Raw genomic sequence first — 202,932 nt, forward strand, 5'->3', positions numbered from 1 at the left:
TGGCCCAGGTGCCGCGCGTGCACAGCCGCAAGCTGCCGGTGGGGCTGGTGCTCAACCGCACCAAGCCCTGGACCCAGACCTCGCAGCAGGCGCTGCAGATGCTGGCCGAATGGCCGTACCCGGTGGTCGCACAGCTGCGCGACAGCCAGAGCTACGTGGTCATGACCGGCCTGGGCCGCAGCCTGTTCGACTATCGCTCCGCCCAGGTGCGCGAGCACCAGGCCGACTGGGAACCTCTGCTGTCCTGGCTGAAGCTGTGACCGTTCACGCCTGGGCCCTTGCTCCACTCCCCGATTCCATGGATATCCGCGATGCGTGAACTGATCCTGCTGCGCCATGCCCACGCCGAACCGGCCACCCCGGGCCAGGCCGACCTCGACCGGCCCCTGTCGCCGGTCGGGCTTGCCGAAGCCGAAGCCGCCGGCCGCTGGCTGAAGGAGAACAAGCTGCTGCCGGATTGCGTGCTGTGCTCGCCTGCGCGGCGGACCCGCGAAACCCTGGAAGCGGTGATGGCGGCCATCGGCTATGTCGAAAAGCGCCTGGAAGACCGCATCTACGAAGCCACCCCGGGCACCCTGGCGGCACTGGTGGATGAACGCCGCGATCTCGACCGCGTGCTGGTCGTGGGCCACAACCCCGGCCTGGAACGGCTGGTGGCCCTGATGACTGAAGGCAGCAGCAGCGATTACCGCGGCATGCCGCCGGCCGGCATCGCGGTGCTCGGCTTCCCGCGCGAAGCGGCGATCGAGCCGGGCGTGGCCAGCCTGAACGCCTTCTGGTGGCCGTGAGCCGATGAGCCTGCGGTGGCCCGGCCGCTGCCTGTTGCCCCTGCTGCTGGCACTCGCCCCGGCCTGGGCGGGCGTGCCCCAGCCAACCACGTTGCCTCCGGTGCGCGCCGATGGCCCCCGCGTGCTGCTGCTCGACAGCCAGCATTCGCGCATCGGCTTCGAAGTACGCACCCGCTTCGGGCAGCGCATCGAGGGGGTGTTCCCGCAGTTCGAGGGGCGCATCGAGGTGCTCTCCGACGGCCGCCACCAGGTGCACCTGAAGATGTTCACCCGTTCGGTGGAGATTCCCGGCAAGGCCCGCTACACCGGCTGGATGCGGGGCGAGGAGTTCTTCGACGCCGGGCGGCACCCCATGGTGGAGTTCGATTCGCTGCCCTACTGGCCCGACACGGTGGCCGAAGGCGGCGACATCGAAGGCCGTCTGACCCTGCGCGGGGTCAGCCATCCTGAATCGCTGCGGGTCGAGAAGGCGCAGTGCGCCCGACCCGGCTATGATTGCGACGTCGTCAGCCGCGGTACCGTGCAACGAGGCCGGTATGGCATGGACAGCTGGCAGCTTGCCTTGAGTGACCGAGTGACCTTCGTATTGCGAGCGCGCCTGAGCGAGGCGCCGAAACCGTGAATCTGCTGCTGCGGGTGCTGGCGCTGGCAACGGTGTTGCTTGGCAGTGGCTGTGCGTCGCTGTCGCACGCCGAGCGCGACCGTGCCGAAGCGATTGCCGTGCAGGCGCGTTCCACCGAGGTCGACTGCCAGCGTGCCGACCGCTGCGCGCAGGAGTCGCCGCTGCGTGCGCTCGCCGGCCGCGCATTCAGCGAGTCCACCGAAACCCGTCCCCGTCATTACGCCACCCTGCTGGACGAGGGGGAGGGCGCACTGGTCGCGCGCCTGAACCTGTTGCGCAGTGCCACCCGCAGCATCGATCTGCAGACCTATATCTTCGACAAGGACGACAGTGCCCGGCTGGTCATCGATGAACTGCTCGCCGCCTCGAAGCGGGGAGTGAAGGTGCGGCTGCTGATCGACCAGCTCTCGGCCATCTCCGACCTGCAGATTCTCGGCGCCCTGTCCGGCGCCCACGAGAACTTCCAGCTGCGGGTGTACAACCCCACCTTCGGCAAGGCGCGGCTGAACTACTTCGACTATGCCGGCAGCGTGCTGTGCTGTTTCCGCCGCTTCAACCAGCGCATGCACAACAAGCTGCTGGTGATTGATGACGCAATCGGCGTGGTTGGCGGCCGCAACTACCAGGACGACTATTACGACTGGGACCGCGAGTACAACTTCCGCGATCGCGACGTATTGATCGCCGGCCCGGAAGTGCGCGAGATGGCGGCCAACTTCGATGCGTTCTGGCGCGCCCGCCGCAGCGTGCCGGCCGAACGCCTGAACGACGTCGGACGCACGCTGCTGCGCGAGGGCGTGCCGAACCTGCCGCCCGCCACCTTCCGCCGTCCCGAGCGGGTGCAGCGGGTCAGCGCGGAGGCCAACGACATGGACTTCGTCACCCGCTCCTTCGTCGACACCGCGTTGCCGGTGGCGTCGGTGCGCTACGTCGCCGACCTGCCGCGAAAGCATCGGCGCGAAAAGGTCGATGCGCCGCTGGCCAGCCAGCACGTCACCGAGCCACAGCTCGACGCACTGATCGCCAGCGCGCAGCACGAAGTGATCCTGCAGACGCCGTACCTGGTGCTGTCCAAACCCGCGCAGACGTTGTTCCGCGATCTGCGCAAGCGTCCGCAGCCGCCGCGCGTGCTGGTGTCCACCAACAGCCTGGCGGCCACCGACAACCCGATCGTCTACGCGCTGTCGTACAAGTACAAGCGGCGCAACATGCGTGAGCTGGGCTTCAACATCTTCGAATACAAGCCGTTCCCGCTCGATGCGCCGGTCGACTACCGCAACCTGCTGCCGGACCCGATCGAGGCGCCGCCGGGCCAGGACAGTGGCGGACGCAATCCGCTGATCGGCGGCAGCGCTGCTGGCAGCAATGCCCGCAGCGGCGGTACGTCCACCGCCACCGACGCCGCCGCCACCACCACGACTGGCGCCGACGAAGCGCCGGCGGTTTTCCGCCCCCGCACCGGCAGCGCCTACGAGAATGCGCGGGCGCGCCGCCGCGCCGCCGGCAGTGAAGTGGAAACGCGTCTGCTGCGCACCGAGACGCGGCCCTCGTTCCTGGGCAGCAAGGCGGTCAACAAGCCGCTGCCTGTGACCCGCAAGGGTGCGCGCATGGGGTTGCACGCGAAGTCGCTGGTGGTCGACCGCCGCATCGGCGTGGTCGGCACCCACAACTTCGATCCGCGCAGCGAGAACTACAACACCGAAGGTGCGGTGATCATCGACGATCCGGTGTTCGCCGAGCAGCTGGCGCAGAGCATCCTGCGCGACATCCACCCGCAGAACTCCTGGACGGTCGCGCCACGCGCCAAGCCGCCGGTGCTGTCCGGGCTCAACTACAGCGTCGGCAAGGCGTCCGAAGCGCTGCCGATCCTCGATTTCTGGCCGTGGCGCTACGCCACCGACTACGAGTTCAAGCCGGGTCCGGACTGCCCGCAGCCGCTGCCCCGGCAGAGCCCGGACTTCCACCAGTGCTACGTCGCCGTGGGTGACTTCCCTGAAGTCAACGTCGGACCGAAGTGGCTGCTGGTGCGCATGCTGACCGCGTTCGGCGCCGGCCTCGTCCCCATCCTCTGAAGGTGCCCGCATGACCCAGGTGTTCCGCGAAGCCGTATCCCTCGAGCAGCTCAACGCGCTCAGCCGCAACACGGCCATCGCGTCGCTGGGCATCGTCTTCAGCGCTGCCGGTGAAGACTGGCTGCAGGCCACCATGCCGGTGGACGAGCGCACCCGCCAGCCCTACGGAATCCTGCATGGCGGCGCATCGGTGGTGCTGGCCGAGACCCTGGGCAGCAGCGCGGGGAATCTGTGCGTGGAGGCCGGCAAGCAGATCTGCGTGGGCCTGGAGATCAACGCCAACCACGTGCGCGCGGTGCGTTCGGGCACCGTCACCGGTACCGCACGCGCGCTGCACGTGGGTCGCAGCACGCAGCTGTGGGAGATCCGCATCGAGGACGAGCAGGGCCGGCTGGTGTGCATCTCGCGGCTGACCCTGGCCGTGGTGGCTGCCGGCCACGGCTGAGCCCCCGGCCAGGCCCGCGACAGCGGCGGAACCCAGCGTTCCCCGCCGATTGCCCCGATCAAGCGGATTTATGGCCTGAACCAGCTGGCAGCGACGGCAGCCCTCCGGTATCGTGCGCGGATGACTTCCCCCACTCCGGCCCCCCGCGGCGGCGTGGCGCGTGTGTGCCGTTACCTGTACCGCGTACCGCTGCTGTTGGTCCACATCCTCGTGTTCCTGCCGCTCACCCTGCTGGGCATGCTCGCGCCGTGGGCGAACCTGCGCGTGGGCCAGGACCGTCTCGGTGCCAAAGTGGTGAACGCGTGGCAGGGCGGCCTGATGTGGATCTTCGGTTTCCGCCTGGTGCGCTTCGGCCAGCCGCTGCCCGGCGCGGTGCTGTTCGTCGCCAACCACGTCAGCTGGGTCGACATCAGCATCCTGCACAGCCAGCGCATGATGGGCTTCGTCGCCAAGCGCGAGATCGCCGGCTGGCCGGTGGTCGGCTGGCTGGCCGCGCGCGGCCAGACCATCTTCCACCAGCGTGGCAACACCGAGTCGCTCGGTGGGGTGATGCAGGTGATGGCCGATCGCCTGCGTGAAGGCAAGGCCGTGGGCGTGTTCCCGGAGGGGCGCACCCGCGGGGGCCACGAAGTGGGCCCGTTCCACGCCCGGATCTTCCAGGCGGCAGTCGAGACCGGTGTGCCGGTGCAGCCGGTGGCGCTGGTGTACGGAACGAAGGGCGACGCGCAGACGATCGTGGCCTTCGGCCCGGGCGAGAGTTTCTTCGCCAATTTCCTGCGCCTGCTCGGTGAGCCGGCGCGACGTGCGGAAGTGCACTTCCTGGCACCGATCGGTGCCCAGGACCTGGAAGGCCGTCGGCGCATCGCGGAAACCTCGCGCGCGCGCATCGTGGCGGCCATGAGCGGGGAGTGAGGCCGTGGTGGCCCTGGTCCCGCCACCGCCTGTCGACGCATCCGCGTCGATGCTGACTGCGGCCGATTACCAGCCGCCGCGCTGGCTGCGCAATCCCCACCTGCAGTCGATGCTCAGTTCCAGCCGCATGCGCCTGCAGCGCGGCCTGCTGCTGCTGGCCGCCACCGGCGCAGTCAGCGAGGAAATGATCCTCGATGGTGGCGAGGGCGTGCGCCTGCAGGGCTGGCACAGCCACGTCGAGGGGCGCGAGCCGCGTGGCATCGCACTGCTGCTGCATGGCTGGGAAGGCAGCGCCGAGTCCAGCTACATGCGCATGGCCGCCGCGCGCATGCTCGAGCAGGGCTTCGACGTGGTGCGGCTGAACTTCCGTGACCATGGCAACACCCATCACCTCAACCCCGGCATCTTCCACTCCAACCTGATCGACGAAGTGGTGCATGCCGCGGGCGACGTCGCCCAGCGCTGGCCGCACCTGCCGCTGGTCGCCGCTGGCTACTCGCTGGGTGGCAACTTCGTGCTGCGCCTGGCCCTGCGTGCGCCGGCAGCCGGCGTGCCGCTGCTGCGGGTGGCCTCGGTGTGCCCGGTGCTGGACCCGGCGTTGACCATGGAGAGCATCGAGAACGGCCCGGCGATGTACGACTGGTATTTCCGCCGCAAGTGGACCGTCTCGCTGCGCCGCAAGCGCGACCTGTTCCCCGAGTTGAGTGACTGCGACGATCGCGTGCTGAAGCTGGACATCCGCGCGCTGACCGCATGGCTGGTCGAGCGCCATACCACCTTCGGTTCGCTGCAGGCGTACTTCGACGGCTACTCGATTGCCGGTGATCGCCTGTCCGGGCTGCAGGTGCCGGCCGACATCCTGATGGCACAGGATGATCCGGTGATCCCGTATTCCACATTCCGCGACTGGCAGCTGCCACGCCAGGCGCATCTGGAAACGGCGTGCTGGGGCGGTCACTGCGGTTTCCTGGAAAACTGGCGTGGTGACGGCTTCTCCGAGCGCTGGGTGGCACAGCGCCTGCGGCGGGTTCTGCAGGCCTGAACCGGGACCGGCGCGCAGGCCGCTACAATGCGGGTTTGCCCTTGAACCGGACCGCCATGCAAGACCAGATCATCCAAGCGTTGCGCCAGAACGAGGCCGGCCAGGCCGTGCAGCTGGCCCAGGCGTGGACCCGTGACGAACCCGGCCTGGCCGCAGCCCACCGCTGGCTGGCGCTTGCGCTGCAGCAGCAGGGCAAGCCCGGCGACGCGATGGACGCCCTGCAGCAGGCGCTGCGGCTGGCCCCCGACGATGCCCAGCTGCATCTGCAGCATGCCGGCCTGCTGTTGGCGCTGCGCGAATACCAGGGCGCCGACGAGGCGCTGCTGCGTACCACCGATCTCAATCCGAACGCCTTTTCCGCCTACCTGATGCAGGCGCACCTGGCGATCGGCCGTAATGACTTCGACGAAGCCCAGCGCCTGTCGACCCTGGCCGCGCGCGTTGAACCGGATCACCCCGATCTGCTGCACATCGACGGCATGATCGCCCTGCGCCGTGACGATCCTGATCGCGCGCTGGTACTGCTGTCGCAGGCCAACCAGGCCCAGCCGAATGATCCGCGCGTGCTGTATGCACTGGGCTTTGCCTATCTGGGCAAGGACATGCTGGCATTCGCCGAGCAGGCCTTCCGCCGCGTGCTGGAGCTCAACCCGTCGCTGTCGTCCCTGCACGGGCTGGTCGTGCAGCTGGCGTTGCGGCAGGGCAATCTCGAGGCCGCCGCCGAGGCCATGCAGGTGGCGCTGCAGCAGCCAGGCATGGACCACGCATCGCTGCGGCGCCTGGCCGGTGAGCTGGCGCTGCGCAGCGGGCAGCCCTTGCAGGCGCTGGAACACCTGCTGCCGCTGCTGGAATCGCAGCCGGCAGACCGGCAGATGCTGCAGCTGCTGCTGATGTCGTGGCAGCGGCTGGGCCGCGAGGAAGAAGCGCGCGCACGCCTGGATGCGGCGCTGGAAAACAACCCGCAGCTGCATGACCTGTGGCTGGCACGCCTGTCGGTGGAAGAGGTGGGCAGCGATGCGGCGGTTGCCGTGGTCGAGCGCTGGATCGAAGCGATGCCTGGCCATGTGCCCGCCCTGGAGGCGCGTCTGCGGCTGCACGACATGGCGGGTGAGCACGCACAGGCTGAAGGCATCGCAGAACGCATCGTCAGCCTCGAGCCGGGCCGTGTCAGCGCCGAGTCCCGCCTTGTCGAGGGCCTGCTGCAGCGCGACCCCGCTGCTGCCGTTGCCCGCGTGCAGGCGCTGATCGAACAGGCCGCGGAGGGCCATCGCGCTGACCTGCGCACCTGGCTGGGCGAGATCCAGGATCGCGCCGGGCAACCGGATGCTGCCCTGGCAACCTGGCTGGCGCTGCAGGCCGACCAGGCGCCTCAGCGCCTGCCGCTGCCGCCGCAGGCGAAGGCACCGCCGAGCTGGCCGGACAAGGGCAGTGTCGACGAATCCAACACGTCGGCGCCGATTTTCCTGTGGGGCGCACCGGGTTCGGGTGTGGAGCGCGTGGCGACCGGCCTGGCCGCTGCCAGCCCGGTGCTGCGCAGTGATCGCTACACCAGCAACCCGCCGGATGACGCGTTCCAGAACTACCACACGCTGCAGGACCTGGCGTCCGGCGTGCTGACGCCGGAGCGGCTGGTGCAGCGCTGGCGCGAGCAGCTGCCGGCGCGCGGCGTGCAGGGCGACACGATCATCGACTGGCTGCTGTGGTGGGACAACGCGCTGCTGTGGGCCCTGCGCCCGCAGCTGCCGCAGGGCCGCCTGCTGATCGTGCTGCGTGATCCGCGCGACATGCTGCTGGACTGGGTGGCCTATGGCGCTGCCGCGCCGCTGGCGATGACCTCGCTGGCCGAGGCCGGCGAATGGCTGGCGCGTGCGCTGGCCCAGGTCGCGACCCTGAACGAGGAAGATCTGTACCCGCATGTGCTGCTGCGGATCGATCACATCGGCAATGATGCGCAGGCGATGGCCGAGCTGCTGGGACGCCTGTTCGAGCGCCCCATGCCCGTGGCAGCCCAGCTTGGCGTGCCGCGCTTCCCGCCGGGCCACTGGCGCCACTACCGCGACGTGATGAGCGCCGCTTTCGCCCAGCTGACACCGATCGCGGTGCGCCTGGGCTACCCGGAAGAGTGAGGACCGTCCGATGAAACTGAGCAGCCACAGCCTGACCAACGGCGCACCGATCGACCGCGAATTCGCCGCCGGCGACACCGCCGGTTTCGCGCCGGACCGCAATCCCCACCTGGCCTGGAGCGATGTGCCCGAGGGCACCCGCTCGTTCGTGCTGATCTGCGTGGACCCGGATGTGCCGACCGTGCCGGACACCGTCGGCCGCAGCGATATGACGGTGCCACGCGACCAGCCGCGCTGCGACTTCGTGCACTGGGTGATGGCCGACATCCCTGCCAGCGTGCACGAGATCGCCGCGGGCAGCTGCAGCGATGGCTTCGTGGTCAAGGGCAAGGCCGCACCGGCCGGTCCGGCCGGCAGCCGGCAGGGCCTGAACGACTTCACCGGCTGGTTCGCCGGCAATCCGGACATGGCCGGTGATTACCTGGGCTACGACGGCCCGTACCCGCCGTTCAACGACGAGCGGCTGCACCGCTACTTCTTCCGTGTGTTCGCGCTGGACGTGGCCGCGCTGGCGTTGCCGGAGCGCTTCACCGCCGCGGATGTCCATCGCGCCATGCATGGCCATGTGCTGGCCGAGGCGGCGCTGCATGGCACCTACACGTTGAATCCGGCGCTGGCCTGACCGCGCAGCGTGTTTCTGCAGCGCCGGGCAGTACGCCCGGCGGCAACGAAGAAGGGCGGCCCTGCGGCCGCCCTTCTGCATGCTTACTTCTTCTCGACGGCCGACTCGACCACCATGTCCAGCACATACGCCTGCGACGGCGCATCGGCCGGCGGGTTCTTCACCTCGTAGCGCTTCACCCGCACGACGTTGCGCACGCCGTCTTCGTGGGTGTAGCCCTCGATGTTGCCGTAGAAGTTCTCGAACTTGCCCGGCTCGCCCTGCTTGAGGCCCTTGTCGTCATACTTCACCTCGCGGACCTGCAGGCACTGGTAGTCCGGGATCAGCGGGTGCGAGCACTTCTCGGTCCGGGCGGCCACTTCCAGGAACACGGTTTCGCCGGCGCCGCCATAGCGGGTTTCAGCGGTGGGTTCCGGAGCGAAGACCAGCGTGTCGCCCTGTGCGCTGGTCAGGGTCAGCGTGCCGGCGGCATCCTGCTCCGCCTTCAGTTCGCCCTGCAGGCGGCTGGATACGGCCTCGTCCAGCGCCATCAGCGACTTGTCCGCGCAGGCCATCATCGTCGAGGCCATCGCGCTGACACTCAGCTTTCCGTCGGCCAGGGTGTAACCGCCACTCATGCGGTTGCAGGTATTGCTGACCGACAGGCGGCCATCGACGAAGTCCAGGGTGACCGGCTTGTCTTCACGGGCGAACAGCGCGTCGATGCGCTTGCCGTCGGCGGCCGTGGCCTTCTGCAGCCGCCAGTGCTGGCTCTGCAGGCGCTGCGCGTCCAGGTGCGCCAGCGTCTGCTGGTCTGCCGCCTTGGTCGCCGCCGGGGCCACGTCGTCGCCGCCGGTTCCGGCCGGGGCCGGGGTCTGGCTGCAGGCGGCCAGCAGGGCCAGCGGGAGGAGCAGGGTGAGCTTGCGGTTCATGGTGATTCTCCTTGGGGAACCGAGGGGGAAACGGGGCGGGGCCGGCAACGGGGTTGCCGTTCCCCGCCGCTGTTCAGGTGCCGGACGGCAACCACAGCAGCAGTGCGGCACCCAGCGCGATGCGGTACAGGGCGAACGCGGTGAAGCGGTGCGATTTGATGTAGCCCAGCAGCCACTTCACTACGATGAAGCCGGTGATGACGGCGGCAACGAACGCCACGCCGACATCGGCCCAGTTCTCGCTGGCCAGTTGTCCCTTCTTGGCCAGCTCGAGGAACGCATAGGCGCTGGCGGCGAACATGGTGGGAATGCCGACCAGGAACACGAACTCGGCGGCGGCTGCGCGACGGCTCAGGCCCAGCAGCATGGCCAGGAAGATGGCCGACGCCGAGCGCGAGGTGCCGGGGAACACGCCGGCCACCACCTGTGCCAGACCGACACCGATCGCCACCGTCCAGGTGACCTGGTCGCGGTCGGGCAGGCGCGCGGTATACAGCTCCACCAGCAGCATCCAGATGCCGCCGATGATCAGCGCCCAGGCGATCGGGCTGACCGTTTCCGGAAGTTCCCAGCCGAGCAGGCGCACCGGCAGCCCGACCACGGCGGTGACCAGGAATGCCGCGCCCAGCTTGAACACGTAGTCGCGGTTCTCGCGCTGCCCCAGGCCGGTGGCCAGACTCCACAGGCGCTGGCGGAACACCAGCACCACGGCCAGGATCGCGCCGGCCTGGATGATGATGTTGAAGAAATCCGAACGTGCGCCCAGCCAATGCTGGGCGATCAGCAGGTGGCCGGTACTGGAGATCGGCAGGAATTCGGTCAAGCCTTCGAGGATGCCCAGCAGCAGGGCGGAGAGCAGGTCGGACATGGACAGTGCGGGCGCGTGCGGCGGAAGAAGGTCGAGAGGATAGACCATCCATGCCGCACCAAAGGGGTGCATCCGCGTGCCTGCGCACCCCTTTGGTGCAGGCTGTGCCGCACTGACTCAGTGCACGTTGTGTGAAATCAAGGACTTGCAGGGCGCAAAAAGTTGGCACGGTCATTGCTGTACCTCAGCAGGCATTCATTCCCATCCGAGGTCGTACCGATGTCCGTGGAAAACGTTGAGAAGCTGATCAAGGACAACCAGATCGAGTTCGTCGATCTGCGCTTTGTCGACATGCGCGGTGTCGAACAGCATGTCACCTTCCCGGTCAGCATCGTCGAAGCGTCGCTGTTCGAAGAAGGCAAGATGTTCGATGGCAGCTCGATCGCCGGCTGGAAGGGCATCAACGAATCGGACATGGTCCTGCTGCCGGATCCGTCCAGCGCCTATGTCGATCCGTTCTACGCCGATCCCACTCTGGTCATCAGCTGCGACATCCTCGATCCGGCCACCATGCAGGCCTACGGCCGCTGCCCGCGCGGCATCGCCAAGCGTGCCGAGGCCTACCTGAAGTCCTCGGGCATCGCCGAATCGGCGTTCTTCGGCCCGGAGCCGGAATTCTTCATCTTCGACTCGGTCCGTTTCGCCAATGAAATGGGCAACACCTTCTTCAAGGTCGACTCGGAAGAAGCCGCCTGGAACAGCGGCGCGAAGTACGACGGCGCCAACAGCGGCTACCGCCCGGGCGTGAAGGGCGGCTACTTCCCGGTGCCGCCGACCGACACCCTGCACGACCTGCGTGCGGAAATGTGCAAGACGCTGGAACAGGTCGGCATCGAAGTGGAAGTGCAGCACCACGAGGTGGCCACCGCCGGCCAGTGCGAGATCGGCACCAAGTTCAGCACCCTGGTGCAGAAGGCCGATGAGCTGCTGCGCATGAAGTACGTCATCAAGAACGTCGCGCACCGCAACGGCAAGACCGTCACCTTCATGCCCAAGCCGATCGTCGGCGACAACGGCAGCGGCATGCACGTGCACCAGTCGCTGTCCAAGGGCGGCGCCAACCTGTTCTCCGGCGACGGTTACGGCGGCCTGAGCCAGCTGGCGCTGTGGTACATCGGCGGCATCTTCAAGCATGCCCGCGCCATCAATGCCTTCGCCAACTCGGGCACCAACAGCTACAAGCGCCTGGTGCCGGGCTTCGAAGCACCGGTGATGCTGGCCTATTCGGCGCGCAACCGTTCGGCGTCGTGCCGCATTCCGTGGGTCTCCAACCCGAAGGCACGCCGCATCGAAATGCGCTTCCCCGATCCGATCCAGTCCGGCTACCTGACCTTCACCGCGCTGATGATGGCCGGCCTGGACGGCATCAAGAACCAGATCGACCCGGGCGCACCGAGCGACAAGGACCTGTACGACCTGCCGCCGGAAGAAGAGAAGCTGATTCCGCAGGTCTGCTCCTCGCTGGACCAGGCGCTGGAAGCGCTGGACAAGGACCGTGAGTTCCTGAAGGCCGGCGGCGTGATGAGCGATGACTTCATCGACGGCTACATCGCCCTGAAGATGCAGGAAGTGACCAAGTTCCGCGCGGCGACCCACCCGCTGGAATACCAGCTGTACTACGCCAGTTGACCGGGCGGCGATGGCGGCGGGCTTCCCCCTCCCACCCGCCGCCATCGCCTCCGATCTTTGCGGCTGGGGAGCCGCAGGGTGGGCTCCGGCCCACCGTGGTAGAGCGGACCGTGGGTCCGTTGATCCAGGGGCAAGAGAGACCGGATACGCGACATGGGCCGCCCTCCCTCCCGCGTCGGTCGTGCAAGGAGAGAGGCACGACCGTCCCGGCCCCGTTCGTGTCCGGTGCAACAGCCACGGCCATCGATGTGATGGCCCGTGGTTGCCTGATGCCATCGCGCGTTGGCGCGCTGGCCCCATCCACCATCGGGACATGCGCATGAAACTGATCTCCGCCATCATCCGACCGTTCAAGCTCGACGAGGTCCGCGAGGCCCTCTCCGATGCTGGCGTGTCGGGCATCACCGTGACCGAAGTGAAAGGCTTCGGCCGCCAGAAGGGCCATACCGAGCTGTACCGCGGCGCAGAGTACGTCGTCGATTTCCTGCCCAAGATCAAGATCGAAACCGTGGTCACCGACGAGCGCGCCGATGCGGTGATCGAGGCGATCCAATCGTCGGCAGGTACCGGCAAGATCGGTGACGGCAAGATCTTCGTCACCGCCGTCGAACAGGTCATCCGCATCCGCACCGGCGAAATCGGTGCAGACGCGCTGTAACCCCCTTCCGGAGACTCCCCCAATGAAGATGCGCCTTCTTACCGGGTGGCAAGCCCGGTTCCATCTCGTGTGCCTGCTGATGCTGCTCAGCGCGCTGGCCGCGGGCGTCTGGCCGGGCAACGCCCACGCCCAGGCCCAGGTGACACCGTTGAGCAGTGAACCGGTAGCGGTCGAGCCGCTGCAGGCACCGGCCGCCGCCGCTCCCGCGGCTGCCGAGGCTGCGGCCCCGGCCTTCGATCACGGCGACGTCGCCTGGATGCTGACCTCCACCCTGCTGGTGCTGTTGATGGTGGTGCCGGGCCTGGCCCTGTTCTACGGCGGCCTGGTGCGTTCGAAGAACGTGCTGTCCGTGCTGAGCCAGATCCTGGTGGTGTTCTCGCTGGTGCTGCTGCTGTGGGTGTCCTACGGCTACAGCGCGGTGTTCAGCGCCGGCAATCCGTTCTTCGGTTCATTCACCGAGTTCGCGTTCCTGAAGGGCTTCACGCCCGACTCGGTGGGCAACACGCCGATCGCGGGCCTGCCGGATTATCTGTTCGTCGCCTTCCAGTCGACTTTCGCCGGCATCACCACCGCGCTGATCGTCGGTGCCTTCGCCGAGCGCATCAAGTTCCGTGCGGTGCTGCTGTTCTCGGCATTGTGGTTCACCTTCAGCTACATCCCGATGGCGCATATCGTCTGGGGCGGTGGCTACCTGGGTGAGCTGGGCGCGATCGACTTCGCTGGCGGTACCGTGGTGCACATCAACGCCGGCGTTGCCGGCCTGGTCGCCGCGTGGTTCGTCGGCAAGCGCCTCGGCTACGGCCAGACCGCGCTGAAGCCGCACAACGTACCGTTCACCTACATCGGCGCGATGCTGCTGTGGGTGGGCTGGTTCGGCTTCAACGCCGGCTCCGCCGCCGCGGCCGATACCGTGGCATCGCTGGCCTTCCTCAACACCGTGCTGGCCACCGCCGCCGCAGTGCTGGGCTGGACGCTGGTGGAAGCCATCGGCAAGGGCAAGCCGTCGGCGCTGGGTGCGGCCTCCGGCGCGGTGGCCGGCCTGGTCGGCATCACGCCCGCGTGCGGCACGGTCGGGCCGCTGGGTGCCATCGTCATTGGTTTCGTCGCCGGCACCGTCTGCGTGTGGGGCGTCACCGGTCTCAAGCGGCTGCTGAAGGTGGATGACACGGCCGACGTGTTCGGCGTGCACGGCGTCGGCGGCATCGTCGGCGCGATCCTCACCGGTGTGTTCAGTGCGCAGTCGCTGGGCGGCACCAAGGCCGATCTGGATATCGGCCACCAGGTGTGGGTGCAGGTGGTCAGCGTCGGCCTGACGGTGGTCTGGTCCGCCGTGGTGACCGCGGTCATCCTGCTGCTGGTGAAGGTGGTGGTCGGCCTGCGCGTGACCGAAGAGGCCGAACGTACCGGCCTGGACGTCACCTCGCACGGCGAATCCGCGTACGAGGCCTGATGCAGGGGCGGGCGGTCCGGAAGGGCCGCCCGCACGCTGTGCAGCCGGGCCATGCCCGGCTGCGTCCGTCAGGGCACCGGCCACGCGCCGCGTGCGCCTCCATGCACGATCCATCCCGATCGCGCACAATCAGGGGCATGCACCCGATCCGCACGTCCCTGCTGCTCTCGGCCTGCCTGCTGCTGGCCGCCTGTGCGTCCGCTCCGCCGGAGCCGCGCAATCCGCTCGCGACCTGGGTGCCCTCGCCGAACCACAACGCGCGGGGTCCGGTCATCATCGTCATCCACCACACCGAACAGGATTCGGTGCAGCAGAGCCTGCGCACGCTGCGCACCGCCAACAGTGGCGGCCGGGTCAGCGCGCATTACCTGATCGGCGCCGATGGCCATCGCTACCAGCTGGTGAGCGATCAACGTCGTGCCTGGCATGCCGGCACGGGCCGATGGGGCACCATCACCGACCTCAACTCGGCGTCCATCGGCATCGAGCTGGACAACAACGGCCGCACACCCTTCAGCGCGGCGCAGATCGAATCGTTGATCGTGCTGCTGCGCGACCTCACCGCGCGCCTGGACATTCCGCCGCGACAGGTCATCGGCCACGCCGACCTGGCGCCGACGCGCAAGCAGGATCCCAGCCGTTTCTTCCCGTGGCAGCAACTTGCAGAGGCCGGCTTCGGCGTGTGGCCGCGTGCCAGCGATGGTCCCGCACCGGAAGGCTTCGATGCCTGGAATGCGCTGGCCCGCTTCGGTTACCCGCTGGAGGATCGGGACGCGGCGGTAGCTGCGTTCCACCGTCGATTCCGTGGCAGCGATGATCTGCCGAAGACGCTGGATGCGGAAGACGCGCGCATCCTGTACTCGCTGCTGCTGCAGACGCCGTGACCGCCAGCGCCGGGTCGGAATGCCGGTAGCGCCGGGCCGTGCCCGGCGAGCGCACAGCGCGGGATCCGCTTTCCGCCGGCCATGGGCCCGCGCTTCACCCGCATGAGGTTGCCGGGCCAGCACCCGCCCCACTACATTGCGACCATGATCACTGTTAAGTCGTTGCCGCGCGCGCTGCTCCTCCTGCTCGGTGCAGCCCTGCTCGCCGCGTGTTCCACCACCGGCACCCGCCCAGGCACGCCTGCCGCTGCCACGCCCGCTGCGGCCACCTACGCCAGGGTTGAATGGAGTGCGCTGCCACCGGTCTCGGACAGCGACCTGCAGGCCGGCTTCGTCGCCTGGCGCAGCAGCTGCACCCGCCTGAAGAACGATGCGGTCTGGGCCAGACCCTGCGCCACAGCCGCTGCGGTTTCAGACAAGGACCCGGCCGCCATCCGCCAGTTTCTGCAGCGTGATCTGGACGTCTATGCGCTGCGTGCGGGTGGCCAGCAGGCCGAAGGCCTGATCACCGGCTACTACGAGCCGATCTACCCCGGCAGCCTCAGCCGCACGGACACGGCAACAGTGCCGGTCTATGGCACCCCCGATGATCTGATCGTGGTGCAGCTGGACAGCGTCTACCCCGAACTGAAGGGCAAGCGCCTGCGCGGCCGCCTGGACGGCAAGGTACTCAAGCCCTATGACGACGCAGGCACCATCGCCGGCAAGGGTGCCAAGGCGCCGGTACTGGCCTGGCTGACCGATCCGATGGATCTGCAGCTGCTGCAGATCCAGGGCTCGGGCCGGGTGCGCCTGGCCGATGGCACGCAGGTGCGGCTGGCCTACGCCGAGCAGAACGGCCATCCCTATCGCGCGATCGGCCGCTGGCTGGTGGAGCAGGGCGAGCTGCGCAAGGAAGACGTCACCATGGACGCCATCCGCACGTGGGCGAAGGCCAATCCCGCGCGTGTTCCGGAGCTGCTGCGCAGCAATCCCAGCTACGTGTTCTTCGTGCGCAGCGCGGACAGCCCGGAAGGCCCGCGCGGTTCGTTGAACGTACCGCTGACTGCCGGCTACAGCGTTGCCGTGGATCGCACCGTGGTACCGCTGGGCAGCCTGCTGTGGCTGTCGACCACCCGTCCGGACGGTACGCCGCTGGTACGCCCGGTGGCCGCGCAGGATACCGGTGGCGCCATTGCCGGCGAAGTCCGCGCCGACCTGTACTGGGGCACCGGTGATGCCGCCGGGAAGCTGGCCGGCGACATGAAGCAGCAGGGCAGCCTGTGGATGCTGTGGCCGAAGGGCGTGGCGCTGCCGGCCCGCTGACCGCTGACCGCAGACCGCTGACCGCAGACCGCTGACCGCAGACCGGGCCGCGGCGATGCCCGCGCGAGGTAGCGGTCGCGGGCCATGGGGATTGGCGGACGAATGGTCAAATTTTAAGGACTTTACGTAGCAAGCAGTCCCGGAAAGGGGCGCAAAGTGGACCTGTCGAAACCCACTCACTTCGCAGGAGATTCCACCATGAACACCGTCACCCGCACCTTGGCCGCCACTGCCCTGGCTCTGTCCCTGCAGGCCGGCCTGTCCGCCCAGGCTGCGCAAGCGGCGCCCTCCACCGCCGTCACCGCCGTCGCCCGTACCGCCAGCACCCTCACCACCGCCGATGGCGTGCAGCTCTACTACAAGGACTGGGGTCCGAAGGATGGCCCGGTGGTCACCTTCAGCCACGGCTGGCCGCTGGACTCGGACAGCTGGGAATCGCAGATGATCTTCCTGGCCGACCATGGCTACCGCGTGATCGCGCATGACCGCCGCGGTCATGGACGCTCCAGCCAGCCGTGGGAAGGCAACGACATGGACCACTATGCCGATGACCTGGCCACGGTGATCAACACGCTGGATCTGCATGACGTGACGCTGGTGGGCTTCTCCACCGGGGGGGGCGAAGTGGCGCGCTACATCGGCCGCCATGGTACCGGCCGGGTGAAGAAGGCCGTGCTGATCAGCTCGGTGCCGCCGCTCATGCTCAAGACCGCCGACAACCCCGGCGGCGTACCGATCGAAGTGTTCGATGGCCTGCGCAAGGCGCAGCTGGAAAACCGCTCGCAGCTGTACCGCGACATTCCCTCCGGCCCGTTCTATGGCTTCAACCGCCCCGGCGCGAAGGTTTCGCAGGCCATGATCGACGCCTGGTGGGCGCAGGGCATGCTGGGCGGGCACAAGAACACCTACGATTCGATCGCCGCATTCTCGGCAACCGATTTCCGCCAGGACCTGAAGAAGTTCGACGTGCCGACGCTGGTGATCCACGGTGATGACGATCAGATCGTGCCGATCGACGTTGCCGGCCGCATGTCGGCCAAGCTGATCAAGGGCGCCCGCCTGATCGTCTACCCGGGTGCGCCGCATGGCCTGACCGAAACCCACAAGGACAAGGTCAACCAGGACCTGCTGGCCTTCCTGCAGCAGAAGTGAGTGCAGGGCCCCGGCGGTGAGCCGGGGCCTTCTGCCGTGATCGACGGGCGAATGGCAGGTCATCGCCGGGCCTCTGCGGCGCCCGCTGGGCGATAATGCCGCCCTCTGAACTCTCCGGCTGCCTCCACAGCCAGGACTCCGGCAATGAAGAACGCAAAGAAGTACTACAAGCACTGGGCTGAATCGGGCCTCGGCAAGGGCAACGTGCTGATGGAAGCACGGGGCGACAGGATCGTCCGCCAGGTGGAGATCTACGGCTCCAAGATGGTATGGGCCGATGAAAACGGCCAGAGCGATGACCGTTTCATGCTGGCTGACCAGCCCGTCTCGTTCCTGGATTTCGATTCCGACGACGAGATCAGCGCGCGCGAATTTGAAATCGCGTGGAAGAAGGCCAGGGAAGCGACCGGTTATCCGTCTGCCTGATGCCCGGCAAACCGGCGTCCCTGATGGCTGCCAGAACTGAAATGTTATAAAGTTTCATGTTTGGCACTCCATCTCCTTCCCCATGAAGACCCCCACGCTGCTGGCCGCCCTGGCGGCGGCTCCCCTTGCCCCTGACGCATTGGCGCAGTCAGCCGACGCGGCGCTCACCCTGGGCAAGGTCGATGTCCACCAGCACCGGGAAGGCGCCCTCAGCGCGCACCAGGTACTCACCTCCGTTGACGTTCTGGGCGCAGACCAGATTGAAGACCGCACCGTGTCCCACAGCTGGGAACTGCTGGGGCAGATGCCCGGCATCCAGCTGACCGAAACACGCCAGGGCGCCGAGTCGGGCAAGGTCAGCTTCCGCGCCTTCAATGGCGAGGGTTACCTCAATGCCATCAAGACCCTGATCGATGGCATCCCGAGCAACGTCAACAGCGGTAACCAGCGCTTCATCGACATGCTGTTCCCGCTGGAAATCAGCTACATCGAGGTGGTGCGCGGGACCAACGATCCGCGTTATGGGCTGCACAACATCGGCGGCAACGTGAACTTCGGTACCCGCCAGGGCGGCAGTTACACCGATGCACGGCTGGCCTATGGCAGCTACAACACGCGCGATGCGCAGCTGGCGGTGGGCCGCGAATCCAACGGCTTCGCGCAGAACTACTTCATCGGCACCCAGGCCAGCGACGGTTATCGCGAGCACGACACCTCCAGGAAGTATTCGCTGGGTGGCAAGTGGTTCTACGGTTCACTGGACGATGGCCTGCGCGTGGGCCTGACCGCGCGCGCCTATCACCACGAGGCGGACGAGCCCGGCTTCATGACGGCCGAGGAACTGCGCACGCACCGCCGTGGCAGCGACCTGCGCAACGCCCATGACGGCGACGACCGCGACATGCGCCAGTTCGCCGCGCATCTGGACCTGAAGCTGTCCGACGCGCTCGTTCTCGGCACCCGGCTGTACTACAACCGTTACCAGGACGATCGGCGCGTGACCTTCAGCGACCTGCCCACCGGCAACCTGCCGCGCCAGAGGCGGCTGTGGGACGAGCGCCAGGCCGGCCTGCTCACCACGCTTACCTGGCAGCCCGCAGCCACGCTGACGGTGGAGGGCGGGTTGAACTACGAGCAGCAGGACAACGGTTACATCCGCGAGCGGTATGCCTACGCCGAACCCACCGATTTCACCCGCCCGCCGGCCCGCGTGCAGAACGACGACCGCCACAGCTTCGACAACCTGGGCGCTTATCTGCAGGCCATCTATCAGCCAGCCGCCGCCTGGAAGATCGTGCCGGCCTATCGCGTGGACCGCTTCAGTGGCCGCACGCGGTTGATGGATGGCACCCGCGGGCGGCTGCAGGACTACGGCACCATCGGCCAGCCCAAGCTGAGCGTCATCCACAGCCTGGGCGACACCACCCACGTCTACGCGAACTGGGGCCGCACGTTCCAGGTGCTGACCGGCGCCACCGCGCCGGCCTATCTCACGCCCGGGCAGACGCCGATGCGTCCTTCCACCAACACCGGCATGGAGCTGGGCCTGAAGTTCCAGCCCTTTGACGGCGCCCAGGCCCGCCTGGCGGCATGGCAGCAGGATGCGGAGAACGAGGTGTCCAACATGCCGGCCACCGGCACCACCGTCACCCTGGGCAAGACCCGGCGCCGTGGCGTGGACGCGCAGTTGAGCCTGCAGGTGGGCGACGACTGGACAGTGTGGGCCTCGCATGCGTACCAGGAAGCGAAGATCACCCGCGACAACCGCGCCCCCGGCGTGTCCCTGCAGGGTCGCGAAGTGGCCGCCACCCCGCGCCACATCAGCAACCTGGGCGTGGACTACCAGGCCAGCCAGGCACTGCGGCTGGGTCTGCAGGCGCGCGCGCAGGGCGACTACTACCTGGAAGAGCGCAACGTGGCCGGCAGGTTCGGCGGCTTCGCCGTGCTCGACCTTACTGCCGCGTACCGGATCAATCCGCGCTGGAGCGTGGACCTGCAGCTGAAGAACGTCACCGGACGCGAGTACGCCTACGCGTGGCACGACAGCTTCTTCTGGGACAGTGCCCGGCCGATGTTCTCGCCTGCCCCCGGCCGCACCGTCTTCGTCGGCCTCAGCATGAAGCTGTAGCCCGGCGGGGCGCTTCGGGCTGCGGAAGGAACGCATCTGCCACGCTTTTGCACTACATTGGTGCAATGTCCGACCCCGCGCCGCCACCGTCCCTTGATGCCCTGGGTACCCCCTTGGCCTGGGCCGCTGCCGACGGCCGCATCACCGGCTGCAATCCGGCCTTCGGCCGCTGGCTGGGCGTCAGCGGCCGTCGCCTGCTGGGCCAGCCCCTGGCGGCGCTGGAGGTGCAGGGCGAGGCGCTGGCCCACTTCCTGGCCCGCGACGAGCGTGACAGCCTGCGCCTGCACCGGTTGGCACTGGCGGTACCCGGAGAGGCACCCCGCTTCGCCGAAGGCTGGATGAGCCGCCGGGATGATGGCGGCTGGCTGCTGGAGGCGCATCCGGTCGATGAGTTCCCCGGGCTTGATCCCACCCAGGCCCTGCCCAGCGCACTCAGCGCGGCGCTGAAGGGCCTGGCCCACGAACTGCGCAACCCGCTGGCTGGCCTGAAAGGCGCGGCGCAGCTGCTGGCGCGCCGTGCCGCACAGCGCGATGCCAGCGAGCGCGAACTGATCGAACTGATCGGTTCGGAGATCGAACGCCTCAACGGGTTGCTTGACCAGCTGCTGTCGCCTGCGCCGGCCGCACCGCATGCCGCCTTGAACATCCATGCAGCGCTGGAGCGCGTGCTGCGCCTGGCCGAGAACGAAGCGGGCTGGGCGGTGCGCCTGCAACGCGACTACGACCCCAGCATTCCCGAGCTGGATGGCGACGCCGACCGCCTTACCCAGGCAGTGTGGAACCTGGTGCGCAATGCGATCCAGGCCGGCGCGGGCACCATCACCCTGCGCACGCGTGTGGAGCATGGTGCGCGGGTTGCCGAGCGGCTGCATACGCTGGCGCTGCGGCTGGAGATCGCCGACGACGGTCGCGGCGTACCCGAGGAGCTGGCCGAACACCTGTTCCTGCCTCTGGTCAGTGGTCGCGCCGAAGGCACCGGCCTGGGCCTGGCGTTGGCCCAGCAGGTCGCGCGCGAGCATCGCGGCACGCTGACCTACCGCTCGCGGCCCGGCCACACCGTATTCACCCTGCTGCTGCCGATCGGCAGCGGCACCGTTCCGGCCGAGGAGGCCCCGCGCGATGTCTGACGCGTCCCCTTCACCCCAGCGGATCTGGGTGGTCGACGATGACCGCGCCGTGCGCTTCGTGCTGTGCACCGCGCTGCGCGAGGCGGGCTACCGGGTCGATGATTTCGACAGCGCCGCCGCCGCCCTGCAGGCGCTGGCCGAGAGCTCTCCGCCGGCACTGTTGTTCACCGATGTGCGCATGCCCGGCGATGACGGCCTGGTGTTGCTCGACAAGCTCAAGGCTGCCTTGCCACAGCTGCCGGTGGTGGTGATGTCGGCCTACACCGATGTCGCCAGCACGGCGGGCGCCTTCCGCGGCGGCGCGCACGAATTCCTGTCCAAGCCGTTCGATCTGGATGATGCCGTGGCGCTGGCCCAGCGCGTGCTGCCGGCGGTCGCGCCGGCACTGGCCGCGCCGGTACCGGCCACGGAGGCCTCCGCCGACCCGTCGCCGCAGCTGGTTGGCGATACGCCGCCGATGCGCGCGCTGTTCCGCGCCATCGGCCGGCTCGCGCAGGCGCCGCTGGCGGTACTCATCACCGGTGAAACCGGCACCGGCAAGGAGCTGGTGGCCAACGCGCTGCACCGCGAATCGCCGCGTGCGCAGGGCCCGTTCGTGGCATTGAACACCGCCGCCATTCCCGCCGAGCTGCTGGAGAGTGAACTGTTCGGCCATGAAGCCGGCGCATTCACCGGCGCACAGCGCCGGCACATCGGCCGCTTCGAGCAGGCCGACGGTGGCACCCTGTTCCTCGATGAAATCGGCGACATGCCCCTGCCGCTGCAGACGCGCCTGCTGCGCGTGCTGGCGCAGGGCGAGTTCTTCCGTGTCGGCGGTCGCGAACTGATCCGTGTCGATGTGCGCGTGATCGCAGCGACCCACCAGGACCTGGAAGGACGGGTGGCGCAGGGGCTGTTCCGCGCCGACCTGCTGCATCGCCTGGACGTGGTGCGCCTGCAGCTGCCGCCGCTGCGTGAGCGCCGCGAGGACATCGCGCAGCTGGCCACCACCTTCCTGGCGGCGGCCGCACGCCGGCTGGATACGCCGACCAAGCGCTTGACCGCCGCTGCCTTGCAGGCGCTGCGCGAGCACGACTGGCCGGGCAATGTGCGCGAACTGGAGAACGTGTGCTGGCGGATGGCCGCACTGGCCGCCGCCGACACCATCGGCGTGGCCGACGTGGATACCGCGCTCAACCGGGCACGCACCCGGCGCAGCAGCACCGGCGGCACCGACCCGGGGCAGTGGGAGGCGCTGCTGTCGGAGTGGGCGCGGCGGCAACTGGCGGAGGGCGTGGAAGGGCTGCATGCGCAGGTGCGCGAGCGCGTCGATCACGCCCTGCTGGACGCTGCCCTGCAGATCACCCACGGTCGCCGCGCGGAAGCAGCGGCGCGGCTGGGCCTGGGCCGCAACACGCTGACCCGCAAGCTGGGCGCAGGCCGCCGCCGCGGCCCCCATTGAACGGTCCCTGCACGCGATCCTCGCATCCGCTTGCCGAACCGTTGATCCCTCATGGACGATGCCGTCCGTAGTGTCACCTGCAAGGAGTCTTCGATGCGCCTGTTACCTGCCCTTCTTCCGCTGTCCGCCGCCGCGCTGCTGTCCGCGTGTGGCAGTACGCCGAAGCCGCAGCCCACGCCACCGCCGCCGGTCGTGACCAGTACCGCACAGCAGGCCGAGGCGAATCTGGCCCCGGCGTCGGCCAGCATCGTCAGTGGCCGGCTGGTGCTGAAGGTCGAACCGGCAGGCGTACATATCACCGGCCTGGTCGGTGGCCTGCAGCCGATGCAGCAGGCAGGCTTCCATATCCACGAGCGTGGTGATTGCAGCGCTGTGGATGCCAGCAGTGCGGGCAATCACTTCAATCCCGGCGGCGTCGCGCACGGTCGCGCCGGTGCCGGCACGCATCACCTGGGCGACATCGACAACCTGCGTGCCGATGCCCAGGGCCGCGCCAACGTCGACATCCACCTCAAGGGCGTTACTCTGGGCGGAGGCGCCGCCACCGATATCGCAGGACGCGCATTGGTCGTGCATGCCAATGCCGATGACTATCGCAGCCAGCCTGCCGGCAATGCCGGCGTTCGCATCGCCTGCGGCGTGATCCGCGTGACGCGCTGATCGCCGCCGGCCATCTTCCAAGGAGAGCATCCATGCGTCTGATCCATACTTCGCTGTTCGCGGCCATCGCCGCCCTGGGCTTGGCGGCCTGCGGCAAGCCGGCCGACACCCCGCAGACCGAGACGCCGCCGGCCGCGCCGGCCGAGAGCGCAACCACCGAACCGGCGCCCGCTGCAGAACCGGCGTCCACCGCCGATGCCTCGGCCACGGCGGAGCTGGCACCCACCCAGGGCAACGAGACCAAGGGCAGCGTCACCTTCAAGCGGGTTGACGGCAAAGTGCACGTCACGGGCCAGATCAGTGGCCTGAAGCCCGGCAGCGAACACGGTTTCCACATCCACGAGAAGGGCGACTGCAGTGCGCCGGACGGCACCAGCGCCGGCGGTCATTTCAACCCGGGCAAGCAGGACCATGGCAGCGTGGCCAGTGATCCGCACCACGGTGGCGACATGCCCAACATCAAGGCCGACGACAAGGGCGTGGCCACCATCGATGGCCCGGTGTCGAGCAACGTGAACATCGGCAAGGGCGATGATTTCGACATCATCGGCCGTGGCCTGATCGTCCACGCCGATCCGGATGACTACACCAGCCAGCCGACCGGCAACGCCGGTGCGCGCCTGGCCTGCGCGGTGATCCAGAAGGCCCCGTAAGGCCGGGCCCGCTGGATTGGAAAACGCCGGCGCAGGCCGGCGTTTTTCTTTGCATCCCTTTCTGTAGAGCCGAGCCCAGGCTCGGCTGCTTTTCCGGCGGCCTGAGCCGAGCATGGGCTCGGCTCTACAACACGCGGCCGCCGTTTCCTTGTCAGCGCGCCAGCAACTCGCGCGCGTCCTGTCCCGCCTCGCAATGCACGAACAGCACCGGCACACCGTGTGCTTCCAGCACTGCCGCCATCTGCCGCTGGCGCATCAGGAACTGCTCATAGATGCCCTGCAGGCGATCGCAGTCGCCACTGTCATGATTGTAGTGGGCGCACCAGCCGGCCGGATCGAACAACGCCATGCGCGCCTCGCCATGGCTGTAGCGCAGCAACGGCTCCGGTGCGGCCTCAAGCCATTCATCCTCGCCCGGCGCCATGATCGCGGTCTCGATCAACGGCCACAGCGCGGCCAGGCCCTGGTTGTCGTACTGCATCGACATCATCGCGGCCAGGTCGTTCACGGTGAAATAGCGCGCATGCTCGATGCGGGCACCGAAACTGTTCTGCGCCATCAGCGCGGTATCGGCATGGGCCATGCCATTGGCCAGCAGCACCTCTTCCAACGCATCGGCCACCGCACGGGTGGTCGCCACATCACTGCCGGTCAGCAGGAACGGCAGCACACGCAGGCCGCCACCCACCAGCGTCGCATCGGCCTGGAACGGCAGCGGCACATCGCCATTGGCATCGGTACCGAAGGCCAGCAGCCGCGGGCCCTGGTTGCGGCCCGGCGCGCGCATCTGCAGTTCTTCCAGACGGCGATGGATCGGCCAGCCCGGGCGCAGCACTTCGGCCGGGTCGAAATGGGCGGCGGCCAGGACCAGGTCCAGCTCGGCCACGGCCGGTACCAGCTTGGACAGGTCGCGGCCGACGCGCTCGGCCAGTTCACCGGCCTGGTCTGCGCTGAGTACCGCCTGGCGGGGAATCTCGCCGCCGGCCAGTTCCAGGGCCAGCACGCCAAGGGCATTCATCGCGGGGTCGGGTTTGCTCATGGTTCCACGGTTGGCCCATCACAGGGCGGCAGCTACACTTGGCCCCATTATGCCTGCTCTGTCGTGCAGGCCATGTTGCAGACACCCTCATCCATGCCAGGTATCTCCATGCCCAACGCTCGTCCCGTCGCCATTCTCGGTGGCGTCCGCATTCCGTTCTGCCGCCAGAACACCGCGTATTCGGATGTCGGCAACCTCGGCATGTCGGTACGCACACTGGGTGCGCTGGTCGAACGCTTCGGCCTGCACGGCCAGCAGCTGGGTGAAGTGGCGATGGGTGCGGTGATCAAGCACTCCAGCGACTGGAACCTGGGCCGCGAAGCCACGCTGTCCTCCGGACTGTCGCCGCTCACCCCGGGCATCACCCTGCAGCGTGCCTGCGGCACGTCGCTGGACAGCATCATCACCGTCGCCAACAAGATTGCCCTGGGCCAGATCGAATCGGGCATCGGCGGCGGGTCGGACACCACTTCCGACGTGCCGATCGTGTACGGCAAGAAGCTGCGTGCACGCCTGCTGGCCGCCAACCGCGCCAAGAGCACCGGCGACAAGATCCGCGCGCTGACCTCCGGCTTCAAGTTCTCCGAACTCAAGCCCGAGTTCCCGGGCGTGGCCGAACCGCGCACCGGCAAGAGCATGGGCGATCATTGCGAGGACATGGCCAAGGAATGGAACATCTCGCGCGACTCGCAGGACGAGTGGGCGGTGTCCTCGCACAAGAAGCTGGCCGCCGCCTATGAGCGTGGCTTCTTCAACGACCTGATCGCGCCGTTCCGCGGCGTGGAGCGCGACAACATCCTGCGCCCGGATACCTCGCTGGAAAAGCTGGCCACGCTGAAGCCGGCGTTCGACAAGGTGTCCGGCCGCGGCACCCTGACCGCCGCCAACTCCACGCCGCTCACCGATGGTGCCGCGGCGGTGCTGCTGGCCAGCGAGGAATGGGCCCGCGCCCACGGGCACGAGCCGCAGGCCTACCTGCGCGATGCGCATGTCTCGGCCGTCGATTTCGTGCACGGCGAAGGCCTGCTGATGGCACCGACCGTGGCCGTGCCTGAGATGCTCAAGCGCAATGGCCTGACCCTGCAGGACTTCGACATCTACGAAATCCACGAAGCGTTTGCCGCACAGGTGCTGTGCACCCTGCGCGCGTGGGAGAGCGAGGATTACTGCCGCAACCGGCTGGGCCTGGAGGCACCGCTGGGCCGCATCGATCCGGACAAGATCAATCTGCTGGGCTCGTCGCTGGCTACCGGTCACCCGTTTGCCGCTACCGGTGCGCGTGTGATCGCCACGGCCGCAAAGCAGCTGGCCGAACGCGGCGGCGGCCGCGCGCTGGTGTCGATCTGCACGGCAGGCGGCATGGGCGTGGTGGCGATCGTCGAGCGCTGATCGCTGCAGAAGGCTGTACATGGAAAAGCCGCCCGGATGGGCGGCTTTTTCGTTGCGGACCCGGTGGGGTGCCGATCCTTCGCCGGCACTGCACCGATCAGGGAAGACGGGGGTTGCCGAACTCGTCGCGCTCTTCGTTGGCGTTGTACACCGGGGGTTGCGGCACCGTCGGCAGATCTTCCACGGTGGCGCGCGGCGGCACTTCATCGGCACCGGCCCCTGCCGTGCGCACCAGCGCCACACTGTCCTCGCCGCGCTGCAGGCGCAGCGCGTTGGCCAGGCACTGTGCAGCCAGGGCATGTTCACCCCGCTGGGCGAACAGCTCACCCAGCGCTTCCCAGGCCGGGGCACCGGCGCCGCTGGCGATCGCTTCGTGCAGGAACGTATCGGCAGCGTCCCATTGCTGCTGGGCCAGGGCGACGCGGCCCTGTGCCAGGCGCAGCGCCGCCGAATCGTCATGCACGTTGCGCCAGCGCTGCAGGTTGGCCTGGCGGGTGGCGAGGCGTTCGGCGGGCAGGCGGCCATACAGGGCCACCAGTTCGTCGTCCCACCGCTGGTCCAGGGCGTGCTCCAGCGCCAGCAGCGCCGGCTCGTCCCAGTTCAGCGCCACCGCGCGGCTGGCATAGGCGCCCACCACGTCGGGGGTCGGCCGCAGCGCTTTCGGCGTGGCTTCCCACTGCGCGGCCAACGCATTGACGTCGGCCGCTTCCAGCAGCGCCTGCGCGGCCAGGCGCGCTTCCAGTTCGCTGTTGGATTCGGCCGGCAGCACCTTGCTCTGACGCAGGGCGCCCAGCTGTCCATACGCTTCGTGCGCACGACCGGCGCGGGCCAGTGCCTCGGTGCGCAGCCACAGGCCACGCGGCGGAAGCGGCTGGATCGCGGCCACATCCAGCACGTTGATCGCGTCCACCGGCAGGTCGCGCGCCAGCAGCTGCTCGGCGCGCAGCAGCGCCTGCAGGGTGGCATCGGATTCACCCAGCCGCTGCAGCAGCGCCTCACCTGCGCTGGCGTCAGCACGTGCCTGTGCACTGCGCACGGCATTGGCCAGCGCCACCGCGCTCACTTCCGGATCCTTGGCGGCGCCGTCGAGCAGCTTTTCCGCACGCTGCCACTGGCCGTGCTCGTAAGCCTGCAGGCCATCGATCAGGCGCACCCGGCCCTGCTTGCGGCGGTAGCGGCCCCACGCACGGAACGGTGCGGCGATCAGGCTCCACAGCAGCCACAGCACCAGCACTGCAATCACCGTCAGCAGCGCCACCTTCGGCAGATTGCTGTGATAGTCGTAGCCGCCATAGCGCAGAATCACTTCGCCGTAGCGGTTGAGATCGTCGGTGCCGAGCCATTGCGCGGCGACCACACCAATGGCCACGGCCAGCAACAGCACGACCAGGGATTGCAGGGGTTTCATTCGGGTAGCCTCCGGTCGGTCTGGGTGCGCAGCTGTTGCAGGGTGCTGCCTAGGACGGTGTTGCTGGTCTGCAAGGGAAGCTCGCGCAAGGCCTGCAGTTCAGCACGCTGCGCGCGCAGGGCCGGTGAATCCGGCCAGCGCCGCTGTGCCCACTGCTCCACGCGCGACAGCGCGGCGTCACGGCCGGCACGGTCGCCGCGCTCGATCGCCGCCCGGGCCAGGGTCAGTTCCAGTTGCAGCGCATCGTCGGCGTTGCGCCGTTCGGCGGCGGTCAGCGGACCGTTCTGGCGGCTCGGGCTGATATCGACGAAGGGCGCCAAAGCGGCCTGCCACCACGGTCGCGTCTGGTCGCCGGCCGGCGTACTGGCCACCTGGGTCGGCAGCCCCTGCAGGGCGCCGGCCAACGCATCCAGTCGCTGCAGCGCCTGAACGCGGGGTCCGGCACCCAACGCATCGAGGGCATCGCGCTCCTGTACCAGCGCCTGGCGCAGGTTCAGGCCCTCGCTGTCGGGCAGCGCGGCCAGCGCGGTCGCGGCCTGTGCATAAAGACGGCGGGCACCTTCGACATCGTCGGCGTAGTTCAAGCGCTGTGCGGCCTGGGTCAGCAGCAGTTCGGCCTCGTCGCGCTGCACGGCCTGCCGGCCCTGGTTGGCGCTGTCGGCGAGCTTGGCGAGGTTTTCCTCCAGCAGCGCGCTGCGCTGCGACAGGCCCAGCATCTCGTCGCGCAGCACGCGGTTGGTTGCGGCCGCGTCCTGCAGGCGTTGGCTGGTTGCGCGCTGGTCGCGACGCAGCGCATCCAGCGTGGCCTCCAGGCCCTGCAACTGCACCGCCATCGTCCGCGACTGTGCTTCCTGCTCATGCTGTTGCTGCTGCCAGAAACGCCAACCGGCATAGCCTCCTGCCCCGAGCACGGCCACCACCGCCAGCGGCAGCAGCAGCCAGCGCAGGGAGCGACGGGGTGGGGAAACGGGGGCGGTGTCGTTCATCAGGCTTCCTTGTCGGCGGCGTCGCCGGAAGGGTTCCGGCAGGCAGCGTCAGGCACAGCATCCCTGTTGCCGACGACAGCGGCAAGCGTGACCCACGTCCCTGTTCAGGTCGCTGCCGGCCCGGTGAGCGTGGTGTGTGCAGCGGCGATCAACTGCGGGGTGGTCGGCCCCGTGCTGCGTACCACCCGCAGGCCCAGCGCCTGCGCCTGCACGCCCAGCCGTTCGCTGGCGACCAGCGCGGTGGCATGGGCCTGCAGCCGCTGCTGCCACTGCGGCGACAGCTGCTCCCACACACGTTGCAGGGCTTCACCGCTGCTGACCGCCATCAGCCAGGGCGCAGAACACTCTCCCAGCCGTGACAGGGCGCGAGGCGACAGGCGCAGTGGTTGGCGCCGATAGACATCGGCACGTTCGATGCTGGCACCCGCCGCCTGCAGCCGGGCGGCAATCAGGCCCCGGCCACCGGGCGCGGTGACCAGCCCGATCCGCAGGCCCTGTACCGCCGCCAGTACCGGCAGGGCCAGCAGCCCCTCGCTGTCCATCCGCTGCGGCGCGTGGACCTCGCTGATGCCGTGCGCCTGCAACGCGCGTGTGGTGCCCTCGCCGACCGTCAGCCACGGGCTGTGCTGCGCCGGGCGCAGCGGCAGCAGCGCGGCAGCCGCCGTGACGGCTGCGGGGCTGGTGAACACCACCCGATCGCAGTTCAGCGCGCGTTGCAGCTGGCGCACCACGGCAGGGCCCTGCAAGCGTTGCAGCCGCCACGGCGACAGCGCCACCAGCTGCCCGCCGAGCCCAGCAACGGCGCGGCGCAGCGCCGAATGCTGGCCCTGCGGACGCAGCGAGATCAGCGTCCAGCCCGCGCCGCGGCACGCGCTGCCAGTGGGTATCGTATGGTCATCCATTGCCTGCATTATGCGGGCCCGCCGTTGTCGTGGTTGCTGCTCCGATGTCCGTTGATGCCCTGAGCTCCTCGTTGGCCTCCCTGCAGGAGGTGCTGGACTGCATGCCTGCGGTCCGTGCCATGCAGATCCGCCTGGACGGCTATGCCGATGGCGTGCTGCGCATCACCGCGCCGCTGACGGCGAACGTCAACGACAAGGGCAACGCCTTCGGCGGCAGCCTGGCCTCGGTGCTGACCCTGTCCGGCTGGGCGCTGGTCAGCCTGCGCCTGCGCCTGGCCGGCCACGACGCCGAGGTCTACGTGGCCGACAGCAACCTGCGCTACCTGGCACCGGTCTACGAAGACCTGCACGCGCAGGCCGAGGCGGCCGAAAGCGGTGCCTGGGACACCTTCCTGGCCACCTTCCGCCAGCGTCGCAAGGCCCGCATCAGCATCATCGCTACCCAGCCGGCCGCCGACGGCCGGGCCGCTGCCGAGTTCAGCGGTCGCTTCGTTGCCTTCGCCAAAGGGTAGGATGGCAGGCTGACGCCCTGCGGAAACCCCTGATGCGCCGCCTCATCCAGATCCTGTTGTGTTCCCTGCTGCTGGTCAGCGCCATGGCCGGTGCCGACGAGCTGAGCCGCAAGCAGCGCAAGATGCTGGAAGAGACCCAGATCGCCTACGGAGCGACGATCCGCTGGGGCAGCATGGACGACGCCATCGGCTACCTGGATCCGGTGCTGCGCAAGGAAAAGCCGCCCACCGAGTTCGAGCTCAACCGTTATGCACAGCTGCGGGTGTCCTCCTACCGCGAGCGCAGCAGCGCCTCGCTGCCCGATGGCCAGGTCGAGCGCCGGGTGGAAATCGGCGTCATCAACCAGAACACCCAGGCCGAGCGCACCGTGGTGGTGACCGAGCGGTGGCGCTGGGATGCCGAGGCCAAGCGCTGGTGGCAGGCCGGTGGCCTGCCGGATCTGTGGCAGGGGCAGTGACGGGCCGCGTCCGGCTTGTGCGACAATCGGCGCCCGCTTATCGACCCGTGACCTGAGTGAATTACGAAGAGTTGCTGGCCTTTGCAGGCCGAAACCCGATGCTGTCCGCGGCCCTGGTCGGCCTGACCGTGGCCCTCATCGTCACCGAAATCCGCCGCCTGTTCCGGGGCTTCAAGGGCATCAAGCCCGCCGAACTGACCCAGCTGATGAATGCGGGCGGCACGGTGGTGGTGGACCTGTCCGCCAGCGGTGACTTCGAAAAGGGCCACATCGCCGGCAGCCGCAATGCGCAGGCCAGCGCGTTCGGCCCGGAGCACAAGCTCGTGGCCAGCGCCAAGCAGGCGCCGGTGGTTCTGGTGTGCCGAAACGGCAACGCATCGGAAACCGCCGCCAAGGCGCTGAAGAAGGCCGGTTTCGAAAAGGTCTTCGTGCTCGAGGGCGGCATTCCCGCCTGGCAGCAGGCCGAACTGCCGCTGGTCAAGGGCCGCAACTGATTGCCGCAGGTGGCGGATCCGGCCTTGTATGGGCCTGATGCCGCCCCCATCGCAGTAATTCGACCCTAGTTTTCATTGCATTCACCTGGAGTTACTGGAAATGTCCGAAGAGATCACCAACGGCGCCGCTGCGCCGGTCGATGCCGCTACCGGCCCCGCTTTCACCGTCGAGAAGATCTACGTCAAGGACGTCTCCTTCGAGTCGCCGAACGCACCGACCATCTTCAATGACCAGGTGCAGCCGGAGCTGCAGCTGAATCTGAACCAGCAGGTGCAGCGCCTGGGTGAGAACGCGTTCGAAGTCGTGCTGGCCGTCACCCTGACCTGCCAGGCCGGTGAGCGCACCGCCTACGTGGCCGAAGTGAAGCAGGCCGGCGTGTTCGGCCTGGTCGGCCTGGACCCGCAGTCGATCGACGTGCTGCTCGGCACCCAGTGCCCGAACATCCTGTTCCCGTACGTGCGCCAGCTGGTCAGCGATCTGATCCAGGCCGGCGGCTTCCCGCCGTTCTTCCTGCAGCCGATCAACTTCGAAGGCCTGTACGCAGAAACCCTGCGCCAGCGCCAGGAGCAGGGCGACGCACCGTCGCTGGCTGACTCCGAGCCGGCCGGCAACGCCTGAATCCGCCGCGACGTCACGGATGAGCACTACCGCTGACAAGATCGCCGTGCTGGGCGCCGGTTCCTGGGGAACCGCGCTGGCCAGCCTGCTCGCCCGGCACGGTCATCCGACCGTGCTGTGGGGGCGTGATGCCGCCGTGGTCGAGGCCATCGACCAGCGCCACGAGAATCCGCGCTACCTGCCGGGCATCCCGCTGCCGGACAGCCTGCATGCCACCACCGACCTGGCGTCGGCGGTGCACGGTGCCGCCTGGATCCTGGTGGTGACCCCGTCGCACGCGTTCAACGAGACCGTGCGCGCGCTGGCGCCGCTGCGTCCGGCCGGTGCCGGCGTGGCCTGGGCGACCAAGGGTTTCGAGCCCGGCTCCGGCCGTTTCCTGCATGAAGTCGCGCGCGAGATCCTCGGCGAGGACGTGCCGCTGGCTGTCGTCACCGGGCCGTCGTTCGCCAAGGAAGTCACCCAGGGCCTGCCCACCGCGATCACCGTGCACGGCGACGTGCCGGCGTTCGCGCAGACCGTGGCCGAAGCGATGCATGGCCCGGCGTTCCGTGCCTACACCGGCGACGACATGGTCGGTGCCGAGCTGGGGGGCGCGATGAAGAACGTTCTGGCCGTGGCCACCGGCGTTGCCGATGGCATGCAGCTGGGCCTCAACGCCCGTGCCGGCCTGATCACCCGCGGCCTCAACGAGATGCTGCGGCTGGCCGCGGCAATCGGTGCCAAGCCGGAAACCCTGATGGGTCTGGCGGGCCTGGGCGATCTGGTGCTGACCTGCACCGGCGACCTGTCGCGCAACCGCCGCCTGGGCCTGGCCCTGGGCCGCGGGCAGACGCTGCAGGATGCCGTGCGCGAGATCGGGCAGGTGGTTGAATCGGTGCAGACGGCCGATGAGGTGATGCGTCAGGCACGCCGACACGGCATCGACCTGCCGATCTCCGATGGCGTACGCGCCGTACTGCACGGCGAGCAGACCCCGGCAGAGGGCCTGCGCGCATTGCTGGCGCGCGAACAGAAACCGGAATATCCGGACACGCTGTTCAAGTAACCGAAAACCCCGGCCAAGCGCCGGGGTTTTTTCATCAGGGAGTACCCCATGCGGGTGCCGGACCGGACACAGGCTTTGGTGGGTGCCAAGCTTGCTTGGCATCACGCGTGCAGCATATCCACGCATGGCGTGGATCCACTGCAACGCCCGATCACCGCGCCCGTGGCGGCGCGTTGCCGTTGTCCATGTCCGAGAAGATCAGCCAGGGTCCATCGCCCGCGCGCGTCAGCGTCAGCGTGAACTTTCCGGTATCGCCGACGTTGCCGCCAAACGTGTAGGCACCAATGATGTAGGCCGTGCTCCTGTCCACCGCGTACGCCAGCGCACGCAGGCGCAGCGGGCTTCCACCCTGTCCGGCGTAGGCGGCCGCGATCGCGTCACGCCCGCGCACCGGCGGCTGGTGGCTTTGCAGGATGAATCCGTCTTCGGCGAACAGCGCCGCCAGTGCCTTGCCATCGCCGGCGCTCCACGCCCGCTCGTAGTCGCGCAGCACCCGATCCAGTGCCGCAGGCAGTGCCACGTCGGGCAGGCGTCCAGTGGGCGGCGGTGCGCTGCTGGCGTGCTGCGCGAGGGCAGGACCGGCCAGCAGCACGGTGGCAAGAAGGAGCACGGCATGGAAGGGTCGGCGCATGCGAAGAGTCCCGGGCAGTGGCAGAAGCCTGGCCTCAAGAATAACCACACGGGCCGGCCCCGGATCACGCGGCCGAGGGTGCGCGAAACGTCCCTGTCAGCCCGGACGCAGCAAGGTGCCGGCCTGCACTGACAGTGACAGGCAGGCCATCACCAGTCCTTCCATCACGCGATCGCCCACGTACTGCTCCTCCGGCCCGTTCTGCCGGACACGCTCGGCGGCCAGCAGCATCTCCAGCGCCACCCGCAGGCCGGCGTGCGCGCAGTCGGCATCGGCCAGCGCCAGCTGACGGCCAGGCAGCGGATGGCGTTCCGGCCAGGGCAGGCCATCGGCGGCTGCGCCGCTGCCGATCCGTTTCAGCGTGGCGATGAAGGTGTTGGGGTCGGACGGGGACTGTTGGGGGGTCGCATCGGCATCGTTGGCCGGCGCGCTGTCGGAATGCGGAGGGGGAAACTCGGGTGTGGTCATTGATGAGGCTCCGTGCAGGACAGACGGTAGCCGCCACGGATAAAGGTGGCGGGCGGAGACGTGGCTCGAAAACCGGGAGGTTGCTAGGCCGGCAGGCACAAGGCCTCCACGCTCCGCCCGCCATGGCCGGCGGACGCGTTGCCAGCCGGCACCACACGAGGTGACACCGGCTGGCAACCGTAATCAAGCAACTCCACGGGTTTTCGATGCCCGGCCACCTTTTGGGGTGGCACCGCATCTGTACCTGTGTCACTGCGCAACGCCAATGAGCCGAGTTGTATTCAACCCACGATGCTCGACGCTTTCAGCATCCTCGCACGCGGTTAAGTAGTCGCAGACGTTGATGGCGCAAGGGCCTCACGCATTCGGGGAATTTGCGACACGGGTCGTGATTGAGTGCTTCAGGGCGCCGCGAAACCTGGACGATTGCGACAGGATGGGCCAGAAGCAGGCATCGGCCCTCTACGACTGCCCGCGGTCACCCGCACCGCGCCTCTCGTACCAGCCTTCAGTGCGGTTCACGATACGAACGACCGACAACATCACCGGCACCTCGATCAGCACACCGACAACGGTGGCCAGCGCGGCGCCCGAATGCACACCGAAGAGCCCGACGGCGGTTGCGACCGCCAGCTCGAAGAAGTTGCTTGCGCCGATCAGCGCCGACGGGCCGGCCACGCAATGGGCGACGCCCAGACGACGGTTGAGCAGATAGGCCAGGCCCGAAGTGAAATACACCTGGATCAGGATGGGCACGGCGATCAGCGCGATGACCAGCGGCTGCTCGACGATCTGCTGACCTTGAAAGCCGAACAGCAGCACCAGTGTCAGTAGAAGGGCCGACAGCGAAACCGGGCCGAGTCGGGTCAGCGCCAGCTGCAGACCCGCCTCGCCGCTGCGCGAAAGCACCCAGCGCCGCAGCAGGGCGGCAACACCGACAGGTGCAACGATGTACAAACCCACTGACAGCAGCAGGGTGTCCCACGGAACAGTGATCGCGGACATGCCGAGCAGCAACGCGACCACCGGCGCATAGGCCACCACCATGATCGCGTCGTTCAGCGCGACCTGGCTCAACGTGAAGTTCGCATCGCCGCGGCACAGGTTGCTCCACACGAACACCATCGCGGTGCAGGGCGCGGCTGCCAGCAGGATCAGGCCGGCGATATAGCTGTCGATCTGGCCGGCTGGCAGCCATTCCGCGAAGAGGTGACGCAGGAATACCCAGCCCAGCAGTGCCATCGAAAAGGGCTTGACCGCCCAGTTGATGAACAACGTTACGCCGATGCCTTTCCAGTGCTGCTGCAACTGGCGCATTGCGCCGTAGTCGACCTTCAGCAGCATCGGGATGATCATCAGCCAGATCAGTGCCGCGACCGGCAGGTTGACCTTGGCCACTTCGGCGGACGCCAGTGCCGCAAAGGCGCCGGGCAGGAGGTGCCCCAGCAGGGTACCGGCCGCGATGCACAGCGCGACCCACAGGGTGAGGTAGCGCTCGAACAGGCGCATGCGCGCGGGCGCCGTCACGGTGTGCTGTCGGTCGGCTGCAACCGGCCGATCTGATCCAGAGCGTTCTGCATTGCCTCGCGGTCGGACCACAACGATCCGGGCAGATCGATCAACGCACGCAGCCGCGATCTCACGATGGCATGCGCGCGTGCAAACGCGGCTGCTTTCTCGGCATCGCTGCCTGCAACTGCGGCCGGATCCGGCTGGCCCCAGTGGCTGCGAATGAAGTCGCCAAACACCACCGGGCAGGCGTCTGCCGCGGCCGAATCGCACACGGTGATCACCAGGTCCATGGGCGCAGCATCCACGAACTCATCCCACGATTTGCTGCGCAGCCCATCGATGGTGATTCCTTCGGCCTGCAGCTGTGCGAGTGCGAATGGGTTGACCTGGCCGGTGGGGTGGCTGCCTGCACTGAATGCATTGAAACATTCAGCGCCCCAGGCTCGCAGCGTGGCCTCGGCAAGGACGCTGCGGGCGCTGTTGCCGGTACAGAGGAACAGGACGTTGCGTGTCATGGTGCAGTCGTTGTGATGGCAGGAGGTTGGATCGGACTTCAGCACTTGCATGCGGGCGCAGTGGGCCCGCACTCCTCGCTCGGCGAACCCGCGCAGCAGTTGTGCGTGAGGTACTCGATCAAGCCGGTCATGGCGGCGAAGTTGGCGCGGTAACAGACATTGCGGCCCTGGCTCTCGTTCTCCACCAGGCCGGCCTGTACCAGCTCCTTCAGGTGGAAGCTGAGCGTGGCCGGTGGCACCTGCAGGGCCGCCGCGATGTCACCGGCCACGCGCCCCGCTGGACCGGCTTCCACCAGCAGGCGGAAGGCCGCCAGGCGGGTGGCGTGGCCCAACGCGGTGAGCGCGACGATTGCATTTGACGTTTCCATATTTATAGAATAGTCGAATGAATAAGACGATCGCAAGTACCCAGCTGCCGAATCTGAGGGAAGCCTCGCTGCCCCAGCCCGACCCCAGCCTGCTCGCCGCGGGGAATCTGGGACCGCCCCGCATCCTGCTGCTCTACGGTTCGCTGAGGCCGCAGTCGTTCAGCCGCAAGCTGGCCCTGGAAGCCGAGCGGCTCCTGCAGCATCTGGGTTGCGAAACCCGGGTGTTCGATCCGCATGCGCTTCCGATGGTGGACAGCGTGGACAGGAGCCACCCCGAAGTGCAGCGACTGCGCGCGTGGTCGCAGTGGTCTGAGGGGCAGGTGTGGGTCAGCCCGGAACGGCACGGTACCGTCACCGGCGTGTTCAAGAACCAGATCGACTGGTTGCCGCTGGAGGACGGCAGCGTGCGGCCCACGCAGGGCAGAACGTTGGCCGTGATGCAGGTGAGTGGCGGCTCCCAATCGTTCAACACCGTCAACACCCTGAGGGTGTTGGGGCGCTGGATGCGCATGCTGACCATCCCCAACCAGTCTTCGGTGGCCAAGGCCTGGCAGGAGTTCGATGAGGACGGACGAATGAAGCCCTCGCCATACTACGACCGGGTGGTGGATGTCATGGAGGAACTGGTGAAGTTCACCCTGTTGACGCGGGGCCGGGCGGACTACCTGGTGGATCGCTACAGCGAGCGCAAGGGTGACGCTGCAGCGGCAGCGCTGGCGCAGGCCGCAGGGGCGACGACCGCAGCCGGCACCGGGTGACGGCACTGCGCGACGCCTCCCGGGTGCACCCGCCTCAGCTGGCAGCCCCCATCCGGCTGTGCCCCTCAAGGCGTGCCGCCGACAGATACCGGCAGTAGCGGCCGATGAAGATGCCGGTGAAACCACCGGACAGCAGCAGGTAGGCAGCGCTGAAACCTGAGTTCGCGCTCAGCGCGGGCGACACTGCGAGCGCCGTTTCGAAGCCATACTTCACCAGGAACGTGATGAGCAGCAGCGGCAGCAGGCTGTAATCCGCGCTGCGCCACAGCCGTCCCGTCGCACTGTTCATGGCCACACGCGCCCGGCGCAGCAACAGCCAACCCAGGCCCGTTCCTGCGCCGACGCCGACCAGCCACTCGCCCCAGGCCGACCACGATGCGCCGTAGCGGTGGCTGATGGACCACACCCCCCATGCCGCGAACACCGCCGGCACGATCGCCAGCGTAGGCAACGAGGTTTCGCCGGGCTTCATGGCCGCGATGCCCCGGGTGATGAGAAACACCATCAGCACCCAGACCCAGATCGGAGTATGCGAAAGGAGTTGCTGGAACAGGCTCATGACAGGTCCCCTTGGGTGAGTGCCGGCGCAGTGGCGCCGGGCGGTGACGCGTACTATTCGCGCCGGAGCCTTCCCAAACCAGTGACAGGTGTCAGCCGCTTGAAGGGACATGACGGGTAGGTGGCGCTGGCATGCAGCAGCATGCTGCTGTCGTAGCCATGTCCCCATAGTTTAGACGCCCATTTGTCCCATAGTTGAGTACGTTCCGGGGTGTTTACACACATACTATGGGGCAATCTGCCCCATAGTCTGTTGTAGCAAGTCGCAAGGTTATGATTTCACGGGGGATTTCCCCATAGTCTGTGCAATCGACGGAAGATGCACAAACTATGAGCACAACAGATTTGGCTATCTATCGGCGCTTAACAGCGGGAACAGTAGGGGGTTCATTGCGAAGTACACGCTGCAGTCGCGATGACCGACTGGGTGGGCTGTTACAAAGAGCAGAGTCCACGGCATACACTGACAATGATGTGATCGCGGTTGATCGGAGGTCATGCCGTTTCGATATCATCAGCCAGTCAAAAATTTTCCAGAAAACGGTGGCATGGGCATGAACGCAACTGATCGAGATATCCTGATCGTCGGCTTGTTTATAGCCTCTTTTGCCGTATCTTTTACCGGGTGGGCCTGCTGGCTTGCTGCGCGTCGAAGGCCTTATCGGTCTCCCAATCGAAAGGTCTGAGTGATCCTCTCGATCTGGCTTAAAGGCCATAGGCGTATCAATGGAACTTTTCTGGGGACTGGGGGCTTGTGCACAGTCGGCCCCCAGAGCGGCTGCCCAAGTTGCTCAATTGCCAACTCTGCGGCCACGTCGGCGATATCTAAGCCGCACATAGAGGACGTATCCAAGCCACCTGGCTAAGAAGTCGGACTGGCCCTACCGTTAGCGCACCTGCTCGCTTGCGCAGTTCAAGGAGCAAGCGATCTAAACGAACTTCCCGCGCTTCACGGTGAAGCGGCTAATGACTGCGCCAGACTTGCGCGAATCGTCGAAGCACTGACTGACGACGTCGACTGTGTGCTGCCTGCGATGCAAGTTATCTTACGCTGCGCCCGAATCAGGAAGGCCTACAAGAGCCGTATGCCGGGTCACTACTCCAGGTATGCAGTGCAGCTCCGAATTCAGCGCTCGCTCTTCCTGGCGATCTCACCTGGTCGGATCAACTTGGCCTTCCGTGCTCCTGTGAAGATGATTGAGGAGGGCATTGAGGAATTCGATCTAGTGAAGCGTGTTGCTAGACAGTTCCGCATCCCAATGGAGACCTCTGCGGGACTAGCTCGATCTGCCTCCACTGTATTGGGCGCTGATAGTCGTAGCAGTGATCAGGGCAGCCTCTAGGTTCCGATGCCCGTTCAGTCCGGAGCATCGGCACGAGTGGCACGCTCGTAGCCTTCGGTGTGCCGAAACAGCGCCAGCCCTACCGTGACTGGGGCCCGCTCATGTCCAAAAGAGACCAGTAGCCTTTGTGTCGTCGGCGATTCAAATCCGTTAAGCGGCATAGATGGTGTTACATGCATCGCTGCCTGTACTCCCTTGCATGTGATGCGCACGCTTCTCCCGAGTGCTCCGCAACTCGTGCGGAGGGCTTCGACCAACTCGGATGCAGCCGCGCTGGGGGCGGCGATGTTGGTAGCGGCAAGTAAGTTGCCGAGCGATACGCGGAATTTTGCAGCGGCCTCGGTTGCTTCTACCGCCAGCGCCTCAAATGGATTGATCGGCGCGTTGAGTTCGATTGCGCTGTCTGTCGACGCGGGAGGTGTCGACTGCGCTGCACGAGTATGGAGATGAAGGTGTTCCCATAGCGCACCTACATCCGTCACGATAGCAGCATTGCTGATCTGCGCCATGAACAGCGCAACCTCCAAATTCACGCAGCGAACCATGAAAGTCTGTGAGAGCGCTTTCGGGTCTTCCACGATTTGGAGCAGTGCCAGCGGATCGTCCTCTCCCTTGCGCCGCATCTGCGCCAGGATACCTAGGTAATGATCCTCTTCGCGATTCGGCGCAGCGGCCCTAATCAAGGGCAGCAGGGCGCGATCAGGTAGCTGCAGTAGCGAGCGTTCAAGGTCATCGCGCAGCATCCAGCTGAACTCTTCGAGTTGCTGCGGGTCCAAGCGCCACTTAGCGGTGCGCTCCGCTGCCATCGCCCGCATGGCGTACTGGAACTCAGGGTTAAGGTCGCCTGGGTCGGGGAACACCAGTACCTTACCGGCGAGGATCAATGGCTGGAGCATCAACCAGAACATGATGTTCTTGAGGAATTGTTGCTTGTGCTGCGCAGGCGAATTGATCGGGCTGTATTCAGGCCGCAGGTTCCGGGAGGCGAGAACGGGATCCATTACCAGCACCTGATCAAACATTGGCACCAGGCTTACTATGCTCTCGCCAGCGGTTCGGGGGTCAGATGGACCCATGTAGATCGCCCTTGGGCCGCCGCCGCTAGGTCGTGACAGCAGTGAAGCCAGGTCCGTACCCTCTGGCCAGAGGCTGCGGGAGATGCGATGTAGCGTCGAGACTTGATCGTCGGAGAGCGTACGTTGGACGTTATGCCATGACTCATCTTCCGTCAGCTTCAGCACACCGCCAATGGCCCGAAGAAAACTGAGATTTCGTTCGCGCAGACTCAACACATCCCACGGTGGGCGCTCCCAAGGATGAACTCTTGCGCAGCATTCGCCAAACATCGCTTCTGCGCCACACGGGCACCGGTCCGTGGGAGCCAGTACAGCGGCCGGTGGCGCTTTTGCGACAAACTCGTGGTCTCGTGACGTGCGGCCATAGGAGTCGCGATAGCCGAAGCTGCCATCCTTGTAGCCGATGTAGATCTCGCCGCCGTGGCGCCACAGCTCCTGCTTCGGCGGGAGTAGCAGCCGGGTGAGGGTTGCCATGTCCATCTGGGCGGACTGCTCCGGGTATAGCCAGTCTTGCTCTCCTGCCGCTATGTACTTATGTGCACGTGCCTTGAGCCAAGCATTCACCGCGATGACGGCATCGGTGTCGAAGCGTCGACCCCTTATCAGCGCATCGGTGCGTAGCATCGTGTGCCCGAAGTGACGGGCATTGACGCGCTTCGCGGTCAGCTCCACGCTGTCTGGATCTTTGGCGTAAGGAACGTGTGTCAGGATTAGAAGATGATTGGCATCCAGCGCAAACAGTGTCTGCGTCCCGTTCCACGTGACCGGGGCTTCATTCGACAGCTTGAGCGACGATGCGTCGAGCGGAAGACCGGCATTGAAGGTCGTGACTGGATGGTCGGTGACCAAGAACTTCACTTCAGAGTCCTCAGCCGATACAACCTCATGCATGCACTCGGCCCAAAGGGTGCCGAACATTTGGCGAAGGTGCTGCATCTCCCGCATTAGCTCGATCTGAGACAGCGCCGGGTATCGGCTGCGGATCCACTCCAAACCCTTTGGTGTGCGCAACTTCTGCGCTCCTAGGTATGCCAGCATCGGCTGGTACTGGTCGTGGACCTGCGCAGCGTCGCCGCCAGTAAATGCTCGAACTGCCTTCGCGCCACAGTCGTCGATACCCTGGAACAACACTGTTTCGATCTGGTCGTTGAGGTGCTCCCCAAAGCGTGTGATGTATAGGTCGTTCTGCCAGAAGCAGGCCTTGGGGGGGCGCTGTCGCGGTCTCGCCAGAATCGCGGTTCCATCGGGCCGCAGGTGCGGGGGGGCAATGTCTAGAAGCCAGTTATCGGCGTCAGCTATGCGGAACCCGCGCTGGTACCACTCGGGAACGTAGTGATTCTCTCGGGATGGCTTTTGTGGCTTGCTAGGACTTTGGAGGCTCGTCATGGGGTTGGGGTCGTCCTCGTACTGGCTGCATATGTGTCAAACAAAGAGGCCGACAAACCACTGCGTCGCTTCGGCGTCAATCGCGCCATCTATATACACATCAGCACGGTCCACGCGACTGGCAGGAATGTTGACCACCAAGTGCACTCCCATTGCGTAGGCATAACGGCCGGCCTGGTCAGTCAGCCCGCGCAGCTTCCAGATGTCCTTGGCGAAGTCACGGTTGATGTGGCGCTTGGCCTCAACGACCAAGAGGTTATGGGCCTGTGTGCCGACGTGATGGACGACAAGATCCGGCACGATATTGGCATCATGCATGTTGCCTGCGATATCGGGGTAGATCAGGTCCTTGACTACGCGGTCGCGGCGATCGTACTCGTTGTTGACTTGGTACTCCGGAAACCGTAGCCGGAGACGCACATACAGCTCCGCCACGACTGCGCGTTCTCCAGGGGCGGCATACCTCAGGTGCTCGTCTTGCAATAGATCGACGATCGCATCGGCCAGGCGCTCCAGAGTGTCAACGACTGTGAGCACCATGCCACCACGCTCCTGTACAAGTGCACTGCGACGATGTTGATCTTCAGGAGCGCGCGGCTCGTCCCAATCCTATAGCCAAGATCGCCGTAGGATCTGCCCTTTCAGCTAATCCCGAATGGGGCCCGCCCCTCGCGTTAACGCTCCCGCCTATGTTAGGGCTTGTCATGCGACGGGCATCGGAACTCGCTTCATTCCGACTAGCCATCGATTTCACCGAAGTCCCTGGTGAATGACTCCGACTTTTCCAACGTCGCCCACAAGCTGCCATGACATGGTCGAGTATCCCATATGCCATCGGCCCCTATTACATCGAAGGATTGGTCTGTATTCCTTAGCGACAACTTCGCCCACGCCGAGGACCGCTTCGTCGCGGCTTCGTTCATAAGTTGATACGAGGTCAACGAGGCGCTTAAGCCTTGGCTGTCTTCTTGCTGCGTTTGGCCTTAGGTGCCGTCCGCTCGACCTCGAGGCGTTTCGAGACCTCCGGTACCGGATCGAACCGGAATGAACTGGCTCGAAGGTACTCGGGAACTTGGTCAATTGCGATCCATCGCCTTCCTAGGCTCTCGGCAACTGCTCCCGTCGTGTTGGAACCGGCAAATGGATCCACAATCAAGTCGCCTGGTTCAGTCAAAAGCTTGATGAAAAATTCTGGCAGCTGGCTGGGGAAGCGCGCTGGATGGATCTTCAATCCTTCGGCTCTGCATCGCTCGGTGTAACGATCATTGGCGGAATTGTTGCCAAACTTCAGCAGATCGGTAGGGCTGTCGTCTTCGATCACGTTGGCCGGGATGGCACCTCCGGCGTCTGCGCTAGCAAACGATGCTTTGATCGCATGACCGGAAGGGCGCGTAGTGGAGCGGACTCCTCGTTTGGCGAGACGCAGCATATCGGGGCTGTAAGGCTTCAGAACGTTGCGATTGTTCGCCTTGGGCCACTCGGTCTTCGATAGCCACCAGACATACTCGACGGAGTCTTTGACCCGCATCCGGCGAACGTTTACCCACTCCGCGGGCGTAGGCATCTTCGCAGGGTTGTACCAAAAGCACTCCTGAGCTAGGTGGTAACCAAGCTCCTCTACCAGAGCGATCAACAGCTTGAAGTGGTAAAGCGAACGAGTTGGAGCGCCCTTGTTGTAGGAGCCTCCGATGTTTAGAACAAAGCTCCCCTCATCCTTGAGCACCCGACGAACTTCGCGCGCAAACGGCAACATCCAAGCCACATAGTCGCTCTTGTCGGCGTTGCCATACTCTTTTTTGAAATGCAGCGCGTACGGAGGCGAAGTGATGACTGCATCTACACTGCTGTCGGGCAACGCGCGGAGCACTTCCAGGGAATCCGCTAGATATGCAGCACCCGCTTCTGTCGTGTAGACAGCTTTGAAGCCATCGATTTGGGGCACTTTCCCGTCTCTGGACGGATCAGTGTCAATGCTCAGGGGGGCAGTGCCGGCGACGGCCATAGCAGATCCGCTTTAGAATAGGTCTCAATTGTAAACGGTACCCGAAATTGGTTGCTAATGTCAACACATTTCAAGCGGAGAGCATTGATGACTGGATCAGTCAGTCAGACGCTGCTCGTCTCCGAGGGACCTCCCGTCAGGCCATCGCCCGCCTAGTAGATCGCGGCCGCCTCTCAACGCTTGAGATTGCTGGTCGAAAACTGGTGCGGCGAAGCGAGGTCCTGACCTTCGATCCGTTGCCCGCTGGAAGGAAGCCGAAGAGATGAGTGTGAACGAGGTCCGAGCACTGCTCGCGCGTATGGATAGGGCTGACCTGCATTCCGTGCTTGACGTATTGCGCAAGGAGCACAAGCTTGTAATTCACCCGATTGAGGAGGCTTGGAGCACCACTGCGGAGGCGGTGCTGGAGGCGATCTACGCCGCTCCGGATCTCACGCAGCGTGGCGTGCGCGGTGTGCTTGCAGAGGCGATTTTCCGAACTACGGTTGTTCCCAGCATTGGCGGATGGAAGGCCATCGACTTTGAAGGAGATCTGCCTTACGACTTGCTGATGGATCCACAGGACGGGCGGGAACCGCTCAAGGTCCAAGTGAAGAACCAACGTCGCGAAAGAGGCATTCCGAAGGTTATTGCAAAGCTTGCAGCCAGCGACGCTTACCCAGTCTATGCGGTCGAGACACAGAGAACACGCACTGGGAAGCGAGCCGGCGACGATGGACAGCAGACGGCTACTCGGCCCTACCGGTTCGGAGAATTTGATCTTCTTGCGGTATGTCTCCACCCCTCCAGTGGCAGCTGGGAGGATTTCATATACTGTCCAGCCAACTTGCTACTCGCCCGACCCTCGGAACCAGATTTGCTTGCCGTGATGCAACCCATCTACACCGATGGTAGCAATGGATGGACGCGAGACTTCGAGCAAGCAGCCGCTGCTACCTATTCGGCAGCAAAGAATCAGGCTTGACCTTAGGTAAGTTAGTCATTAGCGATGAGCTAGTGATTGCGTGGCATAGAGAAACCCCGCGAATCAGTTCGGACACCGACCGCAAAAGGAGCTTACGTGGTGAAGGCACAGGAATTGCCGGTTGACAGCATTCGGCAGATGACCCAGCAGGAATTTCTGGATGAGTTCTGCTTAGAAGGCACTGATCTCGACGAGCGGTGGGCGTTTGCAGAGCCATTTGAACGCATATGTGCATGGGCGGAGGGCGCCGGTGCGACTTCAATCGTGATTGGCGGGTCCTTCGTCACTAAGAAGAAGGAGCCGAACGACATCGATCTCTTAGTCTTCTTCAAGGACTCGGCTAGCATTCGGAAGTGCTCAGAGTCGATGTTCATCAAGGAGGTCCGCCTCGACATCCAGCTCTTAGCGGAAGACCAGGTTGAGCTGACGCGAGCGTTCCTGTACCTGCTAGGAAGAACGAAGTCCGGCCAAGTGGCCAATCCCATCCAGATCAAGCTGCATCCTGATCAAACGTCTTTGCGGGTGCCCACTTCTGCTCCAATCCTTTACGAGCAGGTGCGCGACAGCTATGAAGGTAGGGTCCAGATCCATGTACACCGCAGCAAGGGGCTAATAATTCCGATTCACGGCATCAACACGCATGCCGAGTGGCTGCAGTACTTTTCGTTGATGGCGACCAGTTCCGGCTGGGGATTTGCGCCATTCGTGTATGGCCGGGAGTGGCTGACTACGCTGGTAAATCCGTTTCGTCGAAAAGCGTTGGTGCAAGAATTTAGGATCTGGCTGAATGAGGTGAGGGCCGTTCATGACGGCCCGATCTGTATCTTCGCACACTCGCTTGGGAGCTACTTGTTCGCGCGCTACCTGGCTTCGATGGGCGGCTTGAATGAGCGCTTCTGCGGCGTCATCTTTGCCGGCTCTATCGTGAGTACCGATTTCGATTGGAAAAGCTACATCGATGACGGAAAGGTGACGGCGGTACAAAATACTTACTCACCTAACGACTTCTGGGTGAGCAAGATGCCGAAGTTTGAGCTGTACGGAAGGGCAGGCGCCAACGGCTTTCAGCAGGAGCACGAACGGCTTCAGCAAGTGAAAGTCGATCTCCTGAGCCACACAAACATGTTCTATCGGGATCTGATCGAGCGCACATGGATGCCGTTCTTCGAGTACTCGCTCCGGGTCTACAAGAATGACCCGTCCGCGAAACGTAAGATCGGATGATCCCGACGGATAGTTGACGCGGATTTTTCCTAAGGATTCTCTGAGAAATCTCGCATCCGATCAGCGGTGACGTACGCTGGGTGCGTGAACGTCAGACCTCGCCAGTCAACCCATCAAGTTGTGCGAGCTGGGGACCGGTGAGCAAGCGGACTCTGATCCAAGCTCGCCTTTGTCCCCATAGTCTGTGTAGGCGATCGCTCCCATAGTTTGTGCAATCGGCACGAACTATGGGGGCGTGGCTAGTCGACCAGCCCCGGAGTTCCCTGAACAGCAACTTCATTCATGTACCGGTCAGTTCAATATTCAGGGCTGATTTCGCCAACAAACGGATAATTCACACCTGTCGACCGCCTCTCCTCTCTCCCCCTCCCGGGAGGCGGTCGACGAAACCAAAATAATTAAAGGTGTGTCCCGATGAACAAGAATTCGCTGCTTGCCCTGGGTCTGCTGGCTGCCCTGCCGTTCGCTGCATCGGCTGCCGATGGCCTGTCGTACAACTACGTTGAAGGCGGCTACGTGAACACCGATGCCAAGGGCGGCGACGCCGATGGCTGGGGCGTGAAGGGCTCGGTGGCCGTCCACCCGAACTTCCACATCTTCGGCGACTACAGCGCGCAGGAAACCGACCGCTTCAAGAATGACGTCGACCAGTGGCGCCTGGGTGTCGGCTACAACTACGGCATCGCACCGAACACCGACCTGGTGGCCCGCGTGGCCTATCAGAAGTACGACGAGAAGCGCGGCCTGGACTTCAATGGCTACTCCACTGAAGTGGGCGTGCGCACCGCGTTCAACCCGTACCTGGAAGGCTACGCGCTGGCCGGCTACGAAGATTTCAGCAAGAAGCACGGCTACAACCCGGACGGCGAGTTCTACGGCCGCGTCGGTGCCACCGCCAAGTTCAACCAGAACTGGGGCCTGAGTGGCGAAGTGAAGCTGGCCAAGGCGGGCGACCGCGAGTGGTTCGTCGGCCCGCGCTTCACCTGGTAAGAAACGCTCTGTCGTTAGTGCGTGTAACTGGCGTGTGACTCTCTCTCTCTCTCTCCCGCACGCCATCGAAGCCCGGCCTCGCGCCGGGCTTCACTTTTCTGCGCCCCAAGCGGCTGGCGCGCGACTGAGAACCGCTCCGTCGCAGCGGAAGCCGTTCCGCTATGATCGCGCGCACATCGCTGCACCATGCGCGATGCGCCCGCCTCAAGCCCGCAGGAACTGCCGTGAATTCCCAGCCCGAACCGATCACCGCCCTCAATCACACGCTCGACAACGAGCCGCAGCAGATCACTGCGCCGTTGACCCACTCGGCCGCCTTCCTGGTGCTGAAGGTGAAGGATGATGCGGACTCGATCGCGAAGGTGCGCGACGTGCTGGCCAGCACCGATGACCTGATCAAGAACACGGCCATCCGCGAGATCGAACGGACCTTCACCTGCAACGTGGCGATCGGCCACCGTGTGTGGCAGCCGCTGGTTGGCAGCACGCCGCCGCGCGAGCTGCATCCGTTCCGCGAGATCAAGGGCGCCACCCACACCGCGGTGTCGACCCCGGGCGATCTGCTGTACCACATCCGGGCACGCACGATGGACCTGATCGTGGCGTTCGAGCGCAACCTGCTGATGGCGTTCGGCGATGCGGTGGAGACGGTCGATGAGGTGGCCGGCTTCCGCTATTTCGACGGCCGCGACCTGCTCGATTTCGTTGACGGCACGGCCAATCCGGAAGGGTTGTCGCTGCCGGACGCCACGATCGTCGGCGACGAGGATCCCGCGCATGCCGGCGGCAGCTACGTGGTGGTACAGAAGTACCTGCACAACCTCGACGCATGGCGCGCGCAGAAGACCGAGGTGCAGGAGGCGATCATCGGCCGCACCAAGCACGACAACACCGAGCTGGACGATGCACCGGCCGACGCGCAGAAGTCGCACAAGACGCTGTGCACCATCGAGGACGCCGACGGCGAGCACGACATCCTGCGCGACAACATGCCCTTCGCCAATCCGGGGCGCGGTGAATACGGTACGTACTTCATCGGCTACACGCGCCGCCTGTGGGTGATCGAGAAGATGCTCGAGCGCATGTTCATCGGCAACCCTGCGCCGCTGCATGACCGCATCCTGGACTTCTCTACCGCGATGACCGGCGTGACCTTCTTCGCGCCTTCGCGCAAGGTGCTGGCCGACCTGGGCGGGTGATGCTTGCCCGCCATCTGCCTGTCATCCGCGCCGTCGACGATGGAGCGCTGGACGACTGCATGAGGGTGCTGCCATGGAATCCGTACTTCGCGCCGACCGTCGCCGCTGGTGGCGACCGCTGGCATTGCTGATCGGCCTTCTGGCGCTGGGCGGCGCCGGGGCCGTCTCGGCCGAGGAGGCTCCACCACACTGGATGGCCTACGCCGCCACGGCAGGCAGTGAGCTGCAGCAGCGCCTGCAGCAGGAGCAGGACCCGAAGGTGCAGCGCGTGCTGGCCTGGCTGCAGGAGCACCCACAGGTGCCCACGCCGCTGCCGGTCAGCCTCTGGATCGCAGCCGATGGCCGCATCGCGAAACTGGAATTCGACAGTCTCGGCGATGCGCAGGCGGACGCGGATCTGCGCGCGACGCTGCAGTCGGCGCCGCTGTCGTCGGCGCCACCGGGCGACATGCGCCAGCCGTTGCGGTTGGGGCTGGTGCTGCAGCCGAAGTGAGGTGTACCGAGCGGCACTACCGCGCCGGCAGCAGCTCGCGCTCCCGCGCCGCCGCACTCCAGGCGCGCAGGCCGAATACTGCCAGCCCCAGGAAGAACACATACAGCGCGGCCGTGACGTGCAGCGACTTGAACAGGTACGCGCCCATATAGACCACGTCCACCCCGATCCACACCCACCAGCACGCCACATGGCGGCGCGCCTGCCACCACTGGCCGACCAGGCTCAGGGCGGTCAGCATCGCGTCCAGCCATGGCAGCGCGGCATCGGTGAAGGTGTGCATGACCGTGCCCAGCGCCACGCCACCGCACAGGCCGATGATCAGGTCACGCAGCAGTTTTCCGCGTGCCAGCGGCACAATGCGGATGCTGCCCTCATCGGCGGCGTGCTGGCGCCAGTTGATCCAGCCATAGACCAGGAAGCCGGCGAAGGCGACCTGCAGCAGCGTGTCGGAGTACAGCCTGGCCTCGGCGAACACCAGGCCGTACAGCGCCACCGACAGCAGGCCGACCGGCCATGCTGCCAGCCGCCGGCGCGCCATCAGCCATACGCCCAGCACGCTGCACAGCGCGGCGGTCCACTCGAGCACGGCGCCGCTCACAGCGCGAACGTCACCGACAGGCGTGCCTGTCGCGGTGCGCCGGGGAACAGGTAGTAGTCACCGCCGCTGCTGCCGGTGTCGCGCCAGTAGAAGCGGTTGAACACGTTGTCCACCGACAGGTTCCAGGTCACGGCGCGCTCATGCACGCGGTGGCGGAAGCGCAGGCCGGCATCGAACACCGAATAGTCCGGCGCGCGTACGCCGCCGTCGGCACGGGCCACATTGGCGGCGGCATAGCGCCAGCCACCGGTGACATCCAGGCCCTGCACGAACGGCAGTGCGTAGGCCAGGTGCACACTGGCACGCACCTTCGGCACGTTCACCAGCTGATGGCCTTCCTGGCCCGGCGTGCCGGTATCGCGTGCACGCGCCTGCAGCACGCTGGCGCTGGCGACGATCTGCAGCGCATCGGTCAGCTGGCCGTTGGCGGTCAGCTCCAGGCCGGTATGGGTCTGCGTGCCGCGCTCGACGAAGGTGTAACCGGCATCGCTGTCATCCGGCATGGCGTACTGGTAGGGCTGCGAGATGCGGAACAGCGCGGCGCCCAGGGTGAGCGACGCAGCCGGCACGTACTTGACGCCGGCTTCCAGCTGCCGTGACTGCACCGCCGGCAGGAAGGCATCGGCGTTGGAGGTCCAGAACGGTGCCTCCTGGCCCAGCGCAATGCCGCGCACATAACTGGCGTACGCATTGAGCTGGTCGGTGGCCTTCCATACCAGCGCGGTCTGCGGCAGGAAGCGCGACAGCCGGCTGTGCCGCTGCGGCTTGCCGCGCTTGTCGTAGGCGCGCTCGTCCAGGCGGACGAAGCGGCCACCAGCCAGCCACTGCCAGTCATCGCCGAACTGCATGCGGTCCAGCGCGAACACGGCGGTCTGGCGGCTGTCCAGACGCCGTGCGGACGGGCCGGGCATCAGCGGCGAGGGCTCGTACACCGGCACCTGCGTGTCGTGGATGTTGCTGCTGCCTACGTACTCGTTGACGCTCGGTCGCCTGTCCACCGTGCGGCGGAACGTGTCGGCGCCGACCGTCAGCTGGTGGCCGACGCTGCCGGTGTCGAAGCGGCCACGCAGCTCGGCGCGCGCCTGCTGGTTGCGGCGGGTATCGTCCGGACTGCGGTAGTCGTAGATGTCGTAGTCGCCGTTGGGGGCGAAGTAGTTGCCGGGCACGCTGCCATCAGCGCACGCGTCGGCGTAGTAGCAGCCATAGGCGAAGGCGACGTTGTCGTCGATCACCGAGCGGCTGTGGCCCACCGACAGCCGCGACTGCCAGCGCTCGTTGAAGTCGTAGGTGTGTACGGCGGTGATGTTGGTGCTGGCGATCTCCACCGGGCGCTGCCACGGCTGATAGCCCAGCAGGTGCTCGCGGTCGACGCCACGGGGCAGCTCCCGTGCGCCCAGCAGCTGGTAACCAGACACCGATCGCTGCGAACTGGTCTGGTAGTTGGCGTCCACTTCCAGCTTGCCGCGCTCGCCGATCAGCCAGTCCGCTGCAAGCGAATAGAAGTTGCGGCGGCCGTCGGCATGCTCGACGTAGGACTCGCTGCCCTCCCAGGCGGCATTGAGGCGGATGCCGAAACGCGGCGTGATCCAGTGGCCGACATCGACGGCGGCATAGCGCGAGCCTTCCGAATCGGTGCCGAGGGTAGCCGTGCGCACTTCGGCCGGGCGCTTGCCGATGTAGTTGATGATGCCGCCGGGTGCCATCACCCCCGCGGCGAGGCCGGCCTCACCCTTCAGGATCTCCACCGCCTGCACGTTCTCCAGCGCCAACCGCTGCTCGCCGGCGATGGCCAGGCCATTGAAGCGGTAGCCGGTGGCGGCATCGAGCGCGAAGCCGCGGATGGCGACGTTCTGGTAGTAGCCCACCGGCGCGTAGGCATCACCGAGCGAGGCGTCATTGCTTGCCAGTTCGGACAATGAGCGCACCTGTCGACGGTCGAGGTAGTCGCGTTCGAGCACGTTCACCGAGGCCGGGGTGTCCTTCCAGGAGCCGGCGCCGAATGCACTGACCCGCGCGCTGTCGGCCGCCGGCCTACCGGCCTGCACGCGGACCGCTGCCAGCTCGGTGGGCGAACGTTCGCCGCTGTCGGCTGTCACGTCGGGGGAGGCTCCAGCCTCGCTGGCATGCAGCGGCAGCGCGGCACAGAGGGCGAGAGCGAGCAGGGTGGGACGCAGGCAGCGGTTCATTCGATTCGTCTTCGGACAACAGGGGAGACGAAGCGACGGCGCGCAGGTGCACCGGCCCGGAACGGGGGTGTGGCTGCGGCTCAAAGCTCCCTACGCCGGTGCAAACCGGATCAGGTTCCAAGGGACTCTCTCAGCCTGCAGATCCAGGCACCCCCGCTTCAGGCCGCTATTTCACTACAGATGGCAGGGATTTGCGAGCCGATGCCCTTCAGGCGGCGGCATGCAGCGCCTGCAGCAGGGCCTGGCCGGGTGCGCTGGCGAACCACGCGGCATGGCCCAGCATGAAGGGATACCAGGCGACATCGGCGTTCGCCGTCGAGCCGGTGATGCCTTCGAAGTACTCCACTTCGGACAGTGCGAAGTCGAAGTGGACCATCGGCAGCAGGTCCGCCAGCAGGTGCAGGCGGGTGGCCGACAACGGCAGCACTTCGCGGTAGCCGTCGAGCAGCGCCAGCGCGATGTCGATGCGCACCGCCTCATGGCCCCGCTCCAGCTCCAGCCAGGCCACGGCATTGCGCTCGATCGCGGTGGCCAGGTCGAACAGCGCGCTGGTGGGTGAGGCGAGGCCGAAATCCAGCATGGTGCTGACGTCGTCGCCGCGCCACAGCAGGTTGGACACATGCCAGTCGTTGTGCGCCCACAGCGGCGGCTCGGCGGACAGGCGCTCGGCCAAGCCGGCATGCCAGGGCAGGACGTCGCGGCGCAGCTGCGCCTGCCACGGAATCCGCGCCAGGTAGCGCGCCAGTCCCGGGCGGTCGGGAAGACCCGCTTCCAGCGCGCTGATGGGGTCGGCGGCGCGGATCAGCTCGTCTCGTGCCACCAGGACATGCGTGCTGCGCTGCGGGGCGTGGTAGCTGGCGGCGGCCTGATGCAGCCGGGCCAGCATGCGTCCGGCAGAACGCGCCCGTGCGGTGTCCGTCAGCAGCGTCCAGGAGGCGGCGTCGCGGTACAGATCGTCACCCACCCCCGGCGAATGCAGTTCATAGGTCCAAGGCCCATGCTCGATGGCGCTGTCGCCTCCGGCGGTGGGCAGAACCTTCACCACCGGCACGCCGGCAGCGTCCAGATGGGCGATGAAGCGGTGTTCCTCCTGCAGGCAGGCGGCACTGCGCACGCTGCGGTGGTGGCGCTTGATGAACACCCGGCCGCGGGCACCTTCGGCCAGCGCGGCGGCCGACAACGGCCGGGGGCTGTGCCAACGCAGGGCGCTGTCCGCGTCCAGCACCGGATAACGGCGGGCCAGCCAGGCAACCTCGGCTGCATCGATCGCGGGCCAGTCGGCAGCGACCTCATCGTTGTTGAGGCCCTGCACGCGGTGGGCGGTGGAGGTCATGCGGGGGCCGGGGGCAAAGGAGTCATCCAGGGCTGCGCATTCAACGCCATGGACGGTCCGGACGCAAACGGGCGGGTCATCGACCCGCCCGTTGCCGGTGATGCCGGGCAGTGCCGGCGAGGGTTACCAGCCGCGGTGGCGACCGCGGTCGTGGTAGTAGCGGCGGTCGCTGTCGCGCCAGCGGCGGTCATGACCGCGGTCCCGATAGCCATAGCCCCGGTCGTAGCCGCGCTGGTAGCCGCGGTCGTAGCGGCGGTCATAACGACGGTCGTGGCGGTCCGGGGTGGTCAGGTTGCCGATCGCGCCGCCGGCCACGGCACCGCCGACGGTGGCGGCCGGATCGCCATTGGAGATCAGGTGGCCGGCGACGCCGCCCACCACCGCACCGACGACGGTGCGCTTGTCCTTCCTCGACATGGCGCTGGCGTCGCTGACCACGGCGACACCGGCCAGCAGGGCCAGGGCCATCGCCACGCCACGGAAGCTGAGAGCGGAAGTACTGAGCATGTTCGGTTCTCCTGTAGGGGCATGACACGGTGGGCAGGGAGGGCGCGGGCGCCCTGGCTGCCGTAGTGACCACGCTGGCGCCCGGAGATTGCCGGAACATTGCGTGGGCCACTGGGCGGCGTGCGTATTCATCTAGCGTCAGGCGGCATGAAGCCTGCCTGAAAGTTCAACGGCTGGATGGACAGGATTCAGATTTTGCCGTCACGCAGATAGTCGAACAGCTCCGCATCGCCTTTCAGGCCCAGCTTCAGCATCGCATCGCCCTTCTGCCGGCTGATGGTGCTGACGCTCTTGTGCAGCTGCACCGAGATCTCCTTCACCGTCATGCCGGTGCCGAGCAACCGCAGCACTTCCAGTTCGCGCGGCGACAGCGGTTTGCCGTCGCCTTCGCGCATGCGCCAGCTGCCGGCGGCCTCGACCCGCTCGCGCAGGCTGCGGCTGATATAGAGCTGGCCGCGGTTCACCGCCTGGATCGCCTGCGGCAGCTCGTCCATCGACGAACTCTTGTCGACCAGGCCGAGCACGCCGCTGTCGAGCACCATGCGCAGGATCGCCAGGTTGCTGGAAACGCTGAGCATCAGCACCTTGAGGTCGGGATGGCGGCGCCGGATCATGCCGATCATGGCGAAGCCATCGGCCTGGGGACTGCCGGGCATCGAATAGTCGGTGACCAGCAGGTCGCATGGCTGGCTGGTCAGCAGCGCCATCAGCGCCTGGGCGCTGTCGGCTTCACCGACGACCTGGCCAACGCCGCTGGACTCGATGACGGCGCGGGTTCCGATACGGACCACGGGGTGGTCGTCTGCGATGATGATGCGCAAGCTCATGCTCTAGTATGACCACCGGGCACGCCGGGCCGCGACCATCGCGGCTCCTGGCAGGATTCTAGGAGATCAACGCCGATGCGTAGCTGGGCTGTTCGCGGGCGGGTCCTGCTGCTGGCCATGTTGGGTCCTGCCGTCGCTTGGGCGCAACTCGCGCCCGGCCCATTGCCGTTGAGTCCCCTGCAACGCGAATACCTGACCGCGCACCCTCGCATCGTCGTCGGGCAGTATGACAGCGGTTGGCCCCCTTTCGAGTCGATCCACGAAGGCCAGCAGGTCGGCCTGGGACCGGACTACTTGTCGCTTTTGGCTCGTCGTTTGGGCGTGAAAGTCGAGGCACGCCGCTATCCGGACTGGACATCCGTGCTGGACGCGGCATGCCGGGGCGAGATCGATGTGGTCATGAACATCGGCCTGAGTGCCGACCGAACCCGTTGCATGGTCTACACCTCGGCCTATGTCGAAGCGCCGCTGGCGGTGGTCGGACGACCTGGAGACCTGCGTGCTTCGGAGATGCCGGATCTTGACGGACTGCGCGTCGTGATCGAGCAGGATTTCCTGACCGCACCGCAGGTGCGTGCACGGTTTCCACGCGCTCGACAACTTGTCGCAAATGGCACTTTGGCGGCGTTGCAGATGGTCAGAGACGACAAGGCCGACGTCTATATCGGTAATGCCTATGTCGCCACCGAGCTGATCGCGGCCCATCAGCTGAAGGGAGTGGTGCTGCTGCGGCCCAGCGATCTGCCGCCGGAGCGGGCGCACTTCGGCGTCCCCAACAGCAAGCAACCGCTGGCCGAGGCATTGGATCTTGCGCTGGCTGCCACCAGCCAGGCGCAGCGGGACGCGCTGGCCCAGCGCTGGCTGCGGCCTCCGGAATGGTCCGCGTCGGCGCAGCTGGCCCTGAGCCAGGCCGAAAAGCGCGTGCTGCAGCAGCCGTTGAAGATCACCTTCGCGCCCAATGCCGCGCCGCTTTCGTTCACCGACGACGACGGCCAGCCCAGCGGCCTGACCAGCGAGTACCTGCGGCGGCTGATCCAGGTCGGCGCCAACCTGGAGGTGGAAACCAGCCACGACTGGTTCGAGGTGCGCGAGAAGGCGCTGCAGGGTGAGGTGCAGGCGGTGATGGGCATTCCCACCGATTCGCGCTACCTGGGGCCGGACTGGGTGTTCAGCCAGCCCTTCATCAGCGTGCCGAGCGTGATCGTCGGCACGCGCGACAGCCCGGCGATCCTGGGGCTGGCCGATCTGCAGGGCAAGCGCGTGCTGCTGTCCGACCCGGAACGCCTGCGCGGCTACGTGCTGCAGCAGGCGCCACGGGCAAAGATCATTCCCGCGCGCAGTGGCGAGCAGGCGTTGCAGCGATTGGCCAATGGCGAGGCCGATGCCTACGTGGGCAACCTGGTCCTGGTCGATCACCTGTTGCGCAACCGCTTCCCGGGCCGTCTGCAGATCCTTGCGCCGGCCGGATTCGGCGACCAGCTGGCGCTGGCTGTCGACCGTCGCCATGCCGCCCTGGCGACCACCTTCGACCGCCTGCTGCTGCAGATGTCACCGCGGGAGCATGAGGCGCTGCGGGGCGACTGGCTGGCCGTGGAATATCGCAGTGGCGTGGACTGGGACGCCGTGCTGCATTGGGGGCTTCCGCTGCTGCTGGTGCTGCTGACCGGGGCGGTGGTGCATGGCGTCGGTCACTGGCGGCTGCGCCGGGAGGTGGCCGGTCGCCGCCATCTGGAGCAGCGCCTGGCCGAGGTCACCGACAATCTGCCTGCGGTGGTCTACCAGGCACGTCGCGACGCGGACGGCAGCCTGGCCTTCCCCTTCATCGCAGGCGACCTGCAGGCACTGTTCGGCATTCCGCGGCAGCGTGCCGAGCAGGATGCGCAGGCGCTGCTGGCGCGGATCGAGGACACCGACCGCCAGGCCGTGCTGCAGGCCATCGACCAGGCGGCCCGCCAGTTCGCGCCGCTGGCCTTCGAGTTCCGCCTGCTGCCGGGTGATGACGGCACGCCCGCGCGCTGGGTACGCAGCCAGGCTCACCCTTACGCCACCGAGGCCGGCGCCGTCACCTGGAGCGGCTACTGGGTGGACGTGACCCAGGCACGCGTACAGGCCGATGCGCTGGCGGCGGCCAAGATCGAGGCGGAACAGGCGGCCGAGGCCAAATCACGCTTCCTGGCCACGATGAGTCATGAGATCCGCACGCCGATGAGCGGTGTACTGGGCATGCTGGAAGTGCTGGCGCACTCGCCGCTGGATGCAGAACAGCAGCGCATCCTTGCCGTGATCGAGGATTCTGCGCAGATGCTGCGGCAGATCCTCGATGACATCCTCGACTACTCGCGCATCGAAGCCGGTGCGCTGCGCCTGGAACCGGTGCCATTGTCACTGCGGACCCTGCTGGAAGGCGTGTGCCGGCTGATGTCGGCGCAGGCCAGCGCGCGTGGCCTGGCCCTGCACGTGCAGATCGATCCGCAGCTGGCTGCGGCGCATGAAGTGGATGGCGTGCGCCTGCGGCAGATCGTCTTCAACCTGCTCAGCAATGCCATCAAGTTCACCGCGCAGGGCGATGTGTGGCTGCGGCTGGAGGTGCTCGGGCCGACCACCGCCGATGGCAGTCAGCCGTTGTGCCTGAGCGTCATCGATACCGGCATGGGCATCGCGCCGGAACAGCTGCAGCACCTCTTCGCGCCGTTCACCCAGGCCGGTGCATACATCCAGCGCGACCATGGCGGAACCGGCCTGGGCCTGAGCATCTGCCAGCGGCTGGTGCAGATGATGGACGGCACGTTGACCCTGCAGAGCACGCTCGGCGAGGGCACCCGCGCGGAGGTCCGTCTGTCGCTGGTGGAAGCCGGCATCGAGGACGTCGCCGTGCTGGCGAGCGAGCACGAGCAGGCGGCGCTGCTGCCGACCGCGCTGCGCCAGAGCCGCGTGCTGGTGATCGAGGATCATCCGACCAACCAGGCGATGATGGCCTGGCGGCTGCAGCAGCTGGGCCTTCCGCACGTGCTGGTGAGTGATGGCCAGCAGGCGCTGGACCGGTTGGCGTCGGAACGCTTCGACCTGGTGATCACCGATTGCCGCATGCCGGTTCTCGATGGCTTTGCGTTCACCCGCCTGCTGCGCGAGCGCGAAGGCCGCCAGGGCCAGGCGCGCATGCCGGTACTGGCATTGACGGCCAGCGTGCTGGACGACGACGCGCGACGTTGCCGCGAGGCCGGCATGGATGAGGTGCTGGCCAAGCCGTTGTCGCTGGCTACGCTGCGCGCGGCGTTGATGCGATGGCTGCCGCAGGCGTCCGTGGCACCGGAGGCGACCGCCGAGTCGTCCGCAGCGGTGGAGGGCGACGCATCGCTGGACCTGGCGGGCCTGCAGCGGCGCTTCGGTTCGCATGCGGTCGCCGTGCAGCTGGCCGCCACCCTGCTGCAGGCCAGCGAGGTGGATATCGCGGCCGTGCAGCGTGCGGTGCAGGCCGGCGACCGCGAGGCCGCCGCCCTGCACCTGCATCGCCAGGCCGGGGGGCTCGGGGCGGTGGGTGCGCATGCGCTGGCAACGCAGGCCAATGCCCTGGTCGAACGCCTGGAAGACGCCGGAGAAGTGGACAGCGCGCCGTTGTTCGCCGAAGTCCAGGCGTTCCTGTCACGCCTGCAGCAGCAGCTGCAGGGGCTGTCTCACTGAGCAGACTGCTGCTGCAGGTAAGCGATCACCAGCGCACGTCGTTCGGCGCTGGGAAACGCGTTGTACATGCGCGTGCCGGGCACCTGCTGCGTTGGTGACTGCAGGAAGGCATCCAGGGTCTGCGCGGTCCAGACGATATCGGCCCGGCGCATGCCCTGCGAATAGCCATAGTCGGGCAGGCTGCCAGCGCGGCGTCCGATCACACCGTGCAGGTTGGGGCCGAACCGGTGGATGCCACCGGCCTGCACCGTGTGGCAGCCCGCACACAGTTCGAACGCGCGCTGCATCGCCTGTTGTCGCGCCTGCTCAGGTGTGGCCGGTGGCGTGTCCGTGCGCTGGCAGCCGCTGCACGCCAGCAGCAGGACGAGGGCAGGGAGCAGACGGAAGGCACGCATGGGCGGAGAGGATAGCCGTGGCCGCCGCGGGCCGGGCTGCGACACGCGGTCGCAGCCCCCTGCGGTCACATGCCCGAGTAGTTCGGGCCGCCGCCGCCCTGCGGGGTCACCCAGACGATGTTCTGGGTGGGATCCTTGATGTCGCAGGTCTTGCAGTGCACGCAGTTCTGCGCGTTGATCTGCAGGCGTGCGTTGTCGGCTTCGCCAACGAACTCGTACACGCCGGCCGGGCAGTAGCGCGCTTCCGGGCCGGCGTACTCGGCCAGGTTCACCTTCACCGGAATGCTCGGGTCCTTCAGGGTCAGGTGGCTGGGCTGGTTCTCGTCGTGGTTGGTGCTGCTCAGGAACACCGAGCTGAGACGGTCGAAGGTCAGCACCCCGTCCGGCTTCGGGTAGCTGATGCGGGTGTGCTGGGCCGCCGGCTCCAGGCAGGCGTGGTCCGGCTGCGTACGGTGCAGCGTCCACGGCGGGTTGCGCACGCCCAGCTTCGGCAGCAGCCACTGCTCCACGCCGGTCATCAGCGTGGCCACGGTCTGGCCCTTCTTGAACCACTGCTTGAAGTTCTTGGCCTGCTGCAGTTCGGTGAACAGCCAGCTGGCTTCGAAGGCCTGCGGATAGGCGCTCAGTTCATCGTGCTGGCGGTTGGCGGCCAGCGCGTCGAACGCGGCGTCGGCGCACAGCATGCCGGTCTTGATCGCGGCGTGGCTGCCCTTGATGCGGCTGGCGTTGAGATAACCGGCCTCGCAACCGACCAGCGCGCCACCGGGGAACACCGTCTTCGGCAGCGACAGCAGGCCGCCGGCGGTGATCGCACGCGCGCCGTAGCCGATGCGGGTACCGCCTTCCAGGTGCTTGCGGATCTGCGGATGGGTCTTGAATCGCTGGAATTCCTCGAACGGGCTCAGCCAGGGGTTCTTGTAGTCCAGGCCGACCACGTAGCCGATGGCGACCTTGCCGCCGTCGGCGTGGTAGAGGAACGCGCCGCCGTAGGTGTCGCTGTCCAGCGGCCAGCCGGCGGCGTGCACCACCAGGCCCGGCTCATGCCTGGCCGGGTCGATCTGCCACAGTTCCTTGATGCCGATGCCGTAGGCCTGCGGGTCCTTGCCTTCGTCCAGCCTGTAGCGGGCGATCAGCTGGCGGCCGAGGTGGCCGCGCGCGCCTCCGGCGAAGACCGTGTACTTCGCATGCAGCGCCATGCCGCGCTCGAAGGCCGGGCCGATGCTGCCGTCCTTCTCGATGCCCATGTCGCCGGTGGCCACGCCGATCACTTCGCCGTTGTCGCCGTACAGCACCTCGGCGGCGGCGAAGCCGGGGAAGATCGCAACCTCCAGCGCCTCGGCCTGCTGCGCCAGCCAGCGGGTCACTTCGCCCAGGCTGATGATGTAGTTGCCTTCGTTGTGGAAGCACTCCGGCAGCAGCGCATTGGGCGTGCTGCGCGACCCGGTCTCGCTGAGGAACAGGAACTCGTCGCGGGTGACCTTCTGCTTCAGCGGTGCGCCGCGTTCGGCCCAGTCCGGGAACAGTTCGGTCAGGGCGCGCGGGTCCATCACCGCACCGGACAGAACATGTGCACCGGGCTCGGAGCCCTTCTCCAGCACGCACACCGACAGTTCGCGGCCGGCTTCGATCGCACGCTGGCGCAGGCGGATCGCGGTGGCCAGCCCGGCTGGGCCGGCACCGACGATCACCACGTCGAACTCCATTACTTCACGCGGGGGCAGGGCGTTGGCTTCAGCGCTCATCGATTGCATGACTCGTGGGTAGTGCCGGTAGCAGGGCCACCGGCGGTTGCCTGGAAATCGCGCGTGCAGCCACGGCGAAACGGTTGTTTGAATGTGTCAGGGTACCGGGACGGGCGTGATCGAGCTAGATCGCCGATGTTCACGTCGTGATTGCTGCACTGCAGCGCACGCCCGCAGCCGGGTGGGTGCCGACCCTGGTCGGCACGCGCTTCCCGGATGACCGACAATGGCCCGGTCCCGACTGCGTGTGAGTGCCATGGCCCTGGATCCGTACGACCTGTTCGATGTCCGTTCCCTGCTCAGCGAGGAAGAGCGCGCCGTACAGGACAGCGTGGCCCGTTTCACCAACGAGCGCGTGCTGCCGATCATCGGCGATGCATTTGACCAGGCGCGCTTCCCGGCCGAACTGGTACCGGAGATCGCATCGCTGGGCCTGCTGGGCGCGACACTGCCGGCCGAATACGGTGGCGGTGGCCTCGGCGCGGTCAGCTATGGCCTGATCTGCCAGGAGCTGGAGCGCGGCGATTCGGGCCTGCGCAGCTTCGTTTCGGTGCAGAGCTCGCTGTGCATGTATCCCATCTACGCGTACGGCAGCGAGGAACAGCGCCAGCAGTGGTTGCCGGCGATGGCACGCGGCGAACTGATCGGCTGCTTCGGCCTGACCGAGGCGCACGGTGGGTCCGACCCGGCCAGCATGAAGACCCGAGCGGTACGCGACGGCAGCGACTGGCGCATCAGCGGCAGCAAGATGTGGATCACCAGCGGCCCGGTGGCCGACCTGGCCATCGTCTGGGCACAGACCGAGGACGGCATCCAGGGCTTCGTGCTGGAGAAGGGCATGGCCGGTTTCACCACGCAGGAAATCAAGCACAAGATGAGCCTGCGCGCCTCGTTGACCGGCGCGCTGTTCTTCGACGATGTGCGCGTGCCCGACAGCCACCGCCTGCCGAACGTGAAGGGCCTGAAGGGGCCGCTCGGGTGCCTGACCCAGGCGCGTTACGGGATCAGCTGGGGCCCGATCGGCGCGGCCATCGCCTGCCTGGATGAAGCGCTGGGCTACGCCAAGGAGCGCGTGCTGTTCGGCCGCCCGCTGGCCGCCACCCAGAGCGCGCAGATCAAGCTGGCGGAAATGGCCCGCCGCATCACCACCGCCCAGCTGCTGGCCCTGCAACTGGGCCGGCTGAAGGAAGCCAGCCAGCTGCAGCCACAGCAGGTCAGCCTGGCCAAGTGGAACAACTGCCGCATGGCCATCGACATCGCCCGCGAGTGTCGCGATCTGCTCGGTGGGGCTGGCATCACCACCGAACACGTGGCGATCCGGCACGCGCTGAACCTCGAATCGGTGATCACCTATGAAGGCACCGAGACCGTGCACCAGCTGGTGATTGGCCGCGAACTGACCGGCATCAACGCGTTCTGACAGCGGGTTCCGGTGGGTGCCAACCTTGGTCGGCACATTTCCTCGGCGCGCATCCGGGCATCGGTGCGGACCAAGGTCCGCACCCACCATAAGCAGGTCACACGTACGTGTAGAGCCGAGCCCATGCTCGGCTGCTTCCTCTCACGCGCCGCCGGCAAACCCGTGCTGCCGCCAGGCTTCATACATCACCACGGCAACGGTGTTGGAAAGATTGAGGCTGCGGTTGTCCGGCCGCATCGGCAGGCGCAGGCGGCGGCCATCCGGCAGTGCATCGAGCACGTCCTGCGGCAGGCCGCGGCTTTCCGGGCCGAACAGGAAGGCGTCGCCCTCTTCAAAGGCCACGCTGTCGTAGCGCACGCTGGCGCGGGTACTGAGTGCGAACAACCGATTCGGTGCAATCCGCGCCAGCGCGGTGTCCAGATCCGGATGCACCTGCAGGCGCGAGTACTCGTGGTAGTCCAGGCCGGCGCGCTTGAGCTGCTTGTCTTCCAGTGCGAAGCCGAGTGGCTCGACCAGGTGCAGCTGCGCGCCGGTGTTGGCGCAGAGCCGGATCACATTGCCCGTGTTGGGCGGGATTTCCGGTTGGAACAGGATCACGTGGAACTGGGGTGCGGCATTCATCGGCGCAGTGTACCTGCGACGGCGGCCTGCTTTACGGCGCGCGCCCTGCGCGGGGCAGGGCGGCACCGCTTACGGGCGCAGCAGGACCTGGGCGGTTTCGGTGGCCAGGGCCTGCAGGTCGGCCGCGCTCGGACGCACCTGCAGGGTCGGCAGGTTGACGATCACCTGGTTGGCGACGCTGGTGGCGGCGGCGGCCAGGGTGGCGGCGTAGCGCTGTGCTTCCAGTTCGGCGGCCAGGGCGACGCGCTGTTCCAGGCTCGGGCGCACTTCCACCGCGGCCAGGGTGGTGATCGGCAGGGCGGCGGCGACGGGGGCGGCGGTGAAGCCGTCGCGTTCGGCCAGCTGGTCGGCGCTGGGGCGCACTTCCACGGTGGCCAGGGTCGGAATGCCGCTGGCCTGTTCCCAAGCCTGCTGGGCCAGCTGGTCGGCGGCCGGGCGAACCTGCACGGTGGCCAGGGTCTTGATGGATTCGGAGGCCTGCACCGACGAAACAACCGCGGTGCCGGCGATCAGGGCGATGGCGATGGCAATGGTCTTGGCGTTCATGACGGGGCCTGTTTAGTGTTGTTGAGCGGTGGTGTGGTAGTAAGGTAGAACACCAATTCGGGGGATGCAAGGGAAATTTTCGATTTCTTGCATTTGTTCAGTCTTCAGTCAGCTTTTGTCTGAAGCCCTTCTTGGCGCAGGAAGTACCAAGCAAACCCCGTGCCAACTTTTAATCATTGATTTGAAAGGGTTTTTCTCCCGTCGGAAAGTGTCCGCGGGGCGGACACCTGTCCATCCGAGGGGGCGCGGACACTGTCCGGACGCAGGGGCGGGGGAGACGTGACTGCTGTCGGGGGCCGCCGACAAGGCCCTGAACGGCTACGGGGGCAAACACCCCCAGTGACTGCTGGCGGATTCCGGGCCCCGGATGGGCGCGCTAGGATCGGGCTTCACCAACGTGACCAAGGATCCGGAAATGTCTCTCGCCCTGCGCCCGCGTGCTGCACTGCTCGCTGTTGCCCTCAGCACTGCCCTGGGCACGCTCGCGCCCACTCCTGCACTGGCGGCCAAGACGGTCACGCCGGCCAAGGTCGATATTCCGTTCGAGCAGTTCACCCTGCCCAACGGGCTGCGCGTGATCGTGCATACCGATCGCAAGGCGCCGATCGTGGCGGTCAACGTCTGGTATCACGTCGGCAGCAAGGACGAGCCTGCGGGCCGCACCGGTTTCGCCCACCTGTTCGAACACCTGATGTTCCAGAGCAGCGAAAACCACGACGGCGAGTATTTCGAACCGTTCAAGCAGGTGGGTGCCACCGGCCAGAACGGCACCACCAATACCGATCGCACCAATTACTTCGAGAACGTGCCGACCACCGCGCTGGACATGGCGCTGTGGATGGAGTCGGACCGCATGGGCCATCTGCTCGGTGCGATCGACCAGGCGGCGCTGGACGAGCAGCGTGGCGTGGTGCAGAACGAGAAGCGCCAGGGCGAGAACCAGCCCTACGGCCAGGCCTGGGAGAAGCTCAACCGTGCGATGTACCCGGCCGGCCACCCGTATCACCACAGCGTGATCGGCTCGATGAACGACCTCAACGCGGCCTCGCTGGATGACGTCAAGACCTGGTTCCGCACCTGGTATGGCCCGAACAACGCGGTGCTGGTGCTGGCGGGCGATATCGACGTGGCCACCGCCAAGGAGAAGGTGGCCCGTTACTTCGGCAGCATCCCGGCCGGTCCGAGCATGGCGCAGCCGAAGGTCGACGTGGCCAAGCGCCCGGCCAACACCCGCGAGACGATGACCGACAAGGTGCCGCAGTCGCGCATCTACCGCGCCTGGAACGTGCCGCAGGTCGGCACCACCGACGTCGACCAGCTGCAGCTGCTGGCCTATGTGCTCGGCGGCGCCAAGTCCTCGCGCCTGAGCCAGCGACTGCAGCACCAGGACAAGCTGGTGGACAACATCAGCGCCGGCGCCTACGCCTCGCAGCTGGGTTCCAACTTCATCGTCATGGCCACGGTGAAGCAGGGCCAGGATCCGGCCAAGGTCGAGAAGATCATCGACGAAGAACTGGACCGGTTGATCAAGGAGGGCCCCACGGCCGACGAGCTGGCGCGTGCCAAGACCGGCTCGCGCGCAGCGTTCATCCGCGGCATCGAGCGCATCGGTGGTTTCGGTGGCAAGGCCGACGCACTGGCCGAATGCGCGGTCTACACCGGCGACCCGGGCTGCTTCCGCACGTCGCTGGCCAACATCGACAAGGCGACCGCGGCCGACCTGAAGCGCCTGGGCGCACAGTGGCTGGACGTCGGCAGCCACACGCTGGTGGTCGAACCGGGCGAGCGCGTGGCGCTGAAGGAAGATCCCTCACAGGCGCCGAAGCCGTTCAACGTGCCGGCGGTGGACCCGAAGTACAGCACTCTGCCGGAGCAGGTGGACCGCAAGGCCGGCGTGCCGCAGACCCGTGAATTCCCGCAGCTGAAGTTCCCCGCCCTGCAGCGCGCCACGCTGAAGAACGGCACCCAGGTGGTGCTGGCCGAGCGCCACGAGATTCCGGTGGTGCAGTTCAGCTACCAGTTCCCGGGTGGCTTCACCGCCGACCAGGGCCGCAAGCCGGGCACCGCCAACTTCACCATGAACCTGATGACCGAAGGCGCCGGCAAGCTCGGCTCGCTGGCCTTCGCCGATGCCGCCGATGCGCTGGGTGCCAGCCTGGACGCCGGTGCCGGCCTGGATTCGGTGACCGTGGACCTGTCGGCACTGAAGGAGAACCTGGTGCCATCGCTGGCCCTGTACCGCGATCTGCTGCGCGAGCCGCGCTTCGAACAGGCCGAGATCGACCGGGTCAAGGCCACCTGGATCGCCGGCATCCAGCAGGAGAAGGTCAACCCGAACGCGGTGGCCATGCGCGTGCTGCCGCCGCTGCTGTACGGCAAAGGCCATCCGTACGCCATTCCGTTCACTGGCAGCGGCGATGAAGCGGCCATCAGCAGCCTCACCCGCGAGGATCTGGTCGACTTCCACCGCGACTGGCTGCGCCCGCAGGATGGCACCCTGATCGTGGTTGGCGATACCACGCTGGCCGAGATCGTGCCCCTGCTGGACAAGCAGCTGGGCGACTGGAAGGCCACGGGCGATGCGCCGCAGGTGAAGGCGGCCACCGATGTGGCGCTGCCGAAGGGCCCGCGCGTGTTCCTGATCGATCAGCCGGGTGCGGTGCAGGCAAACCTGTTCGCCGGCCAGGTGGTGCCGCCGTCCAGTGACGCCAGCTCGACCCGCTTCGATATCGCCAACGGTGTGATCGGCGGTGACTTCACCTCGCGCCTGAACATGAACCTGCGCGAGGACAAGCACTGGTCCTATGGCGCGCGCAGCAGTGCGCCGAACTCGGTCGGACAGCGGCCGTGGGCGGCCAGTGCCCCCGTGCAGATCGACAAGACCGGCCCGGCGCTGGCCGAGATGCAGAAGGAAATCGTCGAGTTCAGCACGGGCAGCAAGCCGGCCACCGCTGCCGAGGTCAACCGCATCCGCAACATCCAGACGCTGAGCCTGCCGGGCGCCTATGAGACCGCCAGTGCGGTCGCCGCGACCATCAGCAGCATCGTGCAGTTCAAGCGGCCGGATGACTATGTGCTGCGTCGCAAGGCCGAGATCGAGGCGATGACGCCGGCCCAGGTGCAGCAGGCTGCGGCCGAGATCAAGCCGCAGGCGCTGACCTGGGTAGTGGTGGGCGACCTCAAGCAGACCGAGGCGGCCGTGCGCGCGCTGAACCTGGGCGAGGTGACCGTGCTGGATGCCGAAGGCAAGCCGGTCAAGAAGTAAGGGACAGGCCTGCCCGCCACGGCGGGCAGGCCTCCCGGCTACCCTCGATTCAGGCGGTTCAGGCAGAATCCCCCTCATACCCTTCCAGGATCTGCCCATGCGCGTTCTGCTGCTTTCCTCCCTGCTGCTCACCGTCACCGCCTGTACCTGGGTGCCGATCGAACCGGCCGGGAAGACCGTCCGCGTGCTGCCGGCCGGGCCGGCGCCGACCGGCTGCATCACCAAGGGCGAGGTGGTGGTCACCGTGAAGAGCAAGGTCGGCTTCTACAACCGCAACCCGCTGCGCGTGCAGGAAGAACTGGAAACGCTGGCCCGCAACGAGGCCCCCAGCGCCGGCGCCAATGCCGTACAGGCCGCCGCACCGCCGGCCGATGGCAGCCAGCGCTTTGCCGCCTTCCAGTGCCCGCCGCGCTGAATCCTTCACCATACGGGCAAGCCTGAATTCGTAAAGATGCGGTGAAGGCCCGGGGGGTTATAGAATAGCGCCCCCTTTTGCCTGAGCCTTGGCGCTAACCTCGATGCTCTTCAAGAATGTCTCGATCGCCGGCCTGGCACACGTCGATGCGCCTCATACGCTGACGACGAAGGAAATCAACGAACGCCTGCAGCCGACGCTGGACCGGCTGGGCATCCGCACCGACGTGCTCGGCGATATCGCCGGCATCCACGCCCGCCGCCTGTGGGACAACGGCGTGCTGGCCTCGGACGCGGCCACCATGGCCGGTCGCAAGGCACTGGAAGATGCCGGCATCGAAGCCACCCAGGTCGGCCTGCTGGTCAATACCTCGGTCAGCCGCGACTACCTGGAGCCGTCCACGGCCTCCATCGTCTCGGGCAATCTGGGTGTCAGCGACGAATGCATGACGTTCGATGTCGCAAATGCCTGCCTGGCCTTCATCAACGGCATGGACATCGCGGCGCGCATGATCGAGCGCGGTGACATCGACTATGCGCTGGTGGTGGATGGCGAAACCGCCAACCTGGTGTACGAGAAGACGCTGGAGCGCATGACCGCGCCGGACGTCACCGCCGACGATTTCCGCAACGAACTGGCGGCGCTGACCACCGGTTCGGGCGCTGCCGCCATGGTGATGGCGCGCTCGGAACTGGTGCCGGATGCCCCGCGCTACAAGGGCGGCGTCACCCGTTCGGCGACCGAATGGAACCAGCTGTGCCTGGGCAACCTGGACCGCATGGTGACCGACACCCGCCTGCTGCTGATCGAAGGCATCAAGCTGGCGCAGAAGACGTTCACTGCGGCCAAGATCGCGCTGGGCTGGGCGGTGGAAGAACTGGACCAGTTCGTCATCCACCAGGTCAGCCAGCCGCACACCGCAGCATTCATCAAGAACTTCGGCATCGACCCGAAGAAGGTCATGACCATCTTCGGCGAGCACGGCAACATCGGCCCGGCGTCGGTACCGATCGTGCTGAGCAAGCTCAAGCAGCTGGGCAAGCTGAAGAAGGGTGATCGCATCGCGCTTCTGGGCATCGGCTCGGGCCTGAACTGCTCGATGGCCGAAGTGGTCTGGTAAACAGACCCCTGCGTTGAATCCTGGGGCCGGTACTACCGGCCCTTTTTACAGGTGCGACCCGATGTCCAAGCTTCCCGGTTACCCCGCCCATCCCCAACGCTTCGAGGTTCGCCCCGGCCTGTCGATGAACTATCTCGACGAGGGCCCGCGCGACGGTGAGGTGGTGGTGATGGTGCACGGCAATCCGTCGTGGAGCTATTACTGGCGCACGCTGGTGGCCGGCCTGTCGGACAAGTACCGTTGCATCGTGCCCGACCACATCGGCATGGGCCTGTCGGACAAGCCCGATGACCGTGGCTATGCGTACACGCTGCAATCGCGCGTGGATGACCTGGATGCGCTGCTCAGGCACCTGGGCATCACCGGCCCGGTGACCCTGGCCGTGCACGACTGGGGCGGCATGATCGGCTTTGGCTGGGCGCTGTCGCACCACGCGCAGGTCAAGCGGCTGGTGGTGCTCAACACCGCCGCGTTCCCGATGCCGGCAGCGAAGAAGATGCCGTGGCAGATCGCGCTCGGACGGCACTGGAAGATCGGCGAGTGGATCATCCGCACCTTCAATGCCTTCTCCGCCGGCGCATCGTGGCTGGGCGTTGAGCGGAAGATGCCCGCCGACGTGCGCCGCGCGTATGTATCGCCGTACAACAGCTATGCCAACCGCATCAGCACCATCCGCTTCATGCAGGACATTCCGCTGGGCCCGGCCGACAAGGCGTGGTCGCTGCTGGAGCGTGCAGGCAAGGCGCTGCCGTCGTTTGCCGATCGCCCGGCCTTCATAGGCTGGGGCCTGCGCGACTTCGTGTTCGACCACCATTTCCTGCAGGGCTTCCAGGCGGCGCTGCCGCAGGCCCAGGTGCATGCCTTCAAGGACGCGGGCCACTACGTGCTGGAAGACAAGCACGAGGTGCTGGTGCCGGAGATCCGCGCCTTCCTGGACGCGAACCCGATCTGATCGGATCCCCTCGGTAGCGCCGGGCCATGCCCGGCGTTGTCGTACAGGGAGTCAGAGCCCTTCCGTGCCGGAAACGGGACCGACCCCGACCGTCACGCCGCGATCGGCGCCTGCGGCGGAGACGACGGGCTGCTGCCGTTGTCGTCCGGATGATCGTCGTCGTTGTCCGCCTCGTCGCGCCAGCGCCAGTCGGCCAGCGTCAGCGGGTCCAGGCCGTAGGCGATGCGGGCCTTGTCGCACTGCGGGCTGGCCTTGCCGTACTCCCATGAGGCATCCACTTCGCGGCACACGCTGGGCCGGTTGGGGTGGATCGTGCAGCGCGAATACACGCCGATCTGCGCATCCAGTGCCACGCAGCGCACCGGTTTGGAGTGGGTGCCGCGCATGCACAGGCGATGCGGGTCGAGCACTTCGGTCAGCTGGTGGGGCACGCCGCCCGGGGTGACCTCGTCCGATTCCATCCAGTGGAAGGCCACGCGGTACTGGGTGCAGCAGGCGCCGCAGGTCATGCAGGGGTGTTGCATGGGCAAGCCGCCTCGGGCGGCAGTCGGAATCGGGAACGAGGCTGCGGATTTTCCACGAAGTGAGCCGCCGCGCAAGAAATTCCGTAAGCGGCGACAATGAACGGATGAACCGACCCTGCAACATTGCTGCGCGGTTGCCTGAACTGGCCCGTGAACGCCCCGACCAGATCGCCATCCGCTGCCCCGGCCGCCGCGGCGCCGGCAACGGCATGGCGGCCTACGATGTGACCCTGGACTATCGGCAGCTGGATGCCCGCAGCGACGCCATGGCCGCCGGCCTGGCCGGCTACGGGATCGGGCGCGGCGTGCGCACGGTGGTGATGGTGCGGCCCTCGCCGGAGTTCTTCCTGCTGATGTTCGCCCTGTTCAAGCTGGGTGCGGTGCCGGTGCTGGTCGATCCCGGCATCGACCGGCGCGCGCTGAAGCAGTGCCTGGACGAAGCCCAGCCGGAGGCCTTCATCGGCATCCCGCTGGCCCACGTGGCACGGCTGGCGCTGCGCTGGGCGCCGTCGGCGACCCGCTTGGTCACGGTGGGACGGCGGCTGGCCTGGGGCGGGACCACCCTGGCCGCGCTGGAGCGCGCGGGCGCGCAGGCCGGGCCGATGCTGGCGGCCACCGACGGCGAGGACATGGCCGCGATCCTGTTCACCAGCGGCTCTACGGGCGTGCCCAAGGGCGTGGTCTACCGCCATCGCCATTTCCTGGGCCAGATCGAGCTGCTGGGCAGCGCCTTCGGCATGGAGGCCGGCGGGGTGGACCTGCCGACCTTCCCGCCCTTCGCCCTGTTCGATCCCGCATTGGGGTTGACCTCGGTGATCCCGGACATGGACCCCACGCGGCCCGCGCAGGCCGATCCGGCACGCCTGCATGATGCGATCCAACGCTTCGGCGTGACCCAGCTGTTCGGCTCGCCTGCGCTGATGCGGGTCCTGGCCCGCCATGGCCGGCCGCTGCCGTCGGTGACCCGGGTGACCTCGGCCGGTGCCCCGGTTCCGCCGGATGTGGTCGCCACCATCCGTGGCCTGCTGCCGGCCGGCGCGCAGTTCTGGACGCCGTACGGTGCCACCGAATGCCTGCCGGTGGCGGTGGTGGAAGGCCATGAACTGGAGCGCACCCGTGCGGCCACCGAGGGCGGTGCGGGTACCTGCGTGGGCAACGTGGTGGCCCCGAACGAAGTGCGCATCATCGCCATCGACGATGCACCGCTGGCCGACTGGTCGCAGGTGCGCGTGCTGGCCACCGGCGAGGTGGGCGAGATCACCGTGGCCGGCCCCACCGCCACCGACAGCTATTTCAATCGCCCGCAGGCCACCGCTGCGGCGAAGATTGCCGAAACGCTGGCCGATGGCAGTACCCGCATCGTGCATCGCATGGGCGATGTCGGCTATTTCGACGCGCAGGGCCGTTTGTGGTTCTGCGGACGCAAGACCCAGCGCGTGGAAACCCCGCACGGCCCGCTCTACACCGAACAGGTCGAGCCGGTGTTCAACACGGTGCAGGGCGTGGCACGCACCGCGCTGGTCGGCGTGGGTCCCGCGGGCGCGCAGGTGCCGGTCCTGTGCGTGGAGCTGCAGCGTGGACAGTCCGACAGCCCGGCGCTGCATGAAGTGCTGCGCGCCCTTGCCGGCGCACGCCTGCCCGAGGCCGGGCTGCAGCACTTCCTGGTGCATCCGGCGTTTCCCGTCGATATCCGTCACAACGCCAAGATCGGCCGCGAGAAGCTCGCCGTCTGGGCCAGCGCCGAACTGGAGAAGCGCGCATGAAGATCCTGGTCACCGGTGGTGGTGGTTTCCTTGGCCAGGCGCTGTGCCGCGGGCTGGTCGAGCGCGGCCACCAGGTGCTGGCATTCAACCGCAGCCACTACCCGGCGCTGCAGGCGCTGGGAGTGGGCCAGATCCGTGGCGACCTGGCGGACCCGCAGGCCGTGCTGCATGCGGTGGCCGGTGTCGATGCGGTATTCCACAACGGTGCCAAGGCCGGTGCCTGGGGAAGTTACGACAGCTACCACCAGGCCAATGTGGTCGGCACCGACAATGTCATCGCTGCCTGCCGTGCGCATGGCATCGGCAGGCTGGTCTATACCTCCACACCGAGCGTGACCCATCGTGCCACCCACCCGGTGGAAGGACTGGGCGCGGACGAGGTGCCCTACGGCGAGGATTTCCAGGCGCCGTACGCGGCGACCAAGGCGATCGCCGAACAACGGGTGCTGGCCGCCAACGACGCGACGCTGGCCACGGTGGCGCTGCGTCCGCGCCTGATCTGGGGGCCGGGCGACCAGCAGCTGGTGCCGCGTCTGGCCGAGCGCGCACGGCAGGGCCGGCTGCGCCTGGTCGGTGATGGCAGCAACAAGGTCGACACCACCTACATCGACAACGCCGCGCTGGCGCACTTCCTGGCATTCGAGGCGCTGGGCCCGGCGGCGGCCTGCGCCGGCAAGGCCTACTTCATCTCCAATGGCGAGCCACTGCCGATGCGCGAGCTGGTCAACAAGTTGCTGCAGGCCGTGGGCGCCCCCCCTGTGGAGAAGGCAATCAGCTTCAGGACCGCCTACCGGATCGGTGCGATCTGCGAGCGCCTGTGGCCGCTGCTGCGGTTGCGCGGCGAGCCGCCGTTGACGCGTTTCCTCGCCGAGCAGCTGTGCACGCCGCACTGGTACAGCATGGAGCCGGCGCGCCGTGATTTCGGCTATGTGCCGCAGGTCAGCATCGAGGAAGGGCTGCGTCGGCTGCAGGCCGCGTCGTCATGACGGCAGCCTCACGGCGCTGAAGACTTCATCGCGCGCAGAACCGGCCATCACCGGTTGCACACCGCCGGACCGGGAGGATGGACCCCACGCCACCCACGGCCGAATATCTGCGAGGAGCGCCATGCTGCATTACGCCGTCATTTTCTTCGTCATCGCCATCATCGCCGCCGTGCTCGGTTTCTCCGGCATCGCCGGCGCGGCCAGCAACATTGCCTGGATCCTGTTCGTGGTGTTCCTGGTCCTGGCGGTGATCTCGATGTTCCGCAAGCGCGGCTAGTGAGCCCCGGAGCAGTGCCGGTCGATGGCCGGCACTGCTCCGGCGGAAGCGGTTGTTTCCTGTAGTACCGGGTACTGCCTGGCCTACAGCAGCCTCTGATCGGCTTCGTGCCGTTCCAGCGCCAGTTCGATCAGGCGCGTGATCAGCGTGGTGTAATCCACGCCACTGGCGCCCCACAGCTTCGGGTACATGCTGATGCGGGTGAAGCCCGGCAGCGTGTTGACCTCGTTGATGACGACGCGGCCATCGCCGGTCAGGAACACATCCACTCTGGCCATGCCGGCGCACTCCAGCGCCTGATACGCCTGCAGGGCGATCTGCCTGATCCGCTGCTGGGTGGCATCATCGATGTCGGCCGGGACCACGACGTCGGCACCGTTCTCGTTGAGGTACTTGGTGTCGTAGGCATAGAACTCGTCGTGCACCACCACTTCGCCACACACGCTGGCCTGCGGCTGCTCGTTGCCGAGCACCGCACATTCGATCTCGCGGCCGGCCACGGCCGCTTCCACCAGAACCTTGTGGTCGTAGCGCAGCGCCCGTTCCAGCGCGGCCGCGAAGCCGGCAGCGTCCTTGACCTTGCTCACCCCCACCGACGAACCCTGGTTGGCCGGCTTCACGAACAGCGGCAGACCGAGCTGGGCGATGACGCCGTCGACATCGATGTTCGCAGCCTGGTGGCGACGGATGCACTGCCAGGGCGCCACCTGCAGGCCGGCATCGCGCAGCAGGCGCTTGGTCACGTCCTTGTCCATGGCCACGGCCGAGCCCAGCACCGGTGAACCGACGAAGGGCAGGTTGGCCATGCGCAGCAGGCCCTGCAGCGCGCCATCCTCACCCAGCGGACCATGCACGATCGGCAGGACAATGTCGATCTGGCCGAGCACGGCAGCCGGATCGGCGGGCTGCAGCTGCGCCTGTCCGGCGCCCGGGTGCACCGCCAGCGCGACGCCGGACCGGTGCAGCGCGATGCGCGCCGGATCATCGGCGTTGAGCAGGAAGCTCCCGGCCTGGCTCAGATGCCATCGGCCCTGCTTGTCGATGCCGATCAGCACCGGCTCGAAGCGCTCGTGGTCGAGTGCGTCGAGGATGTTCTTCGCCGACTGCAGCGAGACTTCGTGCTCGGAGGACGTACCACCGAAAATGATGCCGACCCGGGTCCTGCTCATGGGCAATGCGATGTCCTGGACGTTGCGTGGCCCCACAGCATGGACCTTCCTTCGCCCGGCAGGTGAGGCGGAGATGAACCCGCACCCATCCGCGCTGCCCGGCCCAAGCCCGGCACCCACGAAGGTAGAATGGGGCCATGGCTCTTTCCCTGCTCAAGTCCCTCAAGCCGGTCGCCGGCCGTGCCCTGCAGATCGCCCTGAACCGCGCCCTGGCGCTGGATCCGGATACCCGCCACGCGTTGGCCGGTCTGGATGGCCGCCATATCGATCTGACCCTGGAGGCTCCTGCGCTGGCCATGCGCATCAGCGTTGACGGTGACCAGCTGCGGGTGGGGCCGGTGGATGCGCAGGAAGCCGATCTGGCCGTACGCAGCAGCCTGTCGGGGGTGCTGGCCCAGCTGCCGCTGCTGGCCAATGCCCGGCGCGCCGACAGCACCGGCAAGGGACGCGTGCGCGTGGCCGGCGATGCCGAGTTGGCGCGCCGCCTGCAGCAGCTGGCCAAGGGCTTCGACCCGGACTGGCAGCAGCCGTTCGTCAGCGTGTTCGGCGAGGTGCTGGGCGTACAGGTGGCCAATACACTGCGCGGCGCGCTGCAGCACGCCCGCCAGGGCGTGATCGATCTGGCGCACAGTGCAGCCGAATTCATTACCGAGGAATCGCGCGACGTGGTGCCGCGCGCCGAGCTGGACGCGTTCCACGACGATGTGGATGTGCTGCGCGATGATGTCGAGCGCCTGGGTGCACGCGTGCAGCGCCTGCGGGGTGCGGCATGAAGGCGGTGCTGCGGGCCAGCCGCATCGGCCGGGTGATCCTGCGCTACCGCCTGGATGACCTGCTGCAGGACACGCCGGCCGAACGCTGGCTGCGCCTGGCCAAACCCTTCGTTCCGCGGGCCTCTGCCGACATCGCCGCGCAATCGCGTGGCGCACGCCTGCGCCTGGCGCTGCAGGACCTGGGTCCGATCTTCGTCAAGTTCGGGCAGATCCTGTCGACCCGTCGCGACCTGGTGCCGCCGGACGTGGCCAACGAACTGACCCTGCTGCAGGACCGGGTCAAGCCGTTCGACGGCGACACCGCGCGCCGCATCGTCGAGGACGCGCTGGGCCTGCCGGTCAGCGAAGCCTTTGCCAGCTTCGATACCGAACCGCTGGCGTCGGCCTCGATCGCGCAGGTCCATGCGGCCACGCTGGCCGATGGCCGCCAGGTGGTGGTCAAGGTGCTGCGCCCGGGCATCGAGAAGCAGATCGACGCCGATATCGCCCTGCTCAATTCACTGGCCGCGCTGGTTGAGCGCACCCACCCGCGTGCCGACAAGATCCGCCCGCGCGAAGTCGTGGCGGAAGTGGAGAACACCCTGGCCGCCGAGCTGGACCTGCAGCGCGAAGGCGCCAACGCCAGCGTGCTGCGCCGCTTCTGGGAGAACTCCGACGACCTGTACGTGCCGGAAGTGATCTGGAGCCACACGGCCGAGCGCGCGCTGACCCTGGAGCGCGTGTGGGGCATTCCCTCCGATGACATCGTGGCACTGGACGCCGCCGGGATCGATCGCAAGGCGCTGGCCGCCAAGGGCGTGCGGGTGTTCTACACCCAGGTGTTCCGCGACAACTTCTTCCACGCCGATGCGCATGCCGGCAACATCTGGGTCGACCCCGATCCGGCACGCCGCAGCGATCCGCGCTTCATCGCGCTGGACTTCGGCATCATGGGCCAGCTGTCGCAGGAAGATCAGTACTACCTGGCTGAGAACTTCATGGCCATTTTCAACCGCGACTACCGCCGCATCGCCGAGCTGCACGTGCAGGCGCGCTGGATGCCGGACCACGTGCGCATCGACGACCTGGAAGCGGCGGTGCGGTCGGTGTGCGAGCCGTACTTCACCCGCCCGCTGTCGCAGATCTCGCTGGCGGAAGTGCTGATGAAGCTGTTCCGCGTGGCGCAGCGCTACCAGCTGACGCTGCAGCCGCAGCTGATCCTGCTGCAGAAGACCCTGTTGAACATCGAAGGCGTCGGTCGCCAGCTCGACCCGCAGATCGATATCTGGGCGGTGGCCAAGCCGGTACTGGCGAAGATCCTGCGCGAGCGCTACAGCCCGCGCAGGGTGATGCGCGAGCTCGGCAAGCGCCTGCCGGAAATCATGACCCACGCACCGGACATGCCCCGCCTGGTGCATGCCTGGCTGACCCAGCAGGTGGAGGGACGTCACGAGCTGGCGATGCGCTCGCGCGATCTGGTATCGCTCGATGCCAGCGTGCAGCGCCTGCAGAAGCATGCGGTCGGTGCCATCACCGGCGTCGGCCTGCTTGCCATTGCCGCCTTGATGTACGTGTTGCAGCCGCCCGGCTGGTACTGGGGCGACCTGCCGATGTGGAGCTGGCTGTCGGGCGCGGTGGGTGTGGCCGCATTGGCCCGGGCGTGGTGGAAGTAGCCGGCGTGCTGCAGGCGCTCAAGGACGAATTGGTGCGCTTTGGCGCCGACAACGATGCGCGCGAAAGCGAGCGGGCCCGGCGCATGCTCAACATCACGCCGGATACCGGTGCGCTGCTGTCGCTGCTGGTACGTTTCGGACAGGCCCGGCGCGTGCTGGAGATCGGCACCTCCAACGGCTATTCCACCCTGTGGCTGGCCGAGGCTGCGGCTGCCATTGACGGCCATGTGACCACGCTCGAGTACGCTGCCGACAAGGTGGCCCTGGCCGGCGCGACCTTCGCCCGCAGCGGCCTGCAGGCGCATATCACCCTGGTCCACGCTGACGCTGGGGCGTGGCTGGCGCAGGCGGCCGATGCCAGCATCGACCTGCTGTTCCTCGATTCGGATCGCGAGCAGTACGCTGGCTGGTGGCCGCACCTGCGCCGCGTGCTGCGGCCCGGTGGCCTGCTGGTGGTGGACAACGCGATCTCCCACGCCGAACAGATGGAGCCGCTGCGTGCGGCACTGGTGGCCGATCCTGATGTCAGCGTCAGCCTGGTGCCGGTGGGCAACGGTGAACTGCTCGCACTGCGCAACGTTTGACTGCCTCGCGGCACAAACCCGGGGTGAGATCCCTTTTCCGCAGGAAAAGGGATCTGACCCCATACAGGCCGCCCGTATAATCGCGCGGTGAGCACCGAACCCGATACCCTCGCCGCGGTCGAGACCGACACCGCCCCCCTTCGGCTCCTGCACCTGGATGAACGCCTGGCGGTGGTCGACAAGCCGGCCGGGCTGATGGTCCATGACAGCAAGCTGGCCCGTGGCGAAGATGATTTCCTGGCCGATCGCCTGCGTGAGCAGCTCGGGCGCCCGATCTTTCTGGTGCATCGGCTGGATCGTGCCACCAGTGGCTGCCTGCTGCTGGCCTTCGACCGTGACACCGCCAGTGCGCTGGGCAAGGCCCTGATGGGCGGCGAGGTGGCCAAGGACTACCTGACGATCTGCCGCGGCTGGCCGGCCGAGGCGTCCTGGCGGGTCGACCACGACCTCGACGGCGGCCCCGGAAAACCGGTCAAGAAGCCTGCCATCACCGACTTCCAGTGCCTGGCTACCGGCGAGCTGCCGGTGCCGGTCGGCGAGTTCGCCCGTTCGCGCTATGCGCTGCTGCGCTGCCAGCCGCAGACCGGACGGTTCCGGCAGATCCGCCGGCATCTCAAGCATCTTTCGCACCACATGATCGGCGACACCAGCCACGGCGACGGCCGCCACAACCGCATCTTCCGCATGCAGGGGGTGCATCGCATGCTGCTGCACGCCGAGCGCCTGCGTTTTCCGCATCCCGAGGGCGGCACGGTGGATGTGCGGGCGCCGCTGGACCGGGAATTCCAGAAGGCGCTGGACCTGTTCGGCTGGCGGGTGGAGTGAAGGCAGCGCCGGACCCTGTCCGGCGCCTTCCGCCACGCAGCGGCCGCGCGTGGCACTCGCCGGGCATGGCCCGGCGCTACCGCCTCACTTCTTTTCCGGCTCGTTGACGATCGCTTCCAGATCCTTCTGCAGGTCGGCGAACAGCGGCTGCATGCGCGACTGGATGGCCACCATCACGTTCTGCATCAGCGCCGGGGTCTTGTCGAGCAGACTCTGGCCCGCCGGGCTCTCGTAGAACTCGGCCATCGCCAGCACGTCTTCCTTGCTGAAGGTCTTCTTGTAGAGATCCACGTACATCGGCCGCAGCTGCTGCCATGACAGGGCCTGGCGCAGGGTCTGGCTGGTCCGTGCCTGGATGCGCTTGAGCTGCTCCTGCTGCTGGGCATTGAGCTGGCGCTGCGACGCGACCTGCTGGAACTGCTGCTGCTGCATCGCCTCGATCTGCGGCAGCATGGTGTCGATCATGCTCTGCGCGCGGGAGGCCGACAGCAGGCGGTTGATGTCGCCGTCGGTCGGCGCGGCGGCCAGGACCGGGGCGCTGGCCACGGCAAGCGCCAGCAGAAGGGCAGCACGGCGCAGCAGGGCGGGCAGGGTGGATGCGGAGCGGATCATGCGAAGCTTCCTGCGGTACATGGGACGGCCAGCATACCCGCTGGCAAGGCGAAGGCGGCGTGTTCGGTGCCTGATCGGCGGCATACGGCGCGCGATGCCGCACTCCGCCACGTGGCTGCCGTTACAATGCGCGGATGGGCAGTGGACCGGTCACCATCAGCGCGCAGCTTGAAATCCCCGACGGCGAGATCGTCGAGCGTTTCGTGCGTGCCAGTGGTGCCGGTGGCCAGAACGTCAACAAGGTGTCCACCGCGGTGGAACTGCGTTTCGACGTGGCCAACTCGCCCTCGTTGCCCGAACCGTTGCGCGCGCGCCTGCTGGCGCGGCGTGACCGGCGGATGACCGGCGAAGGCGTGCTGGTCATCGACGCGCAACGCTTCCGGACCCAGGATCGCAATCGCGAGGATGCGCGCGAGCGGCTGGCGGCCTTCATCCAGGCCGGGTTGAGCGTGCCCAAACCGCGCAAGGCCACCAAGCCGACCCTCGGGTCGAAACTGCGTCGTCTGGACGCCAAACGCGGGCGCGCGCAGATCAAGCGCGGGCGCTCCTCACGTGACTGGGAGTGATTGCTTGAACAACCCGACTCCGTTGCTGCCGGCCATCCCGCCGAACATGCCGCAGGTCAGATCCAACCCGTTCCTGCGCTGGCTGGCGCGCTGCACCCTGCGCATGGGCGGCTGGAAGGTGGTCGGCACCCTGCCGGACATCCCGAAGCTGGTCTTCATCATCGCCCCGCACTCGTCCAACTGGGACGGGTTCTGGGGCATGGCGGCCAAGATCGCACTGGGCATGAAGGTCAAGGTGCTGGGCAAGGCGTCGCTGTTCTGGTGGCCGCTGGGCCCGCTGCTGCACCGGCTGGGCGTGATCCCGCTGGACCGCAGCTCGCCGCAGGGAACCGTCGGCCAGGCCGTGGACCTGATCCGCAACAACGACAGGATGTGGTTCGCGATCACCCCGGAAGGCACCCGCAAGGCGGTCAAGGAATGGAAGGCCGGATTCCTGAAGATCGCGCGGATGGCCGACGTGCCGATCCTGACCGCCTATTTCCATTATCCGGAGAAGGTCATCGGCGTCGGTCCGCTGTTCCATCCCACCGGCGATGACGTGGCCGACATGGCCGCCATCCGCGAGTTCTACCGGCCCTGGATCGGCAAGACCCGCGGCACGGTCTGAGCCGGCCGCCAGTGAAGGTCCAGAGGCCACGTCCGGCACATGCCGGGCGAGCACGACAGGAGTAGGGTGGACGGCCGGCATCCCATCCCGTCTGCCCAAGGAGCGTTTTACATGTCGCGTACCGTAGTCCTGGCCGCCGCCATCAGCCTGGCGCTGGCGGCCTGTTCCGGCAAGGAGTCCACCCCCGTGTCCGCAGCCCAGAATACCCCGGCCCAGCAGCCGGCCGATGCCTCCACCAACCCGCTGCTGAGCGCCAGCACGTTGCCGTTCCAGGCGCCGCCGTTCGACAAGATCAAGGACAGCGACTACCTGCCGGCGTTCGAGGAAGGCATGCGCCAGCACCTGGCCGACGTGCGCAAGATCGCCGACAACAGCGAGCCGGCCACCTTCGACAACACCATCGTGGCGATGGAGCGCAGCGGTGAGACCCTGACCCGCGTGTCGCGCATCTTCTTCGGCCTGGTGCAGGCCGATACCAACGATGCGCGCCAGAAGATCCAGGAAGAAGTCGCGCCGAAACTGGCCGCGCACCAGGACGAGATCAGCCTCGACCCGAAGCTGTTCGCACGCGTGAAGTCGCTGTACGACCAGCGTGACACGCTGGGCCTGGACCCGGTGCAGAAGCGCCTGGTCGAGCATTACTACGACGGCCTGGTGCGTGCCGGTGCGCAGCTGTCCGACGCCGACAAGGCCAGCCTGCGCAAGCTCAACGTGGAAGAGACCACGCTTTCCACCCAGTTCCATACCCGCCTGGTCGCCGCCACCGCTGCCGCTGCCGTCATCGTGGACGACAAGGCCAAGCTGGCCGGCCTGGATGAGAACGCGATCAACACCGCAGCTGCCGATGCGAAGGCGCGCAAGCTTGACGGCAAGTTCCTGCTGCCGCTGCAGAACACCACCCAGCAGCCGGTGCTTGGTTCGCTGAGCGACCGCGACCAGCGCGCCGCCGTGCTCAAGGCCTCGGAAACCCGCGCCGAGCGCGGTGATGCCAACGATACCCGCCAGACCGTGCAGCGCCTGGCCCAGCTGCGTGCGCAGAAGGCCAAGCTGCTGGGTTTCGACACCTTCGCCGACTACCAGCTGGGCGACCAGATGGCCAAGACCCCGGCCGCCGCGCTGAAGCTGCTGACCGACACCGTGCCGGCTGCCACCGCCAAGGCACGTGCCGAAGCCGGCGAGATCCAGAAGGTGATCGACGCGCAGAAGGGCGGTTTCCAGGTTGCGGCCTCGGACTGGGACTTCTACGCCGAGCAGGTGCGCAAGGCCAAGTACGATCTGGATGAGTCGCAGATCAAGCCCTATTTCGAGCTGGACAACGTGCTGCAGAACGGCGTCTTCTACGCCGCCACCCAGCTGTACGGCATCACCTTCAAGCCACGTACCGACATTCCGACCTACCACCCGGACATGAAGGTGTACGAAGTGTTCGACAAGGACGGCACCTCGCTGGCCCTGTTCTACACCGACTACTTCAAGCGTGACAGCAAGTCCGGCGGCGCGTGGATGGACGTGTTCGTCGAGCAGGATGGCCTGACCGGCGCCAAGCCGGTGGTCTACAACGTCTGCAACTTCACCAAGCCGGCCGAAGGCCAGCCGGCGCTGTTGAGCTTCGACGACGTCACCACCCTGTTCCACGAGTTCGGCCACGCCCTGCACGGCATGTTCTCGAACGTGAAGTACCCCTCGATCGCCGGCACGGCCACCTCGCGCGATTTCGTCGAGTTCCCGTCGCAGTTCAACGAGCACTGGGCGCTGGATCCGAAGGTGTTCGCCAACTACGCCAAGAACTACAAGACCGGCGAGCCGATGCCGCAGGAACTGGTCGACAAGATCCTCAAGGCGCGCAGCTTCAACCAGGGCTACGCCACCACCGAGTACCTGTCGGCTGCGCTGCTGGACCTGGCCTGGCACACGCAGAAGGCCGACGCGCCGCTGCAGGATGTCGGAGCCTTCGAAGCCAGCGCGCTGAAGAAGTTCAAGGTCGATCTGCCGCAGGTTCCGCCGCGCTACCGCACCACCTACTTCGACCACATCTGGGGCGGTGGTTACTCGGCCGGCTACTACGCCTACTTCTGGGCGGAAGTGCTCGACCATGACGCCTTCCAGTGGTTCACCGAGAACGGTGGCCTGACCGCGGCCAATGGCCAGCAATTCCGCGACAAGATCCTCTCGCGCGGCAACAGCGTGGAGCTGTCGACCCTGTACCGCGATTTCCGCGGCAAGGACCCGTCGGTGGAGCCGCTGCTGAAGTTCCGCGGGCTGAAGTAAGAAAGCGAAAACGGCGGGGGCGACCCCGCCGTTTTTCTTTCTGTAGCGTCGAGCCATGCTCGCCGTTCTTCTGTAGAGCCGAGCCCATGCTCGGCTGATTTTTCCTGGAAAGGCAGCCGAGCATGGGCTCGGCTCTACAAACAGCGTTACGTCCCCACGTGCACCCTGTTCGCCTGTTCGGCAAGGCCCAGGTGATCCAGCGCGATATCCAGCGCCAGCACGTAGCTCTGCGCGCCATAGCCGGCGGCGATGCCCAGGCGCTGGCCGATGCCGGCCGGCAGACAGGGCTCAGCCACCGCGCCGTCGTCATGCACCTCCACGTAGGCGTTGTGCAGATAGGGCAGCAGGCGCTGCAGACGCAGGCTGCCGGCACACGCGCCGGGATCGAGCAATGTCACTTCGCCGCGGCTGTGATCGGCCACGCGCAGGGCATCCAGCAGTTCCTGTTCCGAACCGCAGGCACGGATGGCCACGCTGGTGCCGGCATCGATCGCACGGTGTACCAGCGACTTCAGTACCGGTGCCGGCAGCGGCAGTGCGGTACGGATCAATGTGCCGGCCGCTTCCGGGCCGCGGATGATGAAGATCGACATGGCTCAGCCCTCCTGCGCCAGGCGGCGGCCGACGATGGCCAGCGACAGCGGATAACCGGCCTGCTGGCTGCGCTGGTCGACCACCACCGCGGCCGGCCCATGCTGCAGGCGCAGGCGCGCGTCCAGGCCGGGTTCGCGGGCGCTCTGCAGTTCGATGTACTGCGCCGGCAGCCGCTCCAGGGCGGCCTGCAGCGCGCTGCCCTCGGCCTGCCATTGCGCCTCGTCGGCCACGCCCACGTCCAGCAGTACCCAGTCGGCCGAGCGCGCCTGCGGCTGGCACAGGCACTGGCGCACTTCGGACAGGCTGGCGCAGTCGCTGCACAGCACGCGGTGGCCGGACAACTGCGCCGGCAGCTGCGGACGCGGTGCCGATGAAGAGGCGTGGCGGATCACCAGGAGGGTCATACAACACCTTGCGGAAAGCGCCGTTCGGCGCGGTGGGCAGACGATGCGCGCTGTGCCCGTAAAGGTGCGATGCCGGGCGCCGGGCCCGGGCGTAAAACCTGCGTAACCCTGCATCGGCAGCGCCGCGCCATGCCCGGCGAGCACATGGCGCGGCCGTTCCAACACTCCGCCGGGCATGGCCCGGCGCGACCGGGAACCTCTTGCACCCGGATGGGGTCTGAAGACCCTGCCACCCCATCGGAACCTGACATGGATGCTGTTGCCCGACCGCCGCTCCCGCAACGCGCTCTCGCCTGGCTGAAGAAGGAGGCGCTGCCGCTGCTGCTCATGCTGGGTCTGCTCGCCGCCGCCCGCGACACCCTCGCCAATCATTACGTGGTGCCCAGTGGCTCGATGCAGCCGACCCTGCAGCCCGGTGACCGGGTGGTGGTGGACATGCGTGCCTATGGCCTGCGCCTGCCGTTCACCAACACGTCCCTGCTGTCCACCGGCCAGCCGCAGCGCGGCGAGGTGGCGGTATTCGATTCGCCTGCCGACGGCACCCGCCTGATCAAGCGGGTCGCCGCCGTGGCCGGCGACCACGTGCAACTGCACGAGGGCCACCTGAGCATCAATGGCCACCCGCTGCAGATGGCCGAGCTGCAGGACGTGGAGGCCTTCGGCAGCCGCCGTGCGCGCCTGGACCTGGACATGGGCGGTGGTCCCGACATTGCGGATCTGGTGGTACCGGCCGGCAAGCTGCTGGTACTGGGGGATCATCGCGGCAACAGTTTCGATGGCCGCTTCTTCGGCTTCGTCGACGCCGACAAGGTCTACGGGCGCGCGGTGGCCGTCTACTACCGCCGTGGCGAGGGCTTCCAGTGGCAGCACCTGTGAGCTGAATCGATACGTCAGGGATATCAATCCTGACTTTTCAGGTTATGGATCGACTGGATGGACGGGCCTACTCTGGGGCCCGTTCCCTCCCACCCCGGCCGCCCCTACGGCCCTTCGATCCCATGACTGGCGAAACCGCCGCGGCCCCCGAACGTCGCTTCCCTCCTGCCGATTCCAGCCCCGAGACGCGCATCCAGCAGGGCACGCCAGCGTTCCGCCGCACGGCGGTCGCGCTGTTCCTGGCCGGCTTCTCCACCTTTGGCCTGCTGTACACGGTGCAGCCGTTGCTGCCCGAGTTCAGCCGCCACTTCGGCGTCTCCGCCGCCGGCAGCGCGATGTCGCTGTCACTGACCACCGGCACGCTGGCCGTGGCGATGCTGCTGGCCGGGCTGCTGTCCGACGCCGTGGGCCGCAGGCCGTTGATGATCGTCGCCCTGCTGGCCTCGGCCGTCCTCTCGCTGAGTACCGCCCTGGTCGATGACTGGACCACGCTGCTGGTGCTGCGCACCCTGCTGGGCCTGGCCCTGAGTGGCGTGCCGGCGGTGGCGATGACCTATCTGGTCGAAGAAATGGACAGCCGCGCACTGGGCCTGGCGATGGGCCTGTACATCGGCGGCAACGCGATCGGTGGCATGAGCGGGCGCCTGCTCGCCGGCATCATCGCCGACCATTGGGGGTGGCGCTGGGGCATCGGCGTGGTCTCGATCATCGCCGTGGCCAGCACCGTGTTGCTGTGGCTGCAGCTGCCGCCATCGCGGCATTTCCAGGCCCGTCGCGGCGGCCTGCGCCAGCTGCCGTCGCGCTGGCGCACGTTGTTCGCCGATCCCGGCCTGCCGTGGCTGTTCGCCACCTCCTTCGTGTTGATGGGCGTATTCGTCACCCTCTACAACTACCTCGGCTATCACCTGCTGGCGCCGCCGTACCACCTCAGCCAGACCGTGGTCGGGCTGATCTTCAGCGTCTACCTGGTCGGTACGTTCAGCTCGGCATGGATGGGCCAACAGGCCACGCGGTACGGCCGTGGGCGCGTCCTGTCGATCTCCTTCGTGCTTATCGGTGCCGGCATCGCGCTGCTGGCGATGCCGTGGCTGACCACGATGGCGCTGGGCATCGCGCTGGTGACCTTCGGCTTCTTCGGCGGTCATTCGGTCGCCAGCAGCTGGGTCGGCAGCCGGGCGGGCATGATGCGCGCGGAAGCCTCGGCACTGTATCTGTTCGCCTACTACCTGGGGTCGAGCGTGCTGGGCGGTGTGGGCGGGCTTGCCTACGCCGCGTGGGACTGGCTGGGGGTGTGCGCGTTCGCGGCAGTGCTGACCCTGCTTGGCGGTGGCATCGTCTGGGCGTTGCAGCAGCGCGCCCCGCAGCCGGTGACGGCCTGATGCTCGCCGGGCATGGCCCGGCGCTACCGTTTCGACCCTGACCGGGTAGCGCCGGGCCATGCCCGGCGAGCGCGCAGCGCGGCGCTTCACTCTTCGGCGAATGCGCCGCGCAGCAGGCCGGCGAAGTTGCGGATCAGCGGCGTCACTCCCTCACGGCGCCATGCCAGCTGCACTTCCGAGTGCGCGCCGGCATCGGCCAGCGCGACAAAGCGCGCGCCTTCCACCCGGATGTGGTCGCACGAGGACGGCAGGATCGCCGCACCCAGGCCAGCCGCCGCCAGGCTGATCAGCGTGGACGCCTCACCGGCTTCCTGCACGATGCGTGGAGTGAATCCGGCAGCCGCGCACAGCGCGATCATGTGGTCATGGATGCCGGCGCCGGCACTGCGTCGAAAGGCCACGAACGGTTCCTGCGCGAACGCACGCAGCGACAGCGTTCCCTGTTCCGGGAGCCGGCGCAGGGCAGGGTGGTCGGCATGCACGATCAACGCCAGCGGATCGACGAACAGGCTGTGCGCAACCAGTTCCGGCGGCAGCGCGCGCTTGCGGATGATGCCCACGTCCAGTGAACCGTCGAGCAGGGCGTCGATCTGCTGCAGCGTGTTCATCTCGCTCAGTTGCAGCCGCACCTGCGGATACTGCTGGCGGTAGCGCAGGATCGAGCGCGGAATCTGCGGCGACAGCGGTGTGGCCCGGGTCAGCCCGATATGCAGCTCACCCTGTTCGCCGCGCTGTGCGCGCTGCACCTCGTCCACTGCCGTCTCCACCTGCTGCACGATGGCCCGCGCGCGCTCCTGCAGCAGTTCACCGGCAGGCGTCAGCTGCACGCGGCGATGGCTGCGCACGAACAGGCGCGCCCCGATCAGGTCCTCCAGCTGGCGGATCTGCTGGCTGAGCGGCGGCTGCGACATGCCCAGCCGCTCGGCCGCCTGGCCGAAGTGCAGGGTCTCGGCAACGGCAAGGAAATAGCGCAGGTGGCGCAGTTCGATGGACATGCGCCTAGTCTATTCATCGCCGGCCGGAAATGAATCAGAGGTTGGATCCGACCCCGTGCCGACCAACGGTCGGCACCCGCCAACAGCAGCTGGCACTAAACAGCAGAGGGAAACTGTCGAAGGCGGGGTGGGTCCGGTTGCGGGGGTGTGAGCGGCATGGATGCCGCGACCAAGCCCCCATGGACGGGTTTACGGCGTCCCCCGCAACCGGACCCACCCCGCCGTCCCACACATAGCCAGCTGTTGCCGTTGCTTCGGCTTGAGGCTTCGGCAGATGCAGGGCGGCAGCCCTGCAAACCAGAACCCCCTCACCGCTCGGAATGCCCGCTCTGGTCGTAATCGCGCGGACTGAACAGTTCCGGCTGGATCAGCTCGATGAACGCTCGTGCCTGCGCCGACAGCGCCTTGCCGCGGCGCACGATCACGCCATAGCTGCGCTCCGGGAACCAGCGCTTCATCGACCGCGCCGCCAGCCGCTCGTGGTCGGCCTCGTTCAGGCACAGCGCCGGCACGATGGAAATACCCATGCCCATCGCCACGTACTGCTTGATTACTTCCCAGCCGCCCACCTCGAGGGCGACGGTGTACGCGATGCGATGGCGCTGGAACACCTGGTCGACCAGACGGTAGGTGATCTGCCGCTTCGGCGGCAGCACCAGCGGATAGCGGGCGATGTCGGCCAGCTCCAGCTCCGCGCCCCGGGCCAGCGGATGGTCATGCGGCGCGATCAGCACCTGCTCGAAACGATAGGCCGGGGCGTAGCTGAGGTCGGCGGGCACGTCGGTCATCGAGCCGATGGCAAGGTCAGCGGCGTCCTCGCGCAGCAGGTCGGTGCCGTCCGCGCTGATCGCGTTGTGCAGGGTCAGGCGCACGTCCGGGTGATGCATGCGGAAGCGCTCGACGATCTTCGGCAGCAGGTACAGGATGGTCGAACTGTTGGCCGCGATGTTCAGTTCGCCCGCATCCAGCCCGCGCACCTTGTCGCGGAAGCGCGCCTCCAGCCCGTCCAGGCTCTCCACCAGCGGTTGCGCCATTTCGTACAGCAGCTGGCCCTCGCGGCTGGGCACCAGGCGGCGGCCGCTGCGCTCGAACAGCGGTACGCCCAGCTCCCGCTCCAGCGCCTGCAATTGCAGGCTGATGGCCGGCTGGCTGACGAAAAGCGCCTCAGCCGCCCGTGAGACTGAACCCAGACGCACGGTCTGGCAGAACGCACGCAAGGGCTTCAGGCGGTCGGATTTGTAGGAAAAACGAGGACTTGGCGAGCTGCGCGTGGTCATGGCGTAACGAGTATTAGCACAATTTATGTAAAGCATTGCAAAAACTGTTTTGCCAAATACTGAGCGCCAGCGGCACGGTGGAGACGTTCCCCACTGCTGGAGTCGTCCCATGTCCGCCGTCGCTTCCGCTGTTCCCTCCCCCGCCACCAAGGCCACGCCCGGCATCGCCCTGGCGACCCGGGTGGCCGGCCAGGACACCCTGCTGCCGGCGCCGCTGCTGGCCCTGCTGGTGTCGCTGCACCGGGCGGTGGAGCCGGGTCGGCAGGCGCGGCTGCAGGCTCGCCGTGAGCGCCAGGCGTTCTTCGACCGCGGCGGCCTGCCGGACTTCCGTGAGGACACCGCCGCGATCCGCAGCGGCGACTGGACCGTCGCACCGCTGCCGGCCGCGCTGCAGGACCGCCGCGTCGAGATCACCGGCCCGACCGATCCGAAGATGGTCATCAACGCGCTGAACTCCGGCGCCAAGGTGTTCATGGCCGACTTCGAGGATTCGACCTCGCCGACCTGGCGCAACCTGCTGGCCGGGCAGCAGTCGCTGGCCGCTGCGGTGCGTGGTGACCTGGAGTTCACCGCGGCCAACGGCAAGCACTACACCCTGCGCCCGTACGACGAGCAGGCCGTGCTGATCGTGCGCCCGCGTGGCTGGCATCTGGACGAGAAGCACGTCCGCATCGATGGCCAGTTCCTGGCCGGTGGGCTGTTCGACGCGGCGGTGTTCGCCTTCCACAACGCCCGCACGCTGCAGCGCAAGGATCGTGGCCCGTACTTCTACCTGCCCAAGCTGCAGAGCATGGAAGAGGCGGCCCTGTGGGAGACCGCGCTGTCGCACATCGAAGGCATGCTGGGCCTGCCGCACGGGCAGATCAAGGTGACCGTGCTGATCGAAACGCTGCCGGCGGTGTTCGAGATGGACGAGATCCTGCACGCGCTGCGCGACCGCATCGTCGGCCTGAACTGCGGGCGCTGGGACTACATCTTCTCTTACCTGAAGACCTTCCGCCGCCACGCCGACCGCGTGCTGCCCGAGCGCGGCCAGGTGACCATGACCCAGCCGTTCCTGAAGGCGTATTCGGAACTGCTGATCCAGACGTGCCACCGCCGGGGGGCACATGCGATGGGCGGCATGGCGGCGCAGATTCCGATCAACAACGACGCCGCTGCCAACGAGCAGGCGATGGCGCGTGTGCGTGCCGACAAGCTGCGCGAGGTGAGTGCAGGCCATGACGGCACCTGGGTCGCGCATCCGGCGTTGATTCCGGTGGCGATGGCGATCTTCGACGAGCACATGCCTGCGCCCAACCAGCACCACGTCCTGCGTCAGGACGTGCGCGTGGGCCGCGACGAACTGATCGCGCGTCCGCCGGGCACCATCACCCGCGCCGGCTTCGAGGGCAATGTCGAAGTCTGCGTGCGCTACCTGGCCGCGTGGCTGGACGGCAACGGTTGCGTGCCCATCCATCACCTGATGGAAGACGCGGCCACCGCCGAGATCAGCCGCAGCCAGTTGTGGCAGTGGCTGCATACCCCGGGCCAGCAGCTGGACGACGGCACTGCCATCGACTTGGCACTGCTCGACACCACCCTGGCGCAGTTGCCCGCACGCCTGGGTGATACCACGGCGCTGCCCGGCGGCGCGCGCATCGGCGAAGCCATCGCCCTGCTTGGCGAACTGAGCCGCAACGATGAACTGACCGACTTCCTGACCCTGCCGGCCTACGCGCGCATCGACTGATCCCCGCGCCCGTTTCCACGCCGCTTCCCTTCCCGCTGCACGCACCACTGAACTGGAGATAGACATGAGCACCCTGCCCACTGCCGAACAGATCCAGCACGACTGGGATACCAACCCGCGCTGGGAAGGCATCCAGCGCAACTACAGCGCCGCCGACGTGGTGCGCCTGCGCGGCACTGTCCATATCGAGCATTCGCTGGCCCGGCTGGGCGCGGAGAAGCTGTGGAAGTCGCTGCACGAGCGCGAGTTCGTCAACGCGCTGGGCGCACTGACCGGCAACCAGGCCATGCAGCAGGTCAAGGCCGGCCTGAAGGCCATCTACCTGTCCGGCTGGCAGGTGGCGGCCGATGCCAACCTGGCCGGGCAGATGTATCCGGACCAGTCGCTGTATCCGGCCGATTCGGTGCCGGCGGTGGTCAAGCGCATCAACAACACGCTGCTGCGCGCCGACCAGCTGCATCACGCTGAAGGCAAGGACGACATCGATTTCCTGCAGCCGATCGTGGCTGATGCCGAGGCCGGCTTCGGTGGCGTGCTCAATGCCTTTGAACTGATGAAGGCGATGATCGAAGCCGGCGCCGCGGGCGTGCATTTCGAGGACCAGCTGGCATCGGTGAAGAAGTGCGGCCACATGGGCGGCAAGGTGCTGGTGCCGACCCGCGAGGCCATCGAGAAGCTCAACGCCGCGCGGCTGGCGGCCGATGTGCTGGGTGTGCCGACCCTGCTGGTGGCGCGCACCGACGCAGAAGCGGCCGACCTGCTGACCAGTGACATCGACGGCAACGATAAGCCGTTCACCACCGGCGAGCGCACCGTCGAAGGCTTCTACAAGACCCGCAACGGCCTGGAACAGGCCATCAGCCGCGGCCTGGCCTATGCACCGTATGCCGATCTGGTGTGGTGCGAGACCGGCAAGCCGGACCTGGAGTTCGCGCGCAGGTTCGCCGAAGCCATCCATGCGAAGTTCCCCGGCAAGCTGCTGGCCTACAACTGCTCGCCGAGCTTCAACTGGAAGAAGAACCTGGACGACGCCACCATCGCCAAGTTCCAGAAGGAGCTGGGCAGCTATGGCTACAAGTTCCAGTTCATCACCCTGGCCGGTTTCCACGCGCTGAACTACGGCATGTTCAACCTGGCCCACGGTTACGCGCGCCGGCAGATGAGCGCCTTCGTCGAGTTGCAGGAGGCGGAGTTCGAAGCGGCCGAGCGCGGCTTCACCGCGGTCAAGCACCAGCGCGAGGTCGGCACCGGTTACTTCGACGCGGTCACCCAGGCGATCCAGCAGGGACAGTCCTCCACCACCGCGCTGACCGGTTCGACCGAAGAAGAGCAGTTCCACAGCGAACGCGCGGCCTGATCCAACGGTGGCCGTGCGATCGGCTGCCGACACCGCTCAGGGTGGCCAGGGAAGGGCCAGACAACGCCGGCCGGTCGGGGGACCTGCCGGCGTTGTTGTATCCCCTCGGCCCGGTCCCGCATGGCATCCGCGTCAATCGGGCGCACGCCTCGCCACGCAACTTGGCCCAAACCCTGTGAAGACGGGCATCAGCTTGATCCGGCAGGAATTTTTACGGACAGTCGTGCTCCCAAGGTGCAGCCCCCGGTCTCCACGCACCTACCGGCTGTCGATTCGTAAAAATGAGATAGGGCGCACACTTTAAAGCGGTGCTATGCTCCGCGGCTCACCAGGGGACGCTGGCGGCGGGTGCAGGGAATGACCGGCAGGGGTGCGGCCGAGAACACTGATGCAACGACCGGTATCGCCCATGTGGCGATGGCCGAGATCGTGCATGCGCTGCTGTCCGATGCCGAGGTCGCATTGTTCGCCAGATTCGGCCGGCCGCGCCGGCTCGAAGCCGGGCAGTGGCTGTTCCAGCGCGGCCATCGTGGCGAGCGCATGTATGTGATCCTGGAAGGCCGGATCGAACTGGATTTCGGCGAGGATCTGGTGATCAAGGTCCTCGGCCACCAGGAGTTCTTCGGCGAGCTGGGCCTGCTGGTCGGCGATCACCTGCGCAGTGCCGGTGCACGTGCGCTGGTCGATTGCCAGGTGCTGGAACTGGGGCCGGCCGATTTCCAGCGTCTGGTCGATGCCGATCCAGGGCTGGTGGCCTACTTCCTGCGCCGTACGATCATGCGCGTGCTGACCAACGAGCAGGCCCTGATCAGCCAGCTGCGGCGCCGCAACCACGATCTGGAAACGGCGCTCGACAATCTGTACATCACCACCCACCAGCTCACGCACACCCGTGAGCTGGTGCGTACCGACGAACTGACCGGGCTGCACAACCGCCGCGGGCTGACCCTGTACCTGCAGGAGTGCCGGGCCGATGGGCAGGGCGCACCGCAGGGCCTGCTGCTGATCGATTGTGATCGCTTCAAGCAGATCAACGACCGGCACGGTCACCAGGCCGGCGACCGGGTGCTGCAGAGCATGGGCAACATCCTGCGCTCGATGGCCGGCGAACACGACCTGGCCTGCCGCCTGGGCGGCGATGAGTTCTGCCTCATCCTGCGGCGCGGCACCCACGAAATCGTGCAGCATGCCGCCGAGTTCATCCTCAGCGCGGTGCATGGTCTACTCGAACGCAGCCATGGCACGCCCCATGTGAGCCTGGTGAGCATCGGCGCCAGCCTGCTGGCGCCGGATGCGGACTGGAGCGAGTGGTATGCGCGTGCGGACCGAGCGCTGTACCAGGCCAAGCGCGATGGCGGCAACTGCCTGCGCTGGGTGGACGCGCCGGACGGGCACTAGAGCGGAGACACCGGTGATGAAGGGCGACAAAGGAACGTCGGCGCCACACAACCAGCAGCTGCGCGCGCTGCTGTTCACCGACCTGTGCGATTCGCTGCAGCTGGTTGAGCGGATCGGTGATGTGGCGGCGGCCGAGCTGTTCCAGCAGCATGACCGTCTGGTGCTGGGTCTGCAGCAGCGCTGGAACGGGCAGCTGATCGACCGTTCCGACGGCCTGTTCGTACTGTTCGAGCGCACCATCGATGGCGTCGGTTTTGCCCTGGCCTACCAGACTGCGGTGGAGGCGCTGGGGCGTGAGCGCGGCATCGTGCTGCGCGCGCGTGCGGGCCTGCATGTCGGTGACGTGCTGTTGTGGAACAACAGTGCCGAAGCAATGGCCCATGGCGCCAAGCCGGTGGAGGTGGAGGGCCTGGCCAAGCCGATGGCGGCGCGGCTGATGCAGCTGGCCTGGCCGGGCCAGGTGTTGCTGTCGGCCACCGCCGAGCACATGGCACGGCGCGCTACCTCCACGCTGCCCTGGGCCAGCGAGGCGCTGCGCTGGAAGCACCATGGGCGCTGGCGCTTCAAGGGCATCACCGAGCGCCAGGATGTGTTCGAGATCGGCCTGCGTGGCAGTGCGCCGCTGCGTCGACCGCGCTCGGGCGAGAAGGCATGGCGCGATCTACCCTTGTGGCGGCGTCCCGCGGCTGTGGTCACCGAGGCCGCGCTGGCGGTGACGCTGGGCGTGCTGCTGTGGATGCTGCTGCGCCCGGCGCCGGCCATCGCCTTCGCCGAACGGGACTGGGTGATCCTGGCCGCGGTGCAGAACACCACCGCCTATCCGCAGCTGGACAGCAGCCTGGAGCAGGCGCTGTACATCAGCCTGGGTCAGTCACGCTTCGTCAACATCCTCAGCGAGTTGAAGGTGCGCGACACCCTGCAGCTGATGCAGCGCTCGCCACAGGCACGGCTCGACCGAGGCCTGGCCATCGAGGTGGCCCTGCGCGACGGCGCACGCGCGGTGCTGGTACCGAGCGTGCTCGAGCTCAACGGCAAGGTGCGGGTCAGTGTCGAAGTGGTCGATCCGCACAGCGGCCAGACCGTCTATACGCGCTACGCCGATGGTCGAGGCCTGGAATCGATCCTGACCTCCACCGACCACGTGGTGGCAGCGCTGCGCGCCGACCTGGGCGAAGCGTTGCGTGATGTCGGTCGCGATCAGCGACCACTGCCCACCGTGGCGACGGCCAATCTCGATGCCCTGCATGCCTACGCCAAGGGCGTCGATGCCACGGCGGCCGCCCGCTACGACGACGCACTGATGTTCTACGAGCAGGCCACCCGGCTCGATCCCGCATTCGCCTTTGCCTATGTGGGGCAGATGACCATCCAGCACGCCAAGGGCAACCTGGAGCAGGCCGCCGTGCTGTACCGAAAGGCGGTCAGCCAGCGTGCCCACCTGACCGCACGCGACCAGCTGTACCTGGACGCGTGGGCAGCGGATTTCGCAGGTGCACCGCCCATGCGCATCGCCGACAAGTGGCGCCTGCTGACCGAGCTGTACCCGGACGACCCGGCCGGTTGGATGAACTACGCCAAGATCCTGTACACCCAGGGCGACTATGACGGCGCCCTGGCCGCAACACAGCCGCTGCTGGCCCGCCAGCATTCTCGGCGTGCGCTGGTGCTGGTGTTCGTGGCGCGGGTGCAGCTGGCCCGTGGCGAAGTCGCCGCAGCCGAAGCGGCGCTGCGTGGCGCACGCCTTCATCCGGGCTGGAATGGCGATGGCATGGAGCCGGTGATCGCCGCGCTGGCTGGTGATTTCGAGGCCGCCAATGCCGGTTTTGCGGCGATGCCCGTATCGGGGCCGGGGACGCGCATGCTGCGCGCGGCGGTGCTGGCCATGCAGGAGCGCGCGCACGAGGCAGCCACCGACATGCGGCAGGTGGCTGCCCAGTGCACGACGGTCGGTGGGCTGTGCGAGATCTACGCGCTGCAGGCACTGGCCTGGCGCGAACAGGAAGGCGACCACGTGACGGCGCAGGAATACCTGCGTGTGCTGGACCGGGCGCTGGCCGCGGTCGACCGTCGCCATCCTGCGCCAGCGCGCCGCAATGCATTCATCGCCCTGGCGGCGGCCTATCATGCCGCGCGCGCAGGCCACGCCTCGGTGGTGATGCAGCGCAGGGACCCGCTGCAGGCCCTGCCCGAGCGCGACGCGGATCCGCGTCTGCGCGAGCTCTGGAACCTGCTGCGTGCCCGCATGGCCTTCGACCAGGGTGACCTGGACCAGGCGCAGGACCTGCTGGCGCAGCAGCCGTCGGCGAACCTGTTCCAGTGGCGGGTGCTGCAGCTGGATCTGGTGACCGCGCGCGGCGACCAGGCCGCGGTCGCACGGCAGGCGGCGTGGCTGCAGCGCCACGCCGGCCTGGCATTTGCTGAAGACACCGGTGACTACGCTCTGTTGCCACTGAACGCGATGGATGTGCAGCGGCTGGCGGCAGGCCGCGCCGCCGCAGTGATGCCTGACAAGGGCACGGTGGCCGCGCCCTGAGGCCGGTCTATCGATCCAGGCCGGGCAGGCCATCCTCGAACAGGAACGGCACGGTGAACGAGGCACGCGCGTCCAGCAGCTCCCGCAGGCGCGGAGCGGCCTTGGCGAACTCGGCCTTGCTGCCCAGCGTGGCCAGCGGCGTATGGCAGGCGCGCACGCAGTCTTCATCGGCGCCCAGATCGAGCAGTGCCTGGCCCGGATCAGCGGCGAAAGCCTTGCGGAAGTCATCGTCGCTGGACAGGCGTTCCAGCAGCTGCTGGACGACGTGGGTGGGAAGCGGTGAAGAAGACATGGCGTGCAACCGACGGGCTGGGAAAATGGAAGTATCGGCGGCGATCGTGCGAAGTTGATGGCAGGCACGTGCATCGCGCTATGATCGGCGCCCCCGCAGGCCTTTCGATTGCACGCCGATGAGATTCCGCCGTTGCCGGACACTGTTCGTCGAGCCGGTCGAACGCCCGGCCTTTGCATTGGCCGACCTGATGGCCGGCGGCACCGGGGTGACCTTCGAGCAGCGGCTGCAGGTGCGTACCGCCCACCTGCCTTCGGCATGCGAGATCGATGCCGACAGCTGCGCCTGGCTGTTGGCCTGCAGCGCCGAGCATTGGCAGCCGATGCCGGAGGATGCGGCCTGCCGCCGCCGCGTACTGGCGCTGCTGCAGCAGGGACTGCTGGTGAGCGACGATCCGGCCCATGCCGAGGCCTGTGCGGCCGAGCAGCGCGTGCGCGACAGCCACTGGTGGCCGCTGTCGGCGCTGCACTACCAGCAATCCTGCTGGGATGGCGTGGACAGCAGCGCGGACATGCAGCGTCAGCAGCTGGTGACCGCGCGCGACCTGGTCCGCAGCTTCGGCAATCCGCCGCCGGAGGCGCCGCCACGCCAGCCCGGCGCGCTTGCGCTGCCCCGCTGCGATGATGATCCGATGCAGGAACTGCTGCAGGCGCGTGCCACCTGCCGGAATTTTGATGCAACCCGCGCGCTGCCGCGGCCGTTGCTGGCACGGCTGCTGCAGCAGGTGCTGATGGCGCAGGCACAGGTGGAAACCGATCCGGACGTGCGGTTCCTGAAGAAGAACGTGCCCTCGGCCGGCAGCCTGCATCCGCTGGAAGCCTATCTGATGGTGCGCGACGTGCAGGGCCTGGCGCCGGGGCTCTACCATTACCACGCAGTCGCGCATGAACTGGCCCCGCTGCCGGTGCAGCCCGACGATCCCGCAGGGTTCCGCCTGCGCCTGCTGGCGGGCCAGCACTGGTTCGCCGATGCCCACGTGCTGCTGGTACTGGTGTGCCGCTTCGAGCGCACCTTCTGGAAGTACCGCAACCACGCCAAGGCCTACCGTGCGGTCATGCTCGACGCCGGGCACATCTCGCAGGCGTTCTACAGCGCGGCCACCGCACAGGGCCTGGGCGCGTTCGTCACGGCGGCCATCAACGAGGCCGAGGCCGCGCGCGCGCTTGCCCTGCAGCCGATGGCGGAAGGCGCGCTGGCGGTATGCGGCTTCGGCTGGCGCGCGGCAACGATGCAGACCTCGGAGATGGACCCGGCGGGCCGTGTCTGGCCCGCCAGGATCACGCCGTAGCGTGGCTCAGGCCGCTTCGAAGTCGACCAGCACCGCGCCGTCCCCGACCTGGTCGCCGGCCTTCGCCCGGTAACCCTTCACTGTGCCGTCGGCCGGTGCCTGCAGGGTGTGCTCCATCTTCATCGCCTCGAGTACCACCAGCGGCGTGCCGCGCTTGACCTGGGCACCGGCCTCGACCAGCGTGGCCACGATCCTGCCGGGCATCGGCGCCAGCAGGCTGCCTGCATCGGCCACCGCATGCTCCGACTCGCCGACCGGGTCGTGCAGGGTGAAGCGGTGCTGGCCATCGGCGCCGAACAGATACAGCTGGTCACCCTCGCGCAGCAGCTGCAGTGACCAGCGACGGCCGTCCAGCTGCACCGTCAGGTGCTGGCTGTCGAGGCGACCGAGCACCGACTGCGGGGCCGCATCATCACATTGCACACGCCAGCCATCGGCCTGTGCCCACACCTTCAGCACGTGCCGGCGCTCTCCCTGCTGCAGCGGCAGCACGCGGGGCGCGGGCGCACCCAGGCGCCAGCCATCCTGTGCGCGCCAGGGCGAATGGGGGTCGCGCGGGTCGCTGCCGGCGTCGGCCGTGCTGGCAACCGCGGCGACCGCGGCCAGCTGCCACAGTGCATCGTCGCTGTCACCGACGGCACTCAGGGCGGCCTGCTCGCGTTCGATCAGTGCGGTATCCAGCCGGGCGTGCGCGAATGAATCGGTGTGGACCAGCCGGCGCAGGAAACCGGCATTGGTGGTCACGCCCACCACCTGGCAGTCAGCCAGCGCCTGGCTCATGCGGTGCAATGCGCTGTCGCGGTCCACATCCCAGACGATCAGCTTGGCGATCATCGGGTCGTAATACGGCGTGATGGCGTCGCCTTCCTCCACGCCGGTATCCACGCGCACGTTGGCCGAAGCAGCCGGCAGGCGCAGGCGGCGCAGGGTACCGGTGGACGGCAGGAAGCCGCGGTCGGCATCTTCGGCGTACAGCCGTGCTTCGATCGCGTGGCCTTGGATGGCCAGCTGGTCCTGGCGCAGCGGCAGTGGCTGGCCACAGGCCACGCGCAGCTGCCATTCCACCAGGTCGGTACCGGTGATGAACTCGGTGACCGGATGCTCGACCTGCAGGCGGGTGTTCATTTCCATGAAGTAGAAATCACCGTCCGGGCCGGCGATGAACTCCACCGTGCCCGCGCCGACGTAGCCCACGGCGCGTGCAGCGTCGACCGCCGCCTGGCCCATTGCCGCGCGGCGCTCGGCACTCATGCCCGGTGCCGGGGCTTCTTCCAGTACCTTCTGGTGCCGGCGTTGCACCGAGCAGTCACGCTCGAACAGGTAGACCGCATCACCGTGGCTGTCGCCGAACACCTGGATCTCGATATGGCGCGGGCGCTCGACATACTTCTCGACCAGCACGTGGCCGTTGCCGAACGCCGAGGCGGCTTCGCGCTGGCAGCTGGCCAGCGCATCGATGAAGTCCTCGCTGCGTTCGACCTTGCGCATGCCCTTGCCGCCACCGCCGGCGCTGGCCTTGATCAGCACCGGATAGCCGATCGTATCGGCCTGCGCGCGCAGGAAGTCCGGCGCCTGCTGGTCACCGTGATAACCCGGCGTCAGCGGCACGCCGGCTTTGGCCATCAAGGCCTTGGCCGCGCTCTTGTCACCCATCGCGCGGATCGCGCTGGCCGGCGGCCCGATGAAGGTGATGCCGGCGGCGGCGCAGGCATCGGCGAAGTCGGCGTTCTCGGACAGGAAGCCGTATCCGGGATGGATCGCCTGCGCGCCGCTCCGGCGTGCGGCGTCGAGCAGGGCCTCGCCGCGCAGATAGCTCTCGCGTGCGGCGGCCGGCCCGATGTGGATGGCCTCGTCGGCCAGGCGCACGTGGCGGGCATTGCGGTCCGCATCGGAATACACCGCCACGGTGGCGACGCCGAGGCGGCGGCAGGTGGTGATGACGCGGCAGGCGATTTCGCCACGGTTGGCGATCAGGACTTTGGTGAACATGGCGACAGGCTCGGTCATGGCGCGGGTTACATGCGGAACACGCCGAAGCGCGTCTGCTGCGGGGCGGCGTTGAGGCTGGCCGACAGCGCCAGGGCCAACACCCGGCGGGTATCGGCGGGATCGATCACGCCGTCGTCCCACAGGCGCGCGCTGGCGTAGTACGGGTGGCCCTGCTGCTCGAACTGCTCGCGGATCGGCGCCTTGAACGCGTCCTCTTCCGCAGCGGGCCATTGCCCGCCCTTGGCTTCGATGCCATCGCGACGCACCGTGGCCAGCACGCTGGCGGCCTGTTCGCCACCCATCACGCCGATGCGTGCGTTGGGCCACATCCACAGGAAATTCGGCGAATAGGCCCGCCCACACATGCCGTAGTTGCCGGCGCCGAACGAGCCGCCGATCACCACGGTGAACTTGGGCACCTTCGCGCAGGCGACCGCCATCACCAGCTTGGCACCGTCCTTGGCGATACCGCCCTGTTCGTACTTGCGCCCGACCATGAAGCCGGTGATGTTCTGCAGGAACAGCAGCGGGATGCCGCGCTGGGTGCACAGCTCGACGAAGTGCGCGCCCTTCAGCGCGGACTCGGAGAACAGGATGCCGTTGTTGGCGGTGATGCCGATCGGGTAGCCGTTCAGATGGGCGAAGCCGGTGACCAGGGTGGCGCCATAGCGCGGCTTGAACTCATCGAAGCGCGAGCCATCGACCAGGCGTGCGATCACCTCGCGCACGTCGTAGGGCTTGCGCGTATCGGCCGGGATCACGCCGTACAGTTCGTGCGCCGGCAGCAACGGTTCCTCCGGCGGCTGCATCGCCATCGCCGGTTCCGGCTTGCGCCAGTTCAGCTGGGCGATGATCGCGCGGACCCGTGCCAGCGCCTGCAGGTCGTTGTCGGCCATGTGGTCGGCCACGCCGGAAATGCGCGTGTGCACGTCCGCGCCGCCCAGTTCCTCGGCCGTTACCACTTCACCGGTGGCCGCCTTCACCAGCGGCGGGCCGCCGAGGAAGATGGTGCCCTGCTCGCGCACGATCACCGTTTCATCGCTCATCGCCGGCACGTAGGCGCCACCGGCGGTGCAGCTGCCCATGACGCAGGCGATCTGCGGGATGCCCTGCGCGGACAGGTTGGCCTGGTTGTAGAAGATGCGGCCGAAGTGGTCGCGATCGGGGAACACCTCGTCCTGCAGCGGCAGGAAGGCGCCACCGGAGTCGACCAGATAGATGCACGGCAGGTGGTTCTGCTCGGCGATCTCCTGTGCACGCAGGTGCTTCTTCACCGTCATCGGGTAATAGGTGCCGCCCTTGACCGTGGCATCGTTGGCCACGATCACGCACTCCACGCCGCTGACCCGGCCGATACCGGCGACCACGCCGGCTGCCGGCACAGCGTCGTCATACATGCCATGAGCAGCCAGCGGCGCGATTTCCAGGAAGGCACTGCCGGCATCGAGCAGGGCGTCGATGCGGTCGCGTACCAGCAGCTTGCCGCGCGCGGTGTGCTTGGCGCGCGCCGCCTCGCTGCCGCCCAGGGCAGTGCGGGCGAGGGTGGCGTGCAGATCGTCGACCACGGCCTGCATCGCCGCGCGGTTGCTTTCAAACGTGTCGCTGCCCGGTTGCAGCTGGCTGTTCAGGACGGTCATGGGGTGGCCTTACAGAGTGCGCTGGAACAATTCACGGCCGATCAGCATGCGGCGGATCTCCGACGTGCCCGCACCGATCTCGTACAGCTTGGCGTCGCGCCACAGGCGGCCGGTCGGGTACTCGTTGATGTAGCCGTTGCCACCGAGGATCTGGATCGCCTGCCCGGTCAGCCAGGTGGCCTTCTCGGCGGCGTACAGGATCGCACCGGCCGCGTCCTGGCGGGTGGTACGGCCCTGGTCGCAGGCGCGTGCCACGGCGTACACGTAGGCGCGGCAGGCGCCCAGGCCCACGTACATGTCGGCGATCTTGGCCTGGATCAGCTGGAAGCTGCCGATCGCTTCGCCGAACTGGTGGCGTTCGTGCACGTACGGCATCACCACGTCCATGGCCGCAGCCATCAGCCCCAGCGGGCCGCCGGACAGCACCACGCGCTCGTAGTCCAGGCCGGACATCAGCACGCGCACGCCACCGCCGACGCTGCCGAGCACGTTCTCTTCGGGAATCTCGCAGTCCTGGAACACCAGTTCGCAGGTCGGCGAGGAGCGCATGCCCAGCTTGTCCAGCTTCTGCGCGGTGGAGAAACCCGGCATGCCCTTTTCAACCAGGAAGGCGGTGATGCCCCTGGCGCCGGCGTCCATGTCGGTTTTGGCATAGACCACCAGCACATCGGCGTCCGGGCCGTTGGTGATCCACATCTTGTTGCCGTTGAGGACATAGCGATCGCCACGCTTGTCGGCGCGCAGCTTCATCGATACCACGTCCGAACCGGCGCCGGGTTCGCTCATCGCCAGTGCGCCCACCTTGGCGCCGCTGCACAGGTCGGGCAGGAAGCGCTGCTTCTGCGCCTCGCTGCCGTTCTTGCGCAGCTGGTTCACGCACAGGTTGGAGTGCGCGCCATAGGACAGGCCGATGCCGCCGGAGGCGCGCGAGACCTCTTCCATCGCCACCACGTGGGCCAGGTAGCCCATGCCGGTACCGCCGTATTCTTCCTCGACGGTAAGGCCGAGCAGGCCCTGTTCGCCCAGTTTCGGCCACAGTGCCTGCGGGAACTGGTTGGTCGCATCGGCCTCGGCCGCCAGCGACGCGATCTCGGCGGCGGCAAAATGGGCCACGCTCTGGCGCAGCAGGTCGATCTCTTCACCGAGATCGAAGTTCAGGGATGGCACGTGCATTACAGCGGCTCCACGGCGGCAAAGTGGGGGATGGACGCACCCAGGGCTTGCCGGCGATGGTTTCCAGGACCGCGCCGGCACGGGCGAGGCCCCAGCGTAACGGGGTTCGGGAAAGAAGTGAACACAAATTCAAAAATTGAAACCAAAATCAAAACATGGCCTACAAACGCTCTGCACTGATGGAAGAACGCCTGGCCGGGGCCCGCGAGCGGATCCTGCTGGCAACCCGTGAACGGGTCGCCACCGGCGGCTGGCGAAACGCCCCGGTGACCGCCGTGGCAACCCAGGCGGGGGTCTCCACCGGCCTGATCTACCGTCATTTCCCCTCCAAGGCCGACCTGTTCGTGGAGGTGCTCAACGCGGCGGTGGCCCATGAAGTGGCGATCATGGAACGCATCGCCAGCGGCCCGGAGGCCGCCAGCGAGCGCCTGCGGCTGGCCATCGCCGCCTTCGTGCGTCGCGCCCTGGCGGGTCCGGGGCTGGCCCACGCCTTCATCGTCGAACCGGTCGATCCGGACGTGGAAGCCGAGCGCATGCGCGGCCGCCGTGCCTTCGGTGATGTGTTCCTGCGCCTGGTGGAGGAAGGCGTGGCCGCCGGCGAACTGCCTGCGCAGGATGCGCATGTGGCGGCCGCGTGCCTGGTCGGCGCCTTCACCGAAGCGATGGTTGGCCCGACTGCGCCCAGCCGTGAAGCGCATCGCGACGAGGATGCGCTGGTCGACGCCATCTGCAGCTTCTGCCTGCGTGCCATCGGCGCACCGGTAAATCGGTAGCGCCGGGCCATGCCCGGTGGCTTGTGTTGCTGGGGTCAGATCCCTTTTGCGGCGCAAAGGGATCTGACCCCAGCCCCCGGCATGTTGCGCCGCACCAGCATTGACGCCTGTTGTCGCGCGCAGGGCGCGTTCTATACTCGGCCCATCACGCAGTCGCTCAGCCGTGGTCCAACGACTACCAGCCAGGGGTAACGAAGAGTGCGGAATTACGATCTGGAGTTCCTGAAACGCTTCTCCATGGTGATCGCGCTGTTGATGGCCATCACTCTGGGTCTGATCTTCCTTGCCGCCTTCCTGCACACCCGGATTCCGCCCGAGGTGTCGCCCACTGCGGCCAAACGCACCGAACAGCGCATCGCGCCGACCGGAGCGGTGTACGCCGGCAGTACCGGTGCAGCCGCGCAGGCGGCGGCCAAGGCGGCCGCGCTGGCCAAGGCCGCCTCGCAGGTGGCCTACGGCGGCACCACCGATGGCAAGGTCATCTTCGACAACCTGTGCACCGCCTGCCACACCACCGGGGTGGGCCAAGCGCCGACCCTGGACCGCGCGCACTGGGACCAGCGCATCACGCAGGGCAAGGACACGCTCTACAAGCACGCCATCGAGGGCTACACCGGCCCGGACGGCGGCATCATGCCTCCCAAGGGCGGCAACCCGGCGCTGACCGAGGAACAGATCCACGCCACCGTGGACTGGATGCTGGGCAACCTGAAGTAGGGCCTTTCCGCAGCGCCGGGCCTGCCCTCGGCAGCCTCTGCTCCACCTGCGCGGGCGGCTGCCGGACATGGGCCCGGCGCTGCCATCCCGTCGTCGACGGCCCCCGGGGCTTTGCCCACCCGGGCCGATCGCCGGGCTGCAGTCGGGCGTTCGTATTTCGGGGTTAGTCTGTGCCTCCCTTCCGTGGAGTCGCCCGTCGATGCGCCGCCGTTCCCTTGTTCTCGCCCTGTCCCTGCTGCTGCCGGCACCTGCCTTTGCCCAGGCCCAGCCGCAGGCCATGCCGGCCCCGGCGACGTCCACCCCACGCAACTCCACCGTTGTACTGGCCACCGCGCCGGCCGACTGGCGCGCGCTGGACGGCCAGCGTGTGCGCATCGCTGCGCCGCTGACCCTGGCCGGCACCGACGCTCTGGAACGCTCCGGCCAGCTGACGGTCGCCTTCGGCGGTCGCCTGTGGCAGCCGACCGAAGTGGCCGCGCCAGGCACCGCCGGCATCGAACAGGTGATGGCTGACAACCTGCGCCGCCGCCTGGTCCTGGACGATGGCAGCGACGTGCGTGATCCGGGCAGCGTGGCCTACCTGCCGGGCAACCCGGTGCTGCGCACCGGCATGCTGCTGCGCAATGTGGAAGGCACTGTCCGCGTGGACGCGCAGGGCCGCCCGCAGCTGCAGGTGGAAGGCACGCTGAGCCTGCCCGCACTGCAGCGGCCGGCGGTGCCGGACGTGCCTGGCAGCCTGCGTATCGCGGCGTTCAACCTGGAAAACTACTTCAATGGCGACGGCCAGGGCGGCGGCTTCCCGACGTTGCGCGGTGCCCGCACGCTGGAGGAGCACAAGGCCCAGGTGGCCAAGCTGGTCGCCACCATCAATGCGCTCGATACCCACATCGCCGCCCTGATGGAGCTGGAGAACGATGGCTACGGACCGCAGTCGGCCATTGCCGAGCTGCTGGCCGCGCTCAATGACCGGCCACACTCCGGGCCGGACGACGCATGGGTGGCGGTCGATCCGGGCGAAGGCCCCGGCACCAATCCCATCCGCGTCGGCATCATCTACAAGCGCGGTGCGTTCAAGACATTGGGCCCGCCGTTGACCAAGCTTGACGGCTCGTTTGCCGAGCACAGCCGCGCACCGCTGGCGCAGGCTTTCCAGGGCAAGGGCGCACCGTTCATGGTGGTCGCCAACCACTTCAAGTCCAAGGGGTGCCGCGACGCCAGCGGTGCCGACGCCGACCGCAACGATGGCCAGGGCTGCTGGAATGCGACGCGCGTCGAATCGGCCCGCCAGCTCAACCAGTGGGTGCAGGCCGAAGCCGCGCGCCTGAAGGTGAAGGATGTGGTGATGCTGGGCGATTTCAACGCCTATGCGATGGAGGATCCGATCCGCACGCTGCACACGCTGGGCTGGCAGGATGCCTTCAAGGTGGCCAAGGTCGAACATCCCTACAGCTACGTCTACAACGGCTACAGCGGCCGCCTCGACCACGCCCTGCTGAGTCCGTCCATGGCACGCCGCCTGGCGGGCGCCGCCGAATGGCACAGCAATGCCGACGAGCAGGACGCCAGCGGCTACCAGGGGCGCAATGTGCCCGGCCCATGGCGCAGCTCCGACCACGACCCGCTGCTGCTGGGCTTCGACAAGTAATGCCCAACGCCGGGGTCGGATCCCATTCCAACGGAATGGGCTCTGACCCCGATGCATCGCCGGGCCATGAACGCGTGGGCCGCACGTGGGGTCAGAGCCCATTCCGTTGGAATGGGATCCGACCCCCGGGCCGTACTCACCCCCAGGCGATCAATCCGATCGCCAGCACTGCCAGCGCCAGGCCGGCCCGGTTCCACTTCGTGGTCGGTTCGCCAAAGGCAAACACGCCCACCAGCGCGCCCAGTACCACCACACCGATGTTCATGCCGGCGAACACCGTGGCCGGGCTGTCCGGCATCGCCTGGTGCGCGTGCACATAGAACAGGATGTTGCCGCCGTTGAGCAGGCCCAGCAGCGCGCCCGCGCCGAGGTTGTGCCAGGCCAGCCGGCTGCGGCCGCTGAAGTGCCGCCACAGCTGCAATGCCAGCATCAGCACGAAGGCCACGCTGAAGCTGGCCAGCACCGCCGCCATCGACGGCGTGCCGGACAGCGCCACCTGCTTGAGCAGCACGTCCACCACCGCGAAGCCGCCCCATACACCCAGCAGCCAGCCCCAGCCACCGGGCGAGGACGCCACCGCCGGGCCGCGCGGGCGCAGGCTGATGGCCACCATCGCCAGCAGGCCCAGGCCGAGCCCGGCCAGCTTCCACGGCGTGGCGGTCTGGCCGAAGAACAGGAACGCCGCCGCCAGTGACAGCAGCAGCGACAGCCGCTGCGCCACGTCGCTGCGGACGATGCCGGCCACCGCCACCGCGCGGCCCAGCACCAGGAAGATCGAGGGCAGCACCACCGCCAGCGCCAGCAACGACGGCCACGGGGCATGCGGCGCGCGCAGCGCATCCAGCGGTGGCTGCAGCACCACGGCCGTCAGGGTCGCAGCCACCAGGTAGTTCCAGGTGACCATCTGCGCAACATCCAGTTGGCGGCGTCCGGCCACCTTCAACAACACCGAAACCAGCACGCTGCAGATCACGGCCAAAGACAGGTAGAGCATGGGGCGGGCACAGGGCAGGGGCGGGGGACGGTATCATGGTGCCATGCACAAGCCTTCGTTCCCCGTCGCCCCTGGCGAAACCACCTGCCTCGAACTGGACGGCCCGGCCGGCCCGCTGGAAGTGGTCGTCGACCTGCCCAAGGCCGATGTGCCGGTGCAGCCGATCGTGGCCATCGTCTGCCACCCGCTGTCCACCGAGGGCGGCACCCTGCACAACAAGGTGGTCACCATGACCGCCAGCACCCTGCGCGAGCTGGGCATCGCCACGGTGCGCTTCAACTTCCGCAGCGTCGGTGGTTCGGCGGGCACCTTCGATGGCGGCGTGGGCGAGCAGGATGACCTGAAGGCCGTGACCGCCTGGGTGCGCAGCCAGCGCCCCGACGACCGCCTGTGGCTGGCCGGCTTCAGCTTTGGTGCGTTCGTTTCGCTGAAGGCAGCCGCCACGCTGCAGCCGGAGGCGCTGATCTCGATCGCGCCGCCGGCCGGCCGCTGGGATTTCGACGGCGTGCAGCCACCGGCCCGCTGGCTGGTGATCCAGGGCGAGCAGGACGAGATCGTCGACCCGCAGGCGGTCTATCAGTGGCTGGACGCGCTGCAGGCTCCGCATGAGCTGGTGCGGATGCCCGACACCAGCCACTTCTTCCATCGCAAGCTGATCGACCTGCGGGGTGCGTTGACCCACGGCGTCAAGCACTGGCTGGGCGCAGCGGCATGAGTGCAGTCGAGTTGACCCCGTCGCAGCGGTATGCGGCCGGGGTTGCCCGGGGTGACTGGCAGGACGACCCCGCCCAGCACGCGGCGCTGGCCGAGCTGGACCGCATCCACGTGGGCCTGCTGGACAACGCCGACGACGGCTGGCTGGACCGGTTGTCCTCGTTCTGGAAGAAGCCCGAGCCGGTCAAGGGGCTGTATTTCTGGGGGGGAGTCGGCCGCGGCAAGACTTTCCTGGTGGATCTGTTCTACGACGGGCTGCCAATCAAGCAGAAGTACCGCACCCACTTCCATCGTTTCATGCGCAGCGTCCACGAGCGCCTGCGCGAGCACCAGGGCCAGAGCGACCCGTTGGCGAAGATCGCCCAGGAATGGCGCAGCAACCTGCGCGTGCTGGTGCTGGACGAATTCTTCGTCACCGACATCGGCGACGCCATGCTGCTGGCGCGCCTGCTCGAACGCCTGTTCGCCGAGGGCGTGACCCTGGTCACCACCTCCAATACGGCGGTGGAGAACCTGTATCTCAATGGTCTGCAGCGCGAGAGCTTCCTGCCCGCCATCAGCCTGCTGCAGCGCTTCTGCGTCGAGCTGTACGCCGAAGGCACGGAGGATTACCGGATGCGCGCGCTGACCCGCTCGCCGGTGTACCGCGCGCCGCTGGCCGCCGACAGCGACGACTGGCTCGCCACGCGCTGGAACGAACTGAGTGGTGGTCAGCCCGCCAAGGCCGGCAACATTGAGATCGAAGGCCGCAAGATTCCGGTCCGCGGCCGGGGCAAGAGCATCGCCTGGTTCGACTTCGCCGCCCTGTGCGAAGGCCCGCGCGGCCCATCGGACTACATCGAGATCGCGCACGAGTTCAATACGGTGCTGCTGGGCGGCATTCCCGCCTTCGATCGCCTGAACGAGGACGCCGCGCGCCGCTTCGTCAACCTGATCGACGAACTGTACGACCGCCACGTCAACCTGGTCTGCACCGCCAGCACCTCGCCGGTCGAGCTGTACACCGGCCAGCGCCTGCAGGGCGCGTTCGAGCGCACCGCCTCGCGCCTGATCGAGATGCAGAGCGCTGAATACCTGGGTACCCCGCACCGGGCGTGAGGGCCCGGGAGCTGCACGATCTGCCGGAAGGGCAGCCGCGCGCAGGCGCTGCAGCGGCAGCTCGACGTTACCGGCTGGGCGCCAGTGCGTTCCCCTGCGGCCGCTCCTCCGGCCCGGTCGACACCTGCAGGCCGTTGTCGCTGCGCTCCAGCAGCCGCAGCGGCTGGCCCTGGTAACGCACTTCCAGCGCATCGTGGGTATCGGCCAGCGCACGCACCAGCGGGCACAACGCCATGGCGCTGGCCTCCACACGCTGGGCACCGGCTTCCAGGCGCCGGTCCAGCTCGGCATCCAGGCGCTCGGCACGTTCCTCCATGGCGTCGCTGCGGCCGGTGAAGACCTGCCAGAGCACGCTGCGGGCGATCGAGCCGGACAGCGTCTCGGCCATGTCCTGCACCTTCGCCTCGAATCCGGGGCCGAAGGTCGCCTGTTCCCAGTAGCCCTTTCCGAGCGTCCCCTCGATCCAGTCATCCGCCTGCCGCCGCAGGCGCCTGACCTTGCGGCTGTTGGCGGTGCCGGTCAGGCTCTCGTAGACGCCATCGAGCGCGTCGAAGCTCAGCTGGCTGACATCGCGCGCCAATGCCGTGGCGGCGGGCATCAACCGGCGCGCGCCGGCCTCCAGCTGGCGCAGGCGGGCGGCATCGGCGTCGCTGACCGGCACGATCGTGTCATCCAGGCTCAGCACACCATCGTGGAACACCACCTCGTGCGGCGCCTGCGGGCCGTGTCGCAGCCAGATGCCGCCGCTGTCCACCAGCACGTCATAGTCCGTGCGGATGCCACACTGGTCCGCGTGCAGCTTCGGCGCGTCGGCCGCCTGCGCCGGCATGATGCACAGCGCCGACAGCACTGCCAGGGCAGGCAGTCGCAGGTCCATTGGACATTCCTTTTCCAGTCGCCAGAGCCCAGCGTCCGCCTCTCCGGCCTGTCCGTCATCGGCCGGAAGTCACGCCGTCCACCGGATTCCCACCGGCTGCCCACCTTCTATCCACAGGGTTGTCCCTTGGTCATTCCGTTACTGTCATGTGAAGCTGTCATTGTTCTGTTTCCGCACGCCGTTGTACCGCCGGAATGACGCGTTCCGGTCTTGACTGCGCGGCCCGTTCCGGCAGGTCCAAAGCGTCCGATCCGGGCGCCGATGGCACGATCCTTGCGGCGCAAGGGATTGCCGAATTTCACTACATTTGGCGTTGACGGACCCCACCACCCCCACTATCTTGTGGCCATCGGTCGCAGCGACCCCACGTCGCAAGGACAACGGGGAAGGCGCAGAGGCGGGAGCCACGCGGCACCCCCGTCCACAGCGATACCCGTCGGCGACCGTCACGGCAGCGGCAGGCGCAGGTCTCACCTCCTGCGACGCCCAGCTGCCATCCTGGGCCGTCATGTCCTGGGCCGCGCCACCGATGCACCTGCAACCACCCCATCACGCCAAGAGGACACACGCCGTGACCACCGAAACCAGCGCCACCATCGAAAAGGAAAGCGAGTTCCTGTTGACGTCGCCGCCGACGGCCAACGCGATGAGTGTGACCAAGCGCAATGGCACGACCGAACTGGTGGACCTGAACAAGATCGTGCGTGCGGTGCAGCGTTCCTCCGAAGGCCTGCACGCCGTCGATCCGATGCGCGTGGCCACCCGCACCATTTCCGGCCTGTACAACGGCGCCACCACCCGCGAGCTGGACGAGCTGTCCATCCGCACCGCCGCCCTGCTGATCGGTGAAGAACCCGAGTACGGCCGTCTGGCCGCGCGCCTGCTGGCCAACTACATCGCCAAGGAAGTGTCGGGCCAGGAAATCTATGCCTTCTCGCAGTCGGTCAGCCGTGGCCATGAAGTCGGCCTGATCAACGACCGCCTGCTGAACTTCGTGCAGACCAACGCGCGCAAGCTCAACGATGCGATCGACATCTCGCTGGACCTGAACTTCGATTACTTCGGCCTGCGTACCCTGTACGACCGCTACCTGCTGCGCCATCCGCACACCCGCAAGGTGATCGAGACCCCGCAGCAGTTCTTCCTGCGCATCGCCAGCGCGCTGAGCGAGGACGTGTCCGAGACCCTGGCGCTGTACAAGCGCATGGGCAACCTGGACTACCTGCCGTCCAGCCCGACCCTGTTCAACTCCGGCACCACCCACGAGCAGCTGTCCTCGTGCTTCCTGCTCGATTCGCCGCAGGACTCGCTGGAGTCGATCTACTCCAAGTACGGCGACATCGCCCAGCTGTCGAAGTTCTCCGGCGGCATCGGCGTCAGCTACACCCGCGTGCGTTCGCGTGGTTCGCTCATCAAGTCCACCAACGGCCATTCCAACGGCATCGTGCCGTGGCTGAAGACCATGGACTCGTCCGTGGCGGCGGTGAACCAGGGCGGCAAGCGCAAGGGCGCGGCCTGCGTGTATCTGGAAACCTGGCACGCCGACATCGAGGATTTCCTCGAGCTGCGTGACAACACCGGTGACGAAGCCCGCCGTACCCACAACCTGAACCTGGCCAACTGGGTGCCGGACCTGTTCATGAAGCGCGTCGAGGCCGACCAGGAATGGTCGCTGTTCGATCCGCGCGTCGTGCCGGAGTTCACCGATCTGTTCGGCGAAGCCTTCGAGCAGGCCTATCTGCAGGCCGAAGCCCAGGGCAAGGCCAACCGCACCATCTCCGCCCGCAAGCTGTACGCCCGCATGATGCGTACGCTGGCCGAGACCGGCAACGGCTGGATGACCTTCAAGGACAAGTGCAACCGCGCCAGCAACCAGACCCTGCGTCCGGGCAACGTGATCCACCTGTCCAACCTGTGCACGGAAATCCTGGAGGTCACCTCCAACGATGAAACCGCGGTGTGCAACCTGGGTTCGATCAACCTGGGCAACCACTTCGACGAGCACAACGAGTTCGACTTCGAGAAGCTGGCCGAGACCGTGCGCCTGGCCGTGCGCCAGCTCGACCGTGTCATCGACCTGAACTTCTACCCGATCGAAACCGCCCGCCGCGCCAACCTGCGCTGGCGCCCGGTCGGCCTGGGCTGCATGGGCCTGCAGGACGTGTTCTTCCGCAAGCGCCTGCCGTTCGACAGCGCCGAAGCCCGTGCCCTGTCGAAGAAGATCGCCGAGACGATCTACTTCCACGCGCTGGAAACCTCGACGGAGCTGGCCCAGGAACGCGGCAAGCACCCGTCGTTCAACGACACCCGTGCCGCCAGTGGCGAACTGCAGTTCGACGCCTGGAACGTGGTGCCGGAAGACACCGCGCGCTGGGATGCCCTGCGTGCCCGCATCAAGGAGCACGGCCTGCGCAACTCGCTGATGATCGCGATCGCCCCGACCGCGACCATCGCCTCCATCGCCGGCTGCTACGAGTGCGTCGAGCCGCAGGTGTCCAACCTGTTCAAGCGCGAAACCCTGTCCGGTGACTTCCTGCAGGTCAACCGCTACCTGGTGAACGAGCTGAAGAAGCTGGGCCTGTGGACCGCCGACATGCGCGATGCCATCAAGCTGGCCGAAGGTTCCATCGCCGGCCTGACGCAGATTCCGGAAACCCTGCGTGAGGTCTACCGCACCGCGTGGGAACTGCCGATGCGTTCGCTGATCGACATGGCCGCCGAGCGTGGCGCCTTCATCGACCAGTCGGCCTCGCTCAACCTGTTCATGGAAAGCCCGAACATCGGCGCGATGTCGTCCATGTACATGTACGCGTGGAAGCAGGGCATCAAGACCACCTACTACCTGCGCTCGCGTCCGGCCACCAAGATCGCCAAGACCACGGTCAGCAACGCGGCCCCGGCCAAGGTGTTCAGCCCGGACGAAGCCATCGCCTGCTCGCTGGAGAACCCGGAAGCCTGCGAGGCCTGCCAGTAATCGCGCGCTGTGCCGTAGATGGAGCCGGGCTCGGCCCGGCTGCGCAATGACAAGGTAGCGCCGGGCCATGCCCGGCGTTTTGACCCGAGAAGACAAGGAAACACCCATGGCCGACAAGCCCAAGCAGATGCTGCTCGATCCCGGTTTTGAACTGACGTTGCGCCCGATGCGCTACCCGCAGTTCTATGACATGTACCGGAATGCGATCAAGAACACCTGGACGGTGGAAGAGATCAATTTCCAGATCGACATCACCGACCTGCACAGCAAGATGTCGCCGGGTGAGCGCCACCTGATCCATCGCCTGGTCGCGTTCTTCGCCACCGGCGATTCGATCGTGTCCAACAATCTGGTGCTGAACCTGTACCAGCACCTCAATGCGCCGGAAGCGCGCATGTACCTGTCGCGCCAGCTGTATGAAGAAGCGCTGCACGTGCAGTTCTACCTGACCCTGCTCGACAACTACCTGCCGGACCCGGAAGAGCGCGCCAAGGCGTTCTCGGCGGTGGAGAACATCGACTCGATCAAGAAGAAGGCCGATTTCTGTTTCAAGTGGATCGACTCGATCCAGGACCTGACCCGCATCGAGACCCGCGAACAGCGCCGCCAGTTCCTGCTCAACCAGATCTGCTTCGCCGCCTGCATCGAAGGCCTGTTCTTCTTTGCTGCGTTCGCCTACGTGTACTACTTCCGTTCGCGCGGCCTGCTGCCGGGCCTGGCCTCGGGCACCAACTGGGTGTTCCGCGACGAAAGCGCCCACATGGAGTTCGCGTTCGAGTCGGTGCGCGTGGTCCGCGAGGAAGAGCCGGACCTGTTCGATGACGAGATGAAGCAGCAGGTGTACGACATGCTGGCCGAAGCGATCGAGTGCGAAGTGCAGTTCGCCGAGGACGTGCTGTCCGGCGGCGTGGCGGGCATCTCCACGCGCGACATGCGCCAGTACCTGCAGCACTGCGCCGACCAGCACTTCGCCAAGCTGGGCATGGAAAAGAAGTACAACGTGCGCAACCCGCTGCCGTTCATGGAACTGCAGGACGTGCAGGAGCTGACCAACTTCTTCGAACGCCGTGTTTCGGCCTACCAGGTCGGCGTGCAGGGCGAAGTTGCCTTCGACATGAACTTCTGACCCGTCCGGTCAGGCCTGTCGCAGCGAAAACCCCGGCCGATGCCGGGGTTTTTTGTGGGTAGCGCCGGGCCATGCCCGGCGGGTACCGCCCGGGGCTGCGCGCAGCGTCGATCGCGCCGCGCGCTCGCCGGGCATGGCCCGGCGCTACCGCCGCCCTTCCACCGCCATGCGCACCGCCAGCCCGGCCAGGACCGTGCCCATCAGCCAGCGCTGTGCCGCCTGCCAGCTCGGGCGCCCGGCGAGAAATGCCGCGATGCTGCCGGCCAGCACCACGATCACCGCGTTCACGCTCAGGCTCACCACGATCTGGGTAGCACCCAGGACCAGCGACTGCATCAGCACGCTGCCGTGTCCGTCCGGATGCAGGAACTGCGGCAGCAGGGACAGGTACATCACCGCGATCTTCGGGTTCAGCAGATTGGTCAGAAAGCCCATCGCAAACAATCTGCGTGGGCTGTCCGGCGGCAGGTCGCGCACCGCGAACGGCGAGCGGCCACCGGGTTTGAGCGCCTGCCAGGCCAGGTACAGCAGGTACAACGCCCCCCCGATGCGCAGCGCGTCGTAGGCGAACGGCACCGTCATCAGCAGGGCGGTGATGCCCAGCGCCGCGCACAGCATGTAGAACACGAAACCCAGCACCACCCCACCCAGCGAGACCAGGCCGGCGCGGCGGCCCTGGCAGATCGAGCGCGAGACCAGGTAGATCATGTTCGGCCCGGGCGTGAGCACCATGCCCAGCGAGATGAGGGCGAACGCCAGCAGATCGGAGGTCGCGGGCATGGGCAGTCCTGGCAGTGGGCGTGGCGCAGTGTAGCGCTGCCTGTACGGGGCCTGGCTTAACATTGCCGCACCCCACACCGAAGCCCTACCCATGACCCCGATCCCTGAAACCGTGCCACCGATCGAAGTGCGCATGGCCGAAATCGTCTTTCCCAACCATACCAACCACATGGGCACGCTGTTTGGTGGCCAGGCGCTGGCGTGGATGGACAAGGCCGCCTTCCTCGCCGCCGCCCGCTACTCGCGCCGCACCGTGGTGACCGCGCGCAGCGACCAGGTCGACTTCAAGCTGCCGATCCGCATCGGCCAGATGGTGGAAACGATCGGCCGCATCGTCGAGGTCGGCCGCAGCTCGATGAAGGTCGAGGTGGAACTGATTGCCGAAGACCTGCACAGCGGCGAGCGCAGGCTCTGCACCCGCGGCCACTTCGTGATGATCGCGCTGGACGAGGCGGGCCAGCCGATCGCGGTGCCGCCGCTGCCGGCGCCCTGAGCCGGCGCTTGTGGGGGCGCCGTGCTGCCCCCATCTGGTCGGCATGACCCCGCCGCTGACCGACTTCATCGACCGCGCCCAGCGCCTGTTCGTGCTGACCGGCGCTGGCTGCAGCACGGCCTCGGGAATCCCCGATTACCGGGATACCGATGGCCAATGGAAACGCACGCCGCCGGTCACCTACCAGGCATTCATGGGCGAGGCCGCCACCCGCCAGCGCTACTGGGCACGCAGCCTGCTGGGCTGGCCGCGCTTCGGCCTGGCCCAGCCCAACGGCACCCACCAGGCGCTGGCCGCGCTGGAGAAGCAAGGCAAGGTGCAGTTGCTGCTGACCCAGAACGTGGATGGCCTGCACCAGCGCGCCGGCAGCCGGAACGTGATCGACCTGCATGGGCGGCTGGACCTGGTGCGCTGCATGGGCTGCGAGCGCCGCAACGGTCGCCAAGCGTTCCAGCAGCGCCTGCTGGACGCCAATCCCGGCTGGGACACGCTCGAGGCCGGCATCGCCCCCGACGGCGACGCTGATCTGGAGACCGATTTTTCCTCCTTCGTGGTGCCCGACTGTCCGTCCTGTGGCGGCCTGCTGAAGCCGGACGTGGTGTTCTTCGGCGAGAACGTGCCGCGTGAACGCGTGGCGGCAGTGCATGAGCACCTGCAGCAGGCCGATGCCGTGCTGGTGGTGGGGTCCTCGCTGATGGTCTATTCCGGCTTCCGTTTCGTGCAGGCCGCAGCAAAGGCCGGATTGCCGGTGGCTGCCGTGAACCGTGGCCGCACCCGTGCCGACGACCTGCTGCAGTTCAAGGACGAGCGCGATTGCGCTGAAGCGCTGGCCGGATTCGTCATCGGGTAGCGCCAGGCCATGCCCGGCGAGCATGCAGCGCCACCGCGAAACAGCGATCCATCCACATGGTTGATTCGCCGCCCTTGCAGCGGTGCAATACGCACCCCCCTCTGCCCGTCCCTGCACCCCTCGTGAGCCAGCTGTTCTCGCCGATCACCTTCGGCCGCCTGACCCTGTCCAACCGCATCGTCATCGCGCCGATGTGCCAGTATTCCGCCGAAGACGGGCGCGCCAGCGATTGGCATGCCATGCATCTGGGCAACCTGGCGCAATCCGGTGCCGGCCTGCTGATCCTGGAAGCGACGGCGGTTGAGCCGCGTGGACGCATCAGCTGGGCCGACCTCGGCCTGTGGGATGACGGTACCGAAGCTGCGCTGGCACACGTGCTGGCCAGCGTGCGGCGCTGGTCGCCGATGCCGCTGGGCATCCAGCTGGGCCATGCCGGCCGCAAGGCCTCGGTACAGCGTCCCTGGGACGGCGGTGGCCAGCTGCCGGCCGATGATGCACGTGGCTGGACCACGGTGGCGCCGTCAGCGCTGCCGTTCCATGCTGCCGATCCCGCGCCGCAGGAACTGGATGAGGCGGGCATCGCGGGAATCGTTGCTGCCTTCGCCGCCAGCGCGGTGCGCGCCGAACGCCTGGGCTTCGAACTGATCGAAGTGCATGCCGCGCACGGCTATCTGCTGCACCAGTTCCTGTCACCGCTGAGCAACCGGCGCACCGATGGCTACGGGGGTTCGCTGCCCAATCGCCTGCGCCTGCTGGTAGAGGTATTCGATGCCGTGCGCGCGGCAGTGTCCGACAAGGTGGCCGTCGGCGTGCGCATCTCCGCCAGCGACTGGGTCGACGGTGGCTGGGATCTGCTGCAGAGCGAAGCGCTGTCCCAGGTGCTGGACGCGCGTGGCTGCGATTTCCTGCACGTCTCCAGCGGCGGCCTGGATGAGCGCCAGAAGATCAGCGTCGGGCCGGGCTACCAGGTGCCGTTCGCGGCCGCGATCAAGGCCAAGGTGCGCATGCCGGTCATCGCGGTGGGGATGATCACCGAACCGGAGCAGGCCGAATCGATCCTGCGTCATCGCCACGCCGATGCCATCGCCCTGGCCCGCGGCATCCTCTACGACCCGCGCTGGCCCTGGCACGCGGCAGCCGCGCTGGGCGACAGCGTGGTGCCGGCCGCGCAGTACCTGCGCTGCGAGCCGCGTGAGGCACGCGGCGTGTTCACCCCGCGCTGAAGGTCATACCCGCCAGGCCGGCGGCAGGCCGGCCTGCAGGTGATCGAACAGCGCACGGATCCTGGCGGTGAAGTCGCGGCGGTCGCTGACGCAGAAATAGACCTCCATCGGTTCCGGGCGCCATGCGCTGTCCGCGCCGAACACCGCCTGCAACCGGCCATCGCGCAGAAAGGGATCGGCCACGAAGGCCGCCAGCCGGGTGATGCCGGCACCGGCCGCGGCCAGTTCGGCCAGCGCGTCGATGTCATCGCACACCATGCCGGGCGGCAGCGGCGCATCCGCGCGCTGGTCGCCCTTGCGCAGGCCCCAGCGCAGAGGCCGCCCATCGGTGGGGAAACGATGCAGCACACCCCGATGGCCGCGCAGATCGGACGGCTCCTGTGGCCAGCCATGCGCCTGCAGGTAGGCAGGCGAGGCGCAGAAGACGAAGGGAATGCGTGCCAGCGGCCGCGCCACGACGCCGTCCTCCAGCTGCGCACCGATGCGGATGCTGGCATCGACCGCCTCCGGACCATGCTGCACGGCCCGGTCGGACAGCCGCAGTTCCAGCTGCAGCTGCGGATAGCGTTGCTGCAGTGAAGGCAGCAGGGGCGCCAGCACGTGGCGGCCGAACGCGCGGCTGCTGGCGATGCGCAATGGCCCGGCCGGCTCGATGTCACCGCTGGTGACCAGGGCCTGCGCCCGCGCCAGATCGGTTTCGATGTGGCGCACCTGCGCCAGGTACAGCGCACCGGCCTCGCTCAGCGCCAGCTGGCGCGTGCTGCGGTTCAGCAGGCGCACGCCCAGGTGTGCCTCCAGGCGATGGATGTTCTGGCCGACGGCGGTGGCGCTGATGCCAAGGCTGCGGGCCGCAGCGGCAATACTGCCGGTGTCTGCGGTGCGGGTGAAGCTGCGGATCAGCTGCAACAGGTTCATGACCCGCCAGCGTGCCACGAAAGCCCGCCACGATCACTTGGAACTGTCCGAAGTGGTTCGTTGCATCGGTGACAATGGATCACGCGGGCGGGGTGCTGCCCTACACTTGCAGGATGCGACCCGATTCCATCCTCACCCTGTCCTGCCCCGACCGTACCGGCATCGTCTACCGCGTGTCGGGCCTGTTGTTCGATCATGGCTGCAACATCCTCGACGCCCAGCAGTTCGGCGACGAGGAAAGCGGCCGCTTCTTCCTGCGCGTGCATTTCGACCGCGATGCCAGCCTGCCCCTGGACACGGTACATGCGTCCATGGCGGCACTGGCCCGCGAGTTCGGCATGGACTGGCAGCTGCAGGACGGTCGGCGTCGTGCGCGCCTGCTGGTGCTGGTCAGCAAGCAGGGCCACTGCCTGAATGACCTGCTGTTCCGTGCGCACAGCGGGCAGCTGAAAGTGGATATCGCGGCAGTGGTGTCCAACCATGCCGATTTCGCACCGCTGGCTGCGTCCTACGGCGTGCCGTTCCACCATCTGCCGGTGAACGCGGATACGCGTGCGGTGCAGGAGCAGCAGATCATCGATCTGGTCGAACACGAGCGTATCGACCTGGTGGTGCTGGCGCGCTACATGCAGATTCTTTCACCCACCCTGTGCCGCGCGCTGGCCGGCCGGGCGATCAACATCCATCACAGCTTCCTGCCCAGCTTCAAGGGCGCGCAGCCCTATCACCAGGCGCACGCGCGCGGGGTCAAGATCATCGGCGCCACCGCGCACTATGTCACCGAGGATCTGGACGAAGGTCCGATCATCGAACAGGACGTGGCCCGGGTCGATCATGCGATGACGCCGCGCGACCTGGTACGCCTGGGCAGCGATACCGAATCGCAGGTGCTGGCGCGTGCCGTGCGCCGCCATGTGGAGCACCGCATCCTGCTCAACGGGCACCGCACGGTGGTGTTCCGCTGATACCTGCCCGGCCGGACGTGCGTCAGAGGATCCCGATCCCCGCAGTGCCCAGTGCTTCGCGCACCATCCCGTCGTTGGCCTCGGTCACCGGCCGGGTCAGGTCCCAGAGGAATTTCACCCTGAAGCCGGACGTGGCTGCGTCCTGCGCGCTCCACAGCACGCAGTAGTCGCGGGCCAGGCCACAGACGTGCACCTCGTCGATGCCGCGCTCATGCAGCCAGCCGGCCAGGCCGGTGGCGGGGCGCCCGCCATCGGGACCGTGGTTCTCGCGGAAGGCGCTGTAGGAATCCACCTGCTGGCGGGTGCCCTTGCGCAGGATCAGGTCGGCCATGTTCCAGTCCACCTGCGGATGCAGGGCGGCACCGGCGCTGCCCTGCACGCAGTGGTCCGGCCACAGGGTCTGCGGTTGCGCATGCAGCAGGATCGTTTCGAACGGACGATGGCCGGGGTGCTGGCTGGCGAACGAAGCATGGTCCGCGGGATGCCAGTCCTGGGTGGCCACTACGGTGCGGTAGCGGCGCTGCGCCAGCAGCTGCGCGATCGGCGCGACCAGCGCATCGCCACGGTCGCAGGCCAGCGCGCCCCCGGGCATGAAGTCCGGCTGCAGATCGATCACCAGCAGGGCGACAGTGGCGGGCAGGGTGGGCATGGACGTTCCAGCGCGGCGGAAGAGGCGACCAGCGTGGCCGCCCCCTCGCCACACGTCAATCGCCCTGCGGCGTTTCGTTGTCCCGGCCGTAATACAGCAGCCCGATCCGGATCCGCTCGCGGCCGGTCTCCCGGCGGTGCCGGTTGGCATCGCGCAGCGAGTACACGCAGCCACAGTACTCCTGCTGGTAGAACCGCTCGCGCTTGCTGATCTCGATCATGCGGCTGGCACCACCGCCCTTGCGCCAGTTGTAATCCCAGTACTGCAGGCCCTCGTAGCGCGCCGCGGCGCGGATGCCGCAGTCATTGATCTGCGCCATGTTCTTCCAGCGCGAGATGCCCAGCGACGAGCTGATGGTGTCGTAGCCGTGCTCATGCGCGTACAGCGCCGTTCGCTCGAAGCGCATGTCGAAGCACATCGTGCAGCGGATGCCGCGCTCGGGTTCGTTCTCCATGCCGCGCGCGCGGCTGAACCAGTTGTCGGTGTCGTAGTCGCAGTCGATGAAGGGGACGCCATGCTGCTCGGCGAAGCGGATGTTCTCCTGCTTGCGGAGCTCGTATTCCTTCACCGGATGGATGTTGGGGTTGTAGAAGAAGATCGCGTAGTCGATCCCGGAGGCGGTGATCGCCTCCATCACTTCGCCGGAGCAGGGCGCACAGCACGAATGCAGCAGCAGGCGCTTGCCGTCGGCGGGCAGGGACAGGGTGGGGCGTTGGAGCTCGGTCATCATCAGGTACCGCACGGACCGCCGGCAACGGCGGCGGCCCGTGCATCGGGGTGGAGAGACAGGTCAGGCGACGCGGGCGTCGGTGTGCTCGGCACGCAGTTCCACTGCGGCGGCAACCAGTGCCTGCAGTGCAGCGCGGGTTTCCGGCCAGCCACGGGTCTTCAGCCCGCAGTCCGGGTTGACCCACAGCTGCTCCGGCTTCAGCACGGCCAGCGCCTTGCGCAGCAGGTCCACCATCTCCGCCTTGTCCGGCACGCGCGGGGAGTGGATGTCATACACGCCCGGGCCGATCTCATTGGGATAGTTGAACTTCACGAAGGCATCCAGCAGTTCCATGCGCGAGCGTGAGGTCTCGATCGAGATCACGTCCGCGTCCATCGCTGCGACCGAGTGGATGATGTCGTTGAACTCCGAATAGCACATGTGGGTGTGGATCTGGGTGGCATCGCGCACGCCGCTGGTACTGATGCGGAACGATTCCACCGCCCAGTCCAGGTAGGCGCGCCAGTGGGCGCGGCGCAACGGCAACCCCTCGCGGATGGCCGGCTCGTCCACCTGGATCACGCCGATGCCGGCTGCTTCCAGGTCCTGCACTTCGTCCCGCAGGGCCAGCGCGATCTGCCGGCAGGTCACATCGCGTTCCTGGTCGTCGCGCACGAACGACCACTGCAGTACCGTCACCGGACCGGTCAGCATGCCCTTCATCGGCTTGTCGGTGAGCGATTGCGCGTAACTGGACCAGCGCACCGTCATCGGCTGCGGGCGGCTGACGTCGCCGAAGATCACCGGCGGTTTGACGCAGCGCGAGCCATAGCTCTGCACCCAGCCGTTGCCGGTGAAGGCGAAGCCTTCCAGCTGCTCGCCGAAGTACTCGACCATGTCGTTGCGCTCGAATTCGCCGTGGACCAGCACGTCCAGGCCCAGCGCTTCCTGCACGCGTACCGCATGCGCGGTCTGCTGTTCCAGGAAGGCCTCGTACTCGGCCAGGCCCAGCTTGCCGGACTTGTGCCGGGCGCGTGCCTCGCGCACCTCCAGCGTCTGCGGGAAGGAACCGATCGTGGTGGTGGGCAGCAGCGGCAGCTGCAGCGCCGCATGCTGCGCGGCGCGGCGCTGTGGGTAGGCGGTGTGCCGCTGCGCATCGGCCACGGTCAGCGCGGCCAGGCGTGCGGCCACGGCCGGGTTGTGCACGCGTGGCGAGCGACGACGCCCCTCCAGCGCAGCGCGATTGGCAGCCAGGCCCGCTTCCGCATCCGCTGTGCCATCGAGCGCGTCGGCCAGCAGGCGCAGTTCCTGCAGCTTCTGCCGGGAGAACGCCAGCCAGCCCTTCAGTTCGTCATCAAGCTTCTTTTCCAGCGCAAGATCCACGGGCGTGTGCAGCAGGGAACAGGACGGTGCCAGCCAGAGCCGGTCGGCGCCGCGGTCCACCTGGGCAAACCGGGCCAGGATCAGTGCGTTGTCCAGATGGGTGCGCCAGATGTTGCGGCCGTTGACCAGGCCGGCCGACAGCACGCGCTCGGCCGGCAGCGCCTTCAACACGGCGTCCAGCTGCTCCGGCGCGCGCACCAAGTCCACGTGCAGTCCGTCCACCGGCAGGCCGGTGGCCAACGCCAGGTTGTCCTCGAGCGCACCGAAATAGGTCGCGACCAGCAGTTTCGGACGCCGTGCCGTGGCCAACCGGGCATAGGCGCGCTCATAGGCTGCCTGCGCATCGGCGTCGAGATCCTGCACCAGCAGCGGCTCATCCAGCTGCACCCAGTCGGCACCGGCGTCGGCCAGCTGGCCGAGCAGCTGCACATAGGCCGGCAGCAGCGCATCCAGCAGGTCCAGCGCGGCGCTGCCGTCGGTGGTCTTGGACAGCAGCAGGAAGCTCACCGGCCCCAGCAGCACCGGACGGGTGTGGATGCCCAGCGCCCTGGCCTCGTTGAACTCGGTCAGCGGCTTGTCACCGCGCAGGGCGAAGGCCTGGCCCGCGTGCAGTTCCGGCACCAGATAGTGATAGTTGGTGTCGAACCACTTGGTCATCTCCAGCGCGCGCAGGTCGATGCCATCGCGCTGCAGGCCACGGGCCGTGGCGAAGTAGGCGGCCAGTGGATCGTGCGCGGCCAGTTCGCGGTAGCGTTCGGGAATGGCATCGAACAGCCATGCGGTGTCGAGCACCTGGTCGTACAGGCTGAAGTCGTTGCTCGGCGGTACATCGACGCCGGCCTCGATCTGCAGCTGCCAGTGCCGGGCACGCAGCGCCGCGGCGGTGGCCTGCAGGGTGGCGGCGTCGTCCTCGCCGGCCCAGTGGCGTTCGAGCGCCCGCTTCAGTTCGCGCTTGGCGCCGATGCGGGGAAAGCCCAGGTTGGTAACAGTGGTCATTGCAGCGTGTCCTCATTGCATGTCGGCATTGAGGAACGAAGGAACCGCAGGACGACGCGTGCCGTTGCCGGCCCACGGGCGTCTTGCCAGCGACCTTCGCCCCCGCGGGCGAACCGGATGCCGTGAAAAGGACGCACGTGGCCGCGCACCCTGCAGGCGCAGGACGACGACGGCCCCGGCAACCTCCCCGCGGAGATTCCAGGTCGAGTCAGGGGACGGTCGTGTCCCCCGGCCGGGGCCGGTATTCGGGCTGTTGGACGCGGGCCGCAGCCCACCTACTACCTGCCGCTTCCCAGGCGCGAGCCCAGTGCTGTTGGCAGGATTCGTTTCCATTCACCGCTGCGGGGCAGCTCCGGAATGGGCGCGCGAAGCGCCTTCACCGGATTCCCGTTTAAATTCATCCCTTCATTCGTATGAAGAGATGAATACCTTCGGCGTGCACAAGGTAGGCCGGTTGGCAGCAATGGTCAAGGCCTGGCATCACACCACCGGGATGTGGCGCCTTTCTCAGGCAGTGAGAGGCCGGCTTGCGATACTGGCAACCGACGGACGGGAGGTGACGTGTGGCGGCGAAGTACTGCGATCTGGTCATGAAAGGTGGCATCACCAGCGGCATCGTGTACCCCAATGCGGTACTGGCGCTGGCGCGCGAGTATCGCTTCAAGAGCATCGGTGGCACCTCGGCAGGCGCCATCGCCGCCGCGGTGGCTGCGGCGGCGGCCTATGGTGATCGCCGCCAGCAGGCGGGCGAGCCGCTGCCCGGCGATGCCGGGTACGGTGGATTGTCGGCGGTGTCGGCGCAGCTGTCGCGGCGCGGGTTCATCTACGGTCTGTTCCAGCCGGCGCGCGGCGCGCGTGCAGCCTATCGGCTGCTGGTGGTGCTGACCGGCAATGCAGGCTGGCCCCGCAAGCTGCTGTGCCTGGCCATCGCCGTGTTCCAGATCGCGCCGCTGGAAGTGCTGGTGTCGCTGGCATTGCTGCTCGCGCTGGGCGCGTGGGGTGGCGGCTGGAGTGGAGTGGCGGCAACGTTGCTGCCGTCCCTGCTGTGCGCCTACGGCGCTGGCGTGGCCGGGGCCGCGCTGCGGGTCGCGCGGGTGGCACGACGCAATCTGCTGGGCCTGTGCAGCGGCCTCGGCAGCGACGCGCGCCGGCCGGCGCTGACGGAATGGCTGCACGGCTGCCTGCAGCAGCTGTCAGGCAAGCCGGCCGATGTGCCGCTCACCTTTGCCGACCTGCACGATGCGCCGCGCTATGCCGACGAGCCGGACAGCCCGCATGCCATCACCCTGCAGATGATCACCACCTGCGTATCGCACAACGAACCCCGCACGCTGCCGCTGGGCGGCGCGCAGTTCTGGTTCCTGCGCGAAGAGTTCGACCAGCTGTTCCCGGCCAGCGTGGTGCAGTGGCTGGTCAACCATGCGGGTCCGCCGCTGGGCGTGGATGGACGACTCTATTACCGCCTGCCGCAGGGGCCGCAGCTGCCGGTACTGGTGGCAACGCGGATGAGCCTGAGTTTCCCGTTGCTGATCAGCGCAGTGCCGCTGCATGAGCCCTCGCGCCGCGAGCGCCGCTGTGAGCCTGGGGCGACCGCCTCCGATCCGGAACACAACGTGGCCGACAGCATGGAGGGGCTGACCAGTGCCGGCCAGGCCTGCGGCCCGGTGATCACCGCCTTCCGGATCTGCTGGTTCTCCGATGGGGGCATCAGCAGCAACTTCCCGATCCATCTGTTCGACGCGGCGCTTCCGCGCTGGCCGACCTTCGCCATCAACCTGGTCTATCCGCAACATGCGGAGGAGGTCAGCTCCGGCGGCAATGCACGGCAGGCGCTGGAGCGATCGGTGTTCCTGCCCAGCGAAAACCGTCATGGCTGGCAACGCACCTACCAGTCCATCGCCGCACCGGTGGCCGCCGGCGAGCTCGGCCGTTTCCTGTTCGCGGTGGTGGCAACCATGCAGAACTGGCGCGACCTGCTGCAGGCGCGTGCTCCGGGCTATCGCGACCGCATCGTGCACGTGACCCTGCAGGGTGATGAGGGCGGCATGAACCTGGACATGCCGCAGGAGGTGCTGACCCGCATCGCCGACAAGGGCAGCCTGGCCGGTGCGCGCTTCTGCGCGTTCTCCTTCGAGAATCACTACTGGATCCGCTGGCGCAACCTGGCCTCGGCCTACCAGCGTTACACGCTGGAAGTGGCGCGTACCGACGATCCCGCGCAGCAGGTGCTGGCCTATCGGGCGGCGTACACGATGGTGGCTGCCGGCGTGCCGTCGCCACCGTCGTACAAGCTGGGCTCGGAGGACAAGCGGCTGGCGTCACAGCAGTTGTGGGGGCTGATGGTGGAGCAGGGCCGCAGCTGGGAGGATCTTGGCCCGGACCTCACCGACGGCGCACCACGGCCGCTGCCGCAGATGAAGGTGACGCCGATCTACTGACCGCTGCCGCAGCCGATTGAACTGTTCCGGCGGGTGCCGACCTTGGTCGGCACGATCTGATCCCTGCGGTGGCTCATCGCCAGCGTTCGTGTCGACCAAGGTCGACACCCACCAGGGCAATGCGTCGTTCTGACAGCTTGCGGAGATCTGTCGAAGGCGGGGTGGGTCCGGTTGCGGGGGCGTGAGCGCCATGGATGGCGCGACCGAGGCTACATGGACGTACTTGCGCCGTCCCCCGCAACCGGATCCGCCCCGCCATCCCGCGGAATGCCAGCTTTTGCCGTTGCCGTTGCTTCGGCCTGTGCAGGTGCAGGGCGCAGCCCTGCCGAACCAACCCTATCGCCCCGGCAGCTGCGCGAACGCGCGCTGCATGCAGTCCTCGCGTGGGCACACCCGGCAACCCGGGCCGATCGACACCGAATTGCCCGGGCTCTGTACATCCAGCCCCAGCGAATACACCAGCCGCTCGGCATGCTGCAGGTCGCAGCCCAGCGCTACTGCGAAGGTCTTGCGTGGTTGGCCGTGACCAACCGGGCCGCTGCTGACCTGCCGGGCCAGCCAGAAGTGGCGCCGCCCATCGGGCATGCGCGCGGTCTGGGTCAGGATGCGGCCGGGCTGGTTGAACGCCTCGTAGACGATCCACAGCGGGCATGAGCCACCCACCTGCGAGAAGTGGAAGTCGGTGGCCGAGTGACGCTTGGAGACGTTGCCGGCGCGGTCCACACGGATGAAGAAGAACGGCAGGCCGGGCGCGCTGCGGCGGGCCAGCGTGCTCAGCCGGTGGCAGACTGCTTCGAAGCCGACACCGAACTGGTGCGCCAGCAGCTCGATGTCGTAGCTGCTGGCTTCGGCCGCACGCAGGAAGCGCAGGTAGGGCATTACCAGGGCCCCGGCGAAATAGTTCGACAGGCCGATGCGCGCCTGCGCGATGCGCGCCTCGTCGCTGAATCCGGCGCGGGCAATCACCGCATCGATCTGCGGCAGGTAGCCGTGCAGTGCAAGTTCGGCGGCCATCTGGAAGGCCTGCTGGCCCGGCTCCAGGTAGTCCGGCAGCCACAGCCGGCGGGCACCGGCATCGTAGTGGCGCTTCTCGCGCCCGGCCTGCAAGGCAGTCACTTCCACCAGCACGCCGTGGCGATCGGCCAGCAACTGGCGCAGGCGCGGGGCGACGTGCCCCGGCGACAGTCCCCATTCGGCGAACAACTGCTCGGCCAGCTCATCCAGCTCCGGGATGTGGTTGTGCATGCGGTTGAAGAACTCGCGCACCTGGTCGCCCGCCGGCAGGGTGCTGCCGGCACCGGGTTCGCCCAGCTGGAACTCCAGTGCGGCGGCATGTTCCCGCAACGCCAGGTGGCGGCGATGCAGGTCCAGCAGCGCCCGGCTCACCTGCGGCAGGTTGCCGGCCAGTGCCCGCAGCTCGGTGGCACTGACGTCGGCCAGCCCCAGGTCCCGCAGGGTTTCGGCCAATGATTCCTGCAATGCCGCGGGTTCATCCTCGTCGAACAGGGCGGAAACGTCGCCCAACACCTCCCCCAGCTTCTTCTGCACGGCGGGCGTCAACGGGCGCTTGTTGCGCTCGATCTGGTTCAGGTAGCTGGCAGACAGGCCCAGGGCGCGGGCCAGGTCGATCTGGCTGTAGCCGCGCTGCTCGCGCAGGCGCAGCAGGCGCAGGCCCAGCTGGCGCTGTGAAGACGGCAGATTCACAGAATTAACAGGAATCGTGAGGGGTGTTGGCCAGATTAAGCGGATTCAGGCCGGAAATCGAGGCGGCGGCTGTGAATAATGCCAAGCATCTTTCGCACCCCTGGATGTCGTCATGACTGTTGCAGCGCCCCGTATCCGCATGCTGATCGATGGCCAGTTCGTCGAATCGGCGACCTCCCACTGGCAGGACGTGATCAACCCGGCCACCCAGGACGTGCTGGCCCAGGTCCCGTTCGCCACCACCGCTGAAGTGGACGCTGCCGTGGCCGCCGCCAAGGAAGCGTTCAAGACCTGGCGCAAGACCCCGATCGGCACCCGTGCGCGCATCTTCCTGAAGTACCAGCAGCTGATCCGCGAGAACATGAGCGAGCTGGCGCACATCCTCACCGCCGAACAGGGCAAGACCCTGCCGGATGCCGAAGGCGATGTGTTCCGCGGCCTGGAAGTGGTCGAGCACGCCGCCGCCATCGGCAACCTGCAGCTGGGCGAGCTGGCCAACAACGTGGCCAATGGCGTGGATACCTACACGATCATGCAGCCGCTGGGCGTGTGCGCCGGCATCACCCCGTTCAACTTCCCGGCGATGATTCCGCTGTGGATGTTCCCGATGGCCATCGCCACCGGCAACACCTTCATTCTCAAGCCGTCCGAGCAGGACCCGATGGTCACCATGCGCCTGGTTGAACTTGCGCTGGAAGCCGGCATTCCGAAGGGCGTGCTGAATGTGGTCCACGGTGGCGAGGAAGTGGTCAACGCGATCTGCGACCACCCGGACATCAAGGCGGTCTCCTTCGTGGGTTCCACCCGCGTGGGTACCCACGTGTACAACCGTGCGTCGCTGGCCGGCAAGCGCGTGCAGTGCATGATGGGCGCCAAGAACCACGCCGTGGTGCTGCCGGACGCCAACAAGGAGCAGACCCTCAATGCGATGGTCGGTGCCGCCTTCGGTGCCGCCGGCCAGCGCTGCATGGCGGCCTCTACGCTGGTGCTGGTGGGTGAAGCGCGCGGCTGGGTGCAGGATCTGGTGGCCAAGGCCAAGACCCTGAAGGTCAGCGGTGGCACCGTGTCCGGTACCGATGTCGGCCCGGTGATTTCCTGCAGCGCGCGCGAGCGCGTGGAAGGCCTGATCGCCTCGGGCGTGGAGCAGGGCGCGCAGCTGGTGCTCGATGGCCGCAATCCGCAGGTCGATGGCTTCGAGAAGGGCAACTTCGTCGGCCCGACCATCTTTGCCGGTGTCACCACCGACATGCGCATCTACCAGGAAGAAATCTTCGGGCCGGTGCTGGTGATCCTGGAAGCGGAAACGCTGGAAGACGCCATCGCGATGGTCAACAGCAACCCGAACGGCAACGGCACCGCACTGTTCACCCAGTCCGGCGCCGCCGCGCGCAGGTTCCAGGAAGACATCGACGTCGGCCAGGTCGGCATCAACGTGCCGATCCCGGTGCCGGTGCCGCTGTTCTCCTTCACCGGTTCGCGCGCCTCCAAGCTGGGTGACCTGGGCCCGTACGGCAAGCAGGTGGTGCTGTTCTACACCCAGACCAAGACCGTCACCGCGCGCTGGTTCGATGACGAGACGCTGAGCCACGGCGTCAACACCACGATCAGCCTGAAGTAACGGCAGGAGCAGCCATGAGCCACTCGATGACGACGGAACTGGAAGAAGCGCAGCAGGCCTACCGCGAGGCCGCCCGCGACTTCGCACTGGCCGAACTGGCGCCGCACGCCGCGCGATGGGATGCGGAGGGCATCTTTCCGCGCGAGGCGATCGCCAAGGCCGGAGAACTGGGCTTCTGCGGTCTGTACATGGACCCGGAAGTGGGTGGCAGCGGCCTGAGCCGGCTGGACGCCGCCGTCGTCATCGAGGAGCTCGCCAGTGTCGACCCCTCGACGGCGGCCTACATCAGCATCCACAACATGGCCTCGTGGATGGTGTCCAAGTGGGGTCAGCCGGCACTGCGCGACGCGTGGGGCAACGATCTGGCGGCGGGCATCAAGCTGGCCTCGTACTGCCTGACCGAACCGGGCGCCGGTTCCGATGCCGCCTCGCTGAAAACCACCGCCGTGCGCGATGGCGACCACTTCGTGCTGAACGGCGCCAAGGCCTTCATCTCCGGCGCCGGCGCCACCGAACTGCTGGTGGTGATGGCGCGCACCGGCGGTGCCGGTGCCGGCGGCGTCAGCGCCATCGCGGTGCCGTCGGACCTGCCGGGCATCAGCTTCGGCCGCAAGGAAGAGAAGATGGGCTGGAACAGCCAGCCCACCCGTGGCATCACCTTCGAGAACGTCCGCGTGCCGGTCAGCCACCTTCTGGGAGAGGAAGGCGGTGGCTTCAAGCTGGCGATGAAGGGACTCGATGGCGGCCGCATCAACATCGCCGCCTGTTCGCTGGGTGCCGCGCAGGGCGCGCTGGATGCCGCACGCCGCTACATGGGCGAGCGTCGCCAGTTCGGCAAGGCGCTGGCCGAGTTCCAGGCACTGCAGTTCAAGCTGGCCGACATGGTCACCCAGCTGGTGGCCGCCCGGCAGATGGTGCATACCGCCGCGCGCAAGCTCGATGCCGGCGCCAGCGACGCCAACGTGTGGTGCGCAATGGCCAAGCGCTTCGCCACCGATGCCGGTTTCACTGTCTGCAACGAAGCGCTGCAGATCCACGGCGGCTACGGCTACATCCGCGAATACCCGATCGAACGCCTGCTGCGTGACTGCCGCGTGCACCAGATCCTGGAAGGCACCAACGAGATCATGCGGGTGATCGTTGCCCGTCACCTGCTCAACACCGAAGAGGAACTGCGATGAAGGATTGGCGTACCCAGGAGCACGTGGGCCTGAAGGTCGAGGCCGATGGCCACACCGCCGTGGTCACCCTGCACAACCCGCCGGCGCATACCTGGACCGTGCACAGCCTGTCCGCGCTGCGCGACCTGGTGGCTGCGCTCAATGCGGACCGCGACATCTACGCGCTGGTGATCACCGGTGATGGCGAGAAGTTCTTCTCCGCCGGCGCGGATCTGAACCAGTTCGCCTCCGGCGACAAGGCCGCCGCGCGCGAGGCCGCACGCCGCTTCGGCGAAGCCTTCGAGGCGCTGTCCGGCTTCCGCGGCGTGTCGATCGCCGCAATCAACGGCTATGCGATGGGCGGCGGGCTGGAATGCGCGCTGGCCTGCGACCTGCGCATCATCGAAGACCACGCCCAGGTCGCGCTGCCGGAGGCCACCGTCGGCCTGCTGCCGTGCGCCGGTGGTACCCAGAACCTGCCACGGCTGGTGGGCGAGGGCTGGGCCAAGCGCATGATCCTGCTGGGCGAGCGCATCAATGCCGAGACCGCGCTGCGCATCGGCCTGGCCGAGGAGAAGGTCGGCAAGGGCGAGTCCAAGGCGCTGGCGCTGGAATGGGCGAAGAAGGCCGGCAAGCAGAGCCCGACCAGCATCGCGGCCTGCAAGACGCTGGTGCAGTCCACCCGCACCGGCACCCACGCCTCGGCGCTGGTGGCCGAACGCGAGGCCTTCGTCGATCTGTTCGATACCGCCGACCAGGTCGAGGGCGTGAACGCCTTCCTGGAAAAGCGCGCCGCGCAGTGGAAGAACGCATGACCACGGTCGCCGACGAAGCGCCGGTCCTGTTCGAAGAGCGCGTGGCCGGCAATGGCGCGCGCATCGGCATCGCCACGCTGAACGCGCCGCGCACGCTCAATGGCTTCTCGCTGCCGATGGCGCACCTGCTGCTGAAGCAGCTCAATGCCTGGGCCGACGACGACGGCATTGCGATGGTGGTGCTGCAGGGCGCCGGTGAAAAGGCGTTCTGCGCCGGCGGTGACCTGCACAGCCTGTACCAGAGCATGCGTGCATTCCGCGAGGCCGGCCGCAGCGATATCCGCGACAACGACTACGCGGCCGAGTTCTTCGACGTCGAGTACCGCGTGGATTACCTCATCCACACCTATGCCAAGCCGATCCTGTGCTGGGGCCATGGCATCGTCATGGGAGGGGGCATCGGCCTGATGTCCGGTGCCAGCCACCGCGTGGTCAGCGAGCGCTCCAAGCTCGCGTTCCCGGAGATCACCGTCGGTCTGTTCCCGGACGTGGGTGGCAGCTGGCTGCTGCCGCGCGTGCCGGGCAAGGGTGGCCTGTTCCTGGCCTTGACCGGTGCACTGCTCAACCCGGGCGATGCGATCTATGCCGGCCTGGCCGACGTGCACGTGGCCGAAGCGCGCCGCAGCGATGTGTTCGATGCACTGCTGCAGGTGGCCTGGTCGCGCGACGCCGCGAGCAACCACGAGCGCCTGGGCCACCTGCTGCAATCGTATGCCAGCGATGCCGCGACCGGTCCGCTGCTGGCCAACGCGGCGAAGGTCGACGCACTGTGCGACGGCGATGACCTCGATGCCATCGTCGAAGGCATCGCCCACCTGCAGACCGAGGATGCCTGGCTGCAGGCCGCCCAGAAGACCCTCGCGGCCGGCGCGCCCGGTTCGGCGCGGCTGGCGTTCGAGCTGCAGCGCCGCAGTGCGGGCCAGGACCTGGCTGCGGTCTACCGCCTGGAGTACATCGTCGCCCTGCACTGCGCCGCCCACGGCGATTTCGCCGAAGGCATCCGTGCGCTGCTGATCGACAAGGACCGCACGCCGTCGTGGAACCCGGCCACGCTGGCCGAAGCCAGCGCCCTGTGGGCCGATACGTTCTTCGCTTCGCCCTGGGCCGATGCCGCGCATCCGCTGGCCGACCTGGGTACCCCTGCCGCTGAAAGGAGCCTGGCATGAGCCGCATTGCATTCATTGGGTTGGGCAACATGGGTGGCCCGATGGCCGCCAATCTGGTCAAGAACGGCCACACCGTGCGCGTGTTCGATCTGGTGCCGGCCGCCGTGCAGGCCGCCGTCGACGCCGGTGCCGGTGCCGCGTCCTCAGCACGTGACACCCTGGCCGACGCCGAGGTGGTGATCTCGATGCTGCCGGCCAGTCGCCACGTCGAAGGCCTGTACCTCGGCGATGACGGCATTCTCGCCGCGATTCCGGCCGGGGCGCTGGTCATCGACTGCAGCACGATCGCTCCGGCCAGCGCCCGCAAGGTGTCCGAAGCGGCGGCCGCACGCGGCCTGCAGATGATCGATGCGCCGGTTTCCGGCGGCACGGCCGGTGCCCAGGCCGGCACCCTCACCTTCATCGTCGGTGGTGAAGAGGATGCACTGGAGCGTGCGCGCCCGGTGCTGCAGGCGATGGGCAGGAACATCTTCCACGTTGGCGCCAGTGGTGCCGGCCAGGTGGCCAAGCTGTGCAACAACATGGCGCTGGGCGTGATCATGGCCGTCACCGGCGAGGCCATCGCACTGGGCGTGGCGCACGGTCTGGACCCGAAGGTGCTGTCGCAGATGATGGCGGTGAGCACCGGCCGCAGCTGGGCCACCGAAGTGTGCAATCCGTGGCCGGGCGTGCTGGAGAATGCGCCGGCCTCGCGTGGCTACAGCGGCGGCTTCGGCAGCGACCTGATGCTCAAGGACATGGGCCTGGCAGTGGAAGCGGCGATGAGTGTCGGCGCCTCGATCCCGCTGGGTGAAGTGGCCCGCAACCTGTATTCGATGAATCACCAGGCTGGGCGCGGCAAGCTGGATTTCTCCAGCGTGGTACAGCTCATCACCAGCGAGAAGTAAGCGAATGCGTCCCCGGCCGCGTGCCGGGGCCCACCCGGGGTGGGATGGGCGGATGCCTGGTTTCGACCGGCATCCGCCCATTTTTTTTGCGCTTGGAGCCCCGGGGTCAGAGCCCTTTGCCGTTGCAAAGGGATCCGACCCCGGCCCCATCAGGCGACGATCAGCGTCACGTCGATGTTGCCGCGGGTGGCATTCGAGTACGGGCACACGATGTGCGCCTTCTGCACAAGCGCTTCAACCTGCTCGCGCGGCACGCCCGGCACGTTGATGGTCAGCTCGGCCTCGATGCCGAAGCCGGTCGGGATCTGGCCGATGCCCACCTTGCCGGTCACGGTGGTGTCGGCCGGCAGCGCGACCTTGGCCTGGCCGGCCACGAACTTCAGCGCGCCCAGGAAGCAGGCCGAGTAGCCGGCGGCGAACAGCTGCTCCGGGTTGGTGCCCGGGCCGCCCGCGCCGCCCAGCTCGCGCGGGGTCGACAGCTGGATGTCGAGCACGTTGTCGGAGGAGACGGAACGGCCTTCGCGGCCGCCGGTGGAGGTCGCCTGGGCGGTGTACAGAACCTTTTCGATGGACATCGGGATGCTCCTGGTCAGTGGGTGGTAGTGCGTTGGAGCCTACTTTGCCCGCTTTCCAAGGACGATGGGTGACAGACCGTCCGAGAAATTTGATCGATCGTCCTGTCGGTCTAGATCGTCCATTCCCGATCGGTGGTGAACATGATGGTCAGCCAGCGGTCCGGCGAGGCTTCGCCCAGTGCATCGCCGATCTCGTCACGCAGCTGGTCCCACTCCCGCAGGGGCCGCGGCGGATCATCGGCCGGGACCACGAAGAACAGCTCGATCTGCTCGCCACGTCCCACCTGCGCCACATAGCTTCGGTGTTCGACGAAGCCATGCCTGGCGACGATCGTGCGCGCCACTGCGTCCACGTGGGCCTGCAGCTCCGGCGGGGTCACCAGCAGGATGCCGGCCAATGCCCGCCGTACCGTGCCCAGCGGCGCGATCATCACCAGTACGCAGACGAAGGCGAGGATGGCCGGATCGATGTACGGCCCGATCCAGTCCCACGCGGTGCCACGCACCAGCGCGCCGCCCAGGAAGGCGACCAGATAACAGGCCGACATGCTGGCCGCGATCATCCAGTTCTTCGCGTCCAGCGCGATGAACTCCGACCCGATGCGGCGGTTGGCGCGCAGCACGAACACGCCCAGCGCTGCCTCGGCCAGCAGGGACAGCGCGGCGAAGATCATCGCCGGCCCCAGCGCGATGTGGCGGCCGCCGGACATCAGCGCGTCCACGGCATTGACCAGTGCATACAGCGCCGCACCGATCATCAGCGTGCCGCTCACGCCCAGCACGATCGGTTCCAGGTGCCAGAAGCCCATGGTGAAGCGCTGGTTGAGGCGCGACTGCAGCGCATCGGTGTTGGTCGACAGCGCGATCAGGCGCGCGACCAGCAGCGACAGCCAGGTCATCACCACATCGATCAGCCCGTAGATGCCATCGAAGATGATGAGCGAGGAATTGGCCAGCAGGCCGAACACCACAGCAGTCAGCGCCAGCAGCAACGCACCGGCAATCGACAGGCGCAGCACCCCCTGTTCGGTGGTGGGGTCGAAGAAGTGGGGGCGATCGGTAGCCATGACCCGATTGTAGAGCGGAGCCATGCTCCGCTGCGTCTGGCGGCCGACCGCGCTACCTTCATGCAGCCGCTTCCCGTAGACTGCGCCCCTCCCACGTACCGACACCCGCCTGCAGTGATCACGCCACCCTGACCCTTGCCGCACATCGGCAGCCGGCCCGCCCGGCTCAGGAACCCGTGTCTTTCCACTGCAGCGCCATGCGGCCACGCCCGCCTGCGCGCGGAGCTTTCCCATGCAAACGTCCTATCCCCTGCGCCAGCAATGGCTCGGCAACGTCCGTGGCGACCTGTTGTCCGGCATCGTCGTCGCCCTGGCCCTGATTCCCGAGGCCATCGCGTTCTCGCTCATTGCCGGCGTCGACCCCAAGGTCGGCCTGTACGCCGCCTTCTCCATCGCCGTCATCACCGCCATCGCGGGTGGCCGCCCTGGCATGATCTCTGCTGCCACTGGCGCGATGGCGCTGGTGATGGTCGACCTGGTGAAGGATCACGGCCTGCAGTACCTGTTCGCCGCCAGCATCCTGGCCGGCTTGCTGCAGGTGCTGGCAGGCGTGTTCAAACTGGGCTCGCTGATGCGCTTCGTCTCGCGCTCGGTCATCACCGGCTTCGTCAATGCGCTGGCGATCCTGATCTTCCTGGCGCAGATGCCGGAACTGATCGGCCGCGGCCCTACGGTCTACGTGCTGTGCGCGGCGGCGCTGGCCATCATCTATCTGCTGCCGCGCCTCACCCGCGCCGTGCCCTCGCCGCTGGTGGCCATCGTGCTGCTCACTGCGGTGGTGATCGGCTTCGGTATCGACGTGCGCAGTGTTGGCGACATGGGCCAGTTGCCCGACAGCCTGCCGCATTTCCTGCTGCCTGATGTCCCGCTCAGCTGGGAGACGCTGCGCATCCTGCTGCCGGTGTCGGCCACGCTGGCCGTGGTCGGCCTGCTCGAATCGATGATGACCCTGCAGATCGTCGAGGACATCACCGAGACACCCAGCGAGCGCAATCGCGAATGCATCGGCCAGGGCGTGGCGAATACGGTAACCGGCTTTCTCGGCGGCATGGCCGGCTGCGCGATGATCGGCCAGTCGGTCATCAACGTGACCTCCGGTGGCCGTGGCCGCCTGTCGTGCCTGGTGGCTGGCGTGCTGCTGCTGGTACTGGTGGTGTACGGCAGCGACCTGGTGCGGCAGATCCCGATGGCCGCCCTGGTGGCGGTGATGATCATGGTCAGCATCGGCACCTTCAGCTGGCGCTCGCTGCGCGACCTGCGCACGCACCCGCGCAGTTCCTCGGCCGTGATGTTGCTGACCGTGGTGGTTACCGTGGCCACCCACGACCTGGCCAAGGGCGTGCTCAGCGGCGTGCTGCTGTCGGCGTTGTTCTTCGCGCGCAAAGTAGGCCGCTTGCTGGAGGTGCAGCGCGACGATGCCCATGAGACGCAGGTCTATCGCGTGCGCGGGCAGGTGTTCTTTGCCTCGGCGGGGCAGTTGGGCGCAGCGTTCGACTATCAGCATGTGGCGCCGAAGGTGCAGATTGATCTGCGCGATGCCCACCTGTGGGATCTGACCGCCGTGGCCGCGCTGGAGCGCGCGCAGGAAAAGTTGGCCGCGCACGGAGCAGAGGTAACCGTGGTGGGGCTCAATGCGGCCAGCCAGACGCTGATCGAGCAGGTGGGTGGCGCACGCGGCGGGCACTGATCGCGTAGGGCATGCTGGTGGCGCCGGGCCATGCCCGGCCGCCAGCCGGAACCGGGCCCAACCGGCGCTCGCCGCGCGGCTGACCGGGCGCATTCAGCCACCCGGTGTAAACTATTGATCTCACTGGCAATGCCGGTCTCCACGATCAACGCCCCGATGACGTCCGCCACCGCCCGTTACGCCGAATCCCTGCGCCTGTCCGTCGCCCCGATGATGGACTGGACGGACCGCCATTGCCGCGTGTTCCATCGCGTGCTGGCTCCCGGGGCGCGGCTGTACACGGAGATGGTGCACGCCAACGCGGTCATCCATGGTGACCGCGAGCGCCTGCTCGGCTTCGACCGCAGCGAACAGCCGCTGGCCCTGCAGCTGGGTGGCAGCGATCCGGCCCTGCTGGCGCAGGCCGCGCGCATCGCCGCGGACTGGGGCTACGACGAGGTCAACCTCAACTGCGGCTGCCCGTCCGATCGCGTGCAGGCGGGCCGCTTCGGTGCCTGCCTGATGCGCGAGCCGGTGCTGGTGGCCGAATGCGTGGCCGCGATGGTCGATGCGGTCGACATCCCGGTGACGGTGAAGTGCCGTCTGGGCGTGGATGAGGACAACGAGTACGAGGCGTTCGCCAGCTTCGTCGATCGCCAGGTCGCTGCCGGTGCAGCAATGGTGGTGGTGCACGCGCGCAATGCCTGGCTGAAGGGCCTGTCGCCCAAGGAGAACCGTGAGGTTCCGCCGCTGAAGTACGACTGGGCCTACCGCCTGAAGCAGGAGCGGCCTGCGCTGCCGGTGGTGCTCAACGGTGGCCTGGCCAGCATGGAAGCCGTGCAGGCCCAGGCCGGCCATGTCGATGGCGTGATGCTGGGCCGGGCCGCGTACCACGATCCCTATCTGCTGCATCAGCTGGAAGCGCTGCACACCGGTACGCCGCTGCGGTCGCGCGCGGACCTGCTGCGCGCGCTGCGCCCGTATGTCGAGGCCCGTCTGGGCGAGGGCATGGCCCTGAAGCACATCACCCGTCACCTGCTCGGCCTGTTCCATGGGCAGCCCGGTGGGCGCGCGTTCCGCCAGGTATTGAGCGAGGGTGCGCACCGTCCAGGCGCCGACTGGACATTGGTCGAACAGGCCCTTGCCGTCACCGAGCGCGACGCTGACCGTGCCGCTGCGTGACGTACGTCACATTCCTGACTTGACAATGCCGGCCGATTCGTCCCGAATGTTCACTTAGATGAACAAACCTGCGGTTCGCCCGGAAAAGTTCAGATCGGATTCACTGCCCCAAACCAAGAATTTGCAAAGGAATTGTAAAGACCGGGTCCCGCACCCGGTTCCCGGATTTACGACTTTTGAACGAATCGCCGTGCTCGGCTAGGATCGCATCGATGTCTTCCGCTCCCCTCCATTGCCGCATTGCCCTGGCCACCTGCGTGGTGCTGGCGGCTGCGCCGCTGTCGTCGGCAATGGCACAGCAGCCCCCGCGTGCGGAACACGGCCGGGCGGAGATGATGGAGCGGAGCGAGCGGGGTGGCCGTGGCGACGAGCGCTCGCTGTCCGATGCCGTGCGCCGCGTGCAGCGCACCACCGGTGGCCACATCCTGGGCGCCGAACGGGTGCCGTTCGATGGTCGTGACATCAACCGGGTCAAGTACATGGACGACCGGGGCCGGGTCCGCTACATGGACGACCCCGCCCCGTCGCGTTCACAGCCGCGCACGCCGCGGTCGGATATGTCTTCACTACGCGGCGATAACCCCTGAACAGGGATAGTTGTCGCTATCAACCCGTACCCCACTGGCCTCCGGGCCACACCCAGGACACTAGGGAGAGTTCATGCGTATCCTTCTGGTCGAAGACGAAGCCCCGCTGCGTGAGACCCTGGCAGCCCGGCTCAAGCGCGAAGGCTTTGCCGTCGATGCTGCGCAGGACGGCGAGGAAGGCCTCTACATGGGGCGCGAAGTCCCGTTCGACGTCGGCATCATCGACCTCGGCCTGCCCAAGATGTCGGGCATGGAGCTGATCAAGGCGCTGCGTGACGAGGGCAAGAAGTTCCCGGTGCTGATCCTGACCGCGCGGTCGAGCTGGCAGGACAAGGTCGAGGGCCTGAAGCAGGGCGCCGACGATTACCTGGTCAAGCCGTTCCACGTCGAAGAGCTGCTGGCCCGCGTCAACGCGCTGCTGCGCCGCGCCGCCGGCTGGAGCAAGCCGACGCTGGAATGCGGCCCGGTCGCACTGGATCTTGCCGCGCAGACGGTCAGCGTTTCCGGCAGCAATGTCGACCTGACCAGCTACGAGTACAAGGTGCTGGAGTACCTGATGATGCATGCGGGTGAACTGGTCTCCAAGGCCGACCTCACCGAGCACATCTACCAGCAGGACTTCGACCGCGACTCGAACGTGCTGGAAGTGTTCATCGGTCGCCTGCGCAAGAAGCTGGACCCGGACGGCGAACTGAAGCCGATCGAGACCGTGCGCGGCCGCGGCTACCGTTTCGCGATCCCGCGCAACGAGGGCTGAGCCGGCTCACCCTGGCGATTGCACGATGTCCGGCCGTCTGTGGTTCTTCCGACGCTGGCGGCCGCGCTCCCTGCAGGCGCGCCAGCTGTTCGCCGCGTCCGTGGGCCTGGTCGCGTTCCTCGCCCTGGCCGGTTACGCGCTGGACGCCGCCTTCGCCGATACGGCGAAGGCCAACCTGCGTGAGCGCCTGAAGAACTACGCCACCGCCTATGCGGCCGGCATCGACTTCACCCGCGACCGTTCGCTGTACATCCGCGAGCAGCCACCGGACCCGCGCTTCGACGTGCCCGGCAGCGGTCTCTACCTGCAGGTGGTGATGCCGGACGGCAAGGGCAATTCAATGTCGGCCGAAGGCCCGATGCTGCCCACCGTCGGCGGCGGCCTGCTTGCGCCACGCCAGGAGGTGTTCGAAGGCCCGCTGCCGATGATCCAGATCGACGGCAGCCAGGGCTCGGTGTACCGCTACGGCCTGGGCCTGGTGTGGGACGCCGATGCCGATCCCGCCACCGAGTTCCCGTACACCATCTACGTGATGGAAGACTCGCGCGCGCTCGGTGCGCAGCTGCGGGTGTTCCGCAGCCGTGTCTGGTTCTACCTGGGTGGCATCGGCCTGATCCTGCTGCTGCTGCAGACGGTCATCCTGCAGTGGAGCCTGCGTCCGCTGCGTCGCGTGATCACCGAGCTGACCAAGGTGCAGCGCGGCGAGACCGAGCGCATGAGCGAGCGCCACCCACGCGAGCTGGAGCCGCTGACCGACAGCATCAATGCCTTCATCGAGAGTGAGCGCGAGAACCTCGAACGCCAGCGCAACACCCTGGCGGATCTTGCGCACAGCCTGAAAACGCCGATCGCGGTGCTGCGCACGCAGATGGACAGCGGTGCCGGTGATGGCGCGCTGCGCGAAGAGCTGGACGTGCAGCTGCAACGCATGAACAACCTGGTGTCCTATCAGCTGGCGCGCGCTGCGTCGTCGGGCCACAAGCTGTTCTCCGCACCGTTGCCGATCGAGTCCAACGCCGAAGAGATCGTGCGGGGCCTGGAAAAGGTCTATGCCGCCAAGGGCGTGCTGTGCGAATTCGACATCGATCCGGCCGCGCGCTTCCATGGCGAGCCGGGTGACCTGCAGGAACTGCTGGGCAATCTGCTGGAAAACGCCTTCAAGTGGGCCAAGCGCCGTGTCCTGCTGACCGCGCAGCCCCTGCCGGCACCGAATGCACGCCGCGCCGGCCTGCTGCTGGCCGTGGACGACGACGGCCCCGGTATCGCGCCGGACGATATCGGCAAGGTGCTGCAGCGTGGCGTACGTGGCGACGAACGCGTGCAGGGCCACGGCATCGGCCTGTCGATCGTGCAGGACCTGATCAAGGATTACCGCGGCGAACTGGCGGTCGGCCGTTCCAGCGAACTGGAAGGCGCCCGCTTCGAAGTGCGTCTGCCGCCGGGCCCGTAGGGCGGGCCTGCTTCGATCCACCGGTCAACGCGAATGCAGACAGCGCCGGGCCACGCCCGGCGAACCGATGACATGGCTCAGCCACCTCGAGCCGGCGGTTCACCATAGAAGCGCCGCAGATGCGCGGCGACATCGGGCAGCGCTTCGGCCAGCACGTCCGGAGCGGAGAAGTGGTACTCGCTGGCGACCGCGAAGAACTCCTCCGGTGCTTCGGCGGCATACGGGTCGATCAGCGTCTCCTGGCCGGCATCCACCTGCGCGCAGAACGCATCGTAGGACTGCTGGAAGACAGCAGCCCACTCACGTTGCCAAGCACGCGGCAGCGGCGGTGTGCCGTCCATCGCGCCGTCAAGCGCATCGAGCTTGTGCACCATCTCGTGCACGGCCACGCAGTAGCCCTCGTGCGGTGCGGCCAGATCGGCCTGCACGTCGGCCCAGGACAGGATCAACGGCCCGCTGTCCCACGATTCGCCGATCAGCTCGTCGTCCCATTCGTGCAGCACGCCCGCCGCATCCATGTGGCTGCGATGCACGCGGAATGCGTCGGGGTACACGATCAGCTGCGACCAGCCCTGCAGCCCCACCTCGCCGAACTCGAGCAGTGGCAGGCAGCACAGGGCCGCCAGCAGCACGCCGTCGGCGGCCTGCAGCTGCAGGTTGCCGATCGGGGTGATGGTCTTCTCATGCAGGAAGCGCGCCGCCAGCGTGCGCAGCCGGGCGCGTCGTTCGTCGGAAAGCCCCTGCAGCCATGCCGCACGGCGGCAGGCCTCATCCCAGTATGCGTCTTCGATCGGCCGCGGTGCGGGCCGCAGCCACTGCAGCAACGACTTGATCAGCGGAACATTCCCGGCAGGTAGCTGTGCCACTTCGGCGCACGCAGCCGCTGCAGCATGTCCTCATCGCTGCCGCCACCGCCGGTGCTGGTGGCGCTGCTGGCCGCCGGGCGTGCCGGAGCAGGCTTGGCCGTGGTGGTCGATGCCGTCGGTGCGCGCTGCGAGGCGGCATCGCCGTTGGAGGACACACAGGCGCCGCGGCTGTCATCCAGTGCTGCTGTGGCCGACGCCGCGAAGGGCATCGTCAGCAGGATCAGGCAATGGGCATAACGGCGCATTGACGACATCCACGTTAAGGGAAGGTGAGTTCCCGATTCTAGCCCGAACCCGGCACCGGATTGGAAGCCCGCCGCCGGCCCCGTGGCGGGCGTCGCTGGCGGCTTTCCCGCATAATTCCGTCCTGACTTCGTGGAAGCTGCCGTGGACGATCGCCAATTGCTGGCCAAACTCGCTGCCGGTCGCCTGTCCGGCGACGCCCTGGCCCGTGAGCTGGGCCAGACCCGGGCGGCAATTTGGAAGCGCATTCAAGGGCTTAGGGCCGCAGGTGTCGATATCGAGGGCCGTGCCGGCGAAGGCTATGGCCTGACCCGCCCGGTCGAGCTGCTGGACCCGGCGACCATCCGTGCCGCCCTGCCGGCCGATGCCCTGTCCCTGCTGCATGACCTGCAGGTGGCCTGGACGGTGGATTCCACCAATGCCGAATTGCTGCGGTGCAGCGCGCCCCAGCGCGGGGTCAGCGTCCTGCTGGCCGAACGCCAGACCGGAGGGCGGGGGCGGCGCGGCCGCACCTGGGCCTCGCCGCTGGCGGCCCACGTCTATCTGTCGGTGCTGCGCCTGTTCTCCGGGGGCCTTGGCCGGCTGGCGGGGCTGAGCCTGGTTGCCGGTATCGCCGTGGCCGAAGCGCTGCACGATCTGGGTTTCACCCAGGCGCAGCTGAAGTGGCCGAATGATCTGATCGTAGATGGCCGTCGCAAGCTGGTCGGCCTGCTCGCCGAGGGCGGCGGCGAATACGCCGGTCCGGCTCGCGCGGTGATCGGCATCGGCATCAACACGCACATGCCGCCCTCGTTCGCCGAGCAGATCACCCAGCCCTGGGTGGATCTGGACACACTGGCCGGCGCGCCGGTCGACCGCAACATCGTCGTCGCCGCCGTGCTTGCACGGCTGCTGCCGGCGCTGGAGGAATTCGATCGCGAAGGGCTGGCCCCGTTCCTGCCGCGCTACGCCGCCTTCGACATGCTGGCCGGCCGCGAGGTGCGCGTCGAGCTGGAGGGGCAGTGGCAGCACGGCACCGCACTGGGCCTGGCCGATGACGGCGCGCTGCGCGTGAGCATCGACGGCTGCGAGCGCCGCCTGCATGCCGGCGAAGTCACGGTGAGGGCGGCATGAGCGACTGGTTGTTCGACCTCGGCAATTCGCGCTTCAAGTTCGCGCCGTTGCAGGGGGATCGCGCGGGTGACGTACAGGCCTGGGCGCATGGCGCCGAAGGCATGGCCGGGCAGCCGCCGCACAGCCTGCCCAGCGGCGCGACGGCGTTCGTCGCCAGCGTGGCCGCACCTTCGCTGACCAGCGCCATGCTGGACCAGCTGCAGCGGCGCTTCGACCACGTGCATGTGGTGCGCACCAGCGCCGAATGCGCAGGCGTGCGCATCGCCTACGCGCGCCCGGAGAAGTTCGGCGTGGATCGCTTCCTTGCCCTGCTGGCCGCCGCCAAGGCGCAGCGCCCGGTGCTGGTGGTGGGCGTGGGCACGGCGCTGACCATCGACCTGCTCGATGCCCGTGGCCAGCATCACGGCGGCCGCATCGCCGCATCACCCACCACCATGCGCGAAGCACTGCACGCGCGCGCCGTGCAGCTGCCCGCCAGTGGCGGCGATTACAGCGAGTTTGCCAATGACACCGCCGATGCACTCGCCTCCGGTTGCGATGGTGCCGCGGTGGCGCTGGTCGAGCGCAGCGCGCAGCAGGCGCAGGCACTGCTGGGTGTGATGCCGTCGCTGCTGGTGCACGGTGGCGGCGCGCCCGCGCTGATGCCATTGCTGGACGGCGCCGACTACCACCCCTCGCTGGTGCTGGACGGCCTCGCCCGCTGGGCGGTGCACCAGCCCGCAGGCTAGTATCCGCGCATGCTCACCCGTGCCCTGATCGTCGTTCTGGCCATCCTCAATCTTGGCGTTGCCTGCTGGTGGCTGCTGCGCGATGCGCCGCAGAAGCCTGCGCCGCCACCGCGGCCCGCCGGCGTGGCGGAACTGCGCTGGGTGCCCGGCGGCACCGATGCGGCGGTGGCCGCGCAGGCATCGTCGGAGGCATCGGCGCCAGCCTTGGTGGAGCGCGAACCCGCAGCGGCGACCGCCGTGGCGTCCACTCCTGCCCCTGCCGCGCCGGCCAAGCCGCAAGCCGAACCGGCCAAAGCGCCGGGTGCGGAGGCAACCTCCAGCCCGACGCCAGCGCCGGCGCCGGTCGCACCGCCGGTCGCGCAGGCGCCTGCCGCCAGCGAGCCGCCGCGCTGCATCGCGCTGGGTCCGTTCGCCGATCGTGCCGCCGCCAGCGCGGCGCAGGGCCGGGCCGGCGCACTGCTCAGCCAGGCGCGCCTGCGCGAGCAGCCGGCCGCCAGCGGCAGTGCCCGCTACCGCGTGCTGCTGCCGGCCGCCGCCAGCCGCGAAGAGGCGCAGGCCACGGTCAAGCGCATCGTCGCTGCGGGCCTGGGCGACTACTACATCATCAGCCAGGGTGAGGACGCCAACGCCGTGGCGCTGGGCCAGTACCGCAACCGCGAAGGCGCCGAGCGGCGTATCGCTGCGGTGCAGGCCGCCGGCTTCCAGCCGCGCCTGGTAGCCAGCGGTGATGCCGGCCAGTGGTGGCTGGACGGGCAGCTGGCCGGCACCGCACAGCCTGCGCAGGTACAGCAGCGCAGCGGCGCCGCCCGGCAACAGTCGCTGGAATGCGCGCGACTGCGCTAGAATCCCCCCACTGCGGCGCTGCCGCCGGTGCGTCACCCATGCCGCTTTAGCTCAGTTGGTAGAGCAACTGTCTTGTAAACAGTAGGTCATCCGTTCGATTCGGATAAGCGGCACCATCCCGCAGTCGCTCGCTTCCGCAGCGTTCTTTCTCCTGTGGCGAATTGCAGCGCGTTTGCCAGGCGCCGGAGTCGCATACGCAGGGCTGTCAAAAAGAAGAGTGAACTCGAAGCATTTGACGTGGCCACGCATCTTCGTACGCCTGAAGAAATGGCCGCCTATCTCGATGCCTGCATCGTTGAAAGCAATGGCGATTCGGCCTTCACTGCCAAGACACTGGGCGATATCGCACGTGCCCTATCGGGCGCTGTCCGGCGAGCGGAGTCCTGATTTCGCGACCGCTGCCTGAGCGGCACGCGCTCGCGCACACGATCTCCCGGGCGCGGCTTGCTCAGCCCGGAATGCGGGCGATCACCTTGATCTCGAAGTCGAATCCGGCAAGCCAGTTGACGCCCACCGCCGTCCAGTTGGGATAGGGCTTCTCGGGGAAGACCTCGCTCTTTACGGTCATGACGGTTCCGAACTGGTTCTGCGGGTCCGTATGGAAGGTGGTCACGTCGACGATGTCGTCAAGCCCGCAACCACCGGCCTTCAGGGTTGCCTCCAGGTTCGCGAAGGCCAGGCGGACCTGCGCCTCGAAGTCGGGCTCGGGTGTCCCGTCGCTGCGGCTGCCCACCTGGCCGGACACGAACAGCAGGTCACCCGACTGGATCGCAGCCGAATAGGTCTGCGAGGTGTACAGGTCCTGCCGGCCGGCCGGGAAAACGGCATTGCGCTTGCTCATGGGATTCTCCAGAAGGGGATCGATGAGCCCTAAGGTAGTCCTCTCGATTGGCTGGATAAACGCCTATAAAGCGCCATCACTATTTGCCGAATCAAAACAATTGGCGGTCGTGGCGCGGCTCATGCCGCATGCAATTGCAGCTCCACATACTCCGCCAGCCCCCGGCAGGCCAGCAGCAGGCCTTCGCGCGCGCCGTTGCCGATGTCGTCCTTTTCGGCGCCATCCACACGTACGCGCTCGGCGGCGTGGAATACCTCCAGCAGCGTGATCAGGCCGGCGGCGGCGCGGTCGGTACGCGCACGGGTCACGCCCTGGCCTGGGCTGGGCACGGAGCCCTTCCACGGTTGGCCATCGGCGGCATCGCCGCTGCGGATGCGCTGCAGGCAGCCCACCAGCGTGATTGGCTCAGGCAGATCAACGGCAGCGGAAAGCGCAGCTTCCAGAGGCTCGGCCAGTTCGCGGGGCAGGTGCTCGGCGGCATCGCCCAGAGTGGCAAGCAGATAGGGGTAGCGGGGTGCGGTCATGGGACATCCTCATGCGGAACAGAGGCGCCACCCGCAGAGGGTGGCGGACGATGCGTGGTTCCAATACCGGAGTCGATGAACCGGCGGGCACAAGGCCCCCACGCACCGCCCGCCGTAGATCGGCAGACGGATTGCCAGCCGGCGCCACCCCGAGACAGGTGGCGCCGACTGACAAGCGTAAACAACATCGACTTCCGGGATTGGAGCCCGGGCCACCCGTTGTCGGTGGCGATTCATCATGCGCACGCGCAAACACCGCCCGCCAGTCATTCTTTCCAATGACTTCGTGCGATTCGAAAGAAAAAATGAATTATCGCTTTTGACCTGTTTCGCGCGATGTAAAGGCAAAAGCGACATCCTGCGCGATGCCTTTGCAATGGCGGATTCCAGTGATTCCCACGCACGGCAATGGACGCGACATACGCGAAGTAAAGCTGGCTTAACCGGTGCGGCAGACCGAGCCAGCACGATGCTAACGGCAATGGCCGGCAAGTGCAGCGCCGATCCTGATGGTGCTGAAGGATCGGCGCTGCGGTAGACGCCACAGTGTTGCCATCCGCCCAGCCTGGGTGCCCTGCCATCTGCGCATGCGTCGTCATGGCCCATCGCTCACGTGCGGGCTGGCTACATCGCCCACGGGCGCCCGGACGTGCCGATTCCGACACTGCGTTGCCGTGCGGTGTTCCGCAACCGCCGACCGCGTCTGCCCTGCTGCACCGCCGCGAGTCGTGTCACACAGCTCTGGCTAGACTGTGCTTCTTTTTCCGTTGCAGGAGGCACCCATGGCCCATCCCATTTCCGTCTCGTTGATCGGCGTCCCCACCGATGTCGGGGCCGGCCATCGGGGCGCGCGGCTGGGGCCGGAAGCGCTGCGCGTGGCGGGCCTGCCGGAGGCGCTGGCGGCGCGCGGTGTGGACGTGCGCGATCTGGGCAACCTGGACGGCCCGCGCAACCCGTGGACCGAGCCGGTCGAAGGCTACCGCCATCTGGACGAGGTGGTGGCCTGGAACCATGCACTGATGGAGGCCAGCTATGCCGAGCTGCAGGCCGGGCGCATGCCGATCATGCTCGGCGGCGACCATTGCCTGGGCATCGGCTCGATCACCGCAGTGGCCCGCTGGTGCCGCGAGCAGGGTAAGACCCTGCGCGTGCTGTGGCTGGATGCACACTCGGACTTCAACACCAGTGATGTCACGCCCTCGGGCAACATCCACGGCATGCCGGTGGCCTGCCTGTGCGGGCTGGGGCCGGAGGCACTGACCCGTCTGGGCGGCAGTGCGCCGGCAATCACGCCCGCCCAGGTGCACCAGATCGGCATCCGCTCGGTGGACCCGGAAGAGAAGCGCCTGATCAAGACCCACAAGGTCGATGTCTACGACATGCGCTACATCGATGAGAACGGCATGAAGCGCACCGTGGAGGCCGCGCTCGCCGGAATCGATGACAGCACCCATCTGCATGTCAGCTTCGATGTCGACTTCCTCGACCCGAGCATCGCACCCGGCGTCGGCACCACGGTGCCGGGCGGGGTGAACTACCGCGAAGCGCAGCTGGTGATGGAAATGATCGCCGACAGCGGGCGCATGGGGTCGCTGGATATCGTCGAGCTCAATCCGCTGCTGGACAAGCAGAACGCCACCGCCGAACTGGCCGTGGACCTGGTGGAAAGCCTGTTCGGCAAATCCACGCTGATGCGCGATTGAGGGCATCCCTGAACGGATCGCCGATCCGTTCACACCCGCTGCACGCCGCAGCCGCCAGATTGCACCTCACGCGGCGGCGGTGGCTTCGGCCCCTGCCTGCCGAGCGACAGAACCCCATCCGCGTTGTAGCGGTGAAGCGGCGAACCCAAGGAGAAGCCCATGAAGCGCGTAGTTGCCCTGATGCTGTTGTCGATGTTCTCGGTGGCCATGCTGGCCGGCTGCAACACCGTTGCCGGTGCCGGCAAGGACGTGCAGAAGGCCGGTGAAAAGGTCGAGGATGCCGCCAAGGGCAACTAAGCCCGACGCGGTGTGGAACAGAAAAAGGCCGGGATCTTCCCGGCCTTTTCTGTGCGTGTGTGCTGCCGTGTTGTTGCCATCGCGTGTGGCGATGGAGTGAACCATTCAAGCACGTGAGCATGTGTTTCATGAGCGGTTGACCGCCTTTCAACAGCGGATGCGGGAAGCTGCAGTCACGGTAAGAACGCCGTTGCAACCAAGGATTCCCAGCAATGAACAAAGACATCATTTCCGGCAAGTGGTCGCAGCTGAAGGGCAAGGCCCAGGCCAAGTGGGGCGATCTGACCAACGACGATTTCGATGTGGCCGAGGGCAATGCCGAATATCTGGCCGGCCGCCTGCAGGAACGGTATGGCTGGGCCAAGGACCGCGCCGAGAAGGAAGTCCGTGATTTCGAAGACAGCGTGCGCAAGGACTACCCGGACTACAAGTAAGCAGCCGGCGGTAAGCGGTTCCCCCACGTCGACGCCCGCACCCTCTGGTGCGGGCGTCGTGCTGTCAGGGACTCAACGTGTCGGCGGATCCGGCACGTAGCGGTTCGGAAACGCCTGCGGCTCGCGCGGCAGGCGCGAAGGCGGGTCGAGCACGATGCCGCGTGCGCGCAGCGCGCGTGCGCTGTCGTAACGCAGCTGCACGACCTGCGCCGGCGTGCGGCTGGCCCGTTCGAATGCGGTATCACGCACCGAGGAGCGTTCGCGCGCGCCGTGACCGGTGCCCAGCGACGGTGCCTGCGACCGCGCTGAGTAGCCGTCCATGCGACTGGCGCTGGCGTCCGCAGCGGATTCCGCAGCGGCCGGCGCCGGGGCGCCACGGCGCAGCAGCGGCTCCGGTCGGAGCGGCCAGCGACGGGCCTCCTCGAACACCGCCGCGCCGATCACCCCGATGTTGTCCGCACGGCCGGTACGGCTGGCATAGCTGCCACTGGGGCTGCTGAAGACGAACTGCGCCACTTCATCCTGGCTCTTGCGCCAGCCGGTGATGTCGGCGCGCTGGCCGGGGTTGAGCACATAGCCGGTCTGCGACGGGTCGGCATCTTCGCCGGAGATGGCATTGATGCCATCCACCGAGAGCACCACCAGCACCCGCCGCGGGCTGTCGTTGTACAGGCGTACCGCATAGCGATGGCCGCGCTCGCCCGCCACCCAGCGCTGTCCATCGGCTGCATGGCTGCGCAGTTCGGTGCCGCGGTCGCGGTCGATCAGGGTCATCCGCACAGGGCCGTCCTGCGGCATCGGCGGTGGCGGCGGAACCGGGCGGAAGCCGGCCAGGGGCAGGATCAGCAGCAGGGGCAGCAGGCGTTTCATGTGGGAACTCCGGTGGGCTCGGGTGAATGAACGACCCGCAGGCCCTGACGGGGTTGGCCGTGGGCACGGTAAACTGGTTCCGTTCATCGAAGGTTTCCCCACGCAGTCATGACGACCCGAGTCCTTACCGGCATCACCCCCTCCGGCACCCCCCATCTGGGCAACTACGTTGGCGCCATCCGTCCGGCCATCGCGGCCAGCCGCACCCCGGGGATCGAGAGCTTCTTCTTCCTGGCCGACCTGCACAGCCTGATCAAGGCGCAGGATCCGCAGCGCACCCAGCGCGCGACCCTGGAGATCGCAGCCAGCTGGCTGGCCTGCGGCCTGGATCCGGAACACGTCTGGTTCTACCGCCAGAGCGACATCCGCGAAACCACCGAACTGATGTGGTTCCTGACCGCGATCGCCAGCAAGGGCATCCTCAATCGTGCCCATGCCTACAAGGCAGCGGTGGACAAGAACCGCGAGGAAGGCCTGGACGAGGATGCCGGCGTCAGCGCCGGGCTGTTCATGTACCCGGTGCTGATGGCTGCCGACATCCTGATCTTCAAGGCCAACCAGGTGCCGGTCGGTCGTGACCAGATCCAGCACATCGAGATGGCCCGCGACTTCGCCCAGCGCTTCAATCACGTCTACGGCAAGGAATACTTCCCGCTGCCGGAGGTGGTGATCGATGAGCAGGTGGCCACGCTGGCCGGCCTCGACGGCCGCAAGATGAGCAAGAGCTACCACAACACCATTCCGCTGTTCGCGCCGCGCGAGGAGCTGAAGAAGCTGGTGTTCTCGATCCTGACCGACTCGCGCGCACCGGGTGAGCCCAAGGACACCGAGGGCTCGGCGCTGTTCCAGATGTACCAGGCCTTCGCCACGCCGGAGCAGACCGCTGCTTTCGCCCGGGCATTCGCCGAGGGCATCAGCTGGGGCGATGCCAAGCAGCAGTTGTTCGAGCGCATCGACGGTGAGCTGTCACCGTTGCGCGAGCGTTACAACGCGCTGATGGCCGAGCCGGAAAAGATCGAGGCGCTGCTGAAGCGCCGTGGCCAGCAGCTGCGCGAGACGTTCGCGATGCCGCTGCTGGATGAGCTGCGGCACGCCGTGGGGTTGCGCGACCTGTCCACCGCCGGCGACATCGCCAGCGAGGATGCCGGCGCTGCCCGCGTGGCGCCGCCGCAGTTCAAGCAGTACCGCGAGAAGGATGGTCGCTTCTACTTCAAGCTGACCGCCGGCGACGGCACGCTGCTGATGCAGAGCATTGGTTTTGATTCGCCGCGCGATGCCGGCCAGTTGATCGCGGTGATCAAGCAGGCCGAGCAGGGTGATGCGCTGCAGAGCGAGCTGTTCAAGCTGGAGGCGGAGGTTGACGCGGTCCTGGCGGCGCTGGCGGTGCTGCGCGAAGATGCCTGAGCGGAGGGTGCTGTAACGCCGGGCCCATGCCCGGCGGCGCTACCTGATGCACCCCGCCGGGCATGGCCCGGCGCTACCGGTGGATCTGGAGCCGGGCATGGCCCGGCGCTACCGATGGATGTGGAGCCGGGCATCGGGCCCGGCGCTATGGAAGGAGTCTGCGATGGCGTGGTTGTCGCTGCTGCTTTTCCTGCCCTGGTTCGTCGTGCTGGGCAGCCTGTACTGGCTGTTCCCGCGCCAGCCGCGCACGACGCGGCGGCGCCTGTTCGATGGCCTGGTGCTGTTGCTGGCCTTTGTTCTGAGCATCGTGGCGATGCTGTGGGGCCACCACCTGGGCCTGGTGCAGACCGACGCGGGGCCGATCTGGCCGCAGGTGCTGGCGGTGCTCTATGCCTACGGCGCTTTCCTGGCGGTGCTGGTGCTGGCACTGCTGCTGCGACCGCGATGGTTGTAGTCCGGGGCAGAGTGCGTGCCTCCGACCAAAGCCGCATCGAACCGGTCCTGCCTGCGCGCCTACCATGGACGCCTGATTCCGATTCCGCCAGGTGCGTGCCGATGACCGCCGACCCCAGCATCCACACCATCGATACCGGCTTCCAACGTCCCGACTTCGATGCGGCCTACCTGATCGTCGAGAACGGGCGGGGCGCCTTCGTGGACTGTGGCACCGGCCTGTCCGTGCCGGCGATGCTGCGGGCGCTGTCCGATGCCGGCCTGCAGCCCGACGCGGTGGACTGGCTTCTGCTCACCCATGTGCATCTGGACCATGCCGGCGGTGCGGGCCTGTTGATGCAGCAGCTGCCCAATGCCCGGGCCGTGCTGCATCCGCGCGGTGCGCCGCACATGATCGATCCGACCCGGCTGATCGCAGGCGCCACCGCGGTCTACGGCGCGGAGGAGATCGCACGCAGCTATGGCCGCATCGAGGCGATTCCCGAGCACCGCGTCGTGGTGGCCGAGGATGGCCATCGCCTCGATCTTGCCGGACGCGAACTGCTCCTGCTGCATACGCCCGGCCACGCACTGCACCACTACTGCGTATGGGATGCGCGCAGCCGCAGCTGGTTCACCGGCGATACCTTCGGTATCTCCTACCGCGAACTGGACAGCGCGCAGGGCGCCTTCATTTTTCCGACCTCTTCGCCCGTGCAGTTCGATCCCGAAGCGATGAAGGCGTCGATCCAGCGCATGCTCGACTACGATCCGCAGTCGATGTACCTCACCCACTATGGTCGCGTGGAGCAGGTGCAGCGGCTGGCCGGCGACCTGTTCGAGCAGATCGATGCGATGGCGGCGATCGGCCGCCAGTGCGACGAGCGGCCCGACCGCCATCGCTGCCTGCTGGCGGCGCTGCAGGCCCTGTACCTGGAGCGCGCGCAGCAGCATGGCTGTGTGCTGGATGACGCGGCGGTGGTGGCCGTGCTGGCCATGGACATCGAGCTCAACGCGCAGGGCCTGGCCTGCTGGCTGGATCGCGAGCGCCGCTGACGGAGCGGGACTGCGGCCGGCACTGCTGTCACGTTACACTCTGGTGACTTCCCATCCTGCCGTGGTATTGCCGTGAACCCGATGCGCGTGTTGCTGCTGTCGTCCTGCCTGTTCGTGGGTGGCCTGGCCCAGGCGGCCAATGACCTTCCCGGCGGCGGTATCGACCCGCAGGCGCTGTCGCGCCACGTGCGTGTACTGGCGTCGGACGAATTCGAGGGCCGCGCTCCGGCCAGCGAAGGCGAAGAGCGCACCGTGCAGTACCTGATCGAGCAGTTCCGCAGCTATGGCCTGCAACCCGGCGGCGTGGACGGCAGCTGGGTGCAGGCGGTGCCGCTGGTGCGTGCGCAGCTGGAGGGTCCGGCCACGGCCAGCCTGGCGTTGAAGCAGGGCCGCCGCGCCCTGGTCAATGGCGTGGATGTGACCCTGCAGAGCCTGCAGCCGCGCGCCCGGGTGCAGATCAAGGATGCGCCGCTGGTGTTCGTGGGCTACGGCATCGACGCACCGGAACGCCATTGGAACGACTACAAGGACATTGACCTGCACGGCAAGATTGCCGTGGTGCTGATCAATGATGCCGATTTCGAGGCCGACGCTCCCGGCGCGTTCGATGGCAAGGCAGTGACCTACTACGGCCGCTGGACCTACAAGTTCGAGGAGGCTGCGCGCCGCGGCGCTGAAGGTGTGCTGATCGTGCACGAGACCGCACCTGCGGCTTATGGCTGGGCGACGGTGAAGAGCTCGGGCACTTCGCCGTTGTTCGATATCGAGCGCAGCCAGGCCGAGGCGATGGCCCAGCACACACCGCTGCGCGGCTGGATGCAGCGCGAGCTGGCCGAGGCGATCTTCGCCGACGCCGGCCTCGATTTCGAGGCGGAGAAGCGCAAGGCGATGCGTGCCGACTTCCGTCCGGTGGCCCTGGACAACGCGCGGCTGAGCGTCGATTTCGCCCTCAAGCGCGAACAGGTGGTGACCCGCAACGTCGTGGCCAAGCTGCCGGGTGGCGAGCACGGCGATGAAGCGGTGATCTTCTCGGCGCACTGGGACGCTTTCGGCATCGGCCAGCCCGATGCGAAGGGCGACCGCGTGCGCCGTGGCGCCATCGACAACGCCACCGGCGTGGCCACCGTGCTGGAACTGGGCCGCGTGTTCGCGGCCGGCCCGCAGCCGCAGCGCACGCTGTACTTCGTGGCGCTGACGGCTGAAGAAAAGGGATTGCTGGGGGCCAGCTACTACGCCGCGCATCCGCTGGCGCCGCTGGACAAGACCGCTGCCGTACTGAACATCGAGATGTTCAGCCCGGACGGGCCGACCCGTGACATCGCTTCGTGGGGCAAGGGCCGGGTATCGCTGGAAGGCGACCTGGAGCGGGTGGCCAAGGCACGCGGCCGCAGCTACAGCCCGGACCCCAACCTGGAGGCCGGTTTCTTCTACCGCGCCGACCATTTCGCCTTCGCCCGGCTGGGTGTACCGGCGATCACCATCGGCCCGGGCCTGGACAAGCTGGACGGCGGCGTGGAAGCAGGGCGCGCGCTGCGCGAGAAGTACTTCGCCGACTGCTATCACCAGGCCTGCGACGCGTGGACGCCGGGCTGGGATCCCAGCGGTCATGCCGCCGATACGCTGCTGGTCTACGACCTGGGCGCGGAGCTGGCCAACAGCCGGCGCTGGCCGACCTGGGAGAAGGACTCCGAGTTCCGCGCTGCCCGCGACAAGAGCGAGGCGGCACGCCGCTGACGGCTAGCGCCTGCGCAGCAGCGTCCAGGCACCCCATGCGCTGGCGGCCAATGCCGCCAGGTAGCAGGTGATCATGGTGCCGAGGCTGACCGTGCGCAGGCCGCTGAAGCGGCCGAGCAGGTTCATCCGCAGCGAGCTGTGACCGCTGTCCAGGTCCACTGCCAGCTGCACTGCCAGCGCGCTGGCGAACACCAGAAGGGCGATGCCGAAGCCGGTGCGTGGCCAGCGCGCCTGCGCGCGCGGGCGTCGCAGCAGCCAGGCCAGCGTGGTTGCCACCGCCAGCAGCAGGGCGGCCCACATCAGGGGCGTGGCGGGAGATGCGGCAGCCACCGGCATTGCACCGGTGGCTGCCATCAGCACGGCATCCTTACTTGCGGGTGCCGTCGAGCCAGTTCGGGCCCTTGTTGGTGAGGAAGAACACATAGACCACCAACGATACCGCGATGGTGGCAGTGACATAGATGGCGAACCAGTCCACGTGGCCGGTCTTCAGCGCGCCCTGGTACAGCAGCGGGGCCGTACCGCCGAACAGCGAGTTGGCCAGCGCGTAGCCCAGGCCCACGCCCAGTGCCCGAACGTGGGTCGGGAACAGTTCGGCCTTCACCACGGCGTTGATCGAGGTGTAGCCGGTGAGGATGACGAAGCCCAGCGCCAGGGTGAGGAAAGCGAGGGTGGCATCGTGCTGGTGCGGCAGCTGCGTGATCAGGTACCAGCTATACAGCACGCCGCCCACGCCGAAGAACACCAGCAGGCTCTTGCGCCCGATGATGTCCGACAGCCAGCCGCCGACCGGTTGCAGCACCATCAGGAAGGCCAGCACGCCCAGGTTGATCAGGGTGCCGGTCATCGGGTCGTCGCCTGCGAAGGCGCTCTGGATCATCTTCGGGCCGTTCACCGAGTAGGTGTAGAAGGCAATGGTGCCGCCGGCGGTGATCAGGAAGCACAGCAGCAGCGGGCGCCACTGGTGCACGAACAGTTCGTACATCGAACCGGATTTCTTGGCCTTGCCTTCGCGCGCGGCCTCGATCGAGGATTCTTCCAGCGACTCATCCATGCCACGGCGCAGCCAGAACACCACGACCGCGGCGATGCCACCGATGCCGAAGGCGATGCGCCAGCCGAACTCAGAGATCTCCGGCTTGCCCCAGACGTTCAGCATCAGGAACAGGGTCAGCTGGGCCAGCACATGGCCGCCGACCAGGGTGACGTAGTGGAAGGAGGACAGGAAGCCACGACGACCCGGAATGGCGGCCTCGGACATGTAGGTGGCGCTCGCGCCGTACTCGCCACCGGTGGCGAAGCCCTGCAGCAGGCGCGCGAACAGCAGGATGATCGCCGCCCAGATGCCGATGCTGGCGGCAGTGGGGGTGATGGCGATGATGAAGGAGCAGAACGCCATCAGCGTGACCGATACGGTCAGGGCCAGGCGACGGCCATGGCGGTCGGCGAAGCGGCCGAAGAACCAGGCGCCGATCGGGCGCATCAGGAAGGTCGCGGCGAAGATCGCCCAGACGTACATCGTGGAGTTCTTGTCTTCCGGCGAGAAGAACTGCGACTCGAAGTACACGGCGAACACCGAGTACACGTAGACGTCATACCACTCCACCAGGTTGCCGGCGGAGCCTTTGAGGGTATTGGAGATCGAGCGGCGCAATGCGGCGCCGTCGTTCGCGGGAACAGCAGGGTGGGGCGTGGTGCTCATCTGGGCGGGGATCCTCGATGCGATAGCGTCCGTGCGCGGAAAATACAGCGTCCGACCATGGGGTGGCGCAGCCGGGCAGCCTTCTTGGTACTGCATGACCCGTCAACGCGGGGTGGCAGGCCAGGACAGGGTGCATGGATGGACGACAGCGTGCCACCTTGCGGGGTGCCGGACCATACTCAAAACGTCCTAGAATCCGCCTTCCCCCGGTCCCTTGGTGCGTCATGTCGGCTCCCCCTGTTCCGTCTGCGGCTGCCCCCCGGGGCGGCCTTGTCGTGTTGGCGCTGCTGCTGGTCTACGTGGTCTGGGGCTCGACCTATCTCGGTATCGCCAAGGCCCTGCACGGCGGTGCGCTGCCGCTGACGATGGTCTCTGGCAGCCGCTTCATCATCGCCGGGGGCCTGATGTACCTGGCGCTGCGCCTGTTCTGGAAAATGCCGAAGCCGACATTGCGGCAGTGGCGCAGCCTGGTGCTCATGGGGGTGACCATGCTGGTGCTGGGCAACGGCATGGTGGTGCTGGCCGAACGCGATGTGTCGTCCGGCCTGGCGGCCACGGCGGTGGCATCGGTGCCCCTGTGGATGGCGCTGTTCTCGGCGCTGCGCGGCCAGCACGCCAGCCGTGGCGAATGGCTGGGCATCGCCATCGGCTTCCTCGGCGTTGTCTGGCTGAATGCGGGCAGCAGCCTGACGGCGACGCCCACCGGGCTGGTGCTGCTGCTGATCGCACCGATCGGCTGGGCCTTCGGCTCGGTGTGGGCGCGCGGCCTGGACCTGCCTGGCCCGTTCATGACGGCCGCCGGGCAGATGATCTGCGGCGGCGTGCTGCTGGTGCTGATCGGGCTGGCGGTGGGTGAGCGGCCCACCACACTGCCCGATACCGGTGGCCTGCTGGCCATCGCCTATCTGTGCGTGTTCGGCTCGATCGTCGCGTTCACGGCCTACGTGTGGCTGCTGCAGAACGTACGCCCGGCGCTGGCCGGCAGCTACGCCTACGTCAACCCGGTGATCGCGGTGCTGCTGGGCGCAGCCCTCAACAGCGAACGCTTCGGCTGGCGCGACGTGCTGGCGATGGTGGTGATTCTGCTGGGCGTGGTGGTACTGACAATGGCAAGGACGCGCAAGCGATGAGCATCGACGAGACAGAACAACGCCGGGGCCTGCTGGTCACCGCATCCACCTTCGTGCTGTGGGGACTGGTGCCGGTGTACTGGCACCTGCTCAATGAAGTGCCATCGTTCCAGATCATCGCCCATCGCATCATCTGGAGCACGGTGCTGGTGGTGGCCTGGCTGCTGCTCAGTGCGAAGCTGGGCTGGTGGCGGAAGATCGCCGCGCAGCCGCGCGCGCTGCCGATCCTGGCGGTATCGAGCCTGACCATCGCGTTCAACTGGGGCCTGTACATCTGGGCCGTCAATGCCGGCCACGTGATCGAGACCAGCCTGGGCTACTTCATCAACCCGCTGGTGAACGTGCTGCTGGGGGTGCTGGTGCTGAAGGAACGCCTGCGCCGGCTGCAGTGGGTGGCGGTGGGCATGGCGGCGGTGGGCGTGGCCTGGCTGACCCTCGACGCTGGCACGCCGCCGTGGATCGCGCTGGGCCTGGCCTGTTCGTTCGGCCTGTACGGCCTGCTGCGCAAGCTGGTCTCGGTCGATCCCGTAGCCGGGCTGGGCGTGGAAAGCCTGTATCTGTTCCTGCCTGCGCTGGCGTTCGCGGTCTGGGCCGAGAATGGCCACGGTGGCGGATTCTTCAGCGGCTGGGGCCTGCGCAACGATCTGCTGCTGATCTTCGGCGGCGTGGTCACCGCCGTGCCGCTGATCGGTTTCGCCTACGGTGTGAAGCGCATCGCGCTGTCGCTGGTGGGCATCCTGCAGTACATCGCACCGAGCCTGCAGCTGCTGCTCGGCGTGTTCTTCTTCCACGAATCGTTCGACATGGCCAAGGCCGTCGGTTTTGCAGCGATCTGGGCCGGACTGCTGCTGTTCATCGGTGACAACCTGCGCACGATGCGGGCGGCAAAGCGCTGAGCCGGAAAGCAACGCGGGACGGAGCACCGGCCCCGTCCCGCGTCCGCGCCGCCTCCGCTGGCGGCGCACGCATCAGGTTTCGCGTAGTGCCGTGGTGATCGGCAGGCGGGCGGCGCGCAGCGCCGGGAACAGGCCACCGACCAGGCCGATGCCCAGCGCCCACTTCAGCCCCGTCCACAGCAGTTCCGGCGACACGTGGAACTTGAACACCACCGCGCTGAAGTTGCTGCCGATGGTGGACACGCTGTAGCCATTGAACAGCAGCCATGCCACCGTGCAGCCCAGCAGGCCGCCGAGCAGGGCCAGCAGCATCGTTTCCAGCATCACCGCGGTCACCACCGGCAGTCCGCGGAAACCAATCGCGCGCATGGTGGCGATTTCGCGCGCACGCGTGGCCACGGCGGCATACATGGTGTTGAGCGCGCCGAACACCGCGCCCACCGCCATGATCGTACCGATCACCTTGCCGAGGATGTCGATCAGCTTGGTCAGGCCGCCACCCTGCTTGCTGTAGTACGCACGGGTGGTTTCCACGTCCAGCTTCAGGCGCGGATCGGCGGCGACGGCGGCCTTGAACTGATCGAAGCCGGGCTTGCCCTCGGTACGCACGCTGATCGACTGCCAGGCACTGCGCTGGTACGTGGTGGCCAGGGTATCGGCGTCGGTCCACAGTTCGGAGTCATGCGCATCACCGGTGGCGAACACACCGACCACCGTCCAGGTCTGGTTGCCCAGGGTGAGCGTTTTGCCGACCTCCATGTCGCGGAACTGGCCCTTGGCGCCCTGGCCGACCACGATCTCGCGCAGGCCGGTGGCGAACTTGCGGCCTTCGATGATCTTGACCTTGTCATGCACCGCCCACGCCTGCGGCCCGACGCCCCGGAACTGCGCGTTGACGTCGGTACCGTCCGATTTGGAGACCAGGTTGACCACCTGCGAGAGTTCAGGCGAGAGCAGTGGCCGTCCCTGTGCATCGCGGCTGATGCCGGGCAGGGTGGACAGGGTCGGTACCTGCTCGCGGGTGATGACCGAATTGGTTTCCGCCTGCGAACCACCGCGCAGCACGATGGCGGTGGTGTCATCGCCGGTGTTGTTGAGCGTGGCCTGGAAGCCTTCGCCCATCGCCAGCATCGCCACCAACACCCCGACCACGCCGGCGATGCCCACCACGATCACCGAGGATGCCCCCCAGCGCTGCGGCAGGCTGGCGATGCCGATGCGGGTGGCGGCCAGGGCCAGCCGCCCGCTGCGGGTCAGCGCCAGCCACAGCCCGACCAGCACCGCCACGGCAAGCACGCCCACCCACGGCAGGCCGATCCATACCGCCAGGCCGATTGCCAGCGCCAGCACGGTCACCGTGTTGCCGAACCACTTCTTGAGCTTGTTCTTGAACATGTCGGTGTCCTCCTCAGCGGCCGGCCAGTGCGTCGACGATCTTCAGGCGCTTGGCGCGCAGCGCCGGCAGCAGGCCGACGACCGCGCCGATCACCACGATCAGGCCCAAGCCCATCAGCCAGGTCGGGGTGGGGATGTGCGGCGGCAGCAGGCCCATGCTCTTCGGGCCGATGGCGGGCAGGATCAGTGCCGCCAGGCCCATGCCGATCAGGCCACCGAGACCGATCAGCAGCACCGATTCGATCATCACCAGTATCAGCACCGTGCTGTCCTTGAAGCCCAGTGTCTTCAGCGTGGCCAGCTCCGGCACGCGCTCGCGTACGGCCTGCGCCATGGTGTTGCCGGTCAGCAGCAGCAGGGTGAAGAACACCGCACCCATGATCGAGGTGACGATCATGCCGATGTCGGCGAACTGCTTGACGAAGGCCTGCTGGAACGCCGATTCGGTCTGGGTCTTGGTCTCGTGGTCGGAGTTGGCGGAAATCGCATCGATGGCCTGCGCCACCCGCGAAGAATGGTCGGGGTTGTCGAGCGTCACCGTGTACCAGCTGACCTGGTTCTTGATGTAGTCGTTGGACTCATCGAAGTATTTCCAGTTCATCATCAGCTGGCGCTCTTCGTTGGAAGCCTGCGCCGGATCCTTGGAACGGAAGATGCCCTTCAGTTCCAGCGGCCAGTCGTTGCTGCCGCCGCGCGGGAAGATCGTCGCCTGCAGCGGGATGGTATCGCCGACTTTCCAGCCGAACTGCTTGGCCAGGGTCTCGCCGACGATCGCACCGGTGCGGGTGTTCTTCCAGTCTTCCAGCTGCGCCGGGTCGATCTGCAGTTCGCGGTAGACGTCGAAGTAGTTGGGCGATACCGAGAAGTTCGGGAAGAAGTTCTTCGGATCCTGGTAGATGCCGCCGAACCACATGCCATAGGCCACGTCGCGCACGCCCGCCACCTGGCGGATCTGCGTTTCCAGGCGGATCGGCAGCGACTGGGTGATCGACAGGCGCGAGGCCACCACCAGGCGGTTGGCCCCTTCCACGCTGCCACCGGAGGTGAATGCCACGCGCACCGAGTCGAGCATGCCGAACAGCAGGAACGCGGCCACCACCGACAGCAGGGTCAGCAGGGTCCGGGTGCGGCTGCGGAACAGCTGCGCCCAGACCAGAGAGAAGTATTTCATCGCTGTGGCCTCCGTCAGTGGGCCAGCGGCGCGTCGGCCAGCTCGCCCTTGTCCAGGTGCACCGTGTGCGTGGCGTACTCGGCGGCCTTCGGGTCATGGGTGACCATGATGATGGTCTTGCCGTGTTCGCGGTTGAGCTGCTGCAGCAGGCCCAGGATCTCCTCGGCGGACTGGCGGTCGAGATCGCCGGTGGGTTCGTCGCAGATCAGGAAGGTCGGGTCGGAGACGATCGCACGGGCGATCGCCACGCGCTGCTGCTGACCGCCGGACAGCTCGTTGGGACGATGGTTGCGGCGGTCGGCCAGGCCGACCAGGGTCAGCGCGATCTCGGCGTTGCGGCGGCGCTGCGCGGCATTGAGATGGGTCAGCAGCAGCGGCAGTTCCACGTTCTTCTGCGCGGTCAGCATCGGCATCAGGTTGTAGAACTGGAACACGAAGCCGACGTGGTGGCTGCGCCAGGTCGACAGCTGGCCACCGCTCATCTGGTCGATGCGCTCGCCTTCGATGCTGATCTCGCCGCCGCTGGGATTGTCCAGGCCACCGATCAGATTGAGCAGGGTGGTCTTGCCTGAACCGGACGGCCCCATCAATGCGACGAAGTCGCCGCGGGCGATGTCCAGGTCGATGCCGTGCAGCACCTGCACCTTCTCGGGGCCGCGCTGGTAGGTCTTGGTGATGTTGCGCAGTGAAACCAGGGTCGACATGGGTGGTTCTCCACGTAGGCGGGAAACGGTGACGCACCCCGGCTGCCGGCCGGGCATGCGTGGAACGGTGTCGTTGTCGAACGGTGCCGCTGGCGGCGCCCCGGAAGGCGCCGTGCCGCTACTGCGTTTGCTTCTGCTGGACCCGGGTGCCATCGCGCAGGGTGTCCGGCGGGTTGACCACCACCAGCTCGCCGGCATTCACACCCTTGAGCAGCTGGCGATCCTTGCCCATGGCCTGGCCAGCCTGGACCGTGCGCTGCTGCACGCGGTTCTCGTCGCCGAGCACGAAGGCCACCGATGCACCCTCGCGCTCGACCACCGCGCCTGCCGGCACACGCACGCCCTGCGGCTTGGCTTCAGCCTGCGGCGCTGCCTGTTCCAGGAAGCTGACCCGCACGCCCATCTCCGGCACGATGCGCGGGTCCTTCAGCTTCAGGGCCACGCGCACCTTCACCGTCGCCTTGCCCCGGTCGGCGGTGGGGATGATGGCGATCACCTCGGCCGGAATCTTCCATTCCGGATAGGCATTGAGGATGGCTTCCACCGGCATCTTCGGTTGCACGCGGCCGATGAAGGCTTCGCCGACCTCGACCTCGATCTCCAGCGAATCCATGTCGACGATGGTGCCGATGCCTGTGCGGGTGAAGCCACCACCGGCCGACAGCGGCGAGACGATCTCGCCCGGCTGTGCCGCCTTGGCCGTGACCACGCCGGAGAACGGCGCACGCACGATGTTGTTGTCCACCCCAAGGTCGGCGATCGCCAGCTGGTCGTTGGCCACCTTCACGTTGCGCTGTGCGGTTTCCAGCTGCGCGCGCAGGCTGTCGCGCTGGGCCACGGCCTGGTCGTACTGCGAGCGCGAGACCAGCTGCTGCCCGACCAGCGCCTGCAGCCGGCTGGCCTCTGCCGCCGCCTGCCTCTGCTGTGCCTCCAGTCCGGCCACCTGGCTGCGTGCGGCCTGCAGCTGCGAGGCATACAGACTGCGCTGCGCATCGGCATCGATCGGGTCGAGGGTGGCCATGATCTGTCCCGCCTCCACGCGCATGCCTTCTTCGATCATCACCTCGCGCACCTTGCCGGTGATCTTGGCCGACACCGTAGCCATGCGCCGGGCGACGACATAACCACTGGCATCGAGGACCGAGCTGCTGGCGCTGCCCTGCTGGATGGCGACCGCCGGTGCGGTTTCCACCTGCACGGCCGGTGTGCGGCCGAACAGCGCGAAGGCGCCTGCGGCCAGGAGCAGGATCACCGCGATCACGGCAATCCACAGCCAGCGGCGCCCGCCGCCACCACCACCAGAGGCAGGCGGGGGCGACTTGCGTTCGATACGGAGTTCCTTCAACAGCTCGGCAGAAGCGTTCATTCGTTCCATCACAGGCGTTCGGGCGGGTGTGACCGGAAGGGCGGACAGCGGCGGTTCCGGCAGTGGAGCGTGCGGCACAGCATGACGGCAGGCACGGGGATGACGGCAGTGACAGCTGTCATCCGATGACCTTGACGGTGGCAACTGCGAAACGTGACCAAGGGGGCGCAGGATGGCAACGTCCCCGCTACCGGTACCGCCCATGGCTCCGATCGCCCCGTCGCTGGCTGGCCTGCAGCAGGTGCAGGTGCGTCGTAACGGCGCCGGCAAGAGTACCGCGATCAGCGGGCTGTTGCGCCTGCGCAGGCCTGGCGGAGGGCAGCGCACGCGGCCGGCAGGGCCGTCCTGGCGCGCCCGCGCCTGCGCAGGATCGGCTGAACTGGCATGATCGGCAGCGATCGTTCCCGCCTGGACCCTCCCGTGTCATCGAGCTGGCTGGCCTCCCTGCTGCGCCCTGCGCCGGACTCGGCGGTCGCCGACACGCTGCGGCGTGGCAAGTCGCCCTGGAGCGAGGCGATCCATCTGCTGTGGTCGGTGTGGATCTTCCTGACCCCGCTGCTCGGCCATGGGTTCACCCTGCGCTGGCTGCTGCTGACCCTGGCCAGCTACCCGCTGTTCCTGCTGCTGTACGCCAAGGTGCTGGTGTCGCCCCGCCACCACGCAACCCGTTATGCCCTGGGTCTGATTGCAATGGCCCTGGTCCTGCTGCCCTGGTATCCGTCCGGGCTGACCTACTTCGTGTTCGGCTGCGTACTGATGCGGGTCAGCGGGCGTGGTGGCTGGTGGCGGTACCTGCTGCAGTTGACCGGTCTGAACATCGTGTTCTGTGTGGTCGCGCTCGCGTTCGAGTATCCCTGGCAGAGCCTGGTGTGGATTCCGGCGGTGTCGTACATCGTCGGCCTGGTCGTCAATGTCGAGGCGCTCAACCAGGAGAAGGAGGCGGCCCTGCAGCTGTCGCAGGAGGAAGTACGTCGCCTGGCGGCGACCGCCGAGCGTGAGCGGATCGGTCGCGACCTGCACGACCTGCTGGGCCACACGCTGTCGCTGATCACCCTGAAACTGGAGCTGGCACGCAAACTGCACGATCGCGGCGACGCGCGCGCGCGGCAGGAGATTGGCGAGGCCGAGGCCATCGCCCGCGAAGCGCTGACGCAGGTGCGCAGTGCGGTCACCGGCATCCGGGCCAGCGACCTGGCCGGGGAGCTGGCCTCGGCGCGGCTGCTGCTGGAGTGCCAGCAGGTGCATCTGCAGTACGCGCCGCCGCCGCCGATGCCGGTGGAGGTGGAGCGTGGCCTGGCGCTGGTCCTGCGGGAGGCCGCGACGAATATTGCCCGCCATGCGCAGGCGACACAGGCGCGGGTGGACTTCATGAAGGAAGGAAAAGTACTGGTGATGCAGATCCGCGATGATGGCCGGGGTGGCATGCAGGCCGAGGGCAATGGACTGAGCGGCATGCGTGAGCGCACTGCGGCGCTGGGCGGGTATGTCACCGTGCAGTCTCCGCGCGGCGAGGGCACGGTGCTGAGCGTGCGCGTGCCGCTGTCGGCGGCCACTGTCCCGTTGCCGCCCGCTGCACCCGCGCCGGTGGCGCAGGATGGCGCGGCATGATCCGCATCCTGCTGGCGGAAGACCAGGCCATGGTGCGCGGCGCACTGTCCGCATTGCTCAGTCTGGAGGCGGACATCGAGGTGCTGGGCAGCGCCGCCGATGGCGAGGCCGCCTGGCGCATGCTGCAGCAGCTGAAGCCGGACATCCTGGTGACCGATATCGAGATGCCCGGTCTGTCAGGGTTGGAACTGGCCCAGCGCATCGCACGCCACGAACTGCCCATCAAGGTGGTGATCGTGACCACCTTCGCGCGCGCCGGTTTCCTGCGCCGCGCGCTGGACGCAGGCGTGCTCGGCTATCTGCTCAAGGACGCGCCAGCGGAGAACCTGGCCGATGCACTGCGCAAGGTGAAGCAGGGCGTGCGTGCGATCGACCCACAGCTGGCACTCGATGCCTGGTCACAGGCGGACCCGCTGACCGACCGCGAGCGGCGCGTCCTGCGCCTGGCGGGCGAAGGACGGACTGCCAGCGAAATCGCCGAGCAGCTGGGGTTGTCGCACGGCACGGTGCGCAACTACCTGTCCGAGTGCATCGGCAAGCTGGGCGTGGCCAACCGGATCGAGGCGTACCGGCTGGCACGGCAGAAGGGCTGGCTGTAGCGGAGTGGCTCGACCCTTTTGAGCCGAGCCATGCCCGGCGGCTCCCGAGGGGTTCCCTGGCCCACGAGCGATCGACAGGCCGCAGTCGCGTCAGTCCTTCCCGCGCGCCATCGCCTGGAACACGCCATCGCGGCGGACCCACAGGTGGAAGAGGGCGGCACCGACATGCATCAGCACCGTGGCGAACAGCACGTAGGCCAGCAGGCTGTGCGCGCTGCGAAGCGCTGCATACAGTGCCGGTGTGTGCGGCACGATCGGTGGCAGGTGCAGTCCGCCCCCCAGCACGATGGGGTAGCCTCCCGCGGACAGCATTGCCCAGCCCACCAGCGGCATTGCCAGCATCAGCGCGTACAGCATCCAGTGCGATGCCTTTGCCGCCATCACCTGCCACACCGGAAGATCGGCCGGCAGCGGCGGCGGCCGATGGCGCAGGCGGTTGTACAGGCGCAGCAGCACCAGCACGCCGATCGCGATGCCCAGCGGGCGGTGCAGGTCGAGCAGCATCGGCCGCAGGTGCAGCGAGGCGACCATGGTCACGCCGATGAACAGCATGGCGATGATCATCACCGCCATCGACCAGTGCAGTACCCGCGCCAACAGGTTGAAGTGGCCATTGCCGGTACTCATCGTGCAGCCTCCTTCGGTTGCGCTGCCGCTCCGGCCGCGCGCTCGCGCTCGCGCCGGTTGAACGACTGCGAATAGACCGCCGACCGCGCGGCCAGGATCGGATCATCACTGCCGCGGATGCCGCTGGGCAGGATCAGCGGGTCGAAGTTCAGCTCGCCGCAGGCGCCCTGTTCCTGCGACTGCATGCGCTCCAGGCTCAGCACGCCTGCCACCACCGTTTCCCGCGCGTCCGGCCAGGGTACCGACGGGTCATCGATGGCGTCCCCCGGTTCGGCGATGCTGACCACCAGGTCCCATTGCACCGGGCCGGCCGCCAGGCGGCGCTGCAGGTCCTGGCTGAGGAAATCGACATCGGCGCGCTTGCGGGCGTCGGCATCAAGCTCGGCGACCGGCGTGCGGGGCTGCCACTGCCAGCGCACGGCGCGTCGCTGGCCCTGCGCATTGGTGAACCAGAAGCTGTTGACGCTGTTGAAGCGGGTATTGGCCCAGCTGTCGGTCCACGGCGCGGTCCGTGCCCATTGCTGGAACGCCTGCGCGCTGGGGTACTTGGCCAGCACCGCCGCCATCTTCTGCGGGTCGGGCTTGCCGGTCGCCGGATCGGGGATCTGCGCCTGCGTCTGTTCGAAGAAGGCCTCCGCCGTCGGCACCGCGAAGAACGGGAAACTGTTCATCGCCATCCGCCATTCCTGGCCATCGTCGCTGACCAGCTGCAGGGCGATGCTGCGCACCCGGGCGGTGCCATCGGCCCCATGGGGATCGCCACCACCGATCGACAGGCGGCCCAGCACCGGTACCCGGGCCTGCGAGAACACGCGCGCGCTGGACAGCGTCGGCGCCTGTGCACTGGGTGCGAACCAGCCACTCACGCACACGCCCTTGCTGTGCGCACGGCGGAACCCGGGATGGGCCGGGCCGGTGGCCTCGATGGTGTCGGTGAAGCGTTGCGCGGTGAGGCGGTGGCCGACCCAGCCGGCCAGCCAGGCAAAGCCCAGCGTGATCCCGCCAAGAATCAGGGCGATCAGCGCGATCCAGGGCAGCGGCGAATGCCTGCGCGGTGTGCGCGGCCCCTGGCCGGCGCGGGTGTAGCGGAAGAGCGACATGGTCGGAGTCCTGCCTTCACGGAATGTGTGGGTGGTCGACCGACACATCCTCGCAGAACCCGACCGTGGCCGGAATTCAATTTTTCGTCACAACCCGGTGGAGCGGACCCCTGTCCGGCTCCACCCGCGCATCGGCTGCGCTCAGGCGTAGCGTGCCTTCAGCATCGCCCAGGCCGAGCGTAGGGCCAGTGCTTCGCCGCCGGCCGGGCGGCCCGGCCGTTCGCCATCGTTCCAGGCGTACACATCCAGGTGAGCCCAGCGCTGGCCATCCTCAAGGAAGCGCTCCAGGTACAGCGCGGCGGTAACCGAGCCCGCCATGCGCGAACCGGCATTGGCCAGGTCGGCGATGCCGCTGCTCAGGTAACGCAGGTAGGGACGCCACAGCGGCATGCGCCAGACCGGGTCGCGCGTTTCATCTCCGGCCTGCAGCCACTGCTGGGCGACGGTGTCATCGTTGCTGAAAAGTGCCGGCAGGTCCGGGCCCAGCGCGATGCGCGCAGCGCCGGTCAGGGTCGCGAAGTCCAGAACCAGGTCCGGCTTCTGCTCAGCGGCGAAGGTCAACGCGTCGCACAGGATCACACGGCCTTCGGCGTCGGTGTTGTCGATCTCCACGCTCAGGCCCTTGCGGGTGGCGATGACTTCGCCCGGACGGAACGCATCCGGGCCGATCGCGTTCTCCACCGCCGGCACCAGCAGGGTCAGGCGCACCGGCAGCTGCCGGGCCATCACCAGTCCTGCCAGGGCCAGCGCGTGCGCGGCGCCGCCCATGTCCTTCTTCATGTTGCGCATGCCATCGGCCGGCTTGATGTCCAGCCCACCGGTATCGAAGCACACGCCCTTGCCGACCAGTACCAGCGCAGGATCCGTCGCCTTGCCCCAGCGCAGCACGACCAGGCGCGGCGCGCGATGCGATGCGCGGCCGACGGCATGGATGGCCGGGAAATTCTGCGCCAGCAGCGCATCACCGGTGATCGCTTCGACCTCGGCGCCGTGCGCCGCTGCCAGCGTGCGTGCGGCCTCTTCCAGCTGCTGCGGACCCATGTCCTCGGTGGGCGTGTTGACCCAGTCGCGCACGCGCAGGCTGGCGGCGATCAGATCCGCCACTTCCCCGGTCGGTGCGGCAACCAGCTGCGCCGGGTGCCGGTTGCGCTTGCGGTAGCGGTCGAAGCGATAGCTGCCCAGGCCCCAGCCCAGCTGCAGCAGTGCCTGCTCGCTGGCCGGCAGCTCACTGGCGAGCTGCCACACGCTGCCTTCGGGCAAGGCGTGCGGCGCGTGCGCATAGCTGTAGGCATCGCCGCGATCGCCCACGCCCATCACCGCACCGGCCAGACCCTCGCTGCCGGGCAGCAGGGCGATGCTGTGCGAGCCGGCGGTGAAGCCCTGCGAGGCCAGCCAGGCCTGCGTGGCGGCCGGCTGTCCGGCGTTCCAGCGGGCGAACTGCTCGCGATCCAGCACGTACAGCGGCAGTGCGGCAGAAGTGTCGGCGGTGAAGCCCGTGATCTCGCTCATGCGTCAATTGCTCCGGGGTGCGGTGGCGCCGAGGTTGGCGTCCAACCAGTCGGCCAGGCCGGTGAGGGTGTCGAACTGCAGGTCGGGCTGCAGCTGCGGATGGGTCCAGGTGGCGGCGTCGCGGTTGATCCAGCAGCCGCGCAGGCCGGCGGCGATGGCGCCGGCCACGTCCATCTCGATGTGGTCACCGACATGCAGCACCTGCGCCGGGGCCACGCCCAGCCGGGTACACGCGGCATGGAAAATGCTCGCCTCCGGCTTCGCCGCGCCATGTTCGCGCGCACCCAGCTGGAAGGCGAAATGATGGGCCAGCCCGATCCGCTGCAGGTCCGCATTGCCATTGCTCAGCGCGGCCACCGGTACCCGCGCGGCGATACGCTCCAGAGCATCGAGGGCATCGGGATAGCACTCCACCTGGTTGCGCGCGGCATAGAACGCTTCGTAGGCCGGCTCCAGCAGGTCCAGGCTGGCGCCGCTGTTCTGCAGCGCCTCACGCAGCGTCAGCAGGCGCAGCGCGCTCAGGTCATGATGCAGATGCGGGTTGTCGCGGAACGAGCGCTCGCGCAGTTCGCGCATCGCCGCCAGCGGATACATCGCGGCGGTGGCCGGGCTGTGTTCACGCATCCAGTCGTGCAGCACCTGGTCGATGCGGGCGCCGATCGGTGCGAACGGCCACAGCGTGTCGTCGAGGTCGAGGGTGATGGCAAGGACGGGGAAATTCACCCGGTCATTCTACGCCTGCCCGCGCGCGCTTTCATTCCAGCAGGCGCGCCCAGCCCTGCATGCCGTCCAGCCGGGCCAGCACCAGCTTGATGCAGACCAGCAGCGGCACCGCCAGCAGCAGCCCGATCATGCCCCAGGCCCAGCCGAACACCATCAGTGCCAGGATCAGGACCAGCGGCGAGAGCTTCATGCGCCGGCCCAGCACGATCGGGGTCACCAGCTGGCCCTCCAGGGTATGCAGGCCCAGATACGCCGCGGCGGGCAGCAGTGCCTGCAGCGGGTCGCGGAATTCGACGAAGCCCATCAGCAGCATCAGCGCTGCTCCGATCAACGGGCCCACATAGGGCGCGAAGTTCAGCAGTGCCGCCACCGTCCCCCACAGCAGCGCTTCCTGCAGGCCGATCCCCAGCAGCATCAGCACGCCCGCGAAAACCAGGCCGACCAGCGTGTTGATCACGCTGATGGTCAGCACATAGCGCGACACCTCGCGCTCGATCGAGCGCAGGATGTCGCTGGTGAAGCGCTGTTGCTGGCGGTTCGGGAACAATGCGATCGCCGCGCGCTGCAGGCTTTGCCCATAGATCATGAAGAACAGCGTCAGCAGGACCACGGCCAGTACCGAGGCGGCCAGCCGGGGGGCGCGGGTCAGCATGCGATAGGGATCGTCCAGCTGGGTCCGGATCACCTGCACCTTGCGATTGCTGTCGCCGCCGGCAACGCGGGCGAAGTTCTCGGCCGCCAGATTGGCCTGCTGCACCGGCTTGGTCAGATCCTGTACCTGCCGGGCGACCTTGCGCAGCTGTTGTGGCGCTTCCTGCGCCCATTCCATCGCCGGGCCGATCAGCTGCACGGCCAGCGAGCTGGTCACGCCCAGGCCGGCACCGAGAACCAGCAGCGCTCCCAGCGCCCGCGGAATCCACAGCTTCTGCAGCAGGCGCAGGATCGGGTTGCCGACCAGCGCGAAGAACATCGCCAGCAGTACCGGCAGGATGATGTCCTGTGCGGCCCACAGCGTGTAGGCCACCGCCAGCGTTGCCAGCACCACCAGCGACATCGGCCCGCGCGGGCGGGTGGGCGGCGGAAGGGCGGCAGCAGACGGTGCGGGTTCGGCCGGTGACGGGGACAGGAGGGACTCGCTCATCGACGTACCGACCGGGAAGGGGAGCCTATTATCCGTCCGCCGCGGTCAACGCGGCGGATGCTGTTCGTCAACGTTCGGACAGTTCGGTGGCCGCTTCGGCAGGCCGCGGTTCGCGCGCCTCAGGCTCGGCAGGTGGCGCGGAAGCGGGTGCCGCGGCAGCGGGAGCGACCGGGTCGGCGGCGGCTTCGGCAGTGTCGGCCGCATCGTCTGCGGTGTCGGCGGCGTAGGCTGCCACGGCGGCAGCCAGTGCTGCCTGGCCGCTGGCCACCAGGCTGGAGACCGAGCCGATCATCTGCAGCCAGCGCGCACCGTTCACTTTGCCCGGCACTTCCAGCTTGCCGGCCACGAAGCCACCGGCCAGGCCGACCACCACGATGCGCAGGGGAGACCAGCCCCGGCGCCAGACCTCGCTGAGCACGGTCCAGTTGTCCTGGGTTTCACCCATGCGCACGGCCACCACCTGTTCGCAACGCTTCACCCGCCGCTGCAATGCGCCGAACTTCATGGCTTGCCCTCCGGAATCTGTACGCCGGCATCGGGATCGTCTTCGCTGGGCTCGTCGAACAGGCCAAGGCGCGACAGCTGGCGCCGGGTAGCGTGCATGCCGGTGTGGTGGAAGAAGTAGGACACCCGCCAGATCGCATAGCCGGTTACCGCGAGGCTGATCAGCGAGGTGATCAGAAGCGCCTGCAGCCAACTCAGGCCCCAGCTCTGCAGCAGGGCGATGAGCGTGGCGGCCATCAGCAGCCAGGCCGAGGCCCCGAACACGATCGCCACGCCCGCCCAGGCCAGGGCCCGGCCGAACGCACTGCGGGCGAGCGCGAAATCCGACGAGGCCAGGCGACGCAGCGAGCGCAGCGTGTGCTTGGCCGAATCGGCGGCGGCGCGACCGGCCGCGCCGACCTGGCGGATGCTCTCGTCCAGCGGCGGGGTGGCCGCCGGATCGGGGCGTTGCGTGTTGTCTTCGCTCACGCCGTGGACTTACTTGTCGCTGCTGCCGCGAGCCAGCTTGGCGATGATCCAGCCAGTGGCGAAGGCAACACCGAACGATGCCAAGGGACGTTCACGGATCAGTTCAGCGGCGCTGTCGATCAGATCCTTGCCCTTGTCCATCAGTGCATCGACCTGTTCCTTGGCGGCAGCGCCGCCGAATTCAGCCGCAGCCAGGCCGGACAGCGCCGTGTCGGACAGCTCGGCCTTGACGTTGGCCTTGCCGATGCGCAGTTCGTCGGTTGCAGCGCCGGTCGCGCCCTTGATCGCACCGCCGGCAGCACTGGCGGCCTGCTTGAGGTGGGAACCGGCTTCACCCAGGTGTTCCTTCAGGTTCTCGGTATTAGTGGGGCTCATCGAATCACTCCTGTTGCGATGGGGGAACGGACGATCGGCTTCAGCCGACAGGGACGTACAGCAATAGCACTGGCCGGGTATAGGGGGTGTTACGGCGGAGCGATCAGCGCATCACCAACTGGCCCTGCTGCTGGCCGTTGTTGCGCAGGATGCGCAGCACCAGGGTCGGTGGCCGCTGCTGGAAATTCGCGCGCCAGCTGGCCAGGTCGGCGAATTCACCCACCGTGGCATCGGTGATGATGTCGCCCTGCTGGAGCCCGTTGCTGGCTGCGCGGCTGCCGCGCTTGACCTCGCTGACCAGCACCCCGCGTACGCCGGACTGGCGCAGCGATTCGGGCAGGTCGACGAAGGTCGCGCCGCCCAGGCGCGGGTCCAGGCTGTCGCCGCTGGCGGCGCGCGCCTGCTCCTTCAGCGTCGCCCGGATCTGCAGCGGCTTGCCTTCGCGGCGCACGTCCAGCGCCAGTACGCTGCCTACCGCTGCCAGGCCCTCCACGTTGTGCAGGGCTTCGGCGCTGTCCACGCGCTGCCCGTTGGCGGCAACCACCACGTCGCCCGGCTTCAGCCCGGCCGCCGCACCGGCCGAACCGGCCAGTACCCGGGTGATCAGCGCGCCGCGGGTTTCGCCCAGGCCCAGGCCCTGGGCGATCTGCGCGCTCAGGTTCTGGCTTTCCACGCCCAGGGTGCCGCGCACCACCACGCCATGCTTGACCAGCTGGTCGACCACGCTGCGCGCTAGGTTGGTGGGAATGGCCAGGCCCAGGCCGATGTTGCCGGCCATGCTGCCCTGCGGGTTGAAGCTGGCGGTGTTGATGCCGACCAGCTGGCCCTGCAGATCGACCAGCGCACCTCCGGAGTTGCCCGGGTTGATCGAGGCGTCGGTCTGGATGAAGTTCTGGTAGCCCAGCCCACGGATGCCACTGCGGCCGACCGCCGAGACGATGCCCGAGGTCACCGTCTGGCTGAAGCCGAACGGATTGCCGATCGCCACCACGAAGTCGCCGACCCGCAGCTGGTCGCTGTTGCCGAGCTTGATCTCGGTGAGGTTCTGCGCCGGGATGCGGATCAGGGCGATGTCGGTGTCGCGGTCCGAACCGAGGAATTCCGCCTTGACCGTGCGCCCGTCAGCGAGCGTCACCTGCACGTCATCGGCGTTCTCGATGACGTGGTGGTTGGTCAGCACCAGGCCTTCCTTCGCGTCGATGATGACGCCCGAACCCAGCGATTCGTTGATCCGTTCCTGCGGGATGTCCGGGAACAGGCGGCGGAAGAACGGGTCGTTGAAGAAGGGGTTGCGTACCCGTACCACCTGCTTGGTGTTGACGCTGACCACGGCGGGCATGGTCTTTTCCAGCATCGGTGCCAGCGAAGGCACCGGCTGGCCGGCGACCGAAGCCGGCAATGCGGCGGTGGCCGGAAGGGCCGCCGGCAAGGGCGCGGCGTCGGCGCGGTTGTCCAGGTGGGCGTTGATGCCGGTGGCGACGAATCCACCGAAGGCGGCGGCGATTGCGAGCGTGAGAAGGGTAGGTAGCGGTCGCATGGGAGTCGGTTCGCAGGCGTGGGATGGGGGCCGTTGGCCCATACGGTAAAACAAGCTGAATGAATCTGCCGCGGCGTGGATAAATGCGCGATGAAAGAGACCCTCGTCGATGCGGCACTCGACGACGGCTGACCCGCCTGCGGTGCGGTCGGCCATCGGCGCTACACCGATAGGGTGTGTCCGCCGGCGTGGTCAGGACACCCTCTGATACTTGCGCAGTTCCGCCGATCCAAGGTGTGCGATGGCACGTCGCGCGTGCAGGTTCCGGCAAGGGGCGTGCAGGCAGCCCGTCGCCGCGACGTGCACCTCAATCCCATGGCGCAGCGCTGAAAAAAAGGGGTTTGCTGCGGATCGACGGTAGCAGCACCAGCCTCCCCATACACTACTATCGTCGCAGCAGACGCGATTGCAGGCGTACCACCCGTTCCACGATCGTCATTGTCGGTATAGCATCGCCCCGTTTTGACAATCCACGCCCCCAGGAGGGCAACATGAGCAACGGTAATGGTGTGTCGGTCGTGACCGACGCCGTCGAGAACGCGAAAGAAACCGCCACCAACGTCGGCGAGACCATCGCCCACGCCGCTGAAGACGCAGTGAAGTCGGTCAAGAAGACCGTCAAGCGCGCCCGCAAGGCCGCCACCACCCGCGTCGCCAAGGCCAAGAAGGCCGTGGCCAAGGTCGAGAAGACCGTTGCCAAGAAGGCCGAGAAGGCCGCCAAGTCGGTCGGCAAGACGGTCGCCAAGGCCAAGCAGAAGCTGGAAGCCGCCAAGAAGAATGCCAAGGCCGAAGCCGCTGCCCTGAAGAAGGAAGTGGCCAAGAAGAAGGCCGCTGCCGGCAAGACTGTCGCCAAGAAGGCTGCTGTTGCCAAGAAGTCCACCAAGGCCGCCACCAAGGCTGCCGGCAAGAAGGTCGCCACGGTGAAGAAGGCTGCGACCAAGAAGGCAGCCGCCACCAAGAAGACGGTCGCCGCCAAGAAGGTGGCTGGCAAGAAGACCGTGGCCGCGAAGAAGGTTGTCGGCAAGAAGGTTGCCGCTACCCGCAAGGTCGCCGCCAAGAAGACGGCTGCCGCCAAGAAGGTTGTCGGCAAGAAGGCCGCTGCCACCCGCAAGACGGTTGCCAAGAAGGCAGCGACCACCAAGAAGGCCGTCGCCCGCAAGGCTGCGCCTCTGAAGAAGGCCGCTGCCAAGAAGGCTCCGGCGAAGAAGGCTCCGGCCAAGAAAGCCGTGCGCAAGGCCGCCAAGCGCAAGTAATCGCGCGAGCGGCGAAGGCCCCTCCGCCCTGCCGGGTGGTGGGGCCTTCTGCGTTCATGGGGCGGTACAACGGCCCGGCATGAAGCCTGCGGGGTCGTCCTGGGGCAAGATGAAGTCCCTCCGCTGGAGTTCCCATCATGCGCGGCATCGATTTCAGTTCCTGGCAGGGTGTGCTTTCCACGTTGGCCGGCCTGGTGCTGATAACGCTGCTGGGCGTGGGTATCCGCCTGCTGGTGATGCAGACCCTGCAGCAGCGCCGCGAGCGCGAGAACCGGCAGATCAACGAACGGCTGCGCACGCTGATGGCCGCCTACAAGACCCTGGGCGGTTCGTTCACCGGTGAGCTGGGGGTCGACCCCAGCCATCTGCGCGACCTGCGCCAGCGCGCCCATGAGCAGGGCATCGTCGAACCCGGCTCGGATCGCGCGAGGCGCATCCGCGATGCCGTCGAAGCGGCCTTGTCGGACATCCTGCTGCTGGGTACCGATGAGCAGGTGCGGCTGGCCGCGCGCGCCGCCGATGAGCTGGCGCAGGGACGACCTGTGCACACGCATGAGCTGGTGGTGTCGCTGCGCGATTTTGTCCGCGAAGCCTTGGATCTGGCGCCGATCCCGGCCGATCTGCAGATTCCACGGCAGGGCCCGACCCGGCCCGCGGGCGGCAGCGGGGGCGGCAAGGGCCGCCCTGAAGGCGAAGGCAAGGGCGGTCGTGCGGGCGGAGGCGGAGGAATGGGCATGGGCGCCGGCATGGGCGGGCTCGGCCTGGGGGCCGGCGCCGCACTGGGCGCCGGCACTGCCGGAGAAGACGACGCAGGTACGCGCTGAGCGCCGTGAAGGCGTCAGCGGGTCAGTTCGTAGATGGGTGTGAAACCGCCATAGATCATCCGCGCACCGTCGAACGGCATCGGGTTCTTAGCGGGGTCAAGGCGCGGGTCTTCCATCATCTTCTGCATGCCCGCATCACGGGTGGCCTTGTCAGGCCACTCGATCCAGGAAAACACCACCGTCTCTTCCGGTGTCGCTTTCACTGCGCCGAAGAAATCCGTCGTCTTGCCATGCGGCACGTCATCGCCCCAGCACTCGACCACGCGCAGCGCCCCGTACTCGATGAAGACCACGTCGCCGCTTCGCGCATGGGCGAGGAACTTTTCCTTGTTGGCGGTGGGAACCGCCAGAACGAAACCATCGATGTAACTCATTGCCTGCCTCCGGATGGGCCGTGCCGCATGCACGGCCTTCAAGTACCCGACGAACCAGGGCGCCGTGGATCGACATCCTGTGTGCGCCTGTTCAGCCCGGGCCACCGGGCAGCGGTGCGAGCACCGTATCCGGTGGCTGCTGGCCGGCCAGGTGGCGCACGAAGTAGTCCCACATGCGGTGCGTGTAGGTGGCGTCATTGCGGAACAGTTCGTGATCTTGCCGCGCCAGGTACAACAGGTCGTAGGTGCGCTGGGCCCTATTCAGGGCGGCGGCCAGCTGCAGGGTCAGCGCCGGTGGCGCGTTCTCGTCCAGTTCGCCATAGACCAGCAGCAGATGCCCGCGCAGAGTGCCCGCCAGTGCCGCATTGTCGAGTCCGGCAAAGGGTGCCGGCACGCCTTCCGCCATGGCCGTGGCCGGCAGCACGCCGCCGAACAGCCGGTCCATGCCGTGCACTGCGCCGCCGTACATGCCCTGGAGATTGTGGCTGCCGGCCGAGGCGACGCCCACCTTGTAGAATGCCGGATAGCGAAGCAAGGCCCGCGCAGCACTGTAGCCGCCGAAGGAATGCCCATAGATGCCGACCCGCTGCAGGTCGATGCCCCGGTAGCGTTCGCCCAGTTGGCGCAGCGCGGCCACATGATCATCCAGCTGCAGGTCGGCGCCGTGCCGGAAGCTGCTGTCATGAAACGCCCTGTCGCGGCCGCCGGTGCCGCGCGCATCGATGCTGACCACCACGAAGCCGAGCTCAGCCAGGCTGGCGCGGGATACCGGATTCAAGGCAGACACCGCCTCGGCGTAGGTCACCGGCGCATTGCTGATGAAGGCACCGCCGTACATTGCGTCGATGACCGGGAAACTGCCGTCATCGCGATAGTGGCGGGGCAGGTAGACGGTGGCGAAGATTGGCGTGCGCCCATCGGCGGCCAGCAGCCGTTCGCGCCGTGGTGGGCGCCAGCCGGCAGCAATGATCGTGCTGTCATCGGCTGTTTCCAGCAGCATCACTTCACGGCCGTCATCGCTGGCCCGCAGCACAGTGCGTGGTGGCTGGTCGAGACGGGAAACAGTATCCACCAGATAGCCACCGCCAGGCGACAGCGCCTGGGGAGCGCGCCCCCCGAACAGCGCGCCGGTACCGGCATCGGCCATGTGGTCGTTGCCATCGGCGGCCAGGCGCTGGATCGGACCGCCCTGCAGCGATACCCGGTACAGGCCGCGCACGTAGGGGTCGCCACCGTCGACGCCACCGGCGCTGAAGTACGCCCAGCCACCCGCAGCGTCCACACCCAGCAGGTCACGCACCGCCCATTGGCCGCGGGTGAGCTGGCGCAGCACCTTGCCATTGGACAGTCGCACCCGGTACAGATGTCCCCAGCCATCGCGCTGCGAGAACCACACCGCGGTGTCTTGCCCCGGCAGGATCGCTACCGCCGGCCGGTTGTACGAATACACGTTGAGCTGCAGGCGGGTATTGCTGGCTTCCTCCAGCAAGGTGCGCACGGTGCCGCTGTCGGCTTCGATTTCCACCAGTCGCAGGCGCCGCGGGGCCTCGAAGTGTGCGATCACGGCGTACAGCCGGGCACCGTCCCAACCCAGGATGCCGGCCTCGCTCAAGACGTTCCAGCCGTTGGGCAGCGCGATGTCATGCTGCTGGCCACTGCCGGTATCGATCACATACAGGCTATCACGCACCTGCTGCGCATCGCCCAGCACGCCCAGCTTTACCGTATGCACGCGTGGGCGCGCATCGCTGGCCGGCGTGCTTTCAAGATAGGGGTAGTCCAGCAGCGCACGTTCGTCGTAGCGGATACCGGCCACGTAGCGCCCATCGGGTGACCAGCTGACCGCGAACGGCCGTACCGGCAACCGGCCCTGGCGTCGTGGAATACCGCGCAGGGCAAAGTCCGGCAGTACGCCATAGCCATGCCCAGCTTCACCGCCATGGGTCAGTACTCGCGGCGCCGCTCCAGAGCGCTGCAGCCACAGGTTGTGGTCGCGTACCCGCAGCCAGGCATCACCTCCGGGCGACGGCAATGCATCAGCCGGCGGCAACGCCTGTTGTGCGGCCGTGCACTGCAGGCGTGGCCATTGGCAGTTGATCGCCGCCTCGCCGTTGAACTGCAGGCGCAGGCCATCACCCAGTACCTGCACGCTGTTCAAGCGCAGGCGTGGCCCGCTGGCACCCAGCGGTGCAACTGCGGCGGCCAGCGCATCGGGTTCGAACAGGATCTGGCGCGTAGCCTGGATTGGATCGACCAGTACCGCCTGGCGCCGGCCCTGTGCATCTTCGCGTTCGTACCAGAAGCGCCCATCGTCCAGCCAGTGGGGCAGCACCGAAGCATTGCGCAGTGCACCGCGCAGATGACTGTCATGCACGCGTTCGGCACGCTGGTAATCGGCAGCTTGCAGCGCGTGTGCGCTGTGCGCTGACAACAGCGCGACGCAGGCCAGGAGGGAGGTGCCAACAAACATCCGCAGCGGATCGGAAACGAGCAAGGCAACCTCCTGTTGATGTTGTCGATGGATCACAGATGCACGCGCGTGCCGCGCGTATGCCAGAGACCGCCTGAATCAAGCCAGAAAATTCAGCAATGCGAAGGTTGCTGTTTTCAGGGTGCGTTGTGGCGAATAACGGAGAATTTACATTCCCGATGCGACGGCGCTTCCGCGCTGCTGCTCACCATAAGAAAGTAAAGGTGTACCCCCATGAAGAATTCGCTGATTGCCCTGGCGCTGGCTGCTGCCCTGCCGTTCTCCGCCTCGGCTGCCGAGAACCTGTCCTACAACTATGCTGAAGCCAACTACGCCAAGACCGACATCGACGCGTTCAAGGCCGACGGCTGGGGCGTGAAGGGTTCCTACGGCTTCCTGCCGAACTTCCACGCCTTCGGTGACTACAGCCGCCAGGAAATCGACCACACCAATCTCAAGCTGGACCAGTGGAAGGTCGGCGTCGGCTACAACCAGGAAATCGCACCGTCGACCGACTTCGTGGCCCGCGTGGCGTACCAGAAGCGTGACCTGGAGCATGGCCTGGATTTCAACGGCTACAGCGCTGAAGCCGGCATCCGCACCGCGTTCGGTGCCCACGCCGAAGTCTACGGCATGGTTGGTTACGAAGACTTCTCGAAGAAGCGCGGCATCAATCCGGAAGGCGAGTGGTACGGCCGCCTGGGTGGTCAGGTGAAGCTGAACCAGAACTGGGGCCTGAACGGCGAGCTCAAGATGAACCGCGACGGTGACAAGGAATACACCGTCGGCCCGCGCTTCAGCTGGTAATCGCTGCAGGCGCTCTGCGCCCTGCGTGCATCGACAGGCCCGGCATCTGCCGGGCCTGTTGCGTTCCACCCAACCGAAATGAAATCTGACTGCGGCTGCGCAGTCGATGCTGCATTGCAACGAATTGGATTCCGCCGTTGCAGGGCGCGACCTACGGTGGGCATCCACTTCCGCCGGATCCGACTGATGCCGCCCGCCCCCGCCACCCCGCATACCGGGAAGCTGCGCCGCCTGGCGCTGCTGGATCCGCATCCGGTGCTGCGGCTGGGCCTGGAAGTGTTGTTATGTGAGCACAGCGGTCTGCAGGTCCGTGGCAGCTTCGCCAATGAAGCCGACCTGCTGTCGCTGCTGCATCAGCAGCCCGGTTGTGTCGATCTGCTGGTGATCGATGCCCTTCCGCTGGGTGACCAGGGGGTTGGCCTGCAACTGCTGCGCACGCTGTCGCAGCAGTGGCCGTCGTTGCCGGTGCTGGTGCTTTCAGCCCATTGCAACGCCAGCACGGTGGTGACGGCCATGCAGGCCGGCGCGCGCGGCTTCCTGTCCAAGGCGACCGCACCGCGCGTGCTGCTGCGGGCTGTGGAGGTGGTGGCCCGGGGTGGGCGGTTCGTGCCGCCGGAACTGCGCCCGCAGTTGAGCCGCTCGCGGGCGCGCCGCATGCCCTCATTGATGCCGCTCAGCCGCCGCGAGCGCGAGGTGCTGCGCCTGGTGCTGGAAGGCTGCAGCACCGGCGAAGTCGCGCAGCGCTTCGGCCGTTCCGCAAGCACGGTCAGCTCGCAGAAAAAAGCCGCCTACCAGAAGCTCGGCATCCGCAGCGACGGCGAGTTGTTCCGCATCCGCCACCTGCTCGAATGCGGCTGAAACCCGGGCTTATTCGCCCTGGTACTGCTTTTCTTCGACCAGTGCCGAACCTGCAACGCGGTTGATCTCGTTCTTGACCTGCACGCGCTCGCCATTGGTACCGTACACGCCGCGCGCCAGCTGGACGAAGGCATCATCGAACACCTGTGCCGCTTCCTTGTCGCGCAGCTGGTCCTGGATGTCCCACATGCGCTCGTTGATGGCCTTGAGCTGCTGCTTCAGCGCGGCAAGTGCCGGCTGTGCCTGCAGCTGCTGCTGCAGCAACGGCAGCAGGCCGTCCAGCTCGGTGCGCACATTGGCCAGCTTGGTGGCATCGCCGATGCGTTCGGCCTTGATCTCGAGAATGGTGATCTTGTCGATCAGCTCGCCGATCGATACCGGCGTCAGGATGGCGTCCATGGGGGGTTTCCTGGAAACAGGCGGCCATCATACCGCGCCACTGCCAAGCGGTTTTACGCTGATTTTGCGCCCCGGCCACGGTAGCGCCATCGAACCGTTACGGCCCTGCCATCGACACTGCCGTCCCGGCGGTTGAGCCGCCATTGGATGAGGAATGATGTGCAGTGAACAGCAAGGGGATGATCGCGGCGTTGGCGGGGCTGCTGGGCGTCGGCACCGCACAGGCACAGGTGAGCGGCAACGCCACGTTGACCAGTGACTACGTCTGGCGCGGCAGTTCGCAGAGTGACGGCGACCCGGCGGTGCAGGCCGGAGCGAAGTTCGCGCTCGCGTCCGGGTGGTATGCCAGCGCGTGGGGCTCGAACGTATCGTTCAAGCCGGACAACGGCGCACGCAGCGAGTTCGATCTGGTGGCGGGCTGGTCCGGCACACCGGCCGCGGACTGGACGCTGGACGCCAACCTGACCCGCTATGTGTATCCGGGGACAGCCCGCGCGCTGGACTGGACAGAGTTCGCTGCCACGGTGGGCTGGAAGCAGCGGACCTGGCTGCAGGTCGCGCATTCCAGCGATGCCCTGGCCGGTGGCCATCGCGGTACGTATGCACAGCTGGGCGTGCGCCTGCCGCTGCGCGAGCGCTTCCGGCTTGAAGCGGCCGTGGGCCACTACTGGCTGGAGGCCGCACAGGGGCCGGATTACCTGCACGGGCAGCTCAGCGCCATCGCCACGTTGGCTCCGGCGTGGGAAGTGCGGGCCACCGTGCATGACACCGATACCGCGGCCAGACGCCTGTTCCCGGGCAACGCGGGCGGGCGCTGGGAACTGGCGCTGCAGGGCAGCTTCTAGCGGGCCGGCGCCGCTACGATGGTATCGGCCACCCATGGGCCGGTACCGGGCGGCTCAACCGCGCAGGCGCTGGCTCAGGCCCTTGAGGAAGTTGCGCAGCATCTGATCCAGGCAACGTCGGTAGTTGGCATGCCCGGGTTGGCGGAACAGCGCCCCGATCTCGGACTTGGATACCTTGAAGCCGGCGCTGGCGAAGATGTCCATCAGATCGACGTCGCGCAGCTGGAACGCCACGCGCAGCTTCTTCAGCACCAGGTTGTTGTCGATGCGGGTTTCCACGGCGCGCTGCGGCTGGCTCTCGTCGCGGCCGCGCAGGTGCACGATCAGGCCATCCAGGAAGTGCGCCAGCGCACTGTCGTCCATCGGCACGAAGCCGGCTTCATCCTCGCGCCGCAGCCAGGCCCTGGCCTGCTCGAGATCCACCGCGAAGGTCGGGTCGGCCAGCTGGCACAGGGCCACCACGTGATGGTCGCCCAGGTCCAGGGAGTAGCGCACGCTGCGCAGTACATCATTGTTGATCATGGCCCATTGTAGCGGTCCGGCCGTTGTCACCGGATTGTCACCGGATTGAAGCATCGTGAGCGCTGTTCCGTAGAGACCTCGTCCGATGCGCCGGTACCTCGTTCTCCTCCTGCTGGCGGCCAGCAGTGTTGCCGCCCATGCCCAGGACCGTTTTGTTCCGGTCGAACAGCGGCTCACTGCGGCCCAGCTGGCCGAAGTGGGGCTGAGCCCGGCCCAACTGCAGGCGTTGAACCGCGTGCTGCGCCAGGCAGAGGCCGCGTCGCCTGCCATTTCCGCGGTCACGGCCGCCCCCGCCGGCGCGCCGCTGCCTGCGAATGTTCCGGCGCCGGCAGCCATGCACCTGGGGCTGGAAGAAGGCCCGGTCAGCGCACGCGTGGTGGGGGAGGTGGCCGGTTGGGCCCCCGGCACGGTGTTCACCCTCGACAACGGACAGCAATGGCAGGTGATGAAGGGACAGATGAAGCTGCGCAGGGCCCTCCAGGCGCCGCAGATCGAAGTGATCCCGGGCATCGCCGGCCGCTGGTTCCTGCAGGTCGACGAGGATCTGCCGAAGGCCCGCGTGTTCCGCCTGCGCTGAGTGTGCCCGGCGCGAAGACCGATCAGGCAAGGCAGGGTCCGGCCGACGGTGCCAGAATGGGGGTCTCGTTCCTCCACGGAGTTGCCTGATGTCCCGCACCGTCCTGATTACCGGCGCCACGTCCGGGTTTGGCGCCGCCGCCGTCCATCGCTTCGCCCAGGCAGGCTGGAAGGTGATCGCCACCGGCCGTCGCAGCGATCGCCTGCAACCGCTGGTCGAGCGCTATGGCAAGGACGTGGTGCACGCAGCGGCGTTTGATGTCCGCGATCCGATCGCAATGGAAGCGGCGCTGCTGGCGCTGCCCCCCGCATTCGGTGAGATCGACCTGCTGGTCAACAACGCCGGTCTCGCGCAGGGCACCGCTCCGGCGCAGAGCGCCAGCCTGCAGGACTGGACGACGATGATCGATACCAACATCACCGCCCTGGTGACGTTGACCCACCGCCTGCTGCCGCAGCTGGTCGAACGCAGGGGTGCGATCATCAACATCTCGTCGGTTGCCGGTGTCTACCCGTACCCGGGCGGCAACGCGTATGGCGGTACCAAGGCGTTCGTCAGCCAGTTCTCGCTGGGCCTGCGTTCGGACCTGCACGGTACGGGCGTGCGTGTGACCACCATCGAGCCGGGCATGGCCGAGACCGAGTTCACGGTGGTGCGTACCCACGGTGACCAGGCCGCGTCGGACAAGCTGTACTCCGGCGCCAACCCGATGACCGCCGAGGACATCGCCGAGCAGATCTTCTGGGTTGCCAGCCTGCCGCCGCATCTGAACATCAACCGCCTGGAACTGATGCCGGTCAGCCAGTCGTTCGCCGGCTTCCAGGTCGCGCGCGAGGGCTGACCTGCGTGCCTTCAGGGCCGCCGGGCGTGGGTCGGCCCTGCGGGGCCCAAAAAAAGAAAGCCGGGCAATGCCCGGCTTCTTCCGTTCAGACCCGAACGATCACTGTGCCTTGATCGCCATCGCCTGCAAGCCGGTGCCATCCAGCTTCTGCTTGGCTTCGGACAGCTCACCGGCGCTGCCGTAGGGCCCCATGCGCACGCGGTACACGGTCTTCCCATTGATCTGCGCCGACTCCACCCGTGCCGCCAGGCCCATCATCGCCAGCTTGGCCTTGGTGGCCTCGGCGTCGCCGGAGGCGCCGAACGCACCTGCCTGCAGGATGTAGCGCGCGTTGTCGCCGGCCACGGCCGGTGCCGCAGCGGCGGCCGGCGCCGCGTCCACGCGGGCGGCCTGCGCGGTCGATGCCGTGCTGGTCGCCGCCGGGCTGGTCGTGGCCGGTGCAGCCGTTGCCGGGCGTTCGCTCAGCGGGGCAGGCAGCGGACGGCTGGTCGCGGTCACCGGTGCCGTGCTGGCGACACTGGCCGTCGCGGTCGGTGCCGGCGTTGCGGGGACCGGTTTGCCTTCCAGCGCCGCCTGCGCGCGCTGCGCTTCGGCCTTGGCCCGGCGCTGTTCCTCGGCGCGGGTGCTGGCAGCCAGTTCGGCATCGGACATCTCCACTTCCTTGCCTGGCAGCAGGGTGTAGAAGTCGTACTGGGTCGCCGCCGGCTTCTCGGCTTCGGCCGGTTTCGGCGTGGCCGGTTGTGCGGCCGGCTGCGTGCCGACATCGCTGTCGGCATCGGCGACCGGCGCCGGCTGCGCGTTCGGGTTCGGCTGCGGACCGGCGCGCAGGAAGCCATCGCCCTCGCCCTTGAACAGATTCGGCGCCGCCAGGAACACCACGGCGGCGATGGCCACACCGGCGACCAGCCACACCCATCCCGGGGTGCCCTGGCTGCTGCTGTTGCGTCGTGCCTGGTTTTTGCCGCGTCGTGCTGCCATGTGTACTGCGTCTCCTGATGCTTACATTTTTTCCGGGGCACTCACGCCCAGGAGGTCGAGGCCATTGGCCAGCACCTGACGCGCCGCGCAGGCCAGCGTCAGCTTGGCGTTGCGATCGTCGGCGTCGTCCACCAGCACCGGTGTCCCGTGATACCACGTGTGGAAGGCATGCGCCAATTCACGCAGGTACTGCGCCACCAGATGCGGCTCCAGCGCCACGCCGGCGGCTTCGACCACTTCCGGATAGCGCGAGATCTCGTTCATCAGCAGCAGCGAGGCGTCATCGGCCAGGCGCACGAGCTGACCCAGGCCACTGCCCTGGTCATAGGCCAGGCCCTTCTCCTGCGCCTGGCGGAGCAGGCTGCACACGCGGGCATGCGCGTACTGCACGTAGAACACCGGGTTGTCGTTGCTCTGCTGGCGGGCCAGATCGATGTCGAAGGTCAGCTGCGAATCGGGCTTGCGCGCGATCAGGAACCAGCGGGTCGCATCGCGTCCAGCTTCTTCGATCAGGTCGCGCAGGGTGAAGTAGCTGCCTGCACGCTTGGACAGCTTCACTTCCTCGCCGCCGCGCATGACGGTGACCATCTGATGCAGCACATACTCGGGCCAGCCCTGCGGGATGCCCACTTCCAGCGCCTGCAGGCCTGCACGCACGCGCGCCAGCGACCCATGGTGGTCGGCGCCCAGCTCGGTGATCGCGCGCTCGTAGCCGCGCTGCCATTTGGACAGGTGGTAGGCCACGTCCGGCACGAAGTAGGTGAAGGTGCCGTCGGACTTGCGCATCACGCGGTCCTTGTCGTCACCGAAGTCGGTGCTGCGCAGCCACAGTGCGCCGCCTTCCTCGTAGGTGTGGCCGGACGCCTGCAGCTTGGCCACGGTTTCCGCGACCTTGCCATCGGCGTACAGCGAGCTTTCCAGGAAGTAGATGTCGAAATCGACGCCGAACGCGGCCAGGTCCAGGTTCTGCTCGTTGCGCAGGTAGGCCACCGCGAAGCGGCGGATCGCCTGCATGTCGTGCGGATCCTTGGCGCCGACCACGAGGGTGCCTTCCAGGTCGACGCTGGCGCCGGCCATGTAGGCTCGCGCGACATCGGCGATGTACTCGCCGCGGTAGCCGCCTTCCGGCCAGCCCTCCTGGTCGGGGGCGATGCCCTGGACGCGGGCCTGCACCGACAGCGCCAGGTTCTCGATCTGCACGCCGGCGTCGTTGTAATAGAACTCACGCTTGGCGTTCCAGCCGTTGGCGTCGAGCACGCGGGCCACGCAGTCGCCGATCGCCGCAGCGCGGCCATGGCCGACGTGCAGCGGACCGGTCGGGTTGGCCGACACATACTCCACGCCCACCGTGCGGCCGTTGCCGGACAGGTTGCGCCCGTAGTCGTGGCCTTCCTTGATGACCGAGGCGGCTTCGCGCTGGTACGCGGCCGGAGCCAGGTGGAAGTTGATGAAGCCGGGTCCGGCGATCTCGACCTTGCTGACGTCCTCGCTGCGCGGCAGCGCCTCGACCAGTGCCTGCGCCAGTGCGCGCGGGTTGCTGCGCGCGGCCTTGGCCAGCAGCATCGCGGCGTTGGTGGCGAAGTCGCCATGGTCACGGGTCTTCGGGCGCTCGACCACGAAGTCCGGCGGCAGGGAGTCGGCGGGCAGGGTGCCATTGGCGCGCAAGGCTTCGATGCCTTGGCTGATCAGGGCGCGGAGGAGATTTTTCACGAGGCCTGCTGTGAGAATGAGCGGCGGAATCGCCCATTTTAGCGCAGATGCCGGCGGCCACGCTGACCGTTGCCTGCCTGTGCGGTCCCCCCGGGGTCGGCCGGGGGGCCGGGCTCAGCCGAACAGGCGGGCCTGGCGCTGGCCCAGCAGGCCACGTTCAGCAAACGAAACAGGACGGCCTTCGCCCACTACGAAATGGTCGAGCAGGCGGATGTCGACCAGGGCCAGGGCCTGCTGCAGCTCCTCGGTGATGCGCGCGTCGGCCGGCGATGGCTCCGGGTCGCCGGACGGGTGGTTGTGGCTGATGATCACGGCGGCGGCATTGAGCTGCAGGGCGCGCCGCACGACCTCCCGCGGATAGACCGCCGCTGCGGTGAGGGTTCCGGCAAACAGTTCCTCGCACGCGATCAGCCGATGGCGGTTGTCCAGGAACAGCACCAGGAACAGTTCGCGGGCCTGCCCGCGCAGACGGTGCTGCAGGTAGCGCCCCACCGCCCCGGGATTGTCGCCAACTGCTTCGCCGTGCTGCAGTTCGGCGGCCAGGTACCGGTGGGCCAGTTCCAGGCCGGCGGCCAGGGTGCAGCTGCGGGCCGGCCCCAGCCCGGGCAGCCGTGCCAGCTCGCCGGCAGGCCGGTCCAGCAGTACCCGTAGCGGACCGTGCGCGTGCAGCAGGTCGCGTGCGGTCTGCACGGCATCGCGGCCGCCGACCCCGGAGCCGAGGAACAGCGCCAGCAACTCCGCGTCGGACAGCATGGTGGGGCCCCGCGCCAGCAGCTTCTCGCGGGGACGTTCCTGTTCAGGCCAGTCATGGATGGGCATGCCTGCATCATCGCCAGCGGCGCCCGGCGCTCCCATCGGCGCTTGCCGCCGATGACCGTCAGCCGATGCCTCAATCGCGCACGGTCTTCAGGTAGTCGAACAGTTCCTGGTTGCTCTGCAGTCCCAGCTTGCGCTTGGCCTCGGCCTTCTGCCGGCTGATCGTCTTCGGGCTGCGGCCGCAGCGGGCCGCGATGGCGTTGATGTTCAGGCCCTCGGCGAGCAGCTGCAGGACTTCCTGCTCGCGCGCGGAGAGCGAGACCGGTGTGCGCTGGAACAGCAGGTCGCGCGACTGCAGGTGATGACGCAGCTGCTGTGAGACGAAGACCTGGCCGGACATGGCTGCCGCGAGCGCCATCGGCAGCTCGGCGAAGCCGGCGCATTTGTCGACCAGGCCATCGATGCCTTCGCGCAGCAGCCTGTCCAGCAGTCCCGGGTGGCGCGCTCCGGTCAGCACCACCACCGGCAGGCCCGGATGACGCTCGCGCAGTGCGCCCAGCAGCGCAGGGCCGTCGGGGCCGACGCCGGGCATGGACAGGTCGGTGAGGACGGCATGGCAGGTTTCACGCTGCAGCAGGTCGAGCAGCTGGGCACCGTCGGCCGCGCTGCCGGCCACCTGCATCTGGTGAGCCTCCAGCACGATACGGATGCCATGCAGTACAACCGGATGGTCGTCGGCGATGATGATGCGCGGTTGCACGCGGGATCCTCGGGGAAGCGGAGCGGCGCACCGGAGGTGGCCAGTACCGATTCTGCAAAGCCGACCCGGGCACGGGTATAGGAAAGTTCCGAATCATCGGCGGGTGAACCCGGGAACTGCGGTAGTGGAAGTTCCATCTGCTGATAGCTGCCAGCTATGTGCGCTGTGCATCGGGACATTACCGACCATCGGGTAAGCTAGCGCCCTCGTTTGCACAGGAATTCCAGGTGGCTGACTCCCCCAACGCATCCCCCGCGCCGGCCGGCGCGCTGGAAGGCCAGAAACTGCTGTTGTGTGTCGGCGGCGGGATTGCGGCTTACAAGGCCCTGGAACTGGTGCGGCGGCTGCGCGATGCCGGGGCGCTGGTGCAGGTGGCGATGACTGCCGGCGCCCAGCAGTTCGTGACCCCGCTCAGTTTCCAGGCCCTGTCCGGGCAGCCGACCCGCACTACGTTGTGGGACAGCGCCGCCGAACAGGCCATGGGCCACATCGAGCTGGCGCGCTGGGCCGACCGCATCGTGATCGCACCGGGCACCGCCGACCTGCTGGCGCGGCTGGCCCATGGTCACGCCGACGACCTGGTCAGCACGTTGTGCCTGGCCAGTACCGCGCCGCTGACCGTGTGTCCGGCGATGAACCATCGCATGTGGCTGCATCCGGCCACGCAGGCCAACGTCGCACTGCTGCGCCAGCGGGGCGCGCAGGTGATCGGACCGGTCGACGGGCCGTTGGCCGAGGGTGAGTCCGGCCCGGGGCGGCTGGCCGAGCCGGGTGACATCGTTGCCGCGCTGGCGGCCAACGGCAATGCCGTGGCGCCTGCCGCGCCCGCGGCAACCCGCGCGCTGCAGGGACTGCGTGTGCTGATCAGCGCCGGACCCACCTACGAGGACATCGACCCGGTGCGCTACGTCGGCAACCGCAGCAGCGGCAAGATGGGCTTCGCACTGGCCGCGGCCGCGGCGACGATGGGGGCGCAGGTGGTGCTGGTCAGTGGTCCCGTGCAGCTGCCGACGCCGGTCGGCGTGCAGCGCGTCGATGTGCGCTCGGCCGCACAGATGCGCGACGCCGTGCTCTCATCGCTGCCGGCCGACATCTATATCGGTGCCGCCGCCGTGTCCGACTACACCCCACGGCAGGTGGCGCCGCAGAAGCTGAAGAAGACCGCCGACAGCCAGTCACTGGTGATCGAACTGGTGCGTACCCCGGACATCCTGGCCGAGGTGGCCGCGCAGACGCAGTCGCTGAAGCTGGTGGTCGGTTTCGCCGCCGAAACCCACGACGTGGAGAAGTACGCGCGTGGCAAGCTGGTCGACAAACGCCTGGATCTGGTGATCGCCAACCAGGTCGGCATCAGTGGCGGTGGCTTCGAAAGTGACAACAACGCCGCCACGGCCTTCTGGCAGGATGGCGAACAGGTATTCCCGGCGACCTCCAAGCGCGAGCTGGCCGAACAACTGCTGGCGCTGATCGCGCGGAGACTTCAGGCATGACCCAGGTGATTTCATCGCAACCGTTGCAGGTCAAACTGCTCGATCCGCGCTTCGGCGACAGCTGGCCGCTGCCGGCGTATGCCACCGAGGCCAGTGCCGGCATGGACCTGCGCGCAGCGCTGGACACCGCGCTGACTTTGCAGCCGGGCGATACCGCGCTGGTTCCCAGTGGCCTGGCCATCCACATTGCCGATCCGCACCTGTGCGCGGTCATCCTGCCGCGTTCGGGCCTGGGCCATCGCCACGGCATCGTCCTCGGCAACGGCACCGGCCTCATCGACGCCGACTACCAGGGTCCGCTGCTGATCAGCGTCTGGAACCGGGGCCGCGAGGCCTTCACGATCGAGCCGGGTGACCGCATCGCGCAGCTGGTGGTGGTTCCGATTGCCCGCGTCAGCCTGCAGGTGGTGGATACTTTCACCGACAGCGTGCGGGGAACGGGTGGATTCGGCCATACCGGGGTGCGTTGACGGGGGACATTGATGAGCGGCATCGGGGAAAGGCAGCAGGGACGGTCGTTGGGGCGCAGCGCACCGCTGCTGGCAGTGCTGCTCGTGTTGCTGGCCGGCTGGTTCGGCTGGAGCGCCGTGCAGCAGTGGCGCCAGGAGGCAGGTGGCAAGGCGCTGGAAGAGGCGCGTGACCAGGCCGTGCAGGGCCTGCAACAGGCCGCCAGTGGCCAGTTGCAGCAGCTGCAGCAGCAGTTGAAGAACGAGCGCCTGCAGCAGGCGCTGCAGGCCGGCGATGCGTCCGCCGCTGCGCTGGCCCTGCGCGAGAGCTGGTCCGGCGTGGAGCGGGTGGAGGTGCTGGGCGCCGACCTGGCCGCTGCCTACGCCGATCCGGCCACCTTTGGCTATGCGCGCCTGGCCCTGCTGGAGCAGGCATTGGGCGAGGACCGGCCGAGCCTGCGGGTGGTCCGCGATGGGGGAGGCAACCGCCTCGGCCTGGCTGCGCCGGTGCAACTGGGCAGTCTGGGGGCGGCGGTGGTCTACGTCCGTCAGCCGCTGCTGCGCCTGACCGCGCCGCTGGATCAGATCCGCGCACCTGCCAGTGGTTTCCTCGGCCTGCGCCAGGGCACGCACGATCTGGTCACCCAGGGCGATTCCGGCCTGGCGCAGATCGCCGAGGCGCAGGCAAGGCCGATTGCCGGCACCCCGCTGCGGCTGGCAGCGGCCGTGCCCAACGTCGAACCCGGCCCGCTCGGTCTGGGCGCGCTGGCCAGCGGCATCGTCGCGCTGCTGCTGGCCTTCATCGCCGTGCTGCTGCTGGTCGGTCGCGATCGCCTGCCGAAGCGCCTGCCGCTGCCGCGGCGCACGTCCGCCGTCGAGGTGGATGAGGGCCCGACGCTGCGCGAGAGCCTGCAGATGGCGCCACCGCAGGTCGCCGAAGCTGCCGCCGACGCCACAGTGGCCCCTCCGCCGCCGGTCCCGGCGGAAGCGCTGGCAGCGGGCATCTTCCGGGCCTACGACATCCGCGGTGTGGTGGGCAGCGAACTGACGGCAAAGACCGCCGCGCTGATCGGCCAGGCCATCGGTACCGCTGCGCTGGAACAGGGCCTGCGCGAGGTGGTGATCGGCCGTGACGGGCGCCTGTCCGGCCCCGAGCTGGCAGCCGGCCTGGCCGAAGGCCTGCGCCGTGCCGGCTGCGCGGTCATCGACATCGGCCTGGCGCCCACGCCGGTCGTCTATTACGCCGCATTCCACCTGCGTACCGGCACCTGCGTGGCGGTGACCGGCAGCCACAATCCTCCCGAGTACAACGGCTTCAAGGTCGTCATCGGCGGCGAAACGCTGTCCGGCGATGCCATCACCGGCCTGTACCAGCGCATCGTCGAGGGTCGCCTTGTGCAGGCGGCCGAACCGGGTGACTACCAGCAGCGCGATGTCGGCGCCGATTACATCCAGCGGATCGCCGACGACGTGCAGCTCGACCGCCCGCTGAAGGTGGTGGCCGACGCCGGCAACGGGGTTGCCGGTGCGCTGGCCCCGCAGCTGCTGGAAGCGATCGGTGCCGAGGTGATTCCGCTTTACTGCGATGTTGATGGCACCTTCCCCAATCATCATCCCGACCCCAGCGAGCCGGACAACCTGCAGGACCTCGTACAGACGGTCAAACGCTTTGGCGCTGATCTCGGCGTGGCCTTCGACGGTGACGGCGACCGCCTGGGCGTGGTCACCGGCGAGGGCAGGATCATCTACGCCGACCGCCTGCTGATGCTCTTCGCCGCCGATGTGCTGATGCGCAATCCCGGGGCGATGGTGATCTACGACGTGAAGTGCACGGGCAAGCTGTCCGACCACGTGCTGCGCAACGGCGGCAGCCCGCTGATGTGGAAGACCGGGCACTCGCTGATGAAGGCGAAGATGCGCGAGACCGACGCCGAGCTGGCGGGCGAGATGAGCGGCCACTTCTTCTTCAAGGAACGCTGGTTCGGCTTCGATGACGGGCTGTACGCCGCCGCGCGCCTGCTGGAGATCCTGGCCCAGGGCGAGGAAACCCCGGATGAGGTGCTGTCCGGACTGCCGGAGATGGTGGCCACACCGGAGCTGAAGGTGCCGGTGTCCGAGGGTACGCCGCACGCCCTGGTGGCGATGCTGGTGGCGGCAGCGCAGTCGCCGGACAACCCGTATGTGGGTGGCCGCCTGTCGACCATCGACGGCCTGCGTGTGGATTTCCCCGACGGCTGGGGACTGGTGCGCGCCTCCAACACCACCCCGGTACTGGTGCTGCGCTTCGAGGGCGAGGACGAGGCGGCGCTGGAGCGCATCCAGGCACTGTTCCGCAGCCAGCTGCAGCCGATCGTCGGCGACACCCCGCTGGGGTTCTGATCGATCCGGGCGGGTGCCGACCGTTGGTCGGCACACCCTCACCCCTTGAACCGCAATCCGACACCAGGTTCGGTGAACAGGTAGCGTGAATCCAGCGCCGAATCGCCCAGCTTGTGCCGCAGCTTGCCCACCAGGATGCGCAGGTAGTGCGTGTCGTGCTGGTGGGTGGGTCCCCAGATCTCCTGCAGGATCTGCGGCTGGGTGACCACCCGGCCGGCATTGCGCAGCAGCAGCGACAGCAGCGCGTACTCCTTGCGGGTCAGCGCCACCGGTTCGCCCGCGATCGCCACCTCCCGGCGCACCAGGTCCACATGCAGATGGCCGTCGTCGAATACCGGAGGCGTGCCATCGGTCGGCACGCTGCGTGTCCGCAACAGCGCGCGCACCCGCGCCATCAGTTCCTGCGTGCCGAAGGGCTTGGTCACATAGTCGTTGGCACCGTTGTCCAGCGCCCGCACCTTTTCCGCTTCTCCGGCACGTACGGTCAGCATGATGACCGGGACCTGGCTCCATTGCCGCAGCTGCTCCAGCACCTGGTGGCCCTCCATGTCCGGCAGGCCGATATCCAGGATCACCAGGTCCATGTCCTCGCTGGCAGCCAGCTGCAGGCCTTCCTGGCCGGTCGCGGCCTGCCTGACCTGATAGCCCTGCGCCCGCAGGCTGATATCCAGGAAACGGCGGATCTGGGTCTCGTCATCGATCACCAGCACGCGCGGGGCCGGTACGCTCGCATCAATCGGGGTCGGGCTCATCGTGGGAGGCTGGCTTGAGCAGGGGCAGGGTGATGCGGATCAGGGTACCGCGACCGTCACGTCCCGGCAGCGCCTGCACGCTGCCGCCATGCGCGCCGATCATTCCCTGGCAGATGGTCAGGCCCAGACCGGTACCATGGCGGCCACGGTCGCCACGCTCGACGCTGTAGAACATGTCGAAGATGCGTGCCCGCTCTTCGTCGGGGATGCCGGGACCGGCATCGATCACGTCGATGCGCAGTTGGCCGTCCAGTTCGCGCGCCTGCACCTGTACCGCGGCATCGGCGGGGGAGAACTTGGCCGCATTCTCCATGACATTGAATACCGCCTGCTCGACCAGCGCCGGATGCACCCAGATCGGCGCCAGGGTCGGCGGGATATCCAGTTCCAGCCTCACGTTGGGCTGGTAGCGCTGCAGCCGTCGCGCGGCCGACCCGATCAACTCGTCCACCCCGATCCAGTCGCGGTTGATCTTCAGGCCTTCGTGGCCCAGCCGGGTCATGTCCAGCAGGTTCTGGATGTAGCGGTCCAGCCGTTCGCCTTCGACCAGGATGGTGTCCAGCAGCGCGCGGCGGTCAGCCACGTCCATCGCCGTGCCATAACTGGCCAGGCTGTCGGCCGATCCGATCATCGCCGCCAGCGGCGAGCGCAGATCGTGCGATACCGAAGACAACAGAGCAGAGCGCAGGCGCTCGGTCTCGTTGCTGACGTGCGCCCGCTCCAGCTCGGCCACCAGCCGCGTGCGCAATGCCGCCTGGGCAATGTCGTCCACCATCGCTTCGGCGAGCTGGCGCTGCTCGGGCAGCAGGCGTGCACCTGGCAGATACAGGCCGGCCACGCCGATTGCACGGTCCTCGCCATCAAGCAGGGGCAGGAACCACCATTGCGCGCCGGCCAGCGTATCGGTGAAACGCCCGCTGGGCTGGCCGTGGCGCAGTGCCCAGTCGGCGGCAGCCAGGTCGGTGTCGCCGGGCAGGGTGCGGCCGCCGGCGGTGGTGTCCACGCCGATCCGCAGCCATGCCGGCACGTCCATCGCCTGCTCCAGCGCATGGCGGCCGGCCAGTGCCACCTCGCCATCGCCGGCAGCGCTGGCCAGCTGTCGCCCCAGCTGCTGCCGCGCGCGCGCATGCCGGTTGGCGGCCCGCAGGGCGATCACCTGCATGCGCAGCCGTGATGCCAGGCGCCCGGCCACCAGTGCCGCTGCCAGGAACAGGAACACGGTGATCACGCCTTGGCGTGCGCCGATGGCGAAGGTGAAGCGTGGTGCGATGAACAGGAAGTTGTAGGCGAGGAAGCACAGGATCGCGGCCATGACCGCCACGCTGGCGCGGGTGCGGGCTGCGACCAGCACGACCGCCACGATGAACACCATCGACAGGTCGGCCATGCCCACCCAGCGTTCAACCAGCCACGCGACCAGGCAGGCCAGCGCGGTGGCGAGCAGGGCCTGCAGTGGTTCGTGGTTGATGCCGCGCGCCGGCGGCAACAGGCCTTCGCGGCGCGAACGCGCACGTGCCTGCGGCGTGCTGATGATGGTGATTTCGTAGTGCGCACCGCGCTGGATCAGCTGCTGGGTCAGGGTGCGGTTGAACATCCGTGCCAGCGGCCGCTCGCGGGTGCGGCCCAGCACCAGGGTCGAGACACCGTTGTGCGCGGCGTGGTCGAGCAGGGCATCGGCGATGCTGGAGCCATGCAGCAGTTCGGCATCGCCGCCCAGGCGACGTGCCAGCGCGAACGCCGCGTCGATCTCGCGTCGGGTCGCTTCGTCCTGGCGTCGTCCCTGCACCGTCACCACCGTCCACGGCGCATCGCGCCGTTCGGCAATGCGGCGCGCGACCCGCACCAGATACTCGCTCTGCCCGCCACCATCGATCGCCACCAGCACGCCGCGGCGCAGCGGCAGGTTGCCCTCGCCGCGTGCGGCACGGGTCTCGCGCAGGCTGCTGTCGACACGATCAGCAGCTTCCTGCATGGCCAGCTCGCGCAGTGCGGTCAGGTTGGCCGGCGAGAAGAACGCCTGCAGTGCCTGTGCCGCCTGCTCCGGCACGTACACCTTGCCCTGCTGCAGGCGGGCGATCAGTTCGCGTGGCGGCAGGTCCACCAGCACGATGTCGTGCAGGCGGTCGAGCACACCGTCCGGCACGGTTTCGCTGACCCGCACCCCGGTGATGCGCATCACCACGTCATTGAGGCTTTCCAGGTGCTGGATGTTGACCGTGGTCCAGACATCGATGCCCGCATCCAGCAGCTCCATGACATCCTGCCAGCGTCGCTCGTGGCGGCTGCCCGGTGCATTGCGATGTGCCAGTTCGTCGACCAGCACCAGCGCCGGGCGCCGCGCCAGCACGGCATCCAGGTCCATTTCCTGCAGGGCGTGGCCGTGGTAGGCCACGTCCTTCAGCGGCAGCCGTGGCAGTCCTTCCAGCAACGCCTGGGTATCGGCACGGCCATGCGTCTCCACCAGCCCCACCACCAGGTCGACCCCCCGGCGCAGCTGTTCCTGCGCGCGGTTGAGCATCGTGTAGGTCTTGCCCACGCCCGGCGCCGCGCCGAGGAATACCGTCAGCTTGCCACCGGCTTCGCGTTGCAGGCCTTCCACCAGGGCGTCGGCCTGGCGGGTTCGCAGGTCAGTCATGGCGGCCATTGTGCGCGCAGCGGGTGCACGATCGCATCACGGCCTGGCGGCTGCGTGGTCCAGCGCGAAGTTCAGCGTCACCACGTTCACCCGCGGCTGGCCGAACAGACCCCATTGGCGTCCCTCGGTGTGGGCCTGCAGCAGCGCCTGCACACGTTCCACCGGCAGGCCCCGGGCACGCGCCACGCGGGCCACCTGCAACTGCGCCGCCGCCGGCGTCAGCTGCGGATCGAGCCCGCCGCCGGATTGGGTGACGAGGTCCGCCGGCACCTGGTCCGGTGCGACGCCTTCGCGCGCTGCGACCGCAGCCGTGCTTGCGGCGACGCGCTCGGTCAACGCAGGGTTGCTGCGTGCCAGGTTGGAGCCGGCCGCCGCCATCGGGTCATAGTTGGCGGCCGATGGCCGCGCCTGGAAGTAGCCATCGCCAGCGAACGGCTGCGCCAGCCACGCCGACGCACGCACCTGGCCGCTGCCATCGCGCAGCAGGCTGCCTTCGGCCTGCATCGGGTACGCCAGGCCGGCAAAACCGGTGGCGATGCCGGCGTAGACCGCACCGGCCAGCAGCAGGGTCGCCACACCCAGGCCGATCGCCGGGCGCCAGCTGGCGTCGTCCTGCAGGTGGGCGATGCGGGATCCGGCCTTTGCTTCGCGCGGAAGGGAAGAAGAAGTGGAAGCAGAGCGGTTCATGAGCCGGATACCAGGACAAGAAGGAGGTCGATCGCCTTGATCGCCGCGAACGGCAGCAGCACGCCACCCAGGCCGTACACCAGCATGTTCCGGCGCAGGAGCGCGGTGGCCGTGGCCGGGCGGAAGCGCACGCCCCGCAGAGCCAGCGGAATCAGAGCGGGAATCACCAGGGCGTTGAAGATCAGCGCGGCCAGCACCGCGTTGCGCGGACTCGACAGCTGCATCACGTTCAGCGCCGCCATCGCGGGTACCGCCGCGGCGAACAGCGCCGGCAGGATCGCGAAGTACTTGGAGACATCGTTGGCCAGCGAGAAGGTGGTCAGCGCGCCGCGGGTGATCAGCTGCTGCTTGCCTACTTCCACCACCGCCAGCAGCTTGGCTGGATCCGAATCCAGGTCGACCATGTTGCCGGCTTCCTTGGCGGCCTGCGTGCCGGAGTTCATGGCCAGCCCGATGTCGGCCTGGGCCAGCGCCGGCGCATCGTTGGTGCCATCGCCGACCATCGCCACCAGACGGCCCCCGGCCTGTTCCTGGCGGATGCGTGCCAGCTTGTCCTCGGGCCGGGCTTCGGCGATGTAGTCGTCGACGCCGGCTTCGGCAGCGATGGCGGCCGCGGTCAGCGGGTTGTCGCCGGTGATCATCACCGTCCGGATGCCCATCGCCCGCAGCTGTGCGAACTTCTCGCGCATGCCGTGCTTGACCACGTCCGACAGTTCGATCACGCCCAGCACATGGCGACCTTCGGCCACCACCAGCGGCGTGGCGCCGTTGCGGGCGACCTGTTCGACGCGCCCGCCCAGCTCGGCCGGCACCACGCCTCCCAGCGCCTGCACATGGTTGCGGATCGCATCCAGCGCACCCTTGCGGATCTGCCGGCCATGGGCAAGGTCAACGCCGGACATGCGGGTCTGCGCACTGAAGGCCAGGTAGACGGCCTGCTCAGGCTCGGCGGTGGTGCAATCCTGCTCGCGTGCCAGGCGCACGATCGACTTGCCTTCCGGGGTCGGGTCGGCCAGCGAGGACAACAGGGCCGCGTCGCGCAGTTGGCTGGCGTCGATCCCGGCCAACGCATGGAAGTGGCTGGCCTGGCGGTCGCCGTAGGTGATGGTGCCGGTCTTGTCCAGCAGCAGCACATCGACGTCGCCGGCCACTTCCACCGCCTTGCCCGACTTGGCCAGCACGTTGGCCGCCAGGGCGCGGTTCATGCCGGCGATGCCGATGGCCGGCAGCAGTCCGCCGATGGTGGTCGGGATCAGGCAGACCAGCAGTGCGATCAGCAGCAGTGGATCGACCTGGACGCCGACATGGGCGCCGATGGCCGGCAATGTCGCCACCACCACCAGGAAGGTCAGCGTCATCGCCGCCAGCAGCAGGGTCAGGGCGACCTCGTTCGGTGTCTTCTGCCGGTTGGCGCCTTCCACCAGCGCGATCATCCGGTCCAGGAAGCTGTGGCCCGGCTCGGCGGTCACACGCACGACGATTTGGTCGGACAGCACCTTGGTACCGCCGATCACGCCGGAGCGATCGGTTCCCGCTTCGCGCAGCACCGGTGCCGATTCGCCGGTTACCGCCGCTTCGTTGATGGTGGCCAGGCCCTGCACGATCTCGCCATCGGCTGGCACCAGCTCGCCGGCACTGACGATGACGTGGTCGCCCGGGCGCAGTTCGGCGGCCGGCACCTGCGTTTCTGCGGCCCCTGGCTGCGCGGCGGCCAGTCGGCGCGCCACCAGGTCCTGGCGGGCACGGCGCAACGATGCGGCCTGGCCCCGGCCGCGTGCTTCGGCGACGGCCTCGGCGAAGTTGCCGAACAATACGGTGACCAGCAGGATCGCGGTCACCGCCAGGCCGAAGCCCAGTGGAGCGCTGCCGGTCAGGGTGATGATCGCGGCGATGATCGTGCCGGCCATCACCACCGCCATTACCGGGCTGCGCACCAGATGCATCGGTGAAAGCTTGCGTACGGCGTCGACCAGTGCGCGGCGCAGGCCGGCCGCATCGAGCAGGGCAGGGCGTGACGCAAGCGGGTTACGGGTTGAGGTTGCGTGGCTACTCATGGGGGTGTCCTCAATGCAGTCCCAGGCTCAGGTGGTCGGCGATCGGGCCAAGCACCAGCGCCGGCATGAACTGCAGCACGGTCAGGATGACGATCACCGACACCAGGGTCAGGGCGAACGTCGGGGTTTCGATCTGCAGGCTGCCCGCTGATTCCGGTGCCTGCCGCTTGGCGGCGAGCTGGGCAGCAACCACCAGTGGAATCACCAGCAGCGGAAAGCGACCCAGCAGCAGCACCAGCGAGCAGCTCAGGTTCCACCACGGCGTGGCATCACCCAGTCCCTCGAAGCCCGACCCGTTGTTGGCGTAGGCCGATACGTATTCGTAGAACACCTGGCTGATGCCGTGGAAGCCGGGATTGGAGGTGCCGGCCAGGCCGGGCACGGCCAGAGTGACTGCGGTGAACACCAGCAGGGTGATGGGCTGCAGCAGCACCAGCAGGGCCAGCAGGCGCACCTGCGGGGTCTCCAGCTTGCGACCGAACAGTTCCGGCGTCCGGCCCGTCATCAACCCCGCCAGGAACACGCCCAGCAGCAGGTAGACGATGAACTGCTGCAGGCCGCAGCCGATGCCACCCCAGATCGCACTGACCAGCATGTTGACCAGGGCAATGCCACCGCTCAGCGGGGCCAGCGAATCGTGCATGCCGTTCACCGAGCCATTGGACACCTGCGTCGTCACCGCCGCCCACAACGCGGTGCCGTCGGCGCCGAAACGTACTTCCTTGCCCTCCATCAGCAGGGGCGTGGCCGCACTGGCACTGTGGCCTTCGCTCCACACCATGGCGCCGGTGGACAGCAGCGACATTCCCAGCATGCAGACGAACACCAGCGCGCCGAAGCGACGTCGCCCGGTGAATGCCCCGATCATGAAGATCACCGCCATCGGTACCAGCAGGATGCCGATCACTTCGAGAAGGTTCGAAACCGGCGTCGGATTCTCCAGCGGGAAGCTGCTGTTCGGGCCATACCAGCCGCCGCCGTTGGCGCCCAGCTGCTTGGCGGCGACCATCGCCGCGACCGGACCCAGCGGCAGCTTCTGCGTCGTCATGCCGGCGGAGGCATCGATCGGCGTAGCCTGCGGCCCCGCCGCCAGCGTCGACGGCACGCCCTGGCTGGTCAGCAGCAGTGTCCACAGCAGGCACAGCGGCAACAGGACGCGCACGCACAGGCGCACCACGTCGGCGTAGTAGTTGCCCACTGCGACCTGGCGGTCTTCGCCGGCGCTGCCTTTGGCCGACTGCGGCGCCGGCGCGAACAGCGCGCGCAGTGTGGCCACCGCCAGCGCCAGGCCCATCATCGGGGTCACCACCTGCAGACCAGTGATCCCGGTCATCTGCGAGAGGTAGGACAGCTGCGCCTGGCCCGAATAGTGCTGCTGGTTGGTGTTGGTCAGGAACGAGATCATCGTGTGCAGCGCGGTGTCCCAGCGCATGTTCGGGATCTGGTCCGGATTCAGCGGCAACCACGCCTGGGTCATGAACACCGCCAGGGTCAGCACCGCCACCACCCCATTGCTGAGCAGGAATGCCAGCACGTAGCCACGCCAGGACATCGAGCGTGCGGGATCGACGCCGAAGACCTTGTACAGCGGCGTTTCGATCCAACGGAACAGCACGTCGACCTTCATCGGCGTGCCGCGCATCACGCGCGCCAGGTACAGTCCCAGCGGCCATGCCAGCGCGACGCTGGCAGCAAGAATGACAAGAATTTCAATCATGGCCGGCTCCGCTCAGAACGACTCGGGCCGCAGCACGACATACAGAAGATAGGCGGCGGCGATCAGCACCAGCACGCCACACACCAACGACAGCCAGGGGGACATGGGAATTGCGTCCTGGTGGAACCCCTCCACCTCAGGCCGTCATGGTCGGCCTGCGCCCCGTAAACGCACTACCCGGCGGACCGGGCCGGCGCGTAAAGACTGCATAAATTCCGCGCGTCAGGCCGTAACCTGGCCACGGGTAGCGCCGGGCCATGCCCGGCGGCAGGAGCGTTTTCAGCCAGCCGGGGCAGCCGGCGCCAGGCCCTTCAGCTCGCGATAGCGCTGCAGGGTGCTTTCGATCTCCGCCTTCAACGCCTGCTGCTGCTGCAGGAAGCCGGACTGCAGGCGCTGCTGCGACTGCAGCTGTACGTGCCGCTGGCGGATCGCTTCGGCCTGCGGGTCGCCCACCTTGGCGCCCGCCAGCTCGCGGTCGCCGGCCGCCGACAGCAGCGCGACCAGCGATTCACGCAGGCTGGCCACGTTGTACTGGGCGGTCTTGAGGTTGTTGTCGAGCACTTCCTGGCGCTCGGCGAACACCCGCCGCAGGTCGTCTTCGCTGCCGTAGGTGGTCAGCATCGCCTGCTCGGTGCGCTGGCGGGTCTGCTCGGCCATCCGGTCCAGCTGCTGCTGCGCCGCCGCGGTACTGGCGGCGGCACGTTCTTCGTCGGTCAGCGCGCGCTGCACCTGCGCATTGCGCAGCCCACTGCGGGCATTGAACTCGTCGCGCGCGTGGTTGACCGCATCGGCAGGAAGCGCATCGCTGCAGATCCGCTCCTGGCCCTCGTTCCAGCAGTACAGCTTCTTCTCGACCTTGTCGCCGCCCCGCGACTGCCCCGCCACGGTGAACGGCAGGGCCAGCAGCAGGCCGGTGAAGAGAACAGCAGGAATTCGGGACATGCGACCTTCCCCCTGGCGGTCAGCGTGTGGAGCGGACGCCGTACTGGGCCCGATAGGCTTCCAGCGGCTGCCGGTAGCCGACAAGTTCCGGGTTTCCCGAGGCGAAATCAAGCAGGTCGCCCAGCGAAGCCACTGCGATCACCGGGATGCCGGCTTCCTCGGCCACTGCCTGCGCCGCGGAGCGGCGATCGGCTTCCGAAGCGATCTCCTGGCGATCCAGAGCGACCACAATGCCGGCCGGAGTGCCGCCTGCCGCGCGGATGATGGCCAGCGCTTCGCGGATCGCAGTACCCGCAGTGATCACGTCATCGACGATCAGCACGCGCTTGCCATTCATGTCGGCGCCGATCAGCTGGCCGCCTTCGCCATGGTCCTTGGCTTCCTTGCGGTTGAACGACAGCGGCAGGTCGCGGCCACGCTGGGCCAGCTCGCAGGCCATTGCCGTGGCCAGCGGAATGCCCTTGTAGGCCGGGCCGAACACCACGTCGTACTTGACCCCGCTGGCGTCGATGGCATCGGCATAACAGGCGCCGAGCTGGGACAGCAGCGAGCCGGAGTCGAAGCGACCGGCGTTGAAGAAATAGGGGCTCAGCCGGCCGGACTTCAGGGTGAACTGGCCGAAGCGCAGGGCGTCGGCGGTCAGGGCCAGCTGCAGGAAACGGTGACGGTGGTCGCTCATCAAAACTCGATTCATCTTCATTTGGAGCACAAATCCTAATGCAGCCGGGCCTTCCGCGCTCGTCGGCGCTCTTCCGGGGGGCCGTCCGGCCGCGTCCGCCGGACTGCGCAGCCCAGCAGCCAACCGGTATGCTTGCCCGGTTTCCCGCCGTAGGTCCCCGCATGCGCATCATCAGTTTCAACGCCAATGGCATCCGTTCCGCCGCGACCAAAGGCTTCCTCGACTGGTTCCGCGCCCAGGACGCCGACGTCCTGTGCCTCCAGGAGACCAAGGCCCAGGAAGACCAGCTGACCGACCCGATGTTCCGGCCCGACGGACACCATTGCTTCTACCGCGATGCCATCACCAAGAAGGGCTACAGCGGCGTGGCGATCTACAGCAGGCGGGAGCCGGACCAGGTCATCACCTCGCTGGGCTGGGCGCCGTTCGACGATGAGGGGCGCTATATCGAGGCGCGCTTCGGCAACCTCAGCGTGGTGTCCTTCTACATTCCGTCCGGCAGCTCCGGCGACCTGCGCCAGGGATTCAAGTTCGAAGTGATGGAGTGGCTGCGGCCGATCCTGGAGGAGTGGGCGCGCAGCGGTCGCGACTACGTGCTGTGTGGCGACTGGAACATCGTGCGATCGGCGCTGGACATCAGGAACTGGAAGTCCAACCAGAAGAATTCCGGCTGTCTGCCCGAAGAGCGCGACTGGCTCAACGCGCTGTGCGCCGATCATGGCCAGGCCACCGACGTGGCGGCCGGTCGTGGCTGGGCCGATGCGTATCGCCTGCTCAATCCCACCGGGGAGGACTACACCTGGTGGAGCAACCGCGGGGCGGCCCGCGCCAACAACGTGGGATGGCGCATCGACTACCAGTTCATCACGCCGGGCCTGCGCGACAAACTGCGTGGCTGCTCGATCTACCGCGAAGAGCGCTTCTCCGACCACGCCCCGTTCACCGTGGACTACGACCTGTGAGCGAGGCGGCCAGGCCAGTCAGCTACAAAGGCTGGGCAGGAATCAAGCGCGCCTTCGGTACACCGTCGGCGCTGACCATGGCCATGATGGGTTTCGGCAGTGGCCTGCCGTTCCTGCTGATCGCGTCGCAGACCTTGTCCACGCGCCTGCGCGATGTGGGGCTGGACCTGGGCAGCATCGGCCTGATCAGCCTGGCCAGTTTCTTCTACCTGCTCAAGTTCCTGTGGGCACCGCTGCTGGATCGGTATGCCTTCCCGTTGCTGGGCCGGCTCGGCCGTCGTCGCTCCTGGCTGCTGGTATCACAGGTCATGGTGCTGGTCGGACTGATCGCGCTGGCCTTCGTGCGCCCCGAACAGGGCGTCTGGCCCCTGGTGATGTGGGTGCTGGTGGCGTCCTTTGCCGGCGCCACCCAGGATTCGGCCGTGGATGCCTACCGTATCGAGATCGCGCCGCAGACCGCTCAGGCCGCGCTGGCGGCCACCTACACGTTGGGTTACCGGATCGGCCTGATCCTGGCCGGTGCCGGCGCGCTGTATCTGGCCCAGTTTGAAGGCTGGGTCATCGCGTATCTGGCGATGGCCGCCCTGATGCTGCTGCCGATCATCACCACGCTGCTGTGCGCCGAACCGGAGCGTCCCGCCACCGCCGTGCAGCGCCGCATCGATGTCGCCGAAGCCTTCGTCCAGCCGATCACAAGTTTCTTCAGCCGCAACGGCGTGGCATTGGCGCTGGTGCTGCTGGCCTTTGTCGGCCTGTTCAAGTTCCCTGACCAGGTGATCGGGGTGATGGCGGGGCCGTTCTACCTCGATTCCGGCTTCGACAAGGCCGACATCGCCACGGTCTCCAAACTGTTCGGGGTGTGGATGGGCATCGGCGGTGCCTTCCTGGGAGGCATCGCGGTGGCCGCGTTTGGCTTCCGGCGCATGCTGCTGGTGGCGGCACTGGGCGTGGCGCTGTCCAATCTGGCCTTCCTGCTGATGGCGCACAACCCGGGCAAGCTGTGGGCGTTCTATGCCGCCCTCAGTGCCGACAACCTGTTCCAGGGCTTTGCAGGCACCGTGCTGGTCGCCTTCATGTCGTCGTTGACGGACCGCAACTTCACCGCTACCCAGTATGCGCTGCTGGTCTCGCTGGCCAACCTGCCCGGCAAGTTCGTCGGCGGTGTGTCGGGCTACATCGTCGAGGCCACCTCCTACAGCACGTTCTTCATCCTCAGCTCGGTCACCGTGGTGCCGACCCTGCTGCTGCTGGTCTGGCTGTGGCCGCGCATCGTCGACCGCGGGCCACCGCCGGCCGCCTGATTGCCTGCCCGCCCGGTCTGCGGGATCATCGCCCCCGACGCGCCGAGGGGGCGGTGCCCTGCGAACGGGGAAGTGAGCATGGCTGATGTTGTGCTGCGGGACCTGGACCCGCTGCTGCTGGAACGCATCCGGCGGGTCGCGGTTGCCCGTGGCTGGAGCCACGAACAGACCTGTGCGGCGTTGCTGGAACAAGGGTTGTTCAGCAGCGAGCTGGAGGTCCGCTCCGGTTTTGGCGATACCGAGGTCGATGCGCTCGCTGCGGCCATCATCGCGCTGCAGGCGCTGCCGGCCGGGCAGGGCTTCGATTGATCTGATACCTCACCGCCGGGCATGGCCCGGCGCTACCAGTTGGTCGCCGAAGGGCGCGCGCCGGGCCATGCCCGGCGGAGGATGCCGAAGGGGGTAGCGCCGGGCCATGCCCGGCGGCGGGTGCCGCTTCAGGCCAGATGGATCGCGCCGAGAATCCGCGGTCCCTTTGCACCGGTGACACTCGGCAGGTTCCCCGCCAGCCCGTCCATCGTCCGCTGCGCCAGCCAGGCGAAGCCCATGGCTTCCACGTACTCTGGGTCCAACCCATGCACGGCGCTGGATTCCACCTGCAGCGCCGGCAGCCGTTCGGCCAGCCGTTTCATCAACTGCCGGTTGTGCACGCCGCCGCCACAGACCAGCAGGCGGCGTGTCTGCGGCTGCTGCGCCAGCAGCGCATCGGCCACGGTCGCCACGGTCAGCTCAAGCAGGGTCGCCTGCACATCGGCAGCGGCGTACTGGCCTTCACCCATGTGCGCCTCCGCCCACGCCAGATGGAACTGTTCGCGACCGGTACTCTTCGGCGGGGGCAGGTCGAACCAGGGGTCCGCACGCCAGCCCGCCAGCAGGGGGCCATCCACCACACCGCTGGCGGCATAGGCGCCTTCGGCATCGAAGGTGCGCCCGGTGTGGCGCTGGCACCAGGCATCCATCAGCGCATTGGCTGGACCGGTGTCGAAGCCGCGTACGGCACCCTCCCGCGGGATCAGGGTCAGATTGGCGATGCCGCCCAGGTTGAGCACGGCCCGGTCCTCGTCGGCCGTGCCCAGCATGCCAAGGTGGAAGGCCGGCATCAGCGGTGCGCCATGACCGCCGGCAGCCACGTCGCGGCGGCGGAAATCGCACACCGTGGTGATCCCGGTCAGCTCGGCGATGCGGTTGCCGTCGCCCAGCTGCACGGTGAAGGCCGGATCGGCCAGCGGCCGGTGGCGCACGGTCTGCCCATGCGAGCCGATCGCCCGCACCCGGGTGCGGTCCACGCCGGATTCGTCCAGCAACTGGTTGGCGGCGTCGGCGAAGGCGATCGCGATCCGCGCATCGAGTTCGCCAAGCTCCTCCAGCGACGCCAGCGGCCCCCCTTCGCCCAGCGCCACCAGCCGCGCGCGCAGCAGCGGCTCCCAGCGCGCGGTCAGGCCATGCACGAAGCGGCAGCCGCCCTCGTCGGGAAACTGCACCAGTGCGACATCGATACCGTCGGCGCTGGTGCCTGACATCAGGCCCAGGTACAGGGGAGTGTTGGCGTCGACAGGTGTGCTCATGGCGCGCAAAAAAAAAGGACGCGGCAAGCTTGGGCTGCCGCGTCCTTGTTCGTCAACGCAGGTCTCAGCCGCGCTTGCGCCCGCGGGTCTGCGTGTCCTTGGCGCTGGCCACCTCCGTGGCCGCCTCGTCCCGACCGGTCGGCGCCGGGCTGGCGTCGGCGTAGATCAGCTTCTCCATGCCCTGGATGCGCGCCATCGCCGGCGCGGTCTGGGCGCGGAAGGCGGCCAGCTCGGCGCCCTTGAGCGGCTCCGGCGGCGGCATGGTCACCGTCAGCGGGTTGCGGTGCACGCCGTTGACGCGGAATTCGTAGTGCAGGTGCGGGCCGGTGGCCAGGCCGGTCGAGCCGACATAGCCGATCACCGTGCCCTGCGCCACGCGCTGGCCGGTGCGGATGTTCGCAAAGCGCGACATGTGCCCGTACAGGGTGGTGTGGCCACGACCGTGGTCGAGGATCACCACATTGCCGTAGCCGCGCTGCACGCCGGCGAACTGCACGCGCGCATCGCCGGCCGCCATGATCGGCGTGCCGGTGCGGGCGGCGTAGTCCACGCCCTTGTGCATGCGCATCTTGCCCAGCACCGGGTGCTTGCGCGCGCCGAAGGTCGAGCTCAGGCGCGCGAACGGGATCGGCATGCGGATGAAGCTCTTCTTCAGCGAGCGCCCATTGATGTCGTAGTACTCGGACTTGCCGTTGCGTTCGAAGCGGAAGCCCGAATAGGTCTTGCCGCCGGTGGTGAAGGTCGCTGCCAGGATCTTGCTGGTATCGACCTTTTCGCCCTCGCGCCAGGTCTCATCCATCACCACGCTGAAGCGGTCGCCCGGCTGCAGGTCCTTGGAGAAATCGATGTCGTACTTGAAGATGTCGTCGGTCATGGTGGCGATCGCCGACGGTGACAGCCCGGCCCGGCGCGCTGCGGCATACAGCGAACTGGTGATCTCACCACTGGTGACCACCGTGCGCGTGGAGGTCTCGCGCTTGGTCACGGTTTCCTTGATGTTGTCGCCGGCCAGGCTCAGCTCGACCCGGTTCTCGCCGTCGCGGTCGAAGCGGATGCTGCGCAGGTCGCCGGACAGCGGCATGTCGAAGGCGATCTCGGCGCCCGGACGCAGCTTCGTCAGCGATTCGCGGGCACCGGGGTGGTCCAGGACGCGATGCAGGGTGGTCGCCGGAATGCCGGCCTGGTCGAACAGCTCGCTGAGGGTCTGGCCACGCTGTACGCGCAGGACCTGCCAGCTGTCACCGGGCACCTGCTGCTGGCGGGCCAGCGACAGCGGCGGCAAGGGCAGGGCCAGGCTGGTGTGGCTGTCGGCGTAGGGGGCGTCGATGGTGTGCGAGAAACCGGGGACGATCGTGGCGACCAGCGCACCGATGGTCGCGAACAGGCTGGCATGCATCCAGTGACGCCGGGTCCAGCGCTCATTGAAGGCGGCGGGAAGATGTTGCCTGAGCTTCCGATGCAGGGCGTTGTCGTGCAGGACGTGAAGGCGTTCCTGGAAGCGCTGCTTGCGTGCGCGCCCTTGTTCGGAGTTGTGCATCGGCGGTTTTTCCTGGCTGGCCCGGGAGCGCGGGCCTGAACGCCGGTTACCATAGACACCTGAGAAAAGCGCGTCAAACCCTTGTGCCCATTGGCTTTTGTGAAGCCAATCGGGTTAACTTGGCTTTAACACCCCCACACAAGAATCGGCGTTGCCGGGAGTAGTCACGTGTCCTCGATTGAAGAAGCCCTTTCCCTGATCGGCCGTGGTGCCGACGAGATCCTCAAGCTCGAGGATCTGCGTGCGCGCCTGCAGGAAGGCCGTCCGCTGCGGATCAAGGCTGGCTTCGACCCCACCGCGCCGGACCTGCATCTGGGTCATACGGTGCTGCTGAACAAGATGCGCCAGTTCCAGGACCTCGGTCATCAGGTCATCTTCCTGATCGGCGACTTCACCGGCATGATCGGCGACCCTTCGGGAAAGAGCCTGACCCGCAAGCCGCTCAGCCGCGAGGATGTGCTGGCCAATGCCCGCACCTACGAGGAACAGGTGTTCAAGGTGCTGGACCGCAGCCGTACCGAAGTCCGCTTCAATTCGGAGTGGTTCGGCAGCATGGGGGCGGCCGACATGATCCGCCTGGCCGGCCAGCACACCGTGGCACGCATGCTCGAGCGCGACGACTTCGCCAAGCGCTACGCCGCACAGCAGTCCATCGCCATCCACGAGTTCCTGTACCCGCTGGTGCAGGGCTACGACTCGGTCGCCCTGCAGGCGGACGTCGAACTGGGCGGTACCGACCAGAAGTTCAACCTGCTGATGGGTCGTGGCCTGCAGGAGCACCACGGGCAGAAGCCGCAGGTGGTGCTGACCATGCCGCTGCTGGAAGGCCTGGATGGCGTCAACAAGATGTCCAAGTCGCTGGGCAACTACATCGGCATCAGCGAGCCGGCCATCGACATCGTCACCAAGACCATGAAGGTGGACGATGCCCTGATGTGGCGCTGGATCGAACTGCTGTCCTTCGATATCAGCCAGGCCGAGGCCGCGCAGCTGCGGGAGCAGGTGGCCAGCGGCGGTCTGAATCCGCGCGTGGTGAAGCTGCGCCTGGCGCGGGAGCTGGCAAGCCGCTTCCACGACGCCGCAGCCGCCGAGCAGGCCATTGCCGGCTGGGAAGCGGCGGTGACCGGACAGGGCGACATCACCCAGTTGCCGCTGCAGGACGTGGCGATTCCGGCCGAAGGCCTGCGCATCGCGGCGCTGCTGACCGCTGCCGGGCTGACCCCGAGCAACTCAGAAGCCAACCGCAAGCTCAAGGAGCGCGCCGTCAAGGTGGATGGCGAGGTCGTGGAAGATGGTCAGCAGGTGCTGCAGCCGGGCTTCGAAGGCCTGCTGCAGGTCGGCAAGCGCACATTCGCCCGTGTGCGCCTGATCGCGGCCTGAGACCTGTCGGACAAGCGCCGGGCACACGCCCGGCCGCTCGTGGCGCCGTTCATCGGGCGCCTGTCGGATGAACGGTGCCAACATCCGATGAAAAAAGTCGCCACACCCCCTTCACAAATGGGGCGAACAGGGACATACTTTCCCTCCCCCGTCGCAGGGGCCGCCAACAAGGGGCTTGAGCGACACAAGGGCGCCCACCACCCCGAACGAGATGATCGAACGAAGGTGTTGACGGACTGAAAAAGTCTGGCATAATGGGCGGCTCGCTACGAAGGAAACTTCGCAGCACACGGGAATGGCGCTGAGGCCACTTCCCCGGATCTTTGAAAGTATGCGCAGGTATCTTGTGAAGGCGCCTGCAGGAAGGATGACTGTCCATCTTGCAGACGTTTGATCAAGCAACTATTAATTGTTTTAAAGCAAGCGATACGTTGCCAG

The 202,932-nt window shown here is 67.4% G+C and carries 191 protein-coding genes, 1 tRNA gene and 2 riboswitches (1 of these 194 only partly in view); of the genes, 109 read left to right on the forward strand and 83 right to left on the reverse strand.

What is annotated here, in order from left to right; translation table 11 throughout:
- From AC5P5M_RS14700 to AC5P5M_RS14740, 9 genes are all read left to right on the forward strand, one after another.
- A protein-coding gene (locus tag AC5P5M_RS14700) for a ParA family protein (RefSeq protein WP_053519980.1) crosses the window boundary here: on the forward strand, positions 1 to 260 show its 3' portion. It extends 370 nt beyond the left edge of the window; only the last 260 of its 630 coding nucleotides appear in the window; the start codon falls outside the window, past its left edge; its stop codon occupies positions 258 to 260.
- 51 nt (positions 261 to 311) lie between these two features.
- Entirely contained in the window at positions 312 to 788 is a 477-nt protein-coding gene (locus tag AC5P5M_RS14705; protein ID WP_065174130.1) for a SixA phosphatase family protein, read from the forward strand.
- Positions 789 to 792: 4 nt separating this feature from the next.
- Entirely contained in the window at positions 793 to 1,410 is a 618-nt protein-coding gene (locus tag AC5P5M_RS14710; protein ID WP_164152954.1) for a YceI family protein, read from the forward strand.
- On the forward strand, positions 1,407 to 3,482 hold the full coding sequence (locus tag AC5P5M_RS14715; RefSeq protein ID WP_495206080.1) for a phospholipase D family protein: 2,076 nt from the start codon (positions 1,407 to 1,409) through the stop codon (positions 3,480 to 3,482). The genes AC5P5M_RS14710 and AC5P5M_RS14715 overlap by 4 nt, the downstream gene beginning before the upstream one ends.
- Positions 3,483 to 3,492: 10 nt before the next feature.
- The gene (locus AC5P5M_RS14720; RefSeq protein WP_053519976.1) at positions 3,493 to 3,927 is read left to right on the forward strand and encodes a hotdog fold thioesterase; all 435 of its coding nucleotides are present in this window, start codon (positions 3,493 to 3,495) and stop codon (positions 3,925 to 3,927) included.
- A 120-nt stretch (positions 3,928 to 4,047) separates the two neighbouring features.
- Positions 4,048 to 4,839, forward strand: a complete 792-nt coding sequence (locus AC5P5M_RS14725; RefSeq protein WP_053519975.1) for a lysophospholipid acyltransferase family protein — start codon at positions 4,048 to 4,050, stop codon at positions 4,837 to 4,839.
- Positions 4,840 to 4,846: 7 nt separating this feature from the next.
- The gene (locus AC5P5M_RS14730; protein ID WP_080375346.1) at positions 4,847 to 5,881 is read left to right on the forward strand and encodes a YheT family hydrolase; all 1,035 of its coding nucleotides are present in this window, start codon (positions 4,847 to 4,849) and stop codon (positions 5,879 to 5,881) included.
- A gap of 56 nt (positions 5,882 to 5,937) precedes the next feature.
- Entirely contained in the window at positions 5,938 to 8,007 is a 2,070-nt protein-coding gene (locus tag AC5P5M_RS14735) for a tetratricopeptide repeat protein (protein ID WP_065182076.1), read from the forward strand.
- Positions 8,008 to 8,017: 10 nt separating this feature from the next.
- A complete protein-coding gene (locus tag AC5P5M_RS14740) occupies positions 8,018 to 8,629 on the forward strand; it encodes a YbhB/YbcL family Raf kinase inhibitor-like protein (RefSeq protein WP_065182075.1) in 612 nt (203 codons plus the stop codon).
- 83 nt (positions 8,630 to 8,712) lie between these two features.
- On the opposite strand, the gene AC5P5M_RS14745 is transcribed toward AC5P5M_RS14740, so the two are convergent.
- Together AC5P5M_RS14745 and AC5P5M_RS14750 are read right to left on the reverse strand one after the other, a co-directional pair.
- Entirely contained in the window at positions 8,713 to 9,540 is an 828-nt protein-coding gene (locus AC5P5M_RS14745) for an META and DUF4377 domain-containing protein (RefSeq protein ID WP_053520265.1), read from the reverse strand.
- A 73-nt stretch (positions 9,541 to 9,613) separates the two neighbouring features.
- On the reverse strand, positions 9,614 to 10,408 hold the full coding sequence (locus tag AC5P5M_RS14750) for an undecaprenyl-diphosphate phosphatase (RefSeq protein ID WP_053520271.1): 795 nt from the start codon (positions 10,406 to 10,408) through the stop codon (positions 9,614 to 9,616).
- Positions 10,409 to 10,627: 219 nt separating this feature from the next.
- Here AC5P5M_RS14750 and glnA point away from each other — a divergent pair, with 219 nt between their 5' ends.
- From glnA to AC5P5M_RS14810, 12 genes are all read left to right on the forward strand, one after another.
- Positions 10,628 to 12,037 (forward strand): type I glutamate--ammonia ligase, encoded by a 1,410-nt coding sequence (glnA, locus tag AC5P5M_RS14755; protein ID WP_053520266.1) that lies wholly within the window; start codon positions 10,628 to 10,630, stop codon positions 12,035 to 12,037.
- Between the two features lie 319 nt (positions 12,038 to 12,356).
- Complete coding sequence (locus tag AC5P5M_RS14760; RefSeq protein ID WP_004134334.1) at positions 12,357 to 12,695, forward strand: P-II family nitrogen regulator; 339 nt, start codon at positions 12,357 to 12,359, stop codon at positions 12,693 to 12,695.
- A gap of 22 nt (positions 12,696 to 12,717) precedes the next feature.
- Entirely contained in the window at positions 12,718 to 14,145 is a 1,428-nt protein-coding gene (amt, locus tag AC5P5M_RS14765; RefSeq protein WP_053520267.1) for an ammonium transporter, read from the forward strand.
- A 137-nt stretch (positions 14,146 to 14,282) separates the two neighbouring features.
- On the forward strand, positions 14,283 to 15,029 hold the full coding sequence (locus AC5P5M_RS14770; RefSeq protein WP_065182073.1) for an N-acetylmuramoyl-L-alanine amidase: 747 nt from the start codon (positions 14,283 to 14,285) through the stop codon (positions 15,027 to 15,029).
- A 144-nt stretch (positions 15,030 to 15,173) separates the two neighbouring features.
- A complete protein-coding gene (gene mltA, locus AC5P5M_RS14775; protein ID WP_197572591.1) occupies positions 15,174 to 16,334 on the forward strand; it encodes a murein transglycosylase A in 1,161 nt (386 codons plus the stop codon).
- 198 nt (positions 16,335 to 16,532) lie between these two features.
- The gene (locus AC5P5M_RS14780) at positions 16,533 to 17,486 is read left to right on the forward strand and encodes an alpha/beta fold hydrolase (RefSeq protein ID WP_065182072.1); all 954 of its coding nucleotides are present in this window, start codon (positions 16,533 to 16,535) and stop codon (positions 17,484 to 17,486) included.
- 144 nt (positions 17,487 to 17,630) lie between these two features.
- Complete coding sequence (locus AC5P5M_RS14785) at positions 17,631 to 17,912, forward strand: hypothetical protein (protein WP_495206081.1); 282 nt, start codon at positions 17,631 to 17,633, stop codon at positions 17,910 to 17,912.
- 82 nt (positions 17,913 to 17,994) lie between these two features.
- A complete protein-coding gene (locus AC5P5M_RS14790; RefSeq protein WP_495206082.1) occupies positions 17,995 to 20,040 on the forward strand; it encodes a TonB-dependent receptor in 2,046 nt (681 codons plus the stop codon).
- A gap of 65 nt (positions 20,041 to 20,105) precedes the next feature.
- The gene (locus AC5P5M_RS14795) at positions 20,106 to 21,167 is read left to right on the forward strand and encodes a two-component system sensor histidine kinase NtrB (protein ID WP_053518064.1); all 1,062 of its coding nucleotides are present in this window, start codon (positions 20,106 to 20,108) and stop codon (positions 21,165 to 21,167) included.
- On the forward strand, positions 21,160 to 22,608 hold the full coding sequence (gene ntrC, locus AC5P5M_RS14800; protein WP_495206083.1) for a nitrogen regulation protein NR(I): 1,449 nt from the start codon (positions 21,160 to 21,162) through the stop codon (positions 22,606 to 22,608). The genes AC5P5M_RS14795 and ntrC overlap by 8 nt, the downstream gene beginning before the upstream one ends.
- Positions 22,609 to 22,701: 93 nt before the next feature.
- A complete protein-coding gene (locus tag AC5P5M_RS14805) occupies positions 22,702 to 23,268 on the forward strand; it encodes a superoxide dismutase family protein (RefSeq protein WP_053518061.1) in 567 nt (188 codons plus the stop codon).
- Positions 23,269 to 23,300: 32 nt separating this feature from the next.
- Positions 23,301 to 23,921: a superoxide dismutase family protein gene (locus AC5P5M_RS14810; RefSeq protein ID WP_065174141.1), complete on the forward strand. Its 621-nt coding sequence runs from the start codon at positions 23,301 to 23,303 to the stop codon at positions 23,919 to 23,921.
- Between the two features lie 151 nt (positions 23,922 to 24,072).
- On the opposite strand, the gene AC5P5M_RS14815 is transcribed toward AC5P5M_RS14810, so the two are convergent.
- Positions 24,073 to 24,960, reverse strand: coding sequence for a hypothetical protein (locus AC5P5M_RS14815; protein ID WP_253118354.1), 888 nt, complete (start codon positions 24,958 to 24,960; stop codon positions 24,073 to 24,075).
- 93 nt (positions 24,961 to 25,053) lie between these two features.
- Here AC5P5M_RS14815 and AC5P5M_RS14820 point away from each other — a divergent pair, with 93 nt between their 5' ends.
- On the forward strand, positions 25,054 to 26,349 hold the full coding sequence (locus tag AC5P5M_RS14820) for an acetyl-CoA C-acetyltransferase (protein ID WP_111186508.1): 1,296 nt from the start codon (positions 25,054 to 25,056) through the stop codon (positions 26,347 to 26,349).
- A gap of 97 nt (positions 26,350 to 26,446) precedes the next feature.
- Here AC5P5M_RS14820 and AC5P5M_RS14825 read toward each other — a convergent pair whose 3' ends face one another.
- The 3 genes from AC5P5M_RS14825 to AC5P5M_RS14835 form a co-directional block, all read right to left on the reverse strand.
- Positions 26,447 to 27,757, reverse strand: a complete 1,311-nt coding sequence (locus tag AC5P5M_RS14825; RefSeq protein ID WP_053518053.1) for a heme biosynthesis HemY N-terminal domain-containing protein — start codon at positions 27,755 to 27,757, stop codon at positions 26,447 to 26,449.
- On the reverse strand, positions 27,754 to 28,743 hold the full coding sequence (locus tag AC5P5M_RS14830) for a uroporphyrinogen-III C-methyltransferase (protein WP_197600152.1): 990 nt from the start codon (positions 28,741 to 28,743) through the stop codon (positions 27,754 to 27,756). Before AC5P5M_RS14830 ends, AC5P5M_RS14825 begins: the two co-directional genes overlap by 4 nt.
- A 104-nt stretch (positions 28,744 to 28,847) precedes the next feature.
- A complete protein-coding gene (locus tag AC5P5M_RS14835) occupies positions 28,848 to 29,654 on the reverse strand; it encodes a uroporphyrinogen-III synthase (RefSeq protein WP_495206084.1) in 807 nt (268 codons plus the stop codon).
- Between the two features lie 35 nt (positions 29,655 to 29,689).
- On the opposite strand from AC5P5M_RS14835, the gene AC5P5M_RS14840 reads away from it, so the two are divergent.
- The 5 genes from AC5P5M_RS14840 (at position 29,690) to AC5P5M_RS14860 (ending at position 32,773) form a co-directional block, all read left to right on the forward strand.
- A complete protein-coding gene (locus AC5P5M_RS14840; RefSeq protein ID WP_053518047.1) occupies positions 29,690 to 30,157 on the forward strand; it encodes a YiiD C-terminal domain-containing protein in 468 nt (155 codons plus the stop codon).
- Positions 30,158 to 30,189: 32 nt separating this feature from the next.
- Complete coding sequence (locus tag AC5P5M_RS14845) at positions 30,190 to 30,615, forward strand: hypothetical protein (RefSeq protein WP_053518045.1); 426 nt, start codon at positions 30,190 to 30,192, stop codon at positions 30,613 to 30,615.
- 56 nt (positions 30,616 to 30,671) lie between these two features.
- On the forward strand, positions 30,672 to 31,109 hold the full coding sequence (locus tag AC5P5M_RS14850) for a rhodanese-like domain-containing protein (RefSeq protein WP_053518043.1): 438 nt from the start codon (positions 30,672 to 30,674) through the stop codon (positions 31,107 to 31,109).
- A gap of 100 nt (positions 31,110 to 31,209) precedes the next feature.
- On the forward strand, positions 31,210 to 31,728 hold the full coding sequence (gene secB, locus AC5P5M_RS14855; protein WP_004153553.1) for a protein-export chaperone SecB: 519 nt from the start codon (positions 31,210 to 31,212) through the stop codon (positions 31,726 to 31,728).
- A gap of 19 nt (positions 31,729 to 31,747) precedes the next feature.
- On the forward strand, positions 31,748 to 32,773 hold the full coding sequence (locus AC5P5M_RS14860) for an NAD(P)H-dependent glycerol-3-phosphate dehydrogenase (RefSeq protein WP_053518041.1): 1,026 nt from the start codon (positions 31,748 to 31,750) through the stop codon (positions 32,771 to 32,773).
- Positions 32,774 to 32,924: 151 nt separating this feature from the next.
- On the opposite strand, the gene AC5P5M_RS14865 is transcribed toward AC5P5M_RS14860, so the two are convergent.
- The 5 genes from AC5P5M_RS14865 to AC5P5M_RS14885 all read right to left on the reverse strand — a co-directional run bounded on the left by AC5P5M_RS14865 (position 32,925) and on the right by AC5P5M_RS14885 (position 36,267).
- Positions 32,925 to 33,404 carry a YybH family protein gene (locus tag AC5P5M_RS14865; RefSeq protein WP_128989270.1) on the reverse strand — a complete coding sequence of 160 codons (480 nt, stop codon included), beginning with the start codon at positions 33,402 to 33,404 and terminating at the stop codon, positions 32,925 to 32,927.
- A 96-nt stretch (positions 33,405 to 33,500) separates the two neighbouring features.
- Positions 33,501 to 33,872: a hypothetical protein gene (locus tag AC5P5M_RS14870; protein ID WP_065174145.1), complete on the reverse strand. Its 372-nt coding sequence runs from the start codon at positions 33,870 to 33,872 to the stop codon at positions 33,501 to 33,503.
- 462 nt (positions 33,873 to 34,334) lie between these two features.
- Complete coding sequence (gene arsB, locus AC5P5M_RS14875) at positions 34,335 to 35,381, reverse strand: ACR3 family arsenite efflux transporter (RefSeq protein ID WP_495206085.1); 1,047 nt, start codon at positions 35,379 to 35,381, stop codon at positions 34,335 to 34,337.
- A 14-nt stretch (positions 35,382 to 35,395) separates the two neighbouring features.
- A complete protein-coding gene (locus AC5P5M_RS14880; protein WP_495206086.1) occupies positions 35,396 to 35,899 on the reverse strand; it encodes an arsenate reductase ArsC in 504 nt (167 codons plus the stop codon).
- Between the two features lie 38 nt (positions 35,900 to 35,937).
- Positions 35,938 to 36,267, reverse strand: coding sequence for an ArsR/SmtB family transcription factor (locus tag AC5P5M_RS14885; protein ID WP_053518034.1), 330 nt, complete (start codon positions 36,265 to 36,267; stop codon positions 35,938 to 35,940).
- Positions 36,268 to 36,284: 17 nt separating this feature from the next.
- On the opposite strand from AC5P5M_RS14885, the gene arsH reads away from it, so the two are divergent.
- Positions 36,285 to 37,025, forward strand: coding sequence for an arsenical resistance protein ArsH (gene arsH / locus AC5P5M_RS14890; RefSeq protein ID WP_262100941.1), 741 nt, complete (start codon positions 36,285 to 36,287; stop codon positions 37,023 to 37,025).
- A gap of 34 nt (positions 37,026 to 37,059) precedes the next feature.
- Here the strand turns inward: arsH and AC5P5M_RS14895 are convergent, their stop codons facing one another.
- The 4 genes from AC5P5M_RS14895 to AC5P5M_RS14910 form a co-directional block, all read right to left on the reverse strand.
- A complete protein-coding gene (locus AC5P5M_RS14895; protein WP_180876382.1) occupies positions 37,060 to 37,584 on the reverse strand; it encodes a DUF6622 family protein in 525 nt (174 codons plus the stop codon).
- A gap of 1,356 nt (positions 37,585 to 38,940) precedes the next feature.
- The gene (locus tag AC5P5M_RS14900) at positions 38,941 to 41,133 is read right to left on the reverse strand and encodes a hypothetical protein (RefSeq protein ID WP_495206087.1); all 2,193 of its coding nucleotides are present in this window, start codon (positions 41,131 to 41,133) and stop codon (positions 38,941 to 38,943) included.
- A 291-nt stretch (positions 41,134 to 41,424) separates the two neighbouring features.
- Positions 41,425 to 41,928, reverse strand: a complete 504-nt coding sequence (locus AC5P5M_RS14905; RefSeq protein ID WP_495206088.1) for a hypothetical protein — start codon at positions 41,926 to 41,928, stop codon at positions 41,425 to 41,427.
- Between the two features lie 409 nt (positions 41,929 to 42,337).
- A complete protein-coding gene (locus tag AC5P5M_RS14910; RefSeq protein WP_495206089.1) occupies positions 42,338 to 43,390 on the reverse strand; it encodes a DNA-methyltransferase in 1,053 nt (350 codons plus the stop codon).
- A 262-nt stretch (positions 43,391 to 43,652) separates the two neighbouring features.
- On the opposite strand from AC5P5M_RS14910, the gene AC5P5M_RS14915 reads away from it, so the two are divergent.
- The 5 genes from AC5P5M_RS14915 (at position 43,653) to AC5P5M_RS14935 (ending at position 48,260) form a co-directional block, all read left to right on the forward strand.
- Complete coding sequence (locus tag AC5P5M_RS14915) at positions 43,653 to 44,354, forward strand: hypothetical protein (RefSeq protein WP_495206090.1); 702 nt, start codon at positions 43,653 to 43,655, stop codon at positions 44,352 to 44,354.
- A gap of 99 nt (positions 44,355 to 44,453) precedes the next feature.
- Positions 44,454 to 45,578: a DUF6932 family protein gene (locus tag AC5P5M_RS14920; protein ID WP_495206091.1), complete on the forward strand. Its 1,125-nt coding sequence runs from the start codon at positions 44,454 to 44,456 to the stop codon at positions 45,576 to 45,578.
- A 414-nt stretch (positions 45,579 to 45,992) separates the two neighbouring features.
- Entirely contained in the window at positions 45,993 to 46,568 is a 576-nt protein-coding gene (locus AC5P5M_RS14925) for an OmpO family porin (protein ID WP_065174160.1), read from the forward strand.
- Between the two features lie 224 nt (positions 46,569 to 46,792).
- Positions 46,793 to 47,767, forward strand: coding sequence for a Dyp-type peroxidase (locus tag AC5P5M_RS14930; RefSeq protein ID WP_495206092.1), 975 nt, complete (start codon positions 46,793 to 46,795; stop codon positions 47,765 to 47,767).
- 73 nt (positions 47,768 to 47,840) lie between these two features.
- Positions 47,841 to 48,260, forward strand: coding sequence for a hypothetical protein (locus tag AC5P5M_RS14935; RefSeq protein ID WP_495206093.1), 420 nt, complete (start codon positions 47,841 to 47,843; stop codon positions 48,258 to 48,260).
- Positions 48,261 to 48,276: 16 nt separating this feature from the next.
- Here AC5P5M_RS14935 and pnuC read toward each other — a convergent pair whose 3' ends face one another.
- From pnuC to AC5P5M_RS14960, 5 genes are all read right to left on the reverse strand, one after another.
- Complete coding sequence (gene pnuC, locus AC5P5M_RS14940) at positions 48,277 to 48,849, reverse strand: nicotinamide riboside transporter PnuC (RefSeq protein WP_253118348.1); 573 nt, start codon at positions 48,847 to 48,849, stop codon at positions 48,277 to 48,279.
- A gap of 8 nt (positions 48,850 to 48,857) precedes the next feature.
- Positions 48,858 to 51,047: a TonB-dependent receptor gene (locus AC5P5M_RS14945; protein ID WP_495206094.1), complete on the reverse strand. Its 2,190-nt coding sequence runs from the start codon at positions 51,045 to 51,047 to the stop codon at positions 48,858 to 48,860.
- Positions 51,048 to 51,117: 70 nt separating this feature from the next.
- Positions 51,118 to 51,212, reverse strand: a riboswitch (TPP riboswitch).
- A gap of 43 nt (positions 51,213 to 51,255) precedes the next feature.
- Positions 51,256 to 52,380: a phosphotransferase enzyme family protein gene (locus AC5P5M_RS14950; protein ID WP_495206095.1), complete on the reverse strand. Its 1,125-nt coding sequence runs from the start codon at positions 52,378 to 52,380 to the stop codon at positions 51,256 to 51,258.
- 123 nt (positions 52,381 to 52,503) lie between these two features.
- On the reverse strand, positions 52,504 to 52,887 hold the full coding sequence (locus tag AC5P5M_RS14955) for a glycine zipper 2TM domain-containing protein (protein ID WP_074902303.1): 384 nt from the start codon (positions 52,885 to 52,887) through the stop codon (positions 52,504 to 52,506).
- Positions 52,888 to 53,075: 188 nt separating this feature from the next.
- The gene (locus AC5P5M_RS14960; RefSeq protein WP_053518414.1) at positions 53,076 to 53,714 is read right to left on the reverse strand and encodes a response regulator; all 639 of its coding nucleotides are present in this window, start codon (positions 53,712 to 53,714) and stop codon (positions 53,076 to 53,078) included.
- A gap of 75 nt (positions 53,715 to 53,789) precedes the next feature.
- On the opposite strand from AC5P5M_RS14960, the gene AC5P5M_RS14965 reads away from it, so the two are divergent.
- Entirely contained in the window at positions 53,790 to 57,392 is a 3,603-nt protein-coding gene (locus tag AC5P5M_RS14965; protein WP_053518415.1) for an ATP-binding protein, read from the forward strand.
- On the opposite strand, the gene AC5P5M_RS14970 is transcribed toward AC5P5M_RS14965, so the two are convergent.
- Entirely contained in the window at positions 57,386 to 57,787 is a 402-nt protein-coding gene (locus tag AC5P5M_RS14970; protein ID WP_445393931.1) for a c-type cytochrome, read from the reverse strand. The genes AC5P5M_RS14965 and AC5P5M_RS14970 overlap by 7 nt on opposite strands.
- A gap of 65 nt (positions 57,788 to 57,852) precedes the next feature.
- Positions 57,853 to 59,529 carry an electron transfer flavoprotein-ubiquinone oxidoreductase gene (locus tag AC5P5M_RS14975; protein WP_495206096.1) on the reverse strand — a complete coding sequence of 559 codons (1,677 nt, stop codon included), beginning with the start codon at positions 59,527 to 59,529 and terminating at the stop codon, positions 57,853 to 57,855.
- A 256-nt stretch (positions 59,530 to 59,785) separates the two neighbouring features.
- On the opposite strand from AC5P5M_RS14975, the gene AC5P5M_RS14980 reads away from it, so the two are divergent.
- On the forward strand, positions 59,786 to 60,949 hold the full coding sequence (locus tag AC5P5M_RS14980; RefSeq protein ID WP_253118428.1) for an acyl-CoA dehydrogenase family protein: 1,164 nt from the start codon (positions 59,786 to 59,788) through the stop codon (positions 60,947 to 60,949).
- Positions 60,950 to 61,090: 141 nt separating this feature from the next.
- On the opposite strand, the gene AC5P5M_RS14985 is transcribed toward AC5P5M_RS14980, so the two are convergent.
- Both AC5P5M_RS14985 and AC5P5M_RS14990 read right to left on the reverse strand, forming a co-directional pair.
- A complete protein-coding gene (locus AC5P5M_RS14985) occupies positions 61,091 to 61,570 on the reverse strand; it encodes a tRNA (cytidine(34)-2'-O)-methyltransferase (RefSeq protein ID WP_061479351.1) in 480 nt (159 codons plus the stop codon).
- Positions 61,571 to 61,639: 69 nt separating this feature from the next.
- Entirely contained in the window at positions 61,640 to 62,116 is a 477-nt protein-coding gene (locus AC5P5M_RS14990; protein ID WP_065182052.1) for an XAC0231 family protein, read from the reverse strand.
- 415 nt (positions 62,117 to 62,531) lie between these two features.
- Here AC5P5M_RS14990 and AC5P5M_RS14995 point away from each other — a divergent pair, with 415 nt between their 5' ends.
- From AC5P5M_RS14995 to AC5P5M_RS15010, 4 genes are all read left to right on the forward strand, one after another.
- The gene (locus AC5P5M_RS14995) at positions 62,532 to 65,381 is read left to right on the forward strand and encodes a M16 family metallopeptidase (protein ID WP_495206097.1); all 2,850 of its coding nucleotides are present in this window, start codon (positions 62,532 to 62,534) and stop codon (positions 65,379 to 65,381) included.
- Positions 65,382 to 65,478: 97 nt separating this feature from the next.
- Positions 65,479 to 65,796: a DUF4156 domain-containing protein gene (locus AC5P5M_RS15000; protein WP_053518422.1), complete on the forward strand. Its 318-nt coding sequence runs from the start codon at positions 65,479 to 65,481 to the stop codon at positions 65,794 to 65,796.
- Positions 65,797 to 65,899: 103 nt separating this feature from the next.
- On the forward strand, positions 65,900 to 66,916 hold the full coding sequence (locus AC5P5M_RS15005) for a 3-oxoacyl-ACP synthase III (protein ID WP_008264841.1): 1,017 nt from the start codon (positions 65,900 to 65,902) through the stop codon (positions 66,914 to 66,916).
- A 61-nt stretch (positions 66,917 to 66,977) separates the two neighbouring features.
- Positions 66,978 to 67,868: an alpha/beta fold hydrolase gene (locus AC5P5M_RS15010; protein WP_053518424.1), complete on the forward strand. Its 891-nt coding sequence runs from the start codon at positions 66,978 to 66,980 to the stop codon at positions 67,866 to 67,868.
- Positions 67,869 to 67,960: 92 nt separating this feature from the next.
- On the opposite strand, the gene AC5P5M_RS15015 is transcribed toward AC5P5M_RS15010, so the two are convergent.
- Positions 67,961 to 68,392 carry a YkgJ family cysteine cluster protein gene (locus AC5P5M_RS15015; protein ID WP_053518425.1) on the reverse strand — a complete coding sequence of 144 codons (432 nt, stop codon included), beginning with the start codon at positions 68,390 to 68,392 and terminating at the stop codon, positions 67,961 to 67,963.
- 104 nt (positions 68,393 to 68,496) lie between these two features.
- On the opposite strand from AC5P5M_RS15015, the gene oleC reads away from it, so the two are divergent.
- The 3 genes from oleC to AC5P5M_RS15030 all read left to right on the forward strand — a co-directional run bounded on the left by oleC (position 68,497) and on the right by AC5P5M_RS15030 (position 71,418).
- Positions 68,497 to 70,155 (forward strand): olefin beta-lactone synthetase, encoded by a 1,659-nt coding sequence (oleC, locus tag AC5P5M_RS15020; RefSeq protein ID WP_065182050.1) that lies wholly within the window; start codon positions 68,497 to 68,499, stop codon positions 70,153 to 70,155.
- Positions 70,152 to 71,141 carry a 2-alkyl-3-oxoalkanoate reductase gene (gene oleD, locus AC5P5M_RS15025; RefSeq protein ID WP_111186525.1) on the forward strand — a complete coding sequence of 330 codons (990 nt, stop codon included), beginning with the start codon at positions 70,152 to 70,154 and terminating at the stop codon, positions 71,139 to 71,141. The genes oleC and oleD overlap by 4 nt, the downstream gene beginning before the upstream one ends.
- Positions 71,142 to 71,262: 121 nt before the next feature.
- The gene (locus tag AC5P5M_RS15030; RefSeq protein ID WP_004153593.1) at positions 71,263 to 71,418 is read left to right on the forward strand and encodes a DUF1328 domain-containing protein; all 156 of its coding nucleotides are present in this window, start codon (positions 71,263 to 71,265) and stop codon (positions 71,416 to 71,418) included.
- 83 nt (positions 71,419 to 71,501) lie between these two features.
- Here AC5P5M_RS15030 and ddlA read toward each other — a convergent pair whose 3' ends face one another.
- Positions 71,502 to 72,587, reverse strand: a complete 1,086-nt coding sequence (ddlA, locus tag AC5P5M_RS15035) for a D-alanine--D-alanine ligase (RefSeq protein WP_481526354.1) — start codon at positions 72,585 to 72,587, stop codon at positions 71,502 to 71,504.
- A gap of 137 nt (positions 72,588 to 72,724) precedes the next feature.
- Here ddlA and AC5P5M_RS15040 point away from each other — a divergent pair, with 137 nt between their 5' ends.
- From AC5P5M_RS15040 to AC5P5M_RS15055, 4 genes are all read left to right on the forward strand, one after another.
- A complete protein-coding gene (locus tag AC5P5M_RS15040; RefSeq protein WP_053518430.1) occupies positions 72,725 to 73,360 on the forward strand; it encodes a ubiquinone biosynthesis accessory factor UbiJ in 636 nt (211 codons plus the stop codon).
- Positions 73,357 to 75,012: a ubiquinone biosynthesis regulatory protein kinase UbiB gene (gene ubiB, locus AC5P5M_RS15045; protein ID WP_065174173.1), complete on the forward strand. Its 1,656-nt coding sequence runs from the start codon at positions 73,357 to 73,359 to the stop codon at positions 75,010 to 75,012. The genes AC5P5M_RS15040 and ubiB overlap by 4 nt, the downstream gene beginning before the upstream one ends.
- A gap of 5 nt (positions 75,013 to 75,017) precedes the next feature.
- Positions 75,018 to 75,596 (forward strand): O-methyltransferase, encoded by a 579-nt coding sequence (locus AC5P5M_RS15050; RefSeq protein ID WP_495206124.1) that lies wholly within the window; start codon positions 75,018 to 75,020, stop codon positions 75,594 to 75,596.
- 87 nt (positions 75,597 to 75,683) lie between these two features.
- Positions 75,684 to 76,421, forward strand: a complete 738-nt coding sequence (locus AC5P5M_RS15055) for a pseudouridine synthase (protein ID WP_053518434.1) — start codon at positions 75,684 to 75,686, stop codon at positions 76,419 to 76,421.
- 84 nt (positions 76,422 to 76,505) lie between these two features.
- Here the strand turns inward: AC5P5M_RS15055 and AC5P5M_RS15060 are convergent, their stop codons facing one another.
- A complete protein-coding gene (locus AC5P5M_RS15060) occupies positions 76,506 to 77,033 on the reverse strand; it encodes a DUF2059 domain-containing protein (RefSeq protein WP_065174175.1) in 528 nt (175 codons plus the stop codon).
- A gap of 134 nt (positions 77,034 to 77,167) precedes the next feature.
- On the opposite strand from AC5P5M_RS15060, the gene arfB reads away from it, so the two are divergent.
- The 3 genes from arfB to dcp all read left to right on the forward strand — a co-directional run bounded on the left by arfB (position 77,168) and on the right by dcp (position 80,474).
- Complete coding sequence (gene arfB, locus AC5P5M_RS15065; RefSeq protein ID WP_005420755.1) at positions 77,168 to 77,599, forward strand: alternative ribosome rescue aminoacyl-tRNA hydrolase ArfB; 432 nt, start codon at positions 77,168 to 77,170, stop codon at positions 77,597 to 77,599.
- A gap of 4 nt (positions 77,600 to 77,603) precedes the next feature.
- Positions 77,604 to 78,206 carry a lysophospholipid acyltransferase family protein gene (locus AC5P5M_RS15070; protein WP_053518437.1) on the forward strand — a complete coding sequence of 201 codons (603 nt, stop codon included), beginning with the start codon at positions 77,604 to 77,606 and terminating at the stop codon, positions 78,204 to 78,206.
- A 111-nt stretch (positions 78,207 to 78,317) separates the two neighbouring features.
- Positions 78,318 to 80,474: a peptidyl-dipeptidase Dcp gene (dcp, locus tag AC5P5M_RS15075; RefSeq protein ID WP_065174176.1), complete on the forward strand. Its 2,157-nt coding sequence runs from the start codon at positions 78,318 to 78,320 to the stop codon at positions 80,472 to 80,474.
- 146 nt (positions 80,475 to 80,620) lie between these two features.
- On the opposite strand, the gene AC5P5M_RS15080 is transcribed toward dcp, so the two are convergent.
- Positions 80,621 to 81,067: a hypothetical protein gene (locus tag AC5P5M_RS15080; protein ID WP_053518439.1), complete on the reverse strand. Its 447-nt coding sequence runs from the start codon at positions 81,065 to 81,067 to the stop codon at positions 80,621 to 80,623.
- 3 nt (positions 81,068 to 81,070) lie between these two features.
- Positions 81,071 to 81,472: a hypothetical protein gene (locus tag AC5P5M_RS15085; RefSeq protein ID WP_065174177.1), complete on the reverse strand. Its 402-nt coding sequence runs from the start codon at positions 81,470 to 81,472 to the stop codon at positions 81,071 to 81,073.
- 249 nt (positions 81,473 to 81,721) lie between these two features.
- On the opposite strand from AC5P5M_RS15085, the gene lepB reads away from it, so the two are divergent.
- Positions 81,722 to 82,348 carry a signal peptidase I gene (gene lepB / locus AC5P5M_RS15090; RefSeq protein ID WP_495206098.1) on the forward strand — a complete coding sequence of 209 codons (627 nt, stop codon included), beginning with the start codon at positions 81,722 to 81,724 and terminating at the stop codon, positions 82,346 to 82,348.
- A gap of 122 nt (positions 82,349 to 82,470) precedes the next feature.
- A complete protein-coding gene (locus AC5P5M_RS15095; RefSeq protein WP_495206099.1) occupies positions 82,471 to 83,727 on the forward strand; it encodes an MFS transporter in 1,257 nt (418 codons plus the stop codon).
- An 86-nt stretch (positions 83,728 to 83,813) separates the two neighbouring features.
- On the opposite strand, the gene AC5P5M_RS15100 is transcribed toward AC5P5M_RS15095, so the two are convergent.
- Together AC5P5M_RS15100 and AC5P5M_RS15105 are read right to left on the reverse strand one after the other, a co-directional pair.
- On the reverse strand, positions 83,814 to 84,722 hold the full coding sequence (locus tag AC5P5M_RS15100) for a LysR family transcriptional regulator (protein WP_053520468.1): 909 nt from the start codon (positions 84,720 to 84,722) through the stop codon (positions 83,814 to 83,816).
- A 308-nt stretch (positions 84,723 to 85,030) separates the two neighbouring features.
- Positions 85,031 to 85,999 carry a LysR family transcriptional regulator gene (locus tag AC5P5M_RS15105; protein WP_164151111.1) on the reverse strand — a complete coding sequence of 323 codons (969 nt, stop codon included), beginning with the start codon at positions 85,997 to 85,999 and terminating at the stop codon, positions 85,031 to 85,033.
- A gap of 109 nt (positions 86,000 to 86,108) precedes the next feature.
- Between AC5P5M_RS15105 and aceB the strand changes: the two genes are divergently transcribed.
- The 4 genes from aceB (at position 86,109) to AC5P5M_RS15125 (ending at position 93,019) form a co-directional block, all read left to right on the forward strand.
- Positions 86,109 to 87,731 (forward strand): malate synthase A, encoded by a 1,623-nt coding sequence (gene aceB, locus AC5P5M_RS15110; RefSeq protein ID WP_180876417.1) that lies wholly within the window; start codon positions 86,109 to 86,111, stop codon positions 87,729 to 87,731.
- A gap of 64 nt (positions 87,732 to 87,795) precedes the next feature.
- Positions 87,796 to 89,088, forward strand: coding sequence for an isocitrate lyase (gene aceA, locus AC5P5M_RS15115; protein ID WP_053518608.1), 1,293 nt, complete (start codon positions 87,796 to 87,798; stop codon positions 89,086 to 89,088).
- 357 nt (positions 89,089 to 89,445) lie between these two features.
- Positions 89,446 to 90,486: a GGDEF domain-containing protein gene (locus AC5P5M_RS15120; protein ID WP_053518607.1), complete on the forward strand. Its 1,041-nt coding sequence runs from the start codon at positions 89,446 to 89,448 to the stop codon at positions 90,484 to 90,486.
- A 16-nt stretch (positions 90,487 to 90,502) separates the two neighbouring features.
- Positions 90,503 to 93,019 carry a putative peptide modification system cyclase gene (locus AC5P5M_RS15125; RefSeq protein ID WP_495206100.1) on the forward strand — a complete coding sequence of 839 codons (2,517 nt, stop codon included), beginning with the start codon at positions 90,503 to 90,505 and terminating at the stop codon, positions 93,017 to 93,019.
- Positions 93,020 to 93,026: 7 nt separating this feature from the next.
- Here the strand turns inward: AC5P5M_RS15125 and AC5P5M_RS15130 are convergent, their stop codons facing one another.
- Complete coding sequence (locus tag AC5P5M_RS15130; protein ID WP_053518604.1) at positions 93,027 to 93,311, reverse strand: NHLP-related RiPP peptide; 285 nt, start codon at positions 93,309 to 93,311, stop codon at positions 93,027 to 93,029.
- Between the two features lie 118 nt (positions 93,312 to 93,429).
- On the opposite strand from AC5P5M_RS15130, the gene AC5P5M_RS15135 reads away from it, so the two are divergent.
- Positions 93,430 to 94,599: a putative peptide maturation dehydrogenase gene (locus AC5P5M_RS15135; RefSeq protein ID WP_495206101.1), complete on the forward strand. Its 1,170-nt coding sequence runs from the start codon at positions 93,430 to 93,432 to the stop codon at positions 94,597 to 94,599.
- A gap of 6 nt (positions 94,600 to 94,605) precedes the next feature.
- Here the strand turns inward: AC5P5M_RS15135 and AC5P5M_RS15140 are convergent, their stop codons facing one another.
- From AC5P5M_RS15140 to AC5P5M_RS15150, 3 genes are read right to left on the reverse strand one after another with little or no spacing between them, the layout of a single operon-like run.
- Positions 94,606 to 96,588, reverse strand: a complete 1,983-nt coding sequence (locus tag AC5P5M_RS15140) for an acetyl/propionyl/methylcrotonyl-CoA carboxylase subunit alpha (protein ID WP_495206102.1) — start codon at positions 96,586 to 96,588, stop codon at positions 94,606 to 94,608.
- Positions 96,589 to 96,614: 26 nt separating this feature from the next.
- A complete protein-coding gene (locus AC5P5M_RS15145; protein ID WP_495206103.1) occupies positions 96,615 to 98,225 on the reverse strand; it encodes a carboxyl transferase domain-containing protein in 1,611 nt (536 codons plus the stop codon).
- A gap of 9 nt (positions 98,226 to 98,234) precedes the next feature.
- Positions 98,235 to 99,398, reverse strand: coding sequence for an isovaleryl-CoA dehydrogenase (locus AC5P5M_RS15150; RefSeq protein WP_495206104.1), 1,164 nt, complete (start codon positions 99,396 to 99,398; stop codon positions 98,235 to 98,237).
- A 155-nt stretch (positions 99,399 to 99,553) separates the two neighbouring features.
- Between AC5P5M_RS15150 and AC5P5M_RS15155 the strand changes: the two genes are divergently transcribed.
- The 3 genes from AC5P5M_RS15155 (at position 99,554) to AC5P5M_RS15165 (ending at position 102,533) form a co-directional block, all read left to right on the forward strand.
- On the forward strand, positions 99,554 to 100,171 hold the full coding sequence (locus AC5P5M_RS15155) for a TetR/AcrR family transcriptional regulator (RefSeq protein WP_053518597.1): 618 nt from the start codon (positions 99,554 to 99,556) through the stop codon (positions 100,169 to 100,171).
- Between the two features lie 198 nt (positions 100,172 to 100,369).
- The gene (locus AC5P5M_RS15160) at positions 100,370 to 100,888 is read left to right on the forward strand and encodes a c-type cytochrome (RefSeq protein ID WP_053518595.1); all 519 of its coding nucleotides are present in this window, start codon (positions 100,370 to 100,372) and stop codon (positions 100,886 to 100,888) included.
- Between the two features lie 199 nt (positions 100,889 to 101,087).
- Positions 101,088 to 102,533, forward strand: coding sequence for an ExeM/NucH family extracellular endonuclease (locus AC5P5M_RS15165; RefSeq protein WP_495206105.1), 1,446 nt, complete (start codon positions 101,088 to 101,090; stop codon positions 102,531 to 102,533).
- Positions 102,534 to 102,669: 136 nt separating this feature from the next.
- Here AC5P5M_RS15165 and AC5P5M_RS15170 read toward each other — a convergent pair whose 3' ends face one another.
- On the reverse strand, positions 102,670 to 103,527 hold the full coding sequence (locus tag AC5P5M_RS15170) for an EamA family transporter (protein ID WP_053518593.1): 858 nt from the start codon (positions 103,525 to 103,527) through the stop codon (positions 102,670 to 102,672).
- Between the two features lie 43 nt (positions 103,528 to 103,570).
- Here AC5P5M_RS15170 and AC5P5M_RS15175 point away from each other — a divergent pair, with 43 nt between their 5' ends.
- Positions 103,571 to 104,242, forward strand: coding sequence for an alpha/beta hydrolase (locus tag AC5P5M_RS15175; protein ID WP_053518591.1), 672 nt, complete (start codon positions 103,571 to 103,573; stop codon positions 104,240 to 104,242).
- A complete protein-coding gene (zapE, locus tag AC5P5M_RS15180) occupies positions 104,239 to 105,339 on the forward strand; it encodes a cell division protein ZapE (RefSeq protein ID WP_053518589.1) in 1,101 nt (366 codons plus the stop codon). Before AC5P5M_RS15175 ends, zapE begins: the two co-directional genes overlap by 4 nt.
- Positions 105,340 to 105,406: 67 nt before the next feature.
- Here zapE and AC5P5M_RS15185 read toward each other — a convergent pair whose 3' ends face one another.
- Positions 105,407 to 106,216 carry a DUF2884 family protein gene (locus AC5P5M_RS15185; protein WP_053518587.1) on the reverse strand — a complete coding sequence of 270 codons (810 nt, stop codon included), beginning with the start codon at positions 106,214 to 106,216 and terminating at the stop codon, positions 105,407 to 105,409.
- A 571-nt stretch (positions 106,217 to 106,787) separates the two neighbouring features.
- On the opposite strand from AC5P5M_RS15185, the gene AC5P5M_RS15190 reads away from it, so the two are divergent.
- Entirely contained in the window at positions 106,788 to 109,190 is a 2,403-nt protein-coding gene (locus tag AC5P5M_RS15190) for a ribonucleoside-diphosphate reductase subunit alpha (RefSeq protein ID WP_053518585.1), read from the forward strand.
- A gap of 106 nt (positions 109,191 to 109,296) precedes the next feature.
- Complete coding sequence (locus AC5P5M_RS15195; RefSeq protein WP_005420683.1) at positions 109,297 to 110,316, forward strand: ribonucleotide-diphosphate reductase subunit beta; 1,020 nt, start codon at positions 109,297 to 109,299, stop codon at positions 110,314 to 110,316.
- A gap of 144 nt (positions 110,317 to 110,460) precedes the next feature.
- Here AC5P5M_RS15195 and AC5P5M_RS15200 read toward each other — a convergent pair whose 3' ends face one another.
- Positions 110,461 to 111,096 (reverse strand): LysE family translocator, encoded by a 636-nt coding sequence (locus AC5P5M_RS15200; protein ID WP_262100921.1) that lies wholly within the window; start codon positions 111,094 to 111,096, stop codon positions 110,461 to 110,463.
- 91 nt (positions 111,097 to 111,187) lie between these two features.
- On the opposite strand from AC5P5M_RS15200, the gene AC5P5M_RS15205 reads away from it, so the two are divergent.
- The 3 genes from AC5P5M_RS15205 to AC5P5M_RS15215 all read left to right on the forward strand — a co-directional run bounded on the left by AC5P5M_RS15205 (position 111,188) and on the right by AC5P5M_RS15215 (position 113,662).
- Entirely contained in the window at positions 111,188 to 111,589 is a 402-nt protein-coding gene (locus AC5P5M_RS15205) for an acyl-CoA thioesterase (protein ID WP_053518579.1), read from the forward strand.
- Between the two features lie 43 nt (positions 111,590 to 111,632).
- Positions 111,633 to 112,439 carry an NAD-dependent protein deacetylase gene (locus tag AC5P5M_RS15210; RefSeq protein ID WP_476342805.1) on the forward strand — a complete coding sequence of 269 codons (807 nt, stop codon included), beginning with the start codon at positions 111,633 to 111,635 and terminating at the stop codon, positions 112,437 to 112,439.
- A 122-nt stretch (positions 112,440 to 112,561) separates the two neighbouring features.
- Positions 112,562 to 113,662: an NADH:flavin oxidoreductase/NADH oxidase gene (locus tag AC5P5M_RS15215; protein ID WP_080375304.1), complete on the forward strand. Its 1,101-nt coding sequence runs from the start codon at positions 112,562 to 112,564 to the stop codon at positions 113,660 to 113,662.
- Positions 113,663 to 113,665: 3 nt separating this feature from the next.
- On the opposite strand, the gene AC5P5M_RS15220 is transcribed toward AC5P5M_RS15215, so the two are convergent.
- On the reverse strand, positions 113,666 to 114,577 hold the full coding sequence (locus AC5P5M_RS15220; protein ID WP_476342803.1) for a LysR family transcriptional regulator: 912 nt from the start codon (positions 114,575 to 114,577) through the stop codon (positions 113,666 to 113,668).
- Positions 114,578 to 114,690: 113 nt separating this feature from the next.
- Here AC5P5M_RS15220 and purU point away from each other — a divergent pair, with 113 nt between their 5' ends.
- Positions 114,691 to 115,542, forward strand: a complete 852-nt coding sequence (purU, locus tag AC5P5M_RS15225) for a formyltetrahydrofolate deformylase (protein ID WP_053518573.1) — start codon at positions 114,691 to 114,693, stop codon at positions 115,540 to 115,542.
- Positions 115,543 to 115,564: 22 nt separating this feature from the next.
- Here the strand turns inward: purU and pncA are convergent, their stop codons facing one another.
- The 3 genes from pncA to metE are packed head-to-tail and all read right to left on the reverse strand — an operon-like array spanning position 115,565 to position 119,279.
- The gene (gene pncA, locus AC5P5M_RS15230) at positions 115,565 to 116,191 is read right to left on the reverse strand and encodes a bifunctional nicotinamidase/pyrazinamidase (protein ID WP_065174191.1); all 627 of its coding nucleotides are present in this window, start codon (positions 116,189 to 116,191) and stop codon (positions 115,565 to 115,567) included.
- Positions 116,192 to 116,246: 55 nt separating this feature from the next.
- Positions 116,247 to 116,921: an epoxyqueuosine reductase QueH gene (locus AC5P5M_RS15235; protein WP_476342798.1), complete on the reverse strand. Its 675-nt coding sequence runs from the start codon at positions 116,919 to 116,921 to the stop codon at positions 116,247 to 116,249.
- Between the two features lie 60 nt (positions 116,922 to 116,981).
- Entirely contained in the window at positions 116,982 to 119,279 is a 2,298-nt protein-coding gene (metE, locus tag AC5P5M_RS15240; protein WP_495206106.1) for a 5-methyltetrahydropteroyltriglutamate--homocysteine S-methyltransferase, read from the reverse strand.
- Between the two features lie 219 nt (positions 119,280 to 119,498).
- A riboswitch (cobalamin riboswitch) is annotated at positions 119,499 to 119,728 on the reverse strand.
- A 141-nt stretch (positions 119,729 to 119,869) separates the two neighbouring features.
- Here metE and AC5P5M_RS15245 point away from each other — a divergent pair.
- Entirely contained in the window at positions 119,870 to 121,717 is a 1,848-nt protein-coding gene (locus AC5P5M_RS15245) for a patatin-like phospholipase family protein (RefSeq protein ID WP_164972340.1), read from the forward strand.
- A gap of 336 nt (positions 121,718 to 122,053) precedes the next feature.
- Here the strand turns inward: AC5P5M_RS15245 and AC5P5M_RS15250 are convergent, their stop codons facing one another.
- The gene (locus AC5P5M_RS15250) at positions 122,054 to 123,415 is read right to left on the reverse strand and encodes a helix-turn-helix domain-containing protein (protein ID WP_495206125.1); all 1,362 of its coding nucleotides are present in this window, start codon (positions 123,413 to 123,415) and stop codon (positions 122,054 to 122,056) included.
- Between the two features lie 118 nt (positions 123,416 to 123,533).
- On the opposite strand from AC5P5M_RS15250, the gene AC5P5M_RS15255 reads away from it, so the two are divergent.
- From AC5P5M_RS15255 to mmsB, 5 genes are read left to right on the forward strand one after another with little or no spacing between them, the layout of a single operon-like run.
- The gene (locus AC5P5M_RS15255) at positions 123,534 to 125,039 is read left to right on the forward strand and encodes a CoA-acylating methylmalonate-semialdehyde dehydrogenase (protein WP_053520140.1); all 1,506 of its coding nucleotides are present in this window, start codon (positions 123,534 to 123,536) and stop codon (positions 125,037 to 125,039) included.
- Between the two features lie 26 nt (positions 125,040 to 125,065).
- Positions 125,066 to 126,220, forward strand: a complete 1,155-nt coding sequence (locus tag AC5P5M_RS15260; protein WP_440210885.1) for an acyl-CoA dehydrogenase family protein — start codon at positions 125,066 to 125,068, stop codon at positions 126,218 to 126,220.
- A complete protein-coding gene (locus AC5P5M_RS15265) occupies positions 126,217 to 127,014 on the forward strand; it encodes an enoyl-CoA hydratase (RefSeq protein ID WP_053520138.1) in 798 nt (265 codons plus the stop codon). Before AC5P5M_RS15260 ends, AC5P5M_RS15265 begins: the two co-directional genes overlap by 4 nt.
- The gene (locus tag AC5P5M_RS15270) at positions 127,011 to 128,180 is read left to right on the forward strand and encodes an enoyl-CoA hydratase/isomerase family protein (protein ID WP_065174195.1); all 1,170 of its coding nucleotides are present in this window, start codon (positions 127,011 to 127,013) and stop codon (positions 128,178 to 128,180) included. Before AC5P5M_RS15265 ends, AC5P5M_RS15270 begins: the two co-directional genes overlap by 4 nt.
- Positions 128,177 to 129,067, forward strand: coding sequence for a 3-hydroxyisobutyrate dehydrogenase (mmsB, locus tag AC5P5M_RS15275; protein WP_065174196.1), 891 nt, complete (start codon positions 128,177 to 128,179; stop codon positions 129,065 to 129,067). Before AC5P5M_RS15270 ends, mmsB begins: the two co-directional genes overlap by 4 nt.
- Positions 129,068 to 129,216: 149 nt before the next feature.
- Here mmsB and AC5P5M_RS15280 read toward each other — a convergent pair whose 3' ends face one another.
- Positions 129,217 to 129,642 (reverse strand): organic hydroperoxide resistance protein, encoded by a 426-nt coding sequence (locus tag AC5P5M_RS15280; RefSeq protein WP_049464150.1) that lies wholly within the window; start codon positions 129,640 to 129,642, stop codon positions 129,217 to 129,219.
- Between the two features lie 110 nt (positions 129,643 to 129,752).
- The gene (locus AC5P5M_RS15285) at positions 129,753 to 130,733 is read right to left on the reverse strand and encodes a cation diffusion facilitator family transporter (RefSeq protein ID WP_053520135.1); all 981 of its coding nucleotides are present in this window, start codon (positions 130,731 to 130,733) and stop codon (positions 129,753 to 129,755) included.
- Positions 130,734 to 130,941: 208 nt separating this feature from the next.
- Between AC5P5M_RS15285 and AC5P5M_RS15290 the strand changes: the two genes are divergently transcribed.
- From AC5P5M_RS15290 to AC5P5M_RS15310, 5 genes are all read left to right on the forward strand, one after another.
- Positions 130,942 to 132,396 (forward strand): SulP family inorganic anion transporter, encoded by a 1,455-nt coding sequence (locus AC5P5M_RS15290; RefSeq protein WP_495206107.1) that lies wholly within the window; start codon positions 130,942 to 130,944, stop codon positions 132,394 to 132,396.
- 129 nt (positions 132,397 to 132,525) lie between these two features.
- Entirely contained in the window at positions 132,526 to 133,557 is a 1,032-nt protein-coding gene (gene dusA / locus AC5P5M_RS15295) for a tRNA dihydrouridine(20/20a) synthase DusA (RefSeq protein ID WP_495206108.1), read from the forward strand.
- Between the two features lie 212 nt (positions 133,558 to 133,769).
- A complete protein-coding gene (locus AC5P5M_RS15300) occupies positions 133,770 to 134,144 on the forward strand; it encodes a hypothetical protein (protein ID WP_053520383.1) in 375 nt (124 codons plus the stop codon).
- A 73-nt stretch (positions 134,145 to 134,217) separates the two neighbouring features.
- Positions 134,218 to 134,901, forward strand: coding sequence for a response regulator transcription factor (locus AC5P5M_RS15305; protein ID WP_053520384.1), 684 nt, complete (start codon positions 134,218 to 134,220; stop codon positions 134,899 to 134,901).
- A gap of 25 nt (positions 134,902 to 134,926) precedes the next feature.
- Positions 134,927 to 136,351 (forward strand): ATP-binding protein, encoded by a 1,425-nt coding sequence (locus AC5P5M_RS15310; RefSeq protein WP_065174201.1) that lies wholly within the window; start codon positions 134,927 to 134,929, stop codon positions 136,349 to 136,351.
- A 77-nt stretch (positions 136,352 to 136,428) separates the two neighbouring features.
- Here the strand turns inward: AC5P5M_RS15310 and AC5P5M_RS15315 are convergent, their stop codons facing one another.
- Together AC5P5M_RS15315 and AC5P5M_RS15320 are read right to left on the reverse strand one after the other, a co-directional pair.
- Positions 136,429 to 137,175 carry a M90 family metallopeptidase gene (locus AC5P5M_RS15315; RefSeq protein ID WP_111186500.1) on the reverse strand — a complete coding sequence of 249 codons (747 nt, stop codon included), beginning with the start codon at positions 137,173 to 137,175 and terminating at the stop codon, positions 136,429 to 136,431.
- Positions 137,176 to 137,183: 8 nt separating this feature from the next.
- Positions 137,184 to 137,462, reverse strand: a complete 279-nt coding sequence (locus AC5P5M_RS15320; protein WP_053520154.1) for a hypothetical protein — start codon at positions 137,460 to 137,462, stop codon at positions 137,184 to 137,186.
- 142 nt (positions 137,463 to 137,604) lie between these two features.
- On the opposite strand from AC5P5M_RS15320, the gene birA reads away from it, so the two are divergent.
- The 4 genes from birA to AC5P5M_RS15340 all read left to right on the forward strand — a co-directional run bounded on the left by birA (position 137,605) and on the right by AC5P5M_RS15340 (position 140,260).
- The gene (birA, locus tag AC5P5M_RS15325) at positions 137,605 to 138,573 is read left to right on the forward strand and encodes a bifunctional biotin--[acetyl-CoA-carboxylase] ligase/biotin operon repressor BirA (RefSeq protein ID WP_053520153.1); all 969 of its coding nucleotides are present in this window, start codon (positions 137,605 to 137,607) and stop codon (positions 138,571 to 138,573) included.
- A complete protein-coding gene (locus tag AC5P5M_RS15330; RefSeq protein ID WP_053520152.1) occupies positions 138,570 to 139,301 on the forward strand; it encodes a type III pantothenate kinase in 732 nt (243 codons plus the stop codon). Before birA ends, AC5P5M_RS15330 begins: the two co-directional genes overlap by 4 nt.
- A gap of 9 nt (positions 139,302 to 139,310) precedes the next feature.
- Positions 139,311 to 140,144, forward strand: coding sequence for an SPOR domain-containing protein (locus AC5P5M_RS15335; RefSeq protein ID WP_461289684.1), 834 nt, complete (start codon positions 139,311 to 139,313; stop codon positions 140,142 to 140,144).
- A 40-nt stretch (positions 140,145 to 140,184) separates the two neighbouring features.
- Positions 140,185 to 140,260, forward strand: a tRNA-Thr gene (locus AC5P5M_RS15340).
- Positions 140,261 to 140,592: 332 nt separating this feature from the next.
- Here AC5P5M_RS15340 and AC5P5M_RS15345 read toward each other — a convergent pair.
- Together AC5P5M_RS15345 and AC5P5M_RS15350 are read right to left on the reverse strand one after the other, a co-directional pair.
- Positions 140,593 to 140,985: a RidA family protein gene (locus tag AC5P5M_RS15345; protein WP_053520150.1), complete on the reverse strand. Its 393-nt coding sequence runs from the start codon at positions 140,983 to 140,985 to the stop codon at positions 140,593 to 140,595.
- 119 nt (positions 140,986 to 141,104) lie between these two features.
- The gene (locus AC5P5M_RS15350; RefSeq protein WP_346475661.1) at positions 141,105 to 141,509 is read right to left on the reverse strand and encodes a hypothetical protein; all 405 of its coding nucleotides are present in this window, start codon (positions 141,507 to 141,509) and stop codon (positions 141,105 to 141,107) included.
- 238 nt (positions 141,510 to 141,747) lie between these two features.
- On the opposite strand from AC5P5M_RS15350, the gene AC5P5M_RS15355 reads away from it, so the two are divergent.
- The 4 genes from AC5P5M_RS15355 to AC5P5M_RS15370 all read left to right on the forward strand — a co-directional run bounded on the left by AC5P5M_RS15355 (position 141,748) and on the right by AC5P5M_RS15370 (position 143,943).
- Entirely contained in the window at positions 141,748 to 142,047 is a 300-nt protein-coding gene (locus AC5P5M_RS15355) for a hypothetical protein (RefSeq protein ID WP_154582393.1), read from the forward strand.
- A 244-nt stretch (positions 142,048 to 142,291) separates the two neighbouring features.
- Positions 142,292 to 143,212 (forward strand): arginase, encoded by a 921-nt coding sequence (rocF, locus tag AC5P5M_RS15360; RefSeq protein ID WP_193395758.1) that lies wholly within the window; start codon positions 142,292 to 142,294, stop codon positions 143,210 to 143,212.
- A gap of 159 nt (positions 143,213 to 143,371) precedes the next feature.
- Positions 143,372 to 143,509: an entericidin A/B family lipoprotein gene (locus AC5P5M_RS15365; protein WP_053520147.1), complete on the forward strand. Its 138-nt coding sequence runs from the start codon at positions 143,372 to 143,374 to the stop codon at positions 143,507 to 143,509.
- A 212-nt stretch (positions 143,510 to 143,721) separates the two neighbouring features.
- A complete protein-coding gene (locus tag AC5P5M_RS15370; protein WP_019661831.1) occupies positions 143,722 to 143,943 on the forward strand; it encodes a CsbD family protein in 222 nt (73 codons plus the stop codon).
- A gap of 72 nt (positions 143,944 to 144,015) precedes the next feature.
- Here AC5P5M_RS15370 and AC5P5M_RS15375 read toward each other — a convergent pair whose 3' ends face one another.
- Positions 144,016 to 144,813 carry a hypothetical protein gene (locus tag AC5P5M_RS15375; protein ID WP_065174207.1) on the reverse strand — a complete coding sequence of 266 codons (798 nt, stop codon included), beginning with the start codon at positions 144,811 to 144,813 and terminating at the stop codon, positions 144,016 to 144,018.
- Between the two features lie 108 nt (positions 144,814 to 144,921).
- Between AC5P5M_RS15375 and AC5P5M_RS15380 the strand changes: the two genes are divergently transcribed.
- The 4 genes from AC5P5M_RS15380 (at position 144,922) to AC5P5M_RS15395 (ending at position 149,439) form a co-directional block, all read left to right on the forward strand.
- A complete protein-coding gene (locus AC5P5M_RS15380; RefSeq protein ID WP_164151213.1) occupies positions 144,922 to 146,217 on the forward strand; it encodes a tryptophan--tRNA ligase in 1,296 nt (431 codons plus the stop codon).
- 163 nt (positions 146,218 to 146,380) lie between these two features.
- On the forward strand, positions 146,381 to 146,671 hold the full coding sequence (locus AC5P5M_RS15385; RefSeq protein WP_053520144.1) for a hypothetical protein: 291 nt from the start codon (positions 146,381 to 146,383) through the stop codon (positions 146,669 to 146,671).
- Between the two features lie 101 nt (positions 146,672 to 146,772).
- Positions 146,773 to 147,705, forward strand: a complete 933-nt coding sequence (locus AC5P5M_RS15390) for an MBL fold metallo-hydrolase (protein ID WP_414487967.1) — start codon at positions 146,773 to 146,775, stop codon at positions 147,703 to 147,705.
- An 81-nt stretch (positions 147,706 to 147,786) separates the two neighbouring features.
- Complete coding sequence (locus AC5P5M_RS15395; protein ID WP_495206126.1) at positions 147,787 to 149,439, forward strand: M28 family metallopeptidase; 1,653 nt, start codon at positions 147,787 to 147,789, stop codon at positions 149,437 to 149,439.
- Between the two features lie 3 nt (positions 149,440 to 149,442).
- Here AC5P5M_RS15395 and AC5P5M_RS15400 read toward each other — a convergent pair whose 3' ends face one another.
- Together AC5P5M_RS15400 and AC5P5M_RS15405 are read right to left on the reverse strand one after the other, a co-directional pair.
- Positions 149,443 to 149,793: a hypothetical protein gene (locus AC5P5M_RS15400; protein ID WP_495206109.1), complete on the reverse strand. Its 351-nt coding sequence runs from the start codon at positions 149,791 to 149,793 to the stop codon at positions 149,443 to 149,445.
- A 13-nt stretch (positions 149,794 to 149,806) separates the two neighbouring features.
- Positions 149,807 to 151,141 carry an MFS transporter gene (locus tag AC5P5M_RS15405; RefSeq protein ID WP_111186492.1) on the reverse strand — a complete coding sequence of 445 codons (1,335 nt, stop codon included), beginning with the start codon at positions 151,139 to 151,141 and terminating at the stop codon, positions 149,807 to 149,809.
- Between the two features lie 224 nt (positions 151,142 to 151,365).
- Here AC5P5M_RS15405 and yedA point away from each other — a divergent pair, with 224 nt between their 5' ends.
- Both yedA and rarD read left to right on the forward strand, forming a co-directional pair.
- On the forward strand, positions 151,366 to 152,271 hold the full coding sequence (yedA, locus tag AC5P5M_RS15410) for a drug/metabolite exporter YedA (RefSeq protein ID WP_495206110.1): 906 nt from the start codon (positions 151,366 to 151,368) through the stop codon (positions 152,269 to 152,271).
- A complete protein-coding gene (gene rarD / locus AC5P5M_RS15415) occupies positions 152,268 to 153,167 on the forward strand; it encodes an EamA family transporter RarD (protein ID WP_053516550.1) in 900 nt (299 codons plus the stop codon). The genes yedA and rarD overlap by 4 nt, the downstream gene beginning before the upstream one ends.
- Before the next feature lie 72 nt (positions 153,168 to 153,239).
- Here the strand turns inward: rarD and AC5P5M_RS15420 are convergent, their stop codons facing one another.
- From AC5P5M_RS15420 to AC5P5M_RS15435, 4 genes are all read right to left on the reverse strand, one after another.
- Positions 153,240 to 154,562: an ABC transporter permease gene (locus AC5P5M_RS15420; protein WP_495206111.1), complete on the reverse strand. Its 1,323-nt coding sequence runs from the start codon at positions 154,560 to 154,562 to the stop codon at positions 153,240 to 153,242.
- 13 nt (positions 154,563 to 154,575) lie between these two features.
- Complete coding sequence (locus AC5P5M_RS15425) at positions 154,576 to 155,733, reverse strand: ABC transporter permease (RefSeq protein WP_053516548.1); 1,158 nt, start codon at positions 155,731 to 155,733, stop codon at positions 154,576 to 154,578.
- Positions 155,734 to 155,747: 14 nt separating this feature from the next.
- Complete coding sequence (locus AC5P5M_RS15430) at positions 155,748 to 156,437, reverse strand: ABC transporter ATP-binding protein (RefSeq protein WP_053516547.1); 690 nt, start codon at positions 156,435 to 156,437, stop codon at positions 155,748 to 155,750.
- A gap of 118 nt (positions 156,438 to 156,555) precedes the next feature.
- Positions 156,556 to 157,803, reverse strand: coding sequence for an efflux RND transporter periplasmic adaptor subunit (locus AC5P5M_RS15435; protein WP_263176894.1), 1,248 nt, complete (start codon positions 157,801 to 157,803; stop codon positions 156,556 to 156,558).
- Between the two features lie 202 nt (positions 157,804 to 158,005).
- Between AC5P5M_RS15435 and AC5P5M_RS15440 the strand changes: the two genes are divergently transcribed.
- From AC5P5M_RS15440 to AC5P5M_RS15450, 3 genes are read left to right on the forward strand one after another with little or no spacing between them, the layout of a single operon-like run.
- Positions 158,006 to 158,191 (forward strand): hypothetical protein, encoded by a 186-nt coding sequence (locus tag AC5P5M_RS15440; RefSeq protein ID WP_495206112.1) that lies wholly within the window; start codon positions 158,006 to 158,008, stop codon positions 158,189 to 158,191.
- Entirely contained in the window at positions 158,188 to 159,411 is a 1,224-nt protein-coding gene (locus AC5P5M_RS15445; protein ID WP_495206113.1) for a sensor histidine kinase, read from the forward strand. The genes AC5P5M_RS15440 and AC5P5M_RS15445 overlap by 4 nt, the downstream gene beginning before the upstream one ends.
- Complete coding sequence (locus tag AC5P5M_RS15450; protein ID WP_053516542.1) at positions 159,408 to 160,010, forward strand: response regulator transcription factor; 603 nt, start codon at positions 159,408 to 159,410, stop codon at positions 160,008 to 160,010. Before AC5P5M_RS15445 ends, AC5P5M_RS15450 begins: the two co-directional genes overlap by 4 nt.
- 90 nt (positions 160,011 to 160,100) lie before the next feature.
- Here AC5P5M_RS15450 and AC5P5M_RS15455 read toward each other — a convergent pair whose 3' ends face one another.
- The 9 genes from AC5P5M_RS15455 to AC5P5M_RS15495 all read right to left on the reverse strand — a co-directional run bounded on the left by AC5P5M_RS15455 (position 160,101) and on the right by AC5P5M_RS15495 (position 167,994).
- Positions 160,101 to 160,637, reverse strand: a complete 537-nt coding sequence (locus AC5P5M_RS15455) for a cytochrome b (RefSeq protein WP_065182014.1) — start codon at positions 160,635 to 160,637, stop codon at positions 160,101 to 160,103.
- Positions 160,634 to 161,737 carry a catalase family peroxidase gene (locus AC5P5M_RS15460; RefSeq protein WP_495206114.1) on the reverse strand — a complete coding sequence of 368 codons (1,104 nt, stop codon included), beginning with the start codon at positions 161,735 to 161,737 and terminating at the stop codon, positions 160,634 to 160,636. Before AC5P5M_RS15460 ends, AC5P5M_RS15455 begins: the two co-directional genes overlap by 4 nt.
- A gap of 141 nt (positions 161,738 to 161,878) precedes the next feature.
- Entirely contained in the window at positions 161,879 to 163,246 is a 1,368-nt protein-coding gene (locus AC5P5M_RS15465; protein ID WP_495206115.1) for a leucyl aminopeptidase family protein, read from the reverse strand.
- 3 nt (positions 163,247 to 163,249) lie between these two features.
- The gene (locus AC5P5M_RS15470; RefSeq protein ID WP_495206116.1) at positions 163,250 to 163,969 is read right to left on the reverse strand and encodes an HAD family hydrolase; all 720 of its coding nucleotides are present in this window, start codon (positions 163,967 to 163,969) and stop codon (positions 163,250 to 163,252) included.
- Between the two features lie 31 nt (positions 163,970 to 164,000).
- A complete protein-coding gene (locus AC5P5M_RS15475; protein WP_111186484.1) occupies positions 164,001 to 165,110 on the reverse strand; it encodes an AI-2E family transporter in 1,110 nt (369 codons plus the stop codon).
- Between the two features lie 67 nt (positions 165,111 to 165,177).
- Positions 165,178 to 165,615, reverse strand: coding sequence for a hypothetical protein (locus AC5P5M_RS15480; protein WP_053516536.1), 438 nt, complete (start codon positions 165,613 to 165,615; stop codon positions 165,178 to 165,180).
- Positions 165,612 to 166,082: a phage holin family protein gene (locus tag AC5P5M_RS15485; protein WP_053516534.1), complete on the reverse strand. Its 471-nt coding sequence runs from the start codon at positions 166,080 to 166,082 to the stop codon at positions 165,612 to 165,614. The genes AC5P5M_RS15480 and AC5P5M_RS15485 overlap by 4 nt, the downstream gene beginning before the upstream one ends.
- A 9-nt stretch (positions 166,083 to 166,091) precedes the next feature.
- Positions 166,092 to 166,457, reverse strand: coding sequence for a hypothetical protein (locus tag AC5P5M_RS15490; protein WP_053516533.1), 366 nt, complete (start codon positions 166,455 to 166,457; stop codon positions 166,092 to 166,094).
- 103 nt (positions 166,458 to 166,560) lie between these two features.
- Positions 166,561 to 167,994, reverse strand: a complete 1,434-nt coding sequence (locus AC5P5M_RS15495) for a Do family serine endopeptidase (protein ID WP_053516532.1) — start codon at positions 167,992 to 167,994, stop codon at positions 166,561 to 166,563.
- 491 nt (positions 167,995 to 168,485) lie between these two features.
- Here AC5P5M_RS15495 and AC5P5M_RS15500 point away from each other — a divergent pair, with 491 nt between their 5' ends.
- Together AC5P5M_RS15500 and AC5P5M_RS15505 are read left to right on the forward strand one after the other, a co-directional pair.
- Positions 168,486 to 169,247, forward strand: coding sequence for a histone (locus tag AC5P5M_RS15500; RefSeq protein ID WP_495206117.1), 762 nt, complete (start codon positions 168,486 to 168,488; stop codon positions 169,245 to 169,247).
- A 137-nt stretch (positions 169,248 to 169,384) separates the two neighbouring features.
- Positions 169,385 to 170,071: a hypothetical protein gene (locus AC5P5M_RS15505; RefSeq protein ID WP_065182009.1), complete on the forward strand. Its 687-nt coding sequence runs from the start codon at positions 169,385 to 169,387 to the stop codon at positions 170,069 to 170,071.
- A 14-nt stretch (positions 170,072 to 170,085) separates the two neighbouring features.
- On the opposite strand, the gene AC5P5M_RS15510 is transcribed toward AC5P5M_RS15505, so the two are convergent.
- Positions 170,086 to 170,445, reverse strand: a complete 360-nt coding sequence (locus AC5P5M_RS15510) for a DUF1428 domain-containing protein (protein WP_053516528.1) — start codon at positions 170,443 to 170,445, stop codon at positions 170,086 to 170,088.
- 91 nt (positions 170,446 to 170,536) lie between these two features.
- Positions 170,537 to 172,939, reverse strand: a complete 2,403-nt coding sequence (locus AC5P5M_RS15515; protein WP_495206118.1) for a S9 family peptidase — start codon at positions 172,937 to 172,939, stop codon at positions 170,537 to 170,539.
- Positions 172,940 to 173,149: 210 nt separating this feature from the next.
- Here AC5P5M_RS15515 and AC5P5M_RS15520 point away from each other — a divergent pair, with 210 nt between their 5' ends.
- Positions 173,150 to 173,722: an OmpO family porin gene (locus AC5P5M_RS15520; protein WP_053516527.1), complete on the forward strand. Its 573-nt coding sequence runs from the start codon at positions 173,150 to 173,152 to the stop codon at positions 173,720 to 173,722.
- A 186-nt stretch (positions 173,723 to 173,908) separates the two neighbouring features.
- Positions 173,909 to 174,580, forward strand: a complete 672-nt coding sequence (locus AC5P5M_RS15525; protein WP_053516559.1) for a response regulator transcription factor — start codon at positions 173,909 to 173,911, stop codon at positions 174,578 to 174,580.
- Between the two features lie 9 nt (positions 174,581 to 174,589).
- On the opposite strand, the gene AC5P5M_RS15530 is transcribed toward AC5P5M_RS15525, so the two are convergent.
- Positions 174,590 to 174,979 carry a DUF6165 family protein gene (locus AC5P5M_RS15530; RefSeq protein WP_065174221.1) on the reverse strand — a complete coding sequence of 130 codons (390 nt, stop codon included), beginning with the start codon at positions 174,977 to 174,979 and terminating at the stop codon, positions 174,590 to 174,592.
- A 164-nt stretch (positions 174,980 to 175,143) separates the two neighbouring features.
- On the opposite strand from AC5P5M_RS15530, the gene AC5P5M_RS15535 reads away from it, so the two are divergent.
- A complete protein-coding gene (locus AC5P5M_RS15535) occupies positions 175,144 to 175,824 on the forward strand; it encodes a TorF family putative porin (protein WP_495206119.1) in 681 nt (226 codons plus the stop codon).
- Positions 175,825 to 175,878: 54 nt separating this feature from the next.
- Here AC5P5M_RS15535 and AC5P5M_RS15540 read toward each other — a convergent pair whose 3' ends face one another.
- Entirely contained in the window at positions 175,879 to 176,346 is a 468-nt protein-coding gene (locus AC5P5M_RS15540; RefSeq protein WP_065182006.1) for a YehS family protein, read from the reverse strand.
- A gap of 85 nt (positions 176,347 to 176,431) precedes the next feature.
- Here AC5P5M_RS15540 and AC5P5M_RS15545 point away from each other — a divergent pair, with 85 nt between their 5' ends.
- Positions 176,432 to 176,923, forward strand: a complete 492-nt coding sequence (locus AC5P5M_RS15545) for a hypothetical protein (protein ID WP_053516522.1) — start codon at positions 176,432 to 176,434, stop codon at positions 176,921 to 176,923.
- Between the two features lie 88 nt (positions 176,924 to 177,011).
- The gene (locus tag AC5P5M_RS15550; protein ID WP_065174225.1) at positions 177,012 to 177,764 is read left to right on the forward strand and encodes an SDR family NAD(P)-dependent oxidoreductase; all 753 of its coding nucleotides are present in this window, start codon (positions 177,012 to 177,014) and stop codon (positions 177,762 to 177,764) included.
- A gap of 99 nt (positions 177,765 to 177,863) precedes the next feature.
- On the opposite strand, the gene AC5P5M_RS15555 is transcribed toward AC5P5M_RS15550, so the two are convergent.
- From AC5P5M_RS15555 to AC5P5M_RS15570, 4 genes are all read right to left on the reverse strand, one after another.
- On the reverse strand, positions 177,864 to 178,742 hold the full coding sequence (locus tag AC5P5M_RS15555) for an SPOR domain-containing protein (protein ID WP_459040851.1): 879 nt from the start codon (positions 178,740 to 178,742) through the stop codon (positions 177,864 to 177,866).
- Positions 178,743 to 178,763: 21 nt separating this feature from the next.
- Positions 178,764 to 180,452 carry an arginine--tRNA ligase gene (gene argS, locus AC5P5M_RS15560; RefSeq protein ID WP_053516518.1) on the reverse strand — a complete coding sequence of 563 codons (1,689 nt, stop codon included), beginning with the start codon at positions 180,450 to 180,452 and terminating at the stop codon, positions 178,764 to 178,766.
- Between the two features lie 114 nt (positions 180,453 to 180,566).
- Positions 180,567 to 181,271, reverse strand: coding sequence for a RadC family protein (gene radC / locus AC5P5M_RS15565; RefSeq protein WP_065174506.1), 705 nt, complete (start codon positions 181,269 to 181,271; stop codon positions 180,567 to 180,569).
- Between the two features lie 70 nt (positions 181,272 to 181,341).
- Positions 181,342 to 181,968, reverse strand: a complete 627-nt coding sequence (locus tag AC5P5M_RS15570) for a response regulator (protein WP_053516509.1) — start codon at positions 181,966 to 181,968, stop codon at positions 181,342 to 181,344.
- A 227-nt stretch (positions 181,969 to 182,195) separates the two neighbouring features.
- On the opposite strand from AC5P5M_RS15570, the gene coaBC reads away from it, so the two are divergent.
- Genes coaBC through AC5P5M_RS15585 form a run of 3 tightly spaced genes read left to right on the forward strand, consistent with a single transcriptional unit; the run spans position 182,196 to position 186,283 of the window.
- Positions 182,196 to 183,458, forward strand: coding sequence for a bifunctional phosphopantothenoylcysteine decarboxylase/phosphopantothenate--cysteine ligase CoaBC (gene coaBC / locus AC5P5M_RS15575; RefSeq protein ID WP_065182002.1), 1,263 nt, complete (start codon positions 182,196 to 182,198; stop codon positions 183,456 to 183,458).
- Entirely contained in the window at positions 183,455 to 183,928 is a 474-nt protein-coding gene (gene dut / locus AC5P5M_RS15580) for a dUTP diphosphatase (RefSeq protein ID WP_053516506.1), read from the forward strand. Before coaBC ends, dut begins: the two co-directional genes overlap by 4 nt.
- A gap of 12 nt (positions 183,929 to 183,940) precedes the next feature.
- Positions 183,941 to 186,283 (forward strand): phosphomannomutase/phosphoglucomutase, encoded by a 2,343-nt coding sequence (locus AC5P5M_RS15585; RefSeq protein ID WP_495206120.1) that lies wholly within the window; start codon positions 183,941 to 183,943, stop codon positions 186,281 to 186,283.
- A 38-nt stretch (positions 186,284 to 186,321) separates the two neighbouring features.
- On the opposite strand, the gene AC5P5M_RS15590 is transcribed toward AC5P5M_RS15585, so the two are convergent.
- From AC5P5M_RS15590 to pyrE, 8 genes are all read right to left on the reverse strand, one after another.
- Positions 186,322 to 187,035 (reverse strand): response regulator transcription factor, encoded by a 714-nt coding sequence (locus AC5P5M_RS15590; RefSeq protein ID WP_053516504.1) that lies wholly within the window; start codon positions 187,033 to 187,035, stop codon positions 186,322 to 186,324.
- Complete coding sequence (locus tag AC5P5M_RS15595) at positions 187,016 to 189,670, reverse strand: ATP-binding protein (protein ID WP_065182159.1); 2,655 nt, start codon at positions 189,668 to 189,670, stop codon at positions 187,016 to 187,018. The genes AC5P5M_RS15590 and AC5P5M_RS15595 overlap by 20 nt, the downstream gene beginning before the upstream one ends.
- Before the next feature lie 36 nt (positions 189,671 to 189,706).
- Entirely contained in the window at positions 189,707 to 190,357 is a 651-nt protein-coding gene (kdpC, locus tag AC5P5M_RS15600) for a potassium-transporting ATPase subunit KdpC (protein ID WP_459062487.1), read from the reverse strand.
- Positions 190,354 to 192,411 carry a potassium-transporting ATPase subunit KdpB gene (kdpB, locus tag AC5P5M_RS15605; RefSeq protein WP_495206121.1) on the reverse strand — a complete coding sequence of 686 codons (2,058 nt, stop codon included), beginning with the start codon at positions 192,409 to 192,411 and terminating at the stop codon, positions 190,354 to 190,356. Before kdpB ends, kdpC begins: the two co-directional genes overlap by 4 nt.
- Before the next feature lie 10 nt (positions 192,412 to 192,421).
- Positions 192,422 to 194,128 (reverse strand): potassium-transporting ATPase subunit KdpA, encoded by a 1,707-nt coding sequence (kdpA, locus tag AC5P5M_RS15610; RefSeq protein WP_495206122.1) that lies wholly within the window; start codon positions 194,126 to 194,128, stop codon positions 192,422 to 192,424.
- Between the two features lie 12 nt (positions 194,129 to 194,140).
- Positions 194,141 to 194,233 carry a potassium-transporting ATPase subunit F gene (locus AC5P5M_RS15615; RefSeq protein ID WP_053516498.1) on the reverse strand — a complete coding sequence of 31 codons (93 nt, stop codon included), beginning with the start codon at positions 194,231 to 194,233 and terminating at the stop codon, positions 194,141 to 194,143.
- Between the two features lie 174 nt (positions 194,234 to 194,407).
- Positions 194,408 to 195,070, reverse strand: a complete 663-nt coding sequence (locus AC5P5M_RS15620; RefSeq protein WP_253119854.1) for a hypothetical protein — start codon at positions 195,068 to 195,070, stop codon at positions 194,408 to 194,410.
- Between the two features lie 19 nt (positions 195,071 to 195,089).
- A complete protein-coding gene (gene pyrE, locus AC5P5M_RS15625; protein WP_065174233.1) occupies positions 195,090 to 195,749 on the reverse strand; it encodes an orotate phosphoribosyltransferase in 660 nt (219 codons plus the stop codon).
- A 161-nt stretch (positions 195,750 to 195,910) separates the two neighbouring features.
- On the opposite strand from pyrE, the gene AC5P5M_RS15630 reads away from it, so the two are divergent.
- The 3 genes from AC5P5M_RS15630 to AC5P5M_RS15640 all read left to right on the forward strand — a co-directional run bounded on the left by AC5P5M_RS15630 (position 195,911) and on the right by AC5P5M_RS15640 (position 198,321).
- Positions 195,911 to 196,711: an exodeoxyribonuclease III gene (locus AC5P5M_RS15630; protein WP_053516492.1), complete on the forward strand. Its 801-nt coding sequence runs from the start codon at positions 195,911 to 195,913 to the stop codon at positions 196,709 to 196,711.
- The gene (locus AC5P5M_RS15635; protein ID WP_322523087.1) at positions 196,708 to 198,012 is read left to right on the forward strand and encodes an AmpG family muropeptide MFS transporter; all 1,305 of its coding nucleotides are present in this window, start codon (positions 196,708 to 196,710) and stop codon (positions 198,010 to 198,012) included. Before AC5P5M_RS15630 ends, AC5P5M_RS15635 begins: the two co-directional genes overlap by 4 nt.
- Before the next feature lie 78 nt (positions 198,013 to 198,090).
- The gene (locus tag AC5P5M_RS15640; RefSeq protein ID WP_053516488.1) at positions 198,091 to 198,321 is read left to right on the forward strand and encodes a hypothetical protein; all 231 of its coding nucleotides are present in this window, start codon (positions 198,091 to 198,093) and stop codon (positions 198,319 to 198,321) included.
- 128 nt (positions 198,322 to 198,449) lie between these two features.
- On the opposite strand, the gene AC5P5M_RS15645 is transcribed toward AC5P5M_RS15640, so the two are convergent.
- A complete protein-coding gene (locus tag AC5P5M_RS15645; RefSeq protein ID WP_459062485.1) occupies positions 198,450 to 199,577 on the reverse strand; it encodes an anhydro-N-acetylmuramic acid kinase in 1,128 nt (375 codons plus the stop codon).
- Positions 199,578 to 199,641: 64 nt separating this feature from the next.
- Positions 199,642 to 201,114 carry a M23 family metallopeptidase gene (locus tag AC5P5M_RS15650; RefSeq protein ID WP_053516486.1) on the reverse strand — a complete coding sequence of 491 codons (1,473 nt, stop codon included), beginning with the start codon at positions 201,112 to 201,114 and terminating at the stop codon, positions 199,642 to 199,644.
- A 168-nt stretch (positions 201,115 to 201,282) separates the two neighbouring features.
- On the opposite strand from AC5P5M_RS15650, the gene tyrS reads away from it, so the two are divergent.
- On the forward strand, positions 201,283 to 202,494 hold the full coding sequence (tyrS, locus tag AC5P5M_RS15655) for a tyrosine--tRNA ligase (RefSeq protein WP_253119852.1): 1,212 nt from the start codon (positions 201,283 to 201,285) through the stop codon (positions 202,492 to 202,494).
- Positions 202,495 to 202,932: the final 438 nt, after the last annotated feature.

The organism is Stenotrophomonas sp. YJH_SMC_106-19, from assembly GCF_059368375.1.

Coding starts and splice junctions, on each gene's coding strand:
- AC5P5M_RS15130 (WP_053518604.1), bottom strand. CDS start 93,311: ATGTCTTCTTCACCGCTTCCCACCCACGTCGTCCAGCAGCTGCTGGAA.
- AC5P5M_RS15125 (WP_495206100.1), top strand. CDS start 90,503: ATGAAGGGCGACAAAGGAACGTCGGCGCCACACAACCAGCAGCTGCGC.
- AC5P5M_RS15495 (WP_053516532.1), bottom strand. CDS start 167,994: ATGCGACCGCTACCTACCCTTCTCACGCTCGCAATCGCCGCCGCCTTC.
- AC5P5M_RS14740 (WP_065182075.1), top strand. CDS start 8,018: ATGAAACTGAGCAGCCACAGCCTGACCAACGGCGCACCGATCGACCGC.
- ntrC (WP_495206083.1), top strand. CDS start 21,160: ATGTCTGACGCGTCCCCTTCACCCCAGCGGATCTGGGTGGTCGACGAT.
- AC5P5M_RS15300 (WP_053520383.1), top strand. CDS start 133,770: ATGTCTTCCGCTCCCCTCCATTGCCGCATTGCCCTGGCCACCTGCGTG.
- AC5P5M_RS15320 (WP_053520154.1), bottom strand. CDS start 137,462: ATGCGCCGTTATGCCCATTGCCTGATCCTGCTGACGATGCCCTTCGCG.
- rarD (WP_053516550.1), top strand. CDS start 152,268: ATGAGCATCGACGAGACAGAACAACGCCGGGGCCTGCTGGTCACCGCA.
- AC5P5M_RS15540 (WP_065182006.1), bottom strand. CDS start 176,346: ATGATCAACAATGATGTACTGCGCAGCGTGCGCTACTCCCTGGACCTG.
- AC5P5M_RS15150 (WP_495206104.1), bottom strand. CDS start 99,398: ATGCACGTGCCATCCCTGAACTTCGATCTCGGTGAAGAGATCGACCTG.
- arsB (WP_495206085.1), bottom strand. CDS start 35,381: ATGCGCCTGTTCGAGCGCTACCTCACCCTGTGGGTCGCGCTGTGCATC.
- AC5P5M_RS14895 (WP_180876382.1), bottom strand. CDS start 37,584: ATGAGCCTGTTCCAGCAACTCCTTTCGCATACTCCGATCTGGGTCTGG.
- AC5P5M_RS14880 (WP_495206086.1), bottom strand. CDS start 35,899: ATGACACGCAACGTCCTGTTCCTCTGTACCGGCAACAGCGCCCGCAGC.
- glnA (WP_053520266.1), top strand. CDS start 10,628: ATGTCCGTGGAAAACGTTGAGAAGCTGATCAAGGACAACCAGATCGAG.
- AC5P5M_RS15100 (WP_053520468.1), bottom strand. CDS start 84,722: ATGTCCATCGAACTGCGCCACCTGCGCTATTTCCTTGCCGTTGCCGAG.
- AC5P5M_RS14825 (WP_053518053.1), bottom strand. CDS start 27,757: ATGAAACCCCTGCAATCCCTGGTCGTGCTGTTGCTGGCCGTGGCCATT.
- aceB (WP_180876417.1), top strand. CDS start 86,109: ATGTCCGCCGTCGCTTCCGCTGTTCCCTCCCCCGCCACCAAGGCCACG.
- AC5P5M_RS15040 (WP_053518430.1), top strand. CDS start 72,725: ATGGCTCTTTCCCTGCTCAAGTCCCTCAAGCCGGTCGCCGGCCGTGCC.
- AC5P5M_RS14820 (WP_111186508.1), top strand. CDS start 25,054: ATGCCAGGTATCTCCATGCCCAACGCTCGTCCCGTCGCCATTCTCGGT.
- AC5P5M_RS15080 (WP_053518439.1), bottom strand. CDS start 81,067: ATGTCGATCTTCATCATCCGCGGCCCGGAAGCGGCCGGCACATTGATC.
- AC5P5M_RS14990 (WP_065182052.1), bottom strand. CDS start 62,116: ATGAACGCCAAGACCATTGCCATCGCCATCGCCCTGATCGCCGGCACC.
- AC5P5M_RS15405 (WP_111186492.1), bottom strand. CDS start 151,141: ATGAGCACCACGCCCCACCCTGCTGTTCCCGCGAACGACGGCGCCGCA.
- dusA (WP_495206108.1), top strand. CDS start 132,526: ATGCCGGTCTCCACGATCAACGCCCCGATGACGTCCGCCACCGCCCGT.
- ubiB (WP_065174173.1), top strand. CDS start 73,357: ATGAAGGCGGTGCTGCGGGCCAGCCGCATCGGCCGGGTGATCCTGCGC.
- AC5P5M_RS14860 (WP_053518041.1), top strand. CDS start 31,748: ATGAGCACTACCGCTGACAAGATCGCCGTGCTGGGCGCCGGTTCCTGG.
- AC5P5M_RS14865 (WP_128989270.1), bottom strand. CDS start 33,404: ATGCGCCGACCCTTCCATGCCGTGCTCCTTCTTGCCACCGTGCTGCTG.
- AC5P5M_RS15620 (WP_253119854.1), bottom strand. CDS start 195,070: ATGTCCCGAATTCCTGCTGTTCTCTTCACCGGCCTGCTGCTGGCCCTG.
- kdpC (WP_459062487.1), bottom strand. CDS start 190,357: ATGAACCGCTCTGCTTCCACTTCTTCTTCCCTTCCGCGCGAAGCAAAG.
- AC5P5M_RS14945 (WP_495206094.1), bottom strand. CDS start 51,047: ATGAACCGCTGCCTGCGTCCCACCCTGCTCGCTCTCGCCCTCTGTGCC.
- arfB (WP_005420755.1), top strand. CDS start 77,168: ATGGGCAGTGGACCGGTCACCATCAGCGCGCAGCTTGAAATCCCCGAC.
- AC5P5M_RS15500 (WP_495206117.1), top strand. CDS start 168,486: ATGAGCAACGGTAATGGTGTGTCGGTCGTGACCGACGCCGTCGAGAAC.
- AC5P5M_RS15545 (WP_053516522.1), top strand. CDS start 176,432: ATGCGCCGGTACCTCGTTCTCCTCCTGCTGGCGGCCAGCAGTGTTGCC.
- aceA (WP_053518608.1), top strand. CDS start 87,796: ATGAGCACCCTGCCCACTGCCGAACAGATCCAGCACGACTGGGATACC.
- AC5P5M_RS15555 (WP_459040851.1), bottom strand. CDS start 178,742: ATGGCAGCACGACGCGGCAAAAACCAGGCACGACGCAACAGCAGCAGC.
- AC5P5M_RS15530 (WP_065174221.1), bottom strand. CDS start 174,979: ATGGACGCCATCCTGACGCCGGTATCGATCGGCGAGCTGATCGACAAG.
- AC5P5M_RS15455 (WP_065182014.1), bottom strand. CDS start 160,637: ATGAGTACCGGCAATGGCCACTTCAACCTGTTGGCGCGGGTACTGCAC.
- AC5P5M_RS14720 (WP_053519976.1), top strand. CDS start 3,493: ATGACCCAGGTGTTCCGCGAAGCCGTATCCCTCGAGCAGCTCAACGCG.
- AC5P5M_RS14985 (WP_061479351.1), bottom strand. CDS start 61,570: ATGAATGCCGCACCCCAGTTCCACGTGATCCTGTTCCAACCGGAAATC.
- pyrE (WP_065174233.1), bottom strand. CDS start 195,749: ATGAGCGACCACCGTCACCGTTTCCTGCAGCTGGCCCTGACCGCCGAC.
- AC5P5M_RS14770 (WP_065182073.1), top strand. CDS start 14,283: ATGCACCCGATCCGCACGTCCCTGCTGCTCTCGGCCTGCCTGCTGCTG.
- metE (WP_495206106.1), bottom strand. CDS start 119,279: ATGACCACTGTTACCAACCTGGGCTTTCCCCGCATCGGCGCCAAGCGC.
- AC5P5M_RS15525 (WP_053516559.1), top strand. CDS start 173,909: ATGCCGCCCGCCCCCGCCACCCCGCATACCGGGAAGCTGCGCCGCCTG.
- amt (WP_053520267.1), top strand. CDS start 12,718: ATGAAGATGCGCCTTCTTACCGGGTGGCAAGCCCGGTTCCATCTCGTG.
- AC5P5M_RS15450 (WP_053516542.1), top strand. CDS start 159,408: ATGATCCGCATCCTGCTGGCGGAAGACCAGGCCATGGTGCGCGGCGCA.
- AC5P5M_RS14790 (WP_495206082.1), top strand. CDS start 17,995: ATGAAGACCCCCACGCTGCTGGCCGCCCTGGCGGCGGCTCCCCTTGCC.
- AC5P5M_RS15260 (WP_440210885.1), top strand. CDS start 125,066: ATGACGACGGAACTGGAAGAAGCGCAGCAGGCCTACCGCGAGGCCGCC.
- AC5P5M_RS14995 (WP_495206097.1), top strand. CDS start 62,532: ATGTCTCTCGCCCTGCGCCCGCGTGCTGCACTGCTCGCTGTTGCCCTC.
- AC5P5M_RS15520 (WP_053516527.1), top strand. CDS start 173,150: ATGAAGAATTCGCTGATTGCCCTGGCGCTGGCTGCTGCCCTGCCGTTC.
- AC5P5M_RS15285 (WP_053520135.1), bottom strand. CDS start 130,733: ATGGCTCCGCTCTACAATCGGGTCATGGCTACCGATCGCCCCCACTTC.
- kdpB (WP_495206121.1), bottom strand. CDS start 192,411: ATGAGTAGCCACGCAACCTCAACCCGTAACCCGCTTGCGTCACGCCCT.
- AC5P5M_RS14980 (WP_253118428.1), top strand. CDS start 59,786: ATGGCCCTGGATCCGTACGACCTGTTCGATGTCCGTTCCCTGCTCAGC.
- pncA (WP_065174191.1), bottom strand. CDS start 116,191: ATGCCCACCCTGCCCGCCACTGTCGCCCTGCTGGTGATCGATCTGCAG.
- AC5P5M_RS15475 (WP_111186484.1), bottom strand. CDS start 165,110: ATGAGCGAGTCCCTCCTGTCCCCGTCACCGGCCGAACCCGCACCGTCT.
- AC5P5M_RS14760 (WP_004134334.1), top strand. CDS start 12,357: ATGAAACTGATCTCCGCCATCATCCGACCGTTCAAGCTCGACGAGGTC.
- AC5P5M_RS15165 (WP_495206105.1), top strand. CDS start 101,088: ATGCGCCGCCGTTCCCTTGTTCTCGCCCTGTCCCTGCTGCTGCCGGCA.
- AC5P5M_RS15440 (WP_495206112.1), top strand. CDS start 158,006: ATGGCTCCGATCGCCCCGTCGCTGGCTGGCCTGCAGCAGGTGCAGGTG.
- AC5P5M_RS15105 (WP_164151111.1), bottom strand. CDS start 85,999: ATGACCACGCGCAGCTCGCCAAGTCCTCGTTTTTCCTACAAATCCGAC.
- AC5P5M_RS15280 (WP_049464150.1), bottom strand. CDS start 129,642: ATGTCCATCGAAAAGGTTCTGTACACCGCCCAGGCGACCTCCACCGGC.
- AC5P5M_RS15480 (WP_053516536.1), bottom strand. CDS start 165,615: ATGAAGTTCGGCGCATTGCAGCGGCGGGTGAAGCGTTGCGAACAGGTG.
- AC5P5M_RS15490 (WP_053516533.1), bottom strand. CDS start 166,457: ATGAGCCCCACTAATACCGAGAACCTGAAGGAACACCTGGGTGAAGCC.
- mmsB (WP_065174196.1), top strand. CDS start 128,177: ATGAGCCGCATTGCATTCATTGGGTTGGGCAACATGGGTGGCCCGATG.
- mltA (WP_197572591.1), top strand. CDS start 15,174: ATGATCACTGTTAAGTCGTTGCCGCGCGCGCTGCTCCTCCTGCTCGGT.
- AC5P5M_RS15135 (WP_495206101.1), top strand. CDS start 93,430: ATGAGATTCCGCCGTTGCCGGACACTGTTCGTCGAGCCGGTCGAACGC.
- AC5P5M_RS14830 (WP_197600152.1), bottom strand. CDS start 28,743: ATGAACGACACCGCCCCCGTTTCCCCACCCCGTCGCTCCCTGCGCTGG.
- AC5P5M_RS15550 (WP_065174225.1), top strand. CDS start 177,012: ATGTCCCGCACCGTCCTGATTACCGGCGCCACGTCCGGGTTTGGCGCC.
- AC5P5M_RS15220 (WP_476342803.1), bottom strand. CDS start 114,577: ATGAACCTGTTGCAGCTGATCCGCAGCTTCACCCGCACCGCAGACACC.
- AC5P5M_RS15145 (WP_495206103.1), bottom strand. CDS start 98,225: ATGACCGTCCTGAACAGCCAGCTGCAACCGGGCAGCGACACGTTTGAA.
- AC5P5M_RS14810 (WP_065174141.1), top strand. CDS start 23,301: ATGCGTCTGATCCATACTTCGCTGTTCGCGGCCATCGCCGCCCTGGGC.
- AC5P5M_RS14975 (WP_495206096.1), bottom strand. CDS start 59,529: ATGAGCGCTGAAGCCAACGCCCTGCCCCCGCGTGAAGTAATGGAGTTC.
- AC5P5M_RS15170 (WP_053518593.1), bottom strand. CDS start 103,527: ATGCTCTACCTGTCTTTGGCCGTGATCTGCAGCGTGCTGGTTTCGGTG.
- AC5P5M_RS15390 (WP_414487967.1), top strand. CDS start 146,773: ATGACCGCCGACCCCAGCATCCACACCATCGATACCGGCTTCCAACGT.
- AC5P5M_RS15120 (WP_053518607.1), top strand. CDS start 89,446: ATGACCGGCAGGGGTGCGGCCGAGAACACTGATGCAACGACCGGTATC.
- AC5P5M_RS15590 (WP_053516504.1), bottom strand. CDS start 187,035: ATGAGCCCGACCCCGATTGATGCGAGCGTACCGGCCCCGCGCGTGCTG.
- AC5P5M_RS15505 (WP_065182009.1), top strand. CDS start 169,385: ATGCGCGGCATCGATTTCAGTTCCTGGCAGGGTGTGCTTTCCACGTTG.
- AC5P5M_RS15650 (WP_053516486.1), bottom strand. CDS start 201,114: ATGCACAACTCCGAACAAGGGCGCGCACGCAAGCAGCGCTTCCAGGAA.
- AC5P5M_RS15400 (WP_495206109.1), bottom strand. CDS start 149,793: ATGGCAGCCACCGGTGCAATGCCGGTGGCTGCCGCATCTCCCGCCACG.
- AC5P5M_RS15205 (WP_053518579.1), top strand. CDS start 111,188: ATGACCCCGATCCCTGAAACCGTGCCACCGATCGAAGTGCGCATGGCC.
- AC5P5M_RS15435 (WP_263176894.1), bottom strand. CDS start 157,803: ATGAACGCTTCTGCCGAGCTGTTGAAGGAACTCCGTATCGAACGCAAG.
- AC5P5M_RS15265 (WP_053520138.1), top strand. CDS start 126,217: ATGAAGGATTGGCGTACCCAGGAGCACGTGGGCCTGAAGGTCGAGGCC.
- AC5P5M_RS15375 (WP_065174207.1), bottom strand. CDS start 144,813: ATGAAACGCCTGCTGCCCCTGCTGCTGATCCTGCCCCTGGCCGGCTTC.
- AC5P5M_RS15005 (WP_008264841.1), top strand. CDS start 65,900: ATGCTCTTCAAGAATGTCTCGATCGCCGGCCTGGCACACGTCGATGCG.
- AC5P5M_RS15355 (WP_154582393.1), top strand. CDS start 141,748: ATGCGCACGCGCAAACACCGCCCGCCAGTCATTCTTTCCAATGACTTC.
- AC5P5M_RS15615 (WP_053516498.1), bottom strand. CDS start 194,233: ATGTCCCCCTGGCTGTCGTTGGTGTGTGGCGTGCTGGTGCTGATCGCC.
- AC5P5M_RS14935 (WP_495206093.1), top strand. CDS start 47,841: ATGGAATCCGTACTTCGCGCCGACCGTCGCCGCTGGTGGCGACCGCTG.
- rocF (WP_193395758.1), top strand. CDS start 142,292: ATGGCCCATCCCATTTCCGTCTCGTTGATCGGCGTCCCCACCGATGTC.
- AC5P5M_RS14815 (WP_253118354.1), bottom strand. CDS start 24,960: ATGAGCAAACCCGACCCCGCGATGAATGCCCTTGGCGTGCTGGCCCTG.
- radC (WP_065174506.1), bottom strand. CDS start 181,271: ATGCCCATCCATGACTGGCCTGAACAGGAACGTCCCCGCGAGAAGCTG.
- AC5P5M_RS15345 (WP_053520150.1), bottom strand. CDS start 140,985: ATGAGCAAGCGCAATGCCGTTTTCCCGGCCGGCCGGCAGGACCTGTAC.
- AC5P5M_RS15095 (WP_495206099.1), top strand. CDS start 82,471: ATGACTGGCGAAACCGCCGCGGCCCCCGAACGTCGCTTCCCTCCTGCC.
- AC5P5M_RS14885 (WP_053518034.1), bottom strand. CDS start 36,267: ATGGAAACGTCAAATGCAATCGTCGCGCTCACCGCGTTGGGCCACGCC.
- AC5P5M_RS15195 (WP_005420683.1), top strand. CDS start 109,297: ATGGCCGACAAGCCCAAGCAGATGCTGCTCGATCCCGGTTTTGAACTG.
- AC5P5M_RS15245 (WP_164972340.1), top strand. CDS start 119,870: ATGAAAGGTGGCATCACCAGCGGCATCGTGTACCCCAATGCGGTACTG.
- AC5P5M_RS14725 (WP_053519975.1), top strand. CDS start 4,048: ATGACTTCCCCCACTCCGGCCCCCCGCGGCGGCGTGGCGCGTGTGTGC.
- AC5P5M_RS15395 (WP_495206126.1), top strand. CDS start 147,787: ATGCGCGTGTTGCTGCTGTCGTCCTGCCTGTTCGTGGGTGGCCTGGCC.
- AC5P5M_RS14970 (WP_445393931.1), bottom strand. CDS start 57,787: ATGCGTGCCTTCCGTCTGCTCCCTGCCCTCGTCCTGCTGCTGGCGTGC.
- AC5P5M_RS15015 (WP_053518425.1), bottom strand. CDS start 68,392: ATGCAACACCCCTGCATGACCTGCGGCGCCTGCTGCACCCAGTACCGC.
- AC5P5M_RS15060 (WP_065174175.1), bottom strand. CDS start 77,033: ATGATCCGCTCCGCATCCACCCTGCCCGCCCTGCTGCGCCGTGCTGCC.
- AC5P5M_RS15430 (WP_053516547.1), bottom strand. CDS start 156,437: ATGTCGACCCTGGTTTCACTGCGCAACATCACCAAGACCTACCAGCGC.
- AC5P5M_RS14750 (WP_053520271.1), bottom strand. CDS start 10,408: ATGTCCGACCTGCTCTCCGCCCTGCTGCTGGGCATCCTCGAAGGCTTG.
- AC5P5M_RS15595 (WP_065182159.1), bottom strand. CDS start 189,670: ATGACTGACCTGCGAACCCGCCAGGCCGACGCCCTGGTGGAAGGCCTG.
- AC5P5M_RS15330 (WP_053520152.1), top strand. CDS start 138,570: ATGAGCGACTGGTTGTTCGACCTCGGCAATTCGCGCTTCAAGTTCGCG.
- AC5P5M_RS14785 (WP_495206081.1), top strand. CDS start 17,631: ATGAAGAACGCAAAGAAGTACTACAAGCACTGGGCTGAATCGGGCCTC.
- AC5P5M_RS15030 (WP_004153593.1), top strand. CDS start 71,263: ATGCTGCATTACGCCGTCATTTTCTTCGTCATCGCCATCATCGCCGCC.
- AC5P5M_RS14950 (WP_495206095.1), bottom strand. CDS start 52,380: ATGACCTCCACCGCCCACCGCGTGCAGGGCCTCAACAACGATGAGGTC.
- AC5P5M_RS15010 (WP_053518424.1), top strand. CDS start 66,978: ATGTCCAAGCTTCCCGGTTACCCCGCCCATCCCCAACGCTTCGAGGTT.
- AC5P5M_RS15305 (WP_053520384.1), top strand. CDS start 134,218: ATGCGTATCCTTCTGGTCGAAGACGAAGCCCCGCTGCGTGAGACCCTG.
- AC5P5M_RS15335 (WP_461289684.1), top strand. CDS start 139,311: ATGCTCACCCGTGCCCTGATCGTCGTTCTGGCCATCCTCAATCTTGGC.
- ddlA (WP_481526354.1), bottom strand. CDS start 72,587: ATGAGCAGGACCCGGGTCGGCATCATTTTCGGTGGTACGTCCTCCGAG.
- AC5P5M_RS15210 (WP_476342805.1), top strand. CDS start 111,633: ATGACCCCGCCGCTGACCGACTTCATCGACCGCGCCCAGCGCCTGTTC.
- dut (WP_053516506.1), top strand. CDS start 183,455: ATGACCCAGGTGATTTCATCGCAACCGTTGCAGGTCAAACTGCTCGAT.
- AC5P5M_RS14955 (WP_074902303.1), bottom strand. CDS start 52,887: ATGCTCAGTACTTCCGCTCTCAGCTTCCGTGGCGTGGCGATGGCCCTG.
- AC5P5M_RS14805 (WP_053518061.1), top strand. CDS start 22,702: ATGCGCCTGTTACCTGCCCTTCTTCCGCTGTCCGCCGCCGCGCTGCTG.
- oleC (WP_065182050.1), top strand. CDS start 68,497: ATGAACCGACCCTGCAACATTGCTGCGCGGTTGCCTGAACTGGCCCGT.
- AC5P5M_RS15425 (WP_053516548.1), bottom strand. CDS start 155,733: ATGAAATACTTCTCTCTGGTCTGGGCGCAGCTGTTCCGCAGCCGCACC.
- oleD (WP_111186525.1), top strand. CDS start 70,152: ATGAAGATCCTGGTCACCGGTGGTGGTGGTTTCCTTGGCCAGGCGCTG.
- AC5P5M_RS15350 (WP_346475661.1), bottom strand. CDS start 141,509: ATGACCGCACCCCGCTACCCCTATCTGCTTGCCACTCTGGGCGATGCC.
- AC5P5M_RS14870 (WP_065174145.1), bottom strand. CDS start 33,872: ATGACCACACCCGAGTTTCCCCCTCCGCATTCCGACAGCGCGCCGGCC.
- AC5P5M_RS15290 (WP_495206107.1), top strand. CDS start 130,942: ATGCAAACGTCCTATCCCCTGCGCCAGCAATGGCTCGGCAACGTCCGT.
- AC5P5M_RS15255 (WP_053520140.1), top strand. CDS start 123,534: ATGACTGTTGCAGCGCCCCGTATCCGCATGCTGATCGATGGCCAGTTC.
- AC5P5M_RS14905 (WP_495206088.1), bottom strand. CDS start 41,928: ATGGTGCTCACAGTCGTTGACACTCTGGAGCGCCTGGCCGATGCGATC.
- AC5P5M_RS15185 (WP_053518587.1), bottom strand. CDS start 106,216: ATGGACCTGCGACTGCCTGCCCTGGCAGTGCTGTCGGCGCTGTGCATC.
- AC5P5M_RS15370 (WP_019661831.1), top strand. CDS start 143,722: ATGAACAAAGACATCATTTCCGGCAAGTGGTCGCAGCTGAAGGGCAAG.
- AC5P5M_RS14780 (WP_065182072.1), top strand. CDS start 16,533: ATGAACACCGTCACCCGCACCTTGGCCGCCACTGCCCTGGCTCTGTCC.
- AC5P5M_RS15465 (WP_495206115.1), bottom strand. CDS start 163,246: ATGAGCGAGATCACGGGCTTCACCGCCGACACTTCTGCCGCACTGCCG.
- AC5P5M_RS15385 (WP_053520144.1), top strand. CDS start 146,381: ATGGCGTGGTTGTCGCTGCTGCTTTTCCTGCCCTGGTTCGTCGTGCTG.
- AC5P5M_RS14960 (WP_053518414.1), bottom strand. CDS start 53,714: ATGAGCTTGCGCATCATCATCGCAGACGACCACCCCGTGGTCCGTATC.
- purU (WP_053518573.1), top strand. CDS start 114,691: ATGCGACCCGATTCCATCCTCACCCTGTCCTGCCCCGACCGTACCGGC.
- yedA (WP_495206110.1), top strand. CDS start 151,366: ATGTCGGCTCCCCCTGTTCCGTCTGCGGCTGCCCCCCGGGGCGGCCTT.
- kdpA (WP_495206122.1), bottom strand. CDS start 194,128: ATGATTGAAATTCTTGTCATTCTTGCTGCCAGCGTCGCGCTGGCATGG.
- AC5P5M_RS15200 (WP_262100921.1), bottom strand. CDS start 111,096: ATGCCCGCGACCTCCGATCTGCTGGCGTTCGCCCTCATCTCGCTGGGC.
- AC5P5M_RS14835 (WP_495206084.1), bottom strand. CDS start 29,654: ATGCAGGCAATGGATGACCATACGATACCCACTGGCAGCGCGTGCCGC.
- AC5P5M_RS15420 (WP_495206111.1), bottom strand. CDS start 154,562: ATGTTCAAGAACAAGCTCAAGAAGTGGTTCGGCAACACGGTGACCGTG.
- AC5P5M_RS15510 (WP_053516528.1), bottom strand. CDS start 170,445: ATGAGTTACATCGATGGTTTCGTTCTGGCGGTTCCCACCGCCAACAAG.
- AC5P5M_RS15365 (WP_053520147.1), top strand. CDS start 143,372: ATGAAGCGCGTAGTTGCCCTGATGCTGTTGTCGATGTTCTCGGTGGCC.
- AC5P5M_RS15445 (WP_495206113.1), top strand. CDS start 158,188: ATGATCGGCAGCGATCGTTCCCGCCTGGACCCTCCCGTGTCATCGAGC.
- AC5P5M_RS15155 (WP_053518597.1), top strand. CDS start 99,554: ATGGCCTACAAACGCTCTGCACTGATGGAAGAACGCCTGGCCGGGGCC.
- AC5P5M_RS15000 (WP_053518422.1), top strand. CDS start 65,479: ATGCGCGTTCTGCTGCTTTCCTCCCTGCTGCTCACCGTCACCGCCTGT.
- lepB (WP_495206098.1), top strand. CDS start 81,722: ATGGATGCTGTTGCCCGACCGCCGCTCCCGCAACGCGCTCTCGCCTGG.
- arsH (WP_262100941.1), top strand. CDS start 36,285: ATGAATAAGACGATCGCAAGTACCCAGCTGCCGAATCTGAGGGAAGCC.
- AC5P5M_RS15630 (WP_053516492.1), top strand. CDS start 195,911: ATGCGCATCATCAGTTTCAACGCCAATGGCATCCGTTCCGCCGCGACC.
- AC5P5M_RS15235 (WP_476342798.1), bottom strand. CDS start 116,921: ATGATGACCGAGCTCCAACGCCCCACCCTGTCCCTGCCCGCCGACGGC.
- AC5P5M_RS14925 (WP_065174160.1), top strand. CDS start 45,993: ATGAACAAGAATTCGCTGCTTGCCCTGGGTCTGCTGGCTGCCCTGCCG.
- AC5P5M_RS15085 (WP_065174177.1), bottom strand. CDS start 81,472: ATGACCCTCCTGGTGATCCGCCACGCCTCTTCATCGGCACCGCGTCCG.
- AC5P5M_RS15270 (WP_065174195.1), top strand. CDS start 127,011: ATGACCACGGTCGCCGACGAAGCGCCGGTCCTGTTCGAAGAGCGCGTG.
- dcp (WP_065174176.1), top strand. CDS start 78,318: ATGTCGCGTACCGTAGTCCTGGCCGCCGCCATCAGCCTGGCGCTGGCG.
- AC5P5M_RS15460 (WP_495206114.1), bottom strand. CDS start 161,737: ATGTCGCTCTTCCGCTACACCCGCGCCGGCCAGGGGCCGCGCACACCG.
- AC5P5M_RS15380 (WP_164151213.1), top strand. CDS start 144,922: ATGACGACCCGAGTCCTTACCGGCATCACCCCCTCCGGCACCCCCCAT.
- AC5P5M_RS14910 (WP_495206089.1), bottom strand. CDS start 43,390: ATGGCCGTCGCCGGCACTGCCCCCCTGAGCATTGACACTGATCCGTCC.
- zapE (WP_053518589.1), top strand. CDS start 104,239: ATGAGTGCAGTCGAGTTGACCCCGTCGCAGCGGTATGCGGCCGGGGTT.
- AC5P5M_RS15175 (WP_053518591.1), top strand. CDS start 103,571: ATGCACAAGCCTTCGTTCCCCGTCGCCCCTGGCGAAACCACCTGCCTC.
- AC5P5M_RS14795 (WP_053518064.1), top strand. CDS start 20,106: ATGTCCGACCCCGCGCCGCCACCGTCCCTTGATGCCCTGGGTACCCCC.
- AC5P5M_RS14845 (WP_053518045.1), top strand. CDS start 30,190: ATGCGCCGCCTCATCCAGATCCTGTTGTGTTCCCTGCTGCTGGTCAGC.
- secB (WP_004153553.1), top strand. CDS start 31,210: ATGTCCGAAGAGATCACCAACGGCGCCGCTGCGCCGGTCGATGCCGCT.
- AC5P5M_RS14965 (WP_053518415.1), top strand. CDS start 53,790: ATGCGTAGCTGGGCTGTTCGCGGGCGGGTCCTGCTGCTGGCCATGTTG.
- AC5P5M_RS15585 (WP_495206120.1), top strand. CDS start 183,941: ATGAGCGGCATCGGGGAAAGGCAGCAGGGACGGTCGTTGGGGCGCAGC.
- AC5P5M_RS14710 (WP_164152954.1), top strand. CDS start 793: ATGAGCCTGCGGTGGCCCGGCCGCTGCCTGTTGCCCCTGCTGCTGGCA.
- AC5P5M_RS14840 (WP_053518047.1), top strand. CDS start 29,690: ATGTCCGTTGATGCCCTGAGCTCCTCGTTGGCCTCCCTGCAGGAGGTG.
- AC5P5M_RS14705 (WP_065174130.1), top strand. CDS start 312: ATGCGTGAACTGATCCTGCTGCGCCATGCCCACGCCGAACCGGCCACC.
- AC5P5M_RS15310 (WP_065174201.1), top strand. CDS start 134,927: ATGTCCGGCCGTCTGTGGTTCTTCCGACGCTGGCGGCCGCGCTCCCTG.
- AC5P5M_RS14735 (WP_065182076.1), top strand. CDS start 5,938: ATGCAAGACCAGATCATCCAAGCGTTGCGCCAGAACGAGGCCGGCCAG.
- AC5P5M_RS15645 (WP_459062485.1), bottom strand. CDS start 199,577: ATGAGCACACCTGTCGACGCCAACACTCCCCTGTACCTGGGCCTGATG.
- AC5P5M_RS14915 (WP_495206090.1), top strand. CDS start 43,653: ATGAGTGTGAACGAGGTCCGAGCACTGCTCGCGCGTATGGATAGGGCT.
- AC5P5M_RS14745 (WP_053520265.1), bottom strand. CDS start 9,540: ATGAACCGCAAGCTCACCCTGCTCCTCCCGCTGGCCCTGCTGGCCGCC.
- AC5P5M_RS15640 (WP_053516488.1), top strand. CDS start 198,091: ATGGCTGATGTTGTGCTGCGGGACCTGGACCCGCTGCTGCTGGAACGC.
- AC5P5M_RS15140 (WP_495206102.1), bottom strand. CDS start 96,588: ATGTTCACCAAAGTCCTGATCGCCAACCGTGGCGAAATCGCCTGCCGC.